This window comes from Synechococcus sp. CS-603 (genome assembly GCF_977929215.1).
The window spans coordinates 832,685-1,053,937 of sequence record NZ_OZ376778.1; the positions used below are offsets into that span (position 1 = coordinate 832,685).

Here is a 221,253-nt window from a genome sequence, read left to right on the forward strand (position 1 = left end):
CCGATCGCGCAGCGATAGCCAGCGTTCCTCGGTGACCACCCGGGGTAGGAGGTAGAGGTTGTAGCTGAGGAGGTTGGTGGCCAGCACCTCGCCGTTGCGATCCAGCAGGCGGCCCCGCATCGGGTGGCGGGGCAGCAGCCGGATCCGGTTCTGATCGGCCATCTCCCGGTTCTCCTGGCCGTGGACCAGCTGGAGCCAGGCCAAGCGGCCGCCGATCGCTGTGGCGACCAGAAGAACCAGGCCCAGCAGCCAGGCCGGTTGGTGGCGCATCCCCGCCTGGCGTGACCCGCCAGCCAGCAAGCCGATGGCCATGGCCTTCAGGCCTCAAGCCGTTGATCCAGCAAGGCCAGCCGTGCGGTGATCCCGGCCAGCGCCCCGTGCAGGGCTTCACGATCGGCGTTGAGGTCGCCCTCGCCCGGGCCGGCTGGGCTGGTGGTCACCGCTTCACTGACTGGGATGTCACGCACCTCCACCTTCATCACCGGATTTCCCAATCCCGGCTGGATCTGATCGAGGCTCTCGCGCACGGCCTGTGCGGCGGGATCTCCCTCCTGTTTGAGCCGGGCGAGGGGATCGGTCGAACCGGTGAAGGCATCCACCACCTGGCGGGGGCCGCCACGGCGGGCCCGCTCGACGACAGCCATTCCCACCGGCAGCAGATCCTGCATCAAGGAGAGCCTCAGGGCATCGAGGGGATCAGTGGCCATGGCACGGGCAGCAGCGCGGCGCAGCAGGAAGAATGTCCTGTTGCAGATGTCCCAGTTTGCCGCCCTTCGGACCTGGGCTGCTCAGAGATTGCGTTCAATTCCTGGCTGGACCAGTCCGGGCCGGCAGAATTGCCTCGATCCCAGCCAGGATCCGGCCAGTGCCGAGAGCACCAGCAGGGTGGTGAGGGGCAGCAGGGCCTGGCGGGTTGTGTCCAGACCCAGCCATTCGCCCCAGCCACGCAACCAGCGCTCCCGATCAAAGCGACGCCGCTCCCTGCGTTCACCCTTGAGCCGTCGCCCCAAGGCCTTCTCCACCCAACGCTCGAAGGAGCGCTTCTTGGTGACCGCCATCTTGCGCTCCACCTCGAGCAGATGGCCGGCACTCAGATCGGGGTTGAAGGTGCTGATCAGCTCGAGGGTCTTGAGAAACATCTCAACGGCCCCGTCCTTGAGTTGCCGTTCCTGATCGGACAACTCATCCCAGAGCAGTTCGGGGTAGAAACGGCTGCGGTTGGCCTGGATCTGCTCCTCCGGGAGCTGACCTGGCTCGCGCAGCCAGCGGTCGGTATTGGCGTCGAAGCGCCTCCAATAGAGAAAGGGATTCAGGAAGATCGTCTTGGCGCCGAGCTGGATGCTGTCCTGCTGCAGGCGGCGCTGCAGCTGGGGATCCGGCTGGGTGGCGACGGTCACGGGAATCACGCTGGTGCCCGATGGTATCGAAGCTGCCGGGGGCTTACCAGTGGAGAACGCGCGCTCTGGCGGCAGGTTTCCTCATTCCCACTCGATCGTGCCGGGCGGTTTGCTGGTGATGTCGAGCACCACGCGGTTCACGCCCTTGACTTCGTTGACAATCCGGTTCGAGATCCGCTCCAGCAGGTCGTAGGGCAGCCTGGACCAGTCGGCAGTCATGCCGTCTTCGCTGGACACGCAACGCAGCACGATCGGATAGGCATAGGTGCGCTTGTCGCCCATCACCCCAACGCTGCGCACCGGCAGCAGCACGGCGAACGCCTGCCAGATCTCGTGATATAACCCCGCCTCCTGCACTTCCTCACGCACGATCAGATCGGCGTCCCGCAGGAGGTTGAGTTTCTCAGCGCTCACCTCACCGAGGATGCGGATCGCCAGGCCGGGGCCAGGGAAGGGATGTCGGCGGACGATCTCCTCGGGCAGGCCCAGGCTGCGGCCCACCTTGCGCACCTCATCTTTGAACAGGCGGCGCAGCGGCTCCACCAGCTTGAACTGCAGATCCTTGGGCAGGCCGCCCACGTTGTGGTGGCTCTTGATCTTCACCGCCACCCGTTCACCGGTGTTGGGGTCCACGCCCGTTCCAGCCGATTCGATCACATCGGGGTAAAGCGTGCCCTGGGCGAGGAAATCGAAGGGACCGAGGCGCTTGCTTTCCTCCTCGAACACCCGGATGAATTCAGCGCCGATGATCTTGCGCTTGTCTTCGGGATCGCTGATGCCGTCGAGCTTGTCGAGGAAGCGATCGCGGGCGTTGATGTATTCGACGCGAATGTGGAATTGATGGTCGAAGAACTCAGTGAGGAATTCAGGTTCCCCCTTGCGCATGAACCCCTGGTCGATGAACATGCAGGTGAGCTTGTCGCCGATGGCCTTGTGCAGCAGGAACGCCAGAGTGGATGAATCCACCCCTCCAGACAGGGCCAGCAGCACGCGCTTATCACCAACCCGTTCGCGAACATCGGCGAGGGCTTCATCGATGAAGGCTTCTGTGGTCCAATCAGGCTGGCAGCCACAGATCTCGTACACGAAGTTGCGGATCAGCGTCATGCCTCCGCTGGAGTGAATCACCTCCGGATGAAACTGAACGCCGTAAAGATGGCGCCGGTGATCAGCGATCACCGCCTCTGGCGTGTTGGCGGTGTGGGCCAGTCGCACGAAACCCGCGGGCATGGTGGTGACCGAATCGCCATGGCTCATCCACATCGTGGAGCCATCGACCACGTTGCTGAGCAGACTGTTCGGATCGTCCACGAGCAGAGGCGCCTTGCCGTATTCGCCCCGTCCGGCTGCTTCCACAGCCCCACCGAAGTGCTGCACCATCAACTGCATGCCGTAGCAGACACCGAGGATCGGAATGCCGAGATCCCAGAGGCCGGGATCGCAGAGCGGTGCCCCCTCGGCATAGACGGAGTTGGGCCCACCGCTGAGGATGATTCCCTTCGGGGCAATTTGGCGTAATTCTTCAACGCTGGTGCTGTAGCCCATCACCAGCGAGTACACCTCCGTTTCCCGCACCCGGCGGGCAATCAGCTCGGAATACTGCGAGCCGAAGTCGAGGATGACGATGGCTGGATGGCGCTTGGATTCCGGTTGTTCAGAGGATTGTGAAGCGTTCGACATACGACCGTTGCGGCGGCCAGGCCCTTTCAATTCACCCTAGAGGGTGCCCGAAAGCCTGCAGCAACCGCTTTCCCTCAGAGCCGCAGGCGCGCAGCTGGCGCGCCTGATCGAACAGCACCGCTCCGACACGCGTGTCGAAATCGCCGTAGCGGGCCAGGTAGGCCTGGCTGCGCTGCTCGATCGTGTCCGCCAGTCGCTGCTCCAGCCGTGCCGCCAGCTGGGGATCGAGCAATGCAAGTCCAGCGAGGGCTGCCTCCACCGTGGCGGCGCCATGGAGCTGGGCCAGGGGCTCGCCGCTCACCCCCTCCAGGGCCGCCAGGCTGGTGAGGATTTCGGCTCTGCCGTCGGCCAGATGGTGGTGGGTGTGGAAGATACCGCCAGCCAGCTTGATCAACTTGCCGTGGTACCCGAACAGGATCAGCTGCCGCACACCCGCCTCGCCCGCGGCCACGATCACCGGCCCCAGCCAGTTGCCGGCCTTGAGCAACAGCTCCGCCGGCAGGCCCAGCCGCGGCGCCAGATCCAGGCCGTTCTCGCCGATCACCACCACCAGATTTCCGCTGAAACCGGGTGCGGCGGCACGCTGACGCAGCTCGGCCAGGCAAGCCTCCAGCTGGTCGGGGGCGGCACTGCGCTGAACGATGGCCTGGGTGCCAATCAGGGCCAGGCCATCCACCACACCGAAGGCCGCGTTGCTGGTGCGCTCGGCGAGCCGGCGCCCCTGGGGAAAGATGATCCGCAGCCGCAGGCCCTCGCCGTCGGGCCAGAGCGGCCGCAGGTTCACGTCCAGCAGCTGACGGGCGTAGTTGGAGAGGCAAAGCTCGGAACTGCCTCCTTGGCCAGCCCCCCCATCGATACTCCCCGCGTGCACACCGACGCCTTCGCCTGCCTCCAGCCGCAACCACTCGCCTGTGCCCTGCCGGGGGGGCGCTTCGCCGGCAGGCCAGGCGCTCGCCCACACCCAGATGGCCAGATCGCGGGTGAGATCAAGCCCCTCGCCGGGTTGGCAACGGCTGATGCCCAGGGCCGTTCCCCCTCCCAGGCGGGCGGCGGCTTCGACGGGCACAGGCCGCAATCCCGGCGGATCGAGCAATTCCAGCAGTGGAGCTGGATCCAGCGGACCGGCGGCCTGATCCGGGCCAGCCACCAGGGCCTGCACGGCGGCGCGCGCCGCTGCTGCCACCCAGACCGGCAGGGTGAAACCGCTGGGGGAGGTCATCGCGGCGGCGCTGATCGGAGGGTCGCAAGGCCGTTTTTTAAGCTGGATGATCGCGCCGCCGCGCACCCACCTTCCGCGCCACTGCCATGCAGGACAAGCTGACCCTGATGATCCCCGGTCCTACCCCGGTGCCGGAGAGCGTCCTGCTGGCGATGAGCCGCCATCCGATCGGCCACCGCAGCGCTGAGTTCCAGGCGATTGTCCAGCGCACCACCGCCCAGCTCAAGTGGTTGCATCAGACCGAAGCGGATGTGCTGGCGCTCACCGGCAGCGGCACGGCGGCGATGGAAGCCGGAATCATCAACGTGCTCAGCACGGGCGACAAGGTGCTCTGCGGGGACAACGGCAAGTTCGGCGAGCGCTGGGTGAAGGTGGCCAGGGCCTACGGGCTCGAGGTGGAGGTGATCGAGGCGGAGTGGGGCCAGCCCCTGGATCCTGAAGCCTTCCGCACCGCCCTTGAAGCTGACACCGACAAGCGGATCCGGGCCGTGATCCTCACCCATTCGGAAACCTCTACCGGCGTGATCAATGATCTCGAAACGATCGCCCGCCACGTTCATGCCCATGGCCAGGCCTTGGTCGTTGCTGACTGTGTCACCAGCCTTGGCGCCTGCAACGTGCCGATGGACGCCTGGGGCCTTGATGTGGTGGGCTCCGGTTCCCAGAAGGGTTACATGATGCCGCCTGGCCTTGGCTTCGTGGCGATGAGCCAGCGGGCCTGGAAAGCCCAGGAACGCTCCAATCTGCCGAAGTTCTATTTCAACCTGGCCACTTATCGCAAAGCCGCGGCCAAAGACAGCAACCCCTTCACCCCTCCGGTGAATCTCTACTTCGCCCTGGAGGCAGCCCTGGAGATGATGCAGGCCGAAGGGCTTGAGGCCATTTTTGCCCGCCATGCCCGCCACCGCCGCGCTGCCCAGGCGGGCATGAAGGGGATCGGTCTGGCGCTCTATGCCGCCGACGGCCACGGCAGCCCCTCGATTACCGCCGTGGCACCGGAGGGGATCGATGCCGAAATCTTGCGCAAAGCCGTGAAGGAGCGGTTCGACATCCTGCTGGCCGGCGGACAGGATCACCTCAAGGGCAAGGTCTTCCGGATCGGCCACCTCGGTTTCGTCTGCGACCGCGATCTGCTCACCGCCGTGGCGGCCATTGAGGCCACCGTGGCGGCGCTGGGACTGGCCAAGGGAGCGGCTGGTGCGGGGGTGGCCGCTGCTGCCGTCGAGCTGGCCAAAGGCTGACACCCAGGGGCGGCGGTAAGTTCAGGCCGAACAAAACGCCCTGTCTGACATGCGCCGCTCCCTCGCGCTGGCTCTGGCTGTTGTCTCTCTCGCTGCGGCGGGCTGCCAGCAGGACACCGAGAAGACCGAAGCAGAGCTTGAGGCCAAGATCTGCAACAACCTGGCGGGCGTCGGCACGGCTCTTGAGGAGGTTGCGGCCCTCGAGCCAAGCTCCACGGTGGGGGAGGCCAAGGTGGCCAACCTGGCTCTCAGCTCTTCCCTGGCCAGCCTGAACCAGTCGGAAGCTTTGCTAGAGAAATATCGCCTGCGCGATTTCCGCGACCAGCTCAAGGCCTTCGACGCCGCAGCCACCCGGGTGACCACCAACAAGACCCTGACCCTCCAGGAAGCCGCCGGCGAGCTCAAGACCGAGGCTGCCCCCGTGATCGCTGCCCGCCGCAGGGTCTCGCAGCAGGTGAATTGTCCAGAGGAATCGGCAGAAGCCTCACCCACCGCCCCGCCAGCGCCGGGCAACGGCACGTGATGGGATGGCCCCGCGAGCAAGAGGTTTGCTACTTTGGGTGAGTGCGGGTGTAATTCAGTGGTAGAATGTCAGCTTCCCAAGCTGAACGTCGCCGGTTCGAATCCGGTCACCCGCTTGCTATTAACAGTTTAAAGCTTTTTCAGACAAAAGGCAAAAGCGCGGCCAAAAATTGAGTCAGTTCATCCAGCGAAACGTCGCGCGCGCAACCTCTTCCTGCTGGCCGCTGGGCTGGATGAAACAAAAATGGGTCTGTAACGCTTAACCCTGAATTGAGAAGCGTCTGGCTGGATCAAGAACGGGGCTTGATCAATTGGAGCACCTGTGGGCCCAAGCCGCTGACGCGCCTCTCGCAATCAAGAATCTTGAGGATTCCACGGCCCGCCTTGCCCAGGTCTCCTTGGGCTGCTGCCTGCTGTGCTTCAGCTTCCAATCCTTCAAGCTCCAGCAGCAGGGCCGCCCGCTGCCCTTTTTGCTGGAGGCTGACGTTGCGCAGGGAATCGTTCAGATGAACAGCGTTCGTTTGCGTCAAAACAGACGTATTCCTCTGCGAAGTCCTCGGTGAATTGTCCTTTAAGATGGAGCGGGGCTTGCTTAAAAGTTGAAAAGGAGCCACAGAAAAATCAACTCTGATTGCCAAACCTCTGCAGATTACATTGCAGCGTTATCAAGTGCCTGGTTCTTCCCCTTCTCCGCCGAGATCAGCAATCATGGAGCGGAGCTGATCAGCCCTCGAAAACTCCCCTTTGGCCATGGCGACAGCAAGGGAGAATTCAAGTTTTTCAAGCTGATGTCCTCCCTCGATGAACACCGAAGCGGGCTGACGGGGTGAGCCTGACTTGTGCTGCTCTGCGCTGAGGGGACGGGGCAGAGGGCAGGCCGGAAACGAAGGCGCCATGGTTGCATTTCTTTTCATTTTGACATCCCAGGCCGTGTGATGCGATACGGGCTCAGTGCTCAAGCGGCGTTGGCGAAGCCTTCCGGTTTTTCGGCGGCCGTGGTCAGCGGCGTCGAGAACGGTTCCGGTCCCTGCACGGAGTTCTCAACGGAGTCCTGCAGGGAGTCCTGAATGGGAGGATCGGAAGCCTCGGATGAGTCATCTAGAAGCAGCCGGCAATCACGGAGCAGCCCCTCCACATTCGTCAGAGCAGCCAGTTCGCCGGGATCGCCCTCCTGGCGATGATCCAAAGCCAGCTCCAGCGTCCCGAGCCGTTGTTCCAACTTCACCAGTCGGTGGGACAGGGCGCTCACCGTCTGGGCGAGGTCTTCGGCCGTGCGCGTGATCCGAAAGGAAACCGATTCAGGTGCCATCAAGGAGCGGCAGTAGAGCCGATGACAGCACAAAAACTCGCCGGACTCAAGTCAGCGTCCAGACTGCGGAAGCTCTGATCGACCACCCGGGCATGGCCCTGACGAGTTCTTTGCTGCCCTACATGCTCTGCGGTCTGGTGGGTGGGCTTTTGGCACTGCGCACGGGGATTCCAGCGGCCCCCCTGGCTGGCGCCCTGCTCGGGGCTGGCCTGGTCAGCATGAGTGGCCGTCTTGAGGCCGCAGAGTGGCCGATGGGAACGCGCACCCTGTTGGAAATCGGCATCGGCACGGTGATCGGTACCGGCCTGACCGGTTCGGCGCTGAGTGAACTTCGTCTGCTCTGGCGGCCGGCCATCTTGATCACCGTGACGCTGGTGGCGGCCGGCCTGGTGGTCGGGCTCTGGTGCAGCCGGCTGCTCGGGGTTGATCCGGTGATCATGTTGCTCGGGGCCGCGCCGGGTGGGATCACCGGCATGAGCCTGGTGGGCGCGGAGTTCGGGGTTGGGGCCGCGGTGGCCACCCTTCATGTTGTGCGGCTGATCACCGTGCTGATCGTGCTGCCGCTGGCCGTGCGCTTGCTCGCTTCGACCACAACGGGTCATCCCTCCGGTTGATCAAGACAGGCCCTGGCCCTCGACAGTTGGAAGTTGGCCGATACGTTGGGCCCATAGGTCCGGGTTCACCAACGCTTTCCATGGTTGCTCTGCGTTCGCTTCGTCTCTCGCCGCTGCTGCGTCTTGGCGTCGTTCTGGCACCGGTGCTGGCTGCCTTGGTGCTGCCGGCACCGGTTCGCAGCCAGACCACGGTGGCTGCAGGCTCCGATCCTTCCTCCAAAGGGGCGGAGGTGTATTGCTTCATGCGCCAATCAGGCAATGACCATGAGGTCAGTTGGACGGCCGCCTATGCCTTGATCAAACGGCAGAGCGCCAGCCTGTTCAAGACATCGCCTCAGCACGGGGCGGTGATGATCACCGAGGCCGTGGTCAACAATCCCAGTGCCTTCCCCGATTGCGGCCGCTACCTGGGGGCTTTGTTCGGCTCGGAACAGGGAGCCTCCGCCCCGACCCAGCGGGGTACGGCGGACAACAGCGCTTTCGCTGAAGGCCCCATGGCCATTCCCAGTGGTGGGACCACCAGGGATGATCGCTACAACTATTGAGATCCGTTCTGCGGTGATCCGTTCCCTGCGGCTTTTGGTGATTGCTCTTGTCGGGGTCTGCCTGGGGGCCTGCCGGGCTTCGCCACCGCCGCTCGACCCCAATCGCCTCAGCCGTGACGACTGCCTGAAGGACGTCAGGGTGGACGCGCTGGAGAAGGCCTTGCTGGCCTGTGATCAGGTGGTAGCGCAGTTCCCCCAGGATCCGCAGCCCTTGAACGATCGCTTCGTGCTTCATAGCCTCAACGAAGATCCCAAGGCAGCCTGCAGGGATATCGATCAAGCCGCCGCCCTGCTCGATAGCGGTGAGGTCGATGGGGATCCCCAGCTGGGCATTGATGTCCGCGTCCGCCAGGAAAGCTGCCGCGAGCGTGCCCCGCTGCCGCAGTCGTTGCGTTAATCCGGCTGATCAGGCCCAGCTCTACCAGCCTTCGAGCAGCTCCCGAACCATGGCCGGCAGGGCCCGCCGCCGCAGGCTGGTCTGCCGCCCTTCAAGCAACAGGGCGATGCGTTCGGCCTTGCTGGTGATCAGGCCATCGACCAGCTGATCGGCAACGCCAAGTTGGAGCCAGTGGCTGGTCAGGGGGCCCGCCATGCCGATGCGATGGCAACGGTCTTCGGCCTGCTCGGCGTCGCCTGGGGTCCAGGGACGCTCGATCAGGATCACGTGGGCTGCGCGGTGCAGGTTGAAACCAATGCCGCCGCTGCCGAAGGTGGCGACCAGCAGTGAGGTTTCGCCGGCCTGAAAGCGATTCACCTCTCCCTGGCGTTCGGCGGGCTTCAAGCGGCCGGTAATCAAGGCACCGCCCAAATGCTGCTGCAACAGCTCGGCGGCGGCCACGAACGCCGTGAACACGACCACGGCCTCCTGGCGCTGCAACAATTCCGCCACCAGCTCCCGGGCTGCGGGCAATTTGTACTGGGCCCCGATCTGGCGCAGGGCGGTGAGCATGGCCAGCGATTCGGCGCCGGGGCGCACCTCGCCGCGGGCCGCCCGACGGCGGTAGTCGTTCACCTTGGCCTGCAGCAGGTGTTGGAATCCCCTGCCTTCCGTTGTGCTCAGATCCACCGCCTGAAATCGGCGCCGTTTGGGGGGGAGTTCCAGGCAGTCCTGCTTGCGGCGATGCAGTAACAGGGGACGGGTCAGAGCCTGGAGCTCTTCGAGGCGTTCCGCACCGCTGGCCTGCCACTGACGCCGTTCGCCGATCTGACGCCAATGGCCCTGGCAGTAGCGCTGCTCAAAGGCCAGCTGATTGAGACCAAGTGGGTGGCCGATCGCCATCAGCAAGGGGAACAGCTGGGCTGGACGGCCGTTCTTCATCGGCGTGCCGGTGAGCAGCCAAATGGCGCGCAGACGGGGGTGACGCGCCAGGCGCAACAGGGCCTGGGTGCGGGCGGCGCCAAGATTCTGGGCATAGTGCGCCTCATCCACCAGCAAAACGGTTCCGGCTGGGGGCAGGCAGCGGGGAAGTCGGCCCCAGCTGATCAACTCCAACTGCAGTCCGAGTGCGATCGCTTCCTGGCGCCAGTGGGCATGGAGTCCGCCCGGGGCGATCACGGCGATGCGGCAGTCGGCCAGGCGGGCCATCGCCCGGGCGGCGGCCAGGGCGGTGAGGGTTTTGCCCAGGCCCATCGGATGGGCCAGCAGGGCGCCGCGGCGGGCCAGCAACCAGCGGACGGCTAACCGCTGATGGGCATACAGCCGGCGACCATCGGGCAGGCAGCGCTCAAGATCGGCGGCGGCAACAAGCTCGCGGTGGGCCGGCAAGGGCGGCAAGGGCTGCTCCAGCCAGTCCATCCACTCGCTCAGTTCGGCGTCGATGCGAAACTGTCTCCCCAGCAGCTGGCGCAGGGCCAGCGAGGCTTCCAAGGGAAACTCCCAGCAGTGCCGACGGGCCCGCCACTCACCCCGGGGCCTGACGGCGCGCAACTGCGCCTGGGTGACGGGATCGAAGGGAGAGATCACCTCGATCAATCCGGCCGGGCCCAGGGCAAGCCGGCAACTGGCACCGCTGCTGCTGTTTGCTGCCGCAGCAGCGGTGGGGGCTCGGCTGACCGGAGCAGGAGGGGCGCCAGACAGAAACAGGCCGCGCAGCTCGGTTGGAATCTAAGCCAGCCCCCCGGAGGACAAGCCGGATGGCAAGCCGTTAAAATGCAGTGGTCGACACATTGACAGCAGAGCTTTCCGGTGCAAACTGGCCCAAATTGAATCAAGGAGATGCACGCCAGAGATGCGGTCTTTCTTGAAGAACTCTGCCCCAAACTTAGGGTCAGACACTGGCGTCAATCTCTCCATAAATACACCCATCACCGTTGCATTTATTGCGGTGATCGCTCCGAATCCATTGATCACCTCATGCCCCGTTGTCACGGTGGTCTGAGTGTGACCGCCAATTGCGTGCCGGCCTGCCTGGCCTGCAACGGCCACAAGAGCGATGCCGATGCCTTCGATTGGTACCGGCAGCAACGCTTTTACGATCCCCGGCGGGCCATGGCGATCCGCGCCTGGATGGACGGTGATCTGCGGCTGGCTGTGCGACTGCTGCAGTGGGCCACCCCAGAGCTTGCGGCTGCGACCCAACAGACCCCCACGGAGCAGGGCCCTGCCGGCATGGTCTGGCAGGCCGCCTGAACCGGTGGCCCCAGGTCACCAGACCCGGCAGGCCGCAGGGTTCTGGTGACGCTGGCAGATCTGGCCATCAACCCAGGGGCGCTCCGGTGCGATCACCACGGCGGCCGCCAGCAGAGCAAGGGCACAGGCGGCGGGCATGGCCCGTTGCCAGGCCTGGCTTGATCGCCGGCGCGCGGCCCGTTGTTGGCCGCTGGCGACGGGCCTGCGGGCAGCGACCACGGAGCGGACTGGGTCGCGGGATAGGGAGCTGGATGTAGAGAAACAGGAGGCCGCCATCGGTCAACAGAACAACACTGATACAGGTGTACTCATGCCATCGAGCGATGTCAAGGCCGCGGCCGCGAAGCTGCTGGTGATCGGCGGCGGCTACAGCGGTCTTCGTTTCGCTCGCGCCGCTGCGGCGCAGGGAATGGCTGTCACGCTCACCCGCCGCCAGGTGGCCGGGAGCGATGCGTCCCCTGGCCTCCGCTGGCTGGTCTGCGACCCTGACCGTGGCCTGGTGCCGCCGTTATCCGAGCTGGCAGGCACCACCGAGGTGTTGGTGACGGTGCCACCGGACCGGCAGGGACGTGACCCCGTGTTTGCCAGCCTGGCGCCGCTCCTCGCCCAACTGCCGCTGCAATGGCTGGGCTATCTCTCCACCACTGGGGTCTACGGGGATCAGGCCGGCGGCTGGGTTGGCGAGGGCGTGATCCCAAGGCCGGGTCTGCCGCGCAGCCAGGCCCGGCTCGCCTGCGAGCAGCTCTGGCTCGGAAGCGGCCTGCCGGTGCAGGTGTTCCGGCTGCCGGCGATCTATGGCCCCGGTCGTACTCCTTTTCAAAAGCTGCGTGATGGCAGCAGCCGCATGATCCACAAACCCGGCCAGGTGTTCAGCCGCATCCACGTCGATGACATCGCCTCCAGCCTGCTGTTCTGCCGCCAATTACCGGCAGCCCAGCGCCCGGAGTTGCTGAACCTGGCCGATGACGAGCCCTGTTCATCGAGCCAGACCCTGGGCTATGCCGCCCACCTGCTGGGCTGCAAGTTGCCATTGGTGGAGTCCTTCGACCAGCTGGCTGGCGAGCTCAGCCCGATGGCCCTGAGTTTCTGGGCCGAAAATCGCCGCGTCAGCAACCGCCGGCTATGCCGTGAGCTGGGCTACCAGCTGCGCTATCCGAGCTACCGCCAGGGCTATCGCGCCTGTCTTGCCGAGGAGCTCAGCGGTGTCGGTACACCAAAATGACGTGGAGGCTCATCGGCCGGCAGGAGTGGCCTGGCCGGAGACCACCGAAGGGCAGACCACAGGGGCTTCCGGTTGAAGACTGTTCAGGCTTGGCAAATTGGTATCCGCCAGGAAACGACACCAATCGATTGCCACCCAGCCCCGTCGCAGCCCCGTTCCCAGGCCGAAAAACATTGAACCAATCAGCAGCCAACGGATCATGAGCGAGGCGATCCCCAAACTCCAGGGTAGGCAGCGGCGCATCGCCCTCTCCCTCGGAGATCCCGCCGGCATCGGCGTCGAGGTGACCCTCAAGGCACTCGCCGAGCTGGAGGGCCGGGGCCTTGAGGTGGTTCTGGTCGGTTGCCGCCGCTGGTTGGAGCACAGCCATGCGGCCTTGCAGGGGGTCAGCGCAGTGCCCCTGGCCAATCCCGCCAACTATCCGATCCTCGATCTGCCCCTGGCCGAGGACCTGCCGCCCGGCTGCGGCAGTGCGGCCAGCGGCCGGGCCAGCTTCGCCTGGCTGACGGCAGCAGCCGAGCTGGTGGAACGCGGCCAGTGCCATGCCCTCACCACCGCCCCGATCGCCAAACAGGCGTGGCACGCGGCCGGTCACGCCTACCCGGGCCAGACCGAGCGGCTGGCGGAACTCAGTGACAGCGCCGATCCCTCCATGCTGTTCACCGCCCGCTCCCCCCACGGAACCTGGCGACTCAACACCCTGTTGGCCACCACCCACATCCCCCTGGCAGCGGTGGCCCAGCAGCTCGGCCCCGCCCTGGTGGAGCGCAAGCTGGAGGTGCTGCTGGCCTTCTGCCGTCGCTTTGTCCCCAAACCCCGGCTCGTGGTCGCCGGGCTCAATCCCCATGCCGGCGAAAGCGGACTGCTCGGCTGCGAGGAGCAGGACTGGCTGATTCCAGTGCTGGAGCGCTGGCGGCGCTCCCATCCCGAGGTGGAACTCATCGGCCCCCTGCCACCCGACACCTGTTGGCTGGGTGCTGCCGCCGCCTGGCGCGGTGAGGCCCTTGGTCCGGATGGCTACCTGGCGCTGTACCACGACCAGGGCTTGATCCCGGTCAAGTTGCTGGCCTTCGATGCCGCAGTGAACACCAGCCTGGGGCTGCCCTTCTTGCGCACCTCACCGGATCACGGCACCGGTTTCGACATCGCTGGCTTGGGGATCGCCCGATCGATGAGCATGCGGGCCGCCCTGGAAACCGCCTGGGAGCTGGGTTGAGCGGCGCCCCTGTTCAGCCTGGTTTGAGGCGCACCAGCACCTGGCCATATTCCACCGGTGTGCCGTTTTCCACCAGGATTTCGACCACTTCGCCACTCACTTCAGCCTCGAGCTCGTTCATCAGCTTCATCGCTTCGAGGATGCAGACCGGCTGTCCAACCGTGATCCGGCTGCCGAGTTCAACAAACGGCGGATCATCCGGGCTCGCCGCCCGGTAGAAGGTGCCCACCATCGGCGCGGTGATCTCGACCAGATCGGCGCGCAGGGCAGGGGCAGCCGGTGGTGGGACCGAGGGGGCGGTGGCCTGGCTGCCGCTGACGGCCTGAGCCGGAGCTGTGACAGTGGCCGCAGGGGCCTGGGGCACGGCTAGGGCAGCCGGGGCAGGCAGATTGCGGCGCACTTCAAGCCGGAAGTCGTCCCCTTCGAGCTTGAACTCCTGAATATCGCTCTGCTCAAGGACGGCGAGCAGACGATGGAGCTGGTCATGGTCGAGCTGCATGGTGCCTCAGGACTCCCTGCCGAGATAGCTGTCGTTGCGCGTGTCGATCTTGATCTTCTCCCCAATCGTGATGAACAGGGGCACCATGATCTGGGCCCCGGTTTCGACGATGGCCGGTTTGGTGCCCCCCGTGGCGGTGTCACCCTTGACGCCGGGATCGGTCTGGGTGACCTCCAGGACGACGGAGTTGGGAAGTTCCACTTCCAGCGGCACGTCGTTCCACGACACCACATTCACCTCCATGCCCTCCTTGAGGTACTTGCGGCCGTCGCCGATCTGTTTGGCGGACAGGCGGGTTTCTTCAAAACTCGCCATGTCCATGAACACGAAGTCCTCGGCTTCCATGTAGGTCAGCTGAAGCGTCGATTTCTCGAGCACGGCCTGGGCAACGGTTTCACCGGCGCGAAAGGTCTTGTCGACAACGCTGCCGCTTTGAACGCCTTTCAGCTTGGTGCGCACGAAGGCCGAGCCCTTGCCCGGTTTGACATGAAGAAATTCGACGACTCTCCAGACCTGGCCATCGAGCTCGATCGTGGTACCGGTGCGAAAGTCGTTGCTGGAGATCATTCCGGCGGAACGTTTGAGCGGGATTGTACGGCTGCCCTTCCTCGGCGGGTCTTCCGCTGCCGGGCTGGCTGTGGGGGGCTGGCCGGCTGGTTGTGCCAAAGTCCGCTGAGAGACTCAATCAGCCATGAAAGGGATCCGGTTGGCTCTGAAGCAACGCCTGCTGGCCCCGGGGCTAGCCCTGCTGCTGGCGCTTGTCGTCAACCTCTTGGCGGTGCACCCCGCCGCCGCTGGCCTTCCCCCCGGCAATGCGGTCAGCGATCCTTCCGCTCTGCTGCGCAATGCCCTGCCGATTCCAGAGACGGATCTGCAAGACCTCCAGCACCGCCTGGAGGGCACCAGTGACGACCTGCGTGCCAAGCGCTGGAGCTCCCTGAGCAACGCCGTGCGCCGCGGCCAGTCGTTGCTGACCAGTCGCCGCGCCAGGCTGATCAGCAACTTTCCCTCCGAGCAGCAGGCAACGGCCGAGAGCCTGCTCGACCAGCTGGAGCTGGATTGGCGGACGCTTGCTGAAGCAACCGAAGCCCGCGACCGCGACGCCTTTCTCACCAGCCGCCGGGCTGCCTTGAGCACGATCGGCAGCGCGGAATCGTTGCTGGTGGGGCCGTTCCCCTTCGAGATCCCCGAAACGTTCGTGGCTCTGCCACGGCTGCTCGGCAGGGCCACGATCGAGCTGGCCACCACCAAGGGCACCCTTACCGCCGTGGTCGACGGCTACAACGCCCCCCTCACGGCCGGGGCCTTCGTTGATCTGGTTCAGCGCGGCTTCTACGACGGCCTGCCGTTCGGCCGCGCCGAGGACTTCTATGTGCTCCAGACCGGAGATCCCATCGGCCCCGCCGATGGCTACATCGATCCCACCAGTCAGCAGCAACGCCGCGTTCCTCTGGAAATCATGGTGCCCGGCGAGGACCAGCCCTTCTACAACCAGACATTCGAGGATCTGGGGATCTTCAAGGCCACCCCCGTGCTTCCCTTCGCCACCAAGGGAACATTGGGCTGGGCCCACTCCGATGAGGCCCTCGACGATGGCTCGTCCCAGTTCTTTCTGTTCCTGTTTACGGCGGAACTCACCCCCGCTGGCCTCAACTTGATCGACGGCCGCTACGCCGCCTTCGGCTATGTGGTCGATGGCTTTGAGGTGCTCGAGGAGCTGACCGGGAGCGATGGGATTGTTAAAGCCACCGTGCTGGAAGGGGCCGAGAACCTGCGGCCCCATGGCTGAGGGCAGCGATCCGACCCTGGCTGACCTGGGCGAATCAGGGCTGCTGGAGCGGATCGCCGCTTTTGCGCCGCCCGGACAGCTCGATGATGATGCCGCCCTGCTGCAGGAACGCAGCGGAGGTGTGCTGGTGCTCAACACCGATGTCTTGGTGGAAGGCGTTCACTTCAGTGATGCCACCCTCGATCCCGAGGATCTGGGCTGGCGCGCCGCAGCCGCCAATCTCTCTGATCTGGCGGCGATGGGCTGCCAGGAGGTGATCGGACTCACCGTCGGCCTGGTGGCGCCACCCGCCACTCCGTGGAGCTGGGTGGCGGGGGTGTACCGGGGCCTGGGCCAGGCCCTCGATCGCTATGGCGGCGATCTGTTGGGCGGCGATTGCAGCAGCGGCCAGCAGCGCCTGCTGGCGATCACCGCCCTGGGACGCCTGGGGCCGGCCGGGGCGATCCGGCGCCGCGATGGACGGCCCGGAGACCGGTTGATCAGCACCGGTCCCCATGGCCTGAGTCGGCTCGGTCTGGCGGTGCTTGGCCGGGAGCCGCTGCCGGCCTCCCTGCCCGCCAGCTTGCTGGAGCGGGGCCTGGCGGCCCACCGCCGCCCCCAACCCCGCTTCGACGCCGTGGACGCCTTGGTCGACGCCAGGCCCGCCGCTCAGCCCTGGCGGGTGGCCGGAGCCGACAGCAGTGATGGCCTGGCCGCCGCTGTCGCGGCGATTGCCCGCAGCAGCGGTTGCGATGCCCAGCTCGACCGCGGTGCCCTGCCGATGGCCGCCGGCATGGATGGTCTTGCCCAGGCCGAAGCCTGGTGTCTGGGGGGAGGTGAAGATTTCGAGTTGATCCTTGGCCTGGATGCGGCCTGGGCCGAGGCCTTGCTCAAAGCCCTGCCTGGGGCCAGCCCGATCGGCCAGCTCTGCGCGGTTACCGGTTCAGAGGCAGGCGGACACCTGAGCTGGTGGCCCAGCGGCGAACCGCTGGATCGGCGGATGATGGGTTTCAGTCACTTTCACTGAAGGGCCTTGAAGTTGGCCCGGCAGGTCAGTCAGGCCTGACTGAATCAGGCCCAGTTGCGGGCGACAATTTCGGCCAGGTCGACGACCCGCTGGCTGTAACCCCACTCGTTGTCGTACCAGGAGATCACTTTGACCATGTTGTCGCCCATCACCAGGGTGAGGTCAGCGTCAACGATGGCTGACTCATCGGTACCGGCGTGATCAGACGAAACCAGGGGCAGATCGCAGTACTTGATGATTCCTTTCATGCCATTTTGCGAGGCATTTTTGAGGACTTCATTCACCTCTTCCTTGCTGGTGCCGCGGCTCACTTCCACCACCAGGTCCACCACCGACACGTTCGGGGTCGGAACCCGCATGGCAATGCCGTTGAGCTTCCCCTCCATCTGCGGATAAACCAACGCCACGGCCTTGGCGGCGCCAGTTGAAGTGGGCACGATGTTGATCGCCGCAGCCCGGGCCCGGCGCAGATCGCGATGGCTTGCATCAAGAATGCGCTGGTCACCTGTATAGCTGTGGGTCGTGGTCATCGTTCCTTTGATGATCCCGAAGTTCTGGTCAAGGACCTTGACAATCGGAGCTAGGCAGTTGGTGGTGCAACTGGCGTTGCTGAGGAGGTCGAAATCGGCATGGTTGTAATCACCTTCGTTGACACCGACCACAAACGTGCCGATGCCGGGACCCTTGCCGGGGGCCGTGATCAAGACTTTTTTGGCGCCAGCCTGGATGTGCTTGCTTGCTCCATCTTTGTCAATGAAGACGCCTGTGGCTTCGATCACCAGATCCACTCCCCATTCTTTCCAGGGAAGGTTCAAGGGGTTGCGGTCTGAGAAGCAACGGACCGTTTGGCCGTTGATGATGAGTGAATCTTTGGCGTAATCAACCTCAGCATTACGAATCTTGCCGAGCATCGAATCGTATTGAAGGAGATGCGCGTTGGTGTGCGGATCAGATGTGTCGTTGAGACCAACAACCTCAATATTCGTGTCAGTCCCGCGGCTCAGCCAGCAGCGCATGAAGTTGCGACCAATTCGGCCAAATCCATTGATCGCAACACGCAAGGTCATGGCAACGGCGGGAAACCCGCAAACGCAATAGGTTTTGGATGCTGATCATACAGAAATGGCCTCTGGCAACCTTTCAGGGCCAGCGAGGCCAGCTCCCAGAAGCTTCTGACTGGCAGCGCTGACAAGGGGGGTCATCCACGATTAAGTTTCTGGGCGTCTGGGTGGGGCCGTTGGGACTTCTGCTTGATCGTCAGCAGCCGCTGCATTTCATTGGAATCGGTGGCATCGGCATGTCCGCGCTAGCGGTGATCCTCGTGGAGCGGGGCTTTCAGGTCAGCGGATCTGACAGCCGCGAGAGTGCCGTGGTTGAAGACCTGCGCCGTCGGGGCGTGCGCATCCACACAGCGCAGGACGCCGCTTCGTTTGAGGCCCTGTGCCAGGCCATGGCTGTTCCACCCCAGGTGGTGATCAGCACGGCGGTAAGGGAGGGCAACCCTGAGCTGGAAGCCGCCCGTGCCGCCGGTCTGCCGATCCACTACCGCTCGGATGTGCTGGCGGCCCTGATCAATGCCCAGCCTTCAATTGCTGTGGCCGGCAGCCATGGCAAAACGACTACCAGCACCCTGGTCGCCACGCTCCTGGCCGTCACGGGCCAAGACCCCACCGCCGTGATCGGTGGGATGGTTCCGGCCTTTCAGAGCAACGCGCGGGTCGGCCAGGGACCGCTGCTGGTTGCCGAAGCCGACGAATCCGATGGCTCGCTGGTCAAGTTCAGGCCCAGCCTTGGGCTGATCACCAACCTGGAGCTGGATCACACCGACCACTACCCCAACCTCGAAGCCTTAGTCGAGACCCTGACTGAGTTCGCCGACGGCTGTGGCCTTGTCCTGGCGAACAGCGATTGTCCGGTGCTGCGGAAACATTTCCTGCCCGGTGCCTGGTGGTCGATCGAAACGTTTGAAGGGGTGGACTTCGCCGCCCTAGCCGTCGAGGCCCATGGCGGCGGCACTGTTGCTGATTTCTATGAATCCGGGATCTGTGTGGGCCGCGTTCGCCTGCCCCTGCCCGGCCGCCACAACCTCAGCAATGCCACGGCCGCCCTGGCTGCCTGCCGGTTGCAGGGCCTGTCCTTCGCTGATTTGAGCGTCGCGATTGAATCGCTGCAGTCGCCCGGGCGCCGCTTCGACTACCGCGGCTGCCTGGACGGGCAATTGATTGTTGATGACTATGCCCACCATCCCAGCGAGGTCGACGCCACCTTGAAGCTGGCCCATCTGATGGTGGAGAGCGGCCGCTCGCCTCTGCCTGCCACCCCCCAGCGGGTGGTGGCCGTTTTCCAACCCCATCGCTACAGCCGCACAGCGGAGTTCCTCCTCCCGTTCGCCGCAGCCCTGGCCCAGGCCGATGCGGTCTTGCTGGCACCGCTCTACAGCGCTGGCGAAGCGCCCCTTCCAGACATCTCAAGCCAGCGACTGGCCACGGAGATCCGCCTGGTTCAACCGGCGTTGCCGGTTCAAGTTGCCGCCGATCTCGATGATCTGGCCCAGCTTGTTTGCCGTTACGGGCGCCAGGACGACCTGGTGCTGGTCATGGGCGCCGGGGATGTGAACAGTCTCTGGGACCGGTTGCAGGTCCAGCGGCAAGCGCAGGCAACGCCGCCCCCCCTGGCCGCATGACGGCGGCTTCTCCACGGCCGGCCAGCGGCAGCTTCCAGCCTGCTGGGCTGCGCCAGCGGGTGCCGCTCCTCAACTACACCACCTGGAAAGTGGGCGGAGCGGCCGAATGGTTCGCCGAGCCCGCCGCCTGCGATGAACTGATCGCCCTGGCCCGCTGGGCCGGCAGCGAACAGCTGCCCCTGCAGCTGATCGGCGCCGGCTCGAACCTGTTGATCAGTGATGAGGGGCTCGATGGGCTGGTGATCTGCAACCGGCGCCTGCAGGGAAGCCGGCTCGATGCCAGCAGCGGCTGGCTGGAGGCCCAGGCCGGCGAACCCCTCCCCAGCCTGGCCAGGCGGGCGGCGAAGGCCGGGCTCAGTGGCCTGGAATGGGCGGTGGGCATCCCGGGCACGGCCGGCGGTGCTGCGGTGATGAATGCCGGCGCCCAGGGGGGCTGCACGGCCGAATGGCTGGAGACGGTGACCGTGCTGGATCCGGCGGCCGGCGGTGAGCCCTTCACGCTCAAGGGCTCCGAGCTGCAGTTCGCCTATCGCCACAGCCGGCTGCAGCTGGAGCCGCTGCTGGTGCTCTCGGTCTGTTTCAGGCTCAGTGCCGGCCACGATCCAGCCGAGATCAGCCGCCGCACCACCGCCAACCTGCAGAGCCGAACCAGCAGTCAGCCCTATCACCAACCCAGCGGCGGCAGTGTTTTCCGCAACCCCGAACCGCTCAAAGCAGGCCGGCTGATCGAGGATCTCGGCCTCAAGGGCCTGGCTGTCGGCGGAGCGATGGTTTCGCCGCTGCATGCCAACTTCATCGTCAACACCGGCGAGGCCAAGGCTGGGCATATCGACCAGGTGATCCAGCAGGTGCAGGCGGCCGTGCGCGCCAGTCACCAGATCGACTTGCACCCTGAGATCAAGCGGCTCGGTCACTTCGCCCCCTAGCGGCCGGCGGGAGTGAGCTGAAGCCCAGGCCCTAGCCTGTGGGCCACACGCATGTCAGGCATGGCCGGCTTCGGGCTTCCCAACTTCGGACAACTGACCGAGGCTTTCCGCAAGGCCCAGCAGATTCAGCAAGACGCCCAGAAACTCCAGGACGAGCTCGATGCCATGGAGCTGGAAGGCACCAGTGCCGATGGCCGCGCCAGTGTCTGGGTCTCAGGCAACCAGCAGCCCCTGCGGGTGCGCCTGGCGCCGGAGCTGGTGGCGGAAGGTGCCGCTGTCACCGAAGCGGCCACGTTCGAGGCACTCAAAGCCGCCTACGACCGCTCCACGGCCACGATGAAGGAGCGGATGGAGGAGCTCACCGGCGGCCTCAGCCTGCCGGGGCTGGGGGGATGAGCTCGCTGGGGGCCTCGTCGCGGTCGCGCTCCTGGGCTTCCCCCTGCTGCGACAGGCGCCGCCGCGATGACTCCCGCCGCCGGTCGATTCTGAGCTCGGGCCGTTGGCCCGCCGGCTGCCGGCTCGCTGCTGGTGCGCGGGATTCGCCCAGCTCCTGCAGGCACTGCCGATAGATCGCGAAGCGGTCCCAGTCGGTGCCGACCCGGCAGCCCGGATCGCCTTGGTGCAGGCAATTGCTGTAGCGGCAGCCGCCTTCGGCCAGGGCTGGGGCCAGCTCCGGGAACAGGGCGGCCAGCCGGGTGGGATCAGCGGGAAGGTCCGGGCGGTTGAAGCCGGGCGTGTCGGCCAGCAGGGCACCGGGGCCCAGCGGGAACAGCTCGACATGGCGGGTGGTGTGGCGCCCCCGCTGCAGCTTCCCGCTCACCGCCGCCACCCGCAGGCTCAGGTCGGGGATCAGGGCATTGAGCAAGCTGCTCTTGCCCACCCCCGACGGCCCGCAGAGCACGGCCAGGCCTGGCCTGGCGAGCTGGCGGCGCAGGGCGAGCAGCCCTTCCCCCGTGGACAGGCTCACACTCAAGGCCTGGTAGCCCCAGCCTGCGGCCCGCTCTGTCCAGGCCAGCACAGCCTCCGGGGCCAGCAGATCGGCTTTCGAGAACACCAGCTCGACCGCCTGGCCGGTCGCCTCGGCGCTGAGCAGGAAGCGGCTGAGTTGCAGCGGATCGAGATCGGGCTCGGCCAGGGCCACCACGATCACCACCCGGTCGCAGTTGGCCACGGCCGGGCGCTCGAGCAGGCTCTGGCGTGGCCGCACCTGGGCGATGGCACCCCGCCTGGCTGGCCAGTCGATGCCGTCGAGCTCCACCCGATCACCCACGCAGACCTGCAGGCCGGTCTTGCCGAGGCGGGTCCGCCGGATGCAGAGCAGCCGTTGGATGGCTCCTGGGCCCGGGAGATCCAGCTGCACCTGGCAGAAATTGGCCTGCAGGGCCACCACCAGGCCGGAGACGACCACGCCTAGGCGCCGTCGCGGCGGATCAGTAACCGCACCGCTGCGGGGGCCTCGGCGGCGCTGATCGGGTTCTGCAGAGGGCTGGATTCGACCCAGTGTCCTTCCGATCTGAGGCCCTCGCTCACCATCCGCTCGGGCTCGCCGCCATCGAGGTCCACCTGGAGCCAGGCGCCAGGCGCGATGGTTTCCAGCTTGAGGCGGCTGCGAATGAAATTGACCGGGCAGGGGGTGCCGCGCAGGTCGACGCTGGCCTCAGGATCAACCTGTCTTTGGGACTCTGGACCGTCCACCTTTTCATCCACCCCCTTGTCCACCGCCATTCAGTGCCGCTGCAACGGTCCTAACCGAACAGGCCTCCGAACAGGCCGCTCTTGTGGGGATGCCCCTTGTCGGAGTGGTGTCCGGCCAGTTGTTCGAGCAGCTCCCGTTCATGGCTGCTGACCTTGGTGGGAAGTTGCACCTTGATCGTGATCAGGTGATTGCCTCGCGCCACGGGATTGCCCAGCCGCGGCACCCCTTTGCCGCTGAGCGTGAGCACGGCGCCAGGTTGACTGCCGGCCGGAATCTCCATGGTTTCAGGGCCATCCACGGTGTCCACTTCGATCTTGTCGCCGAGGATGGCCTGGAGATAGTTCACCGCCACGTCGGAGTGGATGTGGATGCCTTCGCGGTGCAGCTTGTCGTGGGCCTGCACCGACAGGTAGACGTAGAGATCGCCAGGGGGGCCACCCCGCTGGCCAGCGTTGCCTTCACTGCTGACCCGCAGGCGGGTGCCGGAATCGACGCCGGCTGGAATCGTGATCCGCAGTTTCTTGCGCACCTGCTGCACCCCCTGGCCGCCGCAATCGCCGCAGGGGTTGGCAATCACCTGGCCGCTGCCTTCGCAACTGGGACAGGGGGCCACCTGGGTGAAGCTGCCGAAGGGGGTGCGGGTGGCGCGACGCACCTGGCCGGCTCCTGCGCAGGTGCCACAGGTGGTGGGGCCGCTGCCGGTCTTGGCGCCCGAGCCAGAGCAGGTGCTGCAGGTTTCCAGGTGGCGGATCTGGACGTCACGCTCCTGGCCGAACACCCCTTCGTTGAAGCTGATGTTGAGGTCGAGCCGCAGGTCGTCGCCCTGGCGGGGGCCGCGGCGACGGGGGGCGCCGCCCTGGGCCCCGCCACCGAAGCCGCTGAAGAAGGTTTCGAACAGGTCGGCGAAGCCGCCCACATCGCCCATGTCCGGCGCCCCGCCGCCGCTGACGCCGGCCTCACCGAACTGGTCGTAGCGGGCGCGGGTCTGGGGATCGCTGAGGATTTCGTAAGCCCGACCGATCTCCTTGAAGCGGTCTTCGGCCCCGGGATCCCTGTTCACATCAGGGTGATACTGACGGGCAAGACGTCGGTAGGAACGCTTGAGTGAGTCGGCATCGGCATCGCGCCCCACCCCCAGCAGGTCGTAGTAGTCGGCCATCAGAGTGTTGCCCCATCTCCGGCTGAACTGTCCTGGCCTGCGTTGGGCTCGGCCGGGTCCGTCGTCGGGCCTGGACCCATCGACACTTTCACCAGAGCATGGCGCAGGACCCGTCCGTCGAGCTGGTACCCACGCTGCAGCTCTTCGACGATGAAGTCTTCGGGGTAGCGCTCACTGGGCTCGCGCAGCACCGCCTCGTGCAGCATCGGATCAAACACTTCCCCCTCCACCCGCATCGGGGCCACCCCCAGCTGCTTGAACACTTTCACCAGCTGCTCGTAAAGCACCTGATAGCTGCGGTGCAGGCCCTGGGCTTCTTCGCTCTGGGGATTGAGCTGCTGCCGGGCGCGATCGAAATTGTCGACCACCGGCAGGATTTCGCTGAGGGTGGAGCAGGTGATCTGCAGACGCAGATCCTCCTGATCCCGGCTCTGGCGCTTGCGGAAATTGTCGAAGTCGGCGGCGATCCGCATGTACTGGCTTCGGACCGTGTCGTGTTCCAGGCGCAGGGCAGCCAGCTCCTGGGCGATCTCAGCGGCGCTGGGGGCGCCACTGCCCCGGTCCGCGCCTGGCTCCTCCGCAGGATCTGGGCCACCCGCAGGCTTGCCCTGTTGATCACTCTGAGAGCCGCCTGCGGGTTGTTCACCCCCGGCTACAACGGGGGAATCGATCGTCTGGGGATGGCCATCTTGCAGGGCATCCGCCTCGGCGAACGGTTCCCGACCAATGGGTGAGGCTTCTCCACTCATGCTGACTTAACCGCCAATCGCTCCTAGACATGTTGGACGCCAGAGCGTGCCTCCCACAAGCGGCGGAAGCCCGCACCTCCTGAACACCCCCAGCGGCCATGACGCGTTCCAGCCACGGACCGGTCCCCAATGCCACGGAACGCGAAGAGCCGCTGCTCCGCATCGGTGAGCTGCAGCAGGCGGACCGGCGGGCGATCGAGGCCTGCGCGGCGATCGATGCCCGTGGCTGGCAGCAGCACAGCTGCCTGCCGCTGCAGCAGCTCGGCGAGAGCCTGGTGGTGGCGGTGCCGGCCAATTGGGAGGCCCAGCAGCGCAACGCCCTGGCAACGGCCGTCGCTAAAGGCGGGCTTCAGATCGAGTTCCGCTTCGCTCTGAAGCAGGAGATCGATACCGTGCTGGCCGAGCGGATGGCGCAACGCCAGCTTGAACGGGCGCCCAGGCCGGCCAACCCGGGCCTCCCCCCCGCACCGGCCGCTGCCGTGAGCCGGTTTTCGCTGCTCGATGACCTCAGCCTCGAGGATCAGCAGACCGAGGTGCCGGACGACCAAGACCGGGACGCCACGCTGGATCTGGAGGCCAACCTCTCGGCCCCACAGTCCTCACCGGTGATCAGCCTGGTGAACCGGATCCTGATCCAGGCCCTCGACACCGACTCCAGCGACATCCATGTAGAGCCACAGGAAGATGGGTTGCAGATCCGCTTTCGACAGGACGGGGTGCTCCACCCCCTGGAACAACTGCCGAAACGGCTGATCCCAGCGATCACCTCCCGGCTGAAGATCATGGCCGAGCTGGATATCGCCGAGCGCCGCATGCCCCAGGACGGGCGCATCCGCCGGATGTACAAGGGCCGCCGCATCGAGCTGCGGGTCAGCACCTTGCCGGGCCGCTGGGGAGAAAAGGTGGTGCTGCGGCTGCTCGACAGCAGCAGCACCCAGCTCAGCCTCGATGCCTTGATTACCGAACCCGCTGCCCTGGCCCAGGTGCGGGCCCTTGGCTGCAAACCGTTCGGAATGATTCTGGTCACCGGACCGACCGGATCGGGCAAGTCCACCTCCCTTTATGCCCTGCTCTCGGAGCGCAACGAACCGGGCATCAACATCTCGACGGTGGAAGATCCGATCGAATACATGCTCAAGGGAATCACCCAGACCCAGGTGAATCGGGACAAGGGCTATGACTTCAGCACGGCCCTGCGGGCCTTTATGCGCCAGGACCCCGACGTGCTGTTGGTGGGCGAGACCCGCGATGGTGAAACTGCCAAGACGGCGATCGAGGCCGCCCTGACGGGACATCTGGTGCTGACCACCCTGCATTGCAACGATGCGCCGAGTGCGATCGCTCGCCTGCAGGACATGGGCGTGGAGCCGTTCATGGTCAGCGCCTCCCTGCTGGGCATCGTTTCGCAGCGGTTGCTGCGCCGGCTCTGCATGACCTGCCGCAGCCGTTACCACCCCAGCGAAGAAGACCTGGGCCATTTCGGCTTGTTTGCCAGCCAGGAGGAAACGATTACTTTTTATCGGGCCAATCATTCCCCCAATGCCGAACAGTCTGTCTGCCCAACTTGCCAAGGAAGGGGATACAAGGGACGGGTCGGAGTGTATGAGGTGCTACGAATCAATGAGGCCCTGTCTACCGCAATCGCCCAGGGGGCCAGTACGGATGTGATCCGCCGACTTGCCTTGGATTCAGGCATGAAAACCTTGCTCGGTTATGGCCTGGATTTGGTCAGGAGGGGATACACAACCCTGGAAGAAGTTGAACGAATGCTGCTCACGGATACCGAACTGGAATCCGAGCGCCGTTTGCGCGCTCTCACCACCTTGACCTGCCAGGGCTGCGGAGCTGGCCTCAGGAGTGAGTGGCTGGAATGCCCCTACTGCCTCGCGCCAAGGGCCTGATCTTGTGCCAAGTGCCTGACCAGTGGCTCGGCTGCAGTATTGGACTGGCGGGGAGATCAGGAGATCCATTGGATTCAGCTCTAGATCCTGAGCGATTCTTTCGTTAAAACAAGCCAATGGAGCTGCAGATTCAAGACTTGATGGGGCAGCTGATCCAGGAGAAAGGCAGCGATCTCCATCTCAGTGCTGGCCAGCCCCCCTTCGGCCGCTTCAATGGGGAACTGCGGGTCATGCAGGCCGCCAGGCTCTCAGAGGACGACTGCAATCGCATGATCTTCTCGATTCTCAACGATGGGCAACGCCAGCACCTAGAGCAGACCTGGGAGCTCGATTGCGCCTATGGCCTTCGTGATATCGCCAGATTTCGCGTCAATGTCTATAGCCAGAATGGGTCCTACGCTGCTTGCCTTCGTGCTCTGAGCAGCAAGATCCCGGCTGCTGGGGAGCTGGGACTGCCTGCCGTTGTGATCGAGACAACAAAACGACCTTCCGGGCTTGTGCTGGTCACAGGGCCGACCGGCTCCGGCAAGAGCACCACCCTGGCTTCGCTGCTTGATGAGATCAATCACACGAGTTCTAAGCATATTCTGACGATTGAAGATCCGATTGAGTTCGTCTATCAGAGTGATCGCAGCTTGATTCATCAGCGCCAGCTCAACGAAGACACCAAGAGCTTCAGCAATGCCCTCAGAGCAGCGTTGCGTGAAGATCCCGACGTGATCCTGGTGGGGGAACTGCGCGACCTCGAAACGATTCAGTTGGCGATCACGGCCGCCGAAACCGGTCATCTCGTTTTCGCCACGCTCCACACCAGCTCCGCCGCCCAGACGGTGGATCGGATGGTCGACGTGTTTCCCTCCAACCAGCAGACCCAGGTACGGGTCCAGCTCAGCGGCAGCCTCGCGGCGATCTTTGCCCAGACCCTCTGCCTGCGCAGCGACCCCAGTGGCCATGCGTTCGGCCGGGTGATGGCCCAGGAAATCATGGTCAACACACCGGCTGTAGCCAACCTGATCCGGGAAGGCAAAACAGCTCAGATCTATTCCCAGCTCCAGACCGGCGGCCAGTTCGGCATGCAGACCCTGGAGAAGGCCCTCGCCGCGTTGGTCGCCGAGGGTGCCATCAGCTTCGATGAGGCCCGCTCCCGATCCACCAGGCCCGACGAGCTCAGCCGCCTGATCAGCAGCCAGCGCTGAGCGGATCGCCATGGCCGCCTTCCTCGCCACCTTCACCACACCCCGAGGAGTCACCAAGCAACTCCGGGTCACGGCGCACGACCTGGTCAGTGCCAAACGGGATCTGCGGCGTCGCGGCATCCTGGCTCGCTCGATTGTTCCGCTCACGGCCAGTTCCTCCGCTTTGGCCGCCAAAGGCAAGCCGGGCCATCGACTCCAGCTCGACCTCGGCAAAGTGTTCGAGGCCAGCCCCAGCGTTCGGGACAAGGCGCTGTTCGCGAACAAGCTCGCGGTGCTGATCGACTCGGGTGTGCCGATCGTGCGCAGCCTGACGCTGATGGCCAATCAGCAGAAGAAGCCCCTGTTTCGGCGATCGCTGGAGGCGATCAGCCAGAACATCAGCCAGGGCGAAAGCCTCAGCAGTGCGATGCGCCAGTGGCCCAAGGTCTTTGATCGGCTCAGTGTGGCGATGATTGAAGCGGGAGAAACGGGTGGTGTCCTCGATGAAACCCTCAAACGATTGTCGATTCTGTTGGAGCAAAATGCCAAACTGCAGAATCAGATCAAGGGAGCCTTGGGGTATCCGGTCGCCGTTCTGGTTATCGCGGTGGCCGTGTTCCTAGGGATGACGATCTTCCTGATCCCCACGTTCGCGACGATCTTCGATCAGCTCGGTGCCGAACTCCCTTGGTTCACCCAGATGATGGTTGGCATCAGTGCGTTGTTGCGCTCACCGTTTTCGATCTATTTGATCGGTGCCCTGATTCTGGCGGCCTGGTTGTTGCGTGGCTTTTACAAAACCCCGACTGGCCGCCGCAGGGTTGACGCTGCATTGCTGAAGCTTCCCCTGTTCGGCGATCTGATTCTGAAAACCTCCACGGCTCAGTTCTGCCGCACGTTCAGTTCCTTGAGCAAGGCGGGTGTTCCGATTCTCACGGCCCTTGAAATTGTGCGCGATACGGTCGGCAATGCGATTATTGCTGATGCAATCGCCTTCTCAAGTCAGGAACTCCAGAACGGGATTCCCTTGAGTGAGGCGCTCGCCCGAAAATCCGTCTTTCCAGACATGGCACTGAGCATGCTGGAAGTGGGAGAAGAAACCGGTGAAATGGACAAGATGCTCTCCAAGGTTGCCGATTTCTACGAAGATGAGGTTGCATCCACGGCAAAAGCGCTCACGGCCCTGCTGGAGCCAGCCATGATCGTGATTGTGGGCGTCATCGTGGCGGCCATTCTGCTGGCCATGTACATGCCGATGTTCTCGGTTTTCGACAAGATCAGGTAGGCGTTTCCCGGGTTGGCAACTTTCCTGTAGGCACCGCTGCCACCGCCTCAGTTGCAGCCGCTGCCGCAATCGCCTGGCCGGCCAGCCAGCCTGAGGTCCAGCAATGCTGAAAATTGAACCCACCGGTCACGCCGTCGATATCGAGCAGTTCCCCGGCGAAGAACAGCCCAGGTTGCAGGCGGCTCTCCATCGTGGCCATCGTCACCTCCCCCAGGTTCACTCCACCGGCGGTGACGAATTCCTCGCCGAAGGGGCCGCGGCCGCTCACCGCATAACAGCTGGCGCGCAGGGCCGTGATCAGGCGCCGTTGCTCGCTGCGGCCCAGGTCAGCCCAGCGCTTCTGCCCGCTCACGTCGTTGGCTTCCAGCAGATGGATCCAAAGCCGCCGGCTCAGTTCCGGCCACGGGCGCCAGTTGCACAGCAGCCGCTTGGCTTGCTCGATCCGGGCCGAGCTGAAGGCCGCCTCCAGCTCGGCGGCGGGCCTGCCGCCGCTCCAGTCGACCCGCAGCTGGGCGTGGTAGTTCTGCTCTTTGAGGGCACGGGCGGCGAAGGCGGTCAGCCGCAGGGTGGCCGGGCCGCTCAAGCCCCAGTGGGTGATCAGGGCCGTTCCCTGCTGCTCGAAGCGCTGGCCTGGCAGTAGCAGTTCCAGACCCACCGGGTCCATGACAACGCCGCTGAGCTCAGCTAGGGGGTTGGCGTCCAGCGCCAGGGTGAACAGCGAAGGCACCGGAGCCACCACCCCATGGCCCAGCTGGGTTGCCAGTGCCCGCCCGCTGGGGTGCCCGCCGGTGGCCAGCAGCAAGCGGCGGCTGCGCAGCTGGGCTTGTTGGCCGCGCTCCTGGCTGTGGGCCGGCAAGCGCAATTGCAACTCAAATCCCCCCTGCTCCAGGGGCTGGGCGCCCCGCAGGGCCGCGCCGCGCCAGACGCTGACCCCGGCGGCGGCGGCCGTCGCTTCCAGCAACGCGACCACGGAGCTGGAACGGTTGCTGCGCGGGAACAGGCGCCCATCGGGCTCTTCCACCAGCTCCAGGCCGCGGCTGGCAAACCAGGCCAGGGTGTCGCCGGCGGCAAAGCGACTGAAGGTTCCGCGCAGGGCCTTGCTGCCCCGGGGGTAATGGCCCACCAGCGCTCGCGGATCCCAGCAGCCATGGGTGACGTTGCAGCGGCCACCACCACTGATCAGGACCTTGCCGAGTGGCTGCAGGGTGGCTTCAAGCAGCAAGACTCCTTTGAGCCCCCTCTCCGCTGCTGTGATGGCAGCCATGTAGCCGGCCGGACCACCGCCGGCCACCACCAGGGACTGATCAAAAGGCAGCATGGGTGGATGGGAGAGGGGCACGGTCAGCCGACGGCGACAGCCGCGTATCGCTTCAGTGTGGCGCCGATGATGGACTGCACCGATCGCCACTTCCGGGTGTTGATGCGGCAGATCACTCGCCACAGCCTTCTCTACACCGAGATGGTGGTGGCGCAGGCCCTGCACCACGGCCGTCGCGACAGCCTGCTGGATTTCGACCCCTGCGAAAAGCCCCTCGCCCTCCAGGTTGGCGGTGACGATCCCCGCCTGCTCGCCGAAGCGGCCCAACTGGCAGCGGCCTGGGGGTATGACGAGATCAACCTGAACGTGGGCTGCCCAAGCGAGCGGGTGCAGAAGGGGCGCTTCGGCGCCTGCCTGATGGCTGAGCCTGCCCATCTGGCCCGCTGCGTCGAGGCGATGGCCCAGGGGCCCCTGCCGGTGACGGTGAAACACCGGATCGGCATCGACGACCAGGATTCCTACGCCGAACTCCTGGCCTTCGTGGACACCCTGGCTGCCGCCGGCGTCGCCCGCTTCAGCGTCCATGCCCGCAAGGCCTGGCTCTCGGGCCTTGATCCCAAGCAGAACCGCACGATTCCGCCGTTGCGTTACGACCTGGTGCACCGGCTTAAGCGCGAACGACCGGAGCTTCTCTTTGAGCTCAATGGCGGTCTGCTGGAGTTGGCCGACTGTCAGGCCCAGCTGCCGCATGTGGATGGGGTGATGGTGGGTCGTGCCGCCTATGACCACCCGCTGCGCTGGGGGAGCGTGGATCGGGAACTGTTCGGGGTGGCTGACCACCAGGCCGCGTTGGCCTCGGCGGTGCTGCGCGGCCTGATTCCCTACGTCAGCCGTTGGTGTGAGGGCGGCGGCCGGCTCTGGCCGATCGCCCGTCACCTGGTGCACTTGGTGGAAGGTGTGGCTGGTGCCCGCCACTGGCGGCGTCAGCTGGGGGAGGCCGCTGGTGTGCGAACGGCCGGGCCCGAAGTGCTGGAGCAGGCCGCTGTGACGCTGGAGCAAGCAGGCCTCTAAGGCGGTTCGCCACCGGCCTTCACGGCTTGCTCAGAGGGGGCGACTGCGGTCTTCCCAGCCCACGCTGCCGCGCTGGTAGCGCGGACGGGGGCCTCCATCCACCGGCTCAGGGCGCGGCGCGGCTCCCCGGGGCTCCGCCTTGTTGATGCGCAGGGGACGACCCATCAGCTCTGCGGCCTGCAGGGCCTCAATGGCCCGGTTTTCGCTGGCCGGCTCCGCCATCTCGACAAAGGCGAAACCGCGCTTGCGGCCGGTTTCCCGCTCTACAGGCAGGTTGCAGCTGGCAATGGCGCCAAAAGGAGCAAACAGTTCGGCTACATCACTCTGCTCTGCATGAAAGGGAAGATTACCTACGAAAATACTCACGACAGGAAGGGATTGAATAGATCAGCAGTTGATGCAAAATGCTGCTGCGAAGCGAAATAAAGCTGACTCAAAAATATGAATTCCTCAATCAAATTCATTATCCAGATTCATCGTCTGATGATTTTAAGGCCGATCTGCAAAGCCAGCAGGTTCTGGATCAAAGATTTAAGAATCAATCCCTGATCGGTGGTTGCTCGCCAGTGGTCCCGGGGCCGAGCCGCACGCGGGCGAGGCGAACCTGCTCCTTCACCTGGGCAAATCCGGTGCCCCCTTCGCTGCGACGGGCCGCCACCACCTGGCGCGGGGCGATGGCGGCGTAGAGGTCGGCGGCAAAGGCCGGATGCAGCAGCTGCCAGCGCTCCAGGGGCAGGTCGCGCAGCAGCACCCCTTCGCCCAGGCAGGTTTTCACCACACCGCCGACCAGCTGGTAGGCCTCCCGGAACGGCACCCCCCGGGCGACGAGATAATCGGCCACATCGGTGGCATTGGAGAAATCGGCCGCCACGGCCTGCTCCAGCCGCTCGGGGCGGAAGCTGATGCCCTCCTCGATCAAAATCGCCATCGCTTCGAGGCAATCTTCGGTGGTGCGGACCACATCGAAGAGGGCTTCCTTGTCTTCCTGGAAATCTTTGTTGTAGGCCAGGGGCAGGCCCTTGATCATCGTCAGCAGGCCCTGGAGATGGCCGAACACCCGCCCGGTCTTGCCGCGCACCAGCTCCGGCACATCCGGGTTCTTCTTCTGCGGCATCAGGCTGCTGCCGGTGGCGCAACGGTCGGTGAGCCGCACGAAGCTGAACTCCTCGCTGGCCCAGAGGATCACCTCTTCAGCCAGGCGGCTGAGGTGCACCAGGATCAGGCTGGCGGCGGCGCTGAATTCGACGGCGAAATCGCGATCGCTGACCGCGTCGAGGCTGTTGGCGTAGAGGCTTTCAAACCCCAGTTCGGCGGCGGTCTGGCGCCGGTCGATCGGGACGGGGGTGCCGGCCAGGGCCGCGGCGCCCAGGGGGCAGATGTTCACCCGCCGGCGCACGTCGGCCAGCCTCTGTCGGTCGCGCTCGGCCATCTCCAGGTAGGCCATCAGGTGGTGGGCCAGGCAGAGAGGCTGGGCCCGCTGCAGATGGGTGTAGCCGGGGATCAAGGTGTCGGTGTGGGCTTCGGCCTGCAGCAGCAGGGCCAGCTGGAAGCGCTCCAGACCTTGATCGATCCCGTCGATCTTCTGGCGCAGCCAGAGGCGCAGATCGGTGCCGACCTGATCATTGCGGCTGCGGCCGGTGTGCAGCTTCTTGCCCAGCGGGCCGAGCAGCTCGATCAGGCGTCGCTCCACCGCGAAGTGGACGTCCTCCGCTTCCAGGCCAGGGTTGAAGCTGCCGGCGGCCGCCTCGGCCCGCACCGCCTCAAGCCCGGCGATCAGGCCGTCGGCCTCAGCGAGGCTGATCACACCGCAACGGCCCAGCATGCGGGCATGGGCGATCGAGCCATCGAGATCCTGGGGAAGCAGGGCGAGATCGAAGCCGATCGAGGCATTGAAGCGCTCGATCGCCGGATGCAGGCCCTGCTCGAAGCGGTCGCTCCAGCCGCTGCTGCTGCCTGTGGTTCCGCTGCCAGTGCTCAGCCCTGCCTCCGCTGAGGAAATCTCCCCTTCCATCCAACTCCGTTGCGGCCCTGGGGCTCAGCTTGACGCATCAGCCGGGCAGGAAGGGAAGCCTCACTTCGTCGCGCACTTTCAGCACCACCATCGAGGCATCGTCATCGAGTTGGTGGCCAGCGCCGACGAAGCGATCCAGGCGGGCGAACAGGCGATCAAGGATGCCCTGGGCAGGCAGACCGGACCGGCTGGCGGATTGCAGGCATTGGATCAGCCGGTCTTCATCGAAGCGCTCCCCGCCCGGGCCGGCGGCTTCACTGACCCCATCGGTGTAATAGAGGATGACATCTCCGGGTTCGAGCACCACCTGCTGGCAGCCATAGTCCGCTTCGAGCTGCAGGCCGATCAGCAGGCCGGGGGCATCGAGCCGCTCGACCCGGTAGCCCTCGCGACGACAGATCAGTGGTGGATTGTGGGCCGCGTTGGCATAGCGCAGCACCCGGGTGAGTGGATCGAAATCGGAATAGAACAGCGTCACGAACCGATGCGAATGGGCCAGGTCTTCCTGGGCCAGCGCGTTGAGGTCGTGGAGGATGCGATCGGGCGGCAGACCGCTGAGCACCTCGGCCCGCAGCATGCCGCGCAACAGGGTCATCAGCAGGCCGGCCGGCACACCCTTGCCCATCACATCGCCCATCACCAGGGCCCAGGGCGAGGTTTCCCGCTGACGGCCGAAATGCTGGGGGTGGGTCGGGATGAAGTCGTAGTAGTCACCGCCCACCTGGAAGGCCGGCCGGCAATGGGCTGCCAGCTCGATCCCCTCGATCACCGGGCAATCGTTGGGCAGGAGCTGGGCCTGGATTTCCGCGCCCGTACTCAGCTGGCGATCGAGCCGTTCATGGCGGCGGCTGTCCTCCTGCAGCCATTCACTCTCGATGGCCACAGCGGTGAGGTCGGCCACCAGCTGGATGTGACGGCGATGGCTGTCGCTCCAGCTCAGGCCCTGGCTGGAGCCGAACACGTACAGCCGTCCCCACGGGTGGTTGCGGGCCACGACCGAGGTGCCGAACACCTGGGTCTCACCCAGCAACATGCCGACGTCCCGATCGAGCCGCAGGGCCACGGCTTCCTCTGCCGCTCCTTCCACTGGGGGTTGATTCGCCGGGGAGTGATGGGCCCTTGGCTGATCGGCCAGGCTGATCAGCTGTCGCAGCAGGTCGTGGCTGCGCTCCGGCGGCGAGGCCTGGAACTGCTCCTTCCAGAGGCGCCCATCGGCATGGAACGGCACCAGCAGGCTGCCCTCGGCTCCCACCAAGCGAGCGCTCACCAGTGGCACCAGCTCCAGAAACCGATTCAGATTGGTGAAACTGCGCAAGGCAAAGCCAAGCGAGGCAAGGAGTTCCTGGTTGCGGCTTTGTTCCCGGCTGAGGCTCTCGAGCAGCTGGCGCATCGAGGCCGTTGCCGTGAGCGAGGGATGCGGCCGAGGCGGCGGGGGTGGCACCCGTGGCGACGGCGCTCGGCTCAACGGGGCTCACCCCTTGGGTCGCGCAGGTTAGCAAGGTTTATTTGGGGCCCTGAGGCTGCTGCGTTCACCTGGTGGCTCAGGTCGCCAGCAGCGCTTCAACGAATTCGAAGCTGTTGAACGGCCGCAGATCACCAATGCCTTCGCCGGCGCCAACAAAGCGGATCGGCAGACCGGCTTCCGAGGCCACCGCCAGGGCCACGCCGCCGCGGGCGCTGCCGTCGAGCTTGGTGAGCACCACGCCGGTGAGGCCGGCGGCGCTCGCGAAGGCCATCGCCTGGCGCAAGCCATTCTGACCCTGGCTGGCATCAAGCACCAACAGCGATTCCACCGCCGCCGAAGGCGCCAGCCGGTCGATGATGCGCCGCACCTTGGCCAGTTCTTCCATCAAGTTGTGCTTGGTCTGCAGCCGGCCGGCCGTGTCGACAAGCACCAGTTCGGTGCCCTTGGCCTGGGCGGCCCCGATCGCATCGAACACCACGGCGGCGGGATCGGCGTTGGCGCTGGGGTTGGCGATCACCGGCACGCCGCTGCGCTCTCCCCAGACCGTGACCTGCTGCACCGCGGCCGCGCGGAAAGTGTCGGCGGCGGCGATCAGACAGCTGTAACCGCTGCGCACCGCCAGGTTGGCCAGCTTGCCCAGGGTGGTGGTCTTGCCGACCCCGTTCACGCCCACCAAAAGCCAGACATTGAGCTGATCCCGCTGGGGGGCCAGCAGGCTCTGGCCACTGGCGGTGATCGGTTGCTCCAGCAGGCCGCGCAGCTGCTCCTTGAGGAAACGGAAGCCCTCGGCAGGATCAACCACCTCGATGTTGAGCCGCTGGCGCAGGGCCTCCAGCACCTGATCGGTGGCCTGCACCCCGACATCGGCCCGCAGCAGGAGGGTTTCCAGATCGTCGAGAACCTCGGGCGTGAGTGGGTCATCGCCGAGGGTGTCGAGCAACTGGGAGACAAAGCCCTGGCGGGATTTCTCCAGCCCACGGCGGAGCCGGCTCAGCCAGTCGATCTCCTCAAGCGACACCTGATCGACGCGGCGCCCCTGGGCGGCCAGCACCTCGGCCGACCAGCTGAACTCGGCATCGAAGCTGCCCAGCTGGAGTTGGGGGGCTTCCGCTCCGGTGGTGGCGGCTGGCCTGGCGCTGGGAACAGCAGTGCTGGATTGGGAGGCCCCGGGTTCAATCGGGTCTGGCAGGAGTTCTGGGGCCTGCAGCTCGGACTGGCGTTGCTGACGCGCCGCCGCCGCCTGCTCCAGGAGCGACAGACCGGTCGCAGGTTTCTGGTCTGGCTCGGCGCTGGCGGGCTGGGTGGATTGGGGAGGCTGCTGCGGGGGAAGAGCGCCCGTGCGTTCTGGGGCCAGCTCAGCGGCTGGAGGGGTTGGGCTGGGTTCCTGCTTGGCCTGTTGCTCGGCCTTGAGTCGGGCGTAGGCCTGGCGCGCCCAGTCGAGGGCGTCCTGATCAACTCCCCCAGCCGCCAGCTCTGGCTCTAGCGGCGCCGGCGCGGCCAGCGGGGCGGCCTGGGAGGGTGCCTCCACGGCTGTCTGGCTGGCCTGCTTGGCTATCTGACTTGGCTCGGGGCTGGCCGGCTCAGCCTGATCGGCAGGACTTGCAGGCTCCGCAGCTGGGGCAGCTCTTCGTTTGAACCAGTCGAAGACCATGGCTTGCTCAGGAGCGCGGAGTTCAGGCGGCCGTGGTGATCAGACGCCGCAGGACGCCATTGATCATCCGCCGGCCCTGGTCGTCGCTGTAGCGGTTGGCCAGCTCCACCGCTTCATTGCAGGCCACCGCCGCTGGCGTGCCAAAGCTGTAGAGGTCGACAGCAGCCAGGCGCAGGATGTCGCGGTCGATGCGGGGCAGCCGGGTCAGGCGCCAGCCCTCCATCACGCCATCGAGGCGCTGATCGAGATCGTCGCGTCGTTCCAGCACGGCCCGGGCCCGATCGAGGGCTCCGCGACGGATCTCCTCCTGATCGGCGAGCATCAGCAGGCGAGGCAGTTCCAGGCTCGCCGAGAGGCGGTTGAGGGCTTGCTCGGCATGGGCCAGACCGTTGCGCAGGTGTTCGCGTACCCGGGGGATCTGGGCTTCGCCATCGATCAGTTCGCTGTCGAGCAGTTGCTGCTGGGCGTTCTGCAACTCCAGTTCCGAGCTGTCGAGCGTTTCACGCACGTGCTGATTGAGGCTGGCCAGGGCCTGACGCAGCAGGTGGTCGAGGGGAAGATCGGCCGGCGGCAGGCGGTCGCTGATCTGGCCGAGCATCAGCAGGGCCAGTTCTCGGGAGACGGATCGACTCTGCATCAAGAGGTTAGGGAAGGGCTTGAGCGGACTCAGGCCTTGGTCGGGGGGGTGGAGGAGAAGACAGGGGCGCGCAACTGGGCCAGAAGGCTGGAAAAACTGCGGCTGGCCTTGCCGGCGCGATCATCATCGGGGCTGACGATCCCCGCCGAGATGATGGTGCGGAAAGCTTCTTCAACCGAGAGGTCGATGTCGCGCACGGAAGGTTCGGGCACCACCGCATACCAGCCGGTGGTGGGGTTGGGTGCCGTGGGGATGAACACGCTGAGCATGGGTTCGGGGAATCCGCTCTGCAGGGCTGCGCCCATTACCCCGGTGACAAAGCCGATCGCAAACAGCCCCTCGCGCGGGTATTCCACCAATACAACCCGACGGAAGCGGGTGGAATTGTCCCGAAAGACGGTTTCGAGCAGCTGCTTGAGGGTTTTGTAGACGGAGCCGGCCAGGGGAATGCGCTGCAGGGTTCCCTCGCCGAAATCAAGCAGCCAGCGCCCAACAATGTTCCGCGCCATCAGACCGATCAGCAGGATGGCCAGCAGCGGCACCGACAGGCCAACTCCCAGGTTGATCAGGTCCTGGAGGAGCGGATTGAGGGTGTTGAACGGGTTGAACTGTTTCGGAATCGTGGTCAGAAAGGCCAGCACGAAACGGCTGAGCGTGGTCGCCAGCCAGATCGTGGTCGCCAAGGGGATGACCACCAGAAGCCCGGCGATCAGATCGTTCTTGAGGTCCTGCCGCAAGCGCCCTGCCAGGAGTTGATCAGATCTCGGACTCGATTCAACCAACGGTGGAGTCCGGCAGACCGGCGTTCAGAAAACTGGCACCAACTTAGCCAGCCATCGACTGGAGTGTTCCTTACAGGACAGCGGCCAGGGCCACCAGGGTGAAGGCGATGGTCAGGGCGATCGCGGCTGCCGTGCCTCCGTAGAGACGCTGGTTCACGGCAATGCCGCTGGCCCGTTCCTCCTGTTGGAGTTGCTGCTCCATCTGCTGGAGCTGGCGGTCGATGAAACCGCGCGCCGCCTCAAGTTTCTGCTCGGGGGTGGCTTGGGCTGGAACCTGTCCGGCCTGTTCGGCCTGCTGGACGAGTTGCTGGATCACCTCCGGATTCTCGCTCTGCTGCTTGGCCATCTCGAACTGGCTGCGTCGGGCGGCCAGGGCCTGCTCGTTCTGGGTCGTGAGCTCTCCGTCACCCGTGATCGTCAATGGCACCGCCACGGCGAGGGCGACGGCCAGCACGGCGGCCAGCGCCATCACCAGCCAGCGCAGCGGTGTGCGTGTCTGATCGGGATGGTCGAGGCGGGAGCCGAACAGCATCAATAACAGTCCCACCAAGGCCATGGGCGCCTGGCTGATCAGCCGCTCCAGCACCACCTGAACGAAGGCCGGCTCGTCCCAGTTGCCAAGGGCGGCGACGGCCATCACCTGGAAAAGCAGCAGCACGACCAGAGTGAGGCCGAGCCAACGCAGCAGATAGCCGAGACGTCCGGAGGTTGCAGTGGTCACAACAAAATGAATGGTGTACGGGAACTTTACGGATGAGCTCGGAGCCCCCCCAGCCCCGGCCAGCCAGCAGTGCCCCCGGCGGCGCCACAGAATCGATGGCGGCCCTGGCCTTGGCTCTGAAGCGGGAAGCGGCTGCCCTGGGGTTTGAGCCGGTCGGTATCGCCGCCGTGCCAGGCGGGGAGAGGTTGCAGCTGCGCACCGCCTCGCTGCAACGCTGGCTGGCGGCAGGCCATCAGGCCACGATGACCTGGATGGCCGACCCCAGGCGACAGCGGATCGAGGACCTGCTGTCGGGGGTGACCAGCCTGCTGGCGGTGGGGCTGAATTACCACGTGGCCGTGGAGCGGGCACCAGGCAGCCTGGCGGTGGCGCGCTACGGCTGGGGCCGCGACTATCACCGGCTGATCGATGGCCGCTTGCGTCGGTTGGGCCGCTGGCTGGAGCGTCAGCGGCCGGGGGTGCGCTGGCGTGTCTGCGTCGATAGCGCACCGCTGCTGGACAAGGCCTGGGCCGAGCAGGCTGGTCTGGGCTGGATCGGCAAGAACGGCAACGTGATCCACCGGCGTCGGGGCTCCTGGTTCCTGATCGGCCACCTGCTCACCAACCTGGAGTTACCGGCCGATGCTCCGGCCGAACCCCTCTGCGGCAGCTGCAGCCGCTGCATCGATGCCTGCCCCACCGGCGCCATTGCCGAACCGTTCGTGGTGGATGCCCGCCGCTGCATCGCCTTTCACACGATCGAGAACCGCGATGCGCGCTTGCCGGCGGAGATCAGCGCCGCGATGGGCCCTTGGGTGGCCGGTTGCGACATCTGTCAGGACGTCTGCCCCTGGAACCACCAGCCTTTGATCAGCAGCAGCGATCCCGATCTGCAACCGAAGCCGTGGATGCTCGATCTGAAGGCCGAGGAGGCCCTGGGCTGGAGCGATCAGCACTGGGACAGTCAACTGCGGGCCTCCGCCCTGCGCCGCATCAAGCCCTGGATGTGGCGCCGCAATCTGCTGGCTGGCCGCGGCGGTTTCGGCCCCTAGGCTGAATTCTGAAACGAATGGCAGCCATGGCACCGCGCTGGATGCAAACTCTGGCGGCTGCGCCCCTGGCCCTGAGTCTGGCCATGGCCGGGGTTGTGCTGCCGGCCGCGGCGGCGCGTGCCCTGGTTCCCTACACCTTTTTGCCCAGTTCCAAGGAACTGGAATCTGCTGGTTTAGGCATTGCCCAGGCCGCCTCTCGCCTGTTGCGTCTCGGCCAGGCCGAAGATGCGGCCCGGCTGGCCAGCCTCACGGTCCAGTTGCTGCCGGACGATCCCCGGGGCTGGGTGTTACTGGCCGAGGCGCAGTTGCGCAGCGACAATCCGGCCCTGGCCAGCATTTCCCTGGCCAGGGCCAAGGAGCTCGACCCCCGCAATCCCGGCATCTGGTTCGCCCAGGGCTCGATCGCCTTGCGACAAGGCCAACCGGAGCAGGCAGTCGGCCTCCTGCAACAGGGCCTGAAATTCGATGGAAAGAACGCCGGCGCCTACTTCGATCTGGGCAACGCCCACCTGCTGCTGAGCAATCCCAACGGTGCCCTGGCCGCCTTCGGGCGCGCCTCGGAGCTGCGCAAAGACTTCTGGGAGGCGATCAACAACCAGGGCCTGGTGCTCTACGAGCTGGGCCGGCGTGACCAGGCGATCGAGCGCTGGCGCCGTTGCCTGAAGATCAATGCAACGGCCGCTGAGCCGATGCTGGCCCTGGCCACGGCCCTGCACACCGGCGGCGGTTCCGCCCAAGAGGCCCAGCGGCTGGCCAGCGAAGCCCTGGCGATCGAGCCGAACTACGTGCTCGATGCCTATCAGAAAGAACAGCTTTGGGGGGAGCGTCTGCGCCTCAGCGCCCAGACCCTGCTCAGCCAGCCGGAGCTGAAGAGTGCCGTTGACCGAGCGAACGCCAATGCCACCGGCAGCACCGATTCTGGAGAAGAGGCTGGCGAGGGGGGCTCCCGGAACGAGTAAGCGAGCCCCAGGCCGGCCCAGCCCACCCAGACGTGATCTGTAGGCTGAGCCCCTTCCGCCCCAAGACACCAGACCCGGATGGCTGAGGAGCGCGTTCTGCCGATTGCTCTGCATCAGGAGATGCAGCGCTCCTACCTCGAGTACGCCATGAGCGTGATCGTGGGCCGGGCCCTTCCCGATGTGCGCGATGGGCTCAAGCCGGTGCAACGGCGCGTCCTCTTCGCGATGCAGGAGCTGGGGCTCACCCCCGATCGGCCCTACCGCAAGTGCGCCCGGGTGGTGGGTGATGTGCTCGGCAAATACCATCCCCACGGCGACCAGGCTGTCTATGACGCCTTGGTGCGGATGGCGCAGACCTTCTCCAGCCGTCACCCGCTGCTGGATGGCCACGGCAACTTCGGCTCGGTCGATGACGATCCGCCGGCGGCGATGCGCTACACGGAGATCCGGCTGGCCCCGATCGCCAACGAGGGCCTGCTCGACGAAATCAGCAGCGATACCGTCGATTTTGCGCCGAATTTCGACGCCTCCCAGCAGGAGCCCACCGTGCTGCCGGCCCTGCTGCCCTTCCTGTTGCTCAACGGCTGCACCGGCATTGCCGTGGGCATGGCCACCAGCATTCCGCCCCACAACCTGGCCGAGGTGGTGGAGGCCCTGATCGCCCTGATCCGCAACCCCGAGCTCAGCGATGACAAGCTGCTCGAGCTGGTGCCCGGACCCGATTTCCCCACCGGCGGTGAGGTCCTCACCGGCAGTGGTGTGCGGGACACCTATCTCAACGGCCGCGGCAGCATCCCGATGCGAGGCGTGGCCCATATCGAGGAGATCCAGCCGGGCAAGGGGCGCCACCGCCGCGGTGCCGTTGTGATCACCGAGCTGCCCTATCAGCTCAGCAAGGCGGGCTGGATCGAGAAGCTGGCCGATCAGGTCAACGACGGCAAGATCGGCGGCATCGCTGACATTCGCGATGAAAGCGACCGCGACGGCATGCGCGTGGTGGTGGAGGTGCGCCGCGACGGCGATCCCGAAAAGGTGCTGGGCGAGCTGCAGCGCCGCACCGCCCTGCAGAGCAATTTCGGCGCGATCCTGTTGGCCCTGGTGGACGGCCAACCGCGCCAGCTCAGCCTGCGCCAGCTGCTCCAGCACTTTCTGGAGTATCGGGAGCACACGATCATTCGCCGCACCCGCCACGCGCTCAAGCGCACCGAAGACCGCCTCGAGGTGGTCGAAGGCTTGATCCGGGCGCTGGATTCCCTGCCTGAGGTGATCGAGCGGATCCAGGCGGCCACGGATGCGGCGAGCGCCAGGGCCAGCCTGCAGGTCCACCTCGAATTAACGGAACGCCAGGCCGAAGCGGTGCTGGCGATGCCGCTGCGGCGGCTCACCAGCCTGGAGCAGGACGGCCTGCGCAAGGAAGCCGGCGAACTGGCCCAGGAACGGGAGCGGTTGCGTCACCTGCTCGACGACCGCCAGTCGCTGCTCGACGCGATGGTGGTAGAGCTCAGGAGCCTGAAGAAGCGCTTCGCCACGCCCCGGCGCACCCGCCTGGTCAGTGGTGGTGATGCCCTGGTGGCCCAGCGGGCTGCGGCGATTCGGCCTACCACCGAACTGCAGCGCCAGCAGGCCCTTAATGCCCTGCCGCCTGACGGTCGCCTGCTGATTCAGGCCGACGGTCAGCTGCGCATCCTCGGTCCCCAGATGCTGGGCCGCCTCCACCTCGACGAGGCAGCGCCGATCGGCGAGCACCCATCCCCAGCCCGGCTGATCCTGCCGATCGCGGCCAAGCCGGCCCTGCTGGCCTTTAGTGCCACGGGCAAGGTGGCCATGCTGCGCTGGGAGTTCGCCGCCCAGCAGAACGGCGGCATTGAAAAGTTCCTGCCCGAGAGCCTGGGCGGTGATGGCGTCCGCCAGTTGTTGCCGCTGGGCAAGAAACCGCAGGGCAGCCTCGGGCTGCTCAGCAGTGATGGCCGCTTCAAGCGCCTGCCGATCGAAACATTTCTGGAGCTCTCCGGCCGCGCCGCCACGGTGCTGAAGCTCAAGGACGGGATCGAGCTCTGCCGGGTGGTCGAGTGCCAGGAGGGGGAAGACCTGCTGGTGGCCAGCAGCACCGGCCGGATGCTGCGCCTTGTGGTCAACGACGCCACCGTGCCGCTGATGGGCAAGACGGCCCAGGGGCCTGTGTTGATGCGCTTGTTGCCGGGAGAAACAATCGTCGGAGCCGCCTCGGTTTCAGCGGATGGCGACGTGCTTCTGGCCAGACGGCATGGCCAGATCAAGCGCCTGCAGGTCAAGAGTCTGCGCTTGTGTGAACGGGGCGATCTCGGCCAGATCGGCCTGCGCTTCGAGCGCCGCGACGATGTGCTGGTGGATCTGCAGGCCGCCACGGCGGCCGTGGTGGCGGCCGTGATGGTGGGCGGGCGCAGTCTGCGGCTGAAGGTGGCGGACCTGGAGCGGCAGGGCAGCTCGGGCTGCGGCCAGCCATGTGCGCTCAAGCCGGGAGAAATCCTGCAGGAACTGGTGCCGCTGCTCGAGTCGCCCGCCTAGAGGTTCCCTCCCCGCCGCTGAGCTCCAGCAGTTGCACGGGATGGAGCACCTCGATCGGGCGGGCTGTGCCGCCCATGTGTTGGCGGATCTGGAGGCTGCAGCCGATGTTGCCGCTCACGGCCAGTTCGGCGCCGGTGTTGCTGAGGTCGGCGGCTTTGATCCGCCCCAGCTCGGCGGCTTCGTTGGGTTGCACCAGGTTGTAGATGCCGGCACTGCCGCAGCACACCCCAGCTTCCACCGCTTCGAGGAGCTGCACATGGGGGATCTGACGCAACAGACGCCGGGGTTGGTCGCGCAGGCCCTGGCCGTGGATCATGTGGCAGGCGTCGTGATAGGCCAGGCGCAGGGGCCGCTCCGCCGTCGCCGCTGTGCCGTCGCTGTGCCGGAGCGGCTGGAGCTGGGCGGCGAAGTGTTCGCTCAGTCCGACCCGATCGAGGAATTCCTGCACATCGGCCACCCGATCGGTGAAGGCTCCGGCGCGGGCCGCCCAGGCGGGGTTGCCGGCCAGCAGCTCGTCGTATTTCTTGAGGGTGTGGCCGCAGCCTGACGCCGTGACCAGCACGGCATCGAGGGGTTCGGGTCCCGCGGCTTTGCCCGCGCCGACCACGGCCTCGAAACAGTCGATCAGATCTTTGGCCAGACCCTGGGTCTGCTCCAGCTCTCCCTGGTGATGGGTCATCGCGCCGCAGCAATTCTGGTCGGGCGGAATCACCACTTCAATGCCGTTGGCGCTGAGGACGCGCACCGCCGCGCTGGTCACCGCCGGATCGAACAAACGCTGCACGCAGCCCAAGACCAGTCCCACCCGATAGCGCCGCGGACCGGTGGCGGGCACCACCAGCGGGTAGGGATCGCTGAACGCCTCTGCGCTCAGCGGCGGCAGCAACCGTTCCATCGCCGCGATCTCTGGCCCGAACAGGCGGGTGAGTCCGCTGCGTCTCGCCAGATCCTGCAGGGGGCTGCCGGCGTAAAGCCGCAGCGGCTGCAGCACGGCCCGCAAGCGCTTGGGGTAGGGCAGCAGGCGGAACAGCAGGGCGCGGAAACTGTTCTGCCAGGGGCTACGCAGCTCCGGGGCATTCAGCTTCGGCCGCGTGGCTTCGATCAGTTCGTCGTAGCGCACCCCCGACGGGCAGGCGCTGACGCAGGCCAGGCAGCCCAGACAGGAATCGAAATGCCCCGCCACCGTGGCATCGAGGGCCAGCTCTCCAGCTTCGATCGCCTTGAGCATGTGGATCCGCCCCCGCGGCGAATCCATCTCCGTGCCCAGCACCCGGTAGCTGGCGCAGCTCGGCAAGCAGAAACCGCAATGGATGCAAGGGTCGGTGGCGCTGAGGCTTCCAGCGGCGCCGGCAGATGAACAGCTCATGGTTCTCAGTTTGCCTGGCTCGCGTCCAGCACCGGTTGCTCCAGCCGCCGCACCGCTGTGTCGGTGAGATGGTCGTCGTCGGCCAGCAGCTTGCGCAGATCGACGAGCGTGCAGCCCTGCGGGCAGATCCAGGGCATCGGATCGATGAAGCGCACGCCAGCGGGCAGCGATTGGCTCAGTTGAGTGTTGATCTGCTCGGCATTGACGGCTTCCTGCTGGAGCGCCTCCAGGCAGGCCGGGTTCCAGTCACCCGGGCGGAACCATTCCGGCAGGCAGGTGTCCCGCCCAACCAGCCGCGGCCCCGCCCCGATCACGATCACCCGCAGGCCCTTGGCCTCGGCCCTGGCCGAGAACGTTTGCAGGGCCTGGGCATAGATCGTCACCTTGGCGTTGGTGCCTTGGATCGGCTCGCCGGCAGGATCGAGGAAGCCATCACGGCTGGCCTGCACATCTCCACCCAAGTGGCTCAGCTGATAGGCCGCGATCAGCACGGCGTCGCCGGGCCGGGCCTCGGCAAGAATCCTCTTGGCAATTTTTCGCTGGAAGCGGGCACAGCCAGGGTCGAGATGGCCGTGGGCTGTGGCCGGGAACGGACAGCCGGCCTTGGCCAGCAGCGTGATGCCCAGGCCTTGCTGGTGCAGGTCAGCGGCCAGGGGAATCAGGGCTGCGGCGTGGCTGTCTCCGACCACGAAGAGGGTGCTCCCCTGGGTGGTCTCGGGCGGAGCCGAGCAGGTGCGGAAGAGCGCGCCGATCTGGTTGGTCTTGGGTTGTGCCTTGCGGTTGACCAGACAATCCGAGGATGTGATGGATGTGCCGGCGATGCGCTGCTTCTGCCGTTGCTCCGACAACGTGGCCGGCCGCTGGCCTGCATAGAGAGAGCTGCCGAGCTCGCCGCTGATCAGCAGCAACAGCAGGGCTGCAACGGCGGCATTGATGCCGAAGCCGATCAGGAGGCTTCGGATGCTTCGGGTTACCCATGGCTTGGCGCCCAACGGAGTTTCGATCCAGCGGTAGGAGAGTTCGGCCAGCCCCAGGATCAGCAGCAGCTGGAACGGCACACTCCAGGCGTGGATGCCGATCGTCCAGCGGCTGAGGGCAATGACGCTCCAGTGCCAGAGGTACAGCGAATAGGAGATCACCCCGAGGCGCAGCAGCGGCGGCCAGTTCAGGACCCGTCCCAGGGGCGATTCCTGCTGCAGGGTTGTGATCAGGGCGGCGGTGGCCGCCACGCTGACCAGCATCGGGATGGGAGCGGCGTCCTGTGGCGCCAGGGTCACCCCGATCAGGGCGGCCAAGGACCCCCAGGCCACCCCGTTGCGGATGCCGCTGGCCTGGTCCGGAGTTCCGCGCTGGCTCTCCCCGGCGGTGGCCAGCAGGCAGCCCAGCGCCAGTTCCCAGACCCTGGCGCCTGGCAGGAAGAAGGCGGCGGATGGATCCAGCTGCCTCTGGATCAGGAACAGCAGGAACGAAAGCGCGGCCACGACGGCCATCGCCAGGCGGAAACGCCGGCGACCCGGAGCGCCTGCTCGCCCGAGGCCGAGCTGCCAGGCCGCCAGGGGAAAGATCAGATAAAACTGATAATCAACCCCTAGATACCAGGTCTGGGTGAAGGTGTTCAGCAGCCCACTGCTGCCGAAGTAATCCGTGGCCTCCTGATAGAGGAACACGTTGGAGCTGCCCACCAGCGCCAGAAGACCGGTCCAGAGCGAGGCGGTGGGATCGGGAACCACCAGGCAGGTCAGCAGGGCTGTGACAACCACACAGATCGCCAGGGCCGGCACCAGCCGCTGAATGCGCCGCCGGTAGAACTCCAGCAGAAAGGCCCCCCGATTGGCGGCGGCTCGCTTCTTCTGGATGGAACGCGTGATTACATAGCCGGAGATCACGAAAAAAACGTCAACCCCGATGAAGCCGCTGGGTAACAGCGCTCCGTTCAGGTGATTGACGATGACGGCGATGATCGCGACGGCCCGCAAGCCGTCGATTTCGCCTTTGCGGCTGCTCTGGTGCTGGGTCTCCCTGATCGCTGCAGTTCCATGGGAGTGCGACCTTACCCAAGGTGGGTTGGCTGGCCTGACTCAGCTGTCGAAGTGCTGGATCACCGCCTCAGCGAAGCCTGAGCAGCTCACCGGCTCCAGCCGTGGCTCCATCAGTCGGGCGAGGTCGTAGGTGACCTGGCCACTAGCGATAGCGGCGCCGAGGCCTGCTGTGATCAGGTCGGCGGCCTCCTGCCAGCCCATGAACTCCAGCATCATCACGCCCGAGAGGATCACCGAGCCGGGATTGATCCGATCGAGGCCCGCATGTTTGGGTGCTGTGCCGTGGGTGGCCTCAAAGATCGCGGCGTGATCACCGATGTTGGCTCCCGGTGCCATGCCGAGGCCGCCTACCACCGCGGCAGCGGCATCGGAGATGTAATCGCCGTTGAGGTTGAGGGTGCACAGCACCGAATACTCCTGGGGCCGGGTCTGGATCTGCTGGAAGATGCTGTCGGCGATTCGGTCATCGACCATCACCATCTGTTTCCACTTGCCGCCGCCGTGGCTGGCGCCGATCGCCGCGATCACCCCGTCCACCTCCGCATCGATCGCCGCTTTCTTCTCCGGGGTGAGACTGTCGTAGCCAGGTTCGATCAGGCGGGCATTGGCCTCGGCACTGAGTCCGGGATCCTGGTCCAGGTTGCCAAGAATCCAGCTTTCCCGCTCGGTGATGCACTGATCACGGAATTCGCTGGTGGCCAGTTCATAGCCCCAGTCACGGAAGGCCCCTTCGGTGAATTTCATGATGTTGCCCTTGTGCACCAGGGTCACGTGGCGCTTGTTGCCCTCCAGGCCCAGAGCGTGCTGGATCGCCTTGCGCACATGGCGCTGGGTGCCGTTCTTGCTGACAGGCTTGATGCCGATGCCGGAGCCGGCAGGGATGCGGCGCTGGCCCAACTTGCCGTTGGCCGGAATCACGGTGTCGTTGAGGTGGGCGATCAGTTCGACGCAGACCGGATCATCGGCGGCCCACTCGATCCCCATGTAGATGTCTTCGGTGTTCTCCCTGTAAACGATCACATCGAGATCCTCGGGCCGTTTGTGCGGGCTGGGGGTGCCGGCGTAGTAACGGCAGGGGCGCACACAGCAATAGAGGTCGAAGATCTGGCGCAGGGCCACGTTGAGCGAGCGGATGCCACCGCCGATCGGGGTGGTCAGCGGGCCCTTGATGGCCACGCCGTAGGCCTCGATCGCCGTCAGGGTGTCCTGGGGCAGGTATTGATAGGTGCCGTAGAGCTCGCAGGCTTCGTCGCCGGCGAACACCTTGAACCATTCGATCCGGCGTTCGCCGCCGTAGGCCCGCTCCACCGCCGCATCGAGCACCCGCTGGGTGGCGGGCCAGATGTCGACGCCGGTGCCATCGCCGCGGATGAACGGAATGATCGGGTCGCTGGGCACCACGGGCTTGCCGTTCTCGAAGCGGATGGCGGTGCCGCTGCTGGGGGCGGTGAGCTTGTCGTACTGGGCGGTAGAGGCGATCACCATTGGGCGGTCAAGCGGGGTTGGAGGCGGCAACCAGGGAATGACCCGTGGTTGATTGACGACCATGGCTCACGGCGGCCGCGAAGACGCTGCAGCATGAATCGGTCGGCGGAGCCTAGGTTCAGCCCGATCTGCTTGTCTGCTCAAGGGAAACGCCATGAATGCGGCAGACCTGGCCCGCAGTCCTGAAATGGCCCAGGCCATCGCCTCGGCGGCCGCCCTGTTCCGCCTCCACTTCCCTGATGCCCGCGCCAATCTCACCCCCTGGCGCGACGATCCCCTCACCCGTGAATTCCGGGAGGAGGAATCGGTGGACCTGGCCTTTCATTTCCCCGGCTGGAGCCCCCGCCTCCAGTGCCGCAGCCTGCTGATTCAGCTGCGGCTGAGTGAAGCCCCCGCCCAGGCCGGCAGCGGCGGCAAGCCCCGGCTGCTCGGCGTGTTGATCAGCGGCATGACGTTTCAAGGGGAGCAGTGGCGCCTGGCCACCGTGGGCGACTGGCAACCCAGTGGCCCCCACCCGCCCCAGCCGGAAGTGGCCCAAACGCTCCAGCAGATCTGCCGGCAACTGTTCGATCTGCTGGCCCGCGGTCCGGCCGCTGAGTCTGGCCGCTGAGCCCAGCCAGGCTGCGTAACCCTTCGCAATCAACTTCAGACCCCAAGGGCCCAGGAGGCCTACCGTTTTCGTCTGTACCAACGACACCCAAACGGCGATGAGTGTTGCCCTTGCTTCCCAGTTGCGTGAAGGCACCAAGAAGGCCCACACGATGGCCGAGAACACCGGCTTCGTCACCTGTTTCCTCAAGGGTGTGGTCGATAAGAGCAGCTACCGCAAGCTTGTGGCCGATCTCTATTTCGTGTATTGCGCCATGGAGGAGGAAATCGGCAAACTCAAGAGCCATCCGGTTGTGGGCCCGATCGCCAGCGACGCGCTCAACCGTCGCTCGTCCCTTGAGGCCGATCTGGAATTTTATTTCGGCTCTGACTGGCGCAGCACCGTTCAGCCCACCTCCGCGGCCCAGGAGTATGTGGCCCGGCTGCATCAGGTGGCCCAAGAGACACCCGAGTTGCTGGTGGGCCATCACTACACTCGCTACATCGGCGATCTCTCCGGTGGTGTGATCCTCAAGAACATTGCCCAGAAGGCGATGAATCTGGGCGAACACGAGGGATTGCGGTTCTACGAATTCGACGCCATCCCCGATGAGAAGGTCTTCAAGGCGGCCTACCGCCAGAGCCTCGATGCCCTGCCGATTGATCAGGCCATGGCCGATCAGATCGTGGCGGAGGCCAACCATGCCTTCCACCTCAACATGACGATGTTCCAGGAGCTGGAAGGCAACCTGGTGGCGGCGATCGGCAAACTGCTGTTCGGCTTCCTCACACGCCGTCAACGCGCCGGCAGCACCGAGCCCGTGGTGGCTTGAGTTCGGTAGCGGCCAGGGCCTGAGCCAGAGTTGGTGGCGATCGAGCCAGCTCCCTTGCGCTATCTCCGCTTTCTGGTTCCTGGCACCACAGGTCGTTTCCGCTGTGGTGGCCTTCAGGTGGAACTCCAGACAGCGCAGCTCACCGCTGGGCTGGTTCCCACCGAGCTGGTCACCTACCGGCAACGGGAACCGGGCCGCCCCTTCCTCGCTGACCTGCTGCGTGGCGAGCCTTCCCCGGGCGAGGCCCTCTGGATCGTCAGCTGGGGTTTTGATGTGCCGCAGCTGCTGCGCCGGCTGAAAGGGCGGCCGGTGGCGTATCACGCCCACAGCAGTGGCTATGGCTTTGACCTCCCGCCCGGAGTGCCGGTTCTGGCGGTGAGCAAGAATACTCTGGGTTATTGGGGAGACCGGGCGCCCCGCAATCCCCTTTTCCTTGTGCCCAATGCCCTGGAGCCCCAGTGGCTGCAGCGCGGAGCGCGCCAGCCGGATCAGGTCGCTGCGGGGTCTCGGCCCATCGACGTGCTGGTGCAGGAGCGCAAGAGCAGTGCCTATGTGCTGGATCGGCTCGCGCCTGCCCTGCGGGGCCGGGGCCTGCGGGTGGAGGTCCAGCGCGGCTGGGTGGAGGATCTTGTCGAGCTGTGCAATGGCTCCACCGTGGTGCTCTACGACTCCGCCGATTACTGGCGCGGGCGGGGCGTCAGCGAGGGTTTCGGGCTGCCGCCGCTTGAGGCCCTGGCCTGCGGCTGCGTCGTGTTCAGCAGCCTCAACCATGCCCTGGCTGACAGTCTCGATCCCTCCCTGCTCGGCCATCAGATCGGTTGCGGGACACTCGAAGCCGATCTGGAGCGGATCGAGGCGGCCGTGGCCGACCCAGCCGCCTGGCTTCCGCAGCCGGCGCGGTTGAAAGCCCTGCTTGAGACCTGCTCAGAGCCCGTGCTGCGCCGGCGCTGGCAGCGGGCCTTGACGGCGATCGATGCCCATTGGAACCGCATCCTTCTGGATCAGGCCTTGGCTCTGCGCTCACTACCGGTGTGGAGATTGCGGCTGGACCAGGTCCGGGGGCGGCTAAAGCGCTGGCTGCTTAGGCGCAGGAATGGTGGCCGTCTCCCATAGGGTTGGGTTGAACGTTTGAGTCCGTCAGGCGATTGAACCCGCTCTTGAAGAGCCGGACCTACCGACAGCTGCGCACCCTGCTCACGTTCTTGCCTCAGGAACGCATCAGACAGCTGAAAATTCTGGTGCCACTGTCGATTCTTCCGGGCCTGATCGACCTGGCTTCTGTCGGCGTGATTGCCCGATTGATGGGCGCGCTTGTCGGCCGCCCGCTCGAAGATCGCATCCCTGGGGTGCGCGTTTTCGGGGGTGATCAGGTCGATCAGAGCCTCTGGCTGATTCTGTTGTTTGCCCTGCTGGCCTGGGCGGCTTCGTTCAGCAAGCTGGCTCTGCAGTTCTTTCAGCAGCGCCTCACCGCAAGGGTATGGATCGATCTTTCGAACAAGATCCACGCCAATGTCTTGGCACAGAATTATGAATATCATCTCTCTAGGAGCACGGCCAAACTATCGGCGATGCTGCTGAGCCATATCAAGAAAACATCTAACTCCGTGGTGAATCCACTGCTGAGGATGTTTGGCAGCGTCTTCTCGATTCTGTTGCTTTCCTTGGGTGTTTTGGTGATTGGCCGCTGGGCGGCTGTTGTGCTGATCGTGTCGTTGGTGGGCTCCTACCTGGTGCTCTCCCAGTTGATCACCCCCTATCTGCGCCATGCGTCTAAGCAGAAGCTGCGGCTGGAAGCCCGTACGGCCCACATTCTGCTGGAGTCGCTCGGCTCGATCCGCGACATCAAACTCACCGGTTCGGAGGCTTTTTTCCGCAAAGGGTTCATCGAAACCGGTGAGAAAGCCAAGGAATATGCCTGGTCGGCATCCTTGCTGCCGGTGGTTCCACGCTTTTTGATTGAACCGTTGGGGATCACCCTTATTTTTGCAGTTGGTGCTGTTCCCGCCCTGCTCAACGGCAACCGCTCCAGCATCACCGAGATCATCCCCTTCATCTCCTCGCTGGCCATTGCCGCCCTGCGCCTCACCCCACCGCTGCAGGAATTCTTCAGTTCGCTCAATCAGCTGCGTGGAGGGCTGCCGGTGATCGACAAGACCATTGAGTATCTGACCCTTCCAACTGGAAGTCCCGTGCTTGGTGACCTCGGTGTACCCACCCCCAAGGGGGTGATGCCCGCGCGCACAATCGGCCTCGAGGATGTCTGGTACGCCTACCCCGGCGCCCACGACTGGGTGCTCAAAGGGATTGATCTCACCATTCCGGTGGGCTCGCGTGTGGCCTTCGTGGGGGCCACCGGTAGTGGCAAGACCACCACCGCCCAGCTCCTTCTGGCCTTGCTGAGCCCGGGGAAAGGGCACCTCTCCCTCGATGGCATTCCTGTTTCCAGCTTTGACGTGCCGGCCTGGCAGGGATGCTGCTCTCAGGTGCCGCAGTTCATCAACTTGCTTGATGCCAGTGTGATCGAGAACGTGGCGTTTGGCCGCCACGCCGATGAGACCGATCAGGACTCAGTCTGGGCGGCGCTGGAGGCGGCCCAGCTCGATGAATTTGTCAGCGAACTTCCCTACGGACTCCATACCCCCATTGGCGAAAATGGACTGCAGTTGTCTGGTGGCCAACGTCAGCGGCTGGCGCTGGCTCGTTCGTTTTATCGGGGTTCCGAGTTTCTCCTGCTGGATGAGGCCACCAGCGCGCTTGATAACCGTACGGAGAGTGATGTGATTGAAGCCCTCGATGTGATCGGCAGGCGCTGCACCACCGTGGTGATCGCCCACCGCCTCTCCACGGTGATGCGCTGCGATCGGATCTATGAGTTTGATAAGGGCAAGATCAAGGCGTTCGGTAGCTTCCGCGAGTTGTTGGAACGCTCCGATTCCTTCAGGGATCTCGCCTCGCTGGAACGCAAACTCGTTCAATCGTGACTGCCGGCCTGACCCGCTGACACAGCATCTGTTTTGTTGAGCTCCACCCTCCATCCCCCGACTCCCCGTTTGCACCGATGACCTTCACCCTGATCGCCGGTCCCTGTGTGATCGAGAGCCCTGAGCTGGTCTTCGAGATCGCCGAAAAGGTCAAGGCGATCACTGATCGCCTGGGCATCGATTACATCTTCAAGGCCAGTTTTGACAAGGCCAACCGCAGTTCGGGGGGCTCCTTCCGCGGACCCGGCGTTGCTGCAGGGCTTGATGTGCTGGCTGAAGTGAAACGGCGCTTTGGCCTGCGCGTGCTCACCGACATCCACGAGAGCGTGCAGGCGGCCCCCGTGGCAGAGGTGGTCGATGTGTTGCAGATCCCGGCCTTTCTCTGCCGCCAGAGCGACCTGCTGATCGCGGCCGCTGAGGCCACCCGCGGCACCGACAAGGTGATCAACGTCAAGAAAGGTCAGTTTCTCGCTCCCTGGGACATGGCCCAGGTGGTGGCGAAGCTCCGGCAGGCCGGCGCTCCCGAGATCTGGCTGACGGAGCGGGGCAACAGCTTTGGCTACAACACCCTGGTGGTGGATTTCCGCAGCCTGCCCCAGCTCAGGGATCTGGGCTGTCCGGTGATTTTTGATGCCACCCATTCGGTACAGCAGCCCGGTGGTCAGGGCACGAGCAGCGGCGGCCAGCGGGAATTCGTGGCGCCCTTGGCCCGCGCCGCCGTGGCCGTGGGCGTGGATGGTTTGTTCATGGAGGTCCACCCCGATCCCGAGCAGGCCCTCAGCGATGGTCCCAACATGGTGCCCCTGCATCGCCTCGAAGCCCTGCTGGAGCAGCTGCTGGCGATCCGGGCGCCGCTCCAGCAGGGGCCGCTGGCGCCCAGCACGCTCTAAGCATCCGGCAGGCTTCCCTTGCAGCATTCTTCGCTTCTGCGCCGTCTTCGTTTCCAGCTGGGGCTGCGCCTCTGCTGCCGCCGCCTTGATGGGCTGCGCTTGCTGGTGCTCGATGTCGATGGTGTGCTCACCGACGGTGGCCTGTATTACGGATCGGAAGGCGAGCCACTCAAGCGCTTCGATGTGCGCGATGGCCTGGGGATCCGCTTGATCCAGTCGCTGGGCATCGAGGTGGCCTGTCTCAGTGGCGGCCGGGGCGGAGCCACCCAGCTGCGGGCGGCCCATCTCGGCATTCGCCACGTGCTGGTGGGAATCAAGGACAAGGCCGCCGCCATCGTCGAACTGGCTGCTTTGGTGGGTGTGGCGGCGGAGCAGACGGCCTACGTTGGCGACGACCTCAATGATCTGGTGGTGCGGGATCACGTTGGCCTGCTGCTCACCCCGGCCGACGCACCCGACTGGTTCTGCCGCCGGGCCGATCTGGTGCTACCAGAGCCCGGCGGCCATGGCGCCATCCGCGCTCTGGCTGAGGCGCTCCTGTACCGCAGGGGCCGGATGGAGGCCCTGTTGAGCCAGGGCTGGACGGACCGCAATGCTTAAGCTTCGAAGAAAGGATGCCCAGTGGTGGCTGAGGGGCCTGAGACGGCGGATCCAGCCCGAACCACAGGAGCAGCAGGCGCTGGCCGCCTACGCCGGCCTGGTGCATCAGGCCTTCCACAGCCAGCCCTTCGCTCCCCGGGTCTGTGCTGATCTCTGGGAGGGAGGACGGTTTTGTCTCAGCCATGGTCTGCCGGCCTTTCACACCCCGGCGCGGCGTGAGCGCGAAAAATCCTCGCACCACTACGGCCACGACATCCAGCTGAAGCGGCATGGCGGACTGCCCCTGATCGCAGCGCCCCTGCCCTTGCTGCTTGAGCATGGCCTCAAGGTGTCACGGGAGTCGGGTTTCGAGACTCCTAAGCCGTGGTCGAAGGCCTTCCTTTGCATGGGACCGCTAAGAGCCCAGTGGGTACGGGAACGGTTTGACCTTCCGGCGCTGGCGATCGGCCCCTGGATCGCCTATGCCCGCTCCCTGCTGGAGCCCCATCGGCAGCAAGAGCTGCGACAGCAGCTCGGCCCCACCCTGCTGGTGGTGCTGGCCCACAGCTGGGAAGGGGTGGAGCGGAGCACGGATCTGCCGGCCTGCCTCTCCGCCATCGAGGCCATCCGGGCCAAAGGGGGCTACCGCTCGGTGATCTGGCTGCGGCATTGGATGGATCCGGAGTGGCCCGGGCTTCCACCCGACTGGATCGTGGCCTGCAACGGCCATCGCTCCAACCCCTGGTTCCTGGATTCCCTGCGCACCTTGATGGAGCTCTGCCATGGCCTGGCGTCCAATGCCTTCGGCACCCATCTGGGTTACGCACTGGCGCTGGATCTCAACCTGCACTGGATCGGGGTGGACCCGCAGCAGGACCTCTCCGGGTTGCGCTCGGCCAAGGTCGATGTCGAGGTCAACGAGTGGAGCCAACGCCTGGCCCTCAGCCGCCAGCTTGCTTCCCTGCTCGATACCGGCGACAGTACAGGCGACACGACAGCGGCCCTGCGCTTGCTGCTCCAGCCCTACTGGGGATTTGATCAGGTCAAGAGCCCGGCGGAGATGCGCTCTATCCTCCGTTGTGATTTCTCCGCGTGATGCGTCGCCAACGACTCTCGATGATCCGCGCTTCGGCCGCTGCCCTCTGCGGGCTGGCTCTGTTGAGCGCCTGCGGTCGGCACGACCCACCCGAGGCCATCGATCTCACCACCTTCATCGTGGCCTCCCGCAATCAGCAGACTTCGAAAACTGTGCTGGCAACCGCCGGCCAGCGGGCCATGCGATTTGATCCCGATACCCTCGCCTGTGAGGGGGTCGGCGAATACCGGCAGGTGGGCCCCAGCACCGATGTGCTGATCCGCGATGAAAGGGGCGATGTGATCGGCTCGGGTGTCCTGGGGGCGGGAACGGTGCTGGCGAAAGAGCGGGACGCCGATGGCAGTTGGGTCTACCGGGGCTGCAAGTTCTCCGCCACCATTCCGCTGCTGGGTCCAGCCAGGATTTATACCGTGGAGCTGGCCAAGGGCAAGTTCGGGGTCCGGCGCCACATCAGTGAACTTGCGGCCTTATCCGGCGTGGTGGTGATCGACCTGGAGTGAACGCTTTTGCAGGCTGGAGGGGGGATAGATCGCGGCCAGGAAATAGCCGAACAGGGCGGTGAGGATGGGGACCTTCATCATCCCCAGCTCCACCATGTGGAAGCCGAGTAAGTAGAGGAACAGGGCCGTGCTGCTGAAGGCCAGTGCCCGACCCATCTCCTGGCCGCGTCCAGGCTGAGGGCTGTGAGCCGTGTTGCGCAGCACTCGGCGGATCATCAGCACCAGGAAGAAGACGACCAGGGCAAGGGGAACGACCCCGTTCTCTGCCCAGATCTGCAGCAACAGATTGTGAGAATGGGTGAGAAAGCGGCCGGTCACCTCGGGGGTGCAAAAGAGTTGCCAGGAGTTCTGAAAGCCGACCCCATAGATGAACCGGTTCTCCCCCATGAACGGCAGTCCGAGATAACACCCCCAGACCCGGAACCTGCCGATGTCGTTGGCGATGTTCTCCGCTCCGTAAAGATTGTTGAACCAGCCGAGCAGGCTGCCCGGGGCGCTGATCTCCACGACCAGGACGATGGCCAAGAGCGAGAGCGGCACCAGCACAGCAGCCAGGCCGAGGCCGCGCCGGGCAGCTGGGGAGAGCCGATGGCGGTTGATCAGCAGAGCCGCCAGCAGCAGGGCCAGGGGCACCAGCCCCAGGGCCGCCCGAGAGGTGGTAGCCCTCGCCAGGATCATGCTGGCGGCGATGCACGGCAGCATCGGCAGCCACCAGCGCACCTGACGCCGACCCAGCAACGCGGCCATCACACCGCAGAGGGCGCCCACTCCAGCCAGCAGGGCCGTCTGGTTCTTGGTGAGGCTCTGGGCTTGATACTCGATGGCCCACCAGGCGAAATCGGCGATCACCTCGGCGTTGAGCAGCACGCCCAGCAGGCAGGCCCCACTCACCAGGGCGGCCGTGCGACGCCAGCGCTGGGCGCTGCGGCCGAAGCCCACCAGGAAAGCGATGATGATCAGTACGTAGTCCATGTGCGAGACCGGGGTCGGACCGTCCTCGAGCACGATTCCCCGCACATTCAGCGCCAGAATGGCCAGTGCTCCCCACGACCAGGGCAGGGCGCTGGTGAGGCGCAGGGTCTCGATGGCGAGCCAGATCGTGGTGGCTCCGGCGCTGTAGCGCTTGCCGTCTTCGATGAACAGCATCACAACGGCCAGCACCAGGCTGGCGTCGCTGATCAGTGACACAAAAAACTGGCGGCTGAGTCGGTTGCCTGTCGTCGGATCCGCTCGTTTCAATGGAGGGCTGGCAAAGAAGGGGCAGAGGTTCGCTGTGATGGTGAGCGGACCCAGAAGCTGCAGGCCGGCAGAAAGCCGAACAGCAGGGTGAGCATCGTCACCTTCAGCGTCGTCAGCTCGAAGATGTTGAAGATCAGCAGAAACAGGCAGCTGGCCAGCAGCGCCGGCCCGATCAGATGGGCCCTTGGGCCATCGACGCCCGTGCCACTGCTGGCGCTCAGCAGCCGTTTCAGCCGACCGAAGACCAGGACCGCCGCCAGGGTCACGGCGGCAGCACTGATCAAGCCTGAGTCGGCCACGATCTGGACGATGAAGTTATGGGCGTGGCTCACGGTGATGCCCACATCCTCGTCGCAGAAGCGGACCATCGCTGCTCCATACCCTGCCCCGAAAAACCAGAAGCCCGGCTCCAGGAAGGGCAGGCCGAGATAACAGGCCAGCACGGTGAGGCGGCCGTCATCCCCACTGGATTTCCGCTCGAAAAACGTATGCAGCAAGCGTGAGTCAAGCCCGCTCTGATGCAGCAGGACCAGGGCCAGCGCCGCAGCTCCGATCACCAGGGCCAGCCTGCGGGGCCGCCACCAGTCCCGCCGCGGTGGATGGCCATCCGCTCTTGCTGGTGTGGAGGGGGACTGGCGCGTGAGCAGCAGAGCTGCTGCCACCAGCAGCGGAGGCAGCAGCATGGCCAGCCGTGAGCCGGTGGCGAAGGCCGCGATGGCGCTGCTGGTGGCCGCCAGCGTCATCAAGATCCGCAGACTCCCGCTGCTGCGGATCGCCACAGCAGCGCTCTGACAGAGGCTCAGACCACAGAGAAAGGCCGTCTGGTTCACGCTCAGGGAGCCGACCCGGAAGTATTGGCCGCCCCAGGACTGGGCGAGATAGCCGGGCAGATCGGCCTGGCCTGCCCAGATGGCCTGCAGCGAGACGCTCAAGGGGGTGAGGTTGAAGACAAAACCGATCACAGCGGCCACCGCGATGGCCACCAGGGAGGCCTGCCAGTGCCGCAGCGGTCGCCCCAGGCCAGCCACGAAGGCGGTGATCACCACGATGTACTCAATGTGAGAAAAGGGCTTGGGGCCCTCGTGCAGCACCACGCCGCGCAGATTGAGCAGCAGAATCAGAATCAGTGCCCAGTTGAAGGTCTGGCTTCCCGGGCTGATCGCCAGCCTCAGCACCAGCCAGAGCAGGCCCACCAGGGCACTGGTCACATCGCTCTGAGTCCAGGCCATCAACACGCCCAGACCAAGCAGAACATCGCTGCTCCGCTCCAAGGGTTCGCGGTGCCGCTCGATCCAGGCCCTGGATCTCTCGGCGATGGGCTCGACCCACCAGCTGGGCTCCCTCGCCTGCTTCGCGTCGATGGGGCCGGCCTCAGACATCGATGGCGCCAATCGGAGTCAGGTGGGACCCAAGAATCTTGGCCCCCGAGCCAAACAGGTGAGTGGATGGTACCAAGCTCTGCTGCTGAAGGCCTCGAATCAGCAGCAGGCTGTGCCAATCAAGCTTGAGGGGATCAAGCTGAGCCCATTTGAAATTGACAAACCTCAACTACTTGGCGCATCTCTGCAGCCCAAAGGATTGGGGCTGTTGTTCTGAATCTACGTTCAGGATCACAAAGGTGCTGGATCGCGAAAATTGTCTGGGTTCCCAGCAGGAGGCTTCTGGGTGGGAGGCGAGCAGTGGCCGGATCAATTCCTGTTCACCGTGTAATCCGATGAACGGAAGTCTGACTGTTGCCCAGCGATCCGCTTGATCACGCTCAATACGCACCACAGGGATCGTATCGAAATAGGGGCGGAGCCGCTCTTTCTTGGCAGAGTTGCTGGAGCATCCCTGGCTGCAGAGGTCTGTTGCACGCAGGAAGCTGGCTAATTGCTTGTAGTTTTGCTGGGGATAGATTTTGGCGGAAAGAACCTCTTGAGAATGCCCGAAGTGCATGGCAATGGTGACGGCCAAAACGATCGCGGTGGCTCGTCTGGTCTGGGTGCTGCCGCTGTTGAACAGGGCCTGGCCGCCATCGGCTAGGGCGAGAGCCAGGGCAGGCAGTAGAACGATGAAATACCGCTCGACAGAGAGAGGTTTGATCAGATCAATCAGACAGATCAGCCCTAGAAATGTGGCGGCGCCAGCAAGCAGCTTCAGGGCTTCCTTGCTGTTGGGATCGCAGCGCAGCTCCTGATGCAGGCGTGAAGGCCGCGATTGCTGCCGCTTTCTCTCACCCAGCGCCCAGGCCAGAGTGGTCATCAACGCCAGGGCCAGGGCAACGCTGAAGGCAGGGAAGACCCCGTTGAAGGCCGCCTTGATCACGCCGACGACTGGCTGAGGTTCAATCCAGGCGGTTCGACCGCCGCCGCCGCCGAACAGGCGATGCAGCAGCGGCCAGGCAGTCAGCGACACCAATAAGATCAGTCCATGGCGCCGGCGACCCAGGCAAGGTGCGCCTGAGCGAAGGTCTAGGGCAACCAGGGTGGCGGCATAGAACAAGCCGAAGTAATGGCTCAGGGACAGCAGCAGCAGCGATAGGCCAAAACCAAGGCGAAGTCTGTGGAGTTTCGATGGGCGGATGGCCAGGCCCGGCCGCTGTGATCGCCACAGCAAGGTCATCGTGGTCACCGCTGTTGTTGCGAACAGCAGCGCCCAGGCGTAGGGCCTGACCTCCTGGGCATACAGGCTGAATAAGGGGCTGGTGCCCAGAAACAGAATCGCGATCAGCTGGCGCGTGAATCCGCCGCCGCGGGTGGCCACGGCCATGGCAATCAGGCTCAGCCAGGCTGGAATCAGGCTCAGCAGCCGGGTGGAGATCTCACCAGACCCGAACAGGCCGATCCAGGCTTTCAGCAGAACCAAATGGAAAGGAGGGTGGGTGTCTGGAAAGATCCAGATCTTGAAAAGATCCGCCCATGACTCGACGCTGGCAGCTCCAATCGTGAACAGCTCATCGTGCCAATAGGAGTAAGCCTGAAATAATCCGCGCGAACTCAGAAGAGCTAGGCCGATCAGAGCCACCAGCAGAATGAAGCGCTGCAGCCTTGCCTTGGTGCAGGGAGCACCGCTTGATCCAGTGGTGGGATCTGGGTTGTGGACCGCCTTCATCTGGGCCGACAGGGGCTGCTCATGGCAGGGGCTCAATCGGTGCCAGGCGCGGGTCGAGGATCTTCGGGCCCATGCCCTCAAACTTCACCGCGATCGAGATCTTCTCGCCGCTACCGAACAGGTGGGTGATCGTGCCGTCGCCGAAGCTGGCGTGGCGCAATTGATCGCCAATCGCCCAGGTCCGGGCCGGCGCACGCCGCCGCACCGCATTGGCCGGGGCTGCGGGGCTGCCACCGGCGGCCACCCGTTGGCTGTCCTCGCGATCGACCCGAGTGAGGCGATCCAGCCGCTGCTCCCGCCGGATGGACGCGCCACCGCTCTGGGGGATGTCGCCCTGGATCAGCTCCGGCGGCAGTTCCGAGAGAAACACCGACGGCACCGCCGGCTCGCGCATGCCGCCCCAGAGCCGCCTTTCGCTGGCGTGGGAGAGGAACAGCCGCTCCTTGGCGCGGGTTATACCCACGTAGCAGAGGCGCCGCTCCTCCTCCAGGGCGGAGGGATCCTCCAGGGAGCGGTAGCTGGGGAAGAGACCCTGCTCCAGGCCCACGAGGCAGACCACAGGAAACTCCAGCCCCTTGCTGGCGTGCAGGGTCATCAGGGTGACCCGGTTGGCCTCGGTGTCCTTGCTGTCGGCGTCGCTGGCCAGGGCGGCAGAGGCCAGGAAGCCCTCCAGCGAGCCCTCCTCGTTTTCTTCCTGGTATTGGAGGGCGGCATTGACCAGCTCCTGCAGGTTGCGCCGCCGTTCTTCGGCCTCATCAGTGCCCTCGGTGATCAACTCGGCCAGGTAGCCGCTCTGTTCCATCACCCGTTGCACCAGCTCCGAGGGGGGCGCGTCCTGGATGCGGCTGCCCAGATCCCCGATCAGTTCGCTGAACTGCAACAGTCCCTTGGCGGAGCGGCCTGCCAGGGAACGCACGGCCTCCGGATCGCTGACCACCTCCCAGAGCGGCAGACCCAGCTGGGCGGAGGCGTCGGTGAGGCGCTGCACGGTGGTTTTGCCGATGCCGCGCCGCGGCACATTCAGCACCCGCAGCAGGCTGACGCTGTCGGCCGGGTTCACCAGCAGGCGCAGGTAGGCCAGCATGTCCTTGATCTCGCGCCGGTCGTAGAAGCGCAGCCCCCCCACAACGATGTAGGGGATGCCCCAGCGCACCAGCGATTCCTCCATCGCCCGGCTCTGGGCGTTGGTGCGATAGAGGATCGCCATGTCGCCCCAGCTCAGCTCGGGGTGGGCCGCCTCCAGCATCCGCAGTCGGTGCACCACCGCTTCGGCTTCGGCGATCTCGTCGTCGCAGCGGGTGAGGGTGATCAGTTCGCCTTCGCCGCGGGTGGGCCGCAGCACCTTGTCGATGCGCTCGCTGTTGTGGGCGATCAGGGCGTTGGCCGCCGCCAGGATCGTGGCGGTGGAGCGGTAGTTCTCCTCCAGCTTCACCATCGTGCGGGTGGCTTCGTCGCTGGCCCGATCGCCGAAGTCGTCCTGGAAGCCCATCAGGATCGTGAAATCGGCCGCCCGGAAGCTGTAGATGCTCTGGTCGGCGTCGCCGACGACGAACACCGAGCGCTGGCCCCAGTCGTCGAACTGCTCGGGGTCGCGGCCGCCCGTGACCAGCAGCTTGATCAGGTCGTACTGGGTGCGGTTGGTGTCCTGGTACTCATCCACGAGCACGTGGCGAAAGCGGCCGTGCCAGTAGTGACGCACCTGTTCGTTGCTCTGCAGCAGTTGGACGGGCAGCAGCAGCAGATCGTCGAAGTCGAGGGCGTTGTTGGCGGCCAGGGCGCGGCGGTAGAGCCTGTAGGCCTCGGCCTCCTTGCGGCCACGCATCCCTTCGGCCTTCGCCTCCATCACATCGGGCAGCCAGCCCTGGTTCTTGGCATTGCTGATCGCCCAGCGCACCTTCTTGGGCTCAAAGCGCTTGGGATCCAGTCCCAGCTCCTGGGTGACGATTTCTTTAACCAGGGTCTGGGCGTCAGATTCGTCGTAGATCGAGAACTGACGGGTCCAGCTGAGCCCTTCGGGGTCCTTGTACTTGTCGATGTCGAAGCGCAGCAGCCGCGCGAACAGGGCATGGAAGGTGCCGATCCAGAGCTCCTTGGTCACTTCCCGGTAGATGCGGTTGCGCAGCTGCCGCTGCTGCTGGGGCATGAGGGTGCTGTAGGGCTGGCCGAACTGACTGCTGGCCAGGCGCTGGGCCAGGAGCAGCTCCAGTCGGTCCTTCATCTCCCGCGCCGCCTTGTTGGTGAAGGTGACGGCCAGTAGCTGGTGGGGGTCGGCGCCGTGGTGGCCGATCAGGTGGGCGATGCGGTGGGTGAGAGCTCGCGTCTTGCCGCTGCCCGCTCCGGCCACCACCAGCAAGGGGCCGTTGTGGTGATCGACGGCGCGGCGCTGGGCCTCATTGAGTCCACCCAGGAAGCCACCCGAGTCGGAGGGGGTATGACTAGTACTAGGCATAAGTGCAGCTTAGGGTCTGGCCTCCGGATTGACTGCGACTACATCCAGCTCATGAGTGGCCTTCCATCGTTATCGCCGAGGTGTTTGAAGCCAGGGATGGAAGTGTGAATAACTTCAATAGTTTTGAGCCCAGTGGTTTAGAGGCGACTCGCCAGGATTGCTTTTTCTGTATCCTTCGCCAAGCTCCAGAGGATTTTGGCATGGTTAAGTCAGTCGTGCGTCATTGGCTTGGTCGAGCCCGCATCAACTGGCGACGGGCGGATGGTAGTCGGGAGGGGATGGTTGTAGTGGGGGTGAGTCTATTTACGGCCGGCTTAACTTTAATAACGCTGCTTCGTCAGTACTCTCTTTATGCTCGAGTCGGATCTGTTCACACCACAAGGCTGCTGAATTCGGCTCAGGCCTGGATCGATCATGGATTTTGGAATCTGGGCGGATTTCTTCTATTTCAGAGGGATTATGGAGGTGAATTTCCTGAACAGTTGTATAAGTCACATGTTTCTCTTTATGCGCTGCCTCATTTCATTGGACTGTCCCTCGGCGGCGAGGCTGGCTTTGCTGCCGTAGTGGTTGCGATCCCGGTAATCACTGCTCTGGTGATGGCCCTTGGTCTCGCCGTCATCGCCTTTTACGCTTGTCTGGGCCAGGTATCTAGCGGCTCTGATGAGGGCTCGTCCCGCAGCATGGCCTGGGTGGCGGGAGGTGTAGCCTTCTCGGTCGCATTCAGCTCTGAGCCGGTATGGGGATTGGCTTGGAACAACTTCGATGGCTCCTTGGCAATCCTTCTATTGGTTGTCTCTGTCGCCATCTCGGTGGCTAAGCCAGCATGCCGTTCGTGGCAGAAGGTCTCTACATTTTTTCTGCTTCTTTCTGCTCTCAGTTGTGGCCGGTTCGGTATTTTGCTCGCTTTTGTGCTGTCGCTGGTGAAGCTGATGGCTCCTCCTGCGCCCACGGTCATCGCCGCCTCCCTGCGCCGTCCATTCTTTAGATGGCCCATTATCGCTGGCATCTTCTTCCTTGCCGCGTCTCACTACATCAGGGTTTGGGTCTATGAAACTTGGTTTGGCTTCTCCTTCTTTGGCAGTGATGCATTGCTGAGGATGGGGCTCACCCACTGGTACAAGGAGCTGGGACAGCAGAATATCGACTACCAGACACCCCTGAGTGCCTTTACTTTCCTGTGGCGACAGTCGGAGAATGCTATCGGGGAACTTCCTGCCTGGATGAATACCTATCATTTCCTCGTTTGGGTGTTTGCAGCCGCTGTATTTGCTCTCGTGGTTGCCTCCAGGAGCTCCTATCCGGCGCGCCCTTTTCTGGAGGTGTTTCTGCTTGTGCCGCTCTGCTGGTCGTTGCTACTGAATCAATCTGCTGCGGAGTATCCCGATCTTGTGGCCATCCTTTGGTTGCCGGTTTACGTTCTCGGCTGGTCGCTTTTCTTGGCCGGGTTGTTCCGCTTTGTCTGTCATCGATGGAGGCGCACAGCGGCACTATGGTGTGTTGGCTCAATTCTGTACTTACTATTCCTGTGGCAAGTTCAGTATTTCCTCAGGGCCTATCCCAAGTTTCACTGATTGAGGGTTGAGTAAGCTTTTTTAGAGCAAATGGTTGGAGTACACCAGTCGGCGGTTCATGGCCTGCAGGGGCGGGAGCTGGGCGGCGAGCCCGATCCAGGGATGACTGCCGCTGAGCCACTTGCCGTCGTAACGGATCGCGCTCGATTTGGAGGGATCGAAGCGCATGCGGTTACCCGAGAGGATGTGACTCCCTTCGATCGTTTGAGCCGGGCTGAGCATCGTCGGCTCATAGTCGAGCTCGAGCCAGCTGCAGAGCTTGCGCAGCGCCGCCTCCGGAGCCAGGGCCAGCTCCTCGTAGCCGAGCTGGAACACGGGCTGGCCGGAGCGACGCAGCACCTCGGCCACCTGCGCGTTGGTGCGGGCCCAGCGGGCCAGCGATCGCCAGGCGGCCCCAGGGGCAGAGCGCGAGCCACCGGCGCGTGAGTGCACCCAGGAGCGAACGTCGCGTACCAGATGGATCATCCGCACCTCCACCCCTGGCAACGGCAGCAGGGGGACCTCCAGATCGGACTGATAGGAGTCAACCGCCCAGCTGATCGGCTGGGCCGTGGGGCTCAAGGCCTGCACCTGAGCCAGCAGCCGCTGCAGTTTGTCGCCGATCGGGCGCTCGTCATGGCCCGGCAGCCACTCCAGCAGCGGCCCCCAGAGCGGACACTGCGCCGCCGTTGCCCCGCAGGTGCAGCGGCGCGTGTGGCGGAGCTCCAGGCGCAGCTGGGCTGGTCCCCGTTGCTCGTCGCCAGGGCGGATCGGCTCAAGGATCCGCACGGCCTCGCCCAGCCCGAGCATGCGCGAGTGGCTGCCGAGGATGAGATCGAGAATGGTGGTGCCGCTGTGGCCCAGGCCCCGGATCAGCAGCAGATTCGGGGCCTGGGCCACAGCGGGAAGGCGGGTCGACAGGGGGCTGACCTTACGGCGCCCGCCGGAAGGCGGAGGGGGGGCCGTCAGCACGGACGCGCTCGATCAGGTCCATGAGCTGCTCGATGTGATGGCTCACCGTGAACTGGGCTGAGCAGCGGGCGCGGCCGGCGAGCCCCAGCTGCTCCGCCAGCGCCGGGTCGTCGGCCAGGCGGCCGATCGCAGCGGCCATGCCGTCGCGATCGCCTTCCTCCACCAGAAGGCCCGTTTCCCCCTCCAGCACCACCTCCGGAATCCCGGCATGGCGCGTGGCCACCACGGGCAGGCCGCTGAGCTGGGCTTCCATCACCGCCACCGGTGAGCCCTCCTGGTCGCCGTCTGGTCCGGTCAGCGAGTGCTGCAGGAAGGCACGGCTGCGGCGCATCCAGTCGGCGATCTGCTCCGGTGTCTGCAGGCCGGGGAACTGCACCTGCGCCTCCACCCCCAGGGCCAGCGCCAGCTGCCGGGCCTGCTCCAGCAGCGGCCCCGCTCCCACCATCACCAGCCGCAGCCCGGCGGGACGCCCTTGGCTGGCTTGGGCGAAGGCCTCCAGGGTGATCAGCGGACCTTTCTTGGCCACGAAGCGTCCTACCGCCAGGAACAGGGGCGCTGCCGCCGCCGGATCGGCCCCGCTGAAGCGATCGGGATCGGCGCCCGATGGACTGATCAGCACGGGCAGTGGCGTGGCCCGCTCGCTCGCCAGGCCGCGCAGGGTGCTCGCCATTGGCTGTGATTTCACCACCACGGCGCTGCAGAGCTGCAACAGACGCCGGTAGCGCGGCTTCAGCCGCTGCAGGTAGCGGCTTGAGGAGGCATCGGCCCCGCGGAAGTGGACGATCAGCGGCAGCCCGGTGGCGGGCACCAGCTCCATGACCCGCACGGCGTGGAAGCCGAATTCGGCCAGCACCACATCGGGACGCTCGCGGCGGCAGATGGCGATCGCCACCTGCGCGGGAATCCAGCTGGCCAGCCGCTGGCAGCCAAGCCGATCCAGCACCTTGCTGGCCAGGATCGCCAGGCCATAAGCCAGCCGCAGCGGCGGCCCACACCAGGGCCGCTCATCACCGCAGTAGACGGTGGTGGCGCAGGGCAGGGCGCGCAGGTTGGCCCGGATGAACGTTTCCGAGGGGGCGCGGCGGCTCGGGGCGAACACCAACAGCTTGAGCAGGACCGGTGATGCCTTGCTGCCAGTACGAGAGCTCATCTCGTGCTCCCGCCCCCAGCTCCGCCTAAAAACGGCTGGAGCAGCTCCAGGAACTGGTCCTGGATCCGCTCGGGCGCAAAGCGCTCCCTCACCTCCCGGGCCTCTTCGCCCAGGGCACCACGACGCTGTGGATCACCCATCAGCCGGGAGAGGGCAGCGGCGAGCTGGGTCGCCTCGGCGTCAGCCGGCAGCAGCAAGCCGTTGCGCCCGTTCTCGAGAATCTCCGCCGGGCCGGTCGGGCAGTCGAGCGCCAGGCAGGGACAGCCGCAGGCCATCGCTTCGAGCAGCACGTTGGGGAAGCCCTCGTAGCGGGAGCTCAGCACGAACAGGTCGGCTCGGGCGTACCAGTCGGCCACGTTGCCGGCTTTGCCGGGGAACACCAGCCGCTGCTGCAGCTCGGCCCCACCCGCAAGCAGTCCGCGCAGGGCGGCCACCTGGTCGACACCGTGATACGCGCCGGCGTCGAGCCCCAGGATCACCAAGCGCCAGCTGGGGTGGTCGGCCGCGATCCGCGCAAAGGCGCCCACCAGCCGGTCGAAGCCCTTTTGATGGGATTTGGTTCCCACCGCCAGCAACACCGGCCAGGCGGGATCGAGCCAGTCGGCGGGGTCGAGGCGGGGCTCGAAGCCCGCCAGCGGCCAGGCCACCGCATTGGGCAGGCAGGCCGTCTGGCGGGCCAGCCCCTGCCGCCTCAGCCAGGTGGCGATCGCCTCGGTCTGAACCAGGTGCAGGGCCGCTTTGGGGTAGACGAGCCGCCGCAACAGCCGCCAGGGCGCTGCGGGGGGTTTGGCGGGCGGATAGTTCCGCTCCGACACCACCACGGGCAGGCCCAGGCCGCAGCTGGCCAACAGCAGCTTGATCGCCGGCAGGGTGGTCATGCCGATGGCCAGCTCGATCCTCAGCTGCCGTAATTGCTGCCGCAGGGCCAGCAGGCGCCAGGGAAAGCCGAGCGGACCAAGGCCGCGGGCGGCGTCGCGCTCGACGAGCCGCCGCAGATCGGCGCCGACCGGATAGAAATCCCAGGCGGGCCCCTTGCGGGTGAGCACGGTCACCTCATGGCCCGCCTGGCTCAGCCAGCCGGCGAACTGAAGCGTGACCCGTTCGGCGCCACCGGCCTTGAGCGAATCGATGTAGAGCAGGATCCGCATCAGGCGCTCAGGAACTCCGTCAGCCGCTGCTTCAGCTCCGGTGTGGCCACGTTGAGGAGGCGTTCCGGTTCGATCGGTTCCGGCCGTGGCATCGGCCCCGAACTGGCCGGCTCCCCAAGGCCCGTGGCATACGACTCCAACAGTCCGGCCACGAAGCGCCGGTGGTTTTCCTGGGCGCCGCTGCCACCGTGGCGTGGGCTGAGGGTTTCAAGCCGAACGGCCTCAAGGGCGGCGAGCGCCCGCCGCTGGCCCGCGCCGTCGCCTCGGCGCCAGGCGTCGAGATAGCCGCTGCCCAGGCTGCGCGCGAAGTTGGAGGTGAGGCGATAGGCCACGTCGGCGGGCAGCTGCCCGTAGTCGATCCGCCCGGCCAGGGCCAGCGCCCGCTCGCCGAGGCCCGCCACCGCGTCTTGGTTGCCGATCAGCAGATACAGGTGGAGCAGGGTTGCGTAGGAGGAGATCAGCAGCTTGGAGCGGTTGCGGCGGTTGTTGCGGCCGCAGGCCAGGGTGGCGGGGTCGTTCTCCAGCGCCGTGGCCATGGCCTCGATCGGGGGGATCAGCAGCTCCGCCTGGGCGTGATCCCCATCCTTGAGGCTGCGGTAAGACAGCCCGATCAGGGCGTAGGAGCGGTGCGACTCCTGGAACACCGGATCGCCGGCCACCCCCCAGAGCAGCCGGCGCTGGCTGGCGGGGTCCTTGGGCCGGAAGCCGCGGCGGAACAGCAACCGATGCACCAGGTCGTGCCGGCCGTGGCCTTCGGCCAGGTTGTGGAGGTCGGCGAGGGCCATGGCGTCGTCATTGCGGCCGACGGCCCGGTGCACCCGGGCACCTAGCAGCAGGCTGCGCAGCGGTGCGGGCAGCCTTGGCCCGATCGGAGCGGGCAGCAACCAGCTCGCCAGCGCCCCGCTGCGCCGCTCCAGCATCAATCGCAGGGCGGCTCGCCGACTCACCGCATCCTCCGCGTCGTTTGCAGGGAGCCACGCAGGCCGGCCAGGGCATTCACCGGCAGTTCAATGAGCCGCCGGATCGTGTGCCAGTAGCCGCGATGCCACCAGGTGATCGCTGGGCCCTGGTGCGCACCGGCCGGTAACAGTTTTTCGGGCAGCCGCTCCACGCAGATCTCCGGAATGGCCAGGAAGCGGCTCCAGAACACCACCCGCCGCAGGCGGTTCAGCTCCTTGGCCACCGCCGCGGGCGGCTGCGGCAGGGAGCCGGCCTCAGCCAGCCAGTCGCCGGCGCTGGTCTGGCTATAGCGGCTGGGGGTGGCGCCGGCGTGCCAGGGGCAGTGGGCCGCCACCACCCGGTTGGCCAGTGATGTGGCCGACTTCAGGGCCTGGCTGCGGCGCAGCTCGAGGCCGGGCGTCTCGCGCTGTGACTCCCTGCCATCGCGGTGAGCGGCCCGGTAGTGGATCGAGTGCTGGATGATTCCGATGGCGGCCTCCGGCAGTTCCTCAAGCGGCAGGGGCAGCAGGCAGCCCAAGCGTGCCTTCAGGTCCTTGTCATCGAAGCCGTAGCCCCAGAGCAGTTCGTTGAAGCCGCCCACCCGCTCGATCAGAGTCCGGTCCATGATCCACTGCCCCAGCCTGCCGTGGGGCCCGCTGCCGAAGCGGCAGAGCGTCGCCCCTGTGGCCAGCGCCTCAGGGTGATCGAGCTGCTCGGGCCAGCAGTCGGCATCGAGCTTGAACAGGCAGGAGCCGCGGGCGCGCGCCAGGGCGAAGTTGTAGGCGCGGCAGAGGTTCCAGTGGCCTTCGCCGTTCACCCGCAGCAGGCGGATGCGCGGATCAGCGGGCAGATCACTGCGCCGCAGGGGGATCGCGCTGCTCCAGTCGACGATCAGATGCTCCTGGTGGTGAGGCCAGGCCGCGACCCGCTCCGCCGACTCCAGCAGGTGGGCCTGGCGGTTCATGCAGGCCGTCACGATGCTGGTCGATCTCGGCATGGGCCCGCTTCACTCCAGTCGGCTCAGATCCTGCAGCATCGCTTCGGTGCGGCCCCGGTAGGTGTGGGCCGCGGCTCCGGCAAGCCGCTCGGCTAGGGCCGGCCCTTCACCCCGCAGGGCTGCGGCGATGGCTGTGGCGAAGGCTTCTGCGGTGGGTGGGCGCAGCAGGGCCAGGCTGGCGAACGGCTGCAGGGCGTCGATGGCCGTGGCCACCACGGGCAGGCCCGCCGCCAGATACTCGAAGAATTTCATCGGAAACATCGCCTGGGTGTAGGGGGTCAGGCGCAGGGGCAACAGGCCCAGATCAAGGCCCTTCAGGTAGGCGGGCAAGGCGTTGTACGGCCTGGTGCCCAGCAGGTGCACGTTGCCCAGGGCCGCCAGTGCCGCCACATCCGTGGAGGGATCCCCTTCGCCCACCGGACCGATCAGCACAAACGACCAGTGGGGATGGCGCCGCGCCAGGGTCTCCAGCAGCGTCAGATCCAGCTTGTAGGCGCTGATGGCACCGACGAAGCCGATCCGTGGCGCTGGCAGGGCGGCCAGTTCGGCCGGCACGGCCAGGGCTGGATCCATGGCCCGGGCGAAGTGGGCGCCATCGGCCACATTCGGGTAGTGGAGGGTGGCTGGATTGAGGGCCCGCAGGTCGGCCAGCAGCTGGGGCGAGGTGACGAACACCGCATCGGCCTCGGCGCAGAGCCGCGCTTCAGCCCGGTCGATGGCGGCCGCCGGCATGTCCGGTTGGGCCTGGATCGCGTCGACGCAGTGATAGACGAGCCGTGAGTAAGGGCGGGCATCGAGCACCTCCAGGGTGCGGGGGTTGTAGGTCCAGAGCCAGTCGCGCCGCAGCCCCAGCCGGCGGCGGCAACGGGCCAGGCCCAGCCGCAGCACCTGGCGATTCAGCCAGGCGGCTACGCCGCCGCTGGCCCCCGGCAGCACCAGCGGCGACCAGACCCAGAGCCGCTCGCGCACCTGCCGCGGTGGACGCAGGCCGTGGCGCAGCCGCTGCAGCACCCGTCTCCAGTCGGAGCCACCGGCGCGCAGCGCGCGCAGGCCCAGCGACTCCACATACAGCACCCGGTGGCCCAGCTCGGCGAGGCTGCAGGCCACATGCTGCTTGTTGGTCCAGAGCGGATGGTCCCAATCGGCCGTGGCCAGGAGCGTGACATCGGCCGGCTCGGCCGGGCGCCCGCTCTCGGGCACGATCCTGACGGTCTCCATCTCGACCCTTACCCTCTATCCATGAGCAGACCCGTCCCCATCTTCATCGGTTACGACCCGCGGGAACGGGTCGCCACCAACGTGCTGATTGACAGCCTGTATCAACACAGCAGCCTGCCATTGGCGATCACCCCGATCGTGGCGGAGCAGCTGGGCGAGCAGCACCGCCGTGCCCGTGATCCGAAGCAGAGCACGGCCTTCTCCTTCACCCGCTTCCTGGTGCCCCATCTGATGGGCTACGAAGGCTGGGCCATCTTCATGGACTGCGACATGCTCTGCCGGGGGGACATCGCCGCCCTCTGGGCGTTGCGCGACGCCCGTTTCGCTGTTCAGTGCGTGCAGCACAACCACGTTCCGACGGAAACCGCCAAGTTTCTGGGGGAAGTCCAGAGCGCCTACCCAAAGAAGAACTGGAGCTCGCTGATGCTGCTCAACTGCGCTCGCTGCACCGCCCTCACACCCGCCTACGTCGAAACCGCCAGCGGCCTGGAACTGCATCGCTTCCACTGGCTGGCCGGCGACCATGAGATCGGCGCGCTTCCCACCGCCTGGAACCACCTGGTGGCCGTGCAGCCCGCGCCGGAAACCGGATCCCCGGAGACCGGCCCCAATCTGTTGCATTGGACCCTCGGCGGCCCCTGGTTCCGCCAGGACCGCGCCATGGGCGGTCCGCTGGCGGCCGAATGGTTTGGCGCCCGCGATGACGCCATGGCCCTGTGGAACTGAGCGGAGTGCTCGGCAGCAACGGTGCGGTGGCTGGTCTCAACTGCGGGGTCTGCAAGATCCAGGCGGAACTTGAGCCCGGCGCCGACCCTTTGCTCTACAGCGGTGGCCCCTGGCTGCTGCGCCACCATCCCCATCCTAGTCCGCTGTTGGGTTGGCTGCTGCTGGATACCCGCAGGCACGTGCCAGGCCCAGATGCGTTCGATGAGGCAGAAGCCGCCTCATTCGGGCCGATGCTGCGGCGCTGCTGCGCCTTGGTGAAGGAGCTGGCTGGCTGTGATCGGGTTTATGCCATCGCTTTCGGGGAGGGGGCACGCCATTTCCACCTGCACCTGATCCCCCGCCATGGCTCCGATTCAGGCACCGAGAGCTGGCGGGTGGCTGATCTCTACCGGGCCGTGGCTGCTGGAGAACAGCCCCCGGCTGATCCGGTCGCCGTGGCGTCGTTCCAGCGCCGGGCCCGGGCCCGTTGCGCCTCCTGGTGAGAGGGCCACGCCGGGCTCCGGGATGATGCAGCCCATGGCCACCGCTCGGTTCGACGCCGTGGAGATCCCCGGCATTCCCGCCTCCCTCTGGCCGCTGCTGCAGCGGGCCGCCGCTGGGGATCGTCTGGCGCTGGTGGGGGGCGCCGTGCGGGATCTGCTGCTACACACCGTGCACCGCGACCCCTGGCGGGGCCTCACCGATCTCGATCTGGTGGTGGATGGCGGCGAGGGGGCGACTCCTGATGCTGGAGGTTGTGACCCGCAGGCCGCCCAGCGGCTGGGGCGGGCCTTGGCCAGGCAGCTCGGGCCGGCCTCGCTGAAGCTTCAGGAACACGGGGCCTACGGCACGGTCGAAATGGAGCTGCAGTTGGCGGAGGGTCCGCTGCTGCTCGATTTGGCCACCGCCCGCCTGGAGCGCTATCCCGTGGCGGCGGAGAACCCCCTGGTGCAGGCCGGCCGGCTGGAAGACGATCTGGCCCGTCGCGATTTCAGCATCAACGCCATGGCCCTGGTGCTGATCCCCGAATCCGCAGAAGTCTTCAGAAGCGGTTTTGGCGACGATTCCAGCTGCGCAGATCTTCTGGCTGGCTCGTCGCTGGCCCTGCTCGATCCCCATGGCGGGCAGGCCGACCTGGCCAACCGGCAGCTGCGCTTTCTGCACCCCGGCAGTGTGCGCGACGATCCAACTCGCCTGATCCGGGCGGCCCGCTATGCCGCCCGCCTCGGCTTCCGCCTCGCGGCGGAGAGCCGGTCGCAGGCGGAGGCCACCCTGGCGGCCTGGCCCTGGTCGTGGCGCCAGGGCCAGGATCCCGCCCTGGCACCGGCGGCGCTCGGCACCCGAATGCGCCGGGAGCTGGAGCTGCTGCTGGAGCGGGAGCCGTGGCAGGCCGCCCTGGCGGCGTTGCAGGAGTGGGGCGCCCTGGCCCTGCTGGATCCTGGGCTGCAGGCCGACCGCCACTGGCTGCGCCGCTTGCGCTGGGCGGCTCGGTTCGGCCTTCCCCCGCTCGTGGCTCTGTTGGCTGGGGCAGCCGATCCGCTGGCGCTGGCCGAGCGGCTGCAGTTGCCCCAGCGCCAGCAGCAGCTGTTGGCCCAGTGGTTGCTGCTGGCGCAGCGCCTGGAGCAGGCCGGCTGGCCGGGTTCCACCGGAGTCTGGTTGCCATCGCGCTGGTCGACGCTGCTGGAGGGCGGGGGGCTCACCCCAGCGGCGGTGGCCCTGGCTCTGGCCGCCGGCACCGGCCCCCGCCGCCCCCTGCTGCGCTGGTGGTTGCGCTGGCGCCATCTGCGCGGGGACCTGACGGCGGCGGATCTGCTCGCCGCAGGGATCGCGCCTGGCCCGGAGCTGGGGGAGCGGCTACGCCACTCGCGGGCGGAGCGGCTCGATCGCGAACGGCTCTAGGGCTCACGGCCGCGGCGATAGGCTCCGCGGCAGCAACCAGGACCCAGCGGTGAACCAGGCGGACCTGCAGCAGGAGGCCGTGTCCCCTTGGCGCTGCCTGGTGGCAGTGCCGGCCCGGCTGGAGTCGTCGCGGCTGCCGAACAAGGTGATGGCCGACATCGGCGGCAAGCCGATGCTGCGGCGGGTGTTGGAGTGCTGCCGGCAGTCCCGCCGAGCCGCGGCGGTGGTGCTCTGCACCGACAGCGACCTGCTGCGACGGGAGGCAGGCGCCTGGGGCTTCCCCGTGCTGATGACAGCGGCCTCCTGCAGCTCTGGCAGCGACCGCCTCGCGTCTGTGGTGGAGGCGCTCATGGCCCTGGCCGCAGAAGCCAGCGCCGGGCCGCAGTCGGATCCGCCGGATCCCGCTCGCACGGTGATCATCAACGTCCAGGGAGATCAGCCCTTCATTGATCCGGCGGTGATCGACGCGATGGCGGAGGCCTTCAGCGCCATCACACCAGCCCCTGCCGTGCTCACCCCGGTGTACCGGATGGCGGCGGAGAAGGTTCATAACCCGAATGTGGTGAAAACCCTGTTGGCGGCGGACGGCCGCGCCCTTTACTTCTCCCGCTCGGCCATCCCCCACGTGCGCGGTGTCGAGCCTGCCGAGTGGCCCCAGCACGCCCCCTACTGGGGCCACGTGGGCATCTATGGCTATCGGGCCGATGTGCTGACGCGATGGCCTGGTCTGCCCGCCTCGCCCTTAGAGCAGATCGAGAAGCTTGAGCAGCTGCGTCTGATCGAGGCCGGCATCCCCGTGGGCACCTTCCCTGTGGCCGGCGATTTCCTCTCGGTGGACACCGCCGAGCAACTGGAGCAGGCCCGGGCCCTGGCCCTCAGCGCGCCGTTGGGCTGAGACCCGCCTGCACCAGATCATGCAGCCGCAACAGGCCTACCACCATTCCCTCCTTCCCTAAAACCGGCAACACGCCGATCGGTTTGCGGCGGTTGCGCTCCATGCGCTCCAGGGCGGAAACCGCCAGCAGATCCGCTGTCACGGTGATCGGGTCGGCGGTCATCAGTGCGGTGGCCTGCAGCTCGGCCCAGGCCGTGGCCGGATGCTGCTCCAGGGCCCGACGCAGGTCGCCGTCGGTGATCAGGCCAGCCAGCCGTTCGCCCGGCCCGCTCTTGCGCACCCAGCAGGCCCCGGCGCCATCGCGGGTGAGCAGGGCGATCACGGCCTGGAGGCTGGCCGATTCGGCCACGGGATGGAGCCGCTCGGCCGGCACCATCAGATCGCCCACCGTGAGGGTGAGCTGCTTGCCGAGCGCACCGGCTGGGTGGTTCATGGCGAAGTCAGCCGGAGAGATCCCCCGCCGCTCCATCCACACCGCCGCTAAGGCGTCACCGATCGCCATGGCCACGGCCGTGCTGGTGGTGGGGGCGAGATTGAGCGGGCAGGCCTCGCGATCGACGCCGCCGTCGAGCACCACCTCACAGCCGCGGGCCAGGCTTGAGTGCAACCGGCCCACCAGGGCGATTCGGGCCGTACCACGCCGGCGCAGGTGGGGCAGGATTTCGATCAGTTCCTGGGTTTCGCCGCTATTCGAGAGCAGCAACACCACATCTTCAGGGGCAACGACGCCGAGGTCACCGTGCAGGGCATCGAGCGGATTGAGGTAGAGCGCCATCAGCCCGATCGAGGAGAAAGTGGCGGCGATCTTGCGCGCCACGATCCCGCTTTTGCCCACGCCGGTGATCACCAACTTGGCCCGCTGGTCGGCGCAGCGCTCCAGCAGATCCAGGGCCGCATCCACCTGGCTTGCCTCCAGCCGCGTGGCCGCCGCCGCGATCGCCGCCGCTTCCTCGTTCAAGCAGCGCGTCAGTGCAGACATCCAGGCCCCACCTCCTCCGCCGCGACTGTATGGCTAAAGCCTGGCCATGGCTGAGCGCACTTCCCGGTCGGCATCCTTGCGACGCTCGTCCTGGCGCTTGTCGTGCAGCTTGCGGCCCTTGGCCAGCCCGATGGTGAGCTTGATCCACGATCCCTTGAGGTGGAGGTTGAGCGGGATCAAGGTGAGGCCTTTCTGGTCGAGGGCGATGCGCAGTTTGTCGATCTCGCGGCGGTGGGCCAGCAATTTGCGGGTGCGCAGCGGCTCGTGGTTGTAGTAGGCGCTGGCGTGGCTGTGGGGGGAGATGTGCACGTTGTGCAGCTGCAGCTCGCCGCTGCGGATCAGGCAGAAGCCATCGCGCAGGTTGGCCTTGCCGGCCCGGATTGATTTCACCTCCGTTCCCACCAGCTCCAGGCCGGTTTCGATGGTCTCGAGGATTTCGTACTGATGGCGGGCGAAGCGGTTGTCGGCCAGCAGGCGGTTGGCGGCATCCCGGGCCGCCTTGGCGGCTTTCTTGCCTCCTCCCTTGGCCATCTCCCTCACCGGCGCAGGCCTTGACCCTAAACAGCCTCCGGCCTGCCTACTGTCGAGCCCATGGCGATCGTTTCCTCCGGAGCCGGGCGCGGTGGAGTTCAGCCACCTGCCCGCCCGCCCGCTGCAGCGGCGGCGCGCTTGCTCGATCCCCGTGGCCAGCCCCTCCAGGAAGGGGAAGCTGAGGCGCCGCTGCCCAACCGGGAAGACCGCCTGCGGCCGCGGCGGCTGGCGGATTACATCGGCCAGCGGGAACTCAAGGAAGTGCTCGGCATCGCCGTGGAAGCCACCCGCAACCGCGGCGAGGCCCTCGACCACGTGCTGCTCTACGGGCCCCCTGGCCTCGGCAAAACCACCATGGCCCTGGTGATCGCCGAGGAGTTGGGGGTGCGCTGCCGCATCACCAGTGCGCCGGCCCTGGAGCGCCCCCGCGACATCGTCGGCCTGCTGATCAACCTGCAGCCCCATGAGCTGCTGTTCATCGATGAGATCCACCGGCTCAACCGGGTGGCCGAGGAGCTGCTCTATCCGGCCATGGAGGACTACCGCCTTGATCTCACCGTTGGCCGCGGCAGCACCGCCCGCACCCGCTCGGTGCCTGTGGCGCCGTTCACCCTGGTGGGAGCCACCACCAGGGCCGGCGCCTTGAGCTCACCGCTGCGTGACCGCTTCGGCCTGATCCAGCGGCTGGAGTTCTATGGTCTCGCCGATCTCCAGGCGATCGTGGAGCGGGCCGCCGGCCTGCTCAATCTGGAGCTGGACGCCGAGGCCGCCGCCGAGGTGGCCCGCCGTTGCCGCGGCACGCCGCGTATCGCCAATCGCCTGTTGCGCCGGGTGCGCGATGTGGCCAGCGTGCGCGGCCAACCCCGCATCGGGCCGGCCTTGGTGGCCGAAGCGCTCAGCCTGCATCGGGTCGACGACCGGGGCCTTGATGCCAGCGACCGGCGCCTGCTGGAGCTGCTGCTCACGGGCTATGGCGGCGGGCCGGTGGGCCTCGACACCCTGGCTGCCGGGCTTGGCGAGGATCCGATCACCCTGGAAACGGTGGTGGAACCCTATTTGTTGCAACTGGGCTTTCTGCTGCGCACCCCCCGTGGTCGGGTGGCCACGCCGGCGGCGCGCCAGCATCTCGGCTGGCCGGAGGCGGCCTGATGGGCTGGCTGCTGGCCTTGCTGCTCACCACCCAGCTGGCCTTTCCCCAGCTGTTCGATCAGGCCCTGAACGCCAGCCGCGAGGGCCGCTTCGGCGACGCACTGCCGCTCTGGGATCGGGTGCTGGAGCAGGCCCCCAACGACGCTTCGGCCTGGAGCAACCGCGGCAACGTGCAGTTGGCGCTTGGCCGCCCTGAAGCGGCTATCGCCGATCAGGCCAAAGCGATGGAGCTGGAGCCAGGCAGCCTCGATCCCCATCTCAACCGCGGCATCGCCGAGGAGGCCCTCGGCCAGTGGGAGCTGGCGGAAGCCGATTACCGCTGGGTCCTGGCCCGTGATCCCGCTGAGGCCTCCGCCCTCTACAACCTGGGCAATGTGCAGGGATCGCTGCAGCAGTGGGAAGAGGCCGGCCGTTGCTTTGAGGCGGCCGCCGCCGCCCGGCCCGGGTTCCCGATGGCCCGCTCCAGCGCCGCGCTGGCGGCCTTCCAGCAGGGTGATCTGGCCGGGGCGGAAGCGGAGTTCCGCAAGCTGATCCGTCGCTATCCGCTGTTTGCCGATGCCCGGGCAGGGCTTACTGCCCTGCTCTGGTTGCGCGGGGCCTCAGGGGAGGCGGAAAGCAACTGGGCGGCGGCCTCAGGCCTCGACCCGCGCTACCGCCAGCCAGAATGGTTAGCGGCTATTCGCCGCTGGCCTCCGAAACCCGTGAGCGCCCTTGAAGATTTTCTGAACCTGGCGAGCCGATGATTCCCGCTGCCACGTCTGCTGCCTTCCCCGCTTCTTCTGCCTCGCCAGGCTCCGCGGCGGCCCGCCTGCGGCCGGCGGAGATTCTCGAGCGCTTTGGCCTGGAGCAGGCCCTGGAGCAGGCCCTGCCGGACCTGATTGGTTTGCGCCGCCATCTCCATGCCCACCCGGAGCTGAGCGGGGCTGAATATCAGACGGCGGCCCTGGTGGCCGGGGAGTTGCGGCAGCTCGGCTGGACGGTGCGTGAGGGTGTGGGCCGGACCGGCGTGGTGGCCGAGCTGGGCCCCGTGGGGGCGCCGCTGGTGGCCTTGCGCGTGGATATGGATGCCCTGCCGGTGGAAGAGCGCACGGGTCTGGCCTTTGCCTCCTGCCAGCAGGGTCTGATGCACGCCTGCGGCCATGACCTACACACCAGCGTGGGGCTCGGGGTGGCCCGGCTGCTGGCTCCCTTTGCCGGAGAGCTCAAGGCCCGGGTGCGGCTGTTGTTTCAGCCCGCCGAGGAAATCGCCACAGGAGCCGCCTGGATGCTGGCCGATGGCGCCATGGAGGGGGTGCAAGCCCTGTTCGGCCTGCATGTGTTTCCAAGCCTGGAGGTGGGCAGCATCGGGGTGCGCAGCGGCAGCCTCACGGCCGCAGCTGGCGAGCTGGAGGTGGAGGTGCTGGGCGAAGGCGGCCATGGCGCCAGACCCCACCAGTCGATCGATGCGATCTGGATTGCGGCGCGGGTGGTGAGCGGCCTGCAGGAGGCGATCAGCCGCCGCCTCGACGCCCTTCAGCCGGTGGTGGTCAGCTTCGGGCGGATCGAGGGGGGCAAGGCCTTCAATGTGATCGCCGACCACGTGCGCCTGCTCGGAACCGTTCGCTGTCTCGACACCACCGTGCACGCCCAGCTGCCGGGCTGGATCGAAGACACCGTCCAGGCCATCTGCCGCGGCTACGGCGGTGAGGCCAAGGTGCGCTACCGCTGCATTGCACCACCCGTTCACAACGACCCCGCCCTCACGGGCCTGGTGGAAGAGGCGGCCGTGACGCTGCTTGGAGCCGAGCAGGTGATCCGGCTGGAGCAGCCCTCCCTGGGGGCGGAGGATTTCGCCGAACTGCTTCGGGCCGCTCCCGGCACGATGTTCCGTCTGGGGGTGGCCGGAGCTCAGGGATGCGCCCCGCTCCACAACGGCAGCTTCAATCCCGATGAACGCTCGCTGGCGGTGGGGGTGAAGGTGCTCGCCCTCAGCCTGCTGCTTTGGATGGAGCGGCAGGGTTGAGATCCCCTCTGCCGGCGATTCGTCCCCTGCTGGCCCTGGCGGCGCCCCTGTTGATCCTGTTGGCGATGATCAGTCTGTTGGCGCGCCACGGCAGCCAGCGTCTCCAGGCTGTTCCCGCCCTGGTGATCGGTTCTGGCCTGATGGTCACCAGTCGTCTGCGGAGGTCTCGCCGGCGCCGCAGGCTGGTGGAGGCCCTCCGTGGCCAGCCGTTGGCGTCGCCACCGCCGCACCCCAATCCACCCGTTTCCATGGGAGGGTGAAGGCATGGTTCAACCTCGATCGGATTCTGATTCTCCAGGCGATCTGGAGGCCCTGCGCCAGGCGATCCTCTCCGGCGACCCGGTTCGGGCCATGCCGGCCCTGGTGGACCTGCGGCGATTTGAGCCTGAGCAGGCCGTTCCCCTACTCCTGCTCGGCCTGGAGCAGGAGCCCTTCATCGTGCGTTCGATGAGTTGTGCTGGCCTGGGTATCAAGCGCAACGAAGAAGCCTGGCAGGTTCTGATCACGGCCCTCAGTGAGGATCAGGACGCGAACGTGCGGGCCGAAGCGGCCAATGCCCTGGCCAGTTACGGCGTCGAGCGGGCCTGGCCCTTGCTGCGCGATGCCTTCGCCCGTGATGGCGAGTGGTTGGTGCGCTGCAGCATCCTCTCCGCCCTGGCTGAGCAACCGCAGATTGATCCGGAGGCTCTGTTGGAGCTCTCGGAGATGGCGATCGCCGATGCTGACGGCACCGTGCGGGTGGGCGGCGCTGAAATCCTCTCTCGACTGGTGCGCGACTCAGCCGCGCAGGCCGCGCCGGCATCGCCGGCCTGGGCAGAAGCGGCCCGCGCGTTGTTGCGGGGTCTGCAGCAGGACGGAGACCACCGGGTGGTGGCCGCGGCCCTGAACGGACTGCAATCCTGAAATCTTGCTAGGTTTGGCCAGTCACTAGGGGTGCCGGGCCCGAGCACACTTCCCACAAGAAGAGCGCTTCACGCCCCGGCTGAGATCACACCCTCCGAACCTGATCCGGGTCATGCCGGCGCAGGGAAGTGTCCCGAATGCAACCGCAGGCCGATCGGCCCCGGTGGCGTCCGGATCCGGAGTTGTGCCCTCGCCTCCCAGCGGCCCCCGGTCCGAACGCCCCTTTTTCGAGTCGATCATGCGCAGCGCCTGGATTGAGAAGCGTCGTGGTGACGCCAACGTGTCGCAGATGCATTACGCCCGTCAGGGCGTGGTGACCGAAGAGATGGCCTTCGTGGCTAAGCGCGAGAACCTACCCGAATCACTGGTGATGGAGGAGGTGGCCCGGGGCCGCATGATCATCCCGGCCAATATCAATCACCCCAACCTGGAGCCGATGGCGATCGGCATCGCGTCGAGGTGCAAGGTGAATGCCAACATCGGCGCTTCCCCCAACGCTTCCGACCTTGATGAAGAGGTGGCCAAGCTGCGCCTGGCCGTGAAATATGGCGCCGACACGGTGATGGACCTCTCCACCGGCGGCGTCAACCTCGATGAGGTGCGCACGGCGATCATCAATGCCTCCAGCGTGCCGATCGGCACCGTGCCGGTATATCAGGCGCTCGAGAGTGTGCACGGCTCGATCGAGAAGCTCGACGCCGATGATTTCCTGCACATCATCGAGAAGCACTGCCAGCAGGGAGTTGATTACCAGACCATCCATGCCGGCCTGCTGATCGAGCACCTGCCGCTGGTGAAGGGGCGCCTCACCGGCATTGTGAGCCGCGGCGGCGGCATCCTGGCCCAGTGGATGCTGTATCACCACAAGCAGAACCCGCTGTTCACGCGCTTCGATGACATCATCGAGATCTTCAAGCGCTACGACTGCAGTTTTTCGCTGGGTGATTCGCTGCGTCCCGGCTGCCAGCACGATGCTTCTGATGCCGCCCAGTTTGCTGAGCTGAAAACCCTCGGCCAGCTCACCCGCCGCGCCTGGGAGCACGACATCCAGGTGATGGTGGAAGGTCCGGGCCACGTGCCGATGGACCAGATCGAGTTCAACGTCAAAAAGCAGATGGAGGAGTGCAGCGAAGCTCCCTTCTATGTGTTGGGTCCGCTGGTCACCGACATCGCCCCCGGCTACGACCACATCACCAGCGCCATCGGCGCGGCGCTGGCGGGCTGGCACGGCACGGCGATGCTCTGCTACGTGACCCCCAAGGAACACCTGGGCCTGCCCAACGCCGAAGACGTGCGCGAGGGCCTGATCGCCTACAAGATCGCCGCCCACGCCGCCGACCTCGCCCGCCACCGCCCGGGCGCCCGCGACCGCGACGACGAACTCAGCCGCGCCCGCTACGCTTTCGACTGGAACAAGCAGTTCGATCTCTCGCTCGATCCCGAACGCGCCCGCGAATACCACGACGAAACCCTGCCGGCCGACATCTACAAAGAAGCCGAATTCTGCTCAATGTGCGGCCCCAAGCACTGCCCGATGCAGACCAAGATCACCGATGAGGATCTGGCCGGATTGGAAGACGTGCTGAAGGCCCAGGAGCAGTCCAAAGCAGTTGCGGTTGTGTGATGTTCTAGAGGCGGGGATTCACTCCTCCCTATTGATCTGAACTTGGTGGGGTTTGGGCGGCTCTTGCTCCCTTATCCCTGCCGCTTTACTCCCCTTCAGGTAGATGAGGATGATGGATCGATAGAAGACGCATAACCGCAAAGAACAGTACGCTGCGCTTCTTCAAAACTCAACCCAGGTAGGTGCGTAAGCCTGTGTGGCCAAGATGGGGTTGGCCGAACGGCAGATATAGATACTAAAATATTCCAAACTCCTTCTTCTCGCAAGGCCCGTTGCCGGTATTCATTCACTCAAATTTATAAACTATTCGATAGCTTGACCTTGGTGCGATGTGAATCGGTAAAAATGGCTGGCGCTGACATTGTCAATTTAGCGAAGACGGTAAAGGGATTGCAACTTCGGAATCTTCTTCGGCGGCGAAAGCCGATGTGATCAGATTGCTTACACCAAGGAAGAGCCATGGGAAGAGTCGTCCTGTTGCAGCGGTAAAGAGTTCCCATTCGGTCAACGCCATGCTTGATGCCGAGATCGAGATTGTTCCCTATAACTCTGGATGGACTACTGCATTTCTTGAGGAGCGGAAACTGCTTCGCGCTGTCCTAGAGCCTTGGCTGATTGGTGAAATTGAGCATGTAGGCAGCACTGCCGTTGCTGGTATGTCAGCCAAGCCAACCATCGACATCATGGCTCCAGTGGAATCGCTCGGTCGGTCTCGTGCAGCCACCGCTGTGGCTGTGGAGGCGGGTTATGTTCACTATCCCTACAAGCTTGAGCAAATGCTCTGGTTTTGCAAGCCTTCACCCGAGCGGCGTACCCATCATCTGTATCTTGTTCCGTACAACAGCTTATTGTGGTTGGAGCGATTGGCCTTCAGAGACATCTTGCGACAAGACAAAATACTTTCTTCTGCCTACGCCAACCTGAAAGTTGAGCTGGCGAGTAGATTCAGGTCTGACCGCGAAGCCTATTCTCAGGCCAAAGCACCGTTCATTCAAGCTGTTCTTGCATCAAGATGCAGCATTGGACCGGCCTGAAACTCCAAACCAAAGGAGATCATTATTAATGAGAGAAACAGTTAGTAGTGCTGATCAAAATACAGTGAGCTCTCGCTCCTATCGCCTGCAACGCTTCCTTCGGGGCCTCCTGCTGGTTGTTGTCTTAATCGTTGCTTGCCAAACGACAACGACCCTTCATGCCCAGGAAAAGACTGGTCCGGAGCGGATTGTTGATGTCGGGGTTTCTCTCAGCCCTCCTTTCGTAATGGTTGATGACGGGCAATATTCCGGCTTGGCGATTGAGCTTTGGGAAGATATCGCAAAAGATCTGAACTTACAAAGCAACTATCGTTCTTATCAAACATTCCGGGAGCTTGTCGATGCCACAGCAGCGAGTGATATTGATATTGCAGTAACGAATCTCACGATTACCAAGGCGCGTGAAGAGCGCATCGATTTCACTCAACCATGGTTTGATGCCGGTCTGCGAATCATGGTTCGTGCTGACCAAGGCGTTGACATCAGAGCAGTGATCGCGGGGCTGATGGATTCTGGGCACTTTGGTGCTTACGCTTGGCTGGCTATTATTATACTGGGTGCAACTCTGGCGGTTACGTTGTTTGATCGGAGATTTGATCCGGATTTTCCAAAGCGTTGGCGCGATGGAATTGCCGAAAGTTTCTATACCGTGATGTCGGTGGCAACATCAGGAAAGCCTGCTCGTCGCAAGAGTTTGACTGGTTGGCTTGGACGTATTTGGGCGGCCGCGTGGCTGATGTGTGGAGTTGCCGTTCTTTCCTATATCACCGCTTCGGTTACAAGCGTTATGACAATGCTTTCCTTGAACAATCAGATCAGCAACTTAAGTGATCTTCCCGGTAAGACGATTGGGGTTTTCTCTGGAAGCACAGCAGAAGACTATGTGCGTGAAGTCGGGATGATGTTTCAAGCCTTTCCAAGCATCGAGTCCGCAGTGGCATCGTTACGAAAAAAAGATGTTGCGGCCATTGTTGCTGATGCACCTGTTCTTGAATACTATCAGCATAATAATCCTAATTCAGCTGTCGAAGTTGTGGGCCCAATATTTGAACCCGATAAATATGGATTTGCGCTTAATCCTGGTAATCCCCTCACCGAGGCTGTGACCCTCGAGCTGCTCGAAGGCAAAGAAAATGACTTGATAGAGAAACTACGCGCAGATTACTTCGGGAGATAGGCCCTGAGGGGAACCGTGGCTCCGTTTGCGGTAGAGCTTCAGAAGCACGGCCCAGCACGCCACATCATTCCAAGGCTGATCTGTGCATCAATCTACCTTTCCTAGGCCATTAGGAATCGGTCAATGGACGCAATCCTTCCTGTGGACGTAGTTGCTCAATAGCGCATGCGCCAACTTGTGATGCGCCCATCCTCCACGGTGAATAGGAAATCGGCTTGGCTGCTGTAGCCATTGCTTTGATACTGGCCTGTTGCAACAACCTCGTTTCCGCTGGCTGTGAGTTGAGCGTTCTCCACACGGCCGTTGCGTTGGATGATGTCGCTATCAAGCCAGCGAAAGAAGGCCTCTCCTGATTTCGCTGTTCCATTGCCATAGGCCTGGGAGGCGTTAGCGGCAAACAGAGAGCGAATCTTCTCCCCATCATTGGCAGCCATGGCCGCCATCAAGGAGTCAACAACACTCTTGGGATTGTTGGCCGGAGCTGTAGCGGGAGCTTGGGCCAGCTCAGATGCCGCCACTGGCCTTGGATTCTCGGCAGGTGCCTGAGAGGTTGCGCATTGCGGCAGGATGGCAAAAACCATGACAGCGGCAAACGGCGACGCCAATCCGCCGGGGTTTTTCAACCTGAGCCACTGCAAGGGAGAACGGTTCGTTCTACTTCTGATGGATACAGTAAGCCATTTCCAGCTTGAATGTATGGCCCCAAAAATGGCCCTGTTCACGAAGTTCTGCATGCTTTCTGCACGGATGGTTTAGGGAATCGGATCAACAGGGAGTAGTGAAGGGTATTCTGCTCCCTGGCTTGAGCCTCTGCTACTCCGCTGCAGTGCCAGAACTTGCAATTTAACGTGTTGTGTAGCCACCATTGGCGAAAATCGTCTGCCCGGTAATCCATCAGCCCTCGGTTGCCAGAAATCTCACAATCGGAACAATATCTTCAATCTGGGTGAGTTGGTTGCCCATCCCCTGGGATTTGTGAAAGGCCACCCGCTCAGGTGTTTCCTGACCATAGAAGAAGGGTGTATCCATCGGGCCTGGTCCGATGGCTGTCACCGAGAGGCCACGGGATGAAAATTCCTTGGCGGCCGCGCGGGTGAAGTGCTCCACCGGGGCCTTGCCGCCCGCATAGGTGGAGTAACCATCGGTAAAGGCCGCCAGGAGAGACGTCACCAGCGAGATGATTTTTCCATTGTCGTGGAGATGCTTGCCCGCTTCTTTGATAAAGAAATAGGCTGTCTTTGCATTGATATCAAACATCGAGTCAAACTCGTCTTCGCTTGTTTCCAGGATTGGCTTGCGCAACACTTTGCCTACGGTGTTAATGGCGATATCAATGCGACCAAAGCGCTCCTTTGCCTTCTTGAAGAGCAGGCTGACATTCTCTGGCTTTGTCAGATCGCCTTGGACGGCTATCGCCTCCCGGCCGAGTTCTCCAATGGCCTGCACGGTTTGCTCAGCTTCTTGTTCGGCCGATGGGCTGTGGTAGTGAACAACAAGATTGGCCCCTTTGCGGGCAAGATCGCGACTGATCAGTCCGCCAAGATTCTTGGCGCCACCGGCAACAAGCACCACTTTTTGATTCAAGTTATCGCTGGGCATGGCTGACTCCTGGAAGATTGAGGATCGCCCGCAGTGATCGCCCCTGTGGAATCGGTGGGGAGGTCTGCAGACTACAGAACCCTACCGAGTTGACGAAACTATGGGTAGTGGGTAAAATTGCAATTATATATTGCGATGAGAGCAATAAGCATGCCGAGCCTTCAGCAGCTGTTTGTCCAGGTGGTTGAAGCAGGAAGTTTCAAGCAGGCAGCAGAGCAGATGCAGATGGAGCCATCCTCGCTCAGTCGCAAGATAGCGGCCCTGGAGCAGCATCTCAACGTGCGATTGCTGCATCGTTCGACCCGCCATACCCATCCAACCGAACTTGGCCAACGTTATTATGCTGGCCTGTTTCGCTCGTTCGTTTCAGGGGGTGTTCCAGACGAAGCGCGAGGAGGCCGCATAGTTCCAGACAAAGACCACCAGGATTCCGGCTAGCTGGGCCCAGAGCCGGTCTGCTGAAACGTGGCTGTAAAAGGCCGAAGCCACACCCACGTTCGCCAGGACCGGCAAGGAGGCCACCAAGAGAAACTTCAGCAGGCCCCGCAGCAGGGCCGCTCCCTTCTGCCGTTGAAAGCGGAAGGTGAGGGCATTGTTGATCAGGTAGTTGGTGGTGGCCGCTGTGAGCACCGCCACCGGCAGGGCCTGGTCAAAACGCAACGAAACCAGGCCCATCAGGGCCTGTACGACTAGAAGTTGAATGACCACGCCTGTGGCGCCCACCAGCGCAAAGCTGATGGCACGGCGCGGAATGGCCCGCAACAACAGGGTGTGCAGGATCGAGATGCCGAGATCCCAGACGATGGCCAGATCCAGCTTCGAATCTCCGGTGATCCGGGCCTGGAAATTCAAGGGAATTTCGCTCACGTTCAGCTGCCCGTCGCTGATAGCCAGCAACTCGTAGAGGAACTTGAAACCATTCACATCCACCCGCCGCACCAAAGGAATCGTGCGCTCCGGCCTGAGGGCGAAAAAGCCACTCATGTAATCGCTCAAACGGCGATAGCGGGGCAAGCTGAAGCGGGCCATGCCATTGGCCCAGGTGGAATGGAGGGTCCGTTGGCTGCTGAGGCCAACGATGGCGGCCTCGCGATGGAAACGACTGCCGATCACCAGATCGCAGCCACTGTCGATCAGTTGGCGCACAGCCGTTTCGATTGCAGTGGGCTCATGCTGGCCGTCGCTGTCCATGACGACCACCACATCACCGGTGGAGTCGAGAATGCCCTCTTTGATCGCGCTGGCCAGCCCCCCGCGTCCCACCCTGCGGATCAGGCGAACGCAAGCCTGCTGATGGGCCAGCTCCCTGACGCGATCCGCCGTGCCATCGGCTGAATCATCATCAACAAACAGGATCTCGAGGATGAACCGTTGCTGGAGCGGCAATAGCTGATGGAGGATCCGCTCAACGTTGTCGAGTTCGTTGTAGGTGGGGAGCACGATGGACAGTCGCTCCACGCTCAGATTCCCGTGACGCCTTTGCGTTTCCCGCAACGACGCCGGGAAGAATCCTGAGGATTCCGCCCGGACGCCTTTTGCTCCAACGAGGCCACATTCAAGCCGTTGACCCTCAACGAGTTGACACTCAATGGATTGACAATCAACGACTCAACGCTCAAAGAGCCTTGGCCGTGGCGACCACGTTGGCCACGGTGAAGCCGAACTTCTCGAGGCAGACAGCGCCAGGGGCCGAGGCACCGAAGCGATCGATCGAGACGGTCGCACCGTCGAAGCCGCTGTACTTGTGCCAGCCGAAGGAGCCGGAAGCTTCCACCACCACGCGTTTACGCACGGCGGCCGGCAGCACCGACTCGCGATAAGAGGCGTCCTGCTCCTCAAACAGCTCGACGCAGGGGATCGAGACCACCCGCACTTTCCTGCCCTCGGCGCTCAGCTGCTGGGCCGCCTTGACGCAGAGATCCAGTTCGGTGCCTGAGCCGATCAGGATCAGCTCCGGTGTGCCATCGCAGTCTTCGAGGACGTAAGCCCCTTTGGCCACCTGGGCCGCTGAGCTGTTCGCCTGGTTAGCCATGGCCTGGCGGCTGAGGGCCAGCACGGTGGGGCGCTTGCGGTTGCTGATCGCCACTTCGTAAGCACCACTGGTTTCATTGCCGTCGCCGGGGCGGATCACCAGCAGGTTGGGGATCGAGCGCAGCGAGGCGAGCGTCTCAACCGGCTGGTGGGTGGGGCCGTCTTCGCCGAGGCCGATCGAATCGTGGGTGAGCACGTAGATCACCCCGAGTTCGGAGAGGGCCGAGAGGCGCATGGCGCCCACCATGTAACCGGCGAAGACCAGGAAGGTGCCGCCATAGGGGATCAAGCCACTGCCGTGGTACGCGATGCCGTTGAGGATCGCCGCCATGGCGTGCTCGCGCACACCGAAGTGCAGATAGCGGTTGGCTTCACCGCCCTTCTGGAAGCTGGCCTCTCCCTTGATGTCGGTCAGGTTGGAGTGGGTGAGGTCGGCGGAGCCGCCGATCAGCTCGGGCAGGCTGGGGGCGATCGCATTCAGGCAGTTGTAGGAGTACTGGCGGGTGGCCAGGCCCTTGTCAGCTGGGGTGAAGGACGGCAGCGTCGCTTCCCAGCCCTGGGGCAGCTCACCGCGCAGCATCCTCTCGAACTCGGCCGCTTCAGCTGGGTACTGGCTGCGGTAGGTGGCCAGGGTGGCGGTCCACTCGGCTTCGGCGGCCTGCCCGCGGCTGATTGCTTCGCGCCAGTGGTCGTAGGCCGGCTGGGGCACCTCGAAGTTGCCGTAGCTCCACTCCAGCGCCGTGCGGGTGAGCTCGGCCTCATCGGCCCCGAGTGCGGCGCCGTGCACGCCGGCGGTGTTGGCCTTGTTGGGTGAGCCGTAGCCGATCGTGGTGGTCACCTTGATCAGGCTGGGCCTGTCGGTGACGGCCTTGGCGGCTTCGATCGCCTGGGTGATGGCGGCCACGTCGTCAGCGTTGCCATCGGCCACGTGCTGCACGTGCCAGCCGTAGGCCTCGTAGCGCTTGAGCACGTCCTCGGTGAAGGACACACCGGTGTCGCCATCGATGGTGATGTGGTTGTCGTCGTAGAGGGCGATCAGCTTGCCCAGGCCCAGGTGGCCGGCCAGGGAGGCGGCCTCACTGGAGATGCCCTCCTGATGGCAGCCGTCACCCATGATCACGTAGGTGAAGTGGTCGACCAGATCGACCCCAGGCCGGTTGAACTTGGCGGCCATGTGGGCTTCGGCGATCGCCAGGCCCACCGCGTTGGCGATGCCCTGACCGAGCGGGCCGGTGGTGACCTCAACGCCCGGGGTCTCGAAGGTTTCCGGGTGGCCCGGCGTCTTGGAGCCCCACTGCCGGAATTGCTTGAGGTCTTCGAGGCCGACGCTCTTGTAGCCGGTCAGATGGAGAAGGGAATAGAGCAACATGCAGCCGTGGCCGGCTGAGAGCACGAAGCGATCACGGTTGAACCATTTCGGGTTCTCCGGGTTGTGGCTGAGCACCTTGTCCCAGAGGGCATAGGCCATCGGTGCGGCGCCCATGGGCAGCCCTGGGTGGCCGGAATTGGCCTTGTTGACCGCATCAATCGCCAGAAAGCGGATGCTGTTGATGCAGAGAGTGTCGATGGACAGGGTGTCCACGGAGGGGGCGGCGACCATGGCGATGGCAGAAGGGGTGGGGAGGGGTTCCTCTGGGGAGCGGAACGGAGGTTCAGCTCATCCGGCGGAAGGCGAGGCAAACATTGTGACCGCCGAACCCAAAGGAGTTGGAGAGCACGACATTCAATTTGAGTTCCCGTGCCTTGTTGGGAACGACATCCAGATCACAGGCCGGATCGGGATTGTGGTAATTGATCGTAGGAGGCACCAGGTTGTGCTCGATCGCCATCACGGCGGCAACGGCTTCAATGCCGCCGCTGCCGCCCAGCAGATGGCCGGTCATCGATTTGGTGGAACTCACTGGAATGGTTCTGGCGTGCTCCCCGAGGGCCGACTTGATGGCTGAGGTTTCGTTGCTGTCGTTGGCCTGGGTGCTGGTGCCGTGGGCATTCACGTAATCCACCTGTTCCGCTTCCAGCCGGGCATCGGCCAGGGCCAGCCGCATGGCTTCGGCGCCGCCGACGCCACCCGGTGAGGGCGAAGTGATGTGATGGGCATCGCAGGTCATGCCGTAGCCGACGACCTCCGCGAGGATGGTGGCGCCGCGGGAGCGGGCGTGCTCGAGGCTTTCAAGCACCACCACGCCGGCCCCTTCGCCGATCACGAAGCCATTGCGCTCCGCATCAAACGGGCGGCTGGCCGTGGCGGGATCGTCATTGCGGCAGGAGAGGGCCTTGGCACTGGCGAAACCGGCCACCCCCAGGGGGGTGATCGCCGATTCGGCTCCGCCGCAAACCATGGCATCGGCCAGGCCGAGCTGGATCAGGCGATAGGCATCGCCGATGGCGTTGGAGCCGGCGGCACAGGCGGTGGAAGCTGCCGTGCTCGGTCCCTTGGCGCCGATGGCGATGGCGGTCAGACCAGCCGCCATGTTGGGAATCATCATCGGCACGCAGAACGGGCTGACCCGATCGGGCCCCCGATCAGCCAGCACATGGGCCTGGGTTTCCATCATCAGCAGCCCACCCACGCCGGAGCCGATGGCCACGCCCACCCGCTCGGGCCGCGCCTCTTTGATCGCCAGACCCGCCTGGGCCACCGCCTGCTTGGCAGCCACCACGGCGAACTGGCAGAAGCGATCCCAGCGCTTGGCCTCTTTGCGCTCGATACTGCCGCTGGGATCAAAGTCCTTGACCTCGGCCGCCAGCCGGCAGGCATGGCGGGACGCATCAAACAGTGTGATCGGCCCGACGCCGTTACGACCCGTGCTCAACCCTTCCCAATATTGGGAAATGGTGTTGCCGATCGGTGTGACCGCGCCCAGCCCTGTGACGACGACGCGGCGGAGACCCTCCACCATCAACAACCTCAGGCCTGCTTGTCCTGGATGTACGTCACGGCATCACCAACGGTGGTGATGCCTTCGGCGGATTCATCGGGAATCTCGATGTCAAAGGCTTCTTCCAAGGCCATGACCAGCTCGACGGTGTCGAGAGAGTCGGCGCCGAGATCGTTCTGGAAATTCGATTCGGGCTTCACTTCAGCGGCGTCGACGCTGAGTTGCTCGGCAACGATCGAGCGCACTTTCTCGAAGATCGCTTCCTGTGACATGACCGATGAGTGAGAGGCCGCATCCTACGGGTCGCCCTGTCTCAGGCCTTGGCCGATATGAAAAAGGGTGACGGCCCGGCGACGGCTTGCCCAGCGGACCGTTCGCTGTGGGTACTTTGACCCCACGACGTTCGCTACCAGGCAGGGCATGTCCCATTCCGTCAAGATCTACGACACCTGCATCGGTTGCACCCAGTGCGTCCGGGCCTGCCCTCTCGATGTCCTTGAGATGGTCCCCTGGGATGGCTGCAAAGCGTCCCAGATCGCTTCGTCACCGCGCACCGAAGACTGCATCGGTTGCAAGCGCTGTGAGACAGCGTGCCCCACTGACTTCCTCAGTGTTCGCGTCTATCTCGGTGACGAGACCAGCCGCAGCATGGGCCTCTCCTACTGAGTCCGGCTCCGTCCTGCAGACCACCCGGCTTCGGCCGGGTTTTTTTTTGGTTGTGAGTTCTGCCCTTCTGCTGTCCGATTGGGTCAGGCGCCGGTCAATCCTTTAGAAACAGCCCAATTCCGGCCCATCGGCCATGTGTGGCATCGTCGCGGTGATCGGTTCCAGGGAGGCTGCCCCCCTGTTGCTCGAAGGCCTTCGTCAACTCGAGTATCGGGGCTATGACTCCGCCGGGCTCGCCACGGTCGAGGCCCTCGCGCCAGGAGGCCTCGGCAGTCCTGCCGGCGCGCTCACCTGTCTGCGGGCCGAGGGCAAGTTGGTCAACCTGCAGCTCCGCTTCGACCAGCTCGGCGCTGGCGGGCAGTGCGGCATCGGCCATACGCGCTGGGCCACCCATGGCAAGCCTGAGGAACGCAATGCCCACCCCCATCTCGATGGGGCCAAGCGGCTGGCCGTGGTCCAGAACGGCATCATCGAGAATCACCGCCAGCTGCGTGAGCAGCTGCAGGCCCGGGGTGTTGTTTTCCGCTCCGAGACCGATACGGAAGTCATTCCTCACCTGATCGCCCAGCGCCTTGGGGAGCTTGACGCCGCCGGTGGAACTGCCAGCGCCGGCCTGTTGCTCGAAGCGGTGCAGCACGTTTTACCCCTCCTGCAGGGGGCCTACGCCCTGGCTGTGGTCTGGGCCGAATGCCCTGGTGTCCTGCTGGTGGCACGGCGTCAGGCACCGTTGCTGATCGGTCTGGGTGAAGGGGAGTTCCTCTGCGCCAGTGACACCCCCGCCCTGGCCGGCTTCACCCGCACGATCCTGCCGATGGAGGACGGCGAAGTGGGCCTGCTGACGCCGCTGGGCATCGAGCTCTACAACCAGGCCGGTGAGCGGGTGCAGCGCAGCCCCAGCCTGCTGACGGGCACCGAACACGTGGCGGACAAGCGCAGCTTTCGCCACTTCATGCACAAGGAGATCCACGAGCAGGCCGAAACGGCGGCGCTCTGGGTGGCCCGTCACCTGCCGGAATCTGGCGGCGTCGCCGGGCTCCCGTCCCTGGTGGCCCTGCCCCTGGCCGATCAGGTGTTCGATCGGGTCGAGCGGATCCAGATCCTGGCCTGCGGCACCAGCCGCCATGCCGCCCTGGTGGGCGCCTACCTGCTCGAGCAGCTGGCCGGCATTCCCACCAGCGTGTTCCACGCCAGCGAGTTCCGCTATGCCCCCACTCCCCTGATGGCCCACACGCTCACGATCGGGGTCACCCAGTCAGGAGAAACGGCCGACACGCTTGCCGCTCTGCTGATGGAGCGCGATCGACGCGCCTTGATCGCTGACCCCGCTTTCGCCTCCAACCAGCTGGGCATCACCAACCGGGTCGAAAGCTCCCTTGGTCGGCTGGTGCCGCACATCCTTGATATCGGCTGCGGCATCGAGGTGGGGGTGGCCGCCACCAAGACCTTCCTGGGCCAGCTGTTGGCTTTCTACGGCCTTGCCCTCTCGTTCGCCGAGCGGCGCAGCAGCCGCAGTTCTGACGACCTGCGCGCCCTGGCGTGTGGGCTGCGGGCCCTGCCCGCCCAGATCAAGGCGCTGGTGGCCGATCACGACCGCCGCTGCGCCGAGCTGGCCCATTTGTTTGCCGATACCCAGGATGTGATTTTCCTGGGCCGTGGCATCAACTACCCCATTGCCCTGGAGGGGGCCCTCAAACTCAAGGAGATCAGCTACATCCATGCGGAGGGGTACCCAGCCGGCGAAATGAAACACGGACCGATCGCCCTGCTCGATTCCCGGGTGCCGGTGGTGTCGATCGCGATGCCCGGCAGCGTCTTCGACAAGGTGCTCTCCAATGCCCAGGAGGCCAAGGCCCGCGATGCCCAGCTGATCGGTGTGGCGCCGCCCGGACCTGACACCGAGCTGTTCGATGTCTTGCTGCCGGTGCCTGCGGTTGACGAGCTGCTCTCGCCTCTGCTGACGGTGATTCCGATGCAATTGTTGAGCTATCACATCGCGGCCCATCGCGGTCTTGATGTCGATCAGCCGCGCAACCTGGCCAAGAGCGTCACCGTGGAGTGACCGTCTTCCCCCTGTCCCCGCAGCTTTTGATGCGTCTGTTCGCGCTTCTCGCCGCGTTGATCGCCCTGCTGGCCTTCTTCGCCGCCGCTGAGTTCGCCATGATCCGGCTGCGCCCGAGCCGGGTTCAGGTGCTGGCTGCTGAAGGCCATCCCGGTGCCGCCGCGGTCGACCGGCTGCAGAAGCGTCTGCGGCGGGCCTTGCTCTCCACCCAGCTGGGGGCCGCCCTGGCCCTGGTGGCCCTGGGCTGGGCCGGCCGTGGGCTGGCCGTCCGCCTGGATCCCCAGACTGGGCGGCCCTGGATCGATGTATTGGTGTTTCTGGGTCTGGTCTGCCTGGCCACCCTGCTGGGCGGCTTGTTACCCAAAGCCTGGGTGATGCACAACCCGGAGGTGTCGGCCCTGCGCCTGGCACCGGTGCTGGAGTCGGCGAACCGCACCCTCTCGCCCCTGCTCTCGCTGCTTGAACGCCTGGCCGATGGCCTGCTGAAGCTGCTGGGGCTGCCGCGCCACTGGGACGCCCTGGTGCCGGGCCTCTCAGCCGGGGAGCTCGAAACCCTGATCGAATCCAACAGCGTGACCGGCTTGATGCCCGATGAACGCAACATTCTTGAAGGGGTGTTCTCCCTGCGCGACACACCGGTGCGCGAGGTGATGGTGCCCCGTTCCGGCATGGTCACCCTGCCGCTCGATGCCTGCTTCGCCGAGATGATGGATGCCGTCCATGCCACCCATCACGCCCGCTTTCCAGTGATCGGTGACTCCCTCGACGATGTCCGCGGCCTGCTCGATCTGCGCCGGTTGGCCGAACCAATCGCCCGGGGCCTGCTGCAGGGAACCACCCGGCTGGCCCCCTTCATCTCACCGGTGACGAGCGTGCAGGAAACGACCTCCTTGGCTGAGCTGCTGCCCCTGATCCGCAGCGGTCAGCCGCTGCTGCTGGTGGTGGATGAACATGGAGGCACCGAGGGCCTGGTCACGGTGGCCGATCTCACCGGTGAGATCGTCGGCGATGAGGACAACAGTCAGTCAGGCGTGGCCGATCTCCAGCAGATCGATGCCGACAGCTGGCTGGTGGCTGGGGATCTCGAGGTCGTCGAGCTCAACCGTCAACTGGGATTGCGCCTGCCCGAAGCCGAAGGGCACCACACCCTGGCTGGCTTCCTGCTGGAGCGCTTGCAGCACATTCCCAGCCGGGGCGAGAGCATGCGCTGGAAGGGCGATCACTTCGAGATCAGCTCCATGGATGGTCCCCGGATCGAGCGGGTGCTGATCACCCGCCGGGCTGCCGAAGAGACGGCCCACGAGCCCAATCCCTGATCATTGATAATGATCTCTTCAGGTCGAAGGATGGTCGCGTTGACGCGAGTGCTGGGGATGCGATGACCACCGTTCCGATCGAACCGGTCAAGGTGGGCGTCATCGGCATCGGCAACATGGGCTGGCACCACGCCCGCGTCCTGAGCCTGTTGCGCGATGGCGAACTGGTCGGTGTTGCCGACCTCAACGAGCGTCGCGGGCAACTGGCGGTCGAGCAGTTCGGCTGCCGCTGGTTTTCCGACTTCGAAGCCCTTCTGCCCCATGTCGAGGCGGTGTGCATCGCTGTTCCGACCCTGTTGCACCATCGGGTCGGCATGGCCTGCCTGCGGGCCGGCGTGCACGTGATGATCGAAAAGCCGATCGCCGCCAACCAGGAGGAGGCCACCGAGCTGATCCAGGCTGCCGAGGTCGCCCAGCGCCAGCTGCAGGTGGGCCACATCGAGCGCTTCAATCCCGCCTTCCGGGAGTTGCTCAAGGTGGTGGCCGATGAGGAGGTGGTGGTGCTCGAAGCACGCCGGCACAGCCCCCATGCCGATCGCGCCAACGATGTGTCGGTGGTGCTGGATCTGATGATCCATGACATCGATCTGGTGCTCGAGCTCGCCCAGGCTTCGGTGGTGCGGCTGGCGGCGGTCGGTGGTCGCAGCGCCGAGGGCCCGATCGACTACGTCAATGCCTCTCTAGGTTTCGACAACGGTGTGGTGGCCAGCCTGACGGCCAGCAAGATGGCTCACCGCAAGATCCGCAGCCTCAGCGCCCACTGCCGGGCCAGCCTGGTGGAAACCGATTTCCTCAACCGCAGCCTCCATATTCATCGCCGCACCCACGAAACGGTGTCTGCCGACCACGGCGATCTCCTCTACCGCAACGACGGCTTCATCGAAGAGGTGAGCACCACCTCGATCGAACCCCTCTATGCCGAGCTGGAGCACTTCCTGCAATGCGTGCGCGGCTGCGAGATTCCGGCGGTGAATGGCCAGCAGGCCTCCAGGGCCCTGTTGCTGGCCAACTTGATCGAGCAGGCCGTCGATCAGCCCTCGCTCTGCATGACGCTTGACGCCCCGATCTGAACGGGGCCTGATTCGATTCCCTTGGTGAGATCACGCAGGGCCAGGATCTGCCAGCGGCGGCAGCTGGCCGGTGAGGCGCGGTAGAAGCTGTCCCAGGCCTCCGCTTTGTGCAGTCCGTAGGCTTCGGCGCTGCTGTCGCCGTGGTCCTGCTGCCAACCGACGCGGACGGCGTGGCCGATCACCACGTCAAGGGCCAGGTTGTCATCGAAGCGAACCTCAGGATTGGCCCCCACGAAGGCCACCAGGGAAAGCAGGGTCTCGCAGCAGAGCCGCCGATATTCGGGAGCTTCGATCTTGCTGAGCAGATGCTCCACCAGGGCGGCGAAGTTGCGCTCACCGGGGGTTTTCTCGGAGATCAGAGGGGCGCTCTCTAGCCGATTACGGCGTTCCAGTTTGTCGCCGATCACCAGGCCGCGGCAGTGGTGGAGCAGATCCCAGACACCGGCATAGAAATCGCGGGGGACCCGTTGCAGGGCCCCGAGCCGCTGGCGGTGCTGCAGCCAGCGGGTTTCCCCGCTTGGCAGGGTTTCGAGTGCCACCGGTACGTCCCAGCGGACCCGGCCGCTGAGGTGGAGCTGTTCCTTGCGCCGCAGGGCATCGCGGGCATGGTCCACATCGGCCAGCACGGCCCGGAGGCGGCGACGGATCGCGTGCGGGGGCAGGCTGCACAGCGCTTCGAAGGCGTCGCCGGGGCTGAGGTCCTGCTCGGCGGCCAATTCACCGGTGAGCAGCAGTAGCAACTGACCCAGCTGCAGGGTGAGGCTGCCGCTGAGCAGGGCAGGTTCCAGCCGAGCCAGGCCGTCCAAGGCCAGCAGCAGCTCCTGTTGCAGCATCCATTCGCGCCCGTCTTCGCCGCTGAAGCGGCGGATCATGGCGGCGATCGTCGCGCTGCCCTGGGGCTGGGTGATCAGCGAGTCGTGGGTGTAGTTGCGGCCCACCACCAATTGTTTCTGGCGCACCAGCAGGTCGGTCATGGCATCTTCGAGCTGGGGGTGGACCAGGTCGATCAGGCCGGCGCAGCGGCGCACCACCGACCAGTCGGATTCGCCCAGGCTGCGGCGGTAGATCTCCTCCACCAGGGCCTGCAACCGCACCGGTCCTCCCTGCGATGGTCCCTGCAGGATCGCGTTCTGACCGAGGCGTCGCACCAGCTGTTCGAGCAGCTCCGCCTGCTCGCTCAAGGAGGTGCTTCCCCAGAGCCGCTCCGCCAGGTCGGCGATCGGGATCTCTTCGAGCTCCTGCTCCTGCTCGATGGTGAGCGGGTGGTGGCTGCTGCTCGGCAGCATCGGGGTGGCGGCGATCGAGGCTGCGGAGCTGCCGATCGCCTGGGCCGGTAGGTCCACCCAGCAGGCCCAGGCGCTGAGCGCTTCGAGCCGATCCAGCCGCACCGGCACCCCCTCGATGCAGCCGCTGGCGAGGGCATGGCCAAGGCGAAGGATGGCCTCCGGATCGCGCTGGAACGGCCCTGCCGCCACTGGGATGACCAGCAACGGCTGCCCGGATCCGCGCCAGTGGCGCTGGAGCAGGCGCAACTCACCGATCACGGTGTCACCGAGCTGTTCCGGGTCATCGACGAGGTAAAAAGTGCCTTCCTCCAGCACCGCCGGCAGGAAGGCGATCAGGCCGGCGCTGTCGTGGTAGACCCGTGCCGTGGCCATGGTCTCCATGCGAACAGGTGGATGGCCGCTGAGGCCGAGCTTTGCGTTGGCGCCCACCTCGGCCATGCGGGCGGCCAGATCGCGGGAGCCCGCCAGCCGCACCGGCCTGGCCCCGCCAGCCCAGTCTTCCTCCGTCACGCTCTCTGCGCCGCTCACCGGCAGGCCTGCCGCTTCCAGTGCTGCGGCGATCGAGGCATTGGCGGGTGCCAGGGCGACGAGCAGTTGCTCGGCGCCGGGCTGGATCGGGTGGCGACGGCCAATGGGATCGATGTCTTCGGGTTTGATCAGCCCGTTGAGCAGCAGATCACCCAGCCAGGTGAGGCTCTGGGTCCAGAGCAGGGGAACGTTGGCATTGGCGATCCGCGCCTGGCTGCCGGGCTGGAGCCGTTCCGCCTCGATCGACTCCTGCGGCACCAGATAGAGCTCCGGCAGGAGCGGCAGGCCGTCCACCTCCAGGCTCACCGCCTCCAGCCGCCGCCGCCAGCTCCAGGCTTCCTCCCAGCGCGATTCACAGCAGGCAGTGACCAGCTCATAGGCGAAGAACAGCGGCCACTCGCATTCGATCGCTTCGAACTGGGCCAGTTCCTCCCGCTCATAGTGGAGACGGTGGTGGTCTTCCACCACCGTCTGGTGGCCATCGCGACGAAAGCGTTTGTAGCCATAGAACCCCCCGAGCTCCCGCCGGATCTTGTCCCTGGTGCGCTCGACCAGCAGGGGATCTTCAACGGCCCAGGCGGGGTAGCCGATCACCGAGAGGCAGGCACTGTCCACCTCCTTGCTGGCCGACTCCCGCGGCAGCAGGGCCTGGAGAGCGCGGCGCAGGCGCATCACCGGCGGCTGGGGGATGTGCAGGCAGCAGCTCCCGTCGCCATGGGGGCCATAGAGATCGAGCCCATCGAGGGCCTCCAGGGCCGCCTTGACCAGGCCGATCGAGCTGGCGTTGCGCTCTGGCTCGCCATGGTTGCCCTTGTCGCCCCGCTCCCAGATGCCGTAATCGGCCACCCGGTAGGCCCGGGCCACGTAATACACCAGGTTCTGCAGGAAATCCCGTTCGTGGTGGCTCTGAACCACGACCAGTCCGGACTTGGTGAGCTGGGCGAGCTGGAGCAGATAGAGGGCCGTGGCATCGAGCTGCAGGTGCCCCCAGCCGTCATCGGCCACCACCGGCTCGCCCCGGCAGGTGTCGAATTTGGCGTGGATCGCATCGCCTCGATCGAGGCTGTTTTTGAAGCGCTCCACCTTGTCGGCCTGGCGCAGCATCGCGACCAGCAGGCCACGCATCAGCATCAAGACTCGCTGCTCCAGCTCGAACACCCGCTGGCTGGCTCCATTGAGGCGGCGGTGTGCCAGGGCCAGCCCCCAGACGCATTGAATCGAATACACGCAGTCGCGGACCCAGGCATCGCCGTAATTGCCATGGACGGTGTTGGCGGTGCTGGCCGGCAGCAGGCCGCTGATCGGGTGTTGACGCACCAGCACGGCCCGCTCGATCTGGCCATCGAGGAGCTGAAGCATCGCCTGGGCTTCGGCATCGGCCAGAACCCGGGGCCCTTGATCGTTGCCTCTGCCTGGGTCTGTCATCCTGCCGCTGAACTCCCGGATCGATGGATACCGGCGCGAATGTCGCCGGTAGTCTCCGTAGATTCTCCCCTGCCGTAAACGCGGCCCTCAGCAGCGATGGCGACGGAATCGGTTCAGGCTCCGGCACCCAGAAGCCGGGTGCTTGGCGTTCCAGTGCATGTCTGCCCCGATGTCTTCGAGGCTGCCCTCGCCCTCCAGGACAGGGGCGGCGGTCAGATCGTCACGCTCAATGCTGAGATGACGATGGCGGCGTTGGAGACCCCGGCGCTCCGGGCCGTGATCGAGGCGGCCGAGCTCGTGATCCCCGATGGGGCCGGGGTGGTCTGGGCGCTGGCTCGGCAGGGCGATCGGGTGCGACGCAGCCCCGGCATTGAACTGGCCCACCGCCTGCTCGGCCATGCCGCTGCTGCCAACTGGCGCGTCGCCTTGGTGGGGGCCAGCCCGGCGGTGATGGCGGCCCTGGTGGAGCGGTTGCGCGCCCGCTGGCCGGGCCTGAATCTGGTCTTCACCAGCGATGGCTACCAGCAGGCGGAGGCTTGGCCGGCCCTCGAACAGGGCTTATTGGCCGCCAGGCCTGATCTGGTGCTGGCGGCCCTGGGTGTGCCTCGCCAGGAAACCTGGATCCAACGCATGCATCGGAGCCAGCCTGGTCTGTGGATGGGGGTGGGCGGAAGTTTCGATGTCTGGGCAGGTACAAAAAAAAGAGCCCCCGCCTGGATGGGAGCGCTGCAGATCGAATGGTTGTACCGGCTCTATCAGGAACCTCACCGCTGGCGGCGGATGCTGTCACTGCCCGCGTTTGCCTGGGCGGTGCTCCGCGGTGGGTGAGCGTGAAGCCTGCGGCTGATTCGAGATTCAGCGGAAGCCGACGGAGGCTTGCCAGACGAAGGCCAGCAGCAGGAAGAAGAGCGGAATGATCGGCAGGATGTCGACCAGCGGGCCGAAGGCCTGATACGCCTCAGGAAGCTGGGCCAGCGTCAACACAGCCATGCCGGTGAAAACTGCCATTCCTGGTGCTTAGAAACAAGATCAAATCGGACGCTACCACGTGTGGGCCGCCGCAGAGCCAGGCTCCCAGGGAGCGAAATCCTCTGCAAAACAACCCTCGTCAATGGCGCGGCCCATCGCCGTGGTGAAGCGGATCAGGTGGGTGAGGTTGTGCAGGCTCAGCAGGGTGCGGCCCAGCATTTCATCGCTGCGAATCAGGTGGCTGAGGTAAGCGCGGCTGTGGGTCCGGCAGGCCAGGCAGGGGCAGCTGGCATCGAGGGGTGTGTGGTCGTGGCGGAAGCGGGCATTGCGCAGGTTCCAGCGTTCCCCTCCCACCAGGGCGGTGCCGTGGCGTCCCAGTCGGGTCGGCAGGACGCAGTCGAACAGGTCGATCCCCTGGGCCACTGCGATGGCCATTTCGCGCAGGCTGCCGATGCCCATCAGGTAGCGGGGTTTGTGCTCCGGCAGCAACGGGGTGACCTGGCGAACGATTCGGTGCATCTCCTCCACCGGTTCACCGACGCTGACCCCGCCGATCGCGATGCCCGGCAGGTCCATGGCCGCCACGGCCCTGGCGGATTGTTCCCGCAACAGGGGATAGAGGCCGCCCTGGACGATGCCGAACAGGGCCTGGTCGGCGCGGGTGTGGACGGCCGCACAGCGCTCCAGCCAGTCCTGGGTGCGCCGACAGGCCACGGCCACCTCGGCTTCGCTGGCCCCATAGGCAGGGCACTGGTCAAAGGCCATCACCACATCGGCCCCCAGGGCCATCTGAATCTCCATGGAGCGCTCCGGCGTCAGCGTGATCCGAGCGCCGTCGCGGGGGGAGCGGAAGACAACGCCGTGGTCGTCGATGCGATTGAGCGCCCCCAGGCTGAACACCTGATACCCGCCCGAGTCGGTGAGCAGGGGCCCGGGCCAGCCCATGAAACGGTGCAGTCCGCCGGCTTCCGCCACCACCGCTTCGCCGGGCTGGAGGTGCAGGTGATAGGTGTTGGCCAGCACCATCTGGGCGCCGGTGGTGGCTAATTGATCGGCGCTGACCCCCTTGACGGTGGCCGCGGTGCCCACCGGCATGAAGCGTGGCGTCGTGATCACGCCGTGGGGGGTGTGAAACCTGCCGCAGCGTGCCTGGGTGTGCCGGCAGGAGGCGGTGCGCTCGTAATGAAAAGGAATGGCCGGAGTCGATCGACTGGCCCCTGCCCCAGGGGGTGACAAGGATGGGTTCGCTCAACGGTGGGTTGAACTTAAGGGGTGCCCCTCACGCCTGCCCCGCCGGTGATTCCCGCTCCGCCCGTGACGCCTCCCTCTTCCGGCCGTGCACGCGCCCCTGGATGGCTGCGGGATCTTGCTGGAGCCTGGGTCTTCTACAGCGTGCTGCCGCCCTGGCCCAGGCTGCAGCCGCGCTTCGAGCGCATCGCCCGTTTTGCGCCCTGGATCGGGCTGGTGCTGGGTGGCTTGCAGGCCCTGCTCTGGGGGGGCACCGCCCTCTGGCTGCCTGCGGAGGCCCGCGTGGCCCTGGTGCTGGCCCTGGGCTTCTGGCTCAGCGGCGGCCTTCACGTCGATGGGGTGATGGACACCGCCGATGGTCTCGCTGCCGGTGAACGCTCGCTTGAGGCGATGGACGACAGCCGGGTGGGGGCCAGTGGTGTGCTGGCCTTCACGCTGCTGCTACTGCTGCGGGCCGCCGCCCTGCTGAGCCTGGCGGCGGCCGCCTCTGCGGCAGTGGTGGCGCAGGTGTTGATCTGGTCAGCGGTCTGGGGACGGATGGCGCCGCTGCTGGCGATTGGGGCCTTCCCCTATCTGCGCCAGGACGGCACCGCTGGCTTTCATCGCCGCCACTGGCTCGGCATCGGCCGGGAGTTGCGTCCCTCGTTACTGCTGCTGGCCGCACTGGCGCTCCAGGGGGCAGGGCCGCTGGGGTGGTTCTGGCAAGGCTGGCTGGGGCTGCTTCCGGCGCTGCTGGTGCCGCTCTGGCTGGGCCGGCGGCTGGGCGGCCACAGCGGCGACAGCTATGGGGCCTGCGTTGAGTGGACCGACACCCTGGCCCTGCTGCTGATGGCCCTGGTGATCTCAGCGGGCTGGCTGATCTGAGGGCAGGCTGAGGCAGAAAGCATTCCCCTCGCCGGGCAGGTCCGCAGCAACGGCCTGGGGGGGCTGGATCAGCTGCAGTTCACCACCCAAGCTGTGGGCCAGCTGCCTGGCCAGGGCGAGGCCCACCCCCGTTCCCGAGAGCCCCTCCGACGTTGCGCCTCGGACCCCTCGCTCGAAGATCGCCTCTCGCTCGTTGAGGCCGATTGGCGGCCCCCCATCCCAGACCGTGAGGCGAAGCCTGCCTGACTGGCTGTCGTTCTGGCTAGCTGGCTGGCTGCAGTGGAGTCCAACGGCGCTGCCTTTCGGGCTGTAGCGGAAGGCATTTTCAAGCAGATTCGCCAGGATTTCAGCCACGGCTCCGCTGTCGCCGCTCCAGTCGGGACGCCACCCGGGCCCGAACCAGTCGCGGTCCTGCAAGGACGCGGTGGCCGCTGCCCGCTGCAGCAAGGGGTCCAGGCGCTCCTGCAGAGGCTGCGCTTGCCCGGAGCTCAGCGAGGGGGGCAGCAGCAGGGGGTGGGGCTCGGCGCTCACCGAGTCCAGCTCCAGGCGGCTCCCCAGGCTGTCGATGGCGTCGACGTAACGATTCAGCTGGCGTTCTTCCTCCAGCAGGCCGTCGACGAGGGAACGGTTCTCGGGATCACGTTCCAGTCGCCGTTTCAACAGTTGGCCGAAGGTGCGCAAGGCAGCCAGCGGATTGCGGAGCTGGTGCACGAGCAACCGCAAATCCCGGTCCTGGCCCTCCAGCTGACCCTGCAGGCGCTGATTGTCGAGGTCAAAGCAGCGGGCTTCGGTCAGGCAGTGCGCCACCGCCTGGAGACGGACGCTCAGGCTCGGTGGCCAGGGAAGTTGGGCTGTTTCCACCCGCAGGGCTCCCAGCAGCAGTCGGTCCTGACGCAAGGGCAGCCAACGCCGCTCGGCGCTGGGCAGTTGCAGGCTGCGGTCCTCGTCAACGGCCGGCAGAATCCGATCGTCGCGGGGCCAGTGGCCGACGGGAATCAGGCCGGGTTTGCCATCGCCCCCTGGCAAGGCGAGGTAAACCACCAGAGAGCGAAGGTCGGGACGGTCGGAGAACTGGGCCAGCTGATGGCCGAGCAAGGTCAGGAAGCGGGCGGAGATCTCCATCGGTGACTGGGCTTGACGCTGAAACCGTGAAATTTGCGCTCGGATGTTGGGATCCAGTAAAAAAGGCGTAATATTTGAGTATCGACCAATACTTCGCACTCCGGGAGCCGGATCACCAAGCGAAGCAGAGGCGGCCTTCGTTGCATCCCCTTGCAGCTGAGGTTACAGCAGAGGCAGACACGTCCCTCTGTTGTTCGATGGCCTGTTTTCAGGCCATCGCGTCACTGTTGGCCTGGTTGCAGAGAGTCCCTTATCCGGGTGATCCTCTGTTATCTCCTCCACCCGGCAGAAAGTTGTTTGGGAGTTGGCAAGCATGCTCCTTTTGAGTGTGCCGCCGCTTTGGCTCGCCCCTGGCCCGCCATTTTCCTACCCATCCTCATCCTCCTCCCCTTTGGGAGTGGTTTCATGTCAAAGAAGCGCAAGCGGATCAGCCGCCGTCGTCTTGCCGGTCAGCGCGTGCTCGCCCACATTCCCACCCATAACCTTGAAACTGGTGAACACAAGCCGGTCACGGCCGCCCGTCGGTTCATCGCCGAATCCGGCCTGCAGCCCCCGGCCTTGCTGAATGTGCGCCGCAACGAGCACACCACGGATCGTTTTTTCTGGGGTGAAAAGGGCCTGTTCAGCGCCCAATACGCTGAGGAGAATCACTTTCTGTTCCCTTCCCTGCGGCTGATCGTGGATCAGATCGGTGAAGACGCGCTCTTTGCCGGCCTTGAGCCCACCGGCTCCGACGACTGGGAAGAAATGGAAGAGTACGAATACGCCTTCGTTTGACGCCGAAGGCCTGATGCCGAAGCAGGCCCAATCATCCTCTTGCCGGTTCATCCCGGCTCCGGGGTGCTTGGGGTGGCCGATCTAAGCCTGGCTTGCTTGTTCAAGGCCACTCCTTCGCTCACGGCAATTGTTCCTTCAGGAACGTCCGCAGCATCGGAAACAGGCCGACGTCGATCGTGTGTCCACCGCTGAAGCGCAGCAGCTCGGCGCTGCCGCCCGCTTCACGCAACTGGCGCAGCACCTCTTCACTCGCTGCCACCGGCACCACCGGGTCTTGTTCGCCATGGGTGAGTAACACCCGGGCCAGCGGTGCTTGTGGGGCCCAGCCGGGGTGGGGATAGCCGCTGCAGGCGATCAGGCCGGCCAGCGGCAGGCCGCTAGCCACATCGAGGGCCATGGCCGCCCCCTGGGAAAAGCCCAGCACCACGGTGGCCTCTAGCGGAATCGACTCCGCGAGCACCAGCAGCCGCTGGCGCAGATCCATACGGGCGGGCGGCAGCCCTGGCCATTCCGGTTGCTGCAGGTCGTACCACTGCCTGCCCACCCCGTGGGGATGGGGCTCCGGAGCTCGTAAAGCCACAAGGGCCACGGCCGGCCCTCCCAGTTCTTCGCCGAGATCGAGCAGGTCGTCGGCGTCCGCGCCCCAGCCATGCAGGAGCACAAGGCGCTGTTTGGCGTCGGCGGGGCCTTGCTGCAGCTGGTCCTGGGTCATGGGGAGGGAAGCAAATGGGAGCTCTGGGTAGGTTGTGGCGATTCAGTTCGGCGATCGCCATGCCACCCACGGCCCTCCTGAGTGTGTCGGATAAGGAAGGGGTCGTGGCCCTGGCTGAAGCGCTCCACCGCAGCCACGGCTACCAGCTCCTCTCCAGCGGTGGCACCGCTTCGGTGCTGGCGGCGGCTGGCCTGCCGGTGACGCGGGTGGCCGATCACACCGGATCCGCTGAGATCCTCGGTGGGCGCGTCAAAACCCTGCACCCCCGCATCCATGGCGGCATCCTGGCCAGACGCGATGACCCGGGTCATCAGGCCGACCTGCAGGCCCAGGCCATTCCCTTGATCGACCTGGTGGTCGTGAACCTCTATCCGTTTGTGGCCACGGTGGCCGATCCGGCCGTGGACTGGGAGCAGGCGATCGAAACCATCGACATCGGCGGCCCGGCGATGCTGCGGGCCGCGGCCAAGAACCATGTCGATGTGGCCGTTCTCACCCGCCCCGAGCAGTACGGACCGTTTCTCGCCGCCCTGGCGGAGGGGCGGCTTGATCAGGCTTTCCGCCGCCAGCTGGCCCTCGAGGCCTTCCGGCACACCGCCGCCTATGACGCGGCCATCAGTGGCTGGCTCGAATCCCAGCTGGCCAGCGCGGCCGCTCCGCCCCTGCAGCTCCAGTTGCCGGCCCGGCAAACCCTGCGCTACGGCGAAAATCCCCACCAGAGCGCCGTCTGGTACAGCGCCCCGGACGCTGGCTGGGGCGCCGCCCGCCAGCTGCAGGGCAAGGAGCTCAGCACCAACAACTTGCTCGACCTCGACGCTGCCCTGGCCACCGTGCGTGAGTTCGGCTACGGCGTGCCGTTGCCTCAGGGAGGCCAGCCGGCGGCGGTGGTGGTGAAGCACACCAACCCCTGCGGTGTGGCGATCGGCGCTGACGGCATCGAGGCCCTCAGCCGGGCCCTCGATGCCGACAGGGTCTCGGCCTTCGGCGGCATCGTGGCCGTCAACAGTCCGGTGGAGCTGGAGGCCGCCCGCCTGCTCAGCGGCCTGTTTCTCGAATGCGTGGTGGCCCCGTCTTACAGCGCCGAAGCCCTGGCGCTGCTGGCGAGCAAGGCCAATCTGCGGCTGCTGGAACTGAGCGCCACCCTGATTCAGCGGGCCTCCCGCCGCCAGCTGCGCAGCGTGCTCGGTGGGGTGCTGGAGCAGGAGCTCGACGACCAATCCGCCTCCGAGGACAGCTGGCAGGTGGTCAGCCGCCGGGCGCCGAGCAGCGCCGAACGCGACGACCTGCGCTTTGCCTGGCGCCTGGTGCGCCATGTGCGCTCCAATGCGATCGCCGTGGCTCGGGGCGGGATCAGCCTGGGGATCGGTGCCGGCCAGATGAACCGGGTGGGCTCCGCCCGGCTGGCCCTGGAAGCGGCCGGTGAGCAGGCAAGGGGCGCCGTGCTCTCCAGTGATGGCTTCTTCCCCTTCGCTGATACCGCGCAGCTGGCGGCCAGCCATGGGATCACCGCGCTGATTCAGCCGGGAGGAAGCAAGCGCGACGGCGAATCGATCGCGGCCTGTGACGACCACGATCTGGCCATGATCGTCACAGGCCGCCGCCATTTCCTGCATTAAGCGGCGCAGGGGTGCGTGCCAGTTGTAACTTCGCTAGCAACGCCCCACCTCTCCATGCCAGACGCCATCGCCTTCAACCTCAACTTCCTCCATCCCTTGTTGATGTGGTCGTTGCTGGCCCTCTCGGGCTATGCCCTTTTCCTGGGCATCAAGGCGAAGAAAACCCGCACGGCCGAGCTTGAACAACGCAAGGAACTGATCAAAGGCAAGTACGCCCAGCGCCACTACGTGATCGGCAGTCTGGTGCTGGCGGTGATGGTGCTGGGCAGTTTTGGTGGCATGGCCGTCACTTACTTGAACAACGGCAAGCTGTTCGTTGGCCCCCACCTGCTGGCAGGCCTCTCGATGGTGGGCCTGATCGCCGTGGCCGCCTCCCTCTCCCCCTGGATGCAGCGCGGCAATCTGATCGCCCGTAAGGTCCACGTGGGCCTGAATATGACGGTGATGAGCCTGTTCCTCTGGCAGGCCGTCAGCGGGGTTCAGATCGTCAACAAGATCTGGGTCAATCGCTGACATTCATCAGCCGGATCAAGACTCAGCAGGATCAAGCCCTGCCTGGTGGCCACAAGCCACAACAGGCTGTCCGCGATGGCCGGCTCCGCGTTCAGAAGTGAGCCCGGCGCCTTGGCGGGCAGCTGAGGTTGTGGTTGGCGTGAAAATCTTCCTGAACCTTCCAGGTGAGTTTGCGGGAGACCTGACGCACGATCTGGCGAAGCAAATGGTCTCCACTTGACTGCACCAGGCCATCTGGGAGCAGACCGATCACGGCAGGCAGGCGAATCCAGACACTCAGGTCGAGTTCCCAGCACACCTGGGTGCCAGGCCCGTGCTCAAGCTCCAGCCGCTCAAGCTGCAACGTGGCCTTGAAATCCACGTCGTAGATCTCCTGGAGTGAGGGATCGCCATCGGCCAACGGGACGGTGACGATGCGGTAAATCCCTTCGCTCTGGGGCAGCAACTCCAGGGCGATCGTGGGTTCGACCTCAAAGCCGAAATTCCCGAAACGACCCAGGGTCAGGGCATAGCCGTTCTGGCCGATCGACAGCACCTTCATCGGGGCGGCGCAGCGGCGGAACCAGCCGTCGTGGTGGTCGAGGTAGTTGGCAACCAGCGGTGCCTCCGAGCGCATTTCCATCAGGTCGGCGAACTGGCTGCTGTAGCAGCGCACGCGCGGATCGGACCCGTCTCGTAGCCGGGCACTGGCCACGGTGGCGGATGGAATGCGGGGATGGGCGATGGACAAAAGACTCCGATTTCCCCCCTTGCCCGGCCAGGAGAGCAGATCAATGAGGGCAATCCCAATCTAGGTGTCAAAAGCCAGCCGAGTTGGCGCCGCTGTGACAGCGATCAGTTGTCGCACAGGTCCATCAGATGGCGGATGACGTCTTCAACCACCCGGTCGGGGGTGGAGGCCCCAGAGGTGATGCCCACCCGCAGCGGGCCGGCGGGCAGGAATGGGGTGACCGATTCAAGATCGCCGCCCAGGGGCATGTGCTCAATCTGGTTGCCAGGACCGATCCGCTCCGGCGTATCGATGTGAAAGGAGCGGATGCCCCGGCTGATCGCAATCTCCTGGAGGTGGGTGGTGTTCGAGGAGTTGTAACCGCCGATCACCACCATCAGATCAAGCGGTTCGTCCACCAGGGAGAACATGGCGTCCTGACGTTCCTGGGTGGCGTCGCAGATCGTATTGAAGGCGAGGAAGTGCTCGTTCAGTGCGACCGGGCCATGGCGTTGCAGCATGGTGCGCTCGAACATCCGGCCGATTTCCTCCGTTTCGCTCTTGAGCATGGTGGTCTGATTGGCCACGCCAACCCTGGAGAGGTCTCGGTCGGGGTCGAAACCGGGCGAGCAGGCTTTGGCAAAATGCTCGATGAACGCTTGGCGATTGCCCTTGCCGAGGATGTAGTCGCAGACCATCTGGGCTTCGGTCAGGCCGAGAACCACCAGATAGGTTCCGGCGAAGGAACTGGTGGCCAGGGTTTCCTCGTGCTTCACCTTGCCGTGGATGATCGAGGTGAAGGCATGTTTCTTGTGCTTCTCCACCGTGTTCCACACCTTCGACACCCAGGGACAGGTGGTGTCGACGATGTGACAGCCCCGCTCGTTGAGGAGTTGCATCTCCTGCACCGTGGCGCCGAAGGCCGGCAGGATCACCACATCACCGACGCCCACCTCTGAAAAATCCTTGACCCCATCTTCGACCTGGATGAACATCACGTTCATCTCGCGCAGATGGTCGTTCACCGAGGGGTTGTGGATGATCTCGTTGGTGATCCAGATCCGTTCGGTGGGGAAGTGACGTCGGGTTTCGTAGGCCATGGCCACGGCCCGCTCCACACCCCAGCAAAAGCCGAAGGCTTCGGCCAGTCGAATCGTGAGCCGGCCATGGCGCAGTTCGTAGCCGTTTTCACGGATGGTGGCGATCAGTTCGCTCTGATAGGCCTCCTCCAGGTTTCCGGACACCTCTTCAGCCCGACCGAAGCCGCGGCGGTTGTAGCGCTCGGAATGGTGCAGCGAGCGTTTGAAGGCGCGGGTGTCCATGGCAACGCCGTCTCAATGTCCGCTGACTCTATGGGCCAAGCCCAGCGGTTGGCGCAAAAAAAACCCACGGCCGAAGCCGTGGGTGCAAGAAGCCAAACAGGGGTGGATCCGATCAGCCCACAGAGGAGACGAAATCGGGATAAGCCTCCATGCCGTGCTCGCTGATGTCGAGGCCCTCGGTTTCTTCCGATTCGCTCACCCGGATACCTCCGGAGACCGCCGAAAGCACCGACCAGAGGATCCAGGAGGTGACAACGGCGAAGATGCCGTAGGCCAGAACTCCAACGATCTGATAGCCAAACTGGCCAAAGCCATGGCCGTAGAGCAGGCCTTTGTCCTTGTTGAACAGGCCAACAGCCAGGGTTCCCCACATGCCACAGGTGCCGTGAACGGAGAAGGCACCCACGGGATCATCGATACTCAGCGAATCGAGCATCGCCACGGAGAAGACCACCAGGCCACCACCGATGAAGCCGGCGATCCAGGCACCGGCCATGGAGAAACCATCGCAACCGGCCGTGACGCTCACCAGACCGGCAAGGATGCCGTTGATGGTCATCGTCAGGTCAGGTTTGCCGCCGCGAATCTGGGACACCAGGGTTCCGGAGATGGCACCACCGGCTGCACCGAGGGTGGTGGTGACGGCCACGTAGGGGACGGTCTGATCCATCGCCAACACCGAACCCGGGTTGAAGCCGTACCAGCCGATCCAGAGGATCAGGCAACCCAGCGTGGCAATGGCCATGCTGTGTCCAGGCAGGGCCTGGGTTTTGCCATTGACGAACTTGCCGATGCGGGGGCCGAGAATGATCGCGCCGACCAAGCCGGCCCAGGCACCAAAGGAGTGAACAATCGAGGAGCCGGCAAAGTCAATGAAGCCCATCTCACTCAGCCAGCCACCATTCCACTGCCACGATCCGGCGATGGGATAGAGCAGACCGACCAGAACCAACGAGAACACCACAAAGGCGCTGAACTTGATGCGCTCGGCAACAAGGCCAGAAACGATCGTGGCGGCGGTGGCGGCGAAGGCAACCTGGAAGAAGAAATCAACAGTCGGAACCAGGGAACCGTCTGTGACCATCTCCGGGGTTACCGCAGGATCAAAGAAGATGCCTTTGAAGAACAGCCAGCCGCCGATAACGGCGTTGCCATACATGATTGAGTAGCCAACGAACCAATAGGCCGTTGCGGCAAGCGCAAAGACAATCAGATTCTTGAGAAGGATGTTGACAGCATTCTTCTGCCGGCACATCCCGGCTTCGACCATGGCGAAGCCCGCATTCATGAAAATGACGAGGATCGCTGCAACGAAGATGAACAGGTTGTTGATCAGGAAGACTGGTGTCAGCTCCGGTAATTCAGCGGCATGGGCCGAAAGATTGAAGACTCCAAGCCCGAAGAGGGCGAGGGGCACACAGGCCAGCCAGGTCAGGGTGCCCTGATCTTTCAGGCCCTTGATGCGGCCAAACAGCAGGGAAGGAGCCTCAAGCAGGCTGGTGTCCTTCGGCCGCCGTGGCTTGGGCCGGCGAGGAGCATGGAGAGCGACTGTCATGGAGCGATTGATCGCAGAGGACGGCATGTGGACATTGCAACGCCTGAAAAAGCGTTCCATCGTGGCTAAAAGTGCTCGCAAGTGTCCCTTTCTCAGGTCGCATCCGCTACAGAAGCTCTGAAAACTTCGTTCAGGTTGGAATCTTGGGACCTCTCGGCAGCACCGGCGCTACCCCCAGCCAGGTCACGGCCGTGGCCTCGAAGCGGTAGCGGCAAGGCAGCACCTCCACCCCTTGGGCCAGGGCCTCGCGGAACAGCTCCCCATAGCGGGGATCGGCGGAATCCCCGGGGGCGAATCGGCTCACATCCCAGCGGCTCAGGCATGGAACCAGCACAGCCCGCGCCGTTGGGATCAGGGCGGCCAGTTCGATCAGGTGCTTCTGGCCCCTCTCAGTGACGGTGTCGGGGAACAGGGCCAGATCCCCCTGGCTCCAGGTGGTGTTCTTCACTTCCAGGTAGATCGGCCGGGGGTCAGCCGCCGCCGCAGGCGGGCTCAGCAGCAGGTCGATGCGACTGCGACGGTTGGCGCCATAGGGAACCTCGGCCCTGATCGTCTCGATCGGGCCCAGCCAGGGCTCCAGGCAGCCTGCCTCGATCGTGCCCCGCACCAGTCGGTTCGGCAGGGCCGTGTTCACCCCCACCCAACCGCTCTGGCCATCGGCGCCCACCACCTGGGCCTGCTCCCAGGTCCAGTCGAGTTTGCGTTCCGGCCGCGGGTCGTGCCGCAGCCGCACCAGGCTGCCGGGCTTGAGTACCCCGGTCATCGGCCCGGTGTTGGGGCAGTGACAGGTCACCACCTGCCCGCCTGCCAGCTCCACATCGGCCAGAAAACGTTTGTACCGCTTCAGCAACACCCCTTCGACCAGGTTCTGGGGCCAGAGGATCTGGGTGGGCATGCTGCAAGGCCGGCAGACCATGCTGCACCGCCAGAGGGGAGAATCAGCCGGCGATGCGGCTTCGGCAGCGACTGGATGGCGAAAACCCTGAGGCGGATCGCCCTGATCGTGGCCATGGCCACCGCCTTGAGCAAGGTGGCCGGCCTGGTGCGACAGCAGGTGATCGCCGCCGCCTTCGGGGTCGGGGCCGCCTACGACGCCTACAACTACGCCTACGTGCTGCCGGGGTTTCTGTTGATCCTGCTGGGGGGGATCAACGGTCCGTTCCACAGCGCCATGGTGAGCGTGCTGGCGCGCCGTCCCCGCCAGGAAGGGGCCCACGTGCTAGCTGCGATCAACACCCTGGTGGGGGTCGGATTGCTCGGAGTCACGATCCTGCTGGTGGTCGCGGCCGATCCGTTAATCACCCTGGTGGGGCCGGGGCTCGGGGCTGATCGCCATGCCATTGCCGTTCTGCAGTTGCGCTGGATGGCACCGATGGCCCTGTTCGCGGGGTTGATCGGTCTTGGCTTCGGCGCCCTCAACGCGGCCGATGTCTTCTGGCTGCCCTCCGTCAGCCCGCTGGTCTCCAGCCTGGCGATGATCGCTGGAATCGGCCTGCTCTGGTGGCAACAGGGCGCCGCCATCAGCCTGCCCGCCACGGCGCTGCTCGGCGGGGTCGTCCTGGCCGGCACCACCACGCTCGGAGCCTTGCTGCAGTGGTTGATCCAGCTGCCGGCGCTCGCCAAGCAGGGCCTGCATCGCTTCCGGTTCGTCTGGGACTGGCACCATCCCGGCGTTCGTGAGGTGCTGCAGGTGATGGGCCCGGCCACACTCTCCTCGGGAATGCTGCAGATCAATGTGTTCACCGATCTGTTCTTCGCCTCCGGCATCGTTGGAGCCGCCGCCGGCCTCGGCTACGCCAATCTGCTGGTGCAGACCCCGCTGGGCCTGCTCTCGAACGTGCTGCTGGTGCCCCTGCTGCCGGTGTTCGCCCGGCTCACGGCTCCCGCCGATCGGCCGGCACTGGTGGGCCGCATCCGCCAGGGCCTGATGCTTTCCAACGCCAGCATGTTGCCGCTCGGCGCCTTGATGGTGGGCCTGGCCGGCCCGATCGTCGCCCTCGTCTACGAGCGGGGGGCCTTCGACAGCCAGGCCGCCGCCCTGGTCGGTGGTCTGCTGATGGCCTACGGACTGGGGATGCCGGCCTATCTGGGGCGCGATGTGCTGGTGCGGGTGTTCTATGCCCTGGGTGATGGCGTGACGCCGTTTCGCTTTTCGATGGCCGGGATCGGTTTCAACGTGATCTTCGACTGGGTTCTCGTCGGCGGCCCGACGCCCTGGGGGCTGCAGCTGAGCGCCCTGAATTTTGGAGCTCCCGGTCTGGTGTTGGCCACCGTGGCCGTCAACCTGATCACCTGCGTCGCCCTGCTGCTGGCCCTGCGCAAGCGTCTCGGCGAGCTCCCCCTGCGCCGCTGGGCCAGCGACACGGCCCTGCTGATGGGAGCGGCGCTTGTGGCCGGTCTGGCCGCCTGGATCTTGTCGAACGGTGTGCGCTGGCCGGCCGGGCTGCCTGGCCTGCTGCTGCAGGGTGGCCTCAGCGCCGGCCTCGGCATGGGACTGTATGGCCTGCTGGCCACCGCCGCCGGGGTGCCGGAAGCCCAGCAGCTCAGCCAACAGATCCGGCAACGGCTCAGCCGTCGTTCTTGAGCCGCACCTGCCGTTCTTCGCGCACGTGAACAGGGATCTCCAGGTGGTTGCGGCCCAGCATCACCGGACCATCAAGGGAATAGATCTTCGCCTCGATGCCGAATTCCCGAAAAGCTGTCTCCAATTCCTGGATCAGGGCCTTCTCGACCTGGGCTTCGGCATCGACCACCTTGCCGATCAGCCGCCCGCCCAGCTTGCCCATGCGCTGGCTCACCACCTCACGGGCATTGGTGACCTCGATGACCAGCATCCAGCGCCTGCGGGAGGGGCAACACTATGCGCCAGTTGGTGCGCCTGTTGGTCCCCCTGCACAACCGCTTAGGAGCAGAAGGATTCGAGGATGTCTTCGAGATCCCGCAGTTGGCCCGCCGGAATCAACCGGGCCAACGGCACGCGGCCGGGCCCTCCGCCGATCGGCACCTGAAGGGCTTCGAGGGCCTGGCGTGCGCAGATCCCAGCGCCCTGATCGATCCGGGCGGCGCACTCGATCGCCAGCGGATCGGCCAGTCCGGCGTCCCCCAGGTAGAGGTGCCAGCCAGCGATCTGGATGTAGAGGCGGTCGGCCAGAGCCAGCGAGAGCTCTTGGAATTGGCTTGTCGTCAAACTCAAGGTTGCAGTTGCGATCCTTTCCTCAGGATGGAGCCACTGGTGCCGACTTCGCATGTAGTCGCAACACGATGAGAAGATGCATCAGCAGAGCAGCGGCCCAGGCCAGCGTCAGCAAGCCCAGGTGCTGGAAGGGATGGCGCAGCCCCTGCAGGAACCAGAGGCCGCTGTTGAAGGCGGCGAACACCCCGCCATGGACGCAGAGGTTGACGACCCGCTCGAAGTGGCGATAGGTGGGATCGGCGGGGTCGGCGGGCCCGTACCAGCGGATTGGCATGGAGGAAAGGAGCAAGGCCCCCAGACGCTGGATCCATTCTCTCCTTCTGTCGAAACGTCAGGGCAGTTGACGGATGGCACCCCCGTGCGGTGAGAATGTCGGTTCAAGCGCTTGTAGCTCAGCGGATTAGAGCATCTGACTACGGATCAGAGGGTCGGGAGTTCGAATCTCTCCAGGCGCGCTTTCAACCGTCCCCAGGGGCGGTTTTTTATTGATCAGCCACGGTTTGTTCGTCCACGGCCACGGTTGTTCGTCGTTGCTTGCGTTCGTCGCTTCTTACGATGAGCCACTAGCGCCTTGACTTGCAGCGATGACGGATTTCACCGGTGCCGCCCTGAACCAGTCCCTCGCGGCCGGCGATCCCGCCATCGCGGCCCTGATCGCCAAGGAGGGCGAGCGGCAGCAGCACCATCTCGAATTGATCGCCAGCGAGAACTTCACCTCGCGGGCGGTGATGGAGGCCCAGGGATCGGTGCTCACCAACAAGTACGCCGAAGGCTTGCCCCACAAGCGCTACTACGGCGGCTGTGAGCACGTTGACGCGATCGAGGAGCTGGCGATCGCCCGGGCCCGCCAGCTGTTCGGGGCCGCCTGGGCCAACGTGCAGCCCCACAGCGGCGCCCAGGCCAATTTCGCCGTTTTTCTGGCCCTGCTCCAGCCCGGTGACACGATCCTGGGGATGGATCTTTCGCACGGGGGCCATCTCACCCATGGCTCGCCGGTGAATGTGTCAGGCAAGTGGTTCAAGGCGGTCCACTACGGCGTTTCGCCCGACACCGAGCATTTGGATTTTGCCGTGATCCGTCAGCTGGCCCTGGAGCACCGCCCCAAGCTGATCATCTGTGGCTACTCGGCCTACCCGCGCACGATTGATTTCGCGGCCTTCCGCGCCATCGCCGACGAGGTCGGCGCCTACCTTCTGGCGGACATGGCCCACATCGCCGGCCTGGTCGCCGCTGGGGTGCACCCCAGCCCCATTCCCCATTGCCATGTGGTCACGACCACCACCCACAAGACCCTGCGTGGGCCCCGCGGCGGCTTGATCCTCACCAACGACGCCGACTTCGGCCGCCAGTTCGACAAAGCGGTGTTTCCCGGCAGCCAAGGGGGGCCGCTGGAGCATGTGGTGGCCGCCAAGGCGGTGGCCTTCGGAGAGGCGCTCCAGCCAGGCTTCCGGGCCTACAGCCAGCAGGTGGTGGCCAACGCCCAGGCCCTGGCTGAGCGGCTGATCGAGCGCGGCCTGCGGGTCGTCTCCGGTGGCACCGATAACCACCTGGTTCTGATCGATCTGCGTTCGGTCGGCCTGACCGGCAAGGTGGCTGATCTGCTGATGAGCGATGTGAACATCACCGCCAATAAAAACACCGTTCCCTTTGACCCTGAATCCCCGTTCGTGACCAGTGGCCTGCGCATTGGTAGCGCCGCCCTGACGACACGAGGTTTCGATACCGAAGCCTTCGAGGAGGTGGCCGAGGTGATTGCTGATCGCCTGCAGAAGCCCGCCGATGCCGTCGTCGAGCTGCGTTGCCGCGAGCGGGTCAAGGCCTTGTGTGACCGTTCCCCCCTCTATGGGCCGTCCAAGGTCGCCCAGATGGTCTGACCCCCATCCCTAAGCTGTCGCTCACAAGCTGATCGGTTATGACCAGCCCGGCCGATCTGTTCGGCAGTCCGCTCAAAGTGGCTGTCGTCACGTTCGGCATTGCCGCCGTGCTCACGGCCCTGATCGTTCCGCTGGTCCGGCGTCTGGGCCTGCGCTATGGCCTGATTGACACCCCCGATCCGCGCAAGCAGCACGCCGTCCCGATGGTTCGGCTCGGTGGTGTCGGCATGGTGGCCGGCTTTTCCCTGGCCCTGGCGATCACTTGGTTTCTCGGTGGCTTCGGCAGCCTGGCGCCGGCCAAGGATGAACTGATCTGGACGACCCTGGCCGGAGCTCTCTGCTTCTTTGTGATCGGCCTTGCCGACGACCTCTTCGCCCTGCCTCCCCTGCCCAGGCTGGCCGGTCAGGTGGCGGTGGCGATGGTGGTCTGGAGCGAAGGGGTGCGCATCGGCGGGATTGATCTTCCCCTCGGTCTGGTCGGCTTGCCAGGGTCGGCCCTGGTGCTGCCCGATGGGCTTAGCCTGCTGGCCACGGTGATCTGGCTGGTGGGCATCACCAATGCGATCAATTGGATCGATGGCCTCGATGGCCTGGCCGCCGGTGTGGGTGGCATCGCCGCGATCGGCTTGCTGTCGGTGAGTTTCAGCCTGCAGCAGAGCGCCGCTGGCCTGCTGGCTGCCGCCCTGGCCGGGGCTTGTTTCGGCTTCCTGCGTCACAACTTCAACCCCGCCCGCATCTTCATGGGCGATGGCGGCTCCTATTTCCTCGGGTTTGCCCTGGCGGCTATCAGCATCGTGGGCCCCGCCAAGGGGCTCACCACCGTCAGCCTGCTGTTCCCCCTGCTGATTCTTTCGCTGCCGCTGGCGGACATGTCGGCGGTGATCATGGGCCGGCTGAGTGAGGGCCACTCGCCCTTCTACCCCGACCGCCGCCATCTTCACCACCGGCTGCTGCGGGCCGGCTTCAGCCATCGCCGCACCGTTGTGCTGATTTATGCCTTCACCCAGTGGCTGGCGGCCCTGGCTCTGGTTGTGGCCGATGTGGAGATGCGCTTTCTCTGGCTGGCGATCGCCACGGCGGTGCTGATCGGGGCCTTGGTGCGCTCCCGCCAGAAACGCCTGGTGGCGGGCGTTTCCGAACGTCCATGCTCCGGTGATGCCGATGGCTGACCCCAGCTGTTCCGCTGAGTCTCCAGAAACCAGCAGTGCAGCGATCAGCAGTGCCGCGAAAGGAGCCCTTGCTGCCGAGATTCTCTGCATCGGCACCGAGCTGTTGCTCGGCACCATTCTCAACGGCAACGCCCGCTGGTTGGCCGAGGAACTGGCGGCCCAGGGCCTCCCCCACTACCGCCAGACCGTGGTGGGCGACAACCGGGAGCGGCTGATCCAGGTGGTGCGCGAGTGCGCCCAGCGCTGCAGCCTGCTGGTGTGTACCGGCGGCCTTGGCCCCACCCCCGACGACCTCACCACCGAGGCGCTGGCCGCGGCCTTCGGCGCACCGTTGCAGGAGCGGCCCGAGATCTGGGCTGACATCAGCGCCAAACTCGCGGGCCGCGGTCGCCCGGTGGCGACCAGCAATCGCAAGCAGGCGCTGTTGCCCGTCGGCGCCCAGGTGTTGCCCAATCCCACCGGTACGGCGCCGGGAATGATCTGGAGCCCCCGACCGGGCTTCACCGTGCTCACCTTCCCGGGGGTCCCCGCCGAGATGCGGGCGATGTGGAATGGCACCGCTGTGGACTGGCTGAGCGGGCAGGGCTTCGGCGGTGGGGTGTTCCAGAGCCGCCTGCTGCGCTTCTGGGGCATCGGCGAATCCAGCCTGGCCGAGCAGGTGGACGATCTGCTGGCCCTGGAGAACCCCACCGTGGCCCCCTATGCAGGTGCCGGTGAGGTGAAGCTGCGACTCACTGCCCGGGCTGACACGGCCGCGGCAGCCCGGGGCCTGCTGGTGCCGGTGGAGGCGGAGTTGCGCGAGCGCACCGGCCTGCTCTGTTTCGGCGCCGATGACGACAGCCTGGCCTCGGTGGTGCTGGAGTTACTGCGTCAACGGGGGCAGACGCTCGCTGTTGCCGAATCGTGCACCGGTGGGGGCCTCGGTGCTGCCCTGGCCGGGGTGGCAGGGGCCTCCGATGTTTTTCTTGGCGGCGTGATTTCTTACAGCAACCGCATCAAGCAGGAGCTGATGGAGGTGCCGGCGGGAACCCTGGCGGCATATGGAGCTGTGAGCGACCCAGTGGCGCTGGCGATGGCCGAAGGGGTCCGTCGCCGGCTGGGCAGTGACTGGGCCATGGCGGTGACCGGCATTGCCGGCCCTGGCGGCGGAAGTGCCGACAAGCCCGTCGGGCAGGTTCACTTCGCCGTGGCGGGCCCCGATGGCAGCGAGGCGGCTTCTGTTCGCTTCGGTGCCCGGCGCGGCCGTGCCTGGATCCAGACCCTCAGCGTTGGCGAAGCCCTCAATCAACTGCGCCTGCGCTTGGGCCGATCAAGCCGCTGATTCCCCCGTCTCGGCAGCCCAGGTGATGTGCGGGTCTCCTGCTGCGAGAGCCGGCCGGCCGTTTCGCGCCCACCCTTCGGTTTTAGGCTGCTGGGATCGGCGGAGGTCACGGTGAGTTCCGGAACGCTGTACGACAAGGTTTGGGATCTGCACCGCGTGGCTGAGCTGCCCGGCGGCGCCACCCAGCTGTTCATCGGTCTGCACCTGATCCACGAGGTGACCAGTCCCCAGGCCTTCGTGGCCCTGCGGGAGCTGGGCCTGGGAGTGCGCCACCCGGAGAGGACGGTGGCCACCGTGGATCACATCGTGCCGACTACCTCCCAGGCGCGGCCCTTCGCTGATCCCCTGGCCGAAACAATGCTGGCCACCTTGGAGAGCCACTGCGAGGAGCACGGCATCCGCCTTCACGGCATCGGCAGCGGCCGTCAGGGGATTGTGCACGTGATTGCACCGGAGCTGGGTCTCACCCAGCCAGGCATGACCGTGGCCTGTGGCGATTCCCATACCTCCACCCACGGGGCCTTCGGAGCAATCGCCTTCGGCATCGGCACCAGCCAGGTGCGTGATGTGCTGGCGGCCCAGAGCCTTTCGATCGACAAACTCAAGGTGCGTCGCATCTGGGTGGAAGGCCGGCTGCCTTTTGGTGTGTACGCCAAGGACTTGATCCTCCACATGATCCGCCAGCTCGGGGTCAAAGGTGGCGTGGGCTATGCCTATGAATTTGCTGGTCCGGCCATCGAAGCCCTCTCGATGGAGGAACGCATGACCCTCTGCAACATGGCGATTGAGGGTGGCGCCCGTTGCGGCTACGTCAATCCCGATGCCACCACCTTCGCCTACCTGCACGGCAGGCCGATGGCTCCGAGCCGGGCGAACTGGGAGCGGGCGGTGGCTTGGTGGCAAAGCCTGGCCAGCGGGCCTGAGGCCCACTTCGACGACGAGGTGCGTTTCGATGCCTCGGCCCTGGCGCCCACGGTCACCTGGGGGATCACCCCCGGCCAGGGGATCGGCATCGATGAGGCCGTGCCGACCCCCGAGCAGCTCGAACCCAACGAGCGCCCCCTGGCCGAGCAGGCTTACCTCTACATGGACCTCACCCCGGGGGCTGCGATCGCCGGTCTACCTGTGGATGTCTGCTTCATCGGCAGTTGCACCAACGGTCGGCTCAGTGATCTGCGCGCCGCTGCGGCCGTGGCCCGGGGGCGAACGGTGGCCAGCGGAATCAAGGCTTTTGTGGTGCCTGGCTCTGAGCAGGTGGCCCGCGCCGCTGAAGCCGAAGGGCTCGATCAGGTCTTCCGCGCCGCCGGGTTTGAGTGGCGCGAACCGGGCTGCTCGATGTGTCTGGCCATGAATCCGGACCGCCTCGAAGGCCGCCAGATCAGCGCCAGCTCCAGCAACCGCAACTTCAAGGGTCGCCAGGGCTCGGCCGTTGGCCGCACCCTGTTGATGAGCCCGGCGATGGTGGCGGCCGCGGCCGTTCGTGGTCACGTCACCGATGTGCGCGAGCTGCTGCTGGCGCCGCCACACCCCGAGCCAGCCCAACCGGAGCCAGCGCTTTCCTGAGTCAGTTTGTTGCCCGCACCCTGCCATCAATGACCACTTCCACTTCTCCCACCAGCTCGCGGCCCAGCTCACCCCCGCGTTCGCACGCCGCCTTCCCCTCCGGTCCGATCCGCTCGGTTCAGGGGCAGGCGGCGGTGATCAGTGGCGATGACATCGACACCGACCGCATCATTCCGGCTCGTTTCCTCAAGTGCATCAGCTTCGAGGGCCTGGGGGAACAGGCCTTTGCCGACGACCGTCTTGAGCTGGCCGGGGCCCATTCCCTTGATCGGCCTGAGCGCCGGGATGCCCGGATCCTGTTTGTGAACCGAAATTTCGGCTGCGGCTCGAGCCGGGAACATGCCCCCCAATCGCTGATGCGCTGGGGGATCCGGGCGGTGGTGGGCGAGAGCTTTGCTGAGATCTTCTTTGGCAACTGCCTGGCGCTGGGGATTCCCTGCCTGCAGGTCAGCCATGACAGCCTCGTCGACCTTCAGGACCTCTCCACCGCCGACCCCGCCCTCGACTTCCAGCTCGACCTGGTCACAGCTGTCTTGAAGGCTGCCGATCGGCACTGGCCGCTGGAGATGGCGCCCGGGCCGCGCCATCTGTTGCTCAGCGGTCAATGGGATGCCACCAGCCAGCTTGTGGCCCACGATCAGGAGCTGCGCGCTACGGCGGCGCGACTGCCTTATTTGGTCAATTTCGCCCCTAGCTGACGCGTGCTCAGAACCAGCGGCCGCGGGGCTGACCGGGAACAACCGGGCGGAAGGGCACAAAGGGTACGCCGGTGCCGTTGAAGCCGAAATCGTTCAGCCTGACCCGCACGCCGCCGATTCCCTCAAAGGGGCTATAGAACACGCTTAAGGCATAGGCGCGCCGTTGCCAGCGCAGCTCCACGAACGAGCCGGTCAGCTCGCCATAGTTTGGAGACGATGGATCCACATTCAGGCCGATCCCCCCGTTGAACAGCAACGGTCCGGCCAGTTGCTGGGTCAGGCCGACCCCCACGGTGCCCAGGTCAACGGCCTGATCGAAGCCAAATGGGCTGAGCCCATCACGCACGGCGATGCCGCCGGTGAGCGTGATCTGGGTGAAGTCGAAATAGGGTTTGCTGAAGTTCCCCAGGGTGAGGGTGGGCCCGCCGGAGAACGACAGGACGTTCTGATTGGTGCCGTCGCCGAAGTAGGCCAGATCGGCAGAGAGATTGGTGTTGAAGGTCAGGCCCGGCACGATCGGCACGGGCGAATAGCGCAGGGCGCCATCCGGGGTCAGGGGTAAGGTTTGGCCTCGCCAGATGTTGAGGGAGCTGTTGATGGCGCCGAAGGCATTGGCGCGCCAGAGCTGGGCGAAATTATCCGATTCATTGCCGTTGATGAATTCGTTGCTCTGGTAGTTGCCGACGCCGAGCCGCCAGAAATAGCTGTTCCTCAGCCGTCCCAGATTCGGCAAGACCCCCTGCTGTTCCAGGGAGCCTCCAAAGGCGGAATAGACATCCTGTTCACCGAGGGAGCCGTTCCAGATCCGAAAGCGATAGGCGGCAAACAGGCGTGCCACCGTGTCACCCAGCAGCGGTAGCTTCAACGGCCGGCTCATTTCTCCCCAGCTGCGGGTGCCGTTGGCGATGTTCTCCGGGTTGAAGCTGGAGAGATCGAGGTTGAACTCGGCGTCGAAGCCCAGTAGGGGCAGGTTGAGCTGGGCCTCCAGGCCGAACAGATCCCCCAATTGCGCGTCCTGCTCGACAGACGAGGACCCCGCCGAAGTTCCTGGCAGCGGGTAGCTGTTTGTTGTGCCCTGGACGGCACGCTCCAGCAGGAACTGGGGTTCCAGTTGCAGAGTTCCGGTCGATCCGATCCCGATTGGTCTGAGGCGGCGGCCGACGAAAAAGCCGTCGCGGTCCTCCTCGTCGAAACCGAACACCCAGCGGTTTTCCACCTCCTGTTCCTGCTGGATGCGGGTGCTGCTCGCCACGGGGACCGACAGACGATCCTCAAAAATCAGGCGGTTGCGGTTGGCGCGGATCACCGTGTCGCCGTTCTCCTCTTGGACGGCCACCACGTTCTCGGCGTCCATCCACACCTGGGCTGGGGTGAAGGGATCGTTGCTAAAGCTGACCCGGTTGGCGCGCCAGTCGGTGTTGGTCATCTGGATGCGCGGCGACTGAAAGCGCAGCCGCGTCAGGGTGCCCTGGACCAGACCCTGCTGCCTGTTGCTGCGCAGACGGCGCACCTGGGGGGGAGTGGCAGGACCGAAATTGCTGTTCTGCTCGCCCTCGGTCAGGTCGGTTCCGCCGGGTACGGAAAACTGACGGTTCAGCACCAGTCCCTCCCGGGCCTGAACGTTGCTGATGCGCTGCTCGATCGTGGCGATCGCCTCGTCCCGCTCACGTTCTTGCTGACGCAGGTTGAGGAAGGAGGGCTTCTTCGGAGCTGGTAGCGGCCCCTGGGTTGTTTCAGGGGCTTGGGACCTGGGTTCAGCCCCAGCTTCTGGAAAAAGCTTGGGCGCTCCTCCGCCCATCGCCGCTTGCTCTAGGGCCTCGGGCAGCGAGCGCGGCCGCTCCGGGGGCTCCTCCGGGCGATTCGGGCAGCCTTTGGCGGGCGGCATTGACGCTGCCGCCTGCAGGGCGGCTTTCGGGGTGGCATCTTCGCCAAAGCGGTAGCGCAGCCCCAGAAGATAGGCATTGCTGCCTTCCTTGACGCCGTTGAAGGTCCCGAAGGCACCCGAGCGATGGTGGATGCGCCCCACCACCGACCATTGCGGGGAGAAGGATCCCTCCACCTCGAAACCCAGGTAATTGAGAATCCGGGACGATCGTTCGCGGAAGGTGTCCTCAAAGTTGCTGAGGCTGGTGGTGACGCTCACGCCCTGGACAACGCCCACATTCAGCCAGGGCTGCAGCCAGGCCCGCAGGCCGATGCCTGCTGTGAACTCGCCGAAGCTCTGGGCGGCGGTCCGCTGCCCTGAGGCGTCGTTGGTGAAGCGGCTGGTGAAGCCGCTGCCTCTCTGGGCGGCGGCCCAGTGGCCGAGGGCCGTGAAATCCAGTTCAAGGGCAAACGGTCCTGCCTTGATCAGCCGCCGCTGCAGGCCTGCGCCGAGCAGCAGCTCCTCCCTGAGCTGGCCCTTGAACTTGAAGGTGTCACCGAAATTGGCGTCGAACAATTGCCCGCCCCAGAGGGTGGCCGCCCAGGGATGGGGGTGCCAATCCGGGACCGGCGGCAAAATGGTCGGGCAGGCGATCGGCTCAGGGTCCGGCAGGGGTGTGGAGACCGGCAGCTCTGGATTGAGATCCACCTCGCTGGTGCTGAGATCCAGGACCCCATAGACGTCCTCCATCTCGCCGGTCGCCTCGATCAGGCTGAAGCGCAGGCGGCTGGCCTGGAAGTACTGGTTGCCGCGCCGGAAGCGCACACTGCCGCTGGCATAAACCGTGCGGTTCGTGGTGTCGTACTCGAGGCGTTCCGCCATCAGCCGGCCACCGGCCAACACAGCTTTGACATTCCCCGTCGCGACAAAGCGCTGGATCAGCTGGTCAAAGCCCTGCTGATCGGCTGTGATCTCAAGCACCTTGGCCAGCGACTCCGGCGTGTCCACTGGTTCTGCCAGCTCGGGGCCCATTGCCGCAGGATCGGCCGATGGGCTGCCTGGCTGGTTAGCCAGCGGGCTGCTTAGGAGTGGGTTCGGCGGCTTCTGGCTGGGAGGTGCTTGCCAGGATCCACTCGGGTCAGCGCTGGTGGCAGGGTCGCCTGTTTTTGGATCCCTGAGTTCCGGATCGGTGCTCTTTTTTGGATCGCCGACCTCTCGATCGCCAACTTCTGCCTGAGCAGCTGGCGTTCCAGCGGGCAGCTGGCTGGCTGGGGTGCGTACTTCCAGGGCAGAGTCTGCATCCAGAGCAGAGCCCGCCTCCTTAATGCCAGGCAGAGGGTCAACCTGCGCGTGAGCTGTGGACCCCAACAAGCCAGCCGCACCGACCAACCCGATCGTCCAGTGGATGGGGTTGACCAGAGTCACCGCAGATTCTGAACAACGGCTGATCTTGCCACGTCAAGGAAAGGCTGAGCCGATCAATGGACCAGCTGGAGAGTGGCTAGCTAAAGAGTGGCTAGGGAGGGGGTGGCTAGCTAGTGAGTGACCAGCTGGAGTGGCTCAATCCTCAAGATCCTTGCGGCTTGGGGTGCGGGTCGGATCGCTGGCCAGGAAGCCGAACACAAAAATGCCGATGAAGAAGAAAACGACCGAATAAACGGAAATCTTGAGAGCGAGCATGGTCCGTCTGGCGGGTGACAGGGAGTGACAGGCCCCAGGTGGGCCCTGAACGACCCTTCGGCAGCGGCATCATCCTATGGGTCACCCATGGCCACCTCCGATGCCCAAGGCCCTGGAAACGACACTTCCCACCTGGATTGAAACGTTTCAGTCACGTTCAAGGCTGGATCTGCTGCCGCAATGGGAGCGCCGCACGGCTTCCGGGTGCTGGCAGAACGCCGCCGCCGACCCCTGGGGAGGGCTGCACCGGCCCGACTGGCAGGCCCGCGGCCTGTTGATCTGGCCGCGGGGCGGCCTCAGCCTGAGGCTCAGGTTGCAGCTCCACTGTCCCGAGGCCTGGCGGTTCCATCAAGCCTGCGGCGCCCGCCTGGCGCTGCGTTGGTGGGCCATTGAGGCGCAGTTGCGCGTCGATGGGCTCGCGGTGCACCGGGGCGATCTCTACGACTCCGCCTGCCGCTGGCTGCTCCCCCCCCGCTGGTGGCAGGGCGAACCGCTGGAGCTCGAACTCGAGCTGCGCAGCCCTCTCCACGATGACGGCGCCCTGATCCTCAGCCGCCTGGAGCTGGAGCCCCTGCAGCCAGCCGACCCGGAGGGTCTGTTGCTGGCTACGGGCCTGGAGCTCGAGCAGCTGCGTCAGGCCCACCGCCTTGGCGAGCCGGCCGGACGCCTGGGGGGTGGGGCGACCCTGGGCTCACGAGCTGACGCTGAGGCGCTGGCCCGCTCCACGACCCCGTCGCCGGGGACCGTTCAGGTGCTGGGCCATGCCCACCTCGATCTGGCCTGGTTGTGGCCGGTGGCCGACACCTGGCAGGCCGCCGAGCGCACCTTCCGCTCTGCCCTGGCGCTGATGCGCCGCCATCCCCAGCTCCATTTCGGCCATTCCACCCCCGCGCTCTATGCCTGGCTGGAGCAACACCGCCCGACCCTGTTCGAAGAGATTCGTGGGGCGATGCGGGCCGGACGCTGGGAACCCCTCAACGGCCCCTGGGTGGAGAGCGACTGCGTGCTGATCAGCACGGCTTCGCTGCTGCGCCAGTTTCAGGAAGGACAGGCCTACAGCCGGCGCGCCTTCCCGGAATGGACCCATGAGCTGGCCTGGTTGCCCGACAGCTTCGGCTTTGCTGCCGGCTTGCCGCCGGTGGCGGCGGCCACCGGCGTGCGCTGGTTCTGCACCCACAAGCTGGCCTGGAATGCCACCAACCCCTTTCCCCATCGACTGTTTCGCTGGCGGGGCCGCTGCGGAGCGGAGCTGCTGACCCTGGTCACCGCGCCGATCGGCAGCGATGGCGATCCGGTGGCGATCGAGCGCTACCGGCTGGAGTGGCAACAGGCCACCGGCTGTGCGGATGCCCTCTGGCTGCCAGGGGTGGGAGACCACGGCGGCGGCCCGACGGCCGAGATGCTGGAGCAATTGGCGTTGTGGCAAAACCAGCCGGTGGCGGCTGTCCAACGCCACGGCACCGTGCGGGCCTACCTGGCCGACCTGGAGCAGCACCGCGAGCAACTGCCGGTCTGGCGCGACGAGCTCTACCTGGAATTGCACCGCGGCTGTGCCACCAGTCGGCCGGATCAGAAGCGTCACAACCGCAGCCTGGAGCGTCTGCTGCGGGAGGCGGATCTGGTGGGCGCCTTGCTCTGGGCCATTCCGGTTGCAACCGCTGGCCAACCCCCTGAGTCTGCCCCGCCAGCGGACACGGTCGACTGGCGAGCGCTGCTGTTTCAGCAGTTCCACGACATTTTGCCGGGCACCGCCATCCCCGACGTGTTCGAGCAGGCCGAACCCCAGTGGCACCGCGCCCGCCGTCAGGCGCGGTGCCAGCGCGATCAGGCGCTCCTGGCCTGGCTGAGTGGCGCCGGACCGGCAGCGCCGGCAGGGCCCGGCCAGCTCTGGTGGCTCGCGTGCCTGCAAGCCCTGCCGGCGGCCTTCCGCACGGTGCGTTTGCCGAAGGGGGTTTGGTGGCAGGGTGATCAGCGCCTCCCCAGCCAGCCGACGGCGGCCGGGGGGGAGTGGGTGCAGCTCGCCAGCGCTGGTGGGGTGGCGGCGCTGGCCCTGCGTCGTCTGGTCTCTGCCGGCGCGATGACTGAGGCGTCAGCCGGAGGCACGGCGCTGGCCATGAACGGGATGGACGAGATGTTGCCCGGCGCCATCGAAGGACCCGTCACCCTGCAGCGCGCAGACGGATCAGCTGGTGCCCGTTGGCGGCTGGGCAATGGGCTGGTCCGCGCCGAACTCGGCCCCGCCGGGGTGGAGCAGCTTTGGGGTGCCGACGCCCTTCCCCAGCTTGCCAGCCCGCTCGAATGGCGCCGCTGGCGGGATCGCGGCGAATTCTGGGATGCCTGGGATCTGGCCGGGGACTACCGCGATCACCCCCTGCCCCTGAGCTGGCAGGGCGAGCTCCAGGTGGCTGAACAGGGGCCGCTCTGCTGCCGACTGGTCTGGCGCGGCCAGTGCGGCAGCAGTGCCCTGCGGCTGGATCTGCAGTTGCTGGCCGGCAGCCCCTGGCTTGAGCTGACCTTGCGGGTCGACTGGCGCCAGCGCCATGAGCTGTTGCGGCTCGAGCTGCCCCTGCAGCAGCAGGCCTTGCGCTGGGCGGCGGACACCTCTGGTGGCGTGCTGGAGCGGCCCGCCCGGGTCTGCACGCCGCGGGAGGCCAGCCGCTGGGAGGTCCCTGCCATCAGCTGGGTGGCCAGCCAGGCCGCTGACGGTGGACTGGCGGTGCTGCTCGATGGCCCCCAGGGTGTGTCGGCCGGCCCGCAGGCGCTGGGGGTGTCGTTGCTGCGCAGCCCCAGCTGGCCTGATCCTGGTGCCGATCAGGGCGTGCAACGGCTGCGGCTTGCCCTCTGCCCCTGCCCGGGTGGCTGGCGCCAGGCGGCGGTGCCGGCCGCGGCGGTGCAGTTCCGGGAGCCTCTCTGGCTGCGGCCAGCCCCGCCGGGAATGGCGGCCGGGCCGGCGGGCTGGCGGCGGATTCTTGACCTGGGCAGCCGAGCGCTGCAGCTGGTGGCCCTGCGCCCGGATCCGGAGCAGGGCGTGTTGCAACTCACAGCCCAGAACCTCTCGCCCTGTCGCCAGACCTTGGCGCTCGGCGGGAGGTGGCAGCTACTGGGGCGCCTGAATGCCGGTCAACGAAGCACTGCTGGCCGCTGGGCGTCAGCGGGGCCGGAGCGGCTCGGGCCCTGGGAGTTGGTGACCTGGCGGATTCGGGCTCAGTCGTCGTGATCGTCGAACGGGTCGGTGAGGCCCTTGGAGGGCGGACCGAAGGCCAGGTACACGCCAAAACCTGTCAGCGCCAGAAGCGCCAGCAGCACGGTGATCGCGATCGAAAGGGCGGGGGAGGTTTCTGTCACAGGTGGGGGCTGGGAGACGGGCAGGACAGGGCCGGTTGTTCCATCACAACTCTCGACCCTGGCGGCTCGGTGCAGCGGCGGGAGCTTTACAGTAACGACCCAGACACCTGTGTCAGAGAGGTTCAGCCGCCATGGCCCAACGCACTCCCTTGGGGAACCTGCTTCGCCCGCTCAATTCCGAGTACGGCAAGGTCGTGCCGGGTTGGGGGACGACCCCGGTGATGGGCATCTTCATGGTTCTGTTCCTGGTCTTTCTGCTGGTGATCCTGCAGCTGTACAACAAGTCGTTGTTGCTCGATGGGATCACGGTGAACTGGAACGGCCTCGGCTGAGCGATCTGCGCTCCTGCTCCATCGCCCTCTGGCCATGAATTTTTTCGGGATCGGTCTTCCGGAGATCGCAGTGATCGCTGCTGTCGGCTTGTTGGTGTTTGGTCCCAAACGCCTGCCGGAGCTTGGGCGCACCCTTGGGCGCACTCTTAAAGGTTTTCAGTCGGCTTCCCGGGAGTTCGAGCAGGAATTCCGCCAGGCGATCGATACCGAAACGGTCACGGCCCAACCCACCAGCCAGGCCATGGCTCAGTCCGCTGAGCCGCTCGTCTCCGAGGCTCGCGCCTCAGAAGCGGCTTCGCTGCAAGCTGCTTCCTCTGAAGCCACGTCCGCCGAAGCCGCTGTCGCCCCGCCAACGGCTTCGTCCAGTGGCCGGCCCGTTGAGCTGCCTGTGACGCCTGAAGCGGAGACCATCAGCGGTTCTGTCCCTGCTTCAGAACGGCCTGCTTCAGAACAGTCCACTTTAGAACGGTCTGCATCAGCGCAGCCTGCTTCAGAGTCTGCTTCGGCAGAATTGCCCCCTGAATCCTTGCCGGTCTCGCCGTCCTGATCGGGCCGGGCGGCTTCCTCAAGCGGCCTTGCCGAAAGGTTTGGCAATGGCGTTTGAGTATTCCGGTCGCCCTTCGGCTCGCCACCACAGCGCCGCAGCGACTGAGCTTCACCCGCATGGCCCGATGACTGCCGCTCCTGCCCCCGCTGGGGATCTCCAGTTGTTGGTGGGGTTGGGAAATCCGGGCAGCAACTATGCCAAAACTCGCCACAACGTCGGCTTCATGGCCCTGCAGCGCCTGGCCCAGGCCGAAGGCGTCAGTTTTCGGGTCAACACCAAACTGAAGGGAGAGGTCGCCGACCTGCGTCAGGGCGCTCGGCGCCTGCGCTTGCTGATGCCCACCACATTCATGAACGAAAGCGGTTGGTCGATTCGTGCCACTCTCGACTGGTTTGATCTGAAGCCCCACCAGTTGCTGGTACTCGTTGACGACATGGACCTGCCTCTGGGCCGCCTGCGGCTGCGCCGCGAGGGTGGCGCCGGCGGCCATAACGGCCTGCGCAGCACCATCGAGCAACTCGGCAGCCAGCAGTTCGCCCGACTGCGCATCGGCATCGGTGCCCCATCGCTCGATCCTGCCGTGCGCAGGGAGCGCACCGTCTCCCATGTGCTGGGCCGTTTCTCCGCCGCCGAAGGTCCTGTGGTCGATGCCGTGCTCGAGGAGGTACTGGCTGGCATCGGCCTGATTCAGCGTCTCGGCTACGAGCGGGCCGGCAACCGCCTCAACAGCTTTCAACCCAACCCCGCCTGACGGGGCGCTCCCCATCCTGTTCGCCGACCCCGTGCCGTGAGTCGCCTGCCTGCCACCACCGCCCAGCTGCGGGTGCTGCATCAGAGCTTCAGCCAGAAGCTGGTGGAGGGCGAGGTGGTGGCGGGCGGATTTCAGTGGTCGTTTCGCTGGGCCTTCGACCGCGGCGAGCTGAGTGTGGAGCCCTCGCTCGGCCGTGCCCTGATCCAGGACGCGCTGCTGCGGTTTCTGCTCAAGGCCGACTACCAGCTCGAACCAGGCAGCGATTACGCCTTTACGGTCCGGGCGAAGATCTAAGTCCAGGTTTTAGGTTCAGGTTCTAGGTCCGTGGCCCAGTGCCCCCAGCCTGTCGCCTCCAGTCTCGCGCTCAAGGCGGTGGCCCAAGGCCTGCTCCACCAACAACTGGGCGACGACGTCGTCCCAGGGCCGTGGTGGCTGGCGCAGGCCCATCGGCAGCAACCGCCTCCAGCCCCGTGCCGGGAACAGCTGCCAGTAGCGCGAACGGGCCGCCAGGGTGCTGCCCCGTTCCTCGATCAGCAGCACCGGAGCGAGGGGCGCCAGCTGCTCCAGCCAGGCCCTGCTGCCGGTGCCATTGCCCAGCAGGATCGCGCCAAGCAGGCGCTCTTGCAGCCAGGTGTCGAGCTCCCTTCTGGTGTCCTCCGGGGTGAGGATCAAGGCCACCTCGATCCGCTGGCGGTCAGGGTCGCTGCGGACCAGACCACACTTGCTCCGGCCCGGGTCGATGCCGGCAAGCGCTCCGTGCGCGGGCAGCTGGCTCATGGTCGCCGGGGCTGGGGCTGAACAGCGTCCCCACTGCTTTCTCCCCCCACACGACGCAGCTCCAGGAAGATCGGATCGGCGGTGTCGGCATTCCGCAGTGCCACCGCTTCGAGCTTGACGCTCTGACCGGCCGTTCGCTCGCTGAGCTCACGGCCGAGCTGGTTGAACAGATTCACATCGAACTGAACCCCATCGACCACGGATCCCTGGCGCTGTGCTTTGGCGAAGGAGGCCGCCAGTAGCAGGTTGAGCCGGTTGCGCACCTGATTCGGCGAGAGCTCCTCCCCCTCGAGATTGGTGGTGGCCATCACCTCACCGGCGCGCATCACCTGACGGTTCGGGCGCAGATCGGGAAAGGCCAGCACCTGGCGCTCGCCCCGCAGCACGTTGGCGGCGGAGCGGATGCTCACCACCCAGGCACCTCCCTGGCTGATCAGGCCTTCCAGTCTTTCGATATCGCCACGGGGAACGAGCAGCATCTGGCGATCGGGCGCTGTTCCCGGCAGGACCCGATCGAAGGCGGCCAGGTTGGCTTGGCGCAGCAGCTCTTCGATCACGGGCTTGGCCTCCGCTCGCCGCTGGATGGCGACCTTGACGGTGGCGAGCGTCTGGCCGCTGCTGATCACCACGTCCCCGCGCCTGAAGGCGATCAGGTTCTCCTCCAGCGACTTGAGTTCGGCTTCGCCGGCGCTGATCTGCTGCCTGACCCTGGAGAGTTCTGCTTCGTTGCGGCGGATGTCCTGATCCCGGCTGGCGATGTCACGGTTGAGCCGGTCGCGCTCGCTGATCAGTTGCTTGCGCTGATCCTGCAGGGGTTTCAGTTCGCTGCGCAGGCGCTGGGCCTGAACTTCGACGGAGGCCAGTTGCTGGCGTGCCTGCTGACGGCCCTGTTCGGCCCGGACCACCCCCCGCTGGGCCTGGCGCTGGGCCGTGGTGCTGCGTTCCAGGGCGGCTTTGCTGCTTTTTAAGGCCTCGGCGCTGCGATCAAGGGCGCTGCGGCTGTCACGCAGTTTCTGCTCCAGGCTGTCGAGTTCAAACAGCCCCACCCGCAGGCGCTCGCTGACCGCGAGCATCAGCCCCAGCGACACCGCGCTGATCAGGCTGCCGGTGAGCACCGTGATCAGTACGGCGGTTTTGCGGGGGCGCAGATTGAACAGGCTGAGCCTGGCCTTGCCAACCCGGCTGCCAAGCCGATCGCCCAGGGTGGCCAGCACGCCACCCAGCACCAGCAGAGCGAGGATCAGCAGCCAGCCGGACACGGTTCAGCTCGAGGAGCTCCAGTATCGGTGCCGCGGGTTGCGGCGCTGCTGTGGCCAGCTCAGCTGAATCGTTTCGCCAGGGCCACCGGATCGAAGACGGTGATTTTCTTGCGGTCCACCTGGACCAGGCCGGCCTGGCGGAGGTCGCCGAGCAAGCGGGTGATCGTGACGCGGGTGGAGCCGATCGCTTCGGCGATTGATTGGTGCGAGAGGCGCAGATCAATGGTGATCCCTTCGGCACCCGGCACGCCGAAGTCACGGCAGAGCACCAGCAGAAAGCTCACCAGCCGGGACGACATGTCCCGGTGGGTGAGGGTTTCGATCATCGTTTCGGTCTGGAGGATGCGCGAGGAGAGGCCCTGCAACAGCAGAAGCCCGACGCTGGCGTCCTGCTCGATCGCCCGACGCACCGAGGTGGCCGGTGCCGCGACCATCTCCACCCGGGTGAAGGCAACGGCGTGATAGAAGCGATCGGAGCGTTGGCCGGTGAGCAGCGAGAGCACCCCGAACAGGCTGTTTCCGCGCAACAACGCCACGGTGATCTCCTCACCGGATTCGTAAACCCTGGAGAGGCGAACGGCTCCGCGGAGGAGGAGATAGACCCGCTCGGCTGGATCGCCAGGGAAGAAGATTGTTTTGCCCCGCTCCACTGCCTCAAGGGTGCAGCCACTGAGGCCACGCATCACTTCAAGCAGGGTGGTGGCTCCGCTGGCCGTGGAGCCGACGCCGGTGGTCGTCAGTGCTGGGGTGGTGCTGGTGCGGCTAAATCCGCGCATTGCGCCGACCATGACGGCGAGACGAGTGAACGGAAGCTACGGATCGCCCAGGTCAGGCCACGTAGCAATCGACACTAATCCCTTGGATCCACCCAGGCTGGCAGGCATTCCCATGAGCGCAAGCCCAGGCAGTAGTACGCCTGTTTGCGCTAGGGATGGTGCCTGCCGCTTGTTTCCGGGCTCGACACCGCTACATTCGGTTTCGCGTGCCCAGCGGGGTGTTGATGACGGCCAGCCTGATCACCCCTCACCAGGAGGCCCGCCATCCGTTGCGGCCCCTGGCCCAGGTGCGCCCACCGGCCCTGCCACCCCTCCCCCCGCAGCAGGTCACAGCGGCCCGGCCCGAAGGATTGCTGCAGGTTCACACCGCGGCCTTTCGTGGCAGTTTTAGTGGTGTGTTCAGCCAGGCCCTGCGCACGGCCGGACTGGGCAGCCGGGTCCTGATCAGCCAGTTTCTCAAAGGCGGCGTCGACCAGGGCCCGGAGCGCAGTCTCTGGCTGTGCGGACGCCTCCAGTGGATGCGGCCAGCGCTGAGCAGCTGCCTGATCCATCCAGCCGCTGATCCGCTCACCGATCCGGCCGATCGGCGCGCGGTCGAGGCGGCCTGGACCTTCAGCCGCGAGCAGCTGCTCGCCGGCGCCGTCGACCTGGTAGTGCTCGACGAACTCGGCCTGGCGATCGCCCTGGGCTACCTTCCGGCCGATGACGTGGTGTCCACCCTGGAGCAACGACCAGCCCAGCTCGATGTGATCCTCACCGGGCCGTCTATGCCAGCCGACCTGATCGCGATGGCCGATCAGGTCACCCAGTTGTGCCGGGGTGCCTAGATGCTCAAGTGTGACCGCTGGATCAACGCCCAGGCCGCGGAGGGCATGATCGAACCGTTCCAGGCCAGCCTGGTGCGTCACCTCGATCCGCAAGCGGCGGGCCGGCCGGTACTGAGCTTCGGCTGCTCCTCCTACGGCTACGACCTGCGCCTTTCGGCTAACGAATTCCTGATCTTTCGGCATGTGCCGGGCACGGTGATGAACCCCAAGCGGTTCAATCCTGCCAACCTCGAACCTGCCGCGCTCCACCACGACGAGGACGGCGACTCCTTCATTCTTCCGGCCCATTCCTACGGCCTGGGTGTGGCCTTGGAGCGGCTGCGGGTGCCGCCCAACATCACCGTGATCTGCCTTGGCAAGAGCACCTATGCCCGCCTGGGAATCATCGTCAACACCACGCCGGCCGAAGCGAGCTGGGAGGGGCACCTCACCCTGGAGTTCAGTAATTCTTCCGGTGCCGACTGCCGCATCTATGCCAACGAGGGCATTTGCCAGCTGCTGTTCTTTGAAGGCGACCCCTGCGACACCACCTACAGCGATCGCCAGGGCAAATATCAAGACCAGCCCGAGCGGGTGACCCTCGCCCGAATGTGAACCACTTGAACGCCCGGCACTGCTTGCTCAGCCAGCCCAGATCAGGGGGCTAGGCGGGCTTTGTGCAGGCGGCTTTTCTCGTACCAGGCGGCAAATTCCGGCGCCCAGGTTTCGAGATGGGGCCAGATCAGGTCGCAGAGCTGGCGAATTTCCAGCTGGGCATCGAGCTTGGCGCGCAGATCGAGAAAGTGCAGCAACGCCCGCAGGGTGAAACTGACCACGAAGTGCTGGCGGTAGTCGAAGGGGAGGATGCCCCGGGCATGTTCCTCGGCGAAGCCGGCGGCCAGCAGGTCGCGGTAACGCTCGGCGGCGGCCAGGCACAGGGCCAGGTCGACCTGCCGTTGCTCCTCGGTGTAGGCGTACTTCTTGCCCTGGCGGTCGCTGTAGCTGCCGACCGGCCGTAAATAAAACACCTCCTCGAGCTCAAGTTCGCCATTGGCGGCCCGACAGATCCGCTCGCCCGTGTAGCGCATCGACTGCACATCGAAGCTCACGCCCACCCGGTGGGTGCGGGCCTGCTGCATCACCGAGTGGGGGAACCAGCCCACGTTGAGCACGATCTGGGCATGTTCCATGGGTCCGTAGTGCCCCCGTTCCCCGGCCAGCAGCCGTTTGACGCAGATCTCACCAGCGCTGGTCTCATCGGGCCAGGCGCTGCGATCGGCAGCCACGAACCCTTCGCAATAGTCCTGGTGCATGCCGGCGTAGACGCACAGCTGCGGATTGGGGGTGGCGGCAATCAGCTCGACCCGGAAGCGGTCCATGGCGGCAAACGGTTGGTGGTGGAGTGGTGGGGGCTAGGGCGCTCAAGGGCGCTTAACCGTGGCTGCGCGGGCCCGCCAGGGGGGAGATGGTCTCCTCCAGCCTGCTGACCGTGCCGATTCCCGCCAGATCCGGCAGGGGGGTGCCATCGATCAGGGCGGTGGCGATGGTTTCGAGTTCAAGCTGGCTGCGGCCGCCGAGCGAGCGGCCGACCACCTGGCCGTCTTTGTCGAAAAACTCCAGCTGGGGGATGCCGTTGACGCCGTAGCGCTCGATCTCAGGGCTCCAACGGGGGTTGTCCACATTCAGCAGCACCAGGTCGACGGCGCCGCGATGCTCGGTTTCGATCGCTTCCATCGCCGGTGCCATCGTCCGGCACACCTCACACCAGTCGGCGTAGAACTCCAGGATCGTCGGGCGGCCATTGGCCAACGCCACCGGCAGCTCCAGGGAGCGACGAGCCATCTGCTCCAGGGGTGCCTGGGGATGCAGTCCGCCGCGCAGCTGGAACAGCAGCAGACCGAGGGCGGCGGCGATCGCCGCCAACAACACCCTCTCCCTGCGACCGAGCAGCGGCAGGGCCGGGTCACGGTTGTTCGATGCGCCCATCGCTTCGGCCAAAAGTTGGTCAGCTGGTCTGCACTCTGGCAGCGCCCCAGCTGCGGCCGGGCCAAACTGAAGATCGCACGCGGCCATTCCCGGTGAAGCACCGTCTCACCATTCATTTCCCCAGCGAGGCGGTGCACCAGCCGATCACCTATCGGCTGGCGGTCGATTACGACATCGCCGCCAAGATCCTGCGGGCCCAGATCGCACCCAACCGGAGCGGCACGATGGTTGTTGAACTCTCCGGTGACATCGACGAGCTGGCCGCCGCCGAGGAGTGGCTCGAGGGTCTGGGTCTGCAGCTGGACAGGGCCCAGGGCGAAATCCGCATCGACCGCCAACGCTGCGTTGACTGCGGCATCTGTACCAGCGTCTGCCCCAGCGGCGCCTTGAGCAGCGGCCTTCCCTCCTGGCAGCTCAACTTCGATGCCCAGCGCTGTCTGGTCTGTGAGCAGTGCATCCCCAGTTGCCCGCTCGACGCCATCGCCCTGGTGTTGGAGTCGCGATGACCCGCCCTTTCCACCCAGCTCCCAACCTGGTGAGATCGCTGCCGGTGGCCGGCCGCCCCAGGGTGGTGCCAAAGCCGTTGCCCTGGCCGTTGCGCCTGCTGAAAGCCCTGTTCAACTTCACCATGGTGCCGCTGCGGGCACCGCTGCTGCTGCTCTTGCTGGCGGTCAGTGTCTATCTCGGCATGCATTGGTCGACGCTGGATTCACCGCCTAAAACCCTGCTCTGGACCCTGGACCTCAATCACCATATTTCCTGGACGCTGGAATGTTTTCAGGCCATCCTGGTCGTCGTCGTCTGCACGATGCCATCACTGCTGATGCGCCAGCTTTCGGCACTGATGGCCGCCAGCCGGGTGATGACCCTGGTCTTGACCCTTTTTCTGGTCACCATCGCCGCCCTTTATCTGCTGCGGCTGAGTGTGCTGGCCGACATGCTGATTCTGGCCACGTCGGTGCTGTTGGCCCGGCTTGATCTGACGCGAATTCGAATTGTGCCGCCGCCTATCCCTGCCGCCATTGCCCTGAGCGCCTACGTGATGCTCGGGGTCTGGCTGGGCCGGTTTTGGCATCTTTCGGCGCAGGCTTAGGGAGCCGCGCAGCGCAGCCCATCAAACTGCTGGTAGGTCCAGAGATTGCCCAGCACCTTTTTGGTGTAATGCCGGGTCTCGGGGAAGGGAATGGCCTCCACCCACAGCTCCGGTTCCGTTTGCAGCTGGGGCTCAAGCCAGCCCTGCACGGCCCCGGGACCGGCGTTGTAACTGGCGATCGCCAGAAAGGGATTGCCCTGCCACAGGCGCAACAGTTCAGCGAGATAGCGCGCTCCCAGCGGGGCATTAATGGCTGGTTGCTGCAGCTGCTCGGTGCTCAGCGGCTTGCCTGCTAGCTCGGCGGCGGTGGCCGGCATCAGCTGCAGCAGGCCGACGGCGCCTGCTGCTGACGTCACCGCCGCGGCGAAGCGGGATTCCTGCTTGGCCACAGCCAGCAAAAACCTGGGATCGATCCCGGCCGCCTGGGCCGCCTGGGAGAACACCGTTCCGTAGCGCACGGGATGGAGTGAACGCTCCAGGTCGAGGCTGCTCGGACAGGGGGGGGCAATCCAGCGCAGGTTCGCCCGCTCCAGCTGGTCCAGCCCGGTCCAGTCATCGCCGACCCCCTGACGCAGCCGGCCCTCCAGGACCAGCAGTTCCGGGGTTGTGGGCTCGGTGTCGCCCCGCTGGTGTCGCCACATCTCCCAGGCTTCCAGGGGCTGGCCAAGCCGCCAGAGCTGATCCAGCCGAGGCTCACCACTTTGCAGCGGTTGCCAGCTCAGCGGTTCCAATGGCGCGGTTGGTTCCACGGTTGCGAGCAGGAGGCTGCGTTCCCCCTGGCCCAGCCTCACCTTGGCGCGCCAGCCGTAGTACCCCCAGGGGGAGCGCAGCAGCAGGTCCTGCCAGCGGCGGCGAGCCAGCGCGCTCTGACCCTGGCGCTGCTCGGCAAACGCAAGCCAGAACTGCTGGCGCGCGGCCTGGGGTTCCGGCAGCCCTTCGGCGGGCAGCGCGCCGAGAACCGCTGCGGCTGCCGCCCACTGCTGCTCCAGCAGCAGTGGGCGGGCCAGGTCCCACTGCAACTCCCAGCTGGCCGGATCGGCTGGCCAGCGCTTCAGCACCGACTGCCAGCCTTCGCCGCTCTCGATGGCGCGGCGGGCCTGCACCGGGGCGGTCTGCTGCAACGGGCCGGGCAAGCGGTCCAGCAGCGTCAGGCCCTCTGGCCTCTGACTGAGCAGGCGGGTCGCTTCCATGGCCGCAGAGCTGGCGGGCTGGCGCCGGCTCAGGGCCAGCAACCGCTCCGCTCCCTGGCTTTGCTGCTCCTCTTGGCCCTGGAGCAAGGTGCGGCCCAGGGCCAGCTCAGTGGCGGCCTCGCCGGGCTGGTTACCGCCGGGCTGGTTACCGAGGCAGGCCAGGGCTCCGGCGCCATCGCCCAGCTCCGCCAGGGCTCCGGCCAGCTGGCTGCGGGCCGTGGCGCTGAGGTTGGCAGCCTGGAGACGGCAGGCCTCGCCGATCTTGCCGGCCGCTCCCGGCCAGCGCGCGCCCCAACGGGCCAGGTGAAGGGCTCCCTCTAGCAGGGCGTCCGGGCTGGGGCCGGCCTCCACGGCGGCGGCTAAGGCGGCGGGATGGGCCGGGAAGCGTTGCTGCAGCAGCGCTCGCCTGCTGGGTTCCTGGCGACCGAGCGCATAGAGCGCATCGGCGGTGGCCGGAGCCGACGGGAACCGCCGCAGCAGCTGACGCCAGAGGAGTTCGGCTTCGCCGTCCTGGCCCAGGTCCGTGGCGGCCTGAGCGTCGAGTTTGAGCACCAGTGCCGCCAGAGGGTCGCTGCCCCAGGCCTGACCAGCCAGCAGGAGGCGCTGCCGGGTGGGTTCGGCCTTGGCGCCAGCCTGGAGCAGCAGGCTGGCCTCCCGTCGCCGCTGGGGATCGGGATCCCAGCGGCGACTGCGCACCAGTTGGTCCGAGGGTGTGGCGGGGGTCGGCAGGGGCCGCCGCTGCAGGGCCTGGCGGCCGAGGAAGAGCACGGCGCCGCTGCCCACGATGGTGAGGGCAAGGGTCAGCAGGCCCCGCGCTGGAGAGGCGATGGCAGGGGGTTGGGGCACGGAGAGGGACGGGAGCGGCCGAGGCCTTCCTCAGCTGCCGGCATTCTGGGGGGACAGCTTCACCGCACCATGGGCCTGTTTCCATCGCTTCCAGCCCGTTTCACCACCCTGCCCGGAGCTGCCCAGCGCCGCCGGGCCGTGGCGGTGGTCCTGACCGCTGGGCTTGTGGTGGCCCTGCGGCCGATCTGGCCGCTCCAGGCCCTGCCGGGCTGGGTGGTGGGCAGCCTGTTGCTCTGGGCCATCGCTGAATTGGTGCGCTGGGCCTGGTGGCCCCGCCGCAGCGCGTAACCTGCAGCCCAGCGATAGGTGCCCGGATGACGGAGCTGGCGTCCCTTCCCGTCGGTCCACCCCAGGGTTCCTCCACCCCCGGTTTCGGCACCGATGGCATCCGTGGCCGGGTCGGCACCCTGATCACCCCAGCGCTGGCCCTGCAGGTGGGCTACTGGTGCGGCCATGTGCTGCCGGCCAAGGGGCCCGTGCTGATCGGCATGGACTCCCGCACCAGCAGTCCGATGCTGGCTGCGGCGCTGACGGCGGGCCTGACCGCTGCGGGCCGTGAAGTGTGGAACCTCGGGCTTTGTCCTACCCCGGCGGTTCCCGGCAGCATCCGCCGCCTGGGAGCGGCCGGAGGGTTGATGGTTTCCGCCAGCCACAACCCACCGGAAGACAACGGCATCAAGTTGTTCGGCTCCTCCGGCGCCAAACTCAGCAGAGAGGTGCAGCAGGCCATCGAAGCCGGTCTGCGCGGTGAGCCTGGGGCCACCGCCACGAACGACCGGGGGGAAGATGGGGCCTACCGCTGCGGCCCGGCCCACCAACGCACCGACTTGCTGGCTGACTACAGCACCGCGTTGCTGGAGAGCGTGGCGGGAAGCCGTCTGCAGGGCTGCAAAATCGTTCTCGATCTCTGCTGGGGATCGGCCACCGCCTGTGGCGTTGAGGTGTTCCGGGCCCTGGGCGCCGACCTCCAGGTGCTGCATGGCGAGCCCGATGGACGCCGCATCAATGTGGGTTGCGGCAGCACCCACCTGGAGCCATTACGCCAGGCTGTGCTGGCGTCAGGGGCCCAGATGGGCTTTGCCTTTGATGGCGATGCCGATCGCATGCTGGCCGTCGATGGCCGCGGCCGGGTGGTGGACGGCGATCAGATTCTCTTTCTCTGGGGTGGGGCCCTGCAGGAAGCCGCCCAGCTGCCGGACAACCGCCTGGTGGCCACGGTGATGTCCAACCTCGGCTTCGAGCGGGCCTGGCAGGGCCGTGGCGGCCTACTCGATCGCACCGCCGTCGGCGACCAGCATGTCCACGCCGCCATGGAGGCCAGCGGTGCGGCCCTGGGCGGTGAACAATCCGGCCACATCCTTTCGCTGCAGCACGGCATGAGCGGCGATGGCCTGCTCACAGCCCTGCAGGTGGCCAGCCTGATCCATGGCCGGGGCGGGTCCCTGGCTGAGTGGATGGAGAGCAGTTTCCGTCCCTACCCCCAGCGGCTGGTCAATGTCATCGTCCCCGCCCTGGAACGCCGCCAGCACTGGCAGCAGAGTGAGCCATTACGCCGGGCAGTGGAGCAGGCGGAAGCCTCGATGGCCGGCTCCGGCCGGGTGCTGGTGCGGGCCAGCGGCACCGAACCACTCCTGCGTGTGATGGTCGAGGCGGCCGAGCAGGACCAGGTGGATCACTGGTCGTCCCATCTGGCGGCCCTGGCCCAGTCCGAGCTCAACCCGGCCTGATCCGCAGGCTGTTGATCGGCAGGCTGTCGGCGGCCAGCCACAGGGCTCCCTGACAGGCATCACCGCGGGCAGTCACGCTGCTGGCATCCGGCAGGACATGGCCCAGGGCGGCGGTGAAGGCGGCGGCGAAGCGGGGCAGGTGCGTCAGGGCGCCCCCGAGTCCGCAGACCTGCGCCTGCTCCATGGCCAGGGCGCGGGCGACACCGTGCACCAGGCCCGCCAGACCGAGGGCCGAGGCGTCGAGCACGGCCTGGGCTTCGGCGTCTCCCCTGGCGGCCAGAGCGTCCACCGTCGGCGCGAGCCGGGCAAAGCCTGCCGCGCCGAAGTTGGGGTCCACCGCCAGGGCCTTGATGGTCTGGGCAGAGGCTGGCTGGGCTAAGGCCTGCCAGATCGCCTGCCGCAAGGGGGATTCGCCGCGGCGTCCATCGGCCATCTCCAGGGAGAGGCTCAAGGCGTCGCGCCCGATGTCGCAGGCGGAGCCGGAGCGATCCAGCAGCCAGCCCCAGCCTCCGCAGCGGTGTTCCCGGCCGGCCGAATCCTGGCCCAAGGCGATGCTGCCGGTGCCGCTGATCACCACGATGCCGGCGCTGTTGCCCTGGAGGTCGCCATGGGCCCCGCGCAGGGCCGTGCGCTCATCGCCGGTGACCAAAACCTGGGGCAAGGGCATGGCCAGCGCGGCGGCCGCCAGGGCCCTGCCTTGTTCTTGGATGGCGGTGCCCTGCTCGATGCCGCTGGCCCCGACGGCGGCCGCTGCGAGATCGGGCTGCGTTCCGGGCCCGAGGGCCTGGCCAAGGCTGGTTGTCAGCGCCAGCGCAAAACGCTCCGGCCCCCCGCTCGCCGCCAGATGGCTGACCCCCGGACCTCTGCCCTCGGCCACGGTGAACAGGCGTCCATCGCCGCGCAGGCGGGCCAGTCGGCAGGTGGTGTGGGTCTGGCCGGCATCGAAGCCAGCCAGCAGGGGACCTGCGATCGCTCCGCTTTCAGTGGTTGCGGTCATCTGACGGGGGCAGGACGGCCAGGGTGGCCAGGCAGAGCCAAGCGGTCAGTTGAACTTCCGGCCGGAAAAAGATCGTGTCGGTGAGGCCCTGCACCCCGAGGCCGACGATGGCCGCCAGGGCCCCGATCGCCGGCAGGGCCAGGCCTGCCGGGCTGCGCAACTGGCTCAGGCCGCAGCGGACACTGCTCCAGAACAGGCCAAGTCCGGCGAGCAGCCCCGGCAGCCCCCCCTCGACGGCCAGTTCCAGGGGAATGGAATAGGCGCTGAGGGCATTGAACTTGGGCTGTTGGTAGAGGGGGTAGATCAGGTTGAAGGCGTTGTTCCCCGGGCCGATGCCCAGCCAGGGGCGGTCCTGAATCATCTGCAGGACCGCCATCCAGACGTTGATGCGGAAATTGTTGGAGCTGTCTTCCCGACCTGCCAGCAAACTCATCAGCCGCACCTGCAGCGGCTCCACCAGGGCGATCGCTACCGCCAGGGCCGCAGCTCCGAGCAGCAGCAGCAACAACGGAAACAGGCGTTGCCAGAGCACGGGCCAGTGTCCGATCCAGCGCCAGACCAGCAACAGTCCCAGGCTGCCCAGGGCTGCCACCAGGCCCAGCCAGCCTCCGCGGCTGTAGGTGAAGTAGAGGGCCGTACTGCCCAATAGCAGCGAGGTGAGCGCGAAAAGGCGGCCACCTACGCCCCGCCAACGCAGCAGGGCCACCACCGCCAGCGGCAGGATCGGCAGCAGATAGCCCGCCAGCAGGTTGGGGTTCCCCAGGGTGCTGTAGATCCGCACAGTGCCGCGGGCGACTGAATTCGGATCCGACCAGCGGGCCAGGGCAGAGGAATCGACGTAAAGCTGGCGGATGCCGATCACCGACGCCAGCAACTGACCAGCCAGCAGGGCGGCCACGATCCGGTCCCACCAAGCCGGAGAGTTCGCCAGCAACTGGCGCATCAGGGCATAGACGCCGAGGTAGCTGAGCAGCTTCAGCAGGCCCTTGGCGGCGGCGGTGGGAACCGGCGAGAAGCCTGTGGCCAGCACCGCCACCCCCAGCAGCAGCAGCAACCAGCCGCTGATCGGTCCGATCCGCCCCGCTGGCGTCCGCAGCGCCCAGAGCATCCAGAGCAGGCCGCAGGCCAGAACCAGCAGGGCCAGGCCCGCCCGGGTCAGGAACGGCAGGCCGGCCATCAAGATGCAGAGCACCAGCCCCGAGAGGCCGGCCAGCTGCCGTGACAACAAACCGGTTGGGGCGTCAGCCAGCAGGCCCTGCCAGCGCAGCAACCAGGGAACCGGCGCGGGGATCGGCGCAGGGATGGCCGGTGGAATTGGCGGGGCTGGAGCGGCGGCCGGCATCAGACGGGTTGGGAAATCGCTGCGGAAGGTGCTGGATCGGGGCCTTACGCAGCGCTGATGGCGCGATTATGGGTGGCCTCGGCAACCGCCTCCAGCCTGGCGAGGGGTCGCAACGCTGCCGTTGTGCGCTGGTAGAGCACCCGGTAGACGGGTTGGCCTTGGCTGAGCACGTGCTGCTCCCGCTCGCTGGCCACCGGCAGCGGATTGGTCGTTCGCCAGGGCCGTGGGTCAGTTCTGGGCCGATCGAAGGCGCCGCAGGCTTCGCTGAGCGCCACCATCGGCTCGATCACAGCGGCGACATCGCTCTGCAGGAACAGCTCGCCTCCCGGGGCGAGGGCGCTGGCGATGGCATGGAGAAGCGCTGGTTGCAGCACACGGCGCTTCTGGTGTTTCCGCTTGAACCAGGGATCGGGAAACTGGATCGTCACCCGTTGCAGCTGGCCGGGCGGCAGAGCGGTGAGCCAGTCCTGGAGGCTCACATTGGCGTTGCAGAACCGGAAAGCAACATTGCCGAGCCCCAGATGCTCGCGGTCGCGCTCGGCGGCGTCAACGAGGCCTCGGCGAATTTCGACTCCGAAGAAGTTCCAATCCGGCTGCTGGGGAGCCAGCGCCAGCAGGAAGCGGCCCCTGGCGCTGCCGATGTCGAGGTGAAGGGGTTGGCGCGGATGGCTGAAGAGGGCCTGTGGCGGTGGCAGGGTCCGCGGCTGCTGGTGGACGCTGCTGAGCGGATTGACGTGCTGACGCACCATCCGCTCACTCCCCCGCCGCCGCCTGGTCCGGCGGGATGTTGGGCACCAGAAAGCCCCAGCTGGCGGTGTAGCCATGCAGATAGGTGGTGCCGGCCACGGGGCCGATTTCGCCATTGCAGAAGGCGCCGGCGATGGGCAGGGCGGGGAACTGCTCATGGCAGAGCGTCACGTCGCCATCCGGCTGGCCATAGAGCCCCTGGCCCCGACCCAGGCAGGCAAACACCAGGGCGGCGAGCGGGGTGCTTTCGTGTGTGGCCTGGCGGCGCAGCAACAGGCGTAGCTCCTGGCGTGAGGCGGCGGCATCACGGAGCTGAAACTGCACCTGCTGGCCGACCCGCAGGCGCTCGGCCACGGCCACGGCGCCATTGCGGGGATCGACGCCCAGCAGGTTGCGTACAAGAAAGGCGGTGGGCTCGGGAGGGTTGCCTGGGCCTGCAAGGCTGAAACTGCTGCGACCCACGCCCAGAAACAAGGAGTGCCGGACCTGCTCCCGTTCAACGGGAGTCAGCGACTGGAGGATTCCCTGCAGGCAGTTCACCGGCGTGTTGCGTTCCTGTCCTGCACTGAGTTGCAGAACAACGTTGCGCTCGGCCTTCTCGATTTCAAAGACCGGGCCGATCGGCCGGCAGCCCTGTGCCACCACCGGGTCAATCCGCCAGCCGCCGCCGATCAAGCAGCCCACCGCACCACGCACGACCCGGTCGTTGATCAACAGCGACCCGTGGTTGGAACTGTGATGGCCAGCGATTCCACCGATCTTGTCGACGCCGGGAAAGCCGTAGTCGATGCCGCTGATCAGATCATTGATCGACTCACTGGTGGGATCGACGAACAGCAACATCGAGCGCGCGAGGGCGGGATCGGCACCGACCCAATTCACCCAGTCCTGGCTGTCGCCGTCGAGATCCGGCAGGACTTTGGTGTCGAGCTCGAACAGCTGCAGCTCGGCGCCCGGCAGACGGAGCAGGATCACGCTCAGCGCCGGTTGCTGCTCCACTTCATGGGCAGCCCCTTGGGCATCGCTGCCGACCACACCACCACCGGCGCAGCCGATCCAGTGGCATGCATTGATTTTGGCGCGCAGCAACGGCAGCAGGCGCGGCAGGTCGCTGGCATAACTGGAGGCACAAAACACCAGGGCGAGGTCTGCCGGAGACCGCCTGTCGAGGTTTTGCACCACCTCGTCGACAGCGCCCTCAATTGAGGCGTTGCGGGAAAGAGCCGTCTGGGCGGAGGCCGTTTCGTCGCTCCCTGGAAACCAGGAGGGCTTAACCCAGGACGACCCAAGCCAGGAAGATCCAAGCCAGGAAGATCCAAGCCAGGAAGGCAGTGAGAGCGGAGACATGGCTCGGACCCTACTGCCGATGCACGACTACGGATAATGGCGCTTCCCGTACCCCGTCTGTGCCAGATCCGCTCTACCGCACCCTCGTGTGGCTCGACTATCGACTGGCGGTGGTGTTCACCGTTGGCCTGCCCTTGGTGTTGCTGGTATGGGCGGCGCTGCGACGGGAGGGGGCGATGGTGCGCCTGATGACCCTCTACTGGAAGGTGGCCAGCCTGCTGGCGATCACGGTGCTGCTGCTGGTCGACGCCAGGCCGCTGGGCTACGCGCTCGGCGTGCTGGCCCAGCTGCTGATGGTGGCCTCAGTCTGGTTCTGGGTGGATCTCAACGAGGAGCTCGCCGACCTGCCGCCCTGGCGCCCCCTGCCGCTGACGGTGCGCACCTGGCGCTGGGCGCTCAGCGTGCTCGGCCTGCTGGGGGCGGCCCTGAGCGCCTCCGCCCTCAGTTGCCTGTGGGGGCAACTGGATCGTCCCGTCTGCCAGGTCTGGCTGGAGGCACCCCAGAGGCTCCATCTCCTGGTCGCCAGGGTGTTCGCCTTCGTCTTCGGGGCAGATCTCACTGCGACCCTCACGGCGTTCATCGGCTATGTGGCTCTGGTGGCCTATGCGGTGGGTCTGCTGCAGTGGCTGCTGGTGCGCTTCCCCCGGCAAGGCCGGGTGGCTGGAGAATTCTGATGACAGGCGATCTGGTTGGCCAGCTCGAAGCGATCAGCCGCGGCCGGCCGGACCGGGTGTTGAGGCTGCGGGGCACGCTGCCACTGCCAGCATCACAGGACCCAGCAGCGCAGGACCCATCGGGGCAAGAACCCTTCGAGTTGCTGATCTTCCGTGGCTTCTCGAGCAGCGTCACCCATCCCACTGCCTTCGATCCAGATCAAGCGGCCCTGCCAGCGGGGGCGGAGCTGGAGAGTGCCGACCTGCTGCAGGGGCCGCTCAACCCCCGCGATGAGCAACTGCTGGCGGGGCCTCTGATGCCGGATGCCCTGCTGGGCCCGCAAGCCTGGCTTTGAAGCTGGAGAGCCTCGAAGGTTGTTAGTGCACGAAGGTTCTCAGGGGCGAGGTAGCAGCGATTCGAGCTCGCGCAGCCTGCCCTCGAGAACTTCCATGCGCTCGAGATAGGTCAGCGCCAAGGCCATGCCCGGAGCGTTGAGGCCGAAATCGTCGCGCAAGCGGGCAGCCCGGCGGGCCTGATGCAGGGTGCGGGCCTGAAAGGTCCAGGTGGAAGCGGTTCCAAGGGGCTGGAACACACCGATCGCGACAAGCTCGATGACGTCGTCGTGAACCAGGCCGGACGCGTCGAGAAGTTCATCAAGCCCGATCGGTTGGTCGTCGTCCGTAATCAGAAGGATCTCTTCAGCCATTGCTTTGGTCTCCTTGTTGACCGTCTTGAAGATGTAACCGTGGCTGGAATGTGGAGAGTTTCGCAAGCTCTTGATAGAGCTCTCGCTCCCGATCGCTGAGCGAGGGAGGGGTGGCGATTTGAAGCACGCAGTATAGGTTCCCTGAACCTTGCTTCCGTTTCGGCAAGCCTTTGCCGGCCAGGCGCAAGGTCTGCCCACCCCGCGTTCCCGGTTTCACGTTCAACGTCAAGCGACCGTCCAGGCTGGGCACTTCGATGTCGCCGCCAAGCACGGCCTCTGATGGCGTGATCGGTACTTCCAGATAGAGATCGTGGCCGACGGCCTTGAACAGTCGATGCGGCTGCAGACGAATGGCGAGATAGAGATCACCGGCTGGCCCCTTGCCGATTCCAGCAGCGCCACGGCCCGCCACGCGCAGTCGTTCGCCGTCGATGACGCCTTTGGGGACGCGCAGACGGACTGTTTTTGAAACCCGATGCATGGTGCCATCGAGGCCTATCTCCGGTACATCGAGGTCCAAGGCGACTTCGCTGCCACGGGCCGCATCTTCAAGACTGATGGTGGTCGCCACTTCGTAGTCCTGCCCGCGCCGTGAAAAGGCGGCCTCGCCAGAGCGCCCCTGATGGGCTGAGCGGAACCCCATCTGCTCGAACAGATCGGCCAGATCAATGGTTGGATCACCGGTTGGGGCACTAGCGCCTTGAGATGCGCCGTCTTGCCAGAAGCGGCTGTCCCATTCCGGTGAGGGGCGGAAGTCCTCGCCGGGGCTGTGTCGACCCAGCTGGTCATAGGCCTCACGTTTCTCTTGGTCAGAGAGGGTCTGGTAAGCCTCATTGATTTCCTTGAACTTATGGTCTGATTCCTGATCCTTGGCAACGTCGGGATGGTATTGGCGTGCAAGCTTTCGGAACGCCTTTTTGATCTCGTCGTTGGAGGCCTCCCTCTCAACGCCAAGGGTGGAGTAGTAATCCTTGAATTTCATCAGACCAACCAGAGCGTCACTCGCTCTTGGGGAAGGCTAGGTGTGATTCCCGTCAGCTTGTTCAGGAGTAGCCGCAACAACAGCAACAGCAGCTTTCTTGCGGTGGTTACTGCGCTGGTCACTGAGAAGGTCACTGCCGAGTGCAAGGGGAGTGCAAGGGGAAATGCATGGACGCGCAAGCAAGCCAATCGCTTTGCTGGCCCCAGAACAACTGAGAAGGCCTCGCTTTTCCCAGCGCTCTTATTCAACCGCGAGGGGGGCTTGCGTCGAGAGGATGGTGTGGCAGCGGCCGCAGAGGCGACCATGCACCGTGGCGTTGAGCACGTGCGCGCTGATGTCGGTTTCGTAGTGCCAGCAGCGCTCGCACTTCTCGCCCCTGGCCCGGGCAATGCGCAGGGTGATTCCCCCTTCGCTGGCTTCTGCCAGTAGCTCGGCAAACGGTTCGGCCAGTTGATCGCGGCCTTCGCCGCTGCCAATCTCCAGCTCCGACACCAGCAGCCAATCGGCCAGGTTGTCCACATCCGCTGAGGCGCTCTGCTCAAGTTGGTCCAGGGCGGAGCGCAAGGCCGCCGCGCCTTCGCCCTGGACCAGCTCTAGCTGCAGCCTGGTTTCCAGGGAGGAGCCGATGCCGCCCTGTTCTTGCTTGGGTTTGCGGCAGGCCTCCAGTTGGCGGTTCACCTGGCTGCGCAGTCCCTGCAGGGTGCTGATCGTCGCCTGCTCGGCGGGCGTGAGCGTCCACTCGGCTGCCGATTGGGGCCAGCCGCGTTCGAACACCGAGGTCTCGCGCACGGGGTAGGGGAGGTTCTGCCAGATGTCTTCAGCCATGTGGCAGAGCACCGGGGCAATCAGTCCGGCCAGGCGCTCCACCACCAAGGCCATTACGGTCTGGCAGCTGCGGCGGCGCGGCGAATGCGCCGCGCTCACGTAGAGGCGGTCTTTGGCGATGTCGAGGTAGAAGTTGGAGAGATCCACAACGCAGAAGTTCTGCAACGCCTGGAAGAAGCGGTAGAACTCGTAGCGCTCGAAATCAGCGCTCACCTCCTCGATCAGCTCGGCGGTGCGATGCAACATCCAGCGATCGAGCAGGGGCAGCTCGGCCATCGGGACCGCTGAACCGCCCTCGCTCTGCGGCCTGGGGTCGAAATCGTGCAGATTGCCCAGCAGATAACGGGCCGTGTTGCGCACCTTGCGGCTCACATCGGCCAGCTGTTTGACGATCCCCGGCCCCAGCGGCACATCGGCGGAATAATCCACCGAACTCACCCACAGCCGCAGCACATCGGCGCCGAAGGCGGGCTCCTGTTTCTCGTTGCGGCCGCCTTCAACGATCACGGCCGGATCGACCACATTGCCCAGGGATTTGCTCATCTTGCGACCCTTCTCATCGAGGGTGAAGCCATGGGTGAGCACCCGTTTGTAGGGCGCCTGGCCGTTGACGGCCACCGACGTGAGCAGGCTGCTCTGGAACCAGCCGCGGTGCTGGTCGGAACCCTCCAGATAGAGATCGGCGGGGTAATGGAGGGGGCTCGGGTCAGCGCCTTGGCCGCCTGGGGCCGCCAGCAGGTCGTCGCCTGTCGCCTTGGCAGGGTCCAGGCCTCCCAGCACCGCCGCCCAGGAGGAGCCGGAGTCGAACCAGACATCCATGGTGTCGCTGCCCTTGCGCCATTGATCGGCCTCGCCGGCCAGCTCCGGTGGCAGCAGCTCGGCCTCGCTGCGCTCCCACCAGACGCCGGCACCGTGCTCGGCGATCAGGGCCTGGATGTGATCAAGGCTGGCGGCATTGAGCAGCACCGCCCCGTTGTCACGGTGATAGAACACGGGGATCGGCACGCCCCAGGTGCGTTGGCGGGAGATGCACCAGTCGCCCCGATCGCGCACCATCGCCTCGATCCGGTTGCGGCCGCTGGTCGGCAGCCACTCCACCGAGGCGATCGCGGCCATCGCCTCGGCGCGGAAGCCCTCCACCGAGGCAAACCACTGCTCGGTGGCGCGAAAGATGGTCGGTTTCTTGGTGCGCCAGTCGTAGGGGTAGCGGTGGGCGTAGCTCTCTTGCTTGAGCAGGGCGCCGGCCTCTTCGAGGGCGGCGATGATCGCGCCGTTGGCGTCTTTGAGCACGTTCAGCCCGGCGAACGGCCCGGCTTCCGCCGTGAGGGTGCCGCCGGCATCCACCGGGCAGAGCACCGGCAGGTTGTACTTTCTGCCGGTGTTGAAATCATCCACGCCGTGGCCGGGGGCGGTGTGGACCAGGCCGGTGCCCGCTTCGGTGGTGATGTAGTCGCCGCCGATCACCACCGGGCTGCTGCGATCCAGCAACGGATGGCGATAGGTGAGGCCTTCGAGCTGCTGTCCCTTCACGGTCAGCAGGGGTTCCAGGCGCAGCCCCAGGCTGGTTTGCAGGCTCTCCACCAGCGCCGCCGCCACGATCAGGTGCTGGCAGTTCGCCGCGGCTCCATCTGCCGCGCCATCGGTCCGACTGGCGCGGCAGATGGCGTAGTCGAGCGTGCCGTTCACGGACACCGCCAGGTTGGCCGGCAAGGTCCAGGGGGTGGTGGTCCAGATCGCCACCGCCAGGGAGGCGGGCCCCAGGGGGGCAAGCCCAGAGCGATCGCTGCTCGGGCTGATGCCAACGGCGGCCAGCGCCTTGGCCATGTCCTCTGGAGCCGCGGTCACCGGGAAGGCCACGTAGACGCTCGGGGACGTGTGGCCGTCGGGATAGTCGAGTTCGGCCTCGGCCAGGGCGGTGCGGGAGCTGGGGCTCCAGTGCACGGGCTTGAGGCCCCGGTAGATGTGGCCCGCCAGCACCATCTGCCCGAAGACGCCGATCTGGGCCGCCTCGTAGCCCCTCTGCAGGGTGAGGTAGGCGTCGTCCCAGTCGGCCCAGATCCCCCAACGCTGGAAACCGGCCTTCTGGCCTTCCACCTGCTCGAGGGCATAGGCGTGGGCCTTCTGGCGCAGGGCGATCGGGGTGAGAGCGCGGCGCTCCTCACTGCCCATGCTCTGCAGCACCTTCAGCTCGATCGGCAGGCCGTGGCAGTCCCAGCCCGGCACGAACCGCGCCCGCCGGCCCCGGAGCAGGGCGTATTTGTTGATGATGTCCTTGAGGATCTTGTTGAGGGCGTGGCCCACATGCAGGGCGCCATTGGCATAGGGCGGCCCGTCGTGGAGCGTGAACACCGGCCCGGGGTTGTCACGGCTCAAGCGTTCGTAGAGCCGCTCCTGAGCCCAGAAGGCCTGCAGCTCGGGCTCGCGGGTCTTGGCGTGGGCCCGCATGCCGAATGGAGTCTCCAGCAGGTTGAGCGTGTCCTTGTAGGAAGCCGGGCTGGCGGTCAAAGCGCCTGGATGGCAGCAACCACCGATTATCGGCCCCGGCCCTTCAAGGTGCGATTGGTGGCTCCTCGGCCTCGGGTTCGCTCTCCTCTGCAACCGGTGCAACAGCGCGTTGCAGCAGGGCGTCGATCTCAGCGAACGAGCTCACCTCAACCACGGCTGCAGGGGTGATGAGCTGCGGCTGGATGGCGGGTTCCGGTTCGTCGGCTGGTGCGGGCAGGCCATTAGCCAAGGCTGGAGTTTCGCTTGAAGGTTCAGTTGGGTTTTCGGTTGAAGGTTCCGCTGGGGTGATCGGCGCCTCGGGCCGCACCCAGCGTTTGGAGGTGGTTGCTGGGTTGGGCAGGGACCGTTGCTTCAGCCAGTCCGCCACGCCGGCGACGCGGGCCACCCCCAAGCTCAGCAGCCTGGCGGCGGCGGCCCCGAGCTGCTGCAGGCTGCTCTGCCAGCGTTCCTGGGCCCAGAAGCGCTGCTGTTCCTCGCCGCTGAGTTGGCGCCAGCGCCCCAGGCCAACCTCTGTGGAGAGTCGGCCGATCAACAGCCCGCCGCAGAGCACGGCCAACATGGGCGCTCCGCTGAGCCGTTCAGCGCTGGTGACCAGCACCAGGCCCAGCAGCAGCACCAGGGCACCCCAGAAGGCATCGCGGGGCCGGCTCAGCTCGGGCACCAACAGTGGAATCACCAGCACCACCAAGCCGGCCAGCAGGGCCAGGATTCCGCCGAGAGTGGCAAGCATGGGCTCTGGTGAGGACTGGGGCCATTCTGAGCCGCTCGATACAGTTGGACCTACGCCCACCTGGCGGAATTGGTAGACGCGCTGGTTTTAGGGTCCAGTGGCTTCGGTCGTGGGGGTTCAAGTCCCCCGGTGGGCACTTGGGGCGGAGGCCCCGTGATCGACGGGGTTACTGGCTTGCCTTGCCGGTTGCTGGGGCTTCCTCTTTGAGGTCCACCATCAGCTGCATAGTCTCGATCGAGAGTTCGCGCAGATCCACGGTCAGGGGGGCCGCACTGTTGGGGCCGAACCATTGATCAAAAATGGCCGTTTCCTTCGTTTGTCTATCTAGGAAACCCTGCATATAACGGATCAGCGCTATGTCAACAATACGTTGAAATGCCGAATCATCCTGAGGCAGCATGCAGGCGATGTCTTCTTTGGAATAAGCATCTGCTGCCACCTTGAACAGGGCTGGCTTGGGTTGACGCGCCAGCCATGAATAGAGCAGAACGCCATCATCGGCAAAGGCATCAATCTCGCCTGCCCTCAAGGCCTGATAGCCGCTGTCACGGTCTTCCATCAAAACCATAATCGCCTCGGGTTGATGCTTGCGAATGGCGATTTCACTGGTCGTTCTCGGCAGCACTCCAACCCGTTTCCCCAGCAGTGATTCCGGCGAGGAAAGGCTGGAATCACTGGGCACCAAAAGCTGGGTGCCCGTGATTCCGTAACTCACGGAAAAATCAACCTTGCGATCACGCTCCCAGGTGAAGCTGCTGGCATCACACACCAAGCTGACTTTAGAGGAAGCAAGCATCGGAATGCGCTCGTCTGTATCAAGTGCCTTCAATTTCAGGCGCACAGGACGCCCCAGCTCGAGCGCGAGCTCTTGACTGATGCGCTGCATCATGTCGATTGAATACCCGACCAGATCACCCTGCTTGTTCTTGTAGGCGTAGGGGAAGGCGTCTTTGCTGGTTCCTGCCGTTAGTACGCCGGTTCGGGCGATCTGCTCCATGACAGGTCCTGCCTGGGAGGGCCCTGCCGCAAAAAAGGCAGCCAGGATCCCTAACGACGAAAAAACTAGTCTAGAAATCACTAATACTAATCTGAATTAGCAGCTAAAGTACCATGGGTGCCTGCTACTGCGCGGGAACTTATCGAGTCTTCGGTTCTCCCGGCAGCCCCGAGGTTTGCTCCCACCATGTCCCCTTCCACTCTTGAGCTGGGCTCCGATGACTGGCAACGCCTGCGCGATGCGTTGCGGTATCAGGCCCGTGACCTCCATCACCGTTCCTATGCGGTTCCTGCCGATCGGCGGCAGCTTCTCTGGGAGGAGATGGATCGCTGCCTCAACCTGGCTGCTCGCATCGAAGACCTCTCCGCCAATGAACGCCCCTGAGCTCTTGGGCCCCTGAGTCTTGTCAGAACGCCTGGCTTGATGACGCGACTTGAAGCACCCGCTGGTGCTCGGCATTTATCGCCCGATGTGTTCGTCATTCAAACAACAGCATTGTCTTGGCGCCACCCATCGATACCCGTCGATCCAGCTGACAACAGCCATCCATCTGACAACAGCCATCCAACACAATGGCCCTATCCGTTTTCCTCTCTCCGATGACTGATTCTCCTTCGCTCCAGCAGGATGCGCGTCCGCCTGGGGAGGGCGGCTCCCCCACCGGCCTGCTGTCGTTGCGCTGGCCCATCGCCCTGGTGGCCACAGCGGCGATTTTCTCGTTGGGGCTCGGCCGGCTGCTTCAGCAGCCAATCAAGATTGAACTGGTGATGGATGCCCCCCTGCCTGTGGCGGGCCTGGTGGATGTTGGCGGCATCAGGACGCCACTGTTGGTTGAGAAGATTCAGGCGCCAATCCGCACCGAGCCGATTGTGACCAAGCCGATCGCTGCCAACGTCACCTTGGTCGAGGGAGTGGAACTGGCTGCGCCCCTGTCTGTCACGGTGCCTCAGCTGACCAAGGACCTGGTAGTTTCGGTGCGTGGTCCGATCAATGCCACGGTGGGAGGCCGTGTCAATGCCCAGGTGGCCGGCAACGTCGAAGCCAGCGTGAACGGCGATGTGTCGGCCCTGCTGCGGGGCCAGGTTGATTCCAATGTCAACGGCAAAGTCGATGTTTCGGCCAGCGAACCCCTTCCCCTGCAGCGCATCAAGCTGGGCTTCTGATCGGGCCTCGAATCAGGCCCTTGTCGGATCCACCTCAAAGCCACCACCTCAGCGCCACCTCTTCACATCATCGCCGCAACGCCACCCCTTCAACGCCACTTCAATCCTATGGAACCCTGGACAACAAAACTACAGATCCTCGCAGCGGTTTTGTTGCCGCTGCTGTTGCTGGCTGTATGGCTCAACAGCAAGGGTTTCTGGAGCCCGCTCTAAACCATTCTGTCGATCTGTCGATTCCGGCAGCACAACCCAAACCAATCAGGGTGACGACGTTGCAAGACAAGACAATGCAACATAAAACTGTGCAAGACAAAACTGTGCCCAATCAAACCGTGCAAGATAACGTCGCATTCCAGCCAGATTCTGAGGATGATGTCTATGGATCATCGGATTTTTCTCTGGGTCTGCCGAAGGCTGACTTTCCGCATCGGCAGAGTGATCCTCGCCATGTCTATGAGGCTCTCCATGATGAGCTGATGCTGGATGGAAATTCGAGACAAAATCTGGCCACCTTCTGTCAGACATGGGTGGAGCCTGAGATCCATCAACTGATGGATGAGTGCATTGACAAGAATATGGTCGATAAGGATGAATATCCACAAACGGCAGAAATTGAACGCCGCTGCCTTCTGATGCTCGCGGATCTTTGGAATTCACCCACGGTCACCGATTCAATCGGCAGCTCCACCAGCGGCTCCAGCGAAGCAGCGATGCTGGGGGGGATGGCGATGAAGCGTCGCTGGGAAGCCAGCCGCAAACAGCTTGGGAAATCTACGGAGAAGCCCAACTTGATCACCGGTCCGGTGCAGGTGTGCTGGCATAAATTCGCCCGTTACTGGGATGTCGAGCTTCGGGAGATTCCGATGCAAGAGGGCCGCCTGATTATGACAGAGGCGGAAGTGATTGCCCGCTGCGATGAAAATACGATCGGTGTGGTGCCAACTCTTGGAGTAACCTTCACAGGAGAATATGAGCCTGTTGAGGCTGTATCGATCGCCTTGGATGCCTACCAGGCGAAGACAGGTCTTGACATCCCGATCCATGTTGATGCGGCCAGTGGCGGCTTCCTCGCCCCTTTCTGCTCCCCGGATCTTCTTTGGGACTTTCGTTTACCAAGGGTCCGTTCGATCAATGCTTCGGGCCACAAGTTCGGCCTGGCTCCACTCGGGGCTGGCTGGATCCTGTGGCGAACGGCTGAGGATTTGCCTGAGCAGATGGTCTTTTGGGTGAATTATCTCGGCGGCAACATGCGTGATATTGCGCTTAATTTTTCCCGTCCGGGCGGACAGGTGATTTGTCAGTACTACAACTTCCTGCGCTTAGGAATGGAAGGCTATCGAAAAATTCATATGGCTTGCTATGAAACAGCCCAATATCTTGCTGCTGAAATCAGCAAGCTCGGACCCTTTGAGATGATTTATGGAGGTGCTCCTGATCACGGGATTCCAGCGTTGTGCTGGAGGATGAAGCCGGGGATTGAGCCTGGATTCAGTTTGTTTTCTCTGGCCGACCGCTTGCGGGTCAGGGGCTGGCAAGTGCCGGCCTACCTGCTGCCCGCCCACTGCGAAGAGCTACCGGTGCAAAGGATTCTTGTGCGTCATGGGGTCAGCCGTGACTTGGCAACCATGCTCCTAGACGACATCCGCCAAGCACTGGAATTTTTAGGACGCCACCCTGAACAAAGGCCTATCAGCGGCGATGAAGCCGGTGGCTTTCATCATTGACCTATCAGTGATTGATGTGCTGGGGGAAGCCAATTGGCCTGCGCTCGCCTTTTCCCGATGTGCTCTGACGATGTCGAGGAGAAAACTGCTTGATGGGATGGCAGCCCAGAGGGGCTGCGCGACCACGGTAGACAAATCTTTACACTAGGATAGAAAAACTTAGATGAGCTGACCATGGAAGCACTTTTCGGAATTGTTTACTTCGCCTGCTTTGCCGTGATTGCTGGTGGGGCATTTGCTCTGATGCGCCAAAGCATTGACCAGACAGGCTTGAAATCGAAGGCCAAGACGAATAATCGCCATCCTGAAGCACCTCTTGAGGGGGAATCGGTGATGTATGTAGACCTCAGTCGGGAGCGCCTTGAGCGTCTCTATGAAAAAGCCAGCTAAGCCTTCTTTTCGTGACTTAATAGGTAAATTAGCTTTTTATTCTGAGCTACAAAGTCGGAATTATTTGACATTCATTGTTATATTGTTGGCAAACTCATATTGACTAAAGATCCATAGGATGTAGCTTGCGTCTCATGTACTAATTAGTTTGAAGTGCTGCCTAGCTCTGTATGTAAGAATAGGCGGTTATTCGGCAACAGCTTGATTTTTTGGCTTTACAGGCTGCTCTTGATATGCAGTCTGCATTTCGATTTTGATTGCGATCACTCGATCTAGATTTGTTGAAAATTGCCAATTTTCTTTTGGCCTTTCTTGCTGTCCTGTCATATCAATTTATCGATGCCAAGCAAAATGCCAGGCCCCAAAAAATTGGGAAACCTGGCAACTTGAAAATATGCTCTAAATTCAGCCGAGACCGATCTGAGTCAGGATGCCTTGGCCGGTCAGCAATTCAGTGCCGAGGCCGATCACAAAACCAAGCATGGCAAGACGGCCATTCCAGGTTTCGGCAAATTCAACGAAGCCAAAGCGGGAGGTGGATTCAGTCATGGGATTGAGTGGGTGGTCTTCATCAAGCTTAACACCACCATTGCGATCTGTGACGAATTCCCGCGCCTTTGCTTCTGCTTCCCCCGAATCAGGGTGCCTTTGGCGTGGCCTTGGCTGGCGCGACCACTGCAGGGGGTGTTCTGGGTGAGGCTGTTGTCCCGGCTGCTCCTGGGATTGGCTGGGCGTTGGCGCAGAGCATTGCAGCCATCCGGTCCTCGCCGCCATTGGTCTTGGACTCTTCGATGGAGAGCGGCAAGCGCCACCCCTGCCAGGCCTCAGTGCCCGTCCTGCGGTTCAGCTTCAGGCTGGCGCAATGAACTGCCACGCTGCCCAGCACCGGGGGATCGCCACATTCCACGCTCGTGGAACGCACCGCTCCTTCGCTTAGGCGCCAAGCATTCCAGTCGTAACGACAGGGGCCAAAACTGCGCCAGCGCGGTGCCTTGAGCTTGCGGATCCGCTCGAGCAGCTCTTTCTCTTTTGCGCTCAGATCCTCAGCCGGTGGTTTCCCTGCTTCGGCAGCAGGTTTGGCGTTCGGCTGTTCCGCTGGCTTGGGATCTTGTTCGCTCTGCAGCGTTGGCGGCGTTGTTCCCTGGGCAAGGGCATCACTGGCCCAGGGAACAAGGCCAATACCAAAAGCTTGAAGTAAGCCGGTGATCAAACCGGGAACAAGCCACTTTGCGGAAATTCCCATTCCGAGAAACGCCACGAACAGATACCAAGCCTGACATGTCTGTGCCCTGTTGCCAGGGCAGCAAATTGGATCGTTTCAAGCAGCTTGACGATCTGTTCGTTTCAGTCTTCGTCGCTTTCTTCGCTACCGACAGGGACTAGGCGAATCTGCTTGCGCCCCAGTTTCAGTTCGAACTCATCACCGGGCTTGAGGTCGAGAAGCCCAGTGTAGGCCTTGCCCACCAGCAGATTTCCATTGCCCTGAACCGTGGCGATGTAGCTGAGTTTGCGGCCAGCTTTGAGACCGATTCCGCCACCATTTCCGTTGCCAAGGGTGACTCCCTTGGCTTCGAGCAGGGCCTCATAGAACGCGGTGAAATTGAGCCGCTCACTGCCATCCTTCTTGGAGCTCAGGTAACCGCAGCTACGCACCAGGTCAGATTTGGAAGCATCGCCAAGTTCCTTGACTTTGCTCAGCAGTTCGGTGCCAGTCAGCATGATGTTCGAATTGGTTCGCTCCATCAATGTAGCAATCGATCGGCCTCTCTTCAATGGCAACCGCCAGGCTTTTTCTCGCTTTGCTGTGAAGACTCCTAGCTCGCCCGGCTTGTATCAACTCTTTCGATCGGCATGGCCGCCAGACCCATTTTGGCCGTCATTTCTTTTGAATAGTTAGTGTGAGTTGCCAGGTGCGGATGGGTTGGGCTCCCTCCGCTCGATCCTCGTGATGCAGGCACTCTTCCTTGATATCAACGGAGTCCTGGTCGAGGACAGGGCTCCGATCCCCGGCGCCATTGAGGTCTTAAGCGAGGCCCGGGGCAGGGGACTGACGCTTCGCTTTGTCACCAATACGGCCACGAAGGGCCACGGCTCGATCCTGCGTGACCTGCGCCAGATGGGCTTTGCCCTCGAAGCCACTGAGCTGTTCACGGCGCCATTGGCCGCCCGGCACTACCTGCTGCGCCACCATTTGAGGCCCCATCTCCTGGTCCATCCGGCCATTGCCGTCGCCTTCGCCGATCTGGCTGGGGATCCGCCGAATTGCGTGCTGCTCGGTGATGCCCGCGACGGTTTCAGTTATGGGGCCTTGAACCGGGTCTTCCAGCTCGTTCAGCAGGGCCTGCCGCTGATCGGCATCGGCCGGAATCGCTATTTCCGCGAAGGGGGCGAGCTTTTGCTCGACGCCGGCGCCTTCCTTCAGGCGATCGAATGGGCAGCCGGCATTCAGGCGGTGGTGCTTGGTAAACCGTCGGCTGACTTCTATGCCGAGCTGGTGGCGTCGACGAATTTCTCCGCACAGCACTGCCTGATGCTGGGCGACGATCTGGAGGCGGACGTGATCGGGGCGATGGCTGCTGGCCTGGCTGGCTGCCTGGTGCAAACCGGCAAATACCAGCAGGTCGACCAGCTGCGGCTGCCCCCCCAGGCCAGCCTGATCGCCAGTGTTGCCGAGCTGCCGGCCAAGTTCGCTTGGTCAATCAGGCCTTAGCCCGGAGGTTCATTTTGCCAGCCCGCCAGGTGGGACGCGGCTGTGGAGCGAACCAGGGCCCTGGCGGCGGGAAGGGCCGGCTCCAGGCGCAGGGAGTCGAAGGGGGGCAGGCTGCGGCTGCGCAGCCAGGCGCCCCAGCGAAATTCATGGAAAGGAATCAACGGCGCCGCGGCGATCCGTTTCTCCTGTTTGAGGGCCCAGACCAGGCTGCGGTAGGGGTCGTCCTGTAGGCCTGCCAGGCTCGTGGGCAAGGTTTCGGGCGGAAGCGGCCCCCGACCACGGGCATCGTGGAGGTAGAGCCAGCCCCGTTCTTTGAGTGCTTGCAGAATCTCGAGGCGATCTCTGCTCTCCAGCTGCAGAACCACATAGCCGAAGGTGGTGGCGTCGGGATCGACCGCGATCAGACCGCCCAGGCGGTGATGGCGGTCGAGCATCCAGAGCGCTCCGCTGGCACTGCGCACCAGCGGCACGGGTTTGCCGCGCAGGTAAGCGCGCCGCTCCTTGGCGCTCTGGCGGGCGAAGTCGGCCCTGCGACGCCGCACCTCGGCAAGACCGATGCAGAGCTGGGTGGGCTGCAGGGCAGAAGCCGCGACCTCGAGCAGCTCCTCGCCGGATTCTGGTGGGGGCGGCAGGGGTTGGCAGGAAGGAAGGTGGAAAGCCATCAAGGCTGGGCGCGACAGGCCAGTGACAGGGGTTTGATCTGCCAGCGTTGGCCATGGTTGACCGCCCCATCTTCGTTGATGGGGCGAAATCTGCGAGTAATATCTAATCTCAATCTTGATATCTTCTTAACTCTCACATAACGCAATCCTTGCGAATAGCCTGCTAGCTATTGGTTGGATTTTGATTCCTTGCTCTGATGACCCTCACAACGAAGGCTCTGGTACTCAGTGTCATTGCCGTTATTGGTACGGGCGCAACGGTTTCAGCGCAAAATCTTCTAAACGGTGCCGGTGCCAGCTTCCCCGCTCCCTTCTATCAGCGCGCCTTCTCAGATCTTGCCAATTCAGGCGGTCCCAAGGTGAATTACCAGTCGGTGGGTTCAGGAGCTGGAGTCCGGCAATTCATCGCTGGCACCGTTGATTTCGCCGCCACCGATGAACCGATCAGCTCCGCTGATGCTGCCAAAGTACGCCGTGGCGTTGTTCAGTTGCCTACCGTTGGCGGCACGATTGCCATTGCCTTCAACAAGCCTGGTTGCAACCTCAAGCTCACCCAGAAGCAAGTGGCGGATGTCTTCCTCGGTGTGATCACCGATTGGAAGCAACTGAATTGCTCTGCTGGAAAGATCACGGTGGTGCATCGCTCGGATGGCTCCGGCACCACCTTCGCCTTCACCAACTCCCTCTCCACCTTTTCCCCAACCTGGAAAAGCAAGGTGGGTGAGGGGAAGGCAGTCAAGTGGCCCGTTGGCGTGGGCGGCAAAGGCAACGAAGGAGTGTCCGGTGTGATCCAGAACACGCCTGGCTCGATCGGCTACCTCAATCAGGCTTTCGTGAAGGGCAAGATCAAAGCGGCGGCCGTTCAGAACAAGGCCGGTAAATTCGTGCTTCCCAACCTCAAGAGTGGGGCCGCTGCTCTCAATAACATCCAGCTCAACAGCATGCTGGCTGGGGAAGAACCCAACCCTGCCGGGGCTGACAGCTACCCGATCTCCACCCTTACCTGGGTGTTGGCCTATCGGAGTGGCAATGGTGCCAAGGCTGGCAACATCCGCAGAGCCATCAGCTATCTGCTCAGCCCAGTAGCCCAGGGCAAAGCTGACGACCTTGGCTATGTGCCCTTGCGCGGCGCCATTCTCAACAACGCCAAGAAGGCGGTGGGAAGGATCGGCTCCTGACCTGACCTGGTGGCTGGGGCCAGGCAGCCTGCCAGCGCTGCGCTGATTGTCGGGGGCCTTCGGGCCCCCTTTTTGTTCCCTCTGGTGAAGGGAGCCGGAGCCCTCCTTAGCCCATGGTTAACCAGCCGCTCATCGCCCCTTTGCCTAACGGTCTGTCTTCTTCCATACAGTCGTTGGGCGTCTTTCTACGAAGACCATGGTCACGAGTCCGTTTCGCCATACCGGTCGCAGTGATGCGATTCGAGATGTCCTTGAAACCAGTTATCGCAATCACAACTTGCTGCACATCACAGCAGGTAGCGCCGTTCCTTTGCTCAAGAATTGCATCTGGCTGGTGGTGCGGGGAATGGTGAAGCTGGAAGCCGTCACCATCCATGGCGATCCCCTGTTGCTGGGGCTGGCGGGGCCCAATGAGCCGTTCGGTGAACCGCTCACCAACGTGCTGGCCTTTGAAGCGTTCACACTCTGCGATAGCGACATGCTCTGTTTGTCCTGTGCCGAGATTGAGCAATCGCCCCATCTCGCTATGGCGATGATGCAGGCAGTGGTCAGCCGTTATCACCAGGCGGAAACGATGTTGTCCTTGCTGGGGTTGCGCCGGGTTGAGGAGCGAATTCGCGGTTTTCTGGAGCTGCTGGCCCAGGATTACGGCCAGGTCTGCGAGCAGGGTCTGCGGCTCAACCTTCGCCTCACCCACCAGGAACTAGCGAGTGCCCTCTGCACCACCCGCGTCACGGTGACCCGGGTGCTTGGTCTACTCAAAGACGAGGGCTGGCTTCAGATTGATGGCCAACGTCACCTGGTGATCAGCCATCTGCCGAAACAGAGCTGATTTGGCAGGCAGAGCTGAAGCGGCAGATGGATCACCTAGCTTGAAGGATCAGATTGCCGACTGCATGCCGCGCCTGCTCATTGTTGATGATGACGATGGCATCCGCACCACCTTGGCGGACGTTCTGCAGCACGAAGGTTTCGATGTGGCCTGCGCTGCTGACGGACGTCAGGCGATTGAGCAATTCGATGCCAGCCAGGCCCAGGGAACGGCAAGATTCGATCTTGTTTTGCTGGATCTGATGCTTCCGGGCCTGGGCGGATTGGATGTCTGCCGCCATCTGCGCCGCTCTGATTCCTTGACACCGATTCTGATGGTGAGTGCGCGTGATACCGAAACGGACAGGGTTCTTGGCCTTGAACTTGGTGCCGACGACTATCTGATCAAACCGTTTGGCCTGCGCGAGTTAGTGGCCCGTTGCCGTGCCCTGTTGCGCCGTTCCAAACACAGTGCTGAAAAATTTCCGCTGGGCGCCGTGCTCACCCACGCGGAGCTGACGCTCTATCCCGATGAGTTCCGCGTCACGCGAAACGGTCAGACTGTGTCTCTCGCACCCAAGGAGTATCTGCTGCTTGAATTCTTCATGCAGAACCCTGGCCGGGTCTGGAACCGCAACCAGCTGATCGATCAGGTCTGGGGAACGGATTACGTCGTGGACACCAAAACGGTGGATGTCCATATCCGCTGGTTACGGGAAAAGCTTGAGGCCAATCCCTCCGCTCCGCTGCACATCCTCACCGTGCGGGGCTTCGGCTACCGCTTCGGGTGACAGCATCCCTGCCATGACAGCCGTGATCGCTGCCGGGCTGGGCCTCCTGCTTGGCCTGGGCTTTGGCCTTCGGATCGGCTTCGCCCGGGGGCGGCATCGGGCCGGCGTCGCCCGACCTGGGACCGACCTGATCCTGCGCCGGGGGCAACTGCAACGTTGGTTGGAAGCGGCGCCGTTGGGGTGGCTGTTGCTGGATGACGACCTCCAGGTTCATTCGATCAATGCCAAGGCCGAGCGGTTGCTGAACATTCCAACCGGCCAGCTGGTGCGCGGGCAGCCCTTCCGTGAGCTGGTCCAATCAAGCGATCTGGAGGAGGCCGTGCATAGCGTGCTGCGGCACCAGCTGCCGGAGCGGCGGGAGTGGTCCCTGGGCGAGGACCCAATCGAGGTCACCTTGCTGCCGGGAGGGGATGGATCTGTGGCGCTGTGGCTCAACAGCCGCCGATCCCTGGAATCGCAGTTGGACCAACAGGGCCGCTGGGTGAGCGATGTGGCCCACGAACTCAAGACACCGCTCACCTCATTGCTGTTGCTCGGGGACAGCCTGGCGGCCCAGTCCAAGGGCCCCAACCGACAGTTGATCGAGCGCCTGCAGCGGGAACTGCAAAGGCTGCAGAGCCTGGTGGGCGATCTGCTCGAACTCTCCCAGCTGGAGAACAGCCTGCCCCGTGATGAGCGGCGCTACGAGGTGCTCGATCTCGCCGAACTGGTGCAGGAGGTCTGGACGACCCTGCGCCCCCTGGCCGAGCAGCGCGGCGTACAGCTCAGCTTTCCCGAGCCACCTTCTAGCCTGCTCTGGGGGGATTCGTCCCGCCTGCACCGGGCCCTGCTCAACCTGTTGGACAACGCTGTGCGCTACAGCCCGGATCAGGGTGTGGTGGAGGTGCGCTTGCTGGGTGCGAACCAGTGGTGGGAGCTGGAGATCCGCGACCACGGTTGCGGCTTCAACGACGACGACCTCGAGCGGATGTTTGAGCGCTTTTATCGCGGCGATCCCTCCCGGGTCCGCTCCCACCGGGCGGGCAGCGGCCTTGGTTTGGCGATCGTGCAGCAGATCGCGATCACCCACGCGGGACGGGTGCGCGGGCGCAACCACCCCGGCGGTGGGGCGGTGATGGAGCTGGTGCTGCCCAAGGGGATCTAGGGGCAGGGTTCGGCGGGCAGCAGGCAGCGTTCCTGCAGCTGGGCCAACCAGCTGCGCAGGCCTTCAAGCGCCTCAGGTTTGAGCTGGTAGTAGATCCAGCGGCCCCGTTGGCGGTCGCTGAGCAGGCCGGCGTCCTTGAGCACCTTGAGGTGGAACGACAACCGTGACTGGGAGAGATCCAGGTCGGTGGTGAGATCGCAGACGCAGCGCTCTCCCTGCGCCAGCGCCTGGATCACCTGCAGCCGCAGCGGATCGCCGAGGGCCTTGAGCAGCTGGCGGGCCTGGCTGTCATCGAGTTCGGTGGCAGCTGCAGTTGGGGCGGTGACCGGGGCGGGCTCAGGGATGGGAGGCAGAGGGCTGGGCTGGCTTAACCGGGGCATAAACCAATCAAGTTTGATTGATGCGAGGCTGGCTGGACGCCGTCGCGCCCCTGTCGCCAGCGGCGGCGGACACCTCCATGAAACTCGGAATCAATGGGTTTGGGCGGATCGGACGCCTGGTTTTACGGGCCCTCTGGGGCCGGGCAGGTCTCTCGGTGGTCCACCTCAATGACCCCAAGGCCACCACCGTCAGTGCCGCCCATCTGCTGAGCTTCGACTCGGTTCATGGCCGTTGGTCCCAGCCCGTGCATCCAGCCGCTCCCGGTGACCCCGCCGGTCTTCTGATCGGGGCCGGCGGATCAGGCGGAACCGTTGGTTTCAGCGCGGAATCCGATCCCACCGCCGTGCCATGGAGGGAGGCGGGTGTGGACGTGGTGCTCGAGTGCAGCGGCCAATTCAAGACTCCAGCGGCGCTGGAGCCCTACTTCAGCCAGCTGGGCCTGCAACGGGTGATCGTTGCCTGTCCGGTACGTGGCCTGATTGCCGGCGAGGAAGCCCTGAACGTGGTGTTCGGCATCAACCACGGGCTCTACGACCCCGGCCGCCACCGCCTGCTCACCGCGGCCTCCTGCACCACCAACTGCCTGGCTCCGCTGCTGAAGGTGGTTCATGAGTCCTTCGGGATCCGCCACGGCTCGATTACCACCCTTCACGACGTCACCGGAACCCAGGTGATGGTCGATGGCTTCGCCAGCGACCTGCGCCGGGCCCGCTCCGGCCTGCAAAGCCTGATCCCCACCACCACCGGTTCGGCCCGGGCGATCGGCCTGATCTTCCCCGATCTGGCCGGCAAGCTCGACGGCCATGCCGTGCGGGTGCCTTTGCTCAACGCCTCACTCACCGATGTGGTCCTGGAGCTGGAGCAGCAGGTGAGTGCTGGCAAGGTGAATGCCGCTTTTGAGGCCGCCGCCACCGGCCCCCTACAGGGAATCCTGGGCTACGAAACCCAGCCCCTGGTGTCCTGCGACTACGTCAATGATTCTCGCAGTGCGATCGTCGACGGTCTCTCCACCCTGGTGACCGGCGGCAGCCAGCTCAAGGTCTACGCCTGGTACGACAACGAGTGGGCCTACAGCTGCCGCCTGGCCGATCTGGCCTGCCATGTGGCCGCTGTGGAGGGGCGCTGAGCTATGGGCCGTCCCGATTTCCAGCCTCCGGCCCCAAGCCTTTCGCCGCACCATCTCTCGCCGATCGGGCGGTACGCGGTGATCACCGCGTCGTACTGGGCTTTCACGCTCACCGACGGGGCCCTGCGGATGTTGGTGGTGTTCCACTTCCACCAACTCGGTTACTCCTCCCTGGAGATCGCCTTCCTGTTTCTGTTCTACGAATTCTTCGGCATCGTCACCAACCTCACTGGCGGCTGGCTCGGGGCCCGCTTCGGCCTGCGACTCACCCTCTGGGCCGGGCTGGTGCTCCAGATCGTGGCGCTGGTGATGCTGGTGCCGGTGTCGGCCAGCTGGCCCCGGTTGTTTTCGCTGGGTTACGTGATGGCCGCCCAGGCGATCAGCGGCATCGCCAAAGATCTCAACAAGATGAGCGCCAAGAGCGCCATCAAAACGGTGGTGCCGGAAACCCCGGAGGATCCTGGCCTCGGGCAACAGCAATTGTTCCGCTGGGTGGCGATCCTCACCGGCTCCAAGAATGCCCTCAAGGGCGTCGGTTTCTTCCTCGGCGGCTTGCTGCTCACCAGCATCGGCTTCTCCTCCGCGGTGGCGGCGATGGCTGGCGGCCTGCTGCTCACCTTGCTCGGCACCCTGGTGCTGCCCGCCGAGATCGGCCGCATGAAGCAGAAGCCGGCCTTCTTGAGCCTGTTCTCCACGAGCGCCGGCATCAACAGGTTGTCGCTGGCCCGTTTCTTTCTCTTTGGTGCCCGCGATGTCTGGTTCGTCGTGGCGTTGCCGGTGTTCCTCGGGACGACCCTGGGCTGGGCGTTCTGGGAGGTGGGCGGCTTCATGGGCCTCTGGGTGATCGGCTACGGGATCGTTCAGGCAGCCGCTCCAAGCCTGCGACGGGCCTGGGGCAGCGGCGGCCCGCCGGGCCCTGCAGCAGTCCAGTTCTGGAGCGCCCTGCTCACCGCCGTTCCAGCCCTGATCGCCGTGGCGCTCTGGCGCGGGCCGACCCATCCTGGCGTGGTGATTGTGGTGGGCCTGGCAGTCTTTGCAGCCGTCTTCGCCATGAATTCCTCGATTCACAGCTACATGGTTCTGGCCTATGCCGATGCCGAATCGGTGAGCCTCAACGTGGGCTTCTATTACATGGCCAATGCGGCGGGCCGCCTGCTGGGGACCTTGCTCTCGGGGGCTTTGTTCATGGTCGGTGGGCTACAGGCCTGCCTCTGGTGCTCGGCTCTTTTGGTGGGGCTGTCCTGGTTGAGCAGCCTGCGGTTGCCTGTGCCTAGGTTTCAGCGGATCGTCAGTGCTGGCTCATCGGGCTGAAAACGGCTTGTTTTCGGTTGGCGTTCCCCCTTGGTCCCAGCCCTCTGGAAGCAAGGCACCGTCGAGTCGGGCCTGGTTCAGAGCTGCACCGCTGAGCTGGCAATCGCGCAGGTCGCAGCCCCGCAGGTCCGCCTGCGCCAGGTTGGTCTGCCTGAGATCGGCGCCATAGAGGCATGCTCCACGCAGCTGGGCTGCAGCAAGTTGGGCGCCCTTGAATACGGTATAACTGAGGTCGGCGTCTGAAAAATCGGCGCCGCCGAGATCGGTGAGCTGGTCGAGCGCGGCGCTGAAATCCGCTTCCACCAAGCCCGCCTTACGCCAGCAGCAGCCAGCGGCGACCACGCCACGCAGGCAGCAGCGATGCATCATGGCCTCACTGAAATCAGCCTGCTGCAGCCTTGAGCTGGAAAAATCCGCCCCATGCCAGCGGGAGCCCGTTGCTTGCAGGCCAAAGAGGTCGGCGCCCCAGATCAGCGCCTGGGCAAAGTTGGCCCCCTCGACCCGGCAGTGCCGCAGCGACGCTTTGCCGAGCCGGGATTCACGAAAGCAGCCCTGGCTGAGGTCGCAACCGGACAGATCCAGATTCACCCCATCGAGATCAGCCAGCCGCAGGCCCTGGAACTGACGCCGACCCTCTGCCAGGGCGAGGCGTAACTCCTGGCCTGTGGTGGGCAACCGCGCTTGGTTGGGCTCCATTTGGTTCGCATCCACTTGCTCGGCCTCCATACAGACACTGGTCCCCAGACTTCTAGTTGCTGTCTTTGGGCGGCCATCACCAGCCTTTCGGCCAGCCCTAACAGCTCGGGCTCCCCATTTGGTGATTGGTGGGGGGCTGTTGGCCCGATGTCCAGCACAACAATGGCCACACTAAATTTCAGTACGACTCAACAAAGACCGAAGGTTCGCCATGGCCTGCCTCGGTCAATTCAAGGTGTTGGCCACTTTGATCCTGGGCCTGGCTGCCTGCTCCCCACCGCCGGATTCGCTCACGGTGGCTGCGGCCATCAGCCTGAGGGAACCCCTGATCCAACTGGCTGCAGTGGCAGCGCCAGCGCCCCCCCAGTTCAGCTTCGCCTCCTCAGGGGCGCTGGCTAGTCAGATCACCCAGGGAGCTCCCGTGGATGTGTTCCTCTCGGCCAGCCCCCGTCAGCTCGATCGGCTGGAGACCCGCGGACTGCTGCTCCAGGGCAGCCGACGCGAGTTGCTGACTAACCGTCTGGTGCTGGTGGTGCCCGAACGGCAGCCGCTCAGCCGCTTGCGCTTCCAGGATCTGAGCCGTCCCTCGATCGCTCGGATCGCCATCGGCGATGCCACCGTGCCCGCCGGCGACTACGCCCGCGAGGCCCTGGCCTTTTTCGGGCTTGCCGCCAGGCTGGAGCCGAAGTTGATCCCGTTGGGGTCGGTGCGGGCTGTTGCCGTCGCTGTGGCCGCTGGCAACGTCGATGCCGGTCTGCTTTATGCCAGTGAGGCGCGCCCTGGCTCCGGTTTGCGGGTGGCGGATACAGCTCCGGAGGCCAGCCACCGGCCGATCAATTATTCCGGAGCGGTCATCGCCGCCAGCCGGCAACCCGATGCTGCCCGTGCCTATCTGGCGTCGCTCAGCGCGGCTGCTGCCACTGCGGCGTTCCAGCGCCAGGGCCTGATCCCTCTCACGCGGCCCTGAGCCCGATGCTGTTCATCCTCCCGGCTGACCTCACCCCGCTCTGGCTCTCCCTGCGTAGTGCCTCGCTCGCGGTTCTGCTGGTCGCTCCGCTCGGGGTGCTGGCGGCCCGCCGGGTGCAGCGCTGGCGGGGTTTGCGCCGCAGCCTGGCCGATCTGGTCCTGCTGGCGCCGTTGGTGTTGCCGCCCACGGTGCTGGGGTTCGTCTTGTTGCAACTGCTGGGAGGCCAGGGGCCGATCGGGATGCTGCTGGAACCGCTGGGGGTTTCGCTCCTGTTCAGCTGGCCCGCCACGGTGCTCAGCTCGGCCGTGGTGAGCTTTCCGCTGATGTATCGGGCGGCACTGGCGGCCTTCGAGCAGATCGATCCCTCCCTGCCAGAGGTGGCCCGCAGCCTCGGTGCCGATGAAGGCCAGGTGCTGCGCCGGATCGTGCTGCCGCTGGCGCTGCCGGGCCTGGTGGCCGGGGTGAGCCTCAGCTTTGCCCGGGCGCTGGGGGAGTTCGGCACCACCTTGATGTTGGCGGGCAATATCCCGGGCCGCACCCAGACCCTGCCGCTGGCGATTTTTGCCGCCGTGGATGCCGGTGATATCGGCGGGGCCTGGCGGCTGACTGCCCTGGTGCTGCTGCTCAACGCCTGCAGCCTGTTGCTGCTGGAGCGGCTTGTGGCCCCTGCTGCCAGCCGCAGGCAGGCGCCGGATACACGGAACCTTGCTGATTTCGGCGAAGCCGCTGTGGAGACGGGAATCTCCCTGGTCCACACGGTCGCCGAAGGGCCCCCGCCCGCCCAGGGCCCCTCCCAGCTGGAGGTGCGGCTCCTGCGCCCCTTGGGTGGCTTTCCCCTGCGGATCGCCTTCCGCAGCAACTCCCGTCGGCTGGCGGTGCTGGGGGCTTCGGGGGCGGGCAAGAGCCAGTTGCTGCGCTGCCTGGCGGGCCTGGAGCGTCCAACCAGCGGGCGGATCAGCCTCAATGGCCGCACGCTGTTCAATGCGGAGGCCGGCATCGACCTGCCGTTGCGCCGGCGGCGGATCGGCCTGGTGCTGCAGCACTACGCCCTCTTCCCCCATCTCACCGTGGCCGCCAATGTGAGCTTTTCGCTGGCGTTCCTGCCTCGGGCTGAGCGAGGCAGGCGGGTGGGGCTGCAGCTGGAGCATCTGGGCCTGTCGGCCCTGGCGGAGCGCTATCCCGCCCAGCTCTCCGGAGGTCAGCAGCAACGGGTGGCCCTGGCCCGGGCCCTGGCGAGTGAACCTGAGCTGCTGTTGCTCGATGAGCCCTTCGCCGCCCAGGATGCCTATCTGCGGCCCCAGTTGCAGCAACAGCTCGCCGACGTGCTTGCGGCCACCGGCGTGCCGGCCCTGCTGGTGACCCATGACCTGGAGGAGGCCTACCGGCTCAGCGATGAGCTGCTGGTGATCGACCAGGGTCGGGTGCTGGCCCAGGGGCCGCCGCAGCAGGTGTTCGAGCAGCCCAGTGAGCTGGCGGTGGCCCGACTGAGCGGCTGCAAGAACCTTTCACGCCTGCGACCGCTGGCGACGGGACGCTTCCGCGCTCTCGACTGGGGGCTGGACTTGCCCCCGGCCCTGCAGAGCAGGCCAGGCTTCTCCCATGTGGGCATCCGCGCCACCCACCTGCGGCTTGGTGCCACGCCAGCGCCCCAGGGAATCCTGCCCCCTGATCCGGGGCTGAATCAGTTCCCGAATCAGTTGCCGAACCAGTGGCCGGTCTGGCTGTTGAAGGCCAGTGAAGGGCCTTTCCAGGTGAGCGCCTACGTGGTGCTCCAGGCCACCAATGGTCTGCCAGGCGGGGATGCAGGGACGGAGCCGGCGGCGCTTCATGTGAAGGTGACCCGTGCCCAGTGGCTGGAGCTGCGCGAGCAGCTCCAGCCCTGGTGGCTCACCATGCCGATCGAGCGGCTGATGCTGCTGCGGCAGAGCCAGCCGCCCCCAGCCGGGGCCTGATCAGTTCTTGATCTTGGCCACCTCGGCCTTGGCCCGCTCCAGCACGTCGCCCTTGAGGGGCACGTAGCCCAGCTCCGCCGCCATCTGCTGCGGTCCGTCCTGCAACGACCAGTTGAGGAAGGCGCGGACCGCATCGGCCTTTGTTTCACCGCCGGTTTCGTAGGCGAGGATCCAGGTGAAAGCGACGATCGGGAAGCTTTCGGCGCCGGGAGGATTGCATTCTTCACCGCCCAGGCGTTCATCAAGGGTGACGCCATTGAGGCCCGCCGCTCCGCTCTCCGCAGTGGCCAGCACGAACTGCCCCTCTTTGTTCTCCAGCGCCGCCGGCAGGATCACGCCACGCACGAAGGCCTGGTTGACGTAGCCGATCGAACCGGGGGTGTTCTGGATCAGGCCAGCCACGCCTTCATTGCCTTTGGCGCCAACGCCGACCGGCCAGTCCACCGCCTTGCCCCGCCCCACCTTCTCTTCCCACTCCGGCGAGAAGCAGCTCAGTGAATTGGTGAAGGCATAGGTGGTGCCGGAGCCATCGGAGCGGTGGGCCACGGTGATCGGCTTGCTGGGGCAGCCCAGCGCACTCCAGTCAGTGATCTTGCCCAGGAAGATATCGGCGAGCTGGGCCTGAGTGAGCTTGAGATTCGGGCAGTCGGGGTTGTTGTAGGCGGGGGTGACGGTGCCACCCAGCATCGGAATCTGCAGCGCACCCCGTTCACCGGCGGCGCCGGAGGTGAAATCATCGCCCTTGAGTTGCTCATCGGTGGCGCCGAAATCGACGGTGCCGGCGATGAATTGCCGGACCCCGGCGCCTGAACCCACCGACTGATAACTCACCTGGTTGCCGGTTTCCTTGGCGTAATCGGCAGACCAGCGTTGGTAGGCCGCACTCGGGAAACTAGCGCCCGCCCCACTGATCGAGGGAAGCTTGGAGGCCGATTGGCCGCAGGCACTGATCGTGGCGCTCAGGGCAAGAAGAGCGACTGGAAGCAGGGCCCGGCGCTGGGGGCTTTGTTTCAACTGCTGGTTGTTGGACACGTTGGTCTATTCGCGGCGCCCTATCCCTAGCGGAGATTGCTGCCGTTTTCGTTATGCAGGCGTTAAGGGGCGCAGCCTCTGCGTGGCCATTCTCAAGCGCGGGTTCTCACCTCCCGGTTGCCAGCTCGTAAGCTGAGCCGACCTTGATCGGGGAGGCGCAGCATCCAGGCGATGACACAAGCTCCGGCCTTGACGCCTGTTCAGTGCGCCCCCACAACCCGCCAAGCCGTGCTGCCCCGCTCGGTACCGCGCGAATTCCTCGGTCCTCCGGCGGCTTGGAACCCAACCGTGGGCCTTTTTTTGGCCGGCTATGGCCTCGCCGGGCTGACAATCTGGGGCTGGTTCGTGGGCCAGTGGCCCCTGGCCGTTCTGCTTGCCCTGGGCTTCCTGGCCCTGCATCTTGAGGGCACCGTCATCCATGACGCCTGCCACAACGCCGCGCACCCCAGCCGCTTCTGGAATGCGCTGATGGGGCACGGCGCCGCCATCCTGCTGGGCTTCAGCTTTCCTGTCTTCACCCGGGTGCATCTGCAGCACCACGCCCATGTCAACGATCCGAAGCGCGATCCTGATCACATCGTTTCCACCTTCGGGCCGCTCTGGCTGATCGCACCCCGATTCTTCTATCACGAGGTTTTTTTCTTTCGCCATCGCCTCTGGCGACGCTGGGAGCTGCTGGAGTGGGGTCTGGCCCGGGGCTTATTCGTGACGATCGTGCTGACGGCCGTTAAACACAATTTTCTCCCTTTCATCTTCAACTGCTGGTTTGCTCCAGCTCTGATGGTGGGAGTCACGTTGGGCCTGTTCTTTGATTACCTTCCCCACCGTCCATTCCTGTCACGAAGCCGTTGGCACAACGCGCGGGTCTACCCCAGCCGCTTGATGAATTGGCTGATCATGGGGCAGAACTACCATCTCGTGCACCATCTCTGGCCCTCGATTCCCTGGTTTCAGTATCAACGGGCTTACCTGGCCACCAAGCCATTACTGGAAGCGAAAGGCTCCCCACAGCGTCTGGGATTGTTTGAAACGCGCCACGATGGAATTAATTTCCTCTATGACATCTTTCTGGGAATCCGCAGCCACAAGCGCGGCCGTAGTCGGCTGCGTCCGATTGCGGCACTGATGCCCACGGCACGAACCCGGCGTCACGTGCTCGACCTGCTGCATCGCACGGCTGTTACGCCGGCGCCCCGCTCGTCTTGATCGCTTTGGCCATGATCTGGGGAACACGGAAGAAGTCTCCTTGCCTCTGGGGGGCCAGCTCTAGGAGCTCCTCTCGCACCGGGGTCGGGTTCACCTGATCGTTGCGTGTCACGTTCACCACTTCCACGGCCCGGGTGGTGGGGGGAACCCCGGTGGTGTCCACCTGCTCGAGATGTCCCACGTAGTCGAGGATTCGCTCCAGCTGGCTGGTGTAGGTGGTGATCGTGTCTTCGGCGAGGTCAAGCCGGGCTAGCACAGCCACCTTGCGCACGTCATCCGCCGTGATTCTGCCCATCGCCGTGATCTCCCTGAATGGGGCTGAACCTAGCGGCAGGGCAGTAGGCAGGGCGGCAGGATCAGCCTGAGGTCGCCCCTCACCCCGAGGCGATGTCTTCGCCCAGGAAGGCTTCGAGATCCTTGGCCAAGGCGCTGGCGGCCTGCTCCAAGAACAGGGCTCCGTGGGCGGCGCTGGCCAGGTAGGGGTCAGAGCCCATGCGTCCATCGGGATGGCGCCGCCGGAAATCCTCCGGTCCATGGATCGGCCCGGCCGCGGCAGGCTCTGGCAGCGGCCGCTGCTTGGCGACCAGGCTCGGTTCGAGATGGAGGGTGAGGGCAATTTCACTCGGGGTGGCGTGGTGGCCCTCCCGATCGCCATACAGCTCCCTGGCCTGCCGCATCACCGGTCCGGCCAGAAACCAGTTGGCCAGCTTGCAGCGCAGGCCCGGAGCCGCGGCCAGACCCCGTGCCGCCGCCGTGCCGTAGGCCTCGGCGAACGCCGCCCGGCAGGTGGCGATGTTGCCGCCGTGGCCGTTGATCACGAAGATCCGCTCAAAGCCATGCCGGGCTAGGGAGAGCACCACGTCATGGAGAACCGCGAGCAGGGTGGTGGGCTGAAGGCTGATCGTGCCGGCGAAACCGAGGTGGTGCTCCGCCATGCCGAACGGTTGGGGTGGTGTCACCAGCACACCGGTACGGCGCCCCACCTCCAGGGCCACGGCATCGGCGGTCAGGGCATCGGTGCCGATCGCTCCGGTGGGGCCGTGCTGCTCGGTGGAGCCCAGGGGCACGATCACGGCTTTGCAGGTCGTGAGATAGCTCTCCACCTCAGGCCAGCTGCGCAGCTGCAGGCGGATGGCCTCCACATGCTCCACCGGACCTGGGCAACCCTGGGCTGTGGTCATGGCGGCGTCAGGAACGGTTGGTTGCATCATCCCTAGGATTGGGGTGGTGCGGGGTCGATCCGGGCGGGCCTGCAGCCGAGGACTTCGGAATGCTTGTACGCAAGCTGGATCAGTTCCGCAAAGAGAAACGCCCGATCTGGATGTTCCTGCGCGATCAACAGCTCTGGATCGAGCAAGCACTCGTCGTGGAGATCGAAGGGGACTTGGTTACCTTCCGCTATGACGCCGAGGAAGACGATGAATCGCACAGCTTGGAGGAAAGCGTCCGTTTGCGATCCATTGTCGCGGTCAGCACCCGGCTGGCCTTTTTCAACCGCAGCACCCAGGCCGATGAACTGGCCACCGCCGGCGACTGCCCGGAATCCGAGCAGTTGCTCCATTAGAAGCAGCCATGGATTCAGTTGCGGTTGCTGAGAGGGCGTTGCCGTTGCTCAGTGAGCGGTGCCGTTGCCGTCGTAGGCGTCGGTGTCGTAGTAGCCGCCACGGGTACCGAAATAAAGCGTGGTCAGGCAAAACAAGCCGCTTCCCAGCAGCAACACAGTGCCGAGGTTGAAGCTGGAAAGAGCGCTGGACATGGGAATGCTTGCTCAAAAGTCGTTAGGGCCAGGCTAGGTCGTCGCCGCATTCGAGCAGGAGACCGTCAATTGCCCGCCCAGTCGCTTCTACGTTGGCCATGGATCATGGCTTGGCCCCCTGCGTGAATGTGGTGATCGAGCGCTGGAGCCACCGGCACGTTCTGGATCTGGCCGCCTTTTCCCAGGCCGATTTCACCACGGTGCTGGAGCTGGCCCAACGCTTTCGATCCCTGCCGACCACTGGTCCCCGCCGCTTGCCGGCCCTGCAGGGCAAGCTTGTCACCAGCCTCTTCTTTGAACCGAGTACCCGGACCCGCAGCAGTTTCGAGCTGGCTGCCCGGCGGCTTTCGGCCGATGTCCAGAGCTTCTCGCCTGCCTCCAGTTCCCTCTCCAAGGGCGAGAGCCTGCTCGATACGGCCCGCACCTACGTGGCGATGGGAGCCGATGTGCTGGTGGTGCGCCACCGCTGCGCCGGCGTTCCCGAAAACCTGGCGTGCCAACTTGATCGCAGCGGTGAGCGGGTGGCGGTGCTCAATGGGGGCGATGGCTTGCACAGCCACCCGAGCCAGGGATTGCTCGATCTGTTCACCCTGGCGCGAGAGTTCGCGCCAGAGGCTCCAACGCCGCAGGCCCTGGCCGGCAAGCGGATCGCGATCATCGGTGATGTGCTCCACTCGCGGGTGGCCCGCTCCAACCTCTGGGCTCTGACCGCCTGCGGTGCCGATGTGGTGTTGTGTGGTCCGCCCACCCTCCTGCCCGAATGCTTTGCCGATTTTGTGGCGGCCCCCCCACCCGGCCAGCGCCACGATCCGGTGCTGAAGCGAGGAGCAATCAGCGTGGTGCGCAGCCTGGAGGAGGCCCTGCCAGGGGTTGATGCGGTGATGGCCCTGCGGCTGCAGAAGGAGCGGATGCGTGAAAACCTGCTCACCAGCCTGGAGAGTTATCACCGCCGCTACGGACTCAGCCACCGGCGCCTCGCTCTCTGCGGCCAGGGCGTGCCGGTGCTCCACCCCGGGCCAGTGAACCGTGGGGTGGAAATGAGCGGGGAGTTGCTCGATGACCCAGCTTTTTCTCTGGTGGACGAGCAAGTACGCAACGGCATTCCGATCCGCATGGCCCTGCTCTATCTGATGGCGGCGGCGGAAGTCCCCCTCCCCTGAGCTCTCCGAGCTGGCTCAGAGCAACTTGAAACCTTCCATCAGCAGCCCGTAGAGCCAGCCGACCCTGGCGGCATCGATGAGTTGGAGGTTGAGTTTGTCGCCGGATTGCTGTTGCAGCCGCCGCCGGGAGCGCACGCTCACTTCGATTGGCACGACACAGGCCAGGGCCGCCAGGGGATCGAGGTAGTTGACGGCACCGGTGAGCATGCCAATCGCGCCACCGAAGAAGAAACCACCCAACAGCAGGATCAGCTGCAGCGAGAAGCGGCGCCACGGGTTGGCGGCCCAGGTCTGCAGCCGCTGGCTGAATAGCCCCACCTGGCGATGCAGGCGCGTTTGCTGGTAGCTGCTCACGGCATGGGGGGGCAGGCCTTCTGGTTGGCGATCCCCATCACCCGACCCAGCAACCTGCCGATCCTTGTCTACACCATTTCTGAAGTGACGCCATGGCCCTGGCGCCATCCATAGGTGATTTCAATCAAAACCTGCCTGCGACCAATCTTCGACAGCCGGGACTCAGCAAGAGACCCGGCTCAGCTGTCGCTTTCCTTGCTCTTGCGGGAGCCCTTGCCCTCAAGGAGTTCGAGCAGGGCTTCCATCTGGGCCATCACGCCGCGGACCTCGCCAGCCTCAGGCAGCAAACCGTCCTCCATGACGCCTTGGTGCATCTCGCGCAACTCCTGACGGATGTAGCGGAGGTGACTCACCACCTGTTCTCGCTTGGATTGCGACATGGAGCAGGCGTCTGATGGCTCACTCCCTTTTACCCGATCGCCGGTTCTGCAGCCATTCTGCCGATGCGCAAGAAGCCACTGCTCTTACCCGAATTTGGCTTTGGCCTGCTCGTAAAAGTCGAGATCGATGCTGGATCGCTTTGATTCCGCCGCCATCGCTTCGATCTTGCGTCGCACCGCCGGCCGCACAAAAAAAGGTACTTCTTTGAGTTTTGCTTCTGCTGCTGGCGTCCAATCCATCAATCCAGTTGCGAAATTGAGAATCCAGTTGCGAAGTGGAGAATAGGGGACTCGAACCCCTGACCTCTGCGGTGCGATCGCAGCGCTCTACCAGCTGAGCTAAATCCCCCTGGCTGGAAAGCTATCACCGTTGCCCAGGCGTCCGTTCGATCTTCCGATGCGATGGAATAAGAGCTCGTTCCTCGTTCATCACCTTGGGCGAGTCCACCGCACCCGACTCCATGCCTTCCGACTCCACGCTTCCCGACTCCCAGGCGGGCCAACCATCGTCTGAGTCGATCACCCTGGAGCGGCTGGCGGCCTTCGATGAGGCTGCCACCGCTGAGCTGGCTCAGCGGCTCGATGACGATGACTATCCATCCCCGTTTGCTGGCCTGCAGGACTGGCATCTGATGAGGGCGCTGGCGATTCACCGGCCCGAACTGGCCCGCCCCTACGTCCACTTGGTCGACCAGGAACCCTTTGATGAGGAGTAAGGGCAAGGGCCTTGATGGCCTTGATCGCCTTGCCGATCCCCTGGCGGGGCGCCGCATTCTTGTGGGGATCAGCGGCAGCATCGCCGCCGTCAAGTTGCCCCTGGTGGTCAGCGCCCTGGCCAAACGGGGTGCCCTGGTGCGCTGTCTGTTGACGCCGAGCGCCGCTGCCCTGGTGAGCCCCCTGGCGCTCGCCAGCCTCAGCCGCCACGCCTGCTTCCTCGACGCAGACCAGTGGAGCCATCGGGCCCCCCGCCCCCTGCACATCGAGCTGGCCGAGTGGGCCGAGCTGGTGTTGGTGGCGCCGCTCAGTGCCAGCAGCCTGGCCCGCTGGGTGCAGGGGCTGGCCGACACCCTGCTGGCCAGCACCTTGCTCGCCTGCGAAGCGCCGGTGCTGGCGGCCGCTGCGATGAACACCGCGATGTGGCGCGCGGCCCCTGTGAGGCGCAACTGGCAGCAGCTCAAAGGGTTCGAGCGGGTGCTCTCCCTGGAGCCGGAGGCAGGATTGCTGGCCTGCGACCGCCAGGGCGATGGCCGCATGGCGGAGCCGGCGTTGCTGTTACTAGGGCTGGAATCCCTTCAGCTCTGGGGTTGGCGGCGCGACTGGCTGGGCAGACGGCTGCTGGTGACGGCCGGCCCCACCCAGGAATTTCTCGATCCGGCCCGCTGTCTCACCAACCCAAGCAGCGGTCTGATGGGGGTGATGCTGGCCCAGGCCGCCCGCTTGCGCGGTGCCCAGGTGGAACTGATCCACGGGCCGCTCCGAGTGGATCCGGCCCTGCTTGATGGGCTGATCTGCCACCCGATCGAGAATGCCGCCCAGCTGCAGGAGGCCCTGAGGCGGCGGCAGCCCGAGATGGCCGCCATCGCCATGGCGGCGGCTGTGGCCGATCACCGGGCCATGGCGCCCCTGGCCCACAAGGGCGAAAAGCAAAACTGGAGCACCAGCCTGGAGGGGAGATGGCAGGAGGTGCCCGACCTCCTGGCCGAACTGGTGCAGCGCCGGCCGGCCGGCCAGAAGCTGCTGGGCTTTGCGGCCCAGTCAGGGGACGTGTTGCCCCAAGCCGTCGCCAAATTTGCCCGCAAGGGCTGCGATCTGCTGTTCGCCAATCCGATCGATCAGGCCGGTGCCGGCTTCGGCGCGGCAACCAACCAGGGCTGGCTGTTGGGCCCAGGCGAGCAGTGCACGGCCGTGGCGCCTGCCAGCAAGCTGGCCGTGGCCCATGGGCTGCTCACGGCCCTGGGCGCCCTGCTCGAACCTGTTGTTCCGCCTGGAAAGGCCGCCGTAGCAGCGGCTCCATCCACGGGTTGTTGAGAGCCGCTACAGGGTGCCAGCAGCAACGATTTCCATCGGTAGGATCGCCAGTGGCGCACCCTGCCTAAGGGTTTTTCACCCTGCCCGTTCGGCTTCTCCCCATGCGTTTCCGACCCCTGCTTGCCCTTGCGCTGGCGCTCTGCCTCACCGTCGTCACAGCGTGCGGCGGCGGTGCCAAAGCCGTCGAACGGGCCAACGTCACCTATGACGACATTGTGAATACCGGCAAGGCGAACGACTGCCCGACCCTGCCTGATTCGGCCCGTGGCTCGATCCCCCTGGATAGCTCGATCCGCTACCAGCTCCGCGATCTCTGCCTCCACCCCTCCGAGGTGTTCGTCAAGGGCGAACCGGCGAACAAGCGCCAGGAGGCCCAGTTCGTGCAGGGCAAGATCCTCACCCGTTTCACCTCCAGCCTTGATCAGGTGTACGGAGACCTGACGATCTCCGGCGACAAGCTCAGCTTCAAGGAACTCGGTGGCATCGATTTCCAACCGATCACTGTGCTGCTGCCCGGTGGTGAGGAGGTGCCGTTCAGCTTCTCCAGCAAGGAACTGTTGGCTACGGCCGAGGGCTCGTCGATCAGCACCAGCACTGACTTCGAGGGCAGCTACCGCGCCCCCAGCTACCGCACCAGTAACTTCCTCGATCCCAAGGGTCGGGGCCTGACCACCGGTTACAGCAGCGCAGTCGGCTTGGTTCCCGCCGGTGACGACGAGGATCTCAATACCGAGAACATCAAGCAGTACGTCGAGGGCGTCGGCAACATGAACCTCTCGATCACCAAGGTGGACAGCGCCACCGGTGAGTTCGCTGGGGTGTTCACAGCGATCCAGCCCTCCGACACCGACATGGGCGGCAAGCTTGCCGTCGATGTCAAAATCACCGGCCAGCTCTTCGGGCGCCTTGAGGAGGCCTGATCGCCTAGCTCCCTTCTTTTCCGTCCCTAGGGTTGGAAGGGATCGATTTCGTCGATGAAAAAGAAGGGACTCACGATGTGGGCCCCTTCGCCCGTTAACATTCCTTTACCTTTTCTTCAGGAGCTCGCAGGGTGAACAATCGCTGGCGCAATGCGGGGCTTTACGTGCTCTTGGCCATCGTCGTGATCGCAATCGGCACGGCCTTCCTCGACCGGCCCGATCCGGCCAACGCCCCACGCAACCTGCGCTACAGCGACTTCATCGAGGCCGTTCAGGACAAACAGATCGCCAGGGTCTTGATTTCCCCAGATCGGGGTACCGCCCAAGTGGTTGAAAACGATGGCAACCGGGCCGTCGTCAACCTGGCTCCCGACAAGGATCTGCTGAAGCTGCTCTCTGACAACAACGTCGATATCGCCGTTCAACCAAGCCGTCAGCCGGCGGCTTGGCAGCAGGCCATCGGCAGCCTACTCTTCCCGCTGCTCCTGCTCGGTGGGCTCTTCTTCCTGTTGCGTCGCGCCCAGGGAGGCGGCGGCAATCCGGCGATGAGCTTCGGCAAGAGCAAGGCCCGGGTTCAGATGGAGCCCCAGACCCAGGTCACCTTTGGTGATGTGGCTGGCATTGAGGGCGCCAAGCTCGAACTCACTGAGGTTGTTGACTTCCTCAAGAACCCCGATCGCTTCACAGCTGTTGGGGCCAAAATTCCCAAAGGTGTGTTGTTGGTCGGTCCTCCAGGCACCGGCAAAACTCTCCTGGCCAAAGCCGTCGCCGGCGAGGCAGGGGTTCCTTTCTTCTCGATTTCCGGTTCCGAGTTCGTTGAAATGTTCGTCGGTGTCGGCGCCAGCCGCGTCCGTGATCTCTTCGAGCAGGCCAAGAAAAATGCGCCCTGCATCGTCTTCATTGACGAAATCGATGCTGTCGGCCGCCAGCGCGGCGCTGGTCTCGGTGGTGGTAACGACGAGCGGGAGCAGACCCTCAACCAACTCCTTACCGAGATGGATGGTTTCGAGGGCAACAACGGCATCATCATCGTCGCGGCTACAAACCGTCCCGATGTGCTCGACTCGGCCCTGTTGCGCCCCGGCCGTTTCGACCGCCAAGTGGTGGTCGACAGGCCCGATTACAGCGGGCGGCTGCAAATTCTTAAGGTCCATGCCCGTGGCAAGACCCTGGCCAAGGATGTCGATCTCGATCGGGTCGCCCGCCGCACTCCTGGATACACCGGCGCTGATCTTGCCAACTTGCTGAACGAGGCGGCGATCCTGGCGGCCCGCCGTCAGCTCACCGAAGTGGCGATGGATGAGGTCAACGACGCCATTGAGCGGGTGATGGCTGGTCCTGAGAAGAAGGACCGGGTGATGAGCGAAAAGCGCAAGCGTCTTGTCGCCTACCACGAATCAGGCCATGCCTTGGTTGGTGCCCTGATGCCCGATTACGACCCTGTTCAGAAAATCAGCATCATTCCCCGCGGTCAGGCTGGCGGTCTCACCTTCTTCACCCCCAGTGAGGAGCGTATGGAGTCAGGCCTTTATTCCCGTGCTTACCTGCAGAACCAGATGGCCGTCGCCCTTGGCGGTCGGGTTGCCGAGGAGATTGTCTACGGCGAGGACGAAGTCACCACGGGTGCTTCCAACGACCTTCAACAGGTGGCCCGCGTGGCTCGTCAGATGGTGACCCGCTTCGGCATGAGCGACCGTCTTGGCCCCGTTGCCCTTGGCCGTTCTCAGGGAGGCATGTTCCTCGGACGTGACATCGCCTCCGACCGTGACTTCTCTGAGGAGACCGCCGCTGCCATTGACGATGAGGTCAGCATCTTGGTTGATGAGGCCTACCTCCGCGCCAAGTCGGTCTTGGTCAACAACCGCCTGGTGCTCGATGAGCTCGCTGGCTTGCTTGTGGAGAAAGAAACCGTGGACGCCGAAGAGCTGCAAGAGCTCCTGATCCGCAGCGATGTCCGGGTTGCTGAATACGTCTGAATCAGGCGAGCTGCTTGTTGGACTCTGGGCACTGCCGCTCCTTGCGGTCCTGCCCCCGGTTCGTGCTGACAGGGCCTTTCGCCAGTTTTGTGCCGCTGCCGCCCCTGGCCTAGCCAGATATTTTTTATGCCGCGCGGGGAGAGACGGATCTGCCGCCGTATTCTTTCGGCCCTTCCGCTCAGCAGCTCCAGCAGCGCCAACACCCCACGCACGCACTTCGCCGGCTTCTGGCAGGAGTCCGTTCTCCATCACGCCATGGTGCATCTCACGCAGTTCCTGGCGGATGTAGCGGAGGTGGCTCACCACCTGTTCACGCTTGGACTGCGATATGAAACGGGCTGGGCGACGATTCCCTTTAACAGCACGGCTTGACAGGAGCAGGTTCGCCCAACAACAGTTGATAATCTGCTCTTGTTTTGAGGCTGTCTAGCCTGCCATGTCCCTTCGTCGATCTTCACACCACTGGCTGCTGCGCCGGGCAGCCCGGCCGCTGGGCCTCGGCCTGCTTGCGGGCGGGGTGGTGCTGGGGGCTCAGGGTGCTGCTCAGGCGCTGCAGTATGTATTCACGGATGCGAATGGCGATGCATCCGCAGGGCTGACGTTGGATTTTCAGTCCCCCTTTAACACTAGAAATGCAACTGGCTCGATTACGGGCGGATTTTTTCTCAACGCCGATAACACTTTAACCATACTCGACCCGATTATCATTACAGCAACGCCCAATACCGGTTTTAATGGGACCGTAAACAACACCTTCGGAATTGGAGGTGACGCTTATTATAATTCTACTACAAATAGCCTGATTTTCGGGGCATTGTCAGGAGATTGTGTTCAGGGTAATTCTTCTAATCCCTGCCTGGCCATTAGGGTTCCTGGTGGCCAGCTTGATAATCCAACTGCCGGTGAGCAAATCAGTCTGCCTACGGGCGGGGACAGCCTCGGAAGCTATTTCGACACTGACAACGCTGGGTCTGTTTTTTTTCAGATTGACTTCCGGTTCAGGGATCTTACACTCACCAATCAAGGACAACTGCGCCAGATCCCCTCTGCCCTTTCAGCCCTGGCGCTCCTGCCCCTCGCCGGCCTGAAGCGCTACCGCCGCCGCGTTCAGCGCCTCAACCAGGACTGCGGTGAATCTGAATCTGGCAACGAGCTGGGCTGATCGCTGCAGGCTTACTGATCGCTGCAGGCTTAGAACGTTCGCTGGCCTCGCTCAACTGGTTGATGGTCGAATTACCCGGCGCGTCGGCTACACCAGACACACCCGATAAATCAGGTATACAGCGATCAGGCCAGAGTTAGTTCATGGCTCCCTTGATGAGACTGACACAGGCTGGAAGTTGGGTGCTCTTGGTGACTCTGTCGTTGACCCATCTCAGAACGATCACCTGGCAGGTGGAGGGTAAGCGAACGAACTGCAGGTCCTGCTGAACGAACTGGGCCTTTTGCCCCTTATCGCGGTGGCATGGCCTCAGGCTCCGTTTGCCCTTTCGGCTGCGCCTGGTCCCGGCGCACCCATTGCCTAGGCAGCGGTGGAGTCGCTGGAAAAGTCCCGCTGAGCCAGGTGGTGCGGCACGGTGGTATGAGGCCCAGGAGCAGGTCCTGATCGTTGGACTGGAGCTTGTCCACTATGGCCGGGAGTCCGAATTTCTGACGCCAGCGCTCCAGGCCCATATTCTTGGAACGCTTGTGCGGTGTTTCATCGGGTTACAAGTTAAATCCCGTGCCTGATAAGCTCGCCACGGTTTTAAGCTGTTGATGTTATCGAGCTGCTGTAGCTCCTGATCCGCTGAGCCGTGAAGGTTGCCGAGTACGTCTGAGGAGTTGATCGGGTCCTTGCACCAGCAGCCACTCCTGCTGGTGCTGAGGCCCCGAGCACCCATCGATGCCGCTCCCATGCTGGAGCGCCTTCATGCGCTTGGCCTGCAGCACGTGGAGATCGCCTGGCGCTCCTCATCCGGCTGGTCGGGGCAGTGCCGTGAGCTGATCGCATCGTTTCCCGCCCTGTGGTTCGGAGCCGCCTCGATCGGCAGCAGCGAAGCGGTTCTCGCTGCGAAAGAAGCCGGCTTTCGTTATGCGCTGGCGCCGATTCTTGAGCCTGCCTTGCTCCGCCAGGCGAACGCACTGGGTATCACCCTGGTCCCAGGAGTGATGACCCCGACGGAGATTCACCAGGCCAAGGCTCTTGGATGCCGACTGGTGAAGCTGTTTCCGGCGGCGGCGTTGGGAGCCTCCTACTGGGCAGGGTTGCGGGAGCCCCTGGGCGGTACGCTGCCGTTCTGCATCGCTGCTGGCGGCCTGCTTGCCGCGGATGTGCGGCCGTGGTTGGATGCGGGAGTGGATGCCATCGCCCTCGGGGCCGGACGTCAGGGCTGGTCAGAGGAGTTCTGCGGCGGTCTGGCTCAGGTTTTGGAGGATTTGCCCAGGCCTCGATAGCGGCGCCGAGCCTTCAGCAGAGTCCCCAATACCAGGCCCGGAGCCAGCAGCGGCAGAGGTGCAGGCACGGGAATGCCGACTCCAAAAGCGGCGGCATCAAGAAAGTTGCCGAATGAGGCGGGACCCGTTGAGGATACCGCTGTCCAACCGAACCGGATGTCATTCCCTAAGGCCACGAGGCCGCCACCTTGATAGAAGCCCCAGGCGCTATTGCCTGTTGTGAATTCCTGTGAGAAGAGTGTGGTGTCATCCGAGCTGTTAAAAATGTTGTCAAATCCGAGATCGACGATCGTCAGACTTACGGTGTCATCACCATTGCGTCCCCGGTGGGCAAATTGAAATCCAACAACGGCGTTCGCTGGGATCCCACTGGCCACCTGAAATAGTTCACCAAAATTGTTGGCGTTGATTTCGGCGAATTGCTCTCCACTGAAGGCTGGCACACCTTGAAAGCCAGAGTCCCAGAGTTCAATTCGACCATCCGTCGCCGTGGTTTGCCACCCCGGCACGTCTGATTGATCAATGATCGTGAAAGATGGTGGGTCACCTGCTGGGGTGAAGTCAGGCAGTTCGAAATCCCCATTCACCAGGCTGCCAATCGCCTTGGCGGGCTCAGGCTGTGCTGCAACGCTCAACGCAGCCAAGGCGGCAGTGAGGAATAAAGCAGCGGCCTTGAGGTGCATGGTGCAGAGCTAAAGATAGTAATTTTACTCATCAGCTCCCCCGAACTCGGGCTTCAGCCCTTTCCTCACCAGAGGCTGCACTGACCCTGCTGGCGCAGCAGGTGGTCGGCCAAGACCAAAGCCACCATGGCCTCCACCATCGGCACTGCTCGCGGCAGCACGCAGGGGTCGTGACGACCCTTGGCAGCCAGGGTGGTGGCCGCTCCAGTGGCGTCGATGGTTTGTTGTTCCTTGCGGATCGTGGCGGTGGGCTTGAAGGCCACCCGCAAAACGATCTCCTCGCCATTGCTGATCCCCCCTTGTATCCCACCGGAGTTGTTGGTGGCCGTGCGCAGGCTTCCGTCGCCGGTAGGCAGGAAGGCATCGTTGTGCTCGCTCCCTTTCAGCAGGGTGCCACTGAAGCCGGAGCCGATCTCGAATCCCTTGGTGGCCGGCAACGACATCACCGCCTTGGCCAGATCAGCCTCCAGCTTGTCGAAGACAGGCATGCCCAGGCCCATAGGCGGACGCCGCACCAGACATTCGATCACGCCGCCGCAGGAATCTCCGTCGCGGCCGATCGCCTCAATGCGCTCGATCATCCGCTCGGCAACGGCCTGATCAGGGCAGCGCACCATGGTGGCTTCCACCGCTTCGAGCGTCACCAGGGTTGGATCGATGGCCGCTTCAATCGTGTGGATGCGCTTTACCCAGGCGATCACTTCGCTGCCATGGGTGTGGGCGAGCAGTTGCTTGGCGATCGCCCCGGCGGCCACCCGGCCGATCGTTTCGCGCGCTGAGGACCGTCCGCCGCCGCTGCGGGCCTGGATGCCGTACTTCGTCTGGTACGTGGCATCGGCATGGGAGGGGCGGAAGGCCACCGCCATGTCGCTGTAATCGCCGGGACGTTGATCCTTGTTGCGCACCAGCATCGCAATAGGCGTTCCCAGGGTCACCCCATCGAGCAGGCCGCTGAGGATCTCGACCCGGTCGTCCTCCTTGCGGGGCGTGGTGATCTTGCTTTGGCCCGGTTTGCGGCGATCCAGTTCCGCCTGAATGGCCGCCAGATCCAGTTGGAGCCGTGGCGGGCAACCATCGACGATCACCCCAACGCCACCCCCGTGGGATTCGCCGAAGGTGCTGACACGAAAGAGCTGGCCATAACTGCTTCCCATGGCCTAGTGCCGTTGGCAGGAGCCTACAAAAAAGCCCCCCTCGCAGTGAGGGGGGCTTGAGGTGAAAGGCATGGCTGGAGCCAACAGGGTTGACTCCGCTGCGATCAGCCGATGGAAGGCGTGATCAAAGCCACAGGGGTGGCTTCTGCAGAGGCCAGGTCAAGCGGGAAGTTGTGAGCGTTGCGCTCGTGCATCACTTCCATGCCCAGACCGGCACGGTTCAGCACGTCAGCCCAGGTGTTGATCACGCGGCCTTGGCCATCGAGGATCGACTGATTGAAGTTGAAACCGTTGAGGTTGAAGGCCATCGTGCTCACGCCAAGGGCGGTGAACCAGATGCCCACAACCGGCCAGGTGGCGAGCAGGAAGTGCAGGCTGCGGCTGTTGTTGAAAGAGGCGTACTGGAAGATCAGACGACCGAAGTAGCCGTGGGCCGCCACGATGTTGTAGGTCTCTTCCTCTTGGCCGAACTTGTAACCGTAGTTCTGGCTCTCGCTTTCGGTCGTCTCACGCACCAAGGAGCTGGTGACGAGTGAACCGTGCATGGCCGAGAACAGGGAGCCGCCGAAGACACCAGCCACACCCAGCATGTGGAAGGGGTGCATCAGGATGTTGTGCTCGGCTTGGAACACCAACATGAAGTTGAAGGTGCCGGAGATGCCGAGGGGCATGCCATCAGAGAACGAACCCTGACCGAAGGGGTAGATCAGGAAGACAGCCGAGGCAGCCGCCACAGGGGCGCTGTAGGCGACACAGATCCAGGGGCGCATGCCGAGGCGGTAGGAGAGTTCCCACTCGCGGCCCATGTAGCAGAAGATGCCGATCAGGAAGTGGAAGATCACCAGCTGATAGGGACCGCCGTTGTACAGCCACTCATCGAGGCTGGCGGCTTCCCAGATCGGGTAGAAGTGCAGGCCGATGGCGTTGCTGGAAGGAACAACAGCACCGGAGATGATGTTGTTGCCGTACATCAAGGAGCCGGCGACAGGCTCGCGGATGCCGTCGATGTCGACAGGGGGCGCGGCCACGAAGGCCACGATGAAGCAGATGGTGGCAGCCAGCAGGGTGGGGATCATCAGCACACCGAACCAACCGACATACAGGCGGTTGTTGGTGGAGGTGACCCACTCACAGAACTGACTCCAGGCAGAAGCGCCGGAGCGCTGCTGAACGGTGGTGGTCATAGGAACGGGAGGTTATGCCCCAAAAAGGAGCGAGGATAAGGACGAATGGCAGGCGGGACGTTTTCTCTAAGGAAGTCTGTGAAGGAACTCCGAAGAGGAAAAGCCTTGCCGCAACAGGCCGAAGCTCTGCCGTTGCCTTAGGCACTGTAACGGAATCTTGCGCTAGGTGTGGAAATCTTGCGGACTGGTTTACCGAAGGCCCGGATGCGGCCCCATGGGATCCAGCTGTCCTGGTTAGCGTCAACCCCTTCTCCAAGGGCCGATGACCCAGGCCGTATGGCTGCCACGGCAGGCTTCCCAGCCCCAGCCGCCCCTTTCGGCTGAGGGGCGGGTGCTGCTGATCCGCCTGCCCTGCAACCCGATTTTTCCGATCGGGCCGATTTACCTGGCCGATCACCTGCACAAGTGTTTCCCGCAGCTTGACCAGCGCATCCTTGACCTGGCCGCCCTGCCAATCCTGGATGTGGAGCGAACCCTGCTCGCCACCGTCAAGGCGTTTCGCCCCACCTTGTTGGTGTTTTCCTGGCGCGACATTCAGATCTATGCGCCTGTGGATGGGCGCGGCGGCAACCCGCTGCAGAACTCCTTTGAGGTGTTCTACGCCGCCAATCCACTGCGCCGCCTACGTGGCGGTCTGGGTGGCCTGCGGCTGATGGCGGCTTTCTATGGCGAGCTCTGGCGCAACCTTCGCCTGGTGCGCCGTGGTCTTCGCCAGGCCCGCCGTTTCAACCCCGAGGCACGGGTGGTGCTCGGTGGCGGAGCGGTGAGCGTGTTCTACGAACAGCTGGGCAAGAGTTTGCCCAAAGGCACCGTGGTCTCCGTTGGCGAAGGGGAGGTCCTGTTGGAGAAATTGATCCGCGGCCAATCGCTGGCCGGTGAGCGTTGTTTCGTTGTTGGCGAGGCGCCTCGGCTGGGCCTCATCCACGAACCACCTGCAGGCCTGGTCAAGACGGCTTGCGACTACTCCTACATCGCTTCGATCTGGCCCCAGCTGACTTGGTATTTCGAAGGCGGCGATTTCTACGTGGGCGTGCAGACCAAACGCGGCTGTCCCCACAACTGCTGCTACTGCGTCTACACCGTGGTGGAAGGCAAGCAGGTTCGCGTCAATCCTGTTGACGAGGTGGTGGCTGAGATGCGCCAGCTCTATGACAGAGGCGTGCGCGGCTTCTGGTTCACCGATGCCCAGTTCATCCCCGCCCGCCGCTACATCGACGATGCCAAGCAGTTGCTGCGGGCCATCGCGGCGGCGGGAATGGCTGACATCCACTGGGCGGCCTACATCCGCGCTGACAACCTCGACCAGGAACTAGCCGAGCTGATGGTGGCCACCGGCATGAGCTACTTCGAAATCGGCATCACCTCCGGCAGCCAGGAGCTGGTGCGGAAAATGCGCATGGGCTACAACCTTCGCGTTGTTCTGGAAAACTGCCGGATTCTTGCTGCAGCTGGATTCCGGGAGCAGGTCTCGGTGAATTATTCGTTCAATGTGATTGATGAAAGGCCCGAGACGATCCGGCAGACCGTGGCCTATCACCGAGAGCTCGAGAGCATCTTCGGAGCCGATAAGGTGGAGCCCGCCATCTTCTTCATTGGCCTGCAGCCCCACACGCACCTGGAGCAATATGGCTTTGAGCAGGGCATGCTCCAACCGGGCTACAACCCGATGAGCATGATGCCGTGGACGGCCAGAAAGTTGCTCTGGAACCCTGAACCGATGGGCAGCACCTTTGGCCGCCTCTGCCTGGAGGCATTTGAAACCAATCCCCAGGATTTTGGCCGCACGGTCATGGATCTGCTGGAGCGTGACTATGGCCTCGCTCCCCTCGAAGAAGCCCTCAGAGCTCCTGTTGAAGGCAAAGCGGCCCTAGCCACGGCAGTGCGTTAGCGGCCCCAGTGCGGCCGCCGCACCCAGATCAGCGCAGCGAGCCCCAGCCAGCCAATGGCCCCTCCGATCGGGTTGGGGTTGGGGGCACCCGGTCCGCTCAGCCAGGCGGGCGCACCGGCAGAGAGCTCGATCAGCCCCATCTGCAGCACGAACCAGCCGCCGACTAACCCCCCATGCAGCCCGATCGCTCCCCAGAGGGCGCCGGCGTCAGTACGACGTTGCAAGGCCAGGGCGATCCCGAGCATGATCAACCCGCCCAGCTGGCCGATGGCTCCAGGCCCCTCCGTGCGGTACCAGGGGTGGATCAGGGCGAAGATCACCGCCTGAAGCAGCAGGGCCGTGCGGGCCTTGAGTTGGAGTTCAAGCTCCCCCCAGAGCCAGCCTCGGAACAGCAGTTCTTCGGCGAAGCCCACGCCGGCCAGCAGCGCCAGTCCATTGAGGGCGATGCCGCCATCCAGGCGCCAGGATCCCCGCGCCGCCCCAGTGGCGATCAGAACCATGGCCAGGAATCCCAGCAAGCCAGCGGCCTTGAGCAGCCCGCGCAGCAGGGCCTTCAAGGCCGGCGGCAGCGGCATGACCAAGCCCAGGCGCTGCCAGGGTTTGGACTCTCCCCAGGCCTGCTTCAGGCGCCATGGCAGGGTCAGCAGCAGCAACACCAGGGCAAGAATCAAGCCCACCAAGTTGAGCTGATCGGCACGCAGTTCGGGGGCTAAGAGGGCCAGCGGACGGGAAATCAGCCAGCCGACGCCATAGAGCAGCGGGACGTACAGCAGGGTGCCCAGCCCGTGGGGGGAGCCCCGGCTGGGGATCCGCGCTCGAGCGCCGGGTGCCACTTCAGTCCTCGGGCTCGATCGTGCTGGTGAGCCCCTTGCCCTTGAGCGTTTCGGAGTAGAACTCCGCTGGTTCGAGATCACACACGATCACCAGGCCGACGCCGGTCTTGTGGGCTTCGAGCATCACGGCAATCGCGTCCTGTTCACTGAGGGAGGGCACCACCTCGCGCAGGCTGGTCACCACGTACTCCATCGAATTGACCGGATCGTTGTGCAGCAGCACCCGATAGAGCGGCGAGGGCTTGCGCACCCTCTGCACCTCTTGATCGATCACCGCCGCTCCGCCGGGGGAGCGGGGAGCTGTTTCAACGGACAGGTGCACGGCAGCAGACGACAGAACCACGGCGGCAGGGGGTCGATTCACGCTCAGATCGCCACTTTATTGGAAACGGCCAGGGAGCTTTGGGCGATGCGTTCCATGGCTTCTGCCACATTGGCGCGGCTGTTGAAGGCCGAGAGCCGGAAGTAGCCCTCGCCGGCGGCGCCGAAACCGCTGCCCGGGGTGCCCACCACGTGGGCCTCGCTCAGCAGCCGGTCGAAGAAGCTCCAGGAATCCACGCCCTCAGGCGTCTGAATCCAGACGTAAGGGGCCTGCTCGCCACCGAAGACGCGCAGCCCGGCGCGGCTGAGATCACGGCGGAGGATCGCCGCATTCTCCATATAGAAGTTGACCAGTTCCTTCACCTGGGCCTGGCCCTCAGAGGAATACACCGCTTCAGCGCCCCGCTGCACGATGTAGCTCACCCCATTGAACTTGGTGCTCTGGCGCCGGTTCCAGAGGCTCCACAGCTCCACCTCCTGCCCATCGGCGCCCACCCCCATCAAGCCCCGTGGCACCACCGTGAGCGCGCAGCGGGTGCCCGTGAAGCCGGCGTTCTTCGAAAAGGAGCGGAACTCGATGGCACATCGCTTGGCTCCCTCGATCTCGTAGATCGAATGGGGCAGTTCCGGGTCACGGATGAAGGCCTCGTAGGCGGCATCGAACAGGATCAGCGCCTGGTTGGCCAGGGCGTAGTCGACCCAGCGTTGGAGCTGCTCGCGGCTGGCCACTGCACCGGTGGGATTGTTGGGGAAACAGAGATAGATCAGATCCACCGGCCCCTCCGGCAGGGGCGCGCAGAAGCCGTTGGCGGCGGTGATCGGCAGATAGGTGAGCCCGGCGTAACGCCCCGTCTCGTCGGCCTCGCCAGTGCGGCCTGCCATCACATTGCTGTCGACATACACCGGATAGACCGGATCGGTCACGGCGATGCGGATGCCCTCGCCGAGGATGTCGAGGATGTTGCTGCTGTCGCATTTGGAGCCATCAGAGACGAAAATCTCTTCGGCACTGATGGCACAGCCTCGCGCCTGGAAATCGTTGGAGGCAATCGCCTCACGCAACCAGAGGTAGCCCTGTTCAGGCCCGTAGCCATGGAAGCTCTCCCGACGTCCCATCGCGTCGACGGCCTGCTTCATCGCTTCGCGGCAGGCGGCCGGCAGCGGCTCGGTCACATCGCCAATGCCGAGGCGAATCAGGGAGGCTTCGGGGTTGGCGGCCGAGAAATCCTTCACCCGGCGAGCGATCTCGGGAAAGAGATAGCCCGCCTTGAGCTTCAGGTAATTGGAATTGATCTGAACCACAACCGCTCTGCCCATGCATTCCTGCTGGCCATCTTCCTACGTGACATGACCTGGGCGATGGGGGCCTAGGCGTTCTGGGGGGATTGTTCCCCCTTGCGGCCTGCTGCTGGGCCTTGCTTCAAGGCGGTGTGGTGCCTGGGATCATCGTGCTAAATTCCCGAGAAGACGGCAGTCCCGTTTGCAGTTTCTGAAGCTGTAAACGCTTCTCAGCGGGCATCGCCTCATGCGGCCCATCATCTAGTCGACACGGTTGCGTGCACTGGTCGTTCTTCACCAGTTCCCCCAGCACCAACGTGATCCGGGCGATGAGCTTCTAGGGGTGCTTCCTCACCAGACTTTTCCTTCCGTCCCCCTTCTGCTTCAGCAGCAGTCGAGCGGCATTGCGGCACGCTCTGCGCAGCAGTTGGTTTCTTCCGGGGTCGATCCCCATCCCTTGGCAGGGCTCCACCGAGCCAAACCCTATCCTCCATGCCCCAGCAGATCGTCATTGCGGAGCAACTGCGCATCGCTGCAGTGCTCAACGACGAACGTGTTGATGAACTTGTCGTCGCCCAGGGCCGTTACCAGATCGGTGATGTCTATCTCGGCAGGGTCGAAAACGTCCTGCCCGGTATCGATGCGGCCTTCGTCAACATCGGTGAAAGCGAAAAGAACGGCTTCATCCATGTCACCGACCTCGGCCCCCTGCGCCTGAGGAAGGGAGCAGCCGGCATCACCGAGTTGCTTGAGCCTCGCCAGAAGGTGCTGGTTCAGGTGATGAAGGAGCCCACCGGCACCAAAGGGCCTCGCCTCACCGGCAACCTCACGCTCCCCGGCCGCTTCCTGGTCCTCCAGCCCCACGGCCAGGGAGTGAGCATTTCCCGGCGGATTAACGGCGAAAACGAACGCAACCGGCTGCGTGCTCTCGGTGTGCTGATCAAGCCTCCCGGCGCAGGTCTGCTGGTGCGTACCGAAGCCGAGGGGATCAGCGAAGACCTGCTGATTGATGATCTCGAGACCCTGCTGCGCCAGTGGGAAGGCATTCAGGAAGCGGCCGAAATCGCCAGCCCACCTGTGCTGCTTAACCGTGACGAAGACTTCATCCATCGCGTCCTGCGTGACCTCTACAGCCCCGAGGTTCTGCGGGTCGTCGTCGATACCCCAGCGGCCGTGGCCCGGGTCAATGCCTTCCTCGGTGCCGATCAGGCCAGCCTGCAGGTTGAGCACCACGCCGAATCCAGCGACATCCTGGAGCATTACCGGGTGAATGCGGCAATTCGCGATTCGCTCAAGCCCCGGGCTGATCTTCCCTCAGGCGGCTACGTGATCATCGAGCCCACCGAGGCGCTCACGGTGATCGACGTGAACTCAGGTTCGTTCACCCGTTCGGCCAATGCCCGGGAAACCGTGCTCTGGACCAACTGCGAAGCGGCCGCTGAGATCGCCCGTCAGCTCAAGCTGCGCAACATCGGTGGCGTCGTGATCATCGACTTCATCGACATGGAGTCGAGGCGCGACCAGTTGATGCTGCTGGAGCATTTCACCCAGGCGGTCCGCGATGACACCGCCCGCCCCCAGATTGCCCAGCTCTCCGAGCTCGGCTTGGTTGAACTCACGCGCAAGCGCCAGGGCCAGAACATCTATGAGTTGTTCGGTCGTGCCTGCCCCAGTTGTGGTGGCCTCGGCCATGTGGCGGTGCTCCCCGGCACCGATTCGCTCCAGCCCCTGGCCACGGTGAGTGGCCTGGTGCGCTCGGCGGCTTCGGCCCGGGCCGACGTTGTCAGCCCTGCCGCCACCGAATCCAGTGGCCGTCGCCGCGGTGGCCGTGGCAGCCGCGGCGGCCGCTCCAGCGAAGCCGTGGAGGCACCGGTCAGTGCACCGGTTCAGGTCCCTGCTAGTTCCAGCGAGCCCAGTGAAGCGGCTGCGGGCTTTGTCAGTGAACCGGTCAGTCGCCGCCAGGAACCCGAACTGGTGGCCGTGCCGATGGAGGAAGAACAGGAGCTGGTCTACGGCTGGCTTGGTCTCAACCCCACCCTGTTGCTCGATCCCCAACCCAGTGGCGAACACCTGATGGTGCGCGTCGTCAGGCCAGGCGAGGATCCGGAGGCCGTGCTCGAAGCGGCCCGTCAACAACAATCGTCCACAGCTTCCCGCCGCCGCCGTCGCGGTGGACGCGGCAATGGCGATAACAACAGCACCGATAACAGCAGTCGTGATGACAGGACTGGCGACAACGGCAGTGGCGATAACGGTGCCAGCGCCGCCAGTGGCCAGACCGGCACTGCTGCCAGTTCCACCTTGGTTCGGCATGAGCCGTCCCCTGACGTGCTGGTCGAAATCACGCCCCTTCCCCTGGAGCCTGATGAGCCGATGGCCACCGTCACAACCGTGATCGAGGCTCCTGTGGTGCAGGTGCCGCTCACGCGCAAGATCACCCGTTCACGCCCCTCGGCAACCGCTGCAGCGGCTCCTGAAACCTCGGCTTTGCCGGCCAACGGCAGTGGCAGCCTTGGGATTCCGCCGGCCGAAACTGCAGCGGAAGCAGCAGCCCAGCCGGCTCCCGAAGAGCAGGACGCTGGTGAACCGCGGCGGCGTCGCCGGCGCTCCTCGGCCACGGTCTGAGGCGTTTCTCGGCCTCGGGGTCGCTCTTTGGCGGCCATGACCCACGGACCTGTGCCGGGGTTGATGAGGTCGGTCGAGGTTGTTTGTTCGGACCCGTCTTCGCCGGGGCGGTTGTGTTGCCGGCTTCGGCCCTGGAGCCTCTGGCCAGGGCAGGTCTCACCGACAGCAAGGCGCTCTCGGCCCGCCATCGCGAACGCCTGGTTCCGTTGATCACGGCCCTGGCTCAGGCCTGGGGACTGGGCCAGGCCTCAGCCAGCGAAATTGACCGCCACGGCATTCGCTGGGCCACCGAAGCGGCCATGCTGCGGGCCCTGCAAAGCCTGCCCCGGCGCCCGGTCCTGGTGCTGGTCGATGGCGTTCTGCCCCTACGACCCTGGTCTGGCCGGCAGGTCACCCTGGTGCAGGGTGATCGCCGTTGCCTGGCCATTGCCGCAGCCAGTGTGCTCGCCAAACAGGCGCGTGATGGGCTGGTCCGGCGGCTGGCCTCTCGCTTCCCTGGCTACGGACTGGAGCGCCATGTCGGCTATGGCACGGCGATGCACCGAGCGGCCTTGCGCGAGCTCGGGGCCACCCCACTCCATCGCCAGTCCTTTCTCTCCCGGGTGCTCAGTTCTCCCTGCACCAGGCGCTGAAGTCATCGAGCAGCTGCCGGCCGACCCGTTTTCGCATCGCAATCAGGATGCCAGCCAGCAAGGAACGACCGGTGGCTTCGAGCACGCGGGGTGGCAGCAGGCCCAGAATGGCCGGCCGGCTGACCGTAACGGCCAGATGGGCTTCCCCCTCCAGGCCGGTTTCGTTGACCACCAAATGGGAGTGGAGCTGGAGTGCGAAGTCGTCGACCACTTCGAGACCCTCCAGTTGGCAATCGAGGGCCTCAATCTCGAGTCGGCCTGGCTGTCGCGTGGCCTGCAGCTGAACGATCGGCTGGACCTGGAGCTGGAAGACGTTCAGTTGCTGGACGGCGTAGCGATAGCGCCCGTCGCCAAGCCGTTGTAGTTGGTCGGCAGCCAACAGGGTGCGCACGATCCGATCGTCGTTTTCGAGGTAGGGCGCCAGCCTTTCGCTCTGGCTGGATACCGGAATCCGGAGTTGCTGGCGGGCGCCGAAAGCCAGGGGCATCGCCAGGGTGGGGAGTCGGCGGGAGATGATCCTATCGATCAGCGTTCGCCGCTCCGTTGCTCCCCTGTCATGCGTCTTGCCTTTCTTGGTCCCGCTGGAACCTATGGCGAGCAGGCCGCCAGAACCCTGGCTGACCTTGAAGGATTGGGCGATGTGGAACTGGTCCCCCAGAGCGGGCACCGGGCCGTGATCCGGGCCCTCGCTGACGGCCACTGTGATGCAGCCGTGGTGCCCGTCGAGAACTCGGTCGAGGGCGGGGTCACGGCCAGTCTGGATGCCCTCTGGGAGCATGAGGAATTGGGAATCCGGCGAGCCCTGGTTCTGCCGGTTCGCCATGCCCTGCTCGGCAGCGGTCCGATCGGCCGCATCAGTGAGGTGCTCTCCCATCCCCAGGCCCTGGCCCAGTGCAGCCAATGGCTGGCCGAACATCTTCCCGATGCCTTGCAGCTGCCCACCAGCTCCACGGCGGAGGCTTCGCGCCTGGTGGGCGGCAGCCACTTCCGCGCTGCCGTGGCCTCGCTCCAGGCGGCCAGCCAGCACGGCCTGGAGGTACTGGCCTATCCGATCAATGACGTGGCCGGAAACTGCACCCGTTTCCTCCTGCTGCAGCGTGCGCCTGCCATCCCTGCGGGCCGCGCCAAAGCCACCCACTGCAGCCTCGCCTTCTCGCTGCGGGCGAACAACCCCGGCGCCCTGCTCGATGCCCTGCGCTGCTTCGCCCATCGGCAGTTGAACATGAGCCGGATCGAGTCACGCCCGTCCAAGCGGGAAATGGGCGAATACCTGTTCTTCGTTGACCTGGAGCTACCAGCCGATTCGGGCTCCCTTGAGCAGGCTGTCGCGGAATTGGCCGGTCACTGTGAGCATCTGGTCCTGTTCGGGACCTACCCAATCAGCATCGTCGAAGAGAACGGCGGCTAGGTCGTTGGTTTGCGGCAGCGGAACACACCGAACTGCATCAGGCCGTTGCGGAAAGCCCAGTCCATCAACAGCAGGGTCGGGGTTTCGCGGAGTCCCTGCAGCACGGCCATCGGCCCCAGGCCCAGCACCGCCCCGGGGCGGCGGATGCCTTCCATGATCGAGTCGATCCAGGAGGGCAAGGTGGCCTTGGTCCAGTCGCCTGTGGTCACGCTGGCTCCATTGGCGAAGGGGCTGCAGGCCAGGTTGTGCCTGAAAGAGAGGATGCTGGCGAACTCGGGGTGGGCCCATTGGTCGAGCAGCTGACGCATCACCCAGCGCTCGCGGCTCGTCAGCGCGCCGTTGCTTGGATCGCGCCGGTTCCAGTCGGCCACGGCCAGCAGGCCTTCCGGCGCGAGCACGCGCAACAGCTCATCGGCGTAGCGCTGCTTGTCGGCCATGTGCGGTCCGGCCTCCACACTCCAGACCGCATCGAACTGACCATCGGCGAGATCGAGGGCCAGGGCATCCATCACCGCGAAACGGCAGGGCAGGCCGGCGGGGGTGAGCTGGCTTGCCCGGGCGATCTGGGCTTGGCTGATACTGATTCCCAGCACTTCAAAGCCGTAATCCCGGCTGAGGATCCGGGCACTGCCGCCGATGCCACAGCCCACATCCAGCACGCGGGCGCCACTGGGCAGTTGATCGAGGCCACTCCAGCGCACCAATTCATGCACGAAAGCTGCTTTGGCGGCGCGGAAATCGGCGCGCCGCGGCTGCTCTCCGTAGTGTCCGAGGTGGACGTGGTCCCCCCAGAGGCGTTCGAGCAATTGGTCGTCGGTCCAGCGGTCATAGGCCGCCGCGACCGTCTCGGTGCTCTGATAGCGCCGGTTTCGCCGTTGCCAGAGCTGGGTGGCATACCACCCCAAGCCAGCTGCACCCGCACCAAGAAGCAGGGCCCCAGGCAGGAGATTGAGTGCCATCAGCTTGGATCCTGGCCGTCCTCACCCATTCCTTTAAAGGTGTCCTTGAGAACGGTTCGAGCCGCCAGTTGACGGCGGGTCTGGTCAAGGAGGGAATACTCCAGGCGTAAACGCTCGGTGGTGTCGGTCAGCTCAAGCAGGGCCTGCTGATGGTCAGCCACGGGGCCACCCAGGTGGGAGCCGATCCAGAACGACAGTTCCCGGGGCAGATCAGGCAGGTCGTTGGGCAGGCTGGTGGGCTTGCCGATCAGCTTGCCGGTCAGATCGACCACATCACGCAGAGCCTGGGTCACTTCGCCAGCGAGCTGCTCGAGTGAGTTGTCGCTGTCGCTGGCCTGGTCTTCGATCCAGCTCACCATGCCGACACGGAACGGTGCTTCACGCACCACTTCGAGCACGCGGAAGCGCTGCTGGCCCATGGTGACGATGTTGCTGCGATCGTCATCCTGCGTCTGACATTGCAGGATCTCGGCGCAGCAGCCAACGCTGGCCATTTTCTTTTCCTGGGGGTCCCAGCGCACCACCCCGAAACGCCGATCGGTTTCCAGAACCGTGCTCAGCATCATCCGGTAGCGGGGCTCGAAGATGTGTAGAGGCAGTACCTCCTGCGGGAACAACACCACATCCGGCAGGGGGAAGAGGGGGAGTTCCCGGACGGCCAAATCGGTCACAAAGGTCCTGCGTGGTTGCAAAAGAGTGAGGCTCTAAACCGATCTTAGGGATCTCGGCACGGCCCTGAACGTAAAAACCCGCCTTGAGGGCGGGCGATCCACAATCCATCGGCCGTTGGTCTGGGCCGAAAGGTTAATGGCTTGGCCTGGGCGATTGGCTCAGGCCGCTCGACACCAGGCACTGCTTCCAAAGCTTCGTTTTCAGAGCTTTGTTTTCAGAGCTTCACTTCGATGTCAACTCCGCTGGGCAGGTCCAGCTTCATCAGAGCGTCAATGGTCTTGGCGGTGGGGCTGTAGATATCAATAATGCGGCGGTGGGTGCGCGTCTCGAAGTGCTCACGGGAATCCTTGTCCACGTGGGGGGAGCGCAGCACGCAATAAATCTTGCGCTTGGTGGGCAGGGGGATCGGTCCAATCGCCGTGGCGGCGGTGTGATCGGCGGTTTCGATGATCTTGTCGCAGGAAAGATCCAGCATGCGGCGGTCAAACGCCTTGAGGCGAATGCGGATTTTCTGCTGAGCGATGGCGGTGGACATGGGAGGGATAGAAAAGCCCGTTGAAGGCACGCGAGGGTCTCAACGGGAGGGAACGGATGGAACCTGGGATCCATCAATTGTCAAGGAGCGAGCCGGCGTCAAGGAGAAAGCCGGTGTCAAGGAAAGAGCCGGTGTCAAGAAGCGAACCGGTCTCCAAGAGCATTGGCCCCGTAAAGGGCTGGTTTTGGCGGGGGGTAAGCATTTGGCGCCACCCCCACACCGATCAAATCGCGCTCAAGCCACGATCTTGGAGACAACACCGGCACCGATGGTGCGGCCGCCTTCGCGAATGGCGAAGCGCATGCCCTGCTCGATCGCCACTGGGCAGATCAGCTCGGCGCTCATCTTGATGCGGTCACCCGGCATCACCATCTCGACGTTGGTGCCGTCATCGGCGGTGAAGGCCGTGATCTGCCCGGTCACGTCGGTGGTGCGGATGTAGAACTGCGGGCGGTAGCCAGCAAAGAAGGGTGTGTGGCGGCCGCCTTCCTCCTTTTTGAGCACGTACACCTCACCCTCGAACTTGGTGTGGGGCTTGATGGAGTTGGGCTTCACCAGCACCATGCCGCGCTCGATGTCCTCCTTCTGAATGCCGCGCAGGAGCAGGCCGGCGTTATCACCTGCCATGCCTTCCTCGAGCTGCTTACGGAACATCTCTACACCGGTGACGGTGGTTTCGCGGGTGTCCTTGATGCCGACGATCTGGACGGTCTCGCCGACCTTGACCTTGCCACGCTCGATCCGGCCGGTGGCCACGGTGCCGCGACCGGTGATCGAGAAGACGTCTTCGACGGCCATCAGGAAGGGCTTGTCGATCTCACGCTCGGGCTCGGGGATCGAGGCATCCACGGCATCCATGAGGTCGAGGATCTTGTCGACCCACTCGTTCTCACCGCGCAGACCTTTGCCGCCTCCTCCTTGAATGTGCTCAAGGGCCTTGAGGGCGGAGCCGGTGATCACGGGGATGTCATCACCGGGGAAGTCATAGCTGTCGAGCAGCTCGCGCATCTCCAGTTCGACGAGCTCAAGGATCTCCTCGTCGTCGACCATGTCGGTCTTGTTGAGGAACACCACCAGGGCGGGAACGCCGACCTGCTTGGCCAGCAGGATGTGCTCCTTGGTCTGGGCCATCGGGCCGTCGGTGGAGGCCACCACCAAAATGCCGCCGTCCATCTGGGCGGCGCCGGTGATCATGTTCTTCACGTAGTCGGCGTGACCCGGGCAGTCCACGTGGGCGTAGTGACGGCCCTCGGTTTCGTACTCGACGTGGGCGGTATTGATGGTGATCCCCCGCTCTTTCTCCTCAGGAGCGCCGTCAATGTCGTCATAGGCCTGAGCTTTCGCCTGGCCGATGGACGCCAGCACGTTGGTGATGGCGGCAGTAAGGGTGGTCTTGCCATGGTCAACGTGGCCGATGGTGCCGATGTTGACGTGAGGTTTGGTCCTCTGAAACTTCTCGCGGGCCATTGAAGGAAAGAATCGGGGGGTTGGTTGGGGTTGTAAAGATCAGGAATTGCCCTGATTCTTGGAGATGATGGCCTCAGCCACATTGCGAGGAACTTCCTCGTAATGGCTGAACTCCATCGAGAAAACACCCCGACCCTGGGTCATGGATCGGAGCTGAGTGGCATAGCCGAACATCTCGGCCAGGGGCACCTTGGTCTGGACTTTAGATTGTCCATTGTCGATGGACTGGCCTTCGACCTGACCGCGCCGGGAGGAGAGGTCGCCGATCACTGATCCAAGGAAATCCTCGGGGATCTCGACTTCCACCTTCATCATCGGCTCAAGCAGTACAGGATTGCACTTCTTGACGCCGTCCTTGAAGGCCAGCGAGCCGGCAATTTTGAAGGCCATTTCGGAGGAGTCGACGTCGTGGTAGGAGCCATCGACCATACTGACCTTGATATCAATCATCGGGAAACCAGCAATCACGCCGGACTGGCAGGTTTCCTTCATGCCGTTTTCGGCCGGTCCGATGTACTCCTTCGGCACGATACCGCCAACGATCTTGTTGACGAACTCGAAGCCTGTACCCGGCTCACCAGGCTCCATCTCGATTACGACATGGCCGTATTGGCCCTTGCCACCGGTCTGTCTGGCAAATTTGCCTTCGCCTTTGGCGCTGCCACGAATGGTTTCGCGATAAGAAACCTGAGGAGCGCCGATGTTGGCTTCGACATTGAACTCCCTGAGCATGCGATCCACCAGGATCTCCAGGTGAAGCTCGCCCATGCCGGCGATCACCGTCTGGTTGGTTTCCGGGTCAGTGGATACGCGGAAGGTGGGGTCCTCTTCGGAGAGTGATTGCAGAGCCTTGGAGAGTTTCTCCATGTCCCCCTTGGTCTTGGGCTCCACAGCAACCGAAATGACCGGTTCGGGAATGAACAGCGACTCCAGAATGATTGGATCGGTTTCAACGCAGAGGGTGTCACCCGTTGTGGTGTTCTTGAGACCAAGAACAGCGCCAAGATCACCGGCACGCAGTTCATCGACCTCTTCCCGGTCGTCGGCCTTGAGCAGGATCAGCCGGGAGATGCGTTCCTTTTTATCCTTGGTACTGTTGAGCACATAGCTGCCTTTCTTGAGGGTTCCGCTGTACATCCTCACGAAGGTGAGTTTGCCGTAGGGATCAGCCATTACCTTGAAGGCCAGGGCGCTGAACGGGGCATTGTCGTCGCAGGGCCGGCTGGCTTCTTCGCCATCGGGCAAGAGGCCATGGATCGGCGGAATATCGATCGGTGCGGGCAGATAATCCACAACTGCATCCAGCATCAGCTGAACACCTTTGTTCTTGAAGGCTGAACCACAGAGGATCGGCACCAAACCGTGCTTGACCACACCGATCCGAATGCCTTTCACCAATTGTTCATCGGTGAGATAACCGTTTTCCAGGTAGTAATCAGTCAGTTCGTCATCGGTTTCGGCCACCGTTTCCATCAAATTGCCGCGCCAGAGTGCGACTTCTTCCTGCATCTCGGCGGGGATATCTCCCTCGACGATGTCAGTGCCGAGGTCATTGGTGTAGATGATCGCCTTCTGACGCACCAGATCGATGATTCCCTTGAGGTCGCCTTCAGCGCCGATCGGAAGCTGGATTGGGGCAGCTTTGGCCTTCAGGCGATCCTTGATCTGGTCGTAGACCTTGAGAAAATTGGCGCCGGTGCGGTCCATCTTGTTGACGAACACGAGGCGCGGCACTTTGTAGCGATCGGCCTGCCGCCAGACCGTTTCCGACTGGGGCTGGACCCCGCCGACAGCGCAGAAAACGGCAACCACACCATCGAGCACCCGCATGGAGCGCTCCACTTCGATCGTGAAGTCGACGTGGCCAGGCGTGTCGATGATGTTGATCCGGTGGTCTTTCCAGCTGGTGGAGATAGCAGCCGCCGTGATCGTGATGCCACGCTCACGCTCCTGGGCCATCCAGTCGGTGACGGCGGCGCCATCGTGGACCTCGCCCATCTTGTGGACCACACCGGAATAAAAAAGAATGCGCTCGGTGGTGGTGGTTTTGCCCGCGTCAATGTGGGCGGCGATGCCGATATTTCTGACGCGATCTAAGGGGAAGGCGCGGGCCACGGGTGAAGGTCTCCGAAGGTAAATCGACGAAAAAAATGCGGGTTGACTGTAACTGGTGATACCGCTAGTTGCTGGGCCCGCGACCCAGCTGGTAGCTCCCCGCTCAGTAGCGGTAGTGGGCGAAGGCCTTGTTCGCTTCAGCCATCTTGTGGGTTTCTTCCCGTTTGCGGACCGCGTTGCCGGCTTCGTTGGCGGCATCCATCAGTTCGCCCGCCAGTTTCTGGGACATGCTGCGGCCGTTGCGAGCCCGTGAAAAATTCACCAGCCAACGCAGGGCCATCGCTGTTCCGCGCTCCTGCCGCACTTCCATCGGCACCTGATAGGTGGCGCCACCGACCCGCCTTGCCCGCACTTCCACCAGGGGAGTGGCGTTGCGCACGGCTGTCTCGAACACCTCAAGTGGATCGGTGCCGGTTCGGTCGTTGATCAGGCCAAAGGCATCCGAGAGAATGCGCTGGGCGGTGGACTTTTTGCCGTGCTTCATGAGCCGTGCCACCACCATCGAGGCCAGACGGCTGTTGAACTGGGGATCGGGATGAACCGGGCGCTTCTCAGCAGCATTGCGGCGGGACATAAACCTGAAGGAAGGAAAGCGAGGAAGGAAAAGGAAACGGGGCGGGCTCGATCAGCCTTTGGGTGCCTTGGTGCCGTACTTGGAGCGGCTTTGGCGCCGGTCCTTGACACCGGAGGTGTCGAGGGTGCCACGGATGATGTGGTAGCGGACACCGGGCAAATCCTTGACGCGACCGCCGCGGATCAACACCACGGAGTGCTCCTGCAGGTTGTGGCCGATGCCGGGGATGTAGGCCGTGACCTCAAAGCCCGAGGTGAGCCGGACGCGGGCCACCTTGCGCAGCGCGGAGTTCGGTTTCTTGGGGGTGGAGGTGTACACGCGGGTGCACACGCCTCGGCGCTCCGGGCAGGCCCGCAGCGCAGGGGATTTGGTCTTGCGGGTGAGGTGCTGCCGCTCGGTGCGGATCAGCTGCTGAATCGTGGGCATCGAGGGCCGAAGAGAGAAGCCGGACGTCCGACCGTTTTCACAATTGATCACCCTACGCCGTCGGCGGACCGTCATGGTTCTGACGACTGAAGGCGGCCCCGCAGGCGCAGCACTGCAGCCCGTCGGCGGCCCTGATCAGGAAGCCGCCGCCACTGAGATCCCCTCGGTAGTCCAGGTTGAGGCCCGCCATCAGAGCGAATTGGTCCTCAGGGGCGTGCAGGGTGATGCCGTCGGCCCTGGCGACCGCCATCCCGGTCAGGTCGCCGGGACGGATCCTCAGCACCCAGCGCTCACAGCCTCCTTCCACCAGATCCAGATGCATCAGCCCCGGTGTGCCGGCCACGGCGGCCTGGCGGCCCAGCTCAGCAGCGGCAGCGGCGCTCAGGTGAACGGTCAGTCCCTTCGGCATGGCGGCTTCGCTCAGGGTGTAGGGGAAGAGTCTGCGACGGAATCCCGTGGCACCAGACCAAGACCATTGTGAATCGAGGCGGAGACTCCACGGCCCAACACGGTCATCGCCCCACCGACCATCAAGCCAGTGGAGCCGCCGCCATCGAGATTGAGGGCATCCCGCAGCCCCATCTGCCTGAGCAGTCCGGCGGTTTCCTGCAGGGTTGGCCCAGCATTGCCCTCCCCTTGAACAGTGAGCAGCCAGAGCTGACGCCCGTCGCTGCCGACCACCGTGCGCGGCGCCCCCTGCTGTTGAAACGCGGCGCCGAATCCTTCCGCTGTCCCATTGAGCACCAGCCTGCCGTCCTGAAGCAGCAACGGGCCGCCGCCAAGCACGAAGGGGTTCATCCCCACCGCATCGAGCGGGCGGCTGTTCAAGCTCAGGCGGCTGCCCACGGGCCAGGGAGCCACCGCCCCGGCTCTGGCCACCACCAATGTGTCACCGGCGCCAAGCCCAACCCCCTGGGCGAGTTCCGCGCGGCTCCACTGCCTTTGAACGATGCCACCCCTGATCAACACAGCCGTCTCGGCGCCGCTCAGGGGCCGATACCCGCTCCCCCAGTCGGCCGTGTAACGGGCCAGGCCGCGCTGGACATACCCACTGTTCACTGTGGTCAGCGGCCAGCGCCTGCCGGTCTCGTCAGTCAGCCATTCCTCCAACCGCAGCCGGCCGAACTGGGGTAGCTCCCTGGGTCGCCAACCGACGGCGCCACGGTTCAGGATCGGTCCGGAGAGCCAGCGATCCTGTTCTTTGAGAGCACCCAGGGGCATCCGCCTGATCCGGTTGAAGAAACCGCCGTTGATCGCCACCAGGGCCTGATCGCGCGCTGCCAGCGCCGGCAGGGAACTGAGTCCCTGCATGCCGTCGGGCCTGGTGAGCAGGCGTAGTTCGAGGGGATTGCGCCGTGGATCCAGCCGCACGCTGTTGATCAGCATCCGCCGGTTGCCGACGGCACGGACCTGCCGCTCGACGGTGACGCTGCTGCTCAGTAGGGCCTGCAACCGTGGATCCAGCCGGGGTGGCGGCGTCGCGACCGCACCGGCGCCAGGGGTGCCAGCCAGCCCGACCCCGGCGAGATCGAGCACCACCCGGGCCGGCCCTCCCAGGGTCAGAACCTTGGGAACCACGCCAGGGCGTTGGAGGGTCAATCCCTGATCGCTCTGGCGCGCCGCGAAACCAAGCCCCTGGAGTTCAGCACGCTGCGCGGCGGTGCTGCGCAGCCCCAGCAGCAGCTGGCCGCTCTCCTGGCGCACCAGGGCGATGCCATCGAGATCCAGCACCACGCGGCGGCCGCCCATAGCGGCGGTTCCCCCCGCTGAGGAGACCCGGATTCCGACTAAGCCCGCCGGCGGAATTTCAATCTTCAGTGTCTCGGCCGTGGCTTCAAGGCGGACTCCGGCGGCAGCGAAGGTTGGCCCCACATCCAGACCGACTTCATCATCGAGGCTGCGCAGTTGAGCCGGGGCCACCTTGAGGGTCTGACCGAACCATTCCAGCTCAAGGCCGCCATCTGGCCTGCTTTCGCTGCTGAAGCCGAGCTGGCCCTGGAGCACCTCCAAGGGCAGCCACAACTGCGATGCGGCGGCTCCATCGCTCTGAAGCCATTGCCAACGGGCCTGTTGGGCCAGGCCGTTGATCACCAGTCGGCTGCCTTCTTGCTCTCTGGCCTGTTGTCTTGCCGGCGTTCTCGCCGGAGGCGGCTCAGCCGGTTGACGTCCCGGTCGCCAGCCGGACTGAGCGGAAGCTCCCGGCCCAGTGGCGATCGGAAGCAGAGTCAAAACTGTCAAGCAGAGCCAGCGGCCATAGCGCGCTGGCGGGATCGGCCACGCCATCAGCCTTTTCCGTTGCTGGTGAACGCTAAGCCCAGGCACCTGTCCCTAGAGTTGTTGTCCGCTCACTGGGGTGGCCACCTGCGTCAATCAGGGCTGCCGCTTGTTTCTGCAGGTTGTTCCGGTCCATGCCGCATTCCTCCCGTCCCCTCTGGCCCCATTGCGACAGCCCGGCACCGGCGGCTGTCGCCGGGGAAAAGGACGCCTGCGGGGTTGGTTTTCTGGCCCAGTTGGATGGTGCTGCCTCCCATGGCCTGCTGCTGCAAGCCCTGGAGGCGCTCAGCTGCATGGAGCACCGCGGTGGCTGTGGCGGTGACAGCGACTCCGGCGATGGCGCCGGCATTCTCTCCGGCATCCCCTGGAGTTTTCTCGAAGCGGTCTGGCCGGAATCGCGCGCAACGGTGCCCAACCGGCGGGGTCTGGCCATGCTGTTCCTGCCGGCCGATCCGGAGCGGCTGCAGCAGGCCCGCCAATTTTGTGAACAGGCCGCCCAAAGCCTTGGCCTGCGCAGTCTGGGTTGGCGCCCGGTGCCGGTTGATCCCAGTGTTCTCGGCCCCTTGGCCCGCCAGACCGCCCCGGTGATCGAGCAATGGCTGGTGGAGTCCGACGCCAGCGGTGATGCCCTGGAGGCGCTGCTGTTTCGCTGCCGCCGGCGGGTCGGTGACCTGGTCAGGGAAACCTGGGGGCCTGAAGTTCGAGACCTTTACTTCGCTTCGTTCAGCGGCCGCACCCTGGTTTACAAGGGGATGGTGCGCTCGGAAGTGCTGCCGGCCTTCTACAACGACCTGAGAGACGAGCGCTTTGCCGTGAGTTTCGCGGTGTATCACCGCCGCTTCAGCACCAACACCCTGCCCCGCTGGCCCCTGGCCCAGCCGATGCGGTTGCTGGGCCACAACGGTGAAATCAATACCCTGCTGGGCAATCTCAACTGGGCCCAGGCCGCCGAATCCCACCTCGATGCCGCCTGGGGTGCCGCCGCCGCCGACCTCAAGCCCGTTGTGAACGCGGCCTTCAGCGATTCTGCCAATCTCGACGCCATGCTCGAGCTGATGGTGCGCAGCGGCCGGCCAATCACCGACTGCCTCCTGACCCTGGTGCCTGAGGCCTTTCGCGAGCAGCCGGAACTCGATTCCCGCCCAGAGGTGCGGGCATTTTACGAGTACTCCGCCTGCCTCCAGGAACCCTGGGATGGCCCGGCGTTGCTGGTGTTCAGTGACGGACGCAGTGTGGGTGCTTCGCTGGATCGCAACGGACTGCGGCCTGCCCGCTACTGCATCACTCGCGATGGCCTGGTGGTGATGGGTTCGGAAACCGGTGTGGTGCCCATCGAGGAAAGCCGGATCATTGAAAAGGGTCGGCTCGGCCCTGGCCAGATGCTGGCCGTCGACCTGGAAAACGGTCGCTTGCTGAAGAACTGGCAGGTCAAGGAAGAGGTGGCGGCCCGCCATCCCTATGGCGCCTGGCTCCAGGAGCAACGCCGCAGCCTTCAGGCCCAGCCCTGGCAGGACGCCAAGTCGATGGGCGAACTCGATCTGCTCCAGCACCAGACCGCCTTCGGGCTCACGGCCGAGGATCTCGATCTGGTGATCGAGGACATGGCCGGTCAGGGCAAGGAGCCCACCTACTGCATGGGCGATGACATCCCCCTGGCGGTGCTCTCCACCAAGCCCCACCTCCTCTACGACTACTTCAAGCAGCGTTTTGCCCAGGTCACCAATCCGCCGATCGATCCGCTCCGCGAAGAGCTGGTGATGAGCCTGGAGATGCATCTGGGCCGCCGCGGCTCAGCCCTCAGGCCCGAACCCTCCTCCGCCTCGGTGCTGCACCTCGATAGCCCGCTGCTCAACGAGCGTGAACTGGCCGCCCTTGCTGGTCAGGGCCTCTCCACCGTCAGCTTGTCGACCCTCTTCTCCGTCGGCACCGGGCCAGGCGGACTGGAGTCGGCGGTGCAACAGCTCTGCGCCGACTCGGAAGCCGCCGTCAGGGAGGGGTGCCAGATCCTGGTGCTCTCTGACCGCTCCAACGCCGACCGCTGTGCCCAAGGCCGTCCTGAACCCGGTCTGACAGCCACCACCACCTACATTCCGCCGTTACTTGCGGTTGGAGCGGTTCACCAGCACCTCCTGCGCCTGGGGCTGCGTCTGCAGGTCTCCCTGGTGGCCGACACCGGCCAGTGCTGGAGCACCCACCACCTGGCCTGCCTGATCGGCTTCGGCGCCAGCGCCGTCTGCCCCTGGCTCACCTGGGAAACCACCCGCCACTGGCTCGACCATCCCAAGACCCAGTCGCTGATGGAGCGCGGCAAGCTGCCACGCCTCGATGCCGCCGCCGCCCAGGCCAACGTGCGCCAGGCCCTGGAGGCCGGCTTGCGCAAGATCCTCTCCAAGATCGGCATCTCGTTGCTGGCCAGCTATCACGGCGCCCAGATCTTCGAGGCCATCGGCATCGGCGCCGATCTGATCAGCCTGGCCTTCAAGGGCACCACCAGCCGGGTCGCCGGCCTGAGCCTGGCCGATCTGGCCAGCGAAACCCTGGCCTTCCATGCCAAGGCCTACCCGGAGCTGAACCGCAGCAAGTTGGAGTTCATGGGCTTCGTCCAATACCGCACCGGCGGAGAATTCCATCTCAACAGCCCGGAGATGGCCAAGGCCCTGCATGCCGCCGTAGCTGCAGGCCCTGGCTACGACCACTTCTCCACCTACCGCACCCTGCTCGAGCACCGGCCGGTCACGGCCCTGCGCGACCTGCTTGAACTGAAGCTGGCGCCCACACCCTTGCCGCTCGACCAGGTGGAGAGCGTTGAGAGCATCTGCAGCCGCTTCTGCACCGGTGGCATGAGCCTTGGCGCCCTTTCGCGCGAAGCCCATGAGGTTCTGGCCGTCGCCATGAACCGGATCGGCGGCAAGAGCAACAGTGGCGAAGGCGGTGAGGATTCCGCCCGCTTCCGCGCCCTTGAGGATGTGGATGCAGGTGGGCACTCGCCCACGCTGCCGACGATTCGGGGGCTGCGCAACGGAGACACGGCCTGCTCAGCGATCAAGCAGATCGCCTCCGGCCGCTTCGGTGTGACCCCGGCCTACCTACGCAGTGGGCGGCAGCTTGAGATCAAGGTGGCCCAGGGGGCCAAGCCCGGCGAAGGCGGCCAGCTTCCCGGCCCGAAGGTGGACGCCTACATCGCTGGGCTGCGCAACAGCAAGCCTGGTGTGGCCCTGATTTCTCCACCCCCGCACCACGACATCTATTCCATTGAGGATCTGGCCCAGCTGATCCACGATCTTCACCAGGTTCACCCCGCCGCCAAGGTGTCGGTGAAGCTGGTCGCCGAGATCGGTATCGGCACCATTGCCGCCGGTGTGGCCAAGGCCAATGCCGATGTGATCCAGATTTCCGGCCACGATGGCGGCACCGGCGCCTCGCCGCTCAGTTCGATCAAACACGCCGGCAGCCCGTGGGAGCTGGGGCTCTCCGAAGTGCACCGCAGCCTGCTGGTCAATGGTCTGCGTGATCGCGTGCTGCTACGCACCGATGGCGGCCTCAAGACCGGCTGGGACGTGCTGATGGCTGCGCTGCTGGGCGCCGAGGAGTATGGCTTCGGTTCGGTGTCGATGATCGCCGAAGGTTGCATCATGGCCCGGATCTGCCACACCAATAACTGCCCGGTCGGGGTGGCCTCGCAAAAAGAAGCCCTGCGCAAGCGCTTCACCGGCCTGCCGGAGCATGTGGTCAATTTCTTCCTGTATGTGGCCGAGGAGGTTCGCCAGTTGCTCAGCCTGTTGGGTGTCGCCCGGCTTGAAGATCTGATCGGCCGCAACGAGCTGCTCGTGCCCCGGGCGGTTGAGCTGACCAAAACCGGCTCCCTCGATCTCACCTGCCTGCTCGAGCCCATCCCCCAGGCGGCCGACCGCAGCTGGCTGAAGCACCGGGCAGAAGCCCATGGCAATGGGCCGATCCTTGAAGATCAATTGCTCAGCGACCCGCAGGTTCTTGCCGCCATCGAGTCCCATGGCCAGGTCAGCCGCAGCCTGGCGATCGTCAACACCGACCGCAGCGTCTGCGCTCGCTTGGCGGGTGAAATCGCCGGGCGCCATGGCAACACCGGTTTTCGTGGCCGCCTCGATCTCCACTTCGAGGGTGTCGCCGGTCAGAGTTTCGGTGCCCTGCTGCTGGAGGGGATGAACGTGCGGCTGGAGGGCGATGCCAACGATTACGTCGGCAAAGCCATGAATGGCGGCCGGATCGTCCTGGTTCCCCCAGCTGGCTGTGTCAATCCGGGCGCCCAGGTGATCCTCGGCAACACCTGTTTGTATGGCGCCACCGGCGGCGCTCTTTTTGCCCTCGGCCGCGCCGGTGAACGCTTCGCGGTTCGCAACAGCGGCGCCCATGCCGTTGTTGAGGGCAGTGGTGATCACTGCTGCGAATACATGACCGGCGGCATCGTGGTGATCCTGGGCAGCACCGGTCGCAACGTCGCTGCCGGCATGACCGGCGGTGTCGGCTTTCTGCTCGATGAGCAAGACGCCCTCTCCGGTCGCCTCAACACCGAGACCGTTGCCATCCACCCCCTTGAGACCACCGAGCAGGAGGCGTTGCTCAAGCCGTTGCTTGAAACCCATCTGGAAGTCACAGGCAGCCGCAAGGCCGCCGAAATCCTCGCCAACTGGCCCCAGTGGCGTGGACGCTTCAAGGTGCTCGTTCCCCCCAGCGAGCTGGCCGCCCTTGGCCTCAGCGAGCGGGTGAAGGTGGCGGTTTAGTGGCCGTTCAGCGGGGATACTCCCGCATCAGCCGTCGCACCTCACCGGCGTGGTAGCTGCTACGGGTGAGCGGCGAGCTGACCACCTGCAGGAAGCTCAGCTCGGTTTCGCCATGGAGCCGGAAGGCCTGGAACTGCTCCGGGCTCACAAACCGCTGCACCGGCAGGTGCTTCGGGCCTGGTGAGAGGTACTGGCCGATCGTGACGATGTCGACCCGGTGCTGGTGGAGATCGCCGAGCACGTCCAGCACCTCCTCGTCGCCTTCGCCCAGCCCCACCATCAACCCGGATTTTGTATAGGCGCGAGGCCAGCCTTCGCGCACCCGTTGCAGCAGTTCCAGGGAGCGTGCGTAGATCCCCTGGGGTCGCACCTGCCGGTAAAGCCTGGGCACCGTCTCGATGTTGTGGTTGAGCACATCCGGCCCGGCCGCCATCACGGCGGCAAGGGCGTCCCAGTTGCCGCAGAAATCCGGAACGAGCAGCTCAATGGTGGTGCCGGGGGAGCGCGCGCGCACCTGCTGGATGCAGGCAACGAACTGGCTGGCCCCCCCGTCGTCGAGGTCGTCGCGATTGACCGAGGTGATCACCACATGGCTCAGGCCAAGCCGTGCCACCGCCTCGCCCAGCCGCAGCGGTTCGCTCGCATCAAGCGTGCGCACGCTCTTGTCGAAGTCGATGTCGCAGTAAGGGCAGGCGCGGGTGCAGCCCGGCCCCATGATCAAGAAGGTGGCGGTGCCGCTGGCGAAGCATTCACCGATGTTCGGGCAACTGGCCTCCTGACAGACGGTGTTCAGCGCCAGGTCGGTGAGCAGGTCGGCAACGGCCCCAATGCGCTCCCGTTGCGGAGCTTTGACACGCAGCCACTCGGGTTTCAGCAAGAACGCAGGGCCTCCCAAAGGCTGGGGTTCAAATGTAGGGGGGAGCGTTGATTGATCGCCTAAGCTCTTCCCAACGGGATGTGGCGCAGCTTGGTAGCGCACTTCGTTCGGGACGAAGGGGCCGCAGGTTCGAATCCTGTCATCCCGATTGATCAGGCCTGGCCCAGTTCAGCGCCTGGATAGCCGCGCGGGGTCACGATCCGGCCGTCCTGCAGCCGGGTGGTGCTGTTGCCCACCAGCACCAGGCTGAGCATGTCGACCTGGTCGTGGGGGAGGTCGCCGAGCCGGTGCAGGCTGACCTGCTCCTCCTGGCGGCCCAGTTGGCGGGCCAGCACCACGGGAATGGCGGTGGTGCGCCCCTCGGCCAGCAGCTCCAGGGCCCTGGCCAGCTGCCAGTCGCGGCCGAGCGAGCGAGGGTTGTAGAGAGCCACCACAAAATCGCCCAAGGCCGCAGCCCGCAGGCGCCTCTCGATCGATGGCCAGGGCGTGAGCCGATCGCTGAGGCTGATCGTGCAGAAGTCGTGCATCAGCGGCGCCCCGACCCGGGCCGCCGCCAGCTGCAGGGCAGAGAGGCCGGGGTGCACGCTGAAGCCCGGTCTGCTGCCGTCCTCGCGCTGCAGCCACAGTTCCAGGGCCAGCCCGGCCATGCCGTAGATGCCGCTGTCTCCTGAGGAGACCAGGGACACCGTCAGGCCCTGGCTGGCCAGATCCAGGGCCTGGGCACAGCGTTGGCGTTCCTGGGTGAGTTGGCCGTCGCAGCGCCACTGGTCGGGTCGCCGCAGCGGCTCAAGCAGGTCGAGATAGAGCCCGTAGCCCACCCAGACCGTGCTGAGGGCCAGGGCCTGGCGGGCGTCGGGAGTGAGCAGATCGAGGCTGCCTGGGCCACTGCCAATGAGGTGGAGGTGCCCCTGGGCGGGCGCCCATTGGCTGGCGGCCTTGGCGATCGCCAAGGTGGCGGCCCCCTGCTCTGGCGCCCCTTCTGGGCCCACGTCCAGGCCCAGTGCGGCGCTGGCTGCCCGCTCGATCCGTTTGTTGACCAGCAGTGAAGCCTCCGGTCCTGCGGCGAGCAGGGCTGCGGCCTCGGCGACGCTGGCGGTGCCCATTTCCTTCTCTACAGCCAGCGATGGGGTGGGTACCGCCACCGGGGCCAGGCTCGTGGCCCCAAACAGGCGCAGCGGCCAGCCTCGCTGCTGCGCCAGGGCCAGAAGGGCCGGTTCATCCCCTTTGCGATCGACGCTGGCCAGCCCGGCCACCGCTTGCGGCGCCAGTTGGTGCTCGCTGAGGGCCTGATCGACAGCCCGTACCAGCAGGCTGAGGCTCGTGTCTCGCTCACAGCCGATCCCCAGCCATAGGCAGGGCGGGTGCCAGCGGCAGCCTGGGCCCTGGCGGTGGCTGACGTGCAGCGAAAGGCCCGACTCCAGTTGCGCTTTGGGCCCGGCGGCCGCCGCGTCCAGCTGCTGCCAGAGGGTCAGGCCGGCCTCCTGCTGGAGCGCAGGGCCCCGGCCCCTCGCCGCCGCCTTCCTCAGCCCATCCCAATCGCCGCCGCCCCGCCGCCAGCCCCAGTCCCGGCCGAAGCAATCGAGGGCCAGGCGACCCGCGGCGCCGCTTGATCCGCTCAGCACCGCTTGCCCCCCCAGCAGGGCGGCCACCCGCTGGCTGAGGGATTCGCCACCGGCCCCATGCCCCCCCAGCAGGGGGATGGCGAAGCGACCAGCCGGATCCACCACCACGACGGCGGGGTCCTCGGCTTTGCCTTTGAGGAGGGGCGCGATCAGTCGGGTGATTGCGCCACAGGCGCCTACCACCACGAACGCGGCGGCGCTGTCCCAATGCTGGGCCAGAAACTCAGCGAGCGGTGCGTCCGCAGCTGCTCGCTGCAGCAGGCCGGCCTGCTCCAGCCGACTCAGAACCGACCCACTGGAGCGACTCAGACCCAGACCCCAGCAGATGTGTTCGCCCATCAGCTCAACTTGTCATCCGGCCGGTCCAGGCCGTTGCCAGCCGCGTCGGGCGGGACGACAGCTTCGTTGGAAAGGACGACGGCATCGGTTTCGGCGCTGGTCTCCGGATCCTGCCGCTGGGGTGGATCGCTCTCTGCTGTTACGGGTTCAACGTGTTGGTCTGGTTGGGCTGGCGGCTCTTCTGCGGAATCGGAATTGGCTGGGTCCGGTTCTGCCGCGTCAGCAACGGTTGGCTCCGGGCTTTCGCCGGTTGGCAGCGGCAAGCTGGTTGCGTTGGGGCCCATCGGCTCGGCTGCCGCCCGGCCAAGGATCTGATCGAGCTCAGCGGCCGAGAGTGTCCCCTGAAGCCAGCGGTTGTCGCCTTCCGGAGCGAGGGTCACCTCTTCGACCAGGCTGTTGTAAGGAGGGTTGAGGGAGTCGCCGAGGCTGTCGAGAAGCTCCAGTTGCACCGCATTGCCGCCTTGGCGCAAGCCCGTTAGCCAGACGGTGGTCTGGCGATCGACCAGGAAACTGTCGCCGTTCACCGTGACCCGCAGCAGCCAGTGGCGATCGTCATCACGCAGCCTCTGCAGCGGAGCATCCACCAGCAACCAGTCGATCGGGACAGGCTGCTCCCTTACCTGATCAAAAGGAATGGCGCTGATCAGCTGGGCAGAGCCCGCGACGGGTAGTTCGGCAGGATTGACGGCGGCGCGGTGCAATCTGACCTGGCGGAAACCACCAGCTGATTTCACCGCCTCACCCCAGGGTTTGGCGGCATAGACACTGAGCCTGTGGCTGCCGGGCCTGAGTGGGGCCATCGTCAGGTGCAAGCGCACGGGGGCCAGGCCGTCGCTGGGCGGATCACTCAGCCGCAGGGGTTCCTGTTGGTCGAGCTGAACCACGAGGTGGGGGCCGATCCCGAGGGGGCCTGGTCCCACCAGGGGCCAGTCGTCGATCTCGAGCTCCAGATCCCAGGGGCCTGCGGGGAGCATCGCGTCGTTGGCGGGCGAGAGGATCCTCAACCGCGGTTGCCGCTCAGCCAGCAGGGCCTGCACCTGCTGAACCGCCAGCGGCGGAGCAACCTCCTGCAGGGCACCAGCTGGATTGGTGGGGGAGGGCCCCCGGTTGGTTGGAGCGGCCGGACCGGCAGATGGCCACACACTCCAGGCTCCGCAGAGGAGCACGGTCAGGGAGAGCAGCGTCGCTGCCAGCCATCGAAGTCCCAACGAGATCATCGGATCACCCTTGAAGGCCCCTGTCCCTGGGACCAGTCTGCGCGCCGCTTGCGTGGGTCCCTTGCCTGGCGGGCCTGGCTCTGCTGGCGACTGATGGTTGGAATAGCAAATTTTTGAATAACAAAAGCAATGCAGAATTCCTTGGCTCGTTGATAAGTATCCCTTGCTAGAGCCCTGTCGCTGACAGGAGAGCCGCTGGATTGAACCTTTGTTACTTCCGCGCCTAGGGGCCCGAAACACGCCCTTATACTCTCGCCAGCGGTCCCTTCATTGGGACTTCAGCTCCAGTTGTGGCAGGGGGTTCTGGCGATTAGCTGGTCCTCTGTCTCCCTGGTTTCCATGGCCGCGGCGGGCCTGTTCTGCCAACGCCATGAGACCCACCGGCCAGGCTTCCCGCCTGCGCCCGAGGGGTGGACCCCCACCTCGATCCCGTCCCTCGAGGAACGTCTCGATGACCATCAGCCCACCAGAGCGTGGGACAAAGGCGAAGGTCTCCGTCGATCGGAACCCTGTTCCTGTCGATTTCGATGTGCTCGGCAAGCCCGGCCACTTCGATCGCAGCCTCGCCAAAGGTCCCAAAACCACCACCTGGGTTTGGAACCTCCACGCCAACGCTCACGATTTCGACAGCCACACGAGTGATCTTGAGGAAGTTTCCCGCAAGATCTTCAGTGCTCACTTCGGCCACTTGGCCGTCATTTTCATCTGGCTCAGCGGCGCCTTCTATCACGGTGCCCGCTTCTCCAACTACACCGGTTGGCTGGCCGATCCCCTGCACGTCAAGCCCAGTGCGCAGGTGGTTTGGCCGATCTTTGGCCAAGAGATTCTCAACGCCGATGTGGGCGCCGGTTTCCACGGCATCCAGATCACCTCAGGCCTGTTCCATGTGTGGAGAGCCTGGGGTTTCACCAATGAGTTCCAGTTGCTTTGCACGGCAATCGGCGCCTTGGTGATGGCCGGTCTCATGCTCAATGCCGGTGTCTTCCACTATCACAAGGCAGCTCCAAAGCTGGAGTGGTTCCAGAACGTTGAGTCGATGCTCAACCACCATCTGGCCGGTCTTCTCGGACTGGGCTCCCTCTCCTGGACTGGACACCTGTTGCATGTGTCCCTGCCCACCACCCAGTTGATGGATGCCATCGACGCTGGGGCCCCTCTGTCGCTCAATGGCAAGGTCATTGCTTCGGTGGCGGACATCCCCCTGCCCCATGAATTCATCAATCAGGACCTGATTGCCCAGCTCTTCCCAGGCTTTGGAGCAGGGCTTGCGCCCTTCTTCACCGGGAACTGGGCTGCCTACAGCGATTTCCTCACCTTCAAAGGTGGATTGAATCCCGTCACTGGCAGCCTCTGGATGACAGACATCGCCCATCACCACCTGGCGATCGCGGTCCTGTTCATCATTGCCGGCCACCAGTACCGCACCAACTGGGGAATTGGTCACAGCCTGAAGGAGATCCTTGAAGGCCAGAAGGGTGATCCCCTGCTGTTCCCCGCTCCGAAGGGCCACGATGGTCTGTTCGAGTTCATGACCACCTCCTGGCATGCCCAGTTGGCCGTGAACCTGGCCCTGCTTGGGTCGCTGACCATTATCGTGGCGCATCACATGTATGCGATGCCTCCCTATCCCTACATCGGGATCGATTACCCAACTCAGTTGTCGCTATTCACCCACCACATGTGGATTGGTGGCTTCATCATCGTTGGGGCTGGTGCCCACGCGGCTATCGCACTCATCCGCGATTACGACCCGGCCAAGCATGTGGACAACGTGCTCGATCGCGTTCTCAAGGCTCGCGATGCCCTGATCAGCCACCTCAACTGGGTGTGTATCTTCCTGGGCTTCCACAGCTTCGGCCTCTACATCCACAACGACACCATGCGTGCTCTGGGCCGTCCCCAGGACATGTTCAGTGACTCCGCCATTCAGCTGCAACCTGTTTTCGCTCAGTGGATTCAGGGACTGCATGCCGCCGCTGCCGGCACCACAGCGCCTAACGCGCTCTCCGGTGTCAGCGAGGTGTTCAACGGAGCCGTTGTTGCTGTGGGTGGCAAGGTGGCCGCCGGTCCGATCCCCCTGGGAACGGCCGACTTCATGGTCCACCACATCCACGCCTTCACGATCCACGTCACCGTGCTGATCTTGCTGAAGGGTGTGCTTTACAGCCGCAGCTCCAGGCTCATCCCCGATAAGGCGAACCTGGGCTTCCGCTTCCCCTGTGACGGCCCCGGCCGTGGCGGTACCTGCCAGGTTTCAGCTTGGGACCACGTGTTCCTGGGTCTGTTCTGGATGTACAACTCCATCTCGATCGTGATTTTCCACTTCAGTTGGAAAATGCAGAGCGATGTCTGGGGAACCGTCAATCCGGATGGCACTGTTCAGCACATCGCCAACGGCAACTTCGCTCAAAGCGCCATCACCATCAATGGTTGGCTGCGTGATTTCCTCTGGGCCCAGGCCTCTCAGGTGATCAACAGCTATGGCTCCTCCTCGAGTGCCTATGGCCTGATGTTCCTCGGTGCTCACTTCGTCTGGGCCTTCAGCCTCATGTTCCTGTTCAGCGGCCGCGGCTACTGGCAGGAGCTGATTGAGTCCATCGTCTGGGCTCACAACAAGCTGAGGGTTGCTCCAGCGATTCAGCCACGGGCGCTGAGCATCATCCAGGGTCGCGCCGTTGGCGTTGCCCACTATCTCCTGGGCGGTATCGCTACCACCTGGGCGTTCTTCCTGGCCCGACTCGTCGCGGTCGGCTGACCTCCTCCTGACCTTTCCACATGGCAACGAAATTTCCTTCGTTTAGCCAGGGTCTGGCACAGGACCCGACAACCCGCCGTATTTGGTACGGCATCGCCACGGCTCACGACTTCGAGAGCCATGACGGGATGACGGAGGAGAAGCTTTACCAAAAGCTCTTCTCCACTCACTTCGGTCACCTGGCGATCATCGGCCTCTGGGTTTCGGGAAACCTGTTCCATATCGCCTGGCAGGGCAACTTTGAGCAGTGGGTCGCCGATCCGCTGCACGTCCGTCCCATCGCTCACGCGATCTGGGATCCTCACTTCGGCCAGGGGGCCATCACCGCCTTCACCCAGGCGGGCGCAACCTCCCCGGTGAACATCGCTTATTCCGGTCTGTACCACTGGTGGTACACGATCGGCATGACCACCAACGCCGAGCTTTATCAGGGATCCATCTTCATGATGATCCTCTCGGCTTGGGCGCTTTTCGCCGGTTGGCTCCACCTTCAGCCCAAGTTCCTGCCTTCCCTGGCCTGGTTCAAGAACGCTGAATCCCGGCTGAACCACCACCTGGCTGTTCTGTTCGGTTTCAGCTCCATCGCCTGGACCGGTCACCTGGTCCACGTGGCCATCCCCGAGGCCCGAGGCCAGCACGTCGGTTGGGACAACTTCCTCAACGTGCTTCCTCACCCAGCCGGTCTGGCTCCGTTCTTCACCGGCAACTGGGGGGTCTATGCCGAAAATCCCGACACTCTCAATCAGGTCTTCGGAACTTCCGAAGGTTCTGGTACAGCGATCCTCACCTTCCTGGGTGGCTTCCAGCCCCAGACCGAGGCGCTCTGGCTCACCGATATCGCCCACCACCACCTGGCGATCGGCTGCCTGTTTGTGATCGCTGGCCACATGTATCGCACCAACTTCGGGATCGGCCATTCGATCCGGGAGATTCTGGAGGCTCACAATCCTCCTCAGGGCACACCGTTCGGTGGCGCGCTTGGTGCCGGTCATAAGGGCCTTTATGACACGATCAACAACTCCCTGCACTTCCAGCTCGGACTTGCCCTTGCTTCGCTCGGGGTGATCACCAGCCTGGTGGCTCAGCACATGTATGCGTTGCCGTCCTATGCGTTCATCGCCAAGGACTACACAACGCAGGCAGCGCTTTACACCCACCACCAGTACATCGCCATCTTCCTGATGGTCGGTGCCTTCGCTCACGGTGCGATCTTCTTCATCCGTGATTACGACCCCGAAGCCAACAAGAACAATGTTCTGGCTCGGATGCTCGAGCACAAAGAAGCGATCATCAGCCACCTGAGCTGGGTATCCCTGTTCCTCGGTTTCCACACCCTGGGCCTCTACGTCCACAACGATGTGGTCGTGGCCTTCGGTACCCCCGAGAAGCAGATCCTGGTGGAGCCGGTCTTCGCTCAGTTCGTTCAAGCCTCCAGTGGCAAGTTGCTCTACGGCATGGATGTCTTCCTGTCGAATGCCGACAGCATTGCCTCCACGGCCTGGCCTAACTACGGCGCTGTCTGGCTGCCTGGCTGGATGGAAGCGATCAACTCGGGAACCAACGATGTGTTCCTGCAGATCGGCCCTGGTGACTTCCTTGTTCACCACGCCATCGCCCTTGGACTGCACACCACCACCTTGATCCTGGTCAAGGGTGCACTCGACGCCCGGGGTTCCAAGTTGATGCCTGACAAGAAGGACTTCGGCTACTCCTTCCCCTGCGACGGCCCCGGCCGTGGCGGCACCTGCGATATCTCAGCCTGGGACGCCTTCTACCTGTCGGTTTTCTGGGCCCTCAATACCGTCGGTTGGGTCACCTTCTACTGGCACTGGAAGCACCTCGCCATCTGGCAGGGCAACGTGGCTCAGTTCAACGAATCAAGCACCTATCTGATGGGCTGGTTCCGCGACTACCTCTGGCTCAACAGCTCCCAGCTGATCAACGGTTACAACCCGTTCGGGACGAACAACCTGGCTGTCTGGGCCTGGATGTTCCTCTTCGGTCACCTGGTCTGGGCGACAGGATTCATGTTCCTGATCTCCTGGAGGGGCTACTGGCAGGAATTGATCGAGACCATCGTCTGGGCGCACCAGCGCACACCGCTCGCCAACATGGTTGGCTGGCGTGACAAGCCGGTTGCACTCTCGATCGTTCAAGCCCGTGTGGTTGGTCTGGCGCACTTCTCTGTGGGTTACATCCTCACGTACGGTGCTTTCCTGATCGCCTCTACATCCGGGAAGTTCGGCTAACGCCTCACTCCCACCTAATTCTCGAGGGACGAACCTCAACCATTCCCCCCGGCTACTGCTGGGGTTTTTTATTGGGAAAAGGATTGCCCGCCTGCCTGCCTAACTGTCTGTTGCCCGTCTTTCTTGCTGGCTGCCAGGTCCAGGGTTCAGCCTCTTTGTGTATGGCCACAGTTTTCTCTGCCTGGCCCTGCGAGCCCTGCTGGCCCTACGAGCCGCTGCTCCCTTTGGGCAGCAAAACCCACGTATATTCAATGATGTGCTGATCTGTTCGCCCTGTCCCAGAGTCGGTGATTCGCTCTGATCTGACGACTGTTTACTGTTCCGATTCGCTTGGGGAAGAGCCGCGCTTGGGCCACCATTTCCTGCCTTCCAGTAATTTCATTTCCAGATAGACCACCGGCACCACGAACAGGGTGAGTGCCGTGGCCACCAGCAGGCCGGAGAACACCACAGTGCCGATACTCACCCTGCTGGCAGCGCCGGCACCCGTGGCGAAAACCAGGGGCAGAAAACCCGCCAGTGAGGTGAGGGCTGTCAGCACAATCGGCCGCAGGCGGCTGATGGCGGCCTCTTCGATCGCTTCGCGCAGGGCCATCGCTTCCTGCAGACGTTGATTGGCAAATTCAACGATCAGGATTCCATTCTTTGCCGCCAGACTCACCAGGACCAGCATTCCGACCTGGGCGTAGATGTCCAGAAAGAGTCCCCGACCAGCCAGACCTAGCAACGCTCCCAGCAAGGCCAGCGGAACGGTGATCAAAATGATGATCGGATCGAGGAAACTCTCGTAGAGGGCGGCCAGCACCAGGAACGTCGTCACGAGGCCCAGCACAAAAAGCTGCTGGGTCTTGCCGCCCGCCTGACGCTCCTCTCGGGCCAGTCCCACCCATTCGAGGTCGGTGACCGGACTGCCCTGCTCCTGCTTGACCTGCTCAAGGATGGCGATGGCCTGGCCTGTGCTGACGCCGTCCTTGGGCAGGGCCTGCACGGTGATTGAGCGTGACAGGCGACTGCGGTTGATGGAGGTGGGCCCGGTGGCTGGAACCAGCCGCGCCACTTCCCCCAGCGCAATCAGGTCACCGCCGCGGCTGCGCACTTTCAAGGCCAGCACGTCTTCGGCATTGCGCCGGTCTTCGCCATCAAGCTGGACCACGACCCGCCGCACCCGGTCCCCTTCAAAGCTGTCGTTCACATAGCGACTGCCAAAGCTGGCCCCGAGGGTGTCGACGACGGTGTCGAGATCGAGGTCGAGGGAGGCCATCCGCAGCCGATCCGGTTCAAGCCGCAGCAAGGGGGCGTCGGCACTGAAGCGTGTGCTGACCCGCTCAAAGGCGTCGGTGGCGTTGGCCGCTGCGATGAAGCTCCGCACCTCGGCCTCGAAGTCGCTGAGATTGAGCCGGCCGCCGCTGATGTCGAGCAGTTCGAGCTCCAGCCCCCCCTCGCTGCTGAATCCCCGCACGGGGGGAGGGACACTCAGCAGCACCGTGGCCTCGGGGATCTGTTCGCGCATGGCCGCCCCCAGCCGTTGGGCGATGGCTTCGTTGCTGTTTTCTTTGGCGTTGCCCCGCTGCTCCAGCGGTTGTAGGCGCAGGAAGAAGATGCCTCTGTTTGGGGCGCTGTCGCCGAAGGAGCGGCCGGCGTAGAAGTTGCCGACCCGCACCAGCTTTTCTTCGGCCACCACCTGCCGGACCTTCTCCACCACCCGCTCGGTGCTGCGCAGTGAGGCACCACCGGGGAGCACCACGACGCCGCGCACCTGGCTGTCGTCTTCTTGGGGGATGAAGCCGGTTGGCAGCTGGCCAAGGCCCCAGCCCGCCAGCACCAGCCCGCCGAGTAATCCGAGCAGCACCAGGCGGCGGCGCCGAAAGCTGCGTTCCAAGGCCTTGCCGTACCAGTGGCGCAGCCGGTCCAGCCAGCGTTGGGGGCGCTGCAGCAGCCGGCTCAGCCAATCGGGTTCCTTCCAGCCATGGCCGAGCAGCCAGCTGGCAGCCACGGGAGTGAAGGTGAGGGCGTTGAGGGTGGAGAAGAGAATCGTGGCGCCAATCGTGATCGCGATCGGTTGGTAAAGCCGGCCGACACTGCCGGGAATGGCCAGCACCGGCAGGAAGACCACCACCAGCACCAAGGAGGTGGCGATCACGGCACCCCCCAGTTCCTGCATGGCATTGCGGGCGGCCCGCATCGGCGATTCGCCGGCTTCCAGCCGCCGACCAATGTCTTCGCTGACGACAATGGCGTCATCCACCACAAGTCCGGTGGCGAGCACCATGCCGAACAAGGTGAGCGTGTTGATCGAGCTGCCTGTGAGCCGTAAGACCGTGATGCTGCCAATCAGGGCAACCGGGACCGCCACAGCGCTGACCAAGGCCAGTCGACTGTTGCCCAAGGCCACCAGCAGCACGAGCAGCACGAGCAGCACCGCATCGCGCAAGCTGTTCCAGGTCAGCTGAATGCTTTCGCGCACCGTATCGGCCACATCGACGATCCGTTGCAGCTCCATGCCTGGCGGGAAGCTGGTCTCGATCTCGGCGAGGGAGGCATTGACGGCATTGCTGACATCCAGGGCATTGCTACCGTCCCGCTGGAAGATCAGCACCGCCACGGTGGGATCGCCGCCCAGATTGATGGCCGTGCTCTCGAAGTCTTCGAGATCCAGGCTCACCCGCCCCACCTCCTTGAGCAACACCACCCCGCCGTTGGGGGTTTTGGCGACCACCAGCTCTTCGAGTTCAGGCACGCTGCGCAGCCGCCCTTCCATCTCCAACGGGAAGGTGGTTTCCTGATTTTCTGGGCTGGGGGCATCGCCCACCTGGCCCAGGGCCGCCAGCACGTTCTGCTCGCGCAGGGCGTCCACCACATCGCTGATCGTCAGCCCACGTGTTTCGAGAGCCCTGGGATCCAGCCATAGCCGGAAGGCCAGCGGGCTGCTGCCGACGACGGCCACATTGCCGACCCCTGGCACCCGTTGCAGCGTGTCCCGCAGCTTTTCATCCAACCAGCCGCTCAAGAAAGCGGGTTCGAACAGCCCCTCGGGCGCGCTGAAACTCAGCACCATCAGCAGATCGTCGGAGCTGCGCCTGACTTGTACCCCCAGCCGCGCGACCTGGGGCGGCAGGCGCGGGTTGGCCAGGGAGGCTTCGTTCTGGGCGTTGATCTGATTGAGCTCGGGATTGCCCCCCTCAAAGGTCAGGGTGATCGAGCTGCTGTTGGCCGAGCTGGTGGAACGGATCGTTTCGAGTCGCTCCAGCCCGTTCAACTGGCGCTCCAGGGGGGTGGTGACGCCCTGCTCCACCACGGCGGCGCCGCCACCGGGATAGTTCGCTCGCACATTGACCCTGATCGGCGCGATCGGTGGCAGGTTTTCCACCTGCAGTCCCTGAAGGCTGATCAGGCCAACCATCACCACCAACAGGCTCACCACCAGGGTGAGCACGGGGCGTTTCAAGAACGGGTCCGACACCGACATGGGGCTGTTGCAGCCGCTCGGCTGATCCGTGTTTCAAGGGCTGTTCTAAGGCGTCGGCAAAGGGGGCTGGATGGAGGCCTGCGGTAGGGGTGGCGATAGCGCATGAAAAAGCCCCACCTGAGTGGGGCTCAGAGCCTGGGCCCGCCCTTGGATGGCGGGTGTGACTCAGCTGAGGCCGGCCAGGCCGCCGGTGAGCTTCATCAGTGGCGAGCCCATCAGGCTGCCAGCCAGGAACCAGGCGAAGGCGGCGCCGCCGCAACCGCCGAGCCAGAAGCCGCTGGCGAATTCGGCCCAACCGGCTTTGGTGAACAGGTCGGCAGGTGGGTTGTCGATCGTGGCGTCGGGGGGCTGGACATTGGGACCAGTGCCCGCCGTGCCGTAAATCGACAGGCAGATCGTGAGGATCGAGACCAGCCCGATCGTGGCCAGCAGGCCAGAGGTGCTGGCGTATTCGGTCAGACGCAGGGGACCGGTGAGGGCGAACGGTCCGTAGAGCAGAAAGCCATGGGCCATGCCCACTTCAAGGCCGCGACGGTTCGGCGACAGGGAAGGCCGGTAGGCCGGCAGGGCATTCAGAAACGCCTTGGAGAAATAGCTGCTGTTGACGGGAGTGGCCAGATTGCCGACGGTGGCATCAGCGACGGGTTGCACGGTCATGGAAAAGAACGGGGAAGGGAACGAACGCAGCAGGCCACGCGCAGGGAGGCAATCCGCAGGGGATCGCTGGGCTCAGTCGCGGGCTTCGATCACGTTGAACAACAGGGCCATGGCGATGGCCGGGCCAAGGATTCCAACGAATGGAACGAGGATGGACGGCAGCCAGGCGGCGGCGAATTCTCCAGTCATGGCTCGGGCCAATACAGCAACCGGCGGTACTGTATCGAGCACTTCCGGGCTCACCTGGCAGGGTCGCCAGGGGTGACATAAAAATCAATCCCCCATGGAGCTCTTCAGCTGATGGCGTTCTTCAGTGGCGTCCTGATCACCGGCATTTTTCTTGTCGCCTGGCTGCTCGGTCGTCCCGGCCTGGGCCAGCGGGCTTCGGCCCGGGGAGGGACCAGCCCAGGGCGTGCTTTGCCGGCGGCCAGTCTGGTCGCAAAGACCAAGACCAAGACCAAGACCAAGATCCAGGACAAGGCCACTGGCTGGGCAGCGGTCACTGATTTGGAGTTTGGGTCGTTCAGCGCTGGTGAGCGGCAGAAGCAACGGCTCCTGCGCGAACTCGCTGTCGCCTTTCGCGGCAGAGGCGACGATCGGCTCGCGGCCATCCACCTGGCCCTGCGATCGGGGGATCGCTCCGTGCTGCCCTTTCTGCGGCGGGGCCGTCTTGATTCCGATCCACGGGTGGCGGCCCTGGCCGCCGAGGGGCTGGTCCGATTCCGTGGCAAGCCGGCGGCTCAGCCGCTGCCGCTGCCACTGAGACGGCCGCGCAAGGTGTCCCGCACCCGGTAGATCGGCCGACCCTGGCTTTCGTGATAGGTGCGCATCTGCAGTTCGGCCAGCAGGCCGAAGCAGAACAACTGGACGCCGGCCAGGATGGCGAGAACGGCCACCGACAGCAACGGCCGGTTGCCGATATCGGCATCGAAGATCAGCTTTTCGCCCAATAAAACCAGGCTGATCACCAGCCCAACAGCCAGGGAGGCCAGACCGCCGAAACCAAAGACATGCATGGGTCGGGTCAGGAATCGCTTCATGAACCAGACCGTCAGCAGGTCCATCAGCACCCGGAAGGTGCGATCGATGCCGTACTTGCTGCTGCCGAAGCGGCGGGCGTGGTGGTTCACCTTCACCTCGCTGATCCGAGCTCCCTCGATGAAGGCCAGGGCCGGCAGGAAACGGTGCAGTTCGCCATAGAGGTTGAGATCGGCCACCACTTCGCGGCGGTAGGCCTTGAGCGAACAGCCGTAATCGTGGAGCCGTACGCCCGTGACCCGGGCGATCAGGCGATTGGCGATCTTGGAAGGGAGCAGCCGCTGCAGCGCCGCATCCTGGCGCTGGTGGCGCCAGCCGCTGACTAAGTCGTAGCCCTGATCCAAGCGCTCCAGCAGCAGGGGGATGTCGGCAGGGTCGTTCTGCAGATCGCCATCCAAGGTGATCAGCACCTCCCCAGCGCTGGCATCGAACCCTGCCGCCATCGCCGCTGTCTGGCCGTAGTTGCGGCGCAGCACCACCGCCACCAGTTCCGGAATCCGGCTGGCCTGCCCTGCTAGGGCGGCGGCGGTTCCGTCGCTGGAGCCGTCATCCACCAGCACCAGCTCAAAGCTTCGCCCCATCGGCCGCAGAACGGCCAGAAGCTGATCCAGTAGCAACGCCACACTGTCCTGCTCGTTGTACAGGGGGATGACCACCGAGAGCTCGAGTTGGCTCGGTTCGCCCATGGCGTTTGGCAGGTATGGGGGCCTGCAACCTACGGGAGCCGCTGCCTCCAGCCGCCTGCTCAGGGAAGGGTTGTGCCGTCATGGCAGCGCACCACTCGGCCGGCTCCGCGCAGTTCGCTGCGGTAGTGGCTGCCCACCGGATCGCGACTGTGGGCGGCAAGCTGATCCACCGCCAGCCCGTTGTGGCCATGCTCGGCTCCTGAGCTGTGCAGATAGCGGCCTTTGCCCAGATACAGCCCCACATGGGTGCAGCGTTGTGGTCGGCCGAAGAAGATCAGATCCCCAGGCCGCACCAGGCTGAACAGGCCGGGGCGGATCGCCACCGCCTGGCAGAAGCGTTCCTGTTGATAGGCATCCCGGGGGATCCAGATTCCGGCACTGGCAAAGGCGCTCTGGACCAGGCCGGAGCAGTCGTAATTCGGGCCCGTGGTGCCACCCCAGAGGTAGTGGTTGGGTTTGTCAGCCGCCTGGCTGGCGTAGTGCAGCACAGCCGGGAGCGCCGCCTCGATCCGGCCTGGATCGAGCAGGCGGCGCCGGGGTGGCTCTGCGGCCAGGGCTGCGCCCAGCAGGTCGGCCTGCTCTAGCCAGCAGGGATAGCCGTCTTCGAGCAAGCGCACCTTTAATCGCCCGCCCCTGGCCGAGCAGGGCTCAAGCACGTCCAGGCAGCGCCCGGCTGCGACCTGGGTGGCCAAGCCCGAACCCCGCATCCGGCTGTAGCCATCAAGTGGCCGCCCCAAGCGCCAGCAACTGCCTGCGATCAGCAGCTCTTCTGCCGCCGGCGTGCCCGCTGGCAGCGCAGCCCGGGGCCC

At 64.8% G+C, this 221,253-nt stretch carries 212 protein-coding genes, 5 tRNA genes, 2 pseudogenes and 1 riboswitch (2 of these 220 only partly in view); of the genes and pseudogenes, 104 read left to right on the plus strand and 115 right to left on the minus strand.

Translation table 11 applies throughout. The features are described 5' to 3' along the window. The 5 genes from mrdA to cbiD all read right to left on the minus strand — a co-directional run. Positions 1-312 carry the 5' portion of a penicillin-binding protein 2 gene (gene mrdA, locus ACXMDM_RS04310; protein ID WP_071800741.1) on the minus strand. It extends 1,470 nt beyond the left edge of the window, so the window shows 312 of its 1,782 coding nt (coding positions 1-312); its start codon is at positions 310-312; its stop codon lies off the left edge, out of view. Between the two features lie 5 nt (positions 313-317). Beyond that, positions 318-707, minus strand: a complete 390-nt coding sequence (locus ACXMDM_RS04315; RefSeq protein ID WP_071800742.1) for a hypothetical protein — start codon at positions 705-707, stop codon at positions 318-320. Between the two features lie 81 nt (positions 708-788). Then, positions 789-1,397, minus strand: a complete 609-nt coding sequence (locus ACXMDM_RS04320) for a DUF8672 family protein (RefSeq protein WP_071800743.1) — start codon at positions 1,395-1,397, stop codon at positions 789-791. A gap of 81 nt (positions 1,398-1,478) precedes the next feature. Further along, positions 1,479-3,077 (minus strand): glutamine-hydrolyzing GMP synthase, encoded by a 1,599-nt coding sequence (gene guaA, locus ACXMDM_RS04325; RefSeq protein ID WP_071800744.1) that lies wholly within the window; start codon positions 3,075-3,077, stop codon positions 1,479-1,481. Between the two features lie 31 nt (positions 3,078-3,108). Further along, positions 3,109-4,311, minus strand: a complete 1,203-nt coding sequence (gene cbiD, locus ACXMDM_RS04330) for a cobalt-precorrin-5B (C(1))-methyltransferase CbiD (protein WP_071802082.1) — start codon at positions 4,309-4,311, stop codon at positions 3,109-3,111. Positions 4,312-4,382: 71 nt separating this feature from the next. Between cbiD and ACXMDM_RS04335 the strand changes: the two genes are divergently transcribed. From ACXMDM_RS04335 to ACXMDM_RS04345, 3 genes are all read left to right on the plus strand, one after another. Next, complete coding sequence (locus ACXMDM_RS04335) at positions 4,383-5,537, plus strand: pyridoxal-phosphate-dependent aminotransferase family protein (protein ID WP_071800745.1); 1,155 nt, start codon at positions 4,383-4,385, stop codon at positions 5,535-5,537. A 49-nt stretch (positions 5,538-5,586) separates the two neighbouring features. Continuing rightward, positions 5,587-6,060 (plus strand): hypothetical protein, encoded by a 474-nt coding sequence (locus tag ACXMDM_RS04340; RefSeq protein WP_071800746.1) that lies wholly within the window; start codon positions 5,587-5,589, stop codon positions 6,058-6,060. Between the two features lie 43 nt (positions 6,061-6,103). Beyond that, positions 6,104-6,175, plus strand: a tRNA-Gly gene (locus tag ACXMDM_RS04345). A gap of 174 nt (positions 6,176-6,349) precedes the next feature. Here the strand turns inward: ACXMDM_RS04345 and ACXMDM_RS04350 are convergent. Genes ACXMDM_RS04350 through ACXMDM_RS04360 form a run of 3 tightly spaced genes read right to left on the minus strand, consistent with a single transcriptional unit; the run spans position 6,350 to position 7,368 of the window. After that, complete coding sequence (locus ACXMDM_RS04350) at positions 6,350-6,673, minus strand: hypothetical protein (RefSeq protein WP_499570160.1); 324 nt, start codon at positions 6,671-6,673, stop codon at positions 6,350-6,352. Between the two features lie 51 nt (positions 6,674-6,724). Beyond that, positions 6,725-7,018 (minus strand): DUF8683 family protein, encoded by a 294-nt coding sequence (locus ACXMDM_RS04355; RefSeq protein ID WP_499570162.1) that lies wholly within the window; start codon positions 7,016-7,018, stop codon positions 6,725-6,727. Continuing rightward, positions 7,015-7,368, minus strand: a complete 354-nt coding sequence (locus ACXMDM_RS04360; protein WP_233830561.1) for a helix-turn-helix domain-containing protein — start codon at positions 7,366-7,368, stop codon at positions 7,015-7,017. The genes ACXMDM_RS04355 and ACXMDM_RS04360 overlap by 4 nt, the downstream gene beginning before the upstream one ends. 92 nt (positions 7,369-7,460) lie before the next feature. Here ACXMDM_RS04360 and ACXMDM_RS04365 point away from each other — a divergent pair, with 92 nt between their 5' ends. From ACXMDM_RS04365 to ACXMDM_RS04375, 3 genes are all read left to right on the plus strand, one after another. After that, positions 7,461-7,982: an AbrB family transcriptional regulator gene (locus ACXMDM_RS04365; RefSeq protein ID WP_071800748.1), complete on the plus strand. Its 522-nt coding sequence runs from the start codon at positions 7,461-7,463 to the stop codon at positions 7,980-7,982. Between the two features lie 80 nt (positions 7,983-8,062). Continuing rightward, the gene (locus tag ACXMDM_RS04370) at positions 8,063-8,527 is read left to right on the plus strand and encodes a DUF6554 family protein (protein WP_233830564.1); all 465 of its coding nucleotides are present in this window, start codon (positions 8,063-8,065) and stop codon (positions 8,525-8,527) included. Further along, entirely contained in the window at positions 8,508-8,924 is a 417-nt protein-coding gene (locus tag ACXMDM_RS04375) for a hypothetical protein (RefSeq protein ID WP_186437611.1), read from the plus strand. The genes ACXMDM_RS04370 and ACXMDM_RS04375 overlap by 20 nt, the downstream gene beginning before the upstream one ends. A 21-nt stretch (positions 8,925-8,945) precedes the next feature. Here ACXMDM_RS04375 and ACXMDM_RS04380 read toward each other — a convergent pair whose 3' ends face one another. After that, positions 8,946-10,490: an SNF2-related protein gene (locus ACXMDM_RS04380; protein ID WP_259734891.1), complete on the minus strand. Its 1,545-nt coding sequence runs from the start codon at positions 10,488-10,490 to the stop codon at positions 8,946-8,948. A gap of 252 nt (positions 10,491-10,742) precedes the next feature. On the opposite strand from ACXMDM_RS04380, the gene ACXMDM_RS04385 reads away from it, so the two are divergent. Next, positions 10,743-11,156 carry an HNH endonuclease gene (locus ACXMDM_RS04385; RefSeq protein ID WP_083544464.1) on the plus strand — a complete coding sequence of 138 codons (414 nt, stop codon included), beginning with the start codon at positions 10,743-10,745 and terminating at the stop codon, positions 11,154-11,156. Between the two features lie 15 nt (positions 11,157-11,171). Here ACXMDM_RS04385 and ACXMDM_RS04390 read toward each other — a convergent pair whose 3' ends face one another. Next, positions 11,172-11,432, minus strand: a complete 261-nt coding sequence (locus tag ACXMDM_RS04390) for a hypothetical protein (RefSeq protein ID WP_186437616.1) — start codon at positions 11,430-11,432, stop codon at positions 11,172-11,174. 34 nt (positions 11,433-11,466) lie between these two features. On the opposite strand from ACXMDM_RS04390, the gene ACXMDM_RS04395 reads away from it, so the two are divergent. Together ACXMDM_RS04395 and pdxA are read left to right on the plus strand one after the other, a co-directional pair. Further along, on the plus strand, positions 11,467-12,378 hold the full coding sequence (locus tag ACXMDM_RS04395; RefSeq protein WP_071802085.1) for a Rossmann-fold NAD(P)-binding domain-containing protein: 912 nt from the start codon (positions 11,467-11,469) through the stop codon (positions 12,376-12,378). Positions 12,379-12,577: 199 nt separating this feature from the next. Continuing rightward, the gene (gene pdxA / locus ACXMDM_RS04400) at positions 12,578-13,594 is read left to right on the plus strand and encodes a 4-hydroxythreonine-4-phosphate dehydrogenase PdxA (RefSeq protein ID WP_071800752.1); all 1,017 of its coding nucleotides are present in this window, start codon (positions 12,578-12,580) and stop codon (positions 13,592-13,594) included. A gap of 13 nt (positions 13,595-13,607) precedes the next feature. On the opposite strand, the gene accB is transcribed toward pdxA, so the two are convergent. Beyond that, complete coding sequence (accB, locus tag ACXMDM_RS04405) at positions 13,608-14,093, minus strand: acetyl-CoA carboxylase biotin carboxyl carrier protein (RefSeq protein WP_071800753.1); 486 nt, start codon at positions 14,091-14,093, stop codon at positions 13,608-13,610. Between the two features lie 6 nt (positions 14,094-14,099). Beyond that, on the minus strand, positions 14,100-14,660 hold the full coding sequence (gene efp, locus ACXMDM_RS04410) for an elongation factor P (protein WP_071800754.1): 561 nt from the start codon (positions 14,658-14,660) through the stop codon (positions 14,100-14,102). Between the two features lie 124 nt (positions 14,661-14,784). On the opposite strand from efp, the gene ACXMDM_RS04415 reads away from it, so the two are divergent. Then, on the plus strand, positions 14,785-15,882 hold the full coding sequence (locus tag ACXMDM_RS04415) for a peptidylprolyl isomerase (RefSeq protein ID WP_145536724.1): 1,098 nt from the start codon (positions 14,785-14,787) through the stop codon (positions 15,880-15,882). Continuing rightward, positions 15,875-16,888 carry a thiamine-phosphate kinase gene (gene thiL / locus ACXMDM_RS04420; RefSeq protein ID WP_071800755.1) on the plus strand — a complete coding sequence of 338 codons (1,014 nt, stop codon included), beginning with the start codon at positions 15,875-15,877 and terminating at the stop codon, positions 16,886-16,888. The genes ACXMDM_RS04415 and thiL overlap by 8 nt, the downstream gene beginning before the upstream one ends. A 44-nt stretch (positions 16,889-16,932) precedes the next feature. Here the strand turns inward: thiL and ACXMDM_RS04425 are convergent, their stop codons facing one another. Then, positions 16,933-17,955, minus strand: a complete 1,023-nt coding sequence (locus ACXMDM_RS04425; RefSeq protein WP_071800756.1) for a type I glyceraldehyde-3-phosphate dehydrogenase — start codon at positions 17,953-17,955, stop codon at positions 16,933-16,935. A gap of 149 nt (positions 17,956-18,104) precedes the next feature. Between ACXMDM_RS04425 and murC the strand changes: the two genes are divergently transcribed. The 3 genes from murC to ACXMDM_RS04440 are packed head-to-tail and all read left to right on the plus strand — an operon-like array spanning position 18,105 to position 20,893. Then, positions 18,105-19,571, plus strand: coding sequence for a UDP-N-acetylmuramate--L-alanine ligase (gene murC, locus ACXMDM_RS04430; RefSeq protein ID WP_071800757.1), 1,467 nt, complete (start codon positions 18,105-18,107; stop codon positions 19,569-19,571). Continuing rightward, the gene (gene murB / locus ACXMDM_RS04435) at positions 19,568-20,497 is read left to right on the plus strand and encodes a UDP-N-acetylmuramate dehydrogenase (protein WP_071800758.1); all 930 of its coding nucleotides are present in this window, start codon (positions 19,568-19,570) and stop codon (positions 20,495-20,497) included. The genes murC and murB overlap by 4 nt, the downstream gene beginning before the upstream one ends. Positions 20,498-20,557: 60 nt before the next feature. Continuing rightward, complete coding sequence (locus ACXMDM_RS04440; protein WP_071802086.1) at positions 20,558-20,893, plus strand: YbaB/EbfC family nucleoid-associated protein; 336 nt, start codon at positions 20,558-20,560, stop codon at positions 20,891-20,893. Here ACXMDM_RS04440 and rsgA read toward each other — a convergent pair. Genes rsgA through grpE form a run of 4 tightly spaced genes read right to left on the minus strand, consistent with a single transcriptional unit; the run spans position 20,868 to position 24,101 of the window. Then, a complete protein-coding gene (rsgA, locus tag ACXMDM_RS04445) occupies positions 20,868-21,905 on the minus strand; it encodes a ribosome small subunit-dependent GTPase A (RefSeq protein ID WP_083544465.1) in 1,038 nt (345 codons plus the stop codon). The two genes, ACXMDM_RS04440 and rsgA, sit on opposite strands and share 26 nt — an antisense overlap. Before the next feature lie 2 nt (positions 21,906-21,907). Further along, entirely contained in the window at positions 21,908-22,222 is a 315-nt protein-coding gene (locus tag ACXMDM_RS04450) for a sulfurtransferase TusA family protein (protein WP_071800759.1), read from the minus strand. A 20-nt stretch (positions 22,223-22,242) separates the two neighbouring features. After that, positions 22,243-23,352 carry a molecular chaperone DnaJ gene (gene dnaJ, locus ACXMDM_RS04455; RefSeq protein WP_071800760.1) on the minus strand — a complete coding sequence of 370 codons (1,110 nt, stop codon included), beginning with the start codon at positions 23,350-23,352 and terminating at the stop codon, positions 22,243-22,245. Beyond that, a complete protein-coding gene (gene grpE / locus ACXMDM_RS04460; protein WP_071800761.1) occupies positions 23,352-24,101 on the minus strand; it encodes a nucleotide exchange factor GrpE in 750 nt (249 codons plus the stop codon). Before grpE ends, dnaJ begins: the two co-directional genes overlap by 1 nt. Before the next feature lie 98 nt (positions 24,102-24,199). Between grpE and ACXMDM_RS04465 the strand changes: the two genes are divergently transcribed. The 3 genes from ACXMDM_RS04465 to ACXMDM_RS04475 all read left to right on the plus strand — a co-directional run bounded on the left by ACXMDM_RS04465 (position 24,200) and on the right by ACXMDM_RS04475 (position 28,462). Further along, positions 24,200-26,002, plus strand: coding sequence for a GspE/PulE family protein (locus ACXMDM_RS04465; protein WP_120352773.1), 1,803 nt, complete (start codon positions 24,200-24,202; stop codon positions 26,000-26,002). Positions 26,003-26,118: 116 nt separating this feature from the next. Continuing rightward, positions 26,119-27,198, plus strand: a complete 1,080-nt coding sequence (locus tag ACXMDM_RS04470; protein WP_071800762.1) for a type IV pilus twitching motility protein PilT — start codon at positions 26,119-26,121, stop codon at positions 27,196-27,198. A 10-nt stretch (positions 27,199-27,208) separates the two neighbouring features. Beyond that, the gene (locus tag ACXMDM_RS04475) at positions 27,209-28,462 is read left to right on the plus strand and encodes a type II secretion system F family protein (protein ID WP_071800763.1); all 1,254 of its coding nucleotides are present in this window, start codon (positions 27,209-27,211) and stop codon (positions 28,460-28,462) included. Here the strand turns inward: ACXMDM_RS04475 and ACXMDM_RS04480 are convergent. After that, a complete protein-coding gene (locus ACXMDM_RS04480; protein ID WP_071800764.1) occupies positions 28,455-29,780 on the minus strand; it encodes a BaiN/RdsA family NAD(P)/FAD-dependent oxidoreductase in 1,326 nt (441 codons plus the stop codon). The genes ACXMDM_RS04475 and ACXMDM_RS04480 overlap by 8 nt on opposite strands. Before the next feature lie 6 nt (positions 29,781-29,786). Between ACXMDM_RS04480 and dusA the strand changes: the two genes are divergently transcribed. After that, on the plus strand, positions 29,787-30,791 hold the full coding sequence (dusA, locus tag ACXMDM_RS04485) for a tRNA dihydrouridine(20/20a) synthase DusA (protein ID WP_071800765.1): 1,005 nt from the start codon (positions 29,787-29,789) through the stop codon (positions 30,789-30,791). Between the two features lie 90 nt (positions 30,792-30,881). Here dusA and ACXMDM_RS04490 read toward each other — a convergent pair. The 7 genes and pseudogenes from ACXMDM_RS04490 to ACXMDM_RS04520 form a co-directional block, all read right to left on the minus strand. Then, a pseudogene (locus ACXMDM_RS04490) lies at positions 30,882-31,157 on the minus strand (RNA recognition motif domain-containing protein); the annotation flags it as partial. 172 nt (positions 31,158-31,329) lie between these two features. Beyond that, the gene (argH, locus tag ACXMDM_RS04495) at positions 31,330-32,802 is read right to left on the minus strand and encodes an argininosuccinate lyase (protein WP_071800766.1); all 1,473 of its coding nucleotides are present in this window, start codon (positions 32,800-32,802) and stop codon (positions 31,330-31,332) included. A gap of 37 nt (positions 32,803-32,839) precedes the next feature. Continuing rightward, positions 32,840-34,192 carry a PP2C family protein-serine/threonine phosphatase gene (locus tag ACXMDM_RS04500; protein WP_071800767.1) on the minus strand — a complete coding sequence of 451 codons (1,353 nt, stop codon included), beginning with the start codon at positions 34,190-34,192 and terminating at the stop codon, positions 32,840-32,842. Positions 34,193-34,343: 151 nt separating this feature from the next. Continuing rightward, positions 34,344-35,918 (minus strand): signal recognition particle-docking protein FtsY, encoded by a 1,575-nt coding sequence (gene ftsY, locus ACXMDM_RS04505; RefSeq protein WP_071800768.1) that lies wholly within the window; start codon positions 35,916-35,918, stop codon positions 34,344-34,346. Positions 35,919-35,940: 22 nt separating this feature from the next. After that, complete coding sequence (gene nusB / locus ACXMDM_RS04510; protein WP_071800769.1) at positions 35,941-36,555, minus strand: transcription antitermination factor NusB; 615 nt, start codon at positions 36,553-36,555, stop codon at positions 35,941-35,943. A gap of 29 nt (positions 36,556-36,584) precedes the next feature. Continuing rightward, complete coding sequence (locus ACXMDM_RS04515; protein WP_071800770.1) at positions 36,585-37,337, minus strand: DUF502 domain-containing protein; 753 nt, start codon at positions 37,335-37,337, stop codon at positions 36,585-36,587. A gap of 70 nt (positions 37,338-37,407) precedes the next feature. Next, the gene (locus ACXMDM_RS04520) at positions 37,408-38,058 is read right to left on the minus strand and encodes an HpsJ family protein (RefSeq protein ID WP_071800771.1); all 651 of its coding nucleotides are present in this window, start codon (positions 38,056-38,058) and stop codon (positions 37,408-37,410) included. Positions 38,059-38,153: 95 nt separating this feature from the next. Between ACXMDM_RS04520 and queG the strand changes: the two genes are divergently transcribed. From queG to ACXMDM_RS04535, 3 genes are all read left to right on the plus strand, one after another. Beyond that, a complete protein-coding gene (gene queG, locus ACXMDM_RS04525) occupies positions 38,154-39,089 on the plus strand; it encodes a tRNA epoxyqueuosine(34) reductase QueG (protein ID WP_071802088.1) in 936 nt (311 codons plus the stop codon). A 26-nt stretch (positions 39,090-39,115) separates the two neighbouring features. Further along, complete coding sequence (locus ACXMDM_RS04530; RefSeq protein ID WP_071802089.1) at positions 39,116-40,048, plus strand: tetratricopeptide repeat protein; 933 nt, start codon at positions 39,116-39,118, stop codon at positions 40,046-40,048. 78 nt (positions 40,049-40,126) lie between these two features. Continuing rightward, complete coding sequence (locus tag ACXMDM_RS04535) at positions 40,127-42,592, plus strand: DNA gyrase/topoisomerase IV subunit A (RefSeq protein WP_259723379.1); 2,466 nt, start codon at positions 40,127-40,129, stop codon at positions 42,590-42,592. On the opposite strand, the gene ACXMDM_RS04540 is transcribed toward ACXMDM_RS04535, so the two are convergent. From ACXMDM_RS04540 to ACXMDM_RS04550, 3 genes are all read right to left on the minus strand, one after another. Continuing rightward, complete coding sequence (locus ACXMDM_RS04540) at positions 42,537-43,958, minus strand: (Fe-S)-binding protein (RefSeq protein WP_083544467.1); 1,422 nt, start codon at positions 43,956-43,958, stop codon at positions 42,537-42,539. The genes ACXMDM_RS04535 and ACXMDM_RS04540 overlap by 56 nt on opposite strands. Before the next feature lie 5 nt (positions 43,959-43,963). Then, positions 43,964-45,934, minus strand: coding sequence for an acyltransferase family protein (locus ACXMDM_RS04545; protein WP_071800773.1), 1,971 nt, complete (start codon positions 45,932-45,934; stop codon positions 43,964-43,966). A 102-nt stretch (positions 45,935-46,036) separates the two neighbouring features. Continuing rightward, complete coding sequence (locus ACXMDM_RS04550; RefSeq protein WP_071800774.1) at positions 46,037-47,482, minus strand: NADP-dependent isocitrate dehydrogenase; 1,446 nt, start codon at positions 47,480-47,482, stop codon at positions 46,037-46,039. A gap of 154 nt (positions 47,483-47,636) precedes the next feature. On the opposite strand from ACXMDM_RS04550, the gene ACXMDM_RS04555 reads away from it, so the two are divergent. The 8 genes from ACXMDM_RS04555 to ACXMDM_RS04590 all read left to right on the plus strand — a co-directional run bounded on the left by ACXMDM_RS04555 (position 47,637) and on the right by ACXMDM_RS04590 (position 54,949). Beyond that, positions 47,637-48,092 carry a Tery_1686 family protein gene (locus ACXMDM_RS04555; protein WP_071800775.1) on the plus strand — a complete coding sequence of 152 codons (456 nt, stop codon included), beginning with the start codon at positions 47,637-47,639 and terminating at the stop codon, positions 48,090-48,092. Between the two features lie 97 nt (positions 48,093-48,189). Further along, positions 48,190-48,903 (plus strand): biliverdin-producing heme oxygenase, encoded by a 714-nt coding sequence (locus ACXMDM_RS04560; protein WP_071800776.1) that lies wholly within the window; start codon positions 48,190-48,192, stop codon positions 48,901-48,903. A 33-nt stretch (positions 48,904-48,936) separates the two neighbouring features. Then, on the plus strand, positions 48,937-50,016 hold the full coding sequence (locus ACXMDM_RS04565; RefSeq protein ID WP_370454096.1) for a glycosyltransferase: 1,080 nt from the start codon (positions 48,937-48,939) through the stop codon (positions 50,014-50,016). Positions 50,017-50,141: 125 nt separating this feature from the next. Beyond that, the gene (locus ACXMDM_RS04570; RefSeq protein WP_233830572.1) at positions 50,142-51,884 is read left to right on the plus strand and encodes an ABC transporter ATP-binding protein; all 1,743 of its coding nucleotides are present in this window, start codon (positions 50,142-50,144) and stop codon (positions 51,882-51,884) included. A 77-nt stretch (positions 51,885-51,961) separates the two neighbouring features. Continuing rightward, complete coding sequence (gene kdsA, locus ACXMDM_RS04575; protein ID WP_071800777.1) at positions 51,962-52,774, plus strand: 3-deoxy-8-phosphooctulonate synthase; 813 nt, start codon at positions 51,962-51,964, stop codon at positions 52,772-52,774. Between the two features lie 18 nt (positions 52,775-52,792). Then, positions 52,793-53,374, plus strand: a complete 582-nt coding sequence (locus ACXMDM_RS04580; protein ID WP_233830574.1) for a KdsC family phosphatase — start codon at positions 52,793-52,795, stop codon at positions 53,372-53,374. Continuing rightward, the gene (locus ACXMDM_RS04585) at positions 53,367-54,449 is read left to right on the plus strand and encodes a hypothetical protein (protein WP_071800778.1); all 1,083 of its coding nucleotides are present in this window, start codon (positions 53,367-53,369) and stop codon (positions 54,447-54,449) included. The genes ACXMDM_RS04580 and ACXMDM_RS04585 overlap by 8 nt, the downstream gene beginning before the upstream one ends. Continuing rightward, positions 54,449-54,949, plus strand: coding sequence for a hypothetical protein (locus ACXMDM_RS04590; protein WP_071800779.1), 501 nt, complete (start codon positions 54,449-54,451; stop codon positions 54,947-54,949). The genes ACXMDM_RS04585 and ACXMDM_RS04590 overlap by 1 nt, the downstream gene beginning before the upstream one ends. Here ACXMDM_RS04590 and ACXMDM_RS04595 read toward each other — a convergent pair. The 4 genes from ACXMDM_RS04595 to ACXMDM_RS04610 all read right to left on the minus strand — a co-directional run bounded on the left by ACXMDM_RS04595 (position 54,917) and on the right by ACXMDM_RS04610 (position 61,730). Further along, positions 54,917-56,137 (minus strand): O-antigen ligase family protein, encoded by a 1,221-nt coding sequence (locus ACXMDM_RS04595; protein ID WP_259723380.1) that lies wholly within the window; start codon positions 56,135-56,137, stop codon positions 54,917-54,919. The two genes, ACXMDM_RS04590 and ACXMDM_RS04595, sit on opposite strands and share 33 nt — an antisense overlap. A 47-nt stretch (positions 56,138-56,184) precedes the next feature. After that, entirely contained in the window at positions 56,185-57,567 is a 1,383-nt protein-coding gene (locus ACXMDM_RS04600) for a hypothetical protein (RefSeq protein ID WP_259723381.1), read from the minus strand. Positions 57,568-57,736: 169 nt separating this feature from the next. Then, positions 57,737-59,317: a hypothetical protein gene (locus ACXMDM_RS04605; protein ID WP_071800782.1), complete on the minus strand. Its 1,581-nt coding sequence runs from the start codon at positions 59,315-59,317 to the stop codon at positions 57,737-57,739. Next, a complete protein-coding gene (locus ACXMDM_RS04610; protein ID WP_071800783.1) occupies positions 59,301-61,730 on the minus strand; it encodes a UvrD-helicase domain-containing protein in 2,430 nt (809 codons plus the stop codon). Before ACXMDM_RS04610 ends, ACXMDM_RS04605 begins: the two co-directional genes overlap by 17 nt. An 80-nt stretch (positions 61,731-61,810) precedes the next feature. Here ACXMDM_RS04610 and ACXMDM_RS04615 point away from each other — a divergent pair, with 80 nt between their 5' ends. Then, complete coding sequence (locus ACXMDM_RS04615; RefSeq protein ID WP_259723382.1) at positions 61,811-63,304, plus strand: hypothetical protein; 1,494 nt, start codon at positions 61,811-61,813, stop codon at positions 63,302-63,304. A gap of 21 nt (positions 63,305-63,325) precedes the next feature. Here the strand turns inward: ACXMDM_RS04615 and ACXMDM_RS04620 are convergent, their stop codons facing one another. From ACXMDM_RS04620 to ACXMDM_RS04645, 6 genes are read right to left on the minus strand one after another with little or no spacing between them, the layout of a single operon-like run. Next, complete coding sequence (locus ACXMDM_RS04620; RefSeq protein ID WP_311134016.1) at positions 63,326-64,255, minus strand: sulfotransferase; 930 nt, start codon at positions 64,253-64,255, stop codon at positions 63,326-63,328. After that, positions 64,215-65,405: a glycosyltransferase gene (locus tag ACXMDM_RS04625; protein WP_071800785.1), complete on the minus strand. Its 1,191-nt coding sequence runs from the start codon at positions 65,403-65,405 to the stop codon at positions 64,215-64,217. The genes ACXMDM_RS04620 and ACXMDM_RS04625 overlap by 41 nt, the downstream gene beginning before the upstream one ends. Then, complete coding sequence (locus tag ACXMDM_RS04630) at positions 65,402-66,553, minus strand: glycosyltransferase family 4 protein (protein ID WP_259723383.1); 1,152 nt, start codon at positions 66,551-66,553, stop codon at positions 65,402-65,404. Before ACXMDM_RS04630 ends, ACXMDM_RS04625 begins: the two co-directional genes overlap by 4 nt. Next, a complete protein-coding gene (locus tag ACXMDM_RS04635) occupies positions 66,553-67,500 on the minus strand; it encodes a hypothetical protein (protein WP_145536735.1) in 948 nt (315 codons plus the stop codon). Before ACXMDM_RS04635 ends, ACXMDM_RS04630 begins: the two co-directional genes overlap by 1 nt. After that, positions 67,497-68,489, minus strand: coding sequence for a glycosyltransferase family 2 protein (locus ACXMDM_RS04640; RefSeq protein WP_083544469.1), 993 nt, complete (start codon positions 68,487-68,489; stop codon positions 67,497-67,499). The genes ACXMDM_RS04635 and ACXMDM_RS04640 overlap by 4 nt, the downstream gene beginning before the upstream one ends. A 9-nt stretch (positions 68,490-68,498) precedes the next feature. Further along, positions 68,499-69,707 carry a glycosyltransferase gene (locus ACXMDM_RS04645; protein ID WP_071800789.1) on the minus strand — a complete coding sequence of 403 codons (1,209 nt, stop codon included), beginning with the start codon at positions 69,705-69,707 and terminating at the stop codon, positions 68,499-68,501. A gap of 21 nt (positions 69,708-69,728) precedes the next feature. Here ACXMDM_RS04645 and ACXMDM_RS04650 point away from each other — a divergent pair, with 21 nt between their 5' ends. Genes ACXMDM_RS04650 through kdsB form a run of 4 tightly spaced genes read left to right on the plus strand, consistent with a single transcriptional unit; the run spans position 69,729 to position 73,206 of the window. Next, positions 69,729-70,433 carry a glycosyltransferase gene (locus ACXMDM_RS04650; protein ID WP_259723384.1) on the plus strand — a complete coding sequence of 235 codons (705 nt, stop codon included), beginning with the start codon at positions 69,729-69,731 and terminating at the stop codon, positions 70,431-70,433. Next, complete coding sequence (locus tag ACXMDM_RS04655; RefSeq protein WP_259723385.1) at positions 70,424-70,915, plus strand: HIT family protein; 492 nt, start codon at positions 70,424-70,426, stop codon at positions 70,913-70,915. The genes ACXMDM_RS04650 and ACXMDM_RS04655 overlap by 10 nt, the downstream gene beginning before the upstream one ends. Before the next feature lie 34 nt (positions 70,916-70,949). Beyond that, a complete protein-coding gene (locus ACXMDM_RS04660) occupies positions 70,950-72,311 on the plus strand; it encodes a tRNA nucleotidyltransferase/poly(A) polymerase family protein (RefSeq protein WP_259723386.1) in 1,362 nt (453 codons plus the stop codon). A 49-nt stretch (positions 72,312-72,360) separates the two neighbouring features. After that, on the plus strand, positions 72,361-73,206 hold the full coding sequence (gene kdsB / locus ACXMDM_RS04665) for a 3-deoxy-manno-octulosonate cytidylyltransferase (RefSeq protein WP_399252848.1): 846 nt from the start codon (positions 72,361-72,363) through the stop codon (positions 73,204-73,206). On the opposite strand, the gene ACXMDM_RS04670 is transcribed toward kdsB, so the two are convergent. Continuing rightward, entirely contained in the window at positions 73,187-74,185 is a 999-nt protein-coding gene (locus ACXMDM_RS04670; RefSeq protein ID WP_259723387.1) for a KpsF/GutQ family sugar-phosphate isomerase, read from the minus strand. The genes kdsB and ACXMDM_RS04670 overlap by 20 nt on opposite strands. Before the next feature lie 33 nt (positions 74,186-74,218). Then, the gene (gene smpB / locus ACXMDM_RS04675; RefSeq protein WP_071800792.1) at positions 74,219-74,716 is read right to left on the minus strand and encodes an SsrA-binding protein SmpB; all 498 of its coding nucleotides are present in this window, start codon (positions 74,714-74,716) and stop codon (positions 74,219-74,221) included. Between the two features lie 60 nt (positions 74,717-74,776). Between smpB and ruvB the strand changes: the two genes are divergently transcribed. From ruvB to ACXMDM_RS04715, 8 genes are all read left to right on the plus strand, one after another. After that, positions 74,777-75,865, plus strand: coding sequence for a Holliday junction branch migration DNA helicase RuvB (ruvB, locus tag ACXMDM_RS04680; protein ID WP_259723388.1), 1,089 nt, complete (start codon positions 74,777-74,779; stop codon positions 75,863-75,865). Beyond that, on the plus strand, positions 75,865-76,608 hold the full coding sequence (locus tag ACXMDM_RS04685; protein WP_071800794.1) for a tetratricopeptide repeat protein: 744 nt from the start codon (positions 75,865-75,867) through the stop codon (positions 76,606-76,608). The genes ruvB and ACXMDM_RS04685 overlap by 1 nt, the downstream gene beginning before the upstream one ends. After that, a complete protein-coding gene (locus tag ACXMDM_RS04690; RefSeq protein WP_083544470.1) occupies positions 76,605-77,867 on the plus strand; it encodes an amidohydrolase in 1,263 nt (420 codons plus the stop codon). Before ACXMDM_RS04685 ends, ACXMDM_RS04690 begins: the two co-directional genes overlap by 4 nt. Then, a complete protein-coding gene (locus tag ACXMDM_RS04695; RefSeq protein ID WP_071800795.1) occupies positions 77,864-78,127 on the plus strand; it encodes a DUF3188 domain-containing protein in 264 nt (87 codons plus the stop codon). Before ACXMDM_RS04690 ends, ACXMDM_RS04695 begins: the two co-directional genes overlap by 4 nt. A gap of 4 nt (positions 78,128-78,131) precedes the next feature. Then, the gene (locus tag ACXMDM_RS04700; RefSeq protein WP_071800796.1) at positions 78,132-78,770 is read left to right on the plus strand and encodes a HEAT repeat domain-containing protein; all 639 of its coding nucleotides are present in this window, start codon (positions 78,132-78,134) and stop codon (positions 78,768-78,770) included. 16 nt (positions 78,771-78,786) lie between these two features. Then, a riboswitch (TPP riboswitch) is annotated at positions 78,787-78,914 on the plus strand. Between the two features lie 94 nt (positions 78,915-79,008). After that, entirely contained in the window at positions 79,009-80,394 is a 1,386-nt protein-coding gene (thiC, locus tag ACXMDM_RS04705) for a phosphomethylpyrimidine synthase ThiC (protein ID WP_071802098.1), read from the plus strand. A 512-nt stretch (positions 80,395-80,906) separates the two neighbouring features. Further along, positions 80,907-81,428, plus strand: a complete 522-nt coding sequence (locus ACXMDM_RS04710; RefSeq protein ID WP_071800797.1) for a GrpB family protein — start codon at positions 80,907-80,909, stop codon at positions 81,426-81,428. Beyond that, the gene (locus tag ACXMDM_RS04715) at positions 81,397-82,605 is read left to right on the plus strand and encodes a transporter substrate-binding domain-containing protein (RefSeq protein ID WP_222428266.1); all 1,209 of its coding nucleotides are present in this window, start codon (positions 81,397-81,399) and stop codon (positions 82,603-82,605) included. Before ACXMDM_RS04710 ends, ACXMDM_RS04715 begins: the two co-directional genes overlap by 32 nt. A 155-nt stretch (positions 82,606-82,760) precedes the next feature. On the opposite strand, the gene ACXMDM_RS04720 is transcribed toward ACXMDM_RS04715, so the two are convergent. Both ACXMDM_RS04720 and ACXMDM_RS04725 read right to left on the minus strand, forming a co-directional pair. After that, the gene (locus ACXMDM_RS04720) at positions 82,761-83,228 is read right to left on the minus strand and encodes a nuclear transport factor 2 family protein (RefSeq protein ID WP_499570186.1); all 468 of its coding nucleotides are present in this window, start codon (positions 83,226-83,228) and stop codon (positions 82,761-82,763) included. Positions 83,229-83,499: 271 nt separating this feature from the next. Then, positions 83,500-84,204 carry an SDR family oxidoreductase gene (locus ACXMDM_RS04725; protein WP_259723389.1) on the minus strand — a complete coding sequence of 235 codons (705 nt, stop codon included), beginning with the start codon at positions 84,202-84,204 and terminating at the stop codon, positions 83,500-83,502. A gap of 225 nt (positions 84,205-84,429) precedes the next feature. On the opposite strand from ACXMDM_RS04725, the gene ACXMDM_RS04730 reads away from it, so the two are divergent. Beyond that, on the plus strand, positions 84,430-84,642 hold the full coding sequence (locus ACXMDM_RS04730) for a LysR family transcriptional regulator (RefSeq protein ID WP_499570361.1): 213 nt from the start codon (positions 84,430-84,432) through the stop codon (positions 84,640-84,642). On the opposite strand, the gene ACXMDM_RS04735 is transcribed toward ACXMDM_RS04730, so the two are convergent. From ACXMDM_RS04735 to acpP, 4 genes are all read right to left on the minus strand, one after another. Continuing rightward, positions 84,571-85,662: a glycosyltransferase gene (locus ACXMDM_RS04735; protein ID WP_233830578.1), complete on the minus strand. Its 1,092-nt coding sequence runs from the start codon at positions 85,660-85,662 to the stop codon at positions 84,571-84,573. The genes ACXMDM_RS04730 and ACXMDM_RS04735 overlap by 72 nt on opposite strands. Before the next feature lie 157 nt (positions 85,663-85,819). Then, complete coding sequence (gene tkt, locus ACXMDM_RS04740; protein WP_071800802.1) at positions 85,820-87,835, minus strand: transketolase; 2,016 nt, start codon at positions 87,833-87,835, stop codon at positions 85,820-85,822. A gap of 52 nt (positions 87,836-87,887) precedes the next feature. Continuing rightward, a complete protein-coding gene (gene fabF / locus ACXMDM_RS04745; RefSeq protein WP_071802100.1) occupies positions 87,888-89,135 on the minus strand; it encodes a beta-ketoacyl-ACP synthase II in 1,248 nt (415 codons plus the stop codon). 8 nt (positions 89,136-89,143) lie between these two features. Next, positions 89,144-89,386, minus strand: a complete 243-nt coding sequence (gene acpP / locus ACXMDM_RS04750; RefSeq protein ID WP_071800803.1) for an acyl carrier protein — start codon at positions 89,384-89,386, stop codon at positions 89,144-89,146. A gap of 148 nt (positions 89,387-89,534) precedes the next feature. Here acpP and psaC point away from each other — a divergent pair, with 148 nt between their 5' ends. The 4 genes from psaC to ACXMDM_RS04770 all read left to right on the plus strand — a co-directional run bounded on the left by psaC (position 89,535) and on the right by ACXMDM_RS04770 (position 94,225). Beyond that, positions 89,535-89,780 (plus strand): photosystem I iron-sulfur center protein PsaC, encoded by a 246-nt coding sequence (gene psaC / locus ACXMDM_RS04755; RefSeq protein WP_071800804.1) that lies wholly within the window; start codon positions 89,535-89,537, stop codon positions 89,778-89,780. Between the two features lie 133 nt (positions 89,781-89,913). Continuing rightward, entirely contained in the window at positions 89,914-91,839 is a 1,926-nt protein-coding gene (gene glmS, locus ACXMDM_RS04760) for a glutamine--fructose-6-phosphate transaminase (isomerizing) (RefSeq protein ID WP_071800805.1), read from the plus strand. A gap of 29 nt (positions 91,840-91,868) precedes the next feature. Then, positions 91,869-93,155 carry a hemolysin family protein gene (locus ACXMDM_RS04765; RefSeq protein ID WP_071802101.1) on the plus strand — a complete coding sequence of 429 codons (1,287 nt, stop codon included), beginning with the start codon at positions 91,869-91,871 and terminating at the stop codon, positions 93,153-93,155. Between the two features lie 62 nt (positions 93,156-93,217). Then, positions 93,218-94,225 (plus strand): Gfo/Idh/MocA family protein, encoded by a 1,008-nt coding sequence (locus tag ACXMDM_RS04770; protein WP_071800806.1) that lies wholly within the window; start codon positions 93,218-93,220, stop codon positions 94,223-94,225. On the opposite strand, the gene ACXMDM_RS04775 is transcribed toward ACXMDM_RS04770, so the two are convergent. Continuing rightward, entirely contained in the window at positions 94,186-97,464 is a 3,279-nt protein-coding gene (locus tag ACXMDM_RS04775) for a glycoside hydrolase family 15 protein (protein WP_399252854.1), read from the minus strand. The genes ACXMDM_RS04770 and ACXMDM_RS04775 overlap by 40 nt on opposite strands. A gap of 96 nt (positions 97,465-97,560) precedes the next feature. Here ACXMDM_RS04775 and ACXMDM_RS04780 point away from each other — a divergent pair, with 96 nt between their 5' ends. Then, a complete protein-coding gene (locus ACXMDM_RS04780) occupies positions 97,561-98,292 on the plus strand; it encodes a WecB/TagA/CpsF family glycosyltransferase (RefSeq protein ID WP_259723390.1) in 732 nt (243 codons plus the stop codon). A gap of 27 nt (positions 98,293-98,319) precedes the next feature. On the opposite strand, the gene ACXMDM_RS04785 is transcribed toward ACXMDM_RS04780, so the two are convergent. Continuing rightward, positions 98,320-98,454, minus strand: coding sequence for a photosystem II reaction center protein K (locus ACXMDM_RS04785; protein WP_370454099.1), 135 nt, complete (start codon positions 98,452-98,454; stop codon positions 98,320-98,322). Positions 98,455-98,505: 51 nt separating this feature from the next. Then, positions 98,506-99,627, minus strand: a complete 1,122-nt coding sequence (gene tgt, locus ACXMDM_RS04790) for a tRNA guanosine(34) transglycosylase Tgt (protein WP_259723433.1) — start codon at positions 99,625-99,627, stop codon at positions 98,506-98,508. A 120-nt stretch (positions 99,628-99,747) separates the two neighbouring features. On the opposite strand from tgt, the gene ACXMDM_RS04795 reads away from it, so the two are divergent. Beyond that, the gene (locus ACXMDM_RS04795; protein WP_259723434.1) at positions 99,748-100,545 is read left to right on the plus strand and encodes an adenosylcobinamide-GDP ribazoletransferase; all 798 of its coding nucleotides are present in this window, start codon (positions 99,748-99,750) and stop codon (positions 100,543-100,545) included. On the opposite strand, the gene ACXMDM_RS04800 is transcribed toward ACXMDM_RS04795, so the two are convergent. Then, positions 100,525-101,667 (minus strand): sensor histidine kinase, encoded by a 1,143-nt coding sequence (locus ACXMDM_RS04800; protein ID WP_259723391.1) that lies wholly within the window; start codon positions 101,665-101,667, stop codon positions 100,525-100,527. The genes ACXMDM_RS04795 and ACXMDM_RS04800 overlap by 21 nt on opposite strands. Positions 101,668-102,072: 405 nt before the next feature. On the opposite strand from ACXMDM_RS04800, the gene ACXMDM_RS04805 reads away from it, so the two are divergent. Next, a complete protein-coding gene (locus ACXMDM_RS04805) occupies positions 102,073-102,444 on the plus strand; it encodes a DUF3155 domain-containing protein (protein ID WP_071800812.1) in 372 nt (123 codons plus the stop codon). A gap of 118 nt (positions 102,445-102,562) precedes the next feature. On the opposite strand, the gene ACXMDM_RS04810 is transcribed toward ACXMDM_RS04805, so the two are convergent. Continuing rightward, positions 102,563-103,156 (minus strand): alpha/beta hydrolase, encoded by a 594-nt coding sequence (locus ACXMDM_RS04810; RefSeq protein ID WP_259723392.1) that lies wholly within the window; start codon positions 103,154-103,156, stop codon positions 102,563-102,565. 59 nt (positions 103,157-103,215) lie between these two features. Between ACXMDM_RS04810 and purH the strand changes: the two genes are divergently transcribed. Together purH and ACXMDM_RS04820 are read left to right on the plus strand one after the other, a co-directional pair. Then, positions 103,216-104,772: a bifunctional phosphoribosylaminoimidazolecarboxamide formyltransferase/IMP cyclohydrolase gene (purH, locus tag ACXMDM_RS04815; protein ID WP_071802103.1), complete on the plus strand. Its 1,557-nt coding sequence runs from the start codon at positions 103,216-103,218 to the stop codon at positions 104,770-104,772. 54 nt (positions 104,773-104,826) lie between these two features. Then, the gene (locus ACXMDM_RS04820; protein WP_071800814.1) at positions 104,827-105,285 is read left to right on the plus strand and encodes a DUF4079 domain-containing protein; all 459 of its coding nucleotides are present in this window, start codon (positions 104,827-104,829) and stop codon (positions 105,283-105,285) included. 91 nt (positions 105,286-105,376) lie between these two features. Here ACXMDM_RS04820 and ACXMDM_RS04825 read toward each other — a convergent pair whose 3' ends face one another. The 4 genes from ACXMDM_RS04825 to sfsA form a co-directional block, all read right to left on the minus strand. Next, positions 105,377-105,979 carry a DUF1997 domain-containing protein gene (locus ACXMDM_RS04825; protein ID WP_259723393.1) on the minus strand — a complete coding sequence of 201 codons (603 nt, stop codon included), beginning with the start codon at positions 105,977-105,979 and terminating at the stop codon, positions 105,377-105,379. Positions 105,980-106,119: 140 nt separating this feature from the next. Then, a complete protein-coding gene (locus ACXMDM_RS04830; RefSeq protein ID WP_071800815.1) occupies positions 106,120-107,316 on the minus strand; it encodes a 4-hydroxy-3-methylbut-2-enyl diphosphate reductase in 1,197 nt (398 codons plus the stop codon). A 112-nt stretch (positions 107,317-107,428) separates the two neighbouring features. Further along, complete coding sequence (locus ACXMDM_RS04835) at positions 107,429-108,871, minus strand: ammonium transporter (RefSeq protein ID WP_259723394.1); 1,443 nt, start codon at positions 108,869-108,871, stop codon at positions 107,429-107,431. A 130-nt stretch (positions 108,872-109,001) separates the two neighbouring features. After that, positions 109,002-109,766 (minus strand): DNA/RNA nuclease SfsA, encoded by a 765-nt coding sequence (gene sfsA / locus ACXMDM_RS04840; RefSeq protein WP_259723395.1) that lies wholly within the window; start codon positions 109,764-109,766, stop codon positions 109,002-109,004. A 75-nt stretch (positions 109,767-109,841) separates the two neighbouring features. Between sfsA and murJ the strand changes: the two genes are divergently transcribed. Then, positions 109,842-111,455, plus strand: coding sequence for a murein biosynthesis integral membrane protein MurJ (gene murJ, locus ACXMDM_RS04845; protein WP_259723396.1), 1,614 nt, complete (start codon positions 109,842-109,844; stop codon positions 111,453-111,455). Here the strand turns inward: murJ and ACXMDM_RS04850 are convergent. The 3 genes from ACXMDM_RS04850 to ACXMDM_RS04860 form a co-directional block, all read right to left on the minus strand. Then, entirely contained in the window at positions 111,439-111,705 is a 267-nt protein-coding gene (locus ACXMDM_RS04850) for a cytochrome-c oxidase (protein WP_071800819.1), read from the minus strand. The two genes, murJ and ACXMDM_RS04850, sit on opposite strands and share 17 nt — an antisense overlap. A 68-nt stretch (positions 111,706-111,773) precedes the next feature. Next, entirely contained in the window at positions 111,774-112,064 is a 291-nt protein-coding gene (locus ACXMDM_RS04855; protein WP_259723397.1) for a DUF3181 family protein, read from the minus strand. 22 nt (positions 112,065-112,086) lie between these two features. Continuing rightward, complete coding sequence (locus ACXMDM_RS04860) at positions 112,087-112,338, minus strand: hypothetical protein (RefSeq protein ID WP_259723398.1); 252 nt, start codon at positions 112,336-112,338, stop codon at positions 112,087-112,089. Between the two features lie 107 nt (positions 112,339-112,445). On the opposite strand from ACXMDM_RS04860, the gene ACXMDM_RS04865 reads away from it, so the two are divergent. The 6 genes from ACXMDM_RS04865 (at position 112,446) to ACXMDM_RS04890 (ending at position 118,689) form a co-directional block, all read left to right on the plus strand. Further along, positions 112,446-112,519, plus strand: a tRNA-Arg gene (locus tag ACXMDM_RS04865). A gap of 129 nt (positions 112,520-112,648) precedes the next feature. Next, positions 112,649-113,938 carry a serine hydroxymethyltransferase gene (gene glyA, locus ACXMDM_RS04870; protein WP_071800822.1) on the plus strand — a complete coding sequence of 430 codons (1,290 nt, stop codon included), beginning with the start codon at positions 112,649-112,651 and terminating at the stop codon, positions 113,936-113,938. Positions 113,939-113,976: 38 nt separating this feature from the next. Further along, positions 113,977-115,107: a glycosyltransferase family 4 protein gene (locus ACXMDM_RS04875; RefSeq protein WP_071800823.1), complete on the plus strand. Its 1,131-nt coding sequence runs from the start codon at positions 113,977-113,979 to the stop codon at positions 115,105-115,107. Continuing rightward, positions 115,100-116,428, plus strand: coding sequence for a competence/damage-inducible protein A (locus ACXMDM_RS04880; protein ID WP_083544642.1), 1,329 nt, complete (start codon positions 115,100-115,102; stop codon positions 116,426-116,428). The genes ACXMDM_RS04875 and ACXMDM_RS04880 overlap by 8 nt, the downstream gene beginning before the upstream one ends. Positions 116,429-116,539: 111 nt before the next feature. After that, positions 116,540-117,991 (plus strand): 3-isopropylmalate dehydratase large subunit, encoded by a 1,452-nt coding sequence (leuC, locus tag ACXMDM_RS04885; RefSeq protein ID WP_259723399.1) that lies wholly within the window; start codon positions 116,540-116,542, stop codon positions 117,989-117,991. A gap of 29 nt (positions 117,992-118,020) precedes the next feature. Continuing rightward, the gene (locus ACXMDM_RS04890; protein ID WP_071800824.1) at positions 118,021-118,689 is read left to right on the plus strand and encodes a 3-isopropylmalate dehydratase small subunit; all 669 of its coding nucleotides are present in this window, start codon (positions 118,021-118,023) and stop codon (positions 118,687-118,689) included. A gap of 7 nt (positions 118,690-118,696) precedes the next feature. Here the strand turns inward: ACXMDM_RS04890 and ACXMDM_RS04895 are convergent, their stop codons facing one another. Next, on the minus strand, positions 118,697-121,585 hold the full coding sequence (locus tag ACXMDM_RS04895) for a DUF3769 domain-containing protein (RefSeq protein WP_071800825.1): 2,889 nt from the start codon (positions 121,583-121,585) through the stop codon (positions 118,697-118,699). A 528-nt stretch (positions 121,586-122,113) separates the two neighbouring features. Then, a complete protein-coding gene (locus ACXMDM_RS04900; protein WP_071800827.1) occupies positions 122,114-122,233 on the minus strand; it encodes a photosystem II reaction center protein I in 120 nt (39 codons plus the stop codon). Between the two features lie 100 nt (positions 122,234-122,333). On the opposite strand from ACXMDM_RS04900, the gene ACXMDM_RS04905 reads away from it, so the two are divergent. Next, positions 122,334-125,450 carry an alpha-mannosidase gene (locus tag ACXMDM_RS04905; RefSeq protein WP_071800828.1) on the plus strand — a complete coding sequence of 1,039 codons (3,117 nt, stop codon included), beginning with the start codon at positions 122,334-122,336 and terminating at the stop codon, positions 125,448-125,450. Here the strand turns inward: ACXMDM_RS04905 and psbN are convergent. Beyond that, entirely contained in the window at positions 125,438-125,578 is a 141-nt protein-coding gene (gene psbN / locus ACXMDM_RS04910) for a photosystem II reaction center protein PsbN (RefSeq protein WP_071800829.1), read from the minus strand. The genes ACXMDM_RS04905 and psbN overlap by 13 nt on opposite strands. 131 nt (positions 125,579-125,709) lie before the next feature. On the opposite strand from psbN, the gene psbH reads away from it, so the two are divergent. The 4 genes from psbH (at position 125,710) to ACXMDM_RS04930 (ending at position 127,502) form a co-directional block, all read left to right on the plus strand. After that, positions 125,710-125,910 carry a photosystem II reaction center phosphoprotein PsbH gene (psbH, locus tag ACXMDM_RS04915; RefSeq protein WP_071800830.1) on the plus strand — a complete coding sequence of 67 codons (201 nt, stop codon included), beginning with the start codon at positions 125,710-125,712 and terminating at the stop codon, positions 125,908-125,910. A 34-nt stretch (positions 125,911-125,944) separates the two neighbouring features. Then, positions 125,945-126,457 (plus strand): TatA/E family twin arginine-targeting protein translocase, encoded by a 513-nt coding sequence (locus ACXMDM_RS04920; protein WP_259723400.1) that lies wholly within the window; start codon positions 125,945-125,947, stop codon positions 126,455-126,457. A gap of 124 nt (positions 126,458-126,581) precedes the next feature. After that, a complete protein-coding gene (gene pth / locus ACXMDM_RS04925; RefSeq protein WP_071800831.1) occupies positions 126,582-127,208 on the plus strand; it encodes an aminoacyl-tRNA hydrolase in 627 nt (208 codons plus the stop codon). Between the two features lie 36 nt (positions 127,209-127,244). Continuing rightward, positions 127,245-127,502: a DUF3146 family protein gene (locus ACXMDM_RS04930; RefSeq protein ID WP_071800832.1), complete on the plus strand. Its 258-nt coding sequence runs from the start codon at positions 127,245-127,247 to the stop codon at positions 127,500-127,502. Between the two features lie 15 nt (positions 127,503-127,517). Here ACXMDM_RS04930 and ACXMDM_RS04935 read toward each other — a convergent pair whose 3' ends face one another. The 3 genes from ACXMDM_RS04935 to ntcA are packed head-to-tail and all read right to left on the minus strand — an operon-like array spanning position 127,518 to position 130,032. Then, positions 127,518-127,985: a RuvC family protein gene (locus ACXMDM_RS04935; protein WP_259723401.1), complete on the minus strand. Its 468-nt coding sequence runs from the start codon at positions 127,983-127,985 to the stop codon at positions 127,518-127,520. Then, positions 127,982-129,244: a DUF3084 family protein gene (locus tag ACXMDM_RS04940; protein ID WP_259723402.1), complete on the minus strand. Its 1,263-nt coding sequence runs from the start codon at positions 129,242-129,244 to the stop codon at positions 127,982-127,984. Before ACXMDM_RS04940 ends, ACXMDM_RS04935 begins: the two co-directional genes overlap by 4 nt. Positions 129,245-129,303: 59 nt before the next feature. Further along, positions 129,304-130,032, minus strand: coding sequence for a global nitrogen regulator NtcA (gene ntcA / locus ACXMDM_RS04945; protein WP_259723403.1), 729 nt, complete (start codon positions 130,030-130,032; stop codon positions 129,304-129,306). A 212-nt stretch (positions 130,033-130,244) separates the two neighbouring features. Here ntcA and ACXMDM_RS04950 point away from each other — a divergent pair, with 212 nt between their 5' ends. After that, positions 130,245-130,847: a cob(I)yrinic acid a,c-diamide adenosyltransferase gene (locus tag ACXMDM_RS04950; protein WP_071800836.1), complete on the plus strand. Its 603-nt coding sequence runs from the start codon at positions 130,245-130,247 to the stop codon at positions 130,845-130,847. Beyond that, a complete protein-coding gene (gene dcd / locus ACXMDM_RS04955; RefSeq protein WP_071800837.1) occupies positions 130,848-131,441 on the plus strand; it encodes a dCTP deaminase in 594 nt (197 codons plus the stop codon). A gap of 41 nt (positions 131,442-131,482) precedes the next feature. Here dcd and thyX read toward each other — a convergent pair whose 3' ends face one another. After that, complete coding sequence (gene thyX, locus ACXMDM_RS04960; protein WP_071800838.1) at positions 131,483-132,205, minus strand: FAD-dependent thymidylate synthase; 723 nt, start codon at positions 132,203-132,205, stop codon at positions 131,483-131,485. Between the two features lie 52 nt (positions 132,206-132,257). Next, complete coding sequence (locus ACXMDM_RS04965) at positions 132,258-132,812, minus strand: thioredoxin domain-containing protein (protein WP_071802107.1); 555 nt, start codon at positions 132,810-132,812, stop codon at positions 132,258-132,260. Positions 132,813-132,904: 92 nt separating this feature from the next. Here ACXMDM_RS04965 and ACXMDM_RS04970 point away from each other — a divergent pair, with 92 nt between their 5' ends. Further along, entirely contained in the window at positions 132,905-133,318 is a 414-nt protein-coding gene (locus ACXMDM_RS04970; RefSeq protein ID WP_071800839.1) for an NIL domain-containing protein, read from the plus strand. Then, on the plus strand, positions 133,315-133,905 hold the full coding sequence (locus ACXMDM_RS04975) for a hypothetical protein (RefSeq protein WP_233830580.1): 591 nt from the start codon (positions 133,315-133,317) through the stop codon (positions 133,903-133,905). The genes ACXMDM_RS04970 and ACXMDM_RS04975 overlap by 4 nt, the downstream gene beginning before the upstream one ends. Here ACXMDM_RS04975 and ACXMDM_RS04980 read toward each other — a convergent pair. Further along, positions 133,902-135,941: a lytic transglycosylase domain-containing protein gene (locus ACXMDM_RS04980; protein WP_071800840.1), complete on the minus strand. Its 2,040-nt coding sequence runs from the start codon at positions 135,939-135,941 to the stop codon at positions 133,902-133,904. The two genes, ACXMDM_RS04975 and ACXMDM_RS04980, sit on opposite strands and share 4 nt — an antisense overlap. A gap of 69 nt (positions 135,942-136,010) precedes the next feature. Between ACXMDM_RS04980 and ACXMDM_RS04985 the strand changes: the two genes are divergently transcribed. Both ACXMDM_RS04985 and glmM read left to right on the plus strand, forming a co-directional pair. After that, positions 136,011-136,229 carry a hypothetical protein gene (locus tag ACXMDM_RS04985; RefSeq protein ID WP_071800841.1) on the plus strand — a complete coding sequence of 73 codons (219 nt, stop codon included), beginning with the start codon at positions 136,011-136,013 and terminating at the stop codon, positions 136,227-136,229. Between the two features lie 26 nt (positions 136,230-136,255). Beyond that, positions 136,256-137,668, plus strand: a complete 1,413-nt coding sequence (glmM, locus tag ACXMDM_RS04990; RefSeq protein ID WP_071800842.1) for a phosphoglucosamine mutase — start codon at positions 136,256-136,258, stop codon at positions 137,666-137,668. Here glmM and ACXMDM_RS04995 read toward each other — a convergent pair. The 4 genes from ACXMDM_RS04995 to ACXMDM_RS05010 are packed head-to-tail and all read right to left on the minus strand — an operon-like array spanning position 137,655 to position 141,936. Then, positions 137,655-138,665: an N-acetylglucosamine kinase gene (locus ACXMDM_RS04995; protein WP_083544474.1), complete on the minus strand. Its 1,011-nt coding sequence runs from the start codon at positions 138,663-138,665 to the stop codon at positions 137,655-137,657. The genes glmM and ACXMDM_RS04995 overlap by 14 nt on opposite strands. Further along, positions 138,649-140,007 carry an IctB family putative bicarbonate transporter gene (locus tag ACXMDM_RS05000; RefSeq protein WP_071800843.1) on the minus strand — a complete coding sequence of 453 codons (1,359 nt, stop codon included), beginning with the start codon at positions 140,005-140,007 and terminating at the stop codon, positions 138,649-138,651. Before ACXMDM_RS05000 ends, ACXMDM_RS04995 begins: the two co-directional genes overlap by 17 nt. A 44-nt stretch (positions 140,008-140,051) precedes the next feature. Next, on the minus strand, positions 140,052-140,753 hold the full coding sequence (gene trmB, locus ACXMDM_RS05005) for a tRNA (guanosine(46)-N7)-methyltransferase TrmB (RefSeq protein ID WP_071802113.1): 702 nt from the start codon (positions 140,751-140,753) through the stop codon (positions 140,052-140,054). Between the two features lie 7 nt (positions 140,754-140,760). Continuing rightward, complete coding sequence (locus tag ACXMDM_RS05010; RefSeq protein ID WP_233830582.1) at positions 140,761-141,936, minus strand: FIST signal transduction protein; 1,176 nt, start codon at positions 141,934-141,936, stop codon at positions 140,761-140,763. Between the two features lie 224 nt (positions 141,937-142,160). On the opposite strand from ACXMDM_RS05010, the gene ACXMDM_RS05015 reads away from it, so the two are divergent. Further along, complete coding sequence (locus ACXMDM_RS05015; RefSeq protein WP_071800844.1) at positions 142,161-142,775, plus strand: DUF3177 family protein; 615 nt, start codon at positions 142,161-142,163, stop codon at positions 142,773-142,775. Then, the gene (locus ACXMDM_RS05020) at positions 142,775-143,110 is read left to right on the plus strand and encodes a DUF7734 family protein (RefSeq protein WP_071800845.1); all 336 of its coding nucleotides are present in this window, start codon (positions 142,775-142,777) and stop codon (positions 143,108-143,110) included. Before ACXMDM_RS05015 ends, ACXMDM_RS05020 begins: the two co-directional genes overlap by 1 nt. A gap of 39 nt (positions 143,111-143,149) precedes the next feature. Here the strand turns inward: ACXMDM_RS05020 and ACXMDM_RS05025 are convergent, their stop codons facing one another. The 4 genes from ACXMDM_RS05025 to ACXMDM_RS05040 form a co-directional block, all read right to left on the minus strand. Then, positions 143,150-143,461 carry a chaperone modulator CbpM gene (locus ACXMDM_RS05025; RefSeq protein ID WP_071800846.1) on the minus strand — a complete coding sequence of 104 codons (312 nt, stop codon included), beginning with the start codon at positions 143,459-143,461 and terminating at the stop codon, positions 143,150-143,152. After that, complete coding sequence (locus ACXMDM_RS05030) at positions 143,454-144,443, minus strand: DnaJ C-terminal domain-containing protein (RefSeq protein WP_071800847.1); 990 nt, start codon at positions 144,441-144,443, stop codon at positions 143,454-143,456. The genes ACXMDM_RS05025 and ACXMDM_RS05030 overlap by 8 nt, the downstream gene beginning before the upstream one ends. A 240-nt stretch (positions 144,444-144,683) precedes the next feature. Continuing rightward, a complete protein-coding gene (ileS, locus tag ACXMDM_RS05035; RefSeq protein ID WP_370454102.1) occupies positions 144,684-147,713 on the minus strand; it encodes an isoleucine--tRNA ligase in 3,030 nt (1,009 codons plus the stop codon). A 103-nt stretch (positions 147,714-147,816) separates the two neighbouring features. Continuing rightward, the gene (locus tag ACXMDM_RS05040) at positions 147,817-148,503 is read right to left on the minus strand and encodes a Ycf66 family protein (RefSeq protein ID WP_259723404.1); all 687 of its coding nucleotides are present in this window, start codon (positions 148,501-148,503) and stop codon (positions 147,817-147,819) included. 54 nt (positions 148,504-148,557) lie between these two features. Here ACXMDM_RS05040 and ACXMDM_RS05045 point away from each other — a divergent pair. Further along, positions 148,558-148,639 (plus strand) — tRNA-Leu (locus ACXMDM_RS05045). A gap of 30 nt (positions 148,640-148,669) precedes the next feature. Here the strand turns inward: ACXMDM_RS05045 and ACXMDM_RS05050 are convergent. Beyond that, positions 148,670-149,500, minus strand: a complete 831-nt coding sequence (locus ACXMDM_RS05050) for an amino acid ABC transporter substrate-binding protein (protein WP_259723405.1) — start codon at positions 149,498-149,500, stop codon at positions 148,670-148,672. A gap of 186 nt (positions 149,501-149,686) precedes the next feature. Here ACXMDM_RS05050 and ACXMDM_RS05055 point away from each other — a divergent pair, with 186 nt between their 5' ends. The 4 genes from ACXMDM_RS05055 to ACXMDM_RS05070 all read left to right on the plus strand — a co-directional run bounded on the left by ACXMDM_RS05055 (position 149,687) and on the right by ACXMDM_RS05070 (position 152,777). Then, complete coding sequence (locus tag ACXMDM_RS05055; RefSeq protein ID WP_071800851.1) at positions 149,687-149,884, plus strand: hypothetical protein; 198 nt, start codon at positions 149,687-149,689, stop codon at positions 149,882-149,884. A gap of 215 nt (positions 149,885-150,099) precedes the next feature. Beyond that, complete coding sequence (locus ACXMDM_RS05060; RefSeq protein WP_259723406.1) at positions 150,100-150,663, plus strand: hypothetical protein; 564 nt, start codon at positions 150,100-150,102, stop codon at positions 150,661-150,663. Between the two features lie 20 nt (positions 150,664-150,683). Then, positions 150,684-152,387, plus strand: a complete 1,704-nt coding sequence (gad, locus tag ACXMDM_RS05065) for a glutamate decarboxylase (RefSeq protein WP_259723407.1) — start codon at positions 150,684-150,686, stop codon at positions 152,385-152,387. 174 nt (positions 152,388-152,561) lie between these two features. After that, positions 152,562-152,777, plus strand: coding sequence for a hypothetical protein (locus ACXMDM_RS05070; RefSeq protein WP_259723408.1), 216 nt, complete (start codon positions 152,562-152,564; stop codon positions 152,775-152,777). A 405-nt stretch (positions 152,778-153,182) separates the two neighbouring features. On the opposite strand, the gene ACXMDM_RS05075 is transcribed toward ACXMDM_RS05070, so the two are convergent. The 3 genes from ACXMDM_RS05075 to ACXMDM_RS05085 all read right to left on the minus strand — a co-directional run bounded on the left by ACXMDM_RS05075 (position 153,183) and on the right by ACXMDM_RS05085 (position 154,496). Continuing rightward, positions 153,183-153,326 (minus strand): CAB/ELIP/HLIP family chlorophyll-binding protein, encoded by a 144-nt coding sequence (locus ACXMDM_RS05075; protein ID WP_259723409.1) that lies wholly within the window; start codon positions 153,324-153,326, stop codon positions 153,183-153,185. Positions 153,327-153,414: 88 nt separating this feature from the next. Continuing rightward, on the minus strand, positions 153,415-154,020 hold the full coding sequence (locus ACXMDM_RS05080; protein ID WP_259723410.1) for a hypothetical protein: 606 nt from the start codon (positions 154,018-154,020) through the stop codon (positions 153,415-153,417). Between the two features lie 101 nt (positions 154,021-154,121). Next, the gene (locus ACXMDM_RS05085) at positions 154,122-154,496 is read right to left on the minus strand and encodes an AbrB family transcriptional regulator (protein WP_259723435.1); all 375 of its coding nucleotides are present in this window, start codon (positions 154,494-154,496) and stop codon (positions 154,122-154,124) included. A 229-nt stretch (positions 154,497-154,725) separates the two neighbouring features. On the opposite strand from ACXMDM_RS05085, the gene ACXMDM_RS05090 reads away from it, so the two are divergent. Further along, the gene (locus tag ACXMDM_RS05090; RefSeq protein WP_259723411.1) at positions 154,726-155,487 is read left to right on the plus strand and encodes a TIGR01458 family HAD-type hydrolase; all 762 of its coding nucleotides are present in this window, start codon (positions 154,726-154,728) and stop codon (positions 155,485-155,487) included. Here ACXMDM_RS05090 and ACXMDM_RS05095 read toward each other — a convergent pair. Then, the gene (locus tag ACXMDM_RS05095; RefSeq protein WP_259723412.1) at positions 155,484-156,149 is read right to left on the minus strand and encodes a ParB-like protein; all 666 of its coding nucleotides are present in this window, start codon (positions 156,147-156,149) and stop codon (positions 155,484-155,486) included. The genes ACXMDM_RS05090 and ACXMDM_RS05095 overlap by 4 nt on opposite strands. Before the next feature lie 197 nt (positions 156,150-156,346). Between ACXMDM_RS05095 and pstS (ACXMDM_RS05100) the strand changes: the two genes are divergently transcribed. The 4 genes from pstS (ACXMDM_RS05100) (at position 156,347) to ACXMDM_RS05115 (ending at position 160,072) form a co-directional block, all read left to right on the plus strand. Further along, the gene (gene pstS, locus ACXMDM_RS05100; RefSeq protein ID WP_259723413.1) at positions 156,347-157,327 is read left to right on the plus strand and encodes a phosphate ABC transporter substrate-binding protein PstS; all 981 of its coding nucleotides are present in this window, start codon (positions 156,347-156,349) and stop codon (positions 157,325-157,327) included. Positions 157,328-157,523: 196 nt separating this feature from the next. Next, complete coding sequence (ptrA, locus tag ACXMDM_RS05105) at positions 157,524-158,159, plus strand: Crp/Fnr family transcriptional regulator PtrA (protein ID WP_259723414.1); 636 nt, start codon at positions 157,524-157,526, stop codon at positions 158,157-158,159. Between the two features lie 64 nt (positions 158,160-158,223). Then, complete coding sequence (locus tag ACXMDM_RS05110; protein ID WP_071802121.1) at positions 158,224-158,928, plus strand: response regulator transcription factor; 705 nt, start codon at positions 158,224-158,226, stop codon at positions 158,926-158,928. Positions 158,929-158,941: 13 nt separating this feature from the next. Next, the gene (locus tag ACXMDM_RS05115) at positions 158,942-160,072 is read left to right on the plus strand and encodes a sensor histidine kinase (protein WP_259723415.1); all 1,131 of its coding nucleotides are present in this window, start codon (positions 158,942-158,944) and stop codon (positions 160,070-160,072) included. Here ACXMDM_RS05115 and ACXMDM_RS05120 read toward each other — a convergent pair. After that, positions 160,069-160,452: an ArsR/SmtB family transcription factor gene (locus ACXMDM_RS05120; RefSeq protein ID WP_259723416.1), complete on the minus strand. Its 384-nt coding sequence runs from the start codon at positions 160,450-160,452 to the stop codon at positions 160,069-160,071. The genes ACXMDM_RS05115 and ACXMDM_RS05120 overlap by 4 nt on opposite strands. Positions 160,453-160,529: 77 nt before the next feature. On the opposite strand from ACXMDM_RS05120, the gene ACXMDM_RS05125 reads away from it, so the two are divergent. Further along, positions 160,530-161,579, plus strand: coding sequence for an ArsJ-associated glyceraldehyde-3-phosphate dehydrogenase (locus tag ACXMDM_RS05125; RefSeq protein ID WP_259723417.1), 1,050 nt, complete (start codon positions 160,530-160,532; stop codon positions 161,577-161,579). 3 nt (positions 161,580-161,582) lie between these two features. Beyond that, positions 161,583-162,890: an organoarsenical effux MFS transporter ArsJ gene (gene arsJ, locus ACXMDM_RS05130; RefSeq protein ID WP_259723418.1), complete on the plus strand. Its 1,308-nt coding sequence runs from the start codon at positions 161,583-161,585 to the stop codon at positions 162,888-162,890. Here the strand turns inward: arsJ and ACXMDM_RS05135 are convergent. Further along, positions 162,879-163,586, minus strand: a complete 708-nt coding sequence (locus tag ACXMDM_RS05135; RefSeq protein ID WP_259734932.1) for a pentapeptide repeat-containing protein — start codon at positions 163,584-163,586, stop codon at positions 162,879-162,881. The genes arsJ and ACXMDM_RS05135 overlap by 12 nt on opposite strands. 238 nt (positions 163,587-163,824) lie before the next feature. On the opposite strand from ACXMDM_RS05135, the gene modA reads away from it, so the two are divergent. Then, positions 163,825-164,553 carry a molybdate ABC transporter substrate-binding protein gene (modA, locus tag ACXMDM_RS05140; protein WP_259734931.1) on the plus strand — a complete coding sequence of 243 codons (729 nt, stop codon included), beginning with the start codon at positions 163,825-163,827 and terminating at the stop codon, positions 164,551-164,553. A 5-nt stretch (positions 164,554-164,558) separates the two neighbouring features. Next, the gene (gene modB, locus ACXMDM_RS05145; RefSeq protein ID WP_499570211.1) at positions 164,559-166,505 is read left to right on the plus strand and encodes a molybdate ABC transporter permease subunit; all 1,947 of its coding nucleotides are present in this window, start codon (positions 164,559-164,561) and stop codon (positions 166,503-166,505) included. Here modB and pstS (ACXMDM_RS05150) read toward each other — a convergent pair whose 3' ends face one another. Further along, positions 166,506-167,519, minus strand: a complete 1,014-nt coding sequence (gene pstS, locus ACXMDM_RS05150; protein WP_259723422.1) for a phosphate ABC transporter substrate-binding protein PstS — start codon at positions 167,517-167,519, stop codon at positions 166,506-166,508. A 189-nt stretch (positions 167,520-167,708) separates the two neighbouring features. Here pstS (ACXMDM_RS05150) and crtR point away from each other — a divergent pair, with 189 nt between their 5' ends. Next, positions 167,709-168,743 (plus strand): beta-carotene hydroxylase, encoded by a 1,035-nt coding sequence (crtR, locus tag ACXMDM_RS05155; RefSeq protein ID WP_259723423.1) that lies wholly within the window; start codon positions 167,709-167,711, stop codon positions 168,741-168,743. On the opposite strand, the gene gatC is transcribed toward crtR, so the two are convergent. Together gatC and ACXMDM_RS05165 are read right to left on the minus strand one after the other, a co-directional pair. After that, entirely contained in the window at positions 168,718-169,038 is a 321-nt protein-coding gene (gene gatC, locus ACXMDM_RS05160; RefSeq protein ID WP_259723424.1) for an Asp-tRNA(Asn)/Glu-tRNA(Gln) amidotransferase subunit GatC, read from the minus strand. The genes crtR and gatC overlap by 26 nt on opposite strands. Before the next feature lie 79 nt (positions 169,039-169,117). Next, complete coding sequence (locus ACXMDM_RS05165; RefSeq protein ID WP_259723425.1) at positions 169,118-169,924, minus strand: creatininase family protein; 807 nt, start codon at positions 169,922-169,924, stop codon at positions 169,118-169,120. A gap of 89 nt (positions 169,925-170,013) precedes the next feature. Between ACXMDM_RS05165 and ACXMDM_RS05170 the strand changes: the two genes are divergently transcribed. Then, positions 170,014-170,307: a DUF6679 family protein gene (locus ACXMDM_RS05170; RefSeq protein WP_259723426.1), complete on the plus strand. Its 294-nt coding sequence runs from the start codon at positions 170,014-170,016 to the stop codon at positions 170,305-170,307. A gap of 48 nt (positions 170,308-170,355) precedes the next feature. On the opposite strand, the gene ACXMDM_RS05175 is transcribed toward ACXMDM_RS05170, so the two are convergent. Next, positions 170,356-170,499 carry a DUF8629 family protein gene (locus ACXMDM_RS05175; protein ID WP_259723427.1) on the minus strand — a complete coding sequence of 48 codons (144 nt, stop codon included), beginning with the start codon at positions 170,497-170,499 and terminating at the stop codon, positions 170,356-170,358. Positions 170,500-170,633: 134 nt separating this feature from the next. On the opposite strand from ACXMDM_RS05175, the gene ACXMDM_RS05180 reads away from it, so the two are divergent. Continuing rightward, entirely contained in the window at positions 170,634-171,659 is a 1,026-nt protein-coding gene (locus ACXMDM_RS05180) for an aspartate carbamoyltransferase catalytic subunit (RefSeq protein ID WP_259723436.1), read from the plus strand. A 15-nt stretch (positions 171,660-171,674) separates the two neighbouring features. Here the strand turns inward: ACXMDM_RS05180 and ACXMDM_RS05185 are convergent, their stop codons facing one another. From ACXMDM_RS05185 to ACXMDM_RS05200, 4 genes are all read right to left on the minus strand, one after another. Further along, positions 171,675-172,013, minus strand: coding sequence for a DUF565 domain-containing protein (locus ACXMDM_RS05185; protein ID WP_259723428.1), 339 nt, complete (start codon positions 172,011-172,013; stop codon positions 171,675-171,677). A gap of 179 nt (positions 172,014-172,192) precedes the next feature. Beyond that, the gene (locus ACXMDM_RS05190; RefSeq protein WP_071800871.1) at positions 172,193-172,393 is read right to left on the minus strand and encodes a DUF8635 family protein; all 201 of its coding nucleotides are present in this window, start codon (positions 172,391-172,393) and stop codon (positions 172,193-172,195) included. An 84-nt stretch (positions 172,394-172,477) separates the two neighbouring features. Then, positions 172,478-172,633 (minus strand): PCP reductase family protein, encoded by a 156-nt coding sequence (locus ACXMDM_RS05195; RefSeq protein ID WP_071800872.1) that lies wholly within the window; start codon positions 172,631-172,633, stop codon positions 172,478-172,480. Positions 172,634-172,669: 36 nt separating this feature from the next. Beyond that, positions 172,670-172,742, minus strand: a tRNA-Ala gene (locus ACXMDM_RS05200). A gap of 112 nt (positions 172,743-172,854) precedes the next feature. On the opposite strand from ACXMDM_RS05200, the gene isiD reads away from it, so the two are divergent. The 4 genes from isiD (at position 172,855) to ftsH3 (ending at position 177,317) form a co-directional block, all read left to right on the plus strand. Continuing rightward, on the plus strand, positions 172,855-173,109 hold the full coding sequence (gene isiD, locus ACXMDM_RS05205; RefSeq protein WP_071800873.1) for a protein IsiD: 255 nt from the start codon (positions 172,855-172,857) through the stop codon (positions 173,107-173,109). Next, positions 173,099-174,421, plus strand: a complete 1,323-nt coding sequence (gene coaBC / locus ACXMDM_RS05210) for a bifunctional phosphopantothenoylcysteine decarboxylase/phosphopantothenate--cysteine ligase CoaBC (RefSeq protein ID WP_259723429.1) — start codon at positions 173,099-173,101, stop codon at positions 174,419-174,421. Before isiD ends, coaBC begins: the two co-directional genes overlap by 11 nt. Before the next feature lie 101 nt (positions 174,422-174,522). Continuing rightward, on the plus strand, positions 174,523-175,341 hold the full coding sequence (gene psbO, locus ACXMDM_RS05215; protein ID WP_071800875.1) for a photosystem II manganese-stabilizing polypeptide: 819 nt from the start codon (positions 174,523-174,525) through the stop codon (positions 175,339-175,341). Between the two features lie 131 nt (positions 175,342-175,472). Beyond that, on the plus strand, positions 175,473-177,317 hold the full coding sequence (gene ftsH3, locus ACXMDM_RS05220) for an ATP-dependent zinc metalloprotease FtsH3 (protein WP_071800876.1): 1,845 nt from the start codon (positions 175,473-175,475) through the stop codon (positions 177,315-177,317). A 161-nt stretch (positions 177,318-177,478) separates the two neighbouring features. On the opposite strand, the pseudogene ACXMDM_RS05225 reads toward ftsH3, so the two are convergent. Then, positions 177,479-177,647 (minus strand): annotated as a pseudogene (locus tag ACXMDM_RS05225) (DUF8635 family protein); the annotation flags it as partial. Between the two features lie 106 nt (positions 177,648-177,753). On the opposite strand from ACXMDM_RS05225, the gene ACXMDM_RS05230 reads away from it, so the two are divergent. Next, a complete protein-coding gene (locus ACXMDM_RS05230) occupies positions 177,754-178,479 on the plus strand; it encodes a hypothetical protein (protein WP_145536739.1) in 726 nt (241 codons plus the stop codon). 674 nt (positions 178,480-179,153) lie between these two features. Next, positions 179,154-179,753, plus strand: coding sequence for a bifunctional 4-hydroxy-2-oxoglutarate aldolase/2-dehydro-3-deoxy-phosphogluconate aldolase (locus ACXMDM_RS05235; protein WP_162922857.1), 600 nt, complete (start codon positions 179,154-179,156; stop codon positions 179,751-179,753). Here the strand turns inward: ACXMDM_RS05235 and ACXMDM_RS05240 are convergent. The 3 genes from ACXMDM_RS05240 to psbA all read right to left on the minus strand — a co-directional run bounded on the left by ACXMDM_RS05240 (position 179,720) and on the right by psbA (position 182,774). Then, positions 179,720-180,436, minus strand: coding sequence for a hypothetical protein (locus ACXMDM_RS05240; RefSeq protein ID WP_071800881.1), 717 nt, complete (start codon positions 180,434-180,436; stop codon positions 179,720-179,722). The two genes, ACXMDM_RS05235 and ACXMDM_RS05240, sit on opposite strands and share 34 nt — an antisense overlap. A 65-nt stretch (positions 180,437-180,501) precedes the next feature. Next, positions 180,502-181,590 (minus strand): chorismate synthase, encoded by a 1,089-nt coding sequence (aroC, locus tag ACXMDM_RS05245; protein WP_071800882.1) that lies wholly within the window; start codon positions 181,588-181,590, stop codon positions 180,502-180,504. Between the two features lie 104 nt (positions 181,591-181,694). Continuing rightward, on the minus strand, positions 181,695-182,774 hold the full coding sequence (gene psbA / locus ACXMDM_RS05250; RefSeq protein ID WP_071800883.1) for a photosystem II q(b) protein: 1,080 nt from the start codon (positions 182,772-182,774) through the stop codon (positions 181,695-181,697). A 262-nt stretch (positions 182,775-183,036) separates the two neighbouring features. Between psbA and ACXMDM_RS05255 the strand changes: the two genes are divergently transcribed. Beyond that, positions 183,037-184,662 carry a photosystem II high light acclimation radical SAM protein gene (locus ACXMDM_RS05255; protein WP_071800884.1) on the plus strand — a complete coding sequence of 542 codons (1,626 nt, stop codon included), beginning with the start codon at positions 183,037-183,039 and terminating at the stop codon, positions 184,660-184,662. Here ACXMDM_RS05255 and ACXMDM_RS05260 read toward each other — a convergent pair. The 3 genes from ACXMDM_RS05260 to ACXMDM_RS05270 are packed head-to-tail and all read right to left on the minus strand — an operon-like array spanning position 184,659 to position 187,118. After that, positions 184,659-185,495, minus strand: a complete 837-nt coding sequence (locus tag ACXMDM_RS05260) for a CPBP family intramembrane glutamic endopeptidase (RefSeq protein WP_233830591.1) — start codon at positions 185,493-185,495, stop codon at positions 184,659-184,661. The two genes, ACXMDM_RS05255 and ACXMDM_RS05260, sit on opposite strands and share 4 nt — an antisense overlap. 1 nt (position 185,496) lies before the next feature. After that, positions 185,497-185,817 carry an ATP-dependent Clp protease adapter ClpS gene (clpS, locus tag ACXMDM_RS05265; protein WP_259722817.1) on the minus strand — a complete coding sequence of 107 codons (321 nt, stop codon included), beginning with the start codon at positions 185,815-185,817 and terminating at the stop codon, positions 185,497-185,499. Positions 185,818-185,861: 44 nt separating this feature from the next. Beyond that, positions 185,862-187,118: an LL-diaminopimelate aminotransferase gene (locus ACXMDM_RS05270; RefSeq protein ID WP_071802134.1), complete on the minus strand. Its 1,257-nt coding sequence runs from the start codon at positions 187,116-187,118 to the stop codon at positions 185,862-185,864. A 468-nt stretch (positions 187,119-187,586) separates the two neighbouring features. Between ACXMDM_RS05270 and ACXMDM_RS05275 the strand changes: the two genes are divergently transcribed. Continuing rightward, positions 187,587-189,719 (plus strand): Rne/Rng family ribonuclease, encoded by a 2,133-nt coding sequence (locus tag ACXMDM_RS05275; RefSeq protein ID WP_071800885.1) that lies wholly within the window; start codon positions 187,587-187,589, stop codon positions 189,717-189,719. After that, complete coding sequence (locus ACXMDM_RS05280; RefSeq protein WP_259722823.1) at positions 189,716-190,351, plus strand: ribonuclease HII; 636 nt, start codon at positions 189,716-189,718, stop codon at positions 190,349-190,351. The genes ACXMDM_RS05275 and ACXMDM_RS05280 overlap by 4 nt, the downstream gene beginning before the upstream one ends. Here the strand turns inward: ACXMDM_RS05280 and ACXMDM_RS05285 are convergent. Continuing rightward, positions 190,326-190,838 carry a DUF1997 domain-containing protein gene (locus ACXMDM_RS05285; protein WP_071800887.1) on the minus strand — a complete coding sequence of 171 codons (513 nt, stop codon included), beginning with the start codon at positions 190,836-190,838 and terminating at the stop codon, positions 190,326-190,328. The two genes, ACXMDM_RS05280 and ACXMDM_RS05285, sit on opposite strands and share 26 nt — an antisense overlap. A 69-nt stretch (positions 190,839-190,907) precedes the next feature. On the opposite strand from ACXMDM_RS05285, the gene pheA reads away from it, so the two are divergent. After that, complete coding sequence (pheA, locus tag ACXMDM_RS05290) at positions 190,908-191,759, plus strand: prephenate dehydratase (protein ID WP_071800888.1); 852 nt, start codon at positions 190,908-190,910, stop codon at positions 191,757-191,759. On the opposite strand, the gene ACXMDM_RS05295 is transcribed toward pheA, so the two are convergent. The 9 genes from ACXMDM_RS05295 to ACXMDM_RS05335 form a co-directional block, all read right to left on the minus strand. After that, entirely contained in the window at positions 191,756-192,718 is a 963-nt protein-coding gene (locus tag ACXMDM_RS05295) for a methyltransferase domain-containing protein (protein WP_083544481.1), read from the minus strand. The two genes, pheA and ACXMDM_RS05295, sit on opposite strands and share 4 nt — an antisense overlap. Next, positions 192,718-193,389 carry an LON peptidase substrate-binding domain-containing protein gene (locus tag ACXMDM_RS05300; RefSeq protein ID WP_071800889.1) on the minus strand — a complete coding sequence of 224 codons (672 nt, stop codon included), beginning with the start codon at positions 193,387-193,389 and terminating at the stop codon, positions 192,718-192,720. Before ACXMDM_RS05300 ends, ACXMDM_RS05295 begins: the two co-directional genes overlap by 1 nt. Positions 193,390-193,604: 215 nt before the next feature. Next, positions 193,605-193,925 (minus strand): 30S ribosomal protein S10, encoded by a 321-nt coding sequence (gene rpsJ / locus ACXMDM_RS05305; RefSeq protein ID WP_071800890.1) that lies wholly within the window; start codon positions 193,923-193,925, stop codon positions 193,605-193,607. Between the two features lie 234 nt (positions 193,926-194,159). After that, the gene (gene tuf, locus ACXMDM_RS05310) at positions 194,160-195,392 is read right to left on the minus strand and encodes an elongation factor Tu (RefSeq protein WP_259722816.1); all 1,233 of its coding nucleotides are present in this window, start codon (positions 195,390-195,392) and stop codon (positions 194,160-194,162) included. Between the two features lie 39 nt (positions 195,393-195,431). Then, positions 195,432-197,507, minus strand: a complete 2,076-nt coding sequence (gene fusA, locus ACXMDM_RS05315) for an elongation factor G (RefSeq protein ID WP_071800893.1) — start codon at positions 197,505-197,507, stop codon at positions 195,432-195,434. Between the two features lie 103 nt (positions 197,508-197,610). Beyond that, entirely contained in the window at positions 197,611-198,081 is a 471-nt protein-coding gene (rpsG, locus tag ACXMDM_RS05320; RefSeq protein ID WP_071800895.1) for a 30S ribosomal protein S7, read from the minus strand. Between the two features lie 51 nt (positions 198,082-198,132). After that, the gene (rpsL, locus tag ACXMDM_RS05325; protein WP_071800897.1) at positions 198,133-198,507 is read right to left on the minus strand and encodes a 30S ribosomal protein S12; all 375 of its coding nucleotides are present in this window, start codon (positions 198,505-198,507) and stop codon (positions 198,133-198,135) included. A 52-nt stretch (positions 198,508-198,559) separates the two neighbouring features. Beyond that, a complete protein-coding gene (locus ACXMDM_RS05330; protein WP_071800898.1) occupies positions 198,560-198,916 on the minus strand; it encodes an AIR synthase in 357 nt (118 codons plus the stop codon). 11 nt (positions 198,917-198,927) lie between these two features. Then, entirely contained in the window at positions 198,928-200,598 is a 1,671-nt protein-coding gene (locus ACXMDM_RS05335) for a phosphodiester glycosidase family protein (RefSeq protein WP_233830594.1), read from the minus strand. Positions 200,599-200,915: 317 nt separating this feature from the next. Here ACXMDM_RS05335 and gltB point away from each other — a divergent pair, with 317 nt between their 5' ends. Next, the gene (gltB, locus tag ACXMDM_RS05340) at positions 200,916-205,538 is read left to right on the plus strand and encodes a glutamate synthase large subunit (protein ID WP_071800903.1); all 4,623 of its coding nucleotides are present in this window, start codon (positions 200,916-200,918) and stop codon (positions 205,536-205,538) included. Positions 205,539-205,545: 7 nt separating this feature from the next. Here gltB and lipA read toward each other — a convergent pair whose 3' ends face one another. After that, positions 205,546-206,415 carry a lipoyl synthase gene (lipA, locus tag ACXMDM_RS05345; protein ID WP_083544482.1) on the minus strand — a complete coding sequence of 290 codons (870 nt, stop codon included), beginning with the start codon at positions 206,413-206,415 and terminating at the stop codon, positions 205,546-205,548. A 74-nt stretch (positions 206,416-206,489) separates the two neighbouring features. On the opposite strand from lipA, the gene ACXMDM_RS05350 reads away from it, so the two are divergent. Then, positions 206,490-206,563 (plus strand) — tRNA-Pro (locus tag ACXMDM_RS05350). Positions 206,564-206,567: 4 nt separating this feature from the next. Here ACXMDM_RS05350 and cobJ read toward each other — a convergent pair. After that, entirely contained in the window at positions 206,568-208,376 is a 1,809-nt protein-coding gene (gene cobJ, locus ACXMDM_RS05355; protein WP_499570223.1) for a precorrin-3B C(17)-methyltransferase, read from the minus strand. Beyond that, positions 208,376-209,584, minus strand: coding sequence for a hypothetical protein (locus ACXMDM_RS05360; RefSeq protein WP_145536800.1), 1,209 nt, complete (start codon positions 209,582-209,584; stop codon positions 208,376-208,378). The genes cobJ and ACXMDM_RS05360 overlap by 1 nt, the downstream gene beginning before the upstream one ends. A gap of 460 nt (positions 209,585-210,044) precedes the next feature. On the opposite strand from ACXMDM_RS05360, the gene psaA reads away from it, so the two are divergent. Together psaA and psaB are read left to right on the plus strand one after the other, a co-directional pair. After that, positions 210,045-212,348 (plus strand): photosystem I core protein PsaA, encoded by a 2,304-nt coding sequence (gene psaA / locus ACXMDM_RS05365; RefSeq protein ID WP_071800907.1) that lies wholly within the window; start codon positions 210,045-210,047, stop codon positions 212,346-212,348. 20 nt (positions 212,349-212,368) lie between these two features. Next, on the plus strand, positions 212,369-214,597 hold the full coding sequence (gene psaB, locus ACXMDM_RS05370; RefSeq protein ID WP_071800908.1) for a photosystem I core protein PsaB: 2,229 nt from the start codon (positions 212,369-212,371) through the stop codon (positions 214,595-214,597). A gap of 313 nt (positions 214,598-214,910) precedes the next feature. On the opposite strand, the gene ACXMDM_RS05375 is transcribed toward psaB, so the two are convergent. From ACXMDM_RS05375 to ACXMDM_RS05385, 3 genes are all read right to left on the minus strand, one after another. Next, the gene (locus ACXMDM_RS05375) at positions 214,911-218,063 is read right to left on the minus strand and encodes an efflux RND transporter permease subunit (RefSeq protein ID WP_071800909.1); all 3,153 of its coding nucleotides are present in this window, start codon (positions 218,061-218,063) and stop codon (positions 214,911-214,913) included. Between the two features lie 165 nt (positions 218,064-218,228). Beyond that, positions 218,229-218,720: a photosystem I reaction center subunit XI gene (locus ACXMDM_RS05380; RefSeq protein ID WP_071800910.1), complete on the minus strand. Its 492-nt coding sequence runs from the start codon at positions 218,718-218,720 to the stop codon at positions 218,229-218,231. A 72-nt stretch (positions 218,721-218,792) separates the two neighbouring features. Beyond that, complete coding sequence (locus tag ACXMDM_RS05385) at positions 218,793-218,909, minus strand: photosystem I reaction center subunit VIII (RefSeq protein ID WP_071800911.1); 117 nt, start codon at positions 218,907-218,909, stop codon at positions 218,793-218,795. A gap of 111 nt (positions 218,910-219,020) precedes the next feature. Here ACXMDM_RS05385 and ACXMDM_RS05390 point away from each other — a divergent pair, with 111 nt between their 5' ends. Then, positions 219,021-219,515 (plus strand): hypothetical protein, encoded by a 495-nt coding sequence (locus ACXMDM_RS05390; protein ID WP_071800912.1) that lies wholly within the window; start codon positions 219,021-219,023, stop codon positions 219,513-219,515. Here ACXMDM_RS05390 and ACXMDM_RS05395 read toward each other — a convergent pair. Next, positions 219,461-220,444 (minus strand): glycosyltransferase family 2 protein, encoded by a 984-nt coding sequence (locus ACXMDM_RS05395; protein ID WP_259722815.1) that lies wholly within the window; start codon positions 220,442-220,444, stop codon positions 219,461-219,463. The genes ACXMDM_RS05390 and ACXMDM_RS05395 overlap by 55 nt on opposite strands. Before the next feature lie 59 nt (positions 220,445-220,503). After that, positions 220,504-221,253, minus strand: the 3' portion of a protein-coding gene (locus tag ACXMDM_RS05400) for a C40 family peptidase (RefSeq protein ID WP_499570227.1). It continues 33 nt past the right edge of the window; the window shows 750 of its 783 coding nt (coding positions 34-783); its start codon lies off the right edge, out of view; it ends in the stop codon at positions 220,504-220,506.

Bases quoted from the DNA above. Each gene is read 5' to 3' on its own strand.
- ACXMDM_RS04315 (WP_071800742.1), bottom strand. From the start codon at position 707: ATGGCCACTGATCCCCTCGATGCCCTGAGGCTCTCCTTGATGCAGGAT.
- guaA (WP_071800744.1), bottom strand. From the start codon at position 3,077: ATGTCGAACGCTTCACAATCCTCTGAACAACCGGAATCCAAGCGCCAT.
- ACXMDM_RS04335 (WP_071800745.1), top strand. From the start codon at position 4,383: ATGCAGGACAAGCTGACCCTGATGATCCCCGGTCCTACCCCGGTGCCG.
- ACXMDM_RS04340 (WP_071800746.1), top strand. From the start codon at position 5,587: ATGCGCCGCTCCCTCGCGCTGGCTCTGGCTGTTGTCTCTCTCGCTGCG.
- ACXMDM_RS04360 (WP_233830561.1), bottom strand. From the start codon at position 7,368: ATGGCACCTGAATCGGTTTCCTTTCGGATCACGCGCACGGCCGAAGAC.
- ACXMDM_RS04365 (WP_071800748.1), top strand. From the start codon at position 7,461: ATGGCCCTGACGAGTTCTTTGCTGCCCTACATGCTCTGCGGTCTGGTG.
- ACXMDM_RS04370 (WP_233830564.1), top strand. From the start codon at position 8,063: ATGGTTGCTCTGCGTTCGCTTCGTCTCTCGCCGCTGCTGCGTCTTGGC.
- ACXMDM_RS04375 (WP_186437611.1), top strand. From the start codon at position 8,508: ATGATCGCTACAACTATTGAGATCCGTTCTGCGGTGATCCGTTCCCTG.
- ACXMDM_RS04385 (WP_083544464.1), top strand. From the start codon at position 10,743: ATGCACGCCAGAGATGCGGTCTTTCTTGAAGAACTCTGCCCCAAACTT.
- ACXMDM_RS04390 (WP_186437616.1), bottom strand. From the start codon at position 11,432: ATGGCGGCCTCCTGTTTCTCTACATCCAGCTCCCTATCCCGCGACCCA.
- ACXMDM_RS04395 (WP_071802085.1), top strand. From the start codon at position 11,467: ATGCCATCGAGCGATGTCAAGGCCGCGGCCGCGAAGCTGCTGGTGATC.
- pdxA (WP_071800752.1), top strand. From the start codon at position 12,578: ATGAGCGAGGCGATCCCCAAACTCCAGGGTAGGCAGCGGCGCATCGCC.
- accB (WP_071800753.1), bottom strand. From the start codon at position 14,093: ATGCAGCTCGACCATGACCAGCTCCATCGTCTGCTCGCCGTCCTTGAG.
- efp (WP_071800754.1), bottom strand. From the start codon at position 14,660: ATGATCTCCAGCAACGACTTTCGCACCGGTACCACGATCGAGCTCGAT.
- ACXMDM_RS04415 (WP_145536724.1), top strand. From the start codon at position 14,785: ATGAAAGGGATCCGGTTGGCTCTGAAGCAACGCCTGCTGGCCCCGGGG.
- thiL (WP_071800755.1), top strand. From the start codon at position 15,875: ATGGCTGAGGGCAGCGATCCGACCCTGGCTGACCTGGGCGAATCAGGG.
- ACXMDM_RS04425 (WP_071800756.1), bottom strand. From the start codon at position 17,955: ATGACCTTGCGTGTTGCGATCAATGGATTTGGCCGAATTGGTCGCAAC.
- murB (WP_071800758.1), top strand. From the start codon at position 19,568: ATGACGGCGGCTTCTCCACGGCCGGCCAGCGGCAGCTTCCAGCCTGCT.
- ACXMDM_RS04440 (WP_071802086.1), top strand. From the start codon at position 20,558: ATGGCCGGCTTCGGGCTTCCCAACTTCGGACAACTGACCGAGGCTTTC.
- ACXMDM_RS04450 (WP_071800759.1), bottom strand. From the start codon at position 22,222: ATGGCGGTGGACAAGGGGGTGGATGAAAAGGTGGACGGTCCAGAGTCC.
- dnaJ (WP_071800760.1), bottom strand. From the start codon at position 23,352: ATGGCCGACTACTACGACCTGCTGGGGGTGGGGCGCGATGCCGATGCC.
- grpE (WP_071800761.1), bottom strand. From the start codon at position 24,101: ATGAGTGGAGAAGCCTCACCCATTGGTCGGGAACCGTTCGCCGAGGCG.
- ACXMDM_RS04465 (WP_120352773.1), top strand. From the start codon at position 24,200: ATGACGCGTTCCAGCCACGGACCGGTCCCCAATGCCACGGAACGCGAA.
- ACXMDM_RS04470 (WP_071800762.1), top strand. From the start codon at position 26,119: ATGGAGCTGCAGATTCAAGACTTGATGGGGCAGCTGATCCAGGAGAAA.
- ACXMDM_RS04475 (WP_071800763.1), top strand. From the start codon at position 27,209: ATGGCCGCCTTCCTCGCCACCTTCACCACACCCCGAGGAGTCACCAAG.
- ACXMDM_RS04480 (WP_071800764.1), bottom strand. From the start codon at position 29,780: ATGCTGCCTTTTGATCAGTCCCTGGTGGTGGCCGGCGGTGGTCCGGCC.
- dusA (WP_071800765.1), top strand. From the start codon at position 29,787: ATGGGAGAGGGGCACGGTCAGCCGACGGCGACAGCCGCGTATCGCTTC.
- argH (WP_071800766.1), bottom strand. From the start codon at position 32,802: ATGGAAGGGGAGATTTCCTCAGCGGAGGCAGGGCTGAGCACTGGCAGC.
- ACXMDM_RS04500 (WP_071800767.1), bottom strand. From the start codon at position 34,192: ATGCGCCAGCTGCTCGAGAGCCTCAGCCGGGAACAAAGCCGCAACCAG.
- ftsY (WP_071800768.1), bottom strand. From the start codon at position 35,918: ATGGTCTTCGACTGGTTCAAACGAAGAGCTGCCCCAGCTGCGGAGCCT.
- nusB (WP_071800769.1), bottom strand. From the start codon at position 36,555: ATGCAGAGTCGATCCGTCTCCCGAGAACTGGCCCTGCTGATGCTCGGC.
- queG (WP_071802088.1), top strand. From the start codon at position 38,154: ATGGCGGCCCTGGCCTTGGCTCTGAAGCGGGAAGCGGCTGCCCTGGGG.
- ACXMDM_RS04530 (WP_071802089.1), top strand. From the start codon at position 39,116: ATGGCACCGCGCTGGATGCAAACTCTGGCGGCTGCGCCCCTGGCCCTG.
- ACXMDM_RS04535 (WP_259723379.1), top strand. From the start codon at position 40,127: ATGGCTGAGGAGCGCGTTCTGCCGATTGCTCTGCATCAGGAGATGCAG.
- ACXMDM_RS04540 (WP_083544467.1), bottom strand. From the start codon at position 43,958: ATGAGCTGTTCATCTGCCGGCGCCGCTGGAAGCCTCAGCGCCACCGAC.
- ACXMDM_RS04550 (WP_071800774.1), bottom strand. From the start codon at position 47,482: ATGGTGATCGCCTCTACCGCCCAGTACGACAAGCTCACCGCCCCCAGC.
- ACXMDM_RS04555 (WP_071800775.1), top strand. From the start codon at position 47,637: ATGAATGCGGCAGACCTGGCCCGCAGTCCTGAAATGGCCCAGGCCATC.
- ACXMDM_RS04560 (WP_071800776.1), top strand. From the start codon at position 48,190: ATGAGTGTTGCCCTTGCTTCCCAGTTGCGTGAAGGCACCAAGAAGGCC.
- kdsA (WP_071800777.1), top strand. From the start codon at position 51,962: ATGACCTTCACCCTGATCGCCGGTCCCTGTGTGATCGAGAGCCCTGAG.
- ACXMDM_RS04585 (WP_071800778.1), top strand. From the start codon at position 53,367: ATGCTTAAGCTTCGAAGAAAGGATGCCCAGTGGTGGCTGAGGGGCCTG.
- ACXMDM_RS04590 (WP_071800779.1), top strand. From the start codon at position 54,449: ATGCGTCGCCAACGACTCTCGATGATCCGCGCTTCGGCCGCTGCCCTC.
- ACXMDM_RS04600 (WP_259723381.1), bottom strand. From the start codon at position 57,567: ATGTCTGAGGCCGGCCCCATCGACGCGAAGCAGGCGAGGGAGCCCAGC.
- ACXMDM_RS04610 (WP_071800783.1), bottom strand. From the start codon at position 61,730: ATGCCTAGTACTAGTCATACCCCCTCCGACTCGGGTGGCTTCCTGGGT.
- ACXMDM_RS04625 (WP_071800785.1), bottom strand. From the start codon at position 65,405: ATGAGCTCTCGTACTGGCAGCAAGGCATCACCGGTCCTGCTCAAGCTG.
- ACXMDM_RS04630 (WP_259723383.1), bottom strand. From the start codon at position 66,553: ATGCGGATCCTGCTCTACATCGATTCGCTCAAGGCCGGTGGCGCCGAA.
- ACXMDM_RS04640 (WP_083544469.1), bottom strand. From the start codon at position 68,489: ATGCCGAGATCGACCAGCATCGTGACGGCCTGCATGAACCGCCAGGCC.
- ACXMDM_RS04645 (WP_071800789.1), bottom strand. From the start codon at position 69,707: ATGGAGACCGTCAGGATCGTGCCCGAGAGCGGGCGCCCGGCCGAGCCG.
- ACXMDM_RS04650 (WP_259723384.1), top strand. From the start codon at position 69,729: ATGAGCAGACCCGTCCCCATCTTCATCGGTTACGACCCGCGGGAACGG.
- ACXMDM_RS04660 (WP_259723386.1), top strand. From the start codon at position 70,950: ATGGCCACCGCTCGGTTCGACGCCGTGGAGATCCCCGGCATTCCCGCC.
- ACXMDM_RS04670 (WP_259723387.1), bottom strand. From the start codon at position 74,185: ATGTCTGCACTGACGCGCTGCTTGAACGAGGAAGCGGCGGCGATCGCG.
- smpB (WP_071800792.1), bottom strand. From the start codon at position 74,716: ATGGCCAAGGGAGGAGGCAAGAAAGCCGCCAAGGCGGCCCGGGATGCC.
- ruvB (WP_259723388.1), top strand. From the start codon at position 74,777: ATGGCGATCGTTTCCTCCGGAGCCGGGCGCGGTGGAGTTCAGCCACCT.
- ACXMDM_RS04685 (WP_071800794.1), top strand. From the start codon at position 75,865: ATGGGCTGGCTGCTGGCCTTGCTGCTCACCACCCAGCTGGCCTTTCCC.
- ACXMDM_RS04690 (WP_083544470.1), top strand. From the start codon at position 76,605: ATGATTCCCGCTGCCACGTCTGCTGCCTTCCCCGCTTCTTCTGCCTCG.
- ACXMDM_RS04700 (WP_071800796.1), top strand. From the start codon at position 78,132: ATGGTTCAACCTCGATCGGATTCTGATTCTCCAGGCGATCTGGAGGCC.
- thiC (WP_071802098.1), top strand. From the start codon at position 79,009: ATGCGCAGCGCCTGGATTGAGAAGCGTCGTGGTGACGCCAACGTGTCG.
- ACXMDM_RS04710 (WP_071800797.1), top strand. From the start codon at position 80,907: ATGCTTGATGCCGAGATCGAGATTGTTCCCTATAACTCTGGATGGACT.
- ACXMDM_RS04725 (WP_259723389.1), bottom strand. From the start codon at position 84,204: ATGCCCAGCGATAACTTGAATCAAAAAGTGGTGCTTGTTGCCGGTGGC.
- ACXMDM_RS04730 (WP_499570361.1), top strand. From the start codon at position 84,430: ATGGAGCCATCCTCGCTCAGTCGCAAGATAGCGGCCCTGGAGCAGCAT.
- tkt (WP_071800802.1), bottom strand. From the start codon at position 87,835: ATGGTCGCCGCCCCCTCCGTGGACACCCTGTCCATCGACACTCTCTGC.
- fabF (WP_071802100.1), bottom strand. From the start codon at position 89,135: ATGGTGGAGGGTCTCCGCCGCGTCGTCGTCACAGGGCTGGGCGCGGTC.
- acpP (WP_071800803.1), bottom strand. From the start codon at position 89,386: ATGTCACAGGAAGCGATCTTCGAGAAAGTGCGCTCGATCGTTGCCGAG.
- psaC (WP_071800804.1), top strand. From the start codon at position 89,535: ATGTCCCATTCCGTCAAGATCTACGACACCTGCATCGGTTGCACCCAG.
- glmS (WP_071800805.1), top strand. From the start codon at position 89,914: ATGTGTGGCATCGTCGCGGTGATCGGTTCCAGGGAGGCTGCCCCCCTG.
- ACXMDM_RS04765 (WP_071802101.1), top strand. From the start codon at position 91,869: ATGCGTCTGTTCGCGCTTCTCGCCGCGTTGATCGCCCTGCTGGCCTTC.
- ACXMDM_RS04770 (WP_071800806.1), top strand. From the start codon at position 93,218: ATGACCACCGTTCCGATCGAACCGGTCAAGGTGGGCGTCATCGGCATC.
- ACXMDM_RS04775 (WP_399252854.1), bottom strand. From the start codon at position 97,464: ATGACAGACCCAGGCAGAGGCAACGATCAAGGGCCCCGGGTTCTGGCC.
- ACXMDM_RS04780 (WP_259723390.1), top strand. From the start codon at position 97,561: ATGGCGACGGAATCGGTTCAGGCTCCGGCACCCAGAAGCCGGGTGCTT.
- ACXMDM_RS04785 (WP_370454099.1), bottom strand. From the start codon at position 98,454: ATGGCTGTGTTGACGCTGGCCCAGCTTCCTGAGGCGTATCAGGCCTTC.
- ACXMDM_RS04800 (WP_259723391.1), bottom strand. From the start codon at position 101,667: ATGGAGATCTCCGCCCGCTTCCTGACCTTGCTCGGCCATCAGCTGGCC.
- ACXMDM_RS04805 (WP_071800812.1), top strand. From the start codon at position 102,073: ATGTCAAAGAAGCGCAAGCGGATCAGCCGCCGTCGTCTTGCCGGTCAG.
- ACXMDM_RS04810 (WP_259723392.1), bottom strand. From the start codon at position 103,156: ATGACCCAGGACCAGCTGCAGCAAGGCCCCGCCGACGCCAAACAGCGC.
- purH (WP_071802103.1), top strand. From the start codon at position 103,216: ATGCCACCCACGGCCCTCCTGAGTGTGTCGGATAAGGAAGGGGTCGTG.
- ACXMDM_RS04820 (WP_071800814.1), top strand. From the start codon at position 104,827: ATGCCAGACGCCATCGCCTTCAACCTCAACTTCCTCCATCCCTTGTTG.
- ACXMDM_RS04830 (WP_071800815.1), bottom strand. From the start codon at position 107,316: ATGGACACCCGCGCCTTCAAACGCTCGCTGCACCATTCCGAGCGCTAC.
- ACXMDM_RS04835 (WP_259723394.1), bottom strand. From the start codon at position 108,871: ATGACAGTCGCTCTCCATGCTCCTCGCCGGCCCAAGCCACGGCGGCCG.
- sfsA (WP_259723395.1), bottom strand. From the start codon at position 109,766: ATGCCCACCCAGATCCTCTGGCCCCAGAACCTGGTCGAAGGGGTGTTG.
- murJ (WP_259723396.1), top strand. From the start codon at position 109,842: ATGGCGAAAACCCTGAGGCGGATCGCCCTGATCGTGGCCATGGCCACC.
- ACXMDM_RS04850 (WP_071800819.1), bottom strand. From the start codon at position 111,705: ATGCTGGTCATCGAGGTCACCAATGCCCGTGAGGTGGTGAGCCAGCGC.
- ACXMDM_RS04860 (WP_259723398.1), bottom strand. From the start codon at position 112,338: ATGCCAATCCGCTGGTACGGGCCCGCCGACCCCGCCGATCCCACCTAT.
- glyA (WP_071800822.1), top strand. From the start codon at position 112,649: ATGACGGATTTCACCGGTGCCGCCCTGAACCAGTCCCTCGCGGCCGGC.
- ACXMDM_RS04875 (WP_071800823.1), top strand. From the start codon at position 113,977: ATGACCAGCCCGGCCGATCTGTTCGGCAGTCCGCTCAAAGTGGCTGTC.
- ACXMDM_RS04880 (WP_083544642.1), top strand. From the start codon at position 115,100: ATGGCTGACCCCAGCTGTTCCGCTGAGTCTCCAGAAACCAGCAGTGCA.
- ACXMDM_RS04890 (WP_071800824.1), top strand. From the start codon at position 118,021: ATGACCACTTCCACTTCTCCCACCAGCTCGCGGCCCAGCTCACCCCCG.
- ACXMDM_RS04895 (WP_071800825.1), bottom strand. From the start codon at position 121,585: ATGGGCCCCGAGCTGGCAGAACCAGTGGACACGCCGGAGTCGCTGGCC.
- ACXMDM_RS04900 (WP_071800827.1), bottom strand. From the start codon at position 122,233: ATGCTCGCTCTCAAGATTTCCGTTTATTCGGTCGTTTTCTTCTTCATC.
- ACXMDM_RS04905 (WP_071800828.1), top strand. From the start codon at position 122,334: ATGCCCAAGGCCCTGGAAACGACACTTCCCACCTGGATTGAAACGTTT.
- psbH (WP_071800830.1), top strand. From the start codon at position 125,710: ATGGCCCAACGCACTCCCTTGGGGAACCTGCTTCGCCCGCTCAATTCC.
- ACXMDM_RS04920 (WP_259723400.1), top strand. From the start codon at position 125,945: ATGAATTTTTTCGGGATCGGTCTTCCGGAGATCGCAGTGATCGCTGCT.
- pth (WP_071800831.1), top strand. From the start codon at position 126,582: ATGACTGCCGCTCCTGCCCCCGCTGGGGATCTCCAGTTGTTGGTGGGG.
- ACXMDM_RS04935 (WP_259723401.1), bottom strand. From the start codon at position 127,985: ATGAGCCAGCTGCCCGCGCACGGAGCGCTTGCCGGCATCGACCCGGGC.
- ntcA (WP_259723403.1), bottom strand. From the start codon at position 130,032: ATGGTCGGCGCAATGCGCGGATTTAGCCGCACCAGCACCACCCCAGCA.
- ACXMDM_RS04950 (WP_071800836.1), top strand. From the start codon at position 130,245: ATGACGGCCAGCCTGATCACCCCTCACCAGGAGGCCCGCCATCCGTTG.
- dcd (WP_071800837.1), top strand. From the start codon at position 130,848: ATGCTCAAGTGTGACCGCTGGATCAACGCCCAGGCCGCGGAGGGCATG.
- thyX (WP_071800838.1), bottom strand. From the start codon at position 132,205: ATGGACCGCTTCCGGGTCGAGCTGATTGCCGCCACCCCCAATCCGCAG.
- ACXMDM_RS04965 (WP_071802107.1), bottom strand. From the start codon at position 132,812: ATGGGCGCATCGAACAACCGTGACCCGGCCCTGCCGCTGCTCGGTCGC.
- ACXMDM_RS04975 (WP_233830580.1), top strand. From the start codon at position 133,315: ATGACCCGCCCTTTCCACCCAGCTCCCAACCTGGTGAGATCGCTGCCG.
- ACXMDM_RS04985 (WP_071800841.1), top strand. From the start codon at position 136,011: ATGGGCCTGTTTCCATCGCTTCCAGCCCGTTTCACCACCCTGCCCGGA.
- glmM (WP_071800842.1), top strand. From the start codon at position 136,256: ATGACGGAGCTGGCGTCCCTTCCCGTCGGTCCACCCCAGGGTTCCTCC.
- ACXMDM_RS04995 (WP_083544474.1), bottom strand. From the start codon at position 138,665: ATGACCGCAACCACTGAAAGCGGAGCGATCGCAGGTCCCCTGCTGGCT.
- ACXMDM_RS05000 (WP_071800843.1), bottom strand. From the start codon at position 140,007: ATGCCGGCCGCCGCTCCAGCCCCGCCAATTCCACCGGCCATCCCTGCG.
- ACXMDM_RS05020 (WP_071800845.1), top strand. From the start codon at position 142,775: ATGACAGGCGATCTGGTTGGCCAGCTCGAAGCGATCAGCCGCGGCCGG.
- ACXMDM_RS05025 (WP_071800846.1), bottom strand. From the start codon at position 143,461: ATGGCTGAAGAGATCCTTCTGATTACGGACGACGACCAACCGATCGGG.
- ACXMDM_RS05030 (WP_071800847.1), bottom strand. From the start codon at position 144,443: ATGAAATTCAAGGATTACTACTCCACCCTTGGCGTTGAGAGGGAGGCC.
- ileS (WP_370454102.1), bottom strand. From the start codon at position 147,713: ATGCGGGCCCACGCCAAGACCCGCGAGCCCGAGCTGCAGGCCTTCTGG.
- ACXMDM_RS05040 (WP_259723404.1), bottom strand. From the start codon at position 148,503: ATGCTTGCCACTCTCGGCGGAATCCTGGCCCTGCTGGCCGGCTTGGTG.
- ACXMDM_RS05050 (WP_259723405.1), bottom strand. From the start codon at position 149,500: ATGGAGCAGATCGCCCGAACCGGCGTACTAACGGCAGGAACCAGCAAA.
- ACXMDM_RS05055 (WP_071800851.1), top strand. From the start codon at position 149,687: ATGTCCCCTTCCACTCTTGAGCTGGGCTCCGATGACTGGCAACGCCTG.
- ACXMDM_RS05060 (WP_259723406.1), top strand. From the start codon at position 150,100: ATGACTGATTCTCCTTCGCTCCAGCAGGATGCGCGTCCGCCTGGGGAG.
- ACXMDM_RS05070 (WP_259723408.1), top strand. From the start codon at position 152,562: ATGGAAGCACTTTTCGGAATTGTTTACTTCGCCTGCTTTGCCGTGATT.
- ACXMDM_RS05075 (WP_259723409.1), bottom strand. From the start codon at position 153,326: ATGACTGAATCCACCTCCCGCTTTGGCTTCGTTGAATTTGCCGAAACC.
- ACXMDM_RS05080 (WP_259723410.1), bottom strand. From the start codon at position 154,020: ATGGGAATTTCCGCAAAGTGGCTTGTTCCCGGTTTGATCACCGGCTTA.
- ACXMDM_RS05085 (WP_259723435.1), bottom strand. From the start codon at position 154,496: ATGCTGACTGGCACCGAACTGCTGAGCAAAGTCAAGGAACTTGGCGAT.
- ACXMDM_RS05090 (WP_259723411.1), top strand. From the start codon at position 154,726: ATGCAGGCACTCTTCCTTGATATCAACGGAGTCCTGGTCGAGGACAGG.
- ACXMDM_RS05095 (WP_259723412.1), bottom strand. From the start codon at position 156,149: ATGGCTTTCCACCTTCCTTCCTGCCAACCCCTGCCGCCCCCACCAGAA.
- pstS (WP_259723413.1), top strand. From the start codon at position 156,347: ATGACCCTCACAACGAAGGCTCTGGTACTCAGTGTCATTGCCGTTATT.
- ptrA (WP_259723414.1), top strand. From the start codon at position 157,524: ATGGTCACGAGTCCGTTTCGCCATACCGGTCGCAGTGATGCGATTCGA.
- ACXMDM_RS05110 (WP_071802121.1), top strand. From the start codon at position 158,224: ATGCCGCGCCTGCTCATTGTTGATGATGACGATGGCATCCGCACCACC.
- ACXMDM_RS05115 (WP_259723415.1), top strand. From the start codon at position 158,942: ATGACAGCCGTGATCGCTGCCGGGCTGGGCCTCCTGCTTGGCCTGGGC.
- ACXMDM_RS05120 (WP_259723416.1), bottom strand. From the start codon at position 160,452: ATGCCCCGGTTAAGCCAGCCCAGCCCTCTGCCTCCCATCCCTGAGCCC.
- ACXMDM_RS05125 (WP_259723417.1), top strand. From the start codon at position 160,530: ATGAAACTCGGAATCAATGGGTTTGGGCGGATCGGACGCCTGGTTTTA.
- arsJ (WP_259723418.1), top strand. From the start codon at position 161,583: ATGGGCCGTCCCGATTTCCAGCCTCCGGCCCCAAGCCTTTCGCCGCAC.
- ACXMDM_RS05135 (WP_259734932.1), bottom strand. From the start codon at position 163,586: ATGGAGCCCAACCAAGCGCGGTTGCCCACCACAGGCCAGGAGTTACGC.
- modB (WP_499570211.1), top strand. From the start codon at position 164,559: ATGCTGTTCATCCTCCCGGCTGACCTCACCCCGCTCTGGCTCTCCCTG.
- crtR (WP_259723423.1), top strand. From the start codon at position 167,709: ATGACACAAGCTCCGGCCTTGACGCCTGTTCAGTGCGCCCCCACAACC.
- gatC (WP_259723424.1), bottom strand. From the start codon at position 169,038: ATGGGCAGAATCACGGCGGATGACGTGCGCAAGGTGGCTGTGCTAGCC.
- ACXMDM_RS05165 (WP_259723425.1), bottom strand. From the start codon at position 169,924: ATGACCACAGCCCAGGGTTGCCCAGGTCCGGTGGAGCATGTGGAGGCC.
- ACXMDM_RS05170 (WP_259723426.1), top strand. From the start codon at position 170,014: ATGCTTGTACGCAAGCTGGATCAGTTCCGCAAAGAGAAACGCCCGATC.
- ACXMDM_RS05175 (WP_259723427.1), bottom strand. From the start codon at position 170,499: ATGTCCAGCGCTCTTTCCAGCTTCAACCTCGGCACTGTGTTGCTGCTG.
- ACXMDM_RS05190 (WP_071800871.1), bottom strand. From the start codon at position 172,393: ATGTCGCAATCCAAGCGAGAACAGGTGGTGAGTCACCTCCGCTACATC.
- ACXMDM_RS05195 (WP_071800872.1), bottom strand. From the start codon at position 172,633: ATGGATTGGACGCCAGCAGCAGAAGCAAAACTCAAAGAAGTACCTTTT.
- isiD (WP_071800873.1), top strand. From the start codon at position 172,855: ATGCCTTCCGACTCCACGCTTCCCGACTCCCAGGCGGGCCAACCATCG.
- coaBC (WP_259723429.1), top strand. From the start codon at position 173,099: ATGAGGAGTAAGGGCAAGGGCCTTGATGGCCTTGATCGCCTTGCCGAT.
- psbO (WP_071800875.1), top strand. From the start codon at position 174,523: ATGCGTTTCCGACCCCTGCTTGCCCTTGCGCTGGCGCTCTGCCTCACC.
- ACXMDM_RS05230 (WP_145536739.1), top strand. From the start codon at position 177,754: ATGTCCCTTCGTCGATCTTCACACCACTGGCTGCTGCGCCGGGCAGCC.
- ACXMDM_RS05240 (WP_071800881.1), bottom strand. From the start codon at position 180,436: ATGCACCTCAAGGCCGCTGCTTTATTCCTCACTGCCGCCTTGGCTGCG.
- aroC (WP_071800882.1), bottom strand. From the start codon at position 181,590: ATGGGAAGCAGTTATGGCCAGCTCTTTCGTGTCAGCACCTTCGGCGAA.
- psbA (WP_071800883.1), bottom strand. From the start codon at position 182,774: ATGACCACCACCGTTCAGCAGCGCTCCGGCGCTTCTGCCTGGAGTCAG.
- ACXMDM_RS05255 (WP_071800884.1), top strand. From the start codon at position 183,037: ATGACCCAGGCCGTATGGCTGCCACGGCAGGCTTCCCAGCCCCAGCCG.
- ACXMDM_RS05275 (WP_071800885.1), top strand. From the start codon at position 187,587: ATGCCCCAGCAGATCGTCATTGCGGAGCAACTGCGCATCGCTGCAGTG.
- ACXMDM_RS05285 (WP_071800887.1), bottom strand. From the start codon at position 190,838: ATGCCCCTGGCTTTCGGCGCCCGCCAGCAACTCCGGATTCCGGTATCC.
- pheA (WP_071800888.1), top strand. From the start codon at position 190,908: ATGCGTCTTGCCTTTCTTGGTCCCGCTGGAACCTATGGCGAGCAGGCC.
- ACXMDM_RS05295 (WP_083544481.1), bottom strand. From the start codon at position 192,718: ATGGCACTCAATCTCCTGCCTGGGGCCCTGCTTCTTGGTGCGGGTGCA.
- rpsJ (WP_071800890.1), bottom strand. From the start codon at position 193,925: ATGTCCACCGCCATCGCTCAGCAGAAAATCCGCATTCGCCTCAAGGCG.
- tuf (WP_259722816.1), bottom strand. From the start codon at position 195,392: ATGGCCCGCGAGAAGTTTCAGAGGACCAAACCTCACGTCAACATCGGC.
- rpsG (WP_071800895.1), bottom strand. From the start codon at position 198,081: ATGTCCCGCCGCAATGCTGCTGAGAAGCGCCCGGTTCATCCCGATCCC.
- rpsL (WP_071800897.1), bottom strand. From the start codon at position 198,507: ATGCCCACGATTCAGCAGCTGATCCGCACCGAGCGGCAGCACCTCACC.
- ACXMDM_RS05330 (WP_071800898.1), bottom strand. From the start codon at position 198,916: ATGCCGAAGGGACTGACCGTTCACCTGAGCGCCGCTGCCGCTGCTGAG.
- gltB (WP_071800903.1), top strand. From the start codon at position 200,916: ATGCCGCATTCCTCCCGTCCCCTCTGGCCCCATTGCGACAGCCCGGCA.
- cobJ (WP_499570223.1), bottom strand. From the start codon at position 208,376: ATGGGCGAACACATCTGCTGGGGTCTGGGTCTGAGTCGCTCCAGTGGG.
- psaA (WP_071800907.1), top strand. From the start codon at position 210,045: ATGACCATCAGCCCACCAGAGCGTGGGACAAAGGCGAAGGTCTCCGTC.
- psaB (WP_071800908.1), top strand. From the start codon at position 212,369: ATGGCAACGAAATTTCCTTCGTTTAGCCAGGGTCTGGCACAGGACCCG.
- ACXMDM_RS05375 (WP_071800909.1), bottom strand. From the start codon at position 218,063: ATGTCGGTGTCGGACCCGTTCTTGAAACGCCCCGTGCTCACCCTGGTG.
- ACXMDM_RS05380 (WP_071800910.1), bottom strand. From the start codon at position 218,720: ATGACCGTGCAACCCGTCGCTGATGCCACCGTCGGCAATCTGGCCACT.
- ACXMDM_RS05385 (WP_071800911.1), bottom strand. From the start codon at position 218,909: ATGACTGGAGAATTCGCCGCCGCCTGGCTGCCGTCCATCCTCGTTCCA.
- ACXMDM_RS05390 (WP_071800912.1), top strand. From the start codon at position 219,021: ATGGCGTTCTTCAGTGGCGTCCTGATCACCGGCATTTTTCTTGTCGCC.
- ACXMDM_RS05395 (WP_259722815.1), bottom strand. From the start codon at position 220,444: ATGGGCGAACCGAGCCAACTCGAGCTCTCGGTGGTCATCCCCCTGTAC.